The organism is Vineibacter terrae, from assembly GCF_008039615.1.
GTDB lineage: Bacteria > Pseudomonadota > Alphaproteobacteria > Reyranellales > Reyranellaceae > Vineibacter > Vineibacter terrae.
The window spans coordinates 56,499-244,856 of record NZ_VDUZ01000005.1 but is presented as its reverse complement, the minus strand read 5'-3'; the positions used below and the strand labels follow the sequence as shown (position 1 = coordinate 244,856).

Genomic DNA, 188,358 nt, shown 5'->3' with positions numbered 1-188,358 from the left:
CCTCCAGTTCGGCGAAAATCGACCTCGACTCCTCCATGGCGCCAAACTCCTACGCTACTACTCAACCCAACCCAGCCTTAACCCCTATCCCTCAAACGCAAGCTCTTTCTCTAATGCGATTGCCCTGCAGGTTCGGATGACGCAGATTGCCGGCGCCCGCGCGGTCAACCTGCTCGGACTGATGCCCCAAGTTCCGACCCGAACCGTCTATCTGACCGACGAACCGGCTCGATGGGTCGTTCTGGCAAGCGGGTAATCGACCTGCGCATGCCAAGCCAAGCATCTTATTCTTCCGGAAACCGCCACGGACACGATCGTACAGACACTTCGCCATGCTGGCCGAAAACGCGCGGATGATGTCGTTCGGATCGCCGCTCGGTCTCTGTCTGCAGCGGACAACAATATAAGAAGCTCGCGAGATCTGCGATTCGAGCGCCTGTCTGGATGTGCTCCGCGCCCTAGCGAGCGCAGCCGCAGATCGTCTACACATCATTTCGATAAGACTGCGGCGCGGCGGCGGCGCGCTTCCTCGTGCATGTTGACCGGTGTAGCACCAAGAACTCGCATCACCATCGCAGCTAGAAAACGGCTGGGCGCAAGTTCGGTTGGTGTGCGATCGCTGAGAATTTTTACCTTCGGAAGACGCTTGATGATTTGATCGACTGTTGCATCGAGGATTGAAGCGGATACGTCCTCCCCCTCGCCTTCAGGCTCTGGTCCGGGTTCCAATATTCCAGCTGGGGGTGGTTCGTCCTGAGCCTCTGGCAATGCGGCATCGTCTGCATATTCCATTAAGACGAGACACGTGGCGTGATACGCATCATCCTCTTGCCCAAGCTTGACGAGCAGGTCGAATAACCAATCTGCTGTCTTGGGCTCCGTCTGCAGGATGTCAGAGCGGAGGCCAAAAACGAAGCCCAGGGCTGCGAGCGGATGCCGAAGTCGCAAGTTCTTGGCGTCGCCGTACGACTCCTCGATCCTATGCGGGGCGTTTTTGCCGTACGAAGAGTCCATGCGCTTGGTTGAAACAAGCAGTTCGGGGCCCGTTGCCCAGTCCGTGATAATTACATCAACCTGCTTTAGGTAATTCTTTCCGAGTATTGCTGCCGACGACGAGGTAACATTGGGTATCGACGTATTTTTTGCTATGCGATTCGCGACTTGCCCTCGGAGGCCAGCGGGGAGCGACTTGATCAAGGCTGCGACTGCTGCAGGAAGAATACGAGGGTTGGTCGGCCTGGGCCACACCTGATCCACTTCGAAGCCTGCCCGGCGAAGTTCGTAGCTAAGCCATACATCGAGGGCTAGCGCCGGAACTCCAGATTGGGTTCCCGCCTTCAGGTGAAGAGGAACACCAAGCAATTGCGCAAGTGTCTCGTAATCTGGATCGAAGTGCAGCTGTTCGTCTGGCCCAATGATCCACGGATTGCCATATACCCCGCCAAGCGCCGCGTTAGCGACAATATGGTCGAAAAGAACCCAGGCTTCAGCTTTCGTAGACGGTCTGACGGCCACTAGCTGCTCTCACGTTGCGGCGGTTGGCAAACTCTGCCGCACTTGCCGAATGCTACCGATTCGTTTGGCGGACAGGCCTCTGCAGCCGGCCGGAAGGAAGTCTTGCAATCCAATTCAGTCGGCATAATGCCGCCAGCGCTGGAGCGATCCTATCGCGTCTTCCAACTCGCTGTCATTGGCTTTCCCGATTGTTGCTGTCGATGGAAAGACAATTCGTCCGGCTTCGCGGGGCTCCAGCTTCAGCATACCACCACCGAGCGCATGGCCTTCGAGCTCGCAGCTCAACCTCACGAGGGGCGACGACCATTGCGGCAATAGCTTGCTTGCCAGCGCCTGGTCTCTCACCCGGACCGAGTGGACACTGTTAGTACAGGATACGCCAGCGGCGTTCTTGACAAGATTCACGTTGCGCCCCGACATGTAGCTCATCACGAAATCGGGAATCTGGACATCAGGCACTGCATACCAAGGTGCGCGATTGCGGCACTTGTATCCTTGCCTCGCCTCGCGGCCGGCACTGCTGTCAAGATAGTTACTCACGGCGGCCGGAAGCTCCTGATCGCGCGTCAGCCTCAGCAACAACACCGGATCGTCGTTCCGTTTCCAGTCGTCGACCGTGGCCCTAGTGATCTGCTTGTCTGGCATCGCTCGGCTGTTACGGAGCGACGGCTGTAGAAACGCGGACGGGATTTGCAGGCGCTTCGCGTCGGAGGGCCTGAGGTGAAAAAAGTCGTTGTCGCCGCTAACGTAGCCAATCCCTACGGCCGCGAAATCGGCCAGCCGTTTCGTGCAGGGATCAGCGAGCGCAGCGGCATACAGGCCGCGCACCGATGCAGGCAGCAGATACGGACGCAGGCGCTGGTTCCAAACGGCGCGCCACTCTTCGAGGTTGACCTTCGTGGTCGGCTTCGGCGGCGCCCTTCCCGGCAAGAACTCGTCGACAACAGTCAAGTCGATCGCATCGGCCTTGCCGCCGAAGTCCTCCGCATAGAGCAGCCAGCAATCCTCCGAGAGCGTCGGAAACAGCTTCTTGCGCACTGCGACGATATGCACGGTCGAGAATGACGCGACGAGATAGTCGAGCAGCGGCGCCGCGTAAGGCGCGTGGCCGATCTCAGCGGGCACGACAAATGCCATGCGGCCGCCGCGCTTCAACAGGCCGGCGGTCGCAACGATGAACGGCGCCCAGGAGGAGGTCAGTCCGCTGAAGCGGGCGCCCAGATCGAAGCACAGCTTCAGTGCTCGACGCCGCATCTCGCCTTTAAAAGTCTGGTACCGAATGAAAGGCGGATTGCCTGCGGCGCACTCGAACCGCTCGCGGGTTTCGATGGCCCAAGTGAAGAAATCGCCCTCGTGCACCAGGGCGCCCGGTGCGCGCTCGAATGCACGACGCGCCGAGACCGGGTTCTGCTCGATGCCAACGCTGTTGCTGTGAAGAGCCAGGAACTGGCCATCGCCGCACGAGGGATCGACCAGACGGTCAGTGGGTTTGCGGCAGACCCAAGCGATCAACGCCGCACTCACATCACCGGGTGTGAAATACGCGCCCGATCGTTTCTGCGAATATTCCGGAGACCCCCCCACCATCGCCCGCACCTTAGTCAAATCAGCTCGCCCTGCAACCGCGAGACCAGGAACATAACGCGAACTCACCTGATTGGCAACTCTGCGTTGAGATGCATCTGTCACTTACTACCGGTGCAGATCAGTAGCCGACGACGGTCGCCTTCCATAGCGCAGAAATCTGTAATTATCAATATTTTTCAATACCTTATACTCCAACCAATATTGCCGACACCGTGGAACTGGAGGGGGTTCGAGGGGTGGCTTCGGGCACTCTCACGGGTGCATCGCTTTTGTCGGCCAGCCCGCCCCTCCCTGTCGACCGGCAACGGCCGCCGGCAATCAGCGCTGTGGGTCGGCTGCCTGCGACACGGTCTCCTGCATCCTGGGAAGCAAGAGGAGCGAGGCGACCGACGCCAGGTGGATCGCGCTCGCCACAAGCGCCAGCGCCGGCAGGCCCCTGGTGATGATCGGCGCGGCAAGAACCGTGCCCATGGTGGTCATCATGAAGATGAAGAAGACGATCAGCGCCGAGCCGCGCGCATCGTTGCCGCCGGCGGCGACAACACCACGATAGAAGCCGACGGGACCGCGCAGCCCCAGGCCGATCGCCATCGGCAGGAACAGGAGCGTGAGGATCATGCTGTCGGCGCCGCCGGCAAGGCCATAGGCCAGCAAGGCCAGCGCGCTGGCCGCGGCCATCGCGGTGCCCAGCAGGATGACCTGCTCGGCGCCAAGGCGCTCGGCGATGCGTGCGCTGAGATTGGCCGTCACGATGAAGCCGGCGACGTTGACGACCTGCATGACGATGAAGTCGTCGAGCGTGCCGCCCATCGTTCCGACGATGACGGCCGGCGCGCCGAACACGAACGTGATCAGGCCGCCCAGTGTCATGGCCTGGCTCAACGCATAGCGCATGAAGACGCGGTCGGTCAGCAACTGCAGGTAGCCGCCCCGGGCGCCGCGGGCCCGCTGCGTGCGCGGCATGCCGAGCATCGCGATCAGGACGGCGGCCGCCGATGCCAGCGCGGCAAGCAGCTCGAAAGAGGATTGCCATCCGAGATGGGCCAGCAACGCGACACCCAGAATGGGCGCCAGCGCCGGCACCAGCGACTCGACGCTGCCGAGAAATCCGACCGCCCGGACGGCGGCCTTGTCACTGAACAGCTGCCGGATGATGCCGGGACCAAACACCGGCGCGGCGGCAGAAGCGGCCCCCTGCGCGAACCGCAGCCCGATGAGCACGCCGATGCTTGGTGAAAAGGCACAGCCGAGCGCAGCGATCGCGAACGCCGCCAGCGACGACACCAGCAGGGCCTTGCGCTCGAAACGGTCAACCAGCCGCCCGAACAGGAGCAGGCCGAAGCCGCTGCCACCGACATAGGCGGCAAGCACCAATTGCGCGGTCGCCTCGTTCGTCGCGAAGACGGCCGGCAGCTGCGGCACGGCCGGCAATATCAGATCGGTCCCTGCCAGCGACAGGGTTGCGCAAAGGATGAGGAGCGAGAAGGTGACGACGGGGCGCGAGCTTGACATGGTGCCTGGGAACTCTTGGCCGACGGATCGTTGGGCCAGCTTCATGTATCACCAACGCCGCTTGCGTTTGTCGATCGTCTTGGGTGTGGCAGCTTGTGGATCGGTCCCGCAGAACCGACCGTCATTGCGATGACTGGTACCTGGAACCCCCGGTCGCTGATACATCTGTCATCCCGAGCGTCACGAGGGATCTCCTGCGAGGGACGCACGGTGCGCCATTCGCGGGAGATCCCTCGCTGCGCTCGGGATGACAGTCGCGAGATACAGGTGCAGTGATGACCGAGCCACCCTCCGACGACATGATCGCGCTGGCCCGCCAGGCGATGGTGCGGGCGCATGCCCCCTACTCGCGCTTCGCCGTCGGGGCCGTGCTGCGCGGCGCCAACGGCAGGCTCTATGCCGGCTGCAACGTCGAGAACGCCGCCTATCCCGAGGGCTGGTGCGCCGAAGCCTCGGCCATCGCCGCCATGGTGATGGACGGCGAGCGGCGCATCGTCGAGGCGCTTGTGATGGGCGCCGGCGAGGCGCTGGTGACGCCCTGCGGCGGCTGCCGCCAGCGCCTGCGCGAGTTCGCGACCGATACGCTGCCGATCCATGTCTGCGGTCCCGCCGGCCTGCGACGCACCGTGACCCTGGGCGAGCTGCTGCCGCTGTCGTTCGGGCCCGACAACCTGCCGCGCGCCGATTGACGACCGGGCGCGCACGGCATCGGTTAGGTGTGGTCGGCTCGCGCAAAATGTGCCTATCTGGCCGCACAACACTTTTCGTCATGGTTTGAACGTGCGTGCCATTGTCCTGAAATCCCCCAACGGCCGAGCCGAGGATCTTGTCGTCGCCGATGTGCCCGAGCCCAGCGCCGGGCCCGGCGAGGTGGTGGTCGCCGTTGCCTTCGGCGGCTGCAACTTCGCCGACACGATGATGCATTCAGGCACCTATCCCCACCCCAAGGGCTACCCGATCGTGGCCGGGCTGGAGCTGTCCGGCCACGTCGCCGCGGTGGGGCCCGGCGTGACGGGCTTCAAGGTCGGCGACCGCGTCGCGGCGTTCAGCGAGGGCGCCGGCGGCTTCGCCGAGCGCTGCGTCGTGCCGGCCGAGCGGCTGATCCGGCTGCCCGACCAGATCGGCCTGGATGTCGGCGCCGCCTTCCCGATCCAGTCGCTGACGGCCTGGAACATCCTCCACACCGTCAGCACCACGCGCCCCGGCCAGACCATCCTGGTGCACGCCGTGGGCGGCGGGCTGGGCCTGCAGGTGACGCAGCTGGCCGTGATGGCCGGCGCGCGCGTCATCGGCACCGTCGGCACGGCCGGCAAGGAGCAGCGGGCGCTGGACTACGGCGCAACGCAGGTGGTCAACCGCACGCAGGCGGACTTCGTCGCCGCAGCGCTGGCGCTGACCGGCGGCAAGGGCGTCGACAAGGTCGTCGATTCGACCGGCGCCAGCATCCTGGACCGCAGCTTCGAGGCCATCCGCACGCTGGGGCACATCGTCAGCGTCGGCGAGGCCGAGGGCAAGCCGTATACCAACCTGTGGGACCGGCTGGTGCCGAAGTCGCTCACCTTCACGCGCTTCCACCTCGGCCATATCGACTTCGCCTCGCGGCAGTGGCGCGACGGCGTCGATGCGGTGGTGAAGGCGATCGCGGCCGGCACCCTGAAGATGCCGATCGCGGAAATCTTCCCCTTCGAGCGCGTCGCCGACATGTACGCACGGCTGGGCTCGCGCCAGGTCTCGGGCAAGCTGGTGCTGACGGTGCAGGGCGCCTGACGCCGGGAGCGGAGCAGGTTGGCGACGAACCGGCCCTACTACGAGGTGATCCGCGACCTGCTGGCGGCCAACATCGACAGCGGCCGCCTGCCGGCGGGAACGCGCCTGATCACGGCCGCGGTCGCCGACCGGCTGGGCGTCAGCCGGCCGCCGGTCAAGCGGGCGCTGGCGCGGCTCGAGCAGGAAGGGCGCCTGCGCCATAGCCGCGAGACCGGCTATGTCGTGGGCGCCGGCCGCGATGTCGAGCCGATCCGCCTCAACCTGCATGCGCTGGATCTCGACCTCTCCGGCCCGCTGTCGCCGCCATCGCCGCAGGCGACCTGGGAACGGATCTTCGAGACGGTGGAAAGCGACATCCTGAACTGCATGCCGTTCGGCACCTATCAGATCTCGGAAGCCGGGCTGGGCGATCATTTCTCGGTCAGCCGCACGGTGATCCGCGACGTGCTCTCGCGCATGCAGGACCGCGCCCTGATCAGCAAGGATCGCTCCTCGCATTGGATCGCCGGGCCGCTGAGCGCGCGCATGCTCGACGACGCGCACGCCGTGCGCCGCCTGCTGGAGCCCAGCGCGCTGGCCTCGGCGCTGCCCCATCTCGATGCCGGGCTGCTGGCGCAGATGCGCGAGCGGGTGCGCCAGGCGCTCGACAACCGCACCGCCGTCTCGCAGCCGACGATCGACGTGCTGGAGACGGACCTGCACATCCTCTGCCTCGAGCCGGTGCGCAACCGGCGGCTGGCCGACGCGGCCCGTCTGGCGCAGCTGTCGCTGGTGGTCAACCGGCTGTTCGGCACCTATATCGGCGTGCATGACGAGAGCGAGATGCTGATGGAGCATCGGCTGGTGCTGGACCACCTGATCCTGAGGGACGGCGCCGGCACCGAGACGGCGCTGCGCTATCACCTGGATGCCGACCACCAGCGGGCCCGGGCGCGGCTGAAGGTGCTGTCGGTGTTCAGCGCGCCCGAGATCGCCCCCTACCTGATCCGCGTCCACTGATGCGGCCGCGCAGCCGCCGCAAGGGTGCGCCGAGGCTCAGGGTGGTGGGGCGCAGCGAGATCCTGCCGCCGCCGATCCAGGCCCAGGCGCGGCGCGATCTCGACGTCGACATCGATTTCGAGCTGATCGACGGCATCGAGGGGCTGCAGCGCACCGTCACCCGACCCGACAGCTTCGACGTCTACCACCAGTGGCACACGATCGACCTGATCTGGACGGCGCGCGCGGTGCAGGCGATCGAGCTCGAGCGCATCACGCACGGCGCCGAGATCAAGGCGATGGCCTCGGCCGGCAGCGGCCGGGCGCTGGCCACGGTGTTCGACAAGCTGTTCCTGCAGAAGGACGGCCGGCTGGGCCGCACGCCGTCGAACCGCATCTCCATGCTGCCCTCCATCCACGGCGTCGATGCCTTCGGCTACCTGCGGCCGATCCGCGACACCCTGGGACCGCAGCCCGAGAGCTGGAGCTGGCTGCTCGATCCGCGCTGGCACGGGCGTGCCGCCATCACGGCCCACCCCGTGCTGGGCATCATCGAGGCGGCGCTGGCGGTCGAGGCCGCCGAAGGGATCGTGTTCGGCGATATCGGCAATCTGTCGATCGAGGAGATCGACCATGTGGCCGACCTGCTGATCCGCAAGAAGAAGATCGGCCATTTCAAGGGCACCTGGATCAACTACGAGGACGCGGCCCGGCTGATGCAGCGCGGCGGCGTTGTCGTGCAGAGCATGCTGTGGCCGGCGCTGACCCGGCTGAAGAGCCTGGGCCTGCCCGCCTGCATCGCCACGCCGCGCGAGGGCAGCCGCGGCTGGCACGCCGATCTCTGCATCTCGGCCGCCGCCGCCGGCGACGTCCTGGAGGCGGCCTATGCCTACCTGAACTGGTGGCATGGCGGCTGGCCGGGCGCGTGCCTGGCGCGCCAGGGCTACTACGCCACCTTCCCCGACCGCGTCCGCCACCATCTCGCGCCCGAGGAATGGGCCTACTGGTACGAGGGCCGGCCGGCCGAGACGCCGCTGTGCGATCCCTTCGGCCAGCCCTGCATCGCGCCCGGCGAGACCCGCGAAGGTGGCGCCCACATGGAGCGCATGTCCACCGTGCGGGTTTGGAACACCTTCATGGACGAGCACACCTATCTGGTGCGCCGCTGGAAGGAGTTCATCGACGGGTGATCTTTTTTCGGACCGCGGGCGTCCACGCCCGCATCGCTCGAAGCGAAGCGTAGAGCGAAACAGTTGGCGCTTGCGCGCCAATGCGGGCGTGGACGCCCGCGGTCCGAAAAAATCACGCCCGGCGCGCGCGCTCGGCGGTGGTGGCGGCAGCGTCGAGCGACTTGCCGCTGATCACCACGCCGTAGTCGGTCTTGGCCTGCTCGGCGCAGATGTAGCCTTCCAGCACGTCGAACAGCACCGCCTGCGGATCGCGCTTGAGCGGGTCGCCGTAGCCGCCGCCGCACGGGCCGAACGACACCAGGTGATCGCCGGCCTTGACCTTATGATACGGCACCTTCGAGACCAGCGGCGTCTGGGCGCCCGACTTGTCGACCAGCGTGAGCGACGCGGTGTGGCCGTCGGTGCCGCCGTCGAAGCCCCAGGGACGGAAGCGATGGCCGTCGCCTTCGACCGAGAAGCCGCCATCGGCCAGGCAGGTGAACTCGCGCACCGTGCCGATGCCGCCGCGCCACTGGCCGGGCGCCGCCGTGTTGTCGCGCAGCTCGTAGCGGTCGACCCGGATCGGCAGGTGCGATTCGATGTCCTCGATCGGGTTGTTGCGGGTGTTGGCGTAGAGCGTGTCGACCGCGTCCATGCCGTCCAGGCCGTGGCGCCCGCCATAGCTGCCTTCGAGGATCTCCATGTGCACCCAGTGCTTGCCCTCGTTGAGGCCCGAGAAGGCGATCACGCGCAGATTGCCGATGCCGGCTGAGACCTGCGTCGGCACCGCCTGGGCCAGCGCCTTCATCACCGTGTCGGCCAGCGCATTGCCGGGGCAGAAGCGCGCGATCACGGGCGCCGGGAAGATCGGGTTCGTCAGCGTCCCCTTGGGCGCGATGATCTCGATCGGCCGCGTCAGGCCGGAGTTCTGCGGGATGTTGCCGTAGGTGACGCTGTCGAGCAGGATCGAGCGGATCGTGAGCCACACGGCGCAGTCGACGGTGCCCTCCAGCGGCATGTTGATGGGCTTGTCCGGCACCTGCGGCGCCGTGCCGGTGAGGTCGACGACCAGGCTGTCGCCGCGCACCCGGATCGTGGCCGTGATCGGCAGCTCGCGCCGCGCCGGATCGGGATCGTCCAGGTAGCCGTCGAAATGCGTGGTCGCGGTGTAGTCGCCGTCCGGCAGGGCGCGGATCGCATCGCGCATCAGCCGCTCGGAGTAATCCATAAGGTCTTCGTAGGCGGCGTTGACCGTGGCCAGGCCGTATTGCTGCACCAGCGCCAGGTAGCGGCCGGCACCGATCTCGGCCGCCTTGACCTGCGCCTCCATGTCGCCGACCACCAGGTCGGAGGCGCGGATGTTGTCACGCAGCATGTGCCAGACCGCCTCGTTGCGGCGGCCTTCGGACACCACCTTGATGGCCTTGAACTGCAGGCCTTCGGCATAGGTGTCGACGGCATCGACGATGCCGCAGCTGCCGGGCGACAGCGCGCCGATGTCGAGGTGATGCGCCGTGGTCACCGAGAAGCCGATCAGGGCGCCGTCGAGGAACACCGGCACGCAGAACCCGACATCCGGCCCGTGGCTGGCGCCGCCATAGGGATCGTTGTGCATGATGACGTCGCCGGGACGCACCGTCTCGCCGCGCGCCGCCATGATCTTGAGGATGCCGCGGATGTAGCCCGGGATCGGCCCGGACTGCAGCGGCGTCGACATCTTGCATTCGCAGAGCTGCCGGCCCTCGGCGTCGGTCAGCGCCGCGCCGAAATCCTCGGACTCGCGGATGATCGAGGAGTAGCTCATGCGCATGAGCTTGTGCCCCATCTCGATCGCGATGTTCTCCAGGGCGCCGTGGATCACGGCCGCCGTCACCGGATCGATCCGCGTCTTGGCGTCCGCCTTGGGGCGCAGGGCAGCGTGGACGTTCATGACCGGTCTCCCAGCGTGATGATGATGCTTCCCGAGGTGTCGACCATGGCCGTCGTGCGCGGCGGCACGACGGTCGTGCTGTCCTTCTGCAGGATGATCGCCGGCCCTTCGAAGCGTTCCTCGACCGGCAGCTTGGCACGCTGGTAGACTGGTGTCTCGAAGCTCTTCAGGGTGCCGTCGACACGGAAGACGCAGGCGCTGGTGCGCAGGCGCGCCGCGTCGAGCGAGCCGCCGGCAGGCGCCGGCGGCCGCGTCAGCTTGGGCATGGCGCCGATGCCGCTGACCCGCACGTTGACGATCTCGATCGGGCTGGCCTCGAAGGCATGCCCATACTCGGCGGCATGCGCCTTGTGGAAGGCGTCCCATATCCCGGCCAGGCCTGCCGCGTCGATCGTGCCGCCCGGCAGCGGGATCTTCAGCTCGTAGCCCTGGCCGACATAGCGCAGGTCGCCGACACGCTGCCAGGTGACGTCCGCGGCCGGGATCTTGTCGGCCTCGAACTGGCGGGCGAGCTCGGCCTGCATGTCCAGGCAGTCGCGGTTGAGCCGGTCGACATCGACCGCGTCCGACACCTGGAACTGGGTGCGGATGGTGTCGTATTTCAGGTCGGTCGTGAGCAGCCCGACGGCCGACGTGATGCCCGGATGCGGCGGCACGATCACCTCGGGGATGCCCAGCATGGCCGCCACCTCGGCGCCGTGCAGCGGGCCGGCGCCGCCGAACGCCACCAGCGCGAAGCCGCGCGGATCGATGCCCTTCTGGACCGTGCGCGAGCGGATCGCGTTGGCCATGTTGGCGTTGAGGATGGTGAGCACGCCTTCGGCCGCGTCGTTGAGCGGCAGGCCCAGCTGCGCCGCCAGGCCGCCGATGACGCGGCGCGATGCCTCGGCGTCCAGCGCCATGCTGCCGCCCAGGAAGTCGTTGGCATCGAGGCGCCCGAGGACCAGGTTGGCGTCGGTCACCGTCGGCTGGTCGCCGCCGCGGCCATAGGCAGCCGGCCCGGGCACGGCGCCGGCGCTTTGCGGGCCGACGCGGAACGCGCCGCCGCGATCGACATAGGCGATCGAGCCGCCGCCGGCGCCGATGGTGTGGATGTCGAGCATCGGCATCAGCAGCGGGAAGCCCGCGATCGACGTCGAGCGCGCGTCGGTCTCCGCGAACTTGCCGTCGACGATGATGCCGATATCGGCGCTGGTGCCGCCGATATCGAAGGTGATCAGCCGCCGGCGGCCCACCAGCTCGCCGACCCAGGCGCCGCCCAGCACGCCGGCCGCCAGCCCCGAGAGCAGGGTCAACGTCGGCTTCTCGCTCACCATGGCAGGCGTCGCGACGCCGCCGTTGGACGCCATGATCCGCAGATCACCGGATATGCCGCTGTCGCTCAGGGCCTTGTCGAGATGGTCGATGTAGCGCTCGACCTTGGGCCCGATGAAGGCCGCCAGCGATGCCGTCGTGAAGCGCTCGAACTCGCGGAACTGCGGCGACACGAACGAAGAGGTGGTCACGAACGCGTCGGGCATCTCGGCCTGCACGATCGCCTTGGCCCGTAGCTCGTGCGCGGGATTGAGGTAGGAGAACAGGAAGCAGATCGCGACCGACTCGACGCCTTCCGCCTTCAGCTCCTGCGCCGCGCGGCGCACACCAGCCTCGTCCAGGGGCTCAAGCTCCTGCCCGGTCGGCGGCGCCAGGCGGCCGCCCACGGTCTTGCGGTAGCGCCGCTGCACCAGCGGGCGCGACTGCCAGGGCAGCTCCTGCATGATCGAGTAGTGCTCAACGCGCTGGTGGCGGCCGATATGGACGATATCGCGAAAGCCCTGGTTGGTGATCAGGCCGGCCTTGGCGCCCTTGTTCTCGAGCACTGAATTGGTCGCCGTCGTGGTGCCGTGGAAGACGTAGCGGATGCCGCCCGGGTCGATGCGGTTCTGCTGGCACAGCTCGCGGATGCCGGCCAGCACGCCCTCGGACGGATCATGCGGCGTCGTCGACACCTTGTGGATCGCGAGCTGACCGGTCTTCAGGTCGCAGAACACCAGGTCCGTGAACGTGCCGCCGACGTCTACACCGATCGTCTGCATCAATAACCCCCGTTGATCTGCTTGACTGTAACATGGATTCAAAATCCATAAACAGTCTATCAGCCGATCCATCATTGCGCCCATCATCCGGCTGACCGTCGGCGTGCAATCGGCATGCCGTGTGTCTGCGCATGACGTCCGTCGGCGGCATTTGCAACAGAGTGGGCACGCTTCGGTTGCTGAACATCGCAGCCAACCGCGGCAATGACACGTGATTTTCAATTGTAAGGAATGAACTATGTATACATAGTGGAAGCGAATGCCGGACGCGAACTCTGGCCGCATTTGAAGGGGGAGCCGCGATGGTCTTGTCGATCCTGAAACGAAGCGCGCTGGGCGCGGCGATCTGCGCCGCGATGATCGGAAATGCCGCCGCCGACGATGTCGTGAAGAAGGCCGAGGCCGAGCTGGCGCGCTATCGCGCGATCCCGAAGTTCGAGGCGCCCGGCGCGCCGTTCGACGCCAAGGCCTGCATGGCCGGCAAGAAGATCCTGAGCGTGCCGGCCTCGAGCACGATCCCGTTCCTGTCGACCATCAACAAGGCGACGGCGCGGCTGGCCAAGGATATCGGCTTCCACTTCCAGGTTTGGGAGAACCAGGGACAGGTGTCCCAGTGGGTGCAGGGCCTGAACTACGGCGCCTCCAACAAGTTCGACCTGATCGAGATGCTGGCCGGCGCCGATCCGCGCGCGGTCGAGCCGCAGATCAAGGCGGCGCGGGCGGCCGGCTCCAAGGTCGTCGCCGCGCACCTGACAGGCTTCGAGCAGGCGGTGCCGGGTGGCGCCGACGGCGTCGTGCCCATCGACTACAAGCGGGCCGGCGAGCTGCTGGGGTGGTGGGCGATCGGCCGCACCGGCGGCAAGGTCAACGCGCTGGTGCTGATCGTCAGCGGCGCGCTGTCGACCGACTCGATGATGGACGGCTTCAAGGAGATCATGGCCAAGAACTGCCCCTCCTGCAAGCACGCGGTGATCGACGCGCCGGTGTCGGAATGGGCGACCAAGATCCAGCCGGCGGTGCAGGCGGCCCTGCTGGCCGACCCGACGATCAACGCCATCGTGCCGATCTACGACTCGATGGTGCAGTTCGTCCTGCCGGCGCTGACGATCACGGGCAAGGCGGGCCGCATTCCGATCGGCACCTTCAACGGCACGCCGTTCGTGATCGGCCTGGTGCAGAGCGGCCAGGTCGAGATGGATATCGGCGAAAACCTCGACTGGATCGCGCATGGCGTGCTCGATTCGCACATGCGCCGCCTGTGCGGGCTGGGCGAGATCAAGGACCCGAAGATCCCGCTGCTGATCTTCGACAAGTCGAACGCCGCGACGGCCGGCAAGCCGCCGGTCGATTCGAAGGGCTACGGCGACGAGTACGTGGCCGGCTTCCGCAAGCTCTGGAAGCTTCAGTGAATGCAGCGCCCGCGCCGGGCATGGCGTCGCCGGCCGACGCCATGGCGGTGCTCAGGATCGAGAACCTGTCGAAGCGGTTCGGCGGCAGCACGGCGCTGGACGGCGTCGACCTTGCCATCGGCGCGCGCGAGGTGCACGGGCTGCTGGGCCAGAACGGGTCGGGCAAGTCGACGCTGATCAAGATCCTGGCCGGCTTCCACGCGCCGGACCCCGGCGCGCGGCTGTGGATCAACGGGCATGCGGTGGCCCTGCCGCTGAAGCCGGGCGATTTCCGACGTCTGGGCATCGCCTTCGTGCACCAGCACCTGGGCCTCGTGCCCTCGATGAGCGTGCTCGAGAACCTGCTGATCGGCGAGCATGCGGTCGCCGGGCGCTGGCGCATCGCCTGGGCCCGGGAAGCCGAGCGCGCCAAGGCCTTGTTCGCGCGCTTCGGCATGACGCTCGATCCGGCGGCCGCCGTCGAGACGCTGACCTCCGTGGAGCGCGCGCAGCTGGCGATCGTGCGCGCCTTCGACCAGATCACGCGGCAGCCGGACACGCAGACGCGGCTCCTGGTGCTGGACGAGCCGACGCCGTTCCTGCCGGCCGCCGATGTGCAGAAGCTGTTCCAGCTGGTGCGCGGTCTGGTCGCCGAGGGCGCCAGCGTGCTCTTCGTATCGCACGACATCGACGAGGTGATGGACATCACCGACCGCATCACCGTGCTGCGCGACGGGCGGGTCGCGGACACGCTGCGCACCGCCGCGACGCGGAAGGCCGATATCGTGCGCGCCATCGTCGGCCGCAGCGTCGATCTCGACGCCATGCGCGCGCCGCGCCGCGCCCCGGGCGGCGACGCCGTCAGCATCGAGGGCCTGCGCGGCGCGATCGTCGATGACGTCTCGATCACCGTGCGCCGCGGCGAGATCGTGGGCCTGACCGGCCTGATCGGCTCCGGCTACGACGAGGTCGTGCACCTGGCCTACAGCGCCACCCGGGCGCTGGCCGGACGGCTGACGATATCCGGCACGACGCTCGAGCTGGCGCAGCTGACGCCCGACGCGGCGATCGCGGCCGGCATCGTCCTCATTCCCGGCGACCGCCAGAGCGACGCCGTGGTCGGCACGCTCACGGTGGCCGACAATGCCAGCCTGCCCGTGCTCGGCCGCCAGCGCGGCGGCTGGGCGATATCGGCGCGCGGCATGAACCGCATCGCCGGCGCCCTGGCCGAGACTTTCGACGTGCGGCCGCGCGATCCGTCGCGCCTGATGGCGCATCTCTCGGGCGGCAACCAGCAGAAGGTCGTCCTGGCGAAATGGTTCCAGACCGCCCCCAGGCTGATCCTGCTGGACGAACCGACACAGGGCGTCGACATTGGCGCCCGCGAGCAGATCTTCAGGATCATCCGCGACATGAGCGACCAGGGCACCGCCGTGCTGTGCGCCAGCTCCGACCACGAGCAGCTGGCCGCGATCTGTGACCGCGTGATCGTGCTGTCGCGCGGCCGGATCGTCGCCAGCCTCGAGGGCGATGCCATCTCCAAGCCGGCGATCGCGGAGCGCTGCTACGCGTCGTTCGGCGACACCACCGGGAGCGTTTCGTGACCATGACGTCGGCCAAGCGAGAGGACGCCAACCGCGCGGCGCAAGGCCCCGACAAAGGCCAGGTATGGATCGACCGCGGCGAGCGCTACGGCCTGATCGTGGCGTGGCTGGCCGTCATCGCCATCTTCGGCGCCATCCGGCCGGAAGTCTTCCTGTCCTGGGCCAATTTCTCGACCATCTTCGGCTCGCAGGCGGTGCTGGTCGTGGTCACGCTCAGCCTGATCATCCCGCTGACGGCCGGCGACTACGACCTGTCGGTCGCCAGCGTGCTGACCACGTCCTCCATGCTGGTGGCGGTGCTCAACGTCACCCATGGCTGGCCGATCGGGGCGGCGATCCTGGCCGCCCTGCTGGTGGCGCTGCTGGTCGGCGTGGCCAACGCCGCCATCATCCTCTATTTCCGCATCCACTCCCTGATCGTGACGCTGGGCATGGGCACGTTCATGCATGGCGTCACGCTGTGGTTCTCCGATTCGCAGACCATCAGCGGCATCGACCTCACGCTGGTGACGGCGGTGATCGCCACGCGGCTGTTCGGCATCCCGCTGGCGTTCTACTACGCCCTGATCGTCGCGCTCGTGATCTGGTACGTCTTCGGCCACACGGCGGTCGGGCAGCGCCTGCTCTTCGTCGGCCGCGGCCGCGAGGTCGCGCGCCTGTCGGGCATCAAGGTCGACCGCGTGCGGTTCGGCGCGCTGGTCGCATCGGCCGGTCTGGGCGGGCTGGCCGGCGTCCTCTATGCCGGCACCACCGGCGCCGCCGATCCCAGCTCCGGGATGACCTACCTGCTGCCGGCCTTCGCCGCCGCCTTCCTGGGCGCCACCAGCATCGTGCCCGGCCGCTTCAACGCCATCGGCTCGGTGGTGGCGGTCTATTTCCTGGTCACCGGCATCACCGGCCTGTCGATCCTGGGCGTCTCGACCTATGTCCAGGACCTCTTCTACGGTGCCGCCCTGATCGTGGCCGTGGCCCTGTCGCAGCTCGTGCGCGGCCGCGAGGAACGGCTGACGTGATCAACGCCACAGCTGTCATCCCGAGCGTAGCGAGGGATCTTTCCGAGAATGCGCACGGTGCGTCGTTCGGAAAGATCCCTCGCTACGCTCGGGATGACAGTGACTGATGCATTGAAGAAGCGGTGACCCTACGTAATGATCAGTCGCAGAGTCGGACCACTGGATCGCAGCTTCGAGCCATGATCATCGAGCCCACCATTCGATACTACCCGGAAACGGACACGATGGCGATCGAGGTTCGCCCGTGGCCCGCGGAGGGCAAGGGCGATCCGAGCCAGATCGGCGGAGAAGATGCGGGTGAAGACCTTGTCATCCACTACGGGCCGGATGGCACGCCGTGGCTATGGGAGATCGAGCACGCGTCGATGCATCCGGAGCACATCGCAGCCGCGCTCGACGACCTGCGTCGCCGTAGCGCCCAAGCCGCATAAGAGCTGACCCTACACCGCGATGGCGTAGCAGGAGCGGCGCGGGTCGGCGCCGCCCATCAGCAGCCCGTCGCGGCGCACGACGGCGTTGACGCCGCCCATCAGGCGGGACCAGCCGTCGACCCGCCGCACCGTCCAGCCTGACGCGGCCAGCGCCGCATCCCACGCCGGCGGGCAGCGCGCCTCCAGCATCACCTCGCGGCCTTCGTCGTGACGCAGGCGCGGCCACTCGATGGCCGCCTGGATGTCCAGGCCCTGCTCATAGTGCCGGCGCATCACCTGGAACAGCGACTGCGGCTGGCCATGGTCGCCCGGGGTCGCGATCGCCAGCGCAACGCCTGCATCGTCCGTCACCAGCGCCGGGCAGAGCGTGTGGAACGGCCGCGTGCCGCCGCGCAGGCCGCGGACCGGATCGTCATCCAGGCTTTCCAGCATGGCGCGGTTGTGCAGCACCAGGCCGTGGCGCGGGCAGACGACGCCCGAGCCGAACGACTCGAACAGCGACTGCACCCAGGAGACGGCGCGGCCGGCGCCATCCACCACGACCAGGGTCGAGGTGTCGCCGCCGCCGGCGCGGCTCATCGTCGGCCGTGCGTCCAGCGGCAGGAGCCGCAGCCGCTCAGGCGCCAGCAGGTCGGCCGGCAGCGCCACGCGCCGCGGGTCGGCGCACCAGGCATCGCGCATGGCGAAGGCGGCCGTCTTGCGCGCCAGGTGCGCCAGCGGATCGATCAGCGGATCCGAGCCGTCGGCCGGCGGCGGCGCCGGCTGCGCCTCGGCCAGGCCCAGCATCGCCAGCAGCGCCAGGCCTTGCGAATTGGGCGGCGCCACGTGCACCTGCCGGCCGCGCCAGGCGGTCGACAGGGCCGGCGCGAACAGGGTGGCGTGCGCTGCGAGGTCATCGCCGTCGAGCAGGACACCCTGGCCGCGCGCATCGTCCAGCCATTCCCGCGCCAGATCGCCGGCGTAGAACGCGCGCCAGCCGTGGCGCGCCAGCAGCCGCAGCGTCCGCGCCGCCTGCGGCTGCTTCAGGCGCTCGCCGAGGCGGCGGCGGCCGGGCGCGCCGAAGGCGGCGCCCAGGGCCGGGAAGTCGCGCACCAGCTCGGCATATTCGGCGCCGTTGAAGAAGGCGATCGCCGAGGCATCGAGCGGCACGCCGTGCTCGGCCAGCGCGATGGCGGGCTCCAGGACCTCGGCCCACGGGCGCGTGCCGAAGCGTTCCAGCGCCTCGCCCCAGGCCGCGACCACGCCGGGCACGCTCACCGCCAGCGGCCCGCGCTGCGGCAGCGCCGCGAGCCCTTGCGCACGCAAGGCAGCGACGCTCGCCGCGCGCGCCGTGGCGCCGGAGCCGTTGATGGCGGTCACGTCGCCGTCGGCGCCGGCATGCAGCGCGATGGCGTCGCCGCCCAGCCCGTTCATGAACGGAATCGCGATGGCCAATGTCGCGGCCGCGGCGATCGCGGCGTCCATGGTGTTGCCGCCGCTGCGCAGCAGGGCGGCGCCGGCCTCGGCGGCACGCGGATGGCCGGCCACGACCATGCCGCCATCGCCCATGACGACGGGACGATGGGCGGCGATATCCGTAGGAAGGATTGTCACGCGGCTACTCCACAAACCCTGATGCGTTCATCAGCATCCGGATGCGCTCGCAGGCCTCATGGAAGGCCGCATCGCGCAGGGCCGAGAAGTCGCGCGGCCGCGGCAGCTTGACCTCGATGATCTCGCGGATGCGGCCGGGCCGCGGCGTCATCACCACGACGCGGTCGGCCAGCATCACCGCCTCGGTGATGCTGTGGGTGATCAGCAGCACGGTCTTGCCGGTCTCGAGCCAGATGCGCTGCAGCTCCAGGTTCATCTGCTCGCGCGTGAGCGCATCCAGCGCGCCGAACGGCTCGTCCATCAGCAGCAGCGACGGGTCGGTCACCAGCGCCCGGCACAGGGCCACGCGCTGCTGCATGCCGCCCGACAGCTCGTACGGCCGGCGGCGCTCGAAGCCGCGCAGCCCGACCAGCTCGAGCAGGTCCTGGATGCGCTGCGCGGCATCGCCGCTGCGCTGGATCACCAGCGGCAGCTGCACGTTCTGCTCGACGGTGCGCCACGGCAGCAGCACCGGCGTCTGGAACACGATGCCGATGCCCGGGCTGGGCTCGACGACCGGCTTGCCGCCGATCTCGATGCGGCCGGACGTGGGCGGCGCCAGGCCGCCGACCAGCCGCAGCAATGTCGACTTGCCGCAGCCCGAGGCGCCCACGATGGCGACGAACTCGCCGGCGGCGACCTCCAGGTCGACGTCCTGCAGCGCCTGGACGCCGGCCGTGCCGCTGCCGAACGTCTTGGACACGCCGCTTATCGTGATCGGCTGCGCCATGGCGCGCTAGGCCTCGACGAACCGGTTCGTGTACAGCTTGCCCGGCTCCACCGCCTTGGGCAGGCCGCCGTACTTCACGAGCAGCTCCTGCGTGATGCGCCAGTCGTCCTCGACCATCACGCCCAGCGGCTTGCCCTTGGTGGCATGCGTCTCGAGCGACGGGAAGGTGAGCTCGAGCTGGCGCTGCAGCACGTTCTTGTTGCGCGCCTGATGCGGCAGGCGCTTGATCAGCAGGTCGATGGCCTTGTCCGGATTGGCCTTGGCCGCGTTGAAGGCGTCCAGCGAGACGCGCACGAAGGCCTTGGCGGCGTCGCCGTTCTTCTGCAGCCAGTTGGCATTGGCCACCAGGCCGTTGTTCATCATCTCGACGCCGAAATCGCTGAACAGGAAATAGTGCAGCTTGGCCCCCTGCTCCTCGAGCTGCGCGATCTGGACGTTGACGTTGGCCGGGATCGCATCGGCGCGGCGTTGCAGGAACACCGCGTTCTTGGCGCCGGTGGCCGGGTTCAGGACGTTGACCTTGCCGGCATCGACGCTGGCGCGCTGCAGCAGCGCCGGCATCATCTGGCCGGTGCTCTCCGACGGCGCGTAGGCGATGACCTTGCCTTCCAGGTCCTTGGGCGCGCGCACGGCGGCATCGGCGTGGCTGATGATGCACATCACGTTGGAGATCACGCGCCCGATCGCCATCAGCGGGATGCCCTGCTCGACCGCGCGGATGGTGCTGGTGAAGTCCACGAAGCCGATCGGGTCGTTGCCCTGCCCCACGATCTTGGCCACCGTGGCCGAGCCCTGGCCTTCGCCGATGCTGACATCCAGGCCCGCCTTCTCGAACAGCTTCTCCTCCAGCGCCAGGTAGAACGGCGCATGCGAGCCGTAGATCGACCAATCGAGCCGGAAGCTGATCGGCGTCGCGGCCCTGGCCGGGCTGATGAACGGCATCGCCAGCGCGGCTGTCCCGGCACCGACGACGAGGCCGCGCCGTGTGAGCTGTGTCATGACCTTCTCCCTGTTGCTGTATCGCTGTTGCCGGAAGGCCGACCACGGCGGTGGTCGGCCTTCGTGTTCACGCTGTCGGGTTCTGCAGGCGGATGGTGCTGTGCCAGGGGATGACGAGGCGCTCGACCAGCTCGACGGCGTAGTAGAGCACCACGCCGATGACCATCAGCGCCACCAGCACCGCAAACAGCAGGCCGGTATCGAGGTTGGCGTTGGCCTGCAGCAGCAGGTAGCCGAGGCCGGCATTGGCCCCGACCCACTCGGCGATCACCGCGCCCACGACCGAGAAGGCGACCGAGACCTTCATGCCGGCGAAGATGTTGGGCAGCGCCAGCGGCAGCCGGAAATGCCAGAAGGTCTGCAGCGTGCTGGCGCGCACGGCGCGGGCCAGCTCGATCATCTCGCGCTCGATGCTGCGCAGGCCGACGATGGTGGACACCAGCACCGGGAAGAAGGCCACCAGGAAGGTGACGACGAGCTTGGGCCCCAGTCCCAGGCCGAACCAGACCACGACCAGGGGCGCCAGCGCCACCTTGGGGAAGGTCTGGCTCAGGATCAGCCACGGCATCACGGCCCGTTCCAGCGTCTTGGAGGCGACCAGCACGATCGCCAGCGGCACGCCGATCACGATCGACAGCACGAAGCCGCCCAGCGTGATTCCGGTCGTGATCCAGCTGTGGTGCAGCAGGAACCAGAAATCTTCCCGGATGCGCTCGATGACATCGCCCGGCAGCGGCAGCAGGTAGGCCGGCACGTGGAACAGCTTGACGGCCGCGTACCAGATCACGACCAGCGCCACCAGCGTGGCGATGGGGTACAGCATGGTGCCCAGGCGCCGCATCATCACAGCAGGCCCGCGAACGGCGTGCGGGCGCAGGCGCTGTGGGCCAGCGACACCAGATGCGTGAAATCGAACACCGGCAGGCCCACCGCTTCCTGGATCGCCGCCGCATAGGGCGGCAGCAGCGAGCATTCCAGCAGGATGGCGCCGGTGTCCGGCGCCGCCGCGACCAGGCGCCGTGCGACATCGACCGCCTCCGCCTCGGCGGCGTCGAGGTCGAGCGAGGAACGGTCCTGCCAGGCGGTGGCGGCGAACTCCGGGCAGCCTTCCATGCCGATGACGTGGATGGTGGCGGGATCGATGCCGACCGCGCGCAGGTGCCGCGCGGAGAGGCTTGCCGCCTCGGCCGTGACCACGCCGACCCGGCGCGTCGGGCGCAACGTGGCGGCGACGAACGGGACCAGCATCAGGGAGGAGGCGAAGACCGGCACCGACACGGCTTCCAGCAAGTGCCGCTGCAGCAGCGCCGCGAAACCGCACGACGTGGTGATCGCGCGGCATCCCTGGTCCTCGAGGTGGCGCGCGCCGGCCAGCCAGGGCTCGATCGCGTCCAGGAACGCCGGGCTGTCGGGGTCCAGCGCCCCGACATCGCGCACCATGCGGCTGCCCGAGAAGCCCCGCACCACATGGTGCATCACCGGGAACGGGAAGGTCGCGGCATTGCCGATCGCGCCCGGCGGCCGCGGGAAGCGGCCCTCGATCATCAGGATGCCGACCCGATGACCGTAAAGGTTCTGTCCTCCCTGCAGCAGGCGCGGCACGGCGTGTCCCTTCAATGCCTGACTAGAGAGTGGGGGATCGCTTCATGGTGAGCCTGTCGAACCATGAAGCGCCGCACCACAGTCCATGCGACGCCTTCATGGTTCGACAAGCTCACCATGAAGGCTGCGGAGAGTTGTGAAGCACGAGGCATCCGTAGTCGCTCCTCAACCCTTGGCCATGATGGTGCGCGGGAACGAGGCGAAGCACTCGGCACCCTTGTCCGTGACCGCGAAGGTCTCGGAGATCACCAGCCCGTACTGCTCCAGCCAGATCGCCGGGATGCAGTGGAACGTCATGTTGGGCTCCAGCACCGTGCGGTCGCCGGCGCGGAGGCTGGCCGTCAGCTCGCCCCAGGTCGGCGGAAAGCCGATGCCCACGGGATAGCCGATGCGGCTGTCCTTCTCGATGCCGTAGCGCGCGATCACGGCCTTCCAGACCGCCGCCAGCTCCTCGCAGACGACGCCGGGGCGGACCTTGTCGAGCACGGCGTTCAGCCCCTCGGCGATCACCTTGCCGATGAACTCGATGCGCTCGCTGGGCTTGCCCAGGTAGATGCAGCGCGACAGCGGCGAGTGGTAGCGGTGCCGGATGCCGCCCAGCTCGATGTAGAACAGGTCGTCCTCGACCAGCGGCGCATCGCTCCAGGAGAGGTGTGGCGCGGAGCAGATCTCGCCCACCATGGCGTTGGGCGGCTTGCACGGGAACGTGCCGCCGAAGCCCGGCAGGCCGGCCGTGGTCACGCGGTAGACCTCGGCCATCACGTCACACTGGCGCACGCCGGGCTCGGCGGTGTCGAACGCCGCCTGCTGCGCGGCCGCCGCGATCTGGCCGGCCTGGCGCATGTAGTCGAGCTCGCGTTCCGACTTCACCATCCGGCACCGGTTGACCAGCAGGAAGGCGTCGACGAACTCGCAGTTGGCCAGGTTCTTGCGCAGGATCGCATCCCACTTCGCTGTGTAGTAGTAGTCGTCGGTCTCGACGCCGACGCGGCCGCGATCCCAGCCACGCCGTTGCAATTCCTCGGCCACGAACTGCATGGGGTGCAGATCGGCCGAGCCGACATAGTGGTCGGGGTACGGGATCACGTTCTTGTCGGCCAGGAAGGCGGTGAACTTCGCGCCGACCGCATCCATCTTGCGGCCGATCCAGATCGGCTCCTCCTGCTGCAGGCTGACCGCAACCATCTGCGGCGTGTAGAACGACCAGCCGTCATAGCCGGTCAGCCAGAACTGGTTCGCCGGCGAGGCGATCAGCAGGATGTCGAGGCCCTGCTGCGTCATCGCCGCCTTCACCCGCGCGACCCGCGCCAGATACTCCGCCTTCTCGAACAGCAGCATGGTTTGCCTTTTCCAGCTCGCACTTGGATGCGGCAAAACTTGCGTGCGCTAACCATTCTGTCTAATGACTTTTGATGCGGACTTGATAACCAATTTGTCATGAAGCGGCTCAATCTGCGCCTGCTCGAGGTTTTCCGGGTCGTCTTCGAGACCCGCAACATCACCGCCGCGGCCAACCGGCTGGGCGTGACGCAGCCGGCCGTCAGCAAGGCGCTGGCCGAGTTCGAGCAGGATGTCGGCCTGTCGCTGTTCGGCCGGCAGCGGCGGCGGCTGGTGCCGACCCAGGACGCGGCGCGGCTCTACGACGAGGCGGGGCGGCTCTTCGCCCATGTCTCGGTGTTCCGCGACCGCGTCGATGACCTGCGCTCGGGCGAGGCCGGGCAGCTGTCGATCGCGGCGATTCCGACCTTGGCCGCCTCGCTGGTGGTGCAGACCGCAATGGGCCTGCAGCAGAAGCTGCCGAACTTGACCTTCAAGGTGGTGACCGGATCGCGCGCCGAGGTGATCGACGCCACGATCCATCACAGCGTCGATCTGGGCCTGGTGCATGCGCCGGTGACCGACCGCGACCTGCGCATCGAGATCATCGGCGAAAGCGAGATCGTCGCCGTCGTGCCGCCCGGCCACGCGCTTGCCGGCTACGAGTTCGTGACCCCGCGCGACCTCGATGGTCAGCCGCTGATCAGCCTCGATCCGGCAACGCCCGCCAGCCACCTGGTGCGCGAATGCTTCGAGGCGGCGGGCGTGGCCATGCACGTGGTGATGGAGGCCAACAGCTCGACCGTGGCCTATGCCGCCGCCAATGCCGGGCGCTGCATCGCCCTGATCGACCCCTGGCCCAGCGGCGTGTCCGGCGACCAGGGCTGCACCCTGGTGCGCTTCCGGCCCAAGGTGCCGCAGCGGGTGGCGCTGCTGCGCTCGGCGTTCCGCCCCTCGTCGCGGCTGGCCGAGCTGATCGTCGAGGCGCTGCGCCTGCAGCTTATCAGGGCGGCCGGCAACATCCCGTTCGTGAAGGGCATGGCCAGCAGCACGTAGTCGCCGGGCGCGGCGACATGGTTGCCCGGCGCCGCGACATGCGGCAGTGGTCTTCCATGCGTAGCACCCGAGCGCCACGACAACGCAGCCCCGGCAGGGCCGGCACAGCCATGCTGTCGCTCGACCGGATCGACATCCGGATCCTCTCGATCCTGCAGCGCGAGGGCCGCATCAGCAAGAGCGCGCTGGCCGAGCGGGTCGGCCTCTCGCCCAGCGCCTGCGTCGATCGCATCAGCCGGCTTGAGCGCGCCAAGGTGATCGCCTCGTATCACGCGCATGTCGACCTGCGGGCGCTGTTCGATGTCCAGACGTTCTTCATGACGGTGACGCTGCGCTCGCATCGCGCCAGCGACTTCGCCGCCTTCGAGGCCTATGTCCAGAAGGTGCCGCAGATCATCGAGTGCTATGCCCTGGGCGGCGGCATCGACTACCTGCTGAAGGTGATGTGCCAGAACGTCGACAGCTACCAGGCATTGGTCGAGCGGCTGCTGGAGGCCCAGCCCGGGGTCGACCGGTACTTCACCTACATCATGACCAAGGCCATCAAGGCCGCGCCGCAGCCGCCGGTCGACGTGCTCGTCGAAATGCCGGGAGCGCGCCGGCCGTAGCAGCCCCGTCCGCCCGTCATCCCTCGCTGCGCTCGGGATGACGGTTTTGACGGACACCGGATTTCCGACGCCCGGAAGGCGTCCTCGCCGCAAACCCATCGGCGCGGCCGGGGGCATTCCGGCGCTCCTGCGGCGCATGGCCGCCTATGGTGGCGGCCGTGACACACGCAGCGCCACGCCCGATCGATTCGCACCCCGCCCTGGCCCGGCTGAGCGACCTCAGCCTGCTGCGCGCGCGGTCCTATGTCGACGGGCAGTGGACCGGCGGCAGCGCCAGCGACAGCATGATCGTGGTCGTCGATCCAGCCACCGGCAGCCCCGTCGCGCGCGTCGCCGCTGGCGGCGTGCACGACGTCGACCGCGCCATCACCGCCGCCGTCCGCGCCCAGGCCGATTGGCGGGCACTGCTGCCGCAGGCGCGGGCGGCGCGCCTGCGCGGCTGGCATGCCCATATCGTGGCGGCGGCCCAGGACCTGGCGCTGATCATCACCCTGGAGCAGGGCAAGCCGATGGCCGAAGCGCGCGGCGAGGTCGCCTATGCGGCATCGTTCGTCGAATGGTTCGCCGAGGAAAGTCGCCGGGTCGGTGCCGAGGCCGTCGCCAGCCACCTGCCCGGTGCCGAGATGATGGTGCGGCGCGAGCCGCTGGGCGTGGTCGGGCTGGTGACGCCGTGGAACTTCCCGTCGGCGATGCTGACCCGCAAGGCGGCCGCCGCGCTCGCAGCGGGCTGCACGGTGGTGGCGCACCCCTCCTCCCATACGCCGCTGTCGGCCCTGGCGCTGGCCGAGCTGGCGGCACGCGCCGGCTTCCCTGCCGGCGTCCTCAACGTGGTGCCCGGCCCGTCCGAGGCCATCGTCAACCGCCTGTGCGACGATACGCGCGTGCGCGGGCTGAGCTTCACGGGGTCGACCGAAATCGGCCGCCTGATCGCGGCGCGCTGCGCGCCGACGATGAAGCGGCTGGTCATGGAACTGGGCGGGCATGCGCCGCTGATCGTCTTCGCCGACGCCGACCTCGAGCGTGCCGTCGACATCGCCATCGGCGCCAAGTTCGCCACCTCGGGCCAGGACTGCCTGGCCGCGAACCGCCTCTATGTCGAGCGGCCGCTATACGCGGCCTTCTGCGCCGCCTTCGCGGCGCGCGCGGCCCGGCTCAAGGTCGGCGCCGGGCTGGATCACGGCAGCGAGATCGGGCCGCTGATACACGAGCGCGCCGTCGCGAAGGTCGAGCAGCACGTGCGCGACGCCGTCGCGCGTGGCGCACGCTGCCTGTCCGGCGGCGCGGGCTCGCCGCTGGGGCCGCTATTCTACGCGCCGACCGTGCTGGCCGACGTGCCCGACGATGCCTTGATCATGCGCGAGGAGACCTTCGGCCCGGTCGCGGCGCTGGCGCCCTTCGACAGCGAGGACGAGGTGGTGGCCCGCGCCAACGTCACCGAATACGGGCTTGCGGCCTATGTCGTCACGCGCGACGGCAGCCGCGGCCTGCGCCTTAGCCGCAGGCTGGAATACGGCATGATCGCCGTGAACCGCGTGCGCATCACCGGCGCGCCGATCCCGTTCGGCGGCGTCAAGCAATCCGGGCTGGGCCGCGAGGGCGCGCGTCACGGCCTGGAGGCCTTCACCGACCTGAAATACGTCTGCCTGGACACTGAATGAGGATCGAACCGATGCCTGCCCGCGACAACGAGCTCACCGCCTGGGACCGCGACCATTTCTTCCATCCCTCGACGCACATGGCCGCGCACGCGCGCGGCGAGACGCCCAACCGGATCGTGACCGGCGGCGAGGGCGTCTACATCGTCGACCGCGATGGGCGGCGCAGCCTCGATGCCTTCGCCGGCCTGTATTGTGTCAATGTCGGCTATGGCCGGCAGGAGATCGCCGATGCGATCGCGGCGCAGGCACGGGCGCTGGCCTACTATCACGCCTATGCCGGGCACGGCAGCGAGGCCTCGATCCGCCTGGCCAAGATGATCGTCGATCGCGCGCCGGCCGGCATGTCGCGGGTGTTCTTCGGCCTGTCGGGCTCGGACGCCAACGAGACCAACATCAAGCTGGTCTGGTACTACAACAACGTCCTCGGCCGGCCGCAGAAGAAGAAGATCATCTCGCGCTGGCGCGGCTATCACGGCTCCGGCCTGATGACCGGCAGCCTCACCGGCCTGGAGCTGTTCCACAAGGCCTTCGACCTGCCACTATCGCCGGTGCTGCATACCGAGGCGCCGTATTTCTTCCGCCGCGCCGATCGCAGCCTCGATGAGGCCGGCTTCGCGCAGTTCTGCGCCGACCAGCTGGACGCCCTGATCCAGCGCGAAGGACCGGACACGGTCGCGGCCTTCATCGGCGAGCCCGTGCTGGGCACCGGCGGCATCGTGCCGCCGCCGGCCGGCTACTGGGAAAAGATCCAGGCGGTGCTGAAGAAGCACGACGTGCTGCTGATCGCCGACGAGGTCGTCACCGGCTTCGGCCGCCTGGGCTCGATGTTCGGCGCCCAGCACTACGCGATGGCGCCCGACCTGATCACCATCGCCAAGGGCCTGACCTCGGCCTACGCGCCGCTCTCCGGCGTCATCGTGTCGGACAAGGTCTGGCGCGTGCTGGAGCAGGGTTCGGACGCGCTCGGCGCCATCGGGCATGGCTGGACGTATTCCTCGCACCCGATCTGCGCCGCAGCCGGCGTCGCCAATCTCGAGCTCGTCGACCAGCTCGGCCTGGTGGAGAACGCACGCAGCGTCGGCGCCTATTTCCGCGACAGCCTCGCCCAGGCGCTGGCGGACCACCCGCTGGTGGGCGAGGTGCGCGGCGAAGGCCTGCTGGCCGCGGTCGAGCTCGTGGCCGACAAGGCCGACCGGGTGTTCTTCGACCCTGCCCTGAAGGTCGGGCCACGCCTGTCGGCGGCCATGCTGGAACGCGGCGTGATCGCGCGCGCCATGCCCCACGGCGACATCCTGGGCTTCGCGCCGCCGCTCTGCCTCACGCGCGCCGAGGCCGACCTGATCATCGACGCCACAGCCAAGGCGGTGGCGAGCGTCGCCGCCGAGCTGAAGAGCGCCTAGCATCCCCGTCATCCCGAGCGCAGCGAGGGATCTCCTGCGGAAAGACGCACGGTGCGCCGTTCGCAGGAGATCCCTCGCTGCGCTCGGGATGACAGTCGTGTCGTGTCACTCGACCATTGCCGATGCGAGGGCGGCGGCAGGATGGCGCCGCCACACGACGGGGAACAGGTCGCAATCCATGGCATCGCCGTGCTTCAGGCCGGGATCGCGGATCGGCTTGGTGACGCGCGGATGCTGGCGATAGACGATGTCGTCGCCCAGCCAGCGCGTCGAGAGCGCGCGCCGGCGGCGGCCGCCATCCTGGTTGCCCGGCGAGCCGTGCACGGCAAGGCCGTGGAAGGCGATGCAATCGCCCGCCGCCATGTCCCAGCGCAGGATATCATAGGCGGCACGGTCCGCGTCGATGTCGGGGATCGGCTCGAGCTCATCGGAATAGGTCTGGGTGAACTTGAAGTCCGGGGCCTGGAACTGACGGTTCCAGCGGTGCGAGCCGCGGATGAACTCCAGCGGTCCGTTGGCGCTGCCGACATCGTCCAGCGCCAGCCATATGGAGCACGTCTGGTCGCCGCTCACGCACCAATAGGGCAGGTCCTGATGCCACGGCGTCGGCGCTTCCGCGCCGGGCTCCTTCACCAGCAGGTGATCGTAGAAGAAGTTCACCTTGGCGCTCTGCATCAGGGCGCCGGCGATCGCGGCCGCGGGCGAGCCGAAGACGAAGTCGCGAAACCCCGGATCATAGGTCCACATGTAGCGGTCGCCGTGGAACGTGCCCTTGTGGTCGGCGCGGCCGTAGCGCGTGCCCAGCGGACCCGGCGCCGCGATGTTGCGCTCCACCGCCGCGCGCAACGGCTCGATCCAGGCCGCGAACAGCCCGCGCAGGCATACGGCGCCGTCGGCCGCATAGCGCTCGACGTCGGCGACGGAGATGGTGGCGATTTCGCCCGTCATGGGTCCCTCCTGATGCTCGTTGCTAGAACGTCCCGGGATAGGCGCCGCCGTCGATCAGCCAGTTCTGGCCGGTGATGTAGCCGGCGTGGGCGCTGCACAGGAAGGCGCAGGCGGCGCCGAACTCGTCGACGCGGCCGAAGCGGCCGGCGGGGATCGTCGCCAGGCGCTCCTGCTGGGCGGCCTCGACGGAGATGCCGCGCTGCGCCGCCACCGCGCTGTAGGTGCTGTTCAGCCGGTCGGTGGCGAAGGCGCCAGGCAGCAGGTTGTTGATGGTGACGTTGTGGCGCACGGTCTTGCGCGACAGGCCGGCGACGAAGCCGGTGAGCCCAGCGCGCGCGCCGTTGGAGAGGCCGAGGTGATCGATCGGCGCCTTCACCGCCCCCGACGTGATGTTGACGATGCGGCCGAAGCCGCGCGCCATCATGCCATCGACCGTGGCGCGGATCAGCTCGATCGGCGCCAGCATGTTGGCGTCCAGCGCCTTGATCCAGTCAGCGCGTTCCCAGGTCCGGAAATCCCCCGTCGGCGGACCGCCGGCATTGGTCACCAGCATGTCCGGCGCCGGGCATGCCTGCAGCGCCGCGGCCCGGCCTTCGGGCATGGCAATGTCGCCCACCACCGCCGTCACCTCGGCGCCGGTGGCGCGCCGGATCTCGTCCGCCGCCGCCGCCAGCGCGTCGGCGCCGCGGGCCGTGATCACCAGCGACACGCCGGCCTGCGCCAGCGCCATCGCGCAGCTTCTGCCCAGGCCCTTGCTGGCGGCGCAGACCAGCGCCCGCCGCCCCTTGATTCCGAGATCCACGCTTGCTGCTCCGTTGCTCAGGCAAACCCGTAGCGGCGCACCACCAGCCGCTCGGCCGCGGCCACCGCGCCGAACAGGGCGAGGCCGACGACGCAGAGCACGAAGATCGCCGCCAGGATCAGCGCCGTGTCCGCCTGCGAGGAGGCGAAGATGATGATGTAGCCCAGTCCTTTCTGGGCCGAGATGAACTCGCCCACGATCACGCCGATGATCGCGAACGTGACCGCGATCTTCATGCCGCTGAAGATGTAGGGCACGGCATAGGGCAGGCGCACCGACGTGAAGATCTGCCAGCCCGTGGCGGTGAGCGCCTTGCACAGGCGCAGCATGTCGGGCGGCGTGTTGCGCAGGCCGGCTTCGGTCGCGATCACGATCGGAAAGAAGCTGATGAACACCGCGAAGGCCAGCCGCGACTGCATCTCGATGCCCAGCCAGACCACGAACAGCGGCGCCAGCGCGATCTTGGGGATGAGCTGGAAGACCACCACCGTCGGATAGACCGCGGCCGAGAACAGCCGCGAGTAGGTCAGCAGGATGGCGAGCCCGACGCCCAGCAGCGAGGCCAGCACGAAGCCCAGCGCCGACTCCAGAGTGGTCGGCACCGCATGCTCCAGCAGCAGCGGCAGCACCTCCCACAGCCGCTGGCCGACCTGGCTGGGCGCCGGCAGCAGCGCCGGCGGGATCTCGTAGTGGCGGACCACGATCTCCCACACCAGCAGCAAGCCGGCCGCCGTCAGGACCGGCAATATGATCCGTTCCGGGAACAGCAGGAGCATCGGCCGCCATCTCTCCATCGCCATGCGCGGCACGCGCCCGCCGGCTCCGTCCATCGTGTCCGCGCTCATGCCGGTCCTCTCGTCCGCGTCGTGTCGATCATGCCGCCCGGTCCCGGCGGTGGCCGGCCTCGATATGCTCGCGCAAGGTCCGGCAGATGGCGTTGAACTCCAGCGTCTCGCCCAGGTCGCGGCCGCGCGGGCGCGCGAACGGGATGCGGATGTCGCAGACCACCGTCGAGGGCCGCCGGGTCATCACCAGGACGCGGTCCGACAGCACGACCGCCTCGCGGATGCTGTGCGTGATGAAGACGCCGGTCTTGTGGTAGCGCTGCCAGATCTCCAGCAGGGCCATGTTCATGTCGTCACGGGTGATGGCGTCGAGCGCGCTGAACGGCTCGTCCATCAGCAGCAGGTGCGGATCGTGGATCAGCGCCCGGCAGATCGCCACGCGCTGGCGCATGCCGCCCGAGAGCTGCGCCGGCTTGTGGGCGTGGAAGTCGCCGAGCCCGACCATGTCCAGCAGCTCGCGCGCCTTCTGGCGGTGCGTCGCCAGGTCGCCCTTCATGATGCGGATGGGGAACAGCACGTTGTCGAGCACCGACAACCAGGGCAGCAGCGTCGCATCCTGGAAGATCAGGCCGACATCGCGCCGCGGACTGGTGACCGTGCGGCCGTCGATCGTGATCGCGCCTGCCGTGGTCGCCTCCAGCCCCGCCAGCATCATCAGCAGGGTCGACTTGCCGCAGCCGCTGGGCCCCAGGATGGACACGAACTCGCCGGCCTCGACGGCGAAGCTGACATTGCTGACGGCCTCGACCGGCCCTTGCCGCCCGCCGTAGATCTTGAAGACGCGATCGACGGAAATATACGACATCGCCTGGCTCCCGGATCTTCCCTTCTCCCCGCGCAGGCGGGGAGAAGGTGCCCCGAAGGGGCGGATGAGGGGCTTCGCGACCGCGCGAAGCGAGAAGATGACCGACGACAGCACACCGATTCGCACTGCTCGTTTCGTTTGAGCGCCGCGAAGCCCCTCATCCGGCGCTTCGCGCCAACTTCTCCCCGCCTGCGCGGGGAGAAGAGATCCCTAGCTCAGCAGCTTGGGGAACTCGCTGGTCTTGCGCTTGACCGTCTCCCACTGCGCCGGGGACAGGCGGATGGCGCCGACGAACTTGTTGGTGAACAGCGCCTGCTCGTCGGGCCGCTTGGCCTTGCCCTTGTCGACGGCGTAGTCCATCACCAGGTCGACCATGCCCTTGATCTTCGCCATGTCGGTGTAGCCCAGGCTGTTGTCCTGCGCCTCGGGCCGCACCACCGACGCCAGCATGAAGCCCTGCCCCAGGCGCGCGAACTCGCGCCCGCCCTGGGTCAGGGCCAGCTCCGGCACCTTGCGCATGAAGATGTCGAGCGCCGCGTCGGGGTCCTGCAGCGAGAAGGCCAGCCCCTCCAGCAGCGCTTCGGTCATCCCCTGGCACAGGGCCGCATCCTTCTGCAGCACGTCGGGCCGCGTGACGATGTTGTTGGAGTAGAAGTTCAGGCCGAAGTCGCTCCACAGCATGGCACGCGGCTCGACGCCGATGGCCTTGGCGAGGGCATAGGAGGTGCTGGTGACGCAGATCGCGGCTTCGACCTGCTTCTCGACCAGCATGCGCTCCAGTACCCGCGAATCGGCTTGGATGTAGTTGACCTTGGCGAGATCGATGCCGGCGAGCTTGGCGAAGGCAGGCCAGAACGGCGTCTCGACCGAGGTCAGCACGCCGCCGACCTTCCTGCCCTCGAGGTCCTTGGGCTTGCGGATAGGCGATTCCGGCCGCACCAGGATGCCCATGTAGGCGTCGTAGTTGGTCGTGCCCAGCGCCACCAGCGGCAGGCCGTTGGCGGCGCCCACGATGGTGGCGCCGGTCGACACCAGACCGAACTCGAACTGGCCGCCGCCGATCGACTGCGCCGCCGCCAGCGAGCCGTAGCCGCGGCTGATCTCGACGTTCAGGCCGCGCTTCTTGAAGTAGCCCTGGTCCTGGGCGATGTACGAATAGGCCGTGGCGCCCTGCGCCAGCCACGGCAGCGTGAACTTCACGGTGCGCGGCGTCTGCGCGAAGACCCGCGCCGGCAGCGCCGCCGCCGCGGTAACCCCGGCGCCTGCCTGCAGCAGTCGCCGCCGTCCCAGTCCGGCCCGATCGGCCTTCGATGTCGACCCCGTCATGGTTGTCTCCCTGTTGTTCACAGATGCATCTGCGGTGGCGTGCCTGTCGGGATGTGGCGCGCGGCGCGGAAGCAGTCGTCCTCCCACGGCATGCCGTCGGCCAGCGCGCGCGATCCCGCCAGATGGGCGGCGCGCGACTGCGTGTGGTCGGTCAGCGGCCGCTCCCGCGCCTCCCAGCGCCGCAGCGCCGCGTCGATATCGTCGGCGTCGCTCACAGCCACCGCCAGGCTGAGCGCGTTCATCATGGCGCAGCCGGCGCCCTGCGCCAGGGTCGGCGGCATGGCGTGGGCGGCATCGCCGATCAGCGCCGTGCGGCCGGCCGACCAGCGCTTGAGCGTCGTGGTCTCGTAGAGGTCGTAGCGGCCGCGATCGCCGATCGCCGACAGCGCCGGCGCCAGCTGCGGGAAGGAACGGATCCAGACCTCGGCGTTGACCGGGATGGAAGACGCCTCGCGGTCGGCGGTCGGCGCCATCATGGCCATGTAGAGGTCATCCTCGCCGCAGGGTGTGTAGAGGATGCGCAGCGGGCGCGGGCTGAAGCTCCAGAAGTCGATGACGTCGTCCCAGACGCCGCCCTTCAGCGTCGCGCGCCCCACCAGCACGCGGATGATGCCGTCCTGGTACTTGTTGCGCGCATCGATCAGACCCAGCGAATCGCGCACCGCCGAGCGCACGCCGTCGGCGCCGATCACGAGGTCGGCCGGCATCGATCGTCCGTCGGCCAGGTGCAGCACGCCTTCCGGCGCCGCGCCCGTGGCGGCCGACGACGTGATGATCTCGATGTCCATGCGCCGCGCCGCCGCCAGGATGGCGGCATAGAGATGCTGGCGCGTCATGGTCAGCAGGCGGAAGCGGTTGGCACCGTTGATGCGCTCGTAGGCCAGGCGCTCGCCATCGCGGCTGGTGTGGTAGCCCGGCGCGGCATAGGCGCCCGCCACGACGTCGTCATAGGCGCCGATGGCCTTGAGCACGCGCAGGCCGTTCTCCCAGATGAAGATGCCGGCGCCGAAGGCGCGCAGCTCGGCATCGGCCTCGTGCACGCGCACGCTCCAGCCGCGCTGGCGCAACGCGATCGCCGCCGTCAGCCCGGCGAACCCCGCTCCCGCGATCTCCGCGTGCCTCACTGCTTCCTCCTCCGCGTCCCAGCGTCCAACCCCCGCTTCATGGTGAGCTTGTCGAACCATGAAGCGACCGTGCCGACTGCCGTGCGTAGCCTTCATGGTTCGACAAGCTCACCATGAAGGCCTGTGACCTACTCCGCCGCGGCCAGATGGCCGCCCAGCAGGCGCAGCTCCTTGACCCGCGCCTGGGTGTAGAGGTCGCTCCAGTTCACCCACGAGCGGTCGGTGACCAGAAGCGGGTCGTACTCGCGGTCGGCGAACTGGGTGCGCTGGCCACCGATATGGACGTGCCGGATGCGGCTCTTGTCCTGCAGGATCGCGATGTTCTTCAGCGGCGAGCCGTCGACCGCGATGAAGTCGGCCAGCCGGCCCGCTTCCAGCACACCCACCCGCTCGCCGCGGGCGAGGAAGCCCGCCGTCACCGCCGTGGCGCAGCGCAGCGCCTCGGCCGGCGTGAAGCCGAGGTCGCGCACGAAGATCTCCAGCTCGCGCGCATGCCACTCGCCGTAAGGCGTCACGGCGAAGCCCGAATCGGTGCCGGTCATCATCGGCACGCCCGCCTTGCGCGCCTTCTGCAGGTTGGCGCAGGCGATCTCGTACTCGCGGCGCGTGCTCTCGATCCGGCCCTTGGTCGCGGCGCGCTCATGCGGTTGCGTGAAGTCGATGATGTTGCGCGGGAATGTCATCGTCGGCCCGATGGCGCTGCCCGACTTGAGCATCGCGTCCAGGCATTCGTCGTCGAGATAGTAGGCGTGGAAGATGAGGTCGACGCCGGCGCGCGCGGAATAGAGCGTGGCCTCGCGGCCGCGGGCATGCACCACCACCTTCCTGCCCAGGCGATGCGCCTCCTCGACCATCACCGTGGTCTCGTCCTGGTTGAAGGCCGCCACCAGCTCGCCGTTGGGCCGGGTCTGGAAGCCGTCCATCGCGATCTTGATGCAGTCGACACCGTTCTTGACCTGGACGCGGATCTCCTCGATCGCCTCGTCGCGGCTGGCGACCAGGCGGCCGATCGAGGTGTCGGGCGCGCCGATCCAGCTCGGATACCAGTCCGTCAGCCCCTGCCGGGTGGTGAGGTAGCGGCCGGCGGCGGTCACCCGCGGCCCATCGAACAGGCCGGCGGCGATCGAATCGCGCACCGACAGGCTGATTTGCCCGGCATCGCCGGGCGCGCAGATCGAGGTGTAGCCCGCCGCCACTACGCGCTGCGCGAAGAAGAGCGCGCGCAGCGCCCGGAACTCCATGGGCTGGTAGAGGTCGATGTCCTCTTCCGTCTTGGCGTTGCCGTAGGCCAGGTGCGTGTGCACGTCGATCAGGCCGGGCATCACGAACAGCTTCGAATAGTCGAGCACGCTGTCCTGCGCTGTCGCTGCCGGCGCCGCGGCGCTGGGCCCGGCATAGGTGATGATGCCGTCGGCGCCGAAGCTGAGCGTATAATCCTCGCTCGCCTGCTCGCCCTGTCCCGAGAAGAAGCTGCCGCAGCGGACGTGAGTGGCCATGGTCATACCTCCGAAGAGCGATGTCAGGCGGCGCGGCCCAGCGTTCCCGCCGGGTGCGCCAGCAGCTCGGCCATGATCGCCTCGAGCTCGGCGACGCGATCGGCGGCCAGGTCCGTCAACGGCGCACGCACATGCCCGCCGTTCCAACTGCGGATGCGCATGGCCGCCTTCACCGTCTGCGGCTGCCCCGTGGCGCGCGCGAAAGCACGGTAGCGGTACCACGAGCGCTGCAGCGCGCCGGCCCGCGCGGCATCGCCTGACGCCAGCGCCGTGTACACTTGGCGGATCAGCTCGGGCAGGGCGCAGCTGTTGGTGCTGCTGACGCCGTCGAACCCCGCCACTACCGGTCCCAGCATCTGCAGGTCCGAGGCGCAGAACAGGCGGATCCGGCCGCCGACGCGTCCGACCAGCTCGTCGACGACGGTCGGCGCCAGCTCGCCCTGCTTCAGGCCGACGATGCCCGGGATGTCGGCCAGGCGCGCGATCAGGCCCGGCGCGAGCGTGATGCCGATGCCGGGCGCGTTGTAGATCACCACCGCCGGAAGCTGGGCGCAGAGCGTACGGAAGAACGCCTCGACCTGCGCCTCCGTCACTTCCGACACATAAGGCGGCATCACCATCGGGATGCCGCCCAGCCCGACCGCCAGCGCGCTGAGCTCGGCCGCGACGCGCGTGTCGGCGGCGGCGCTGCACAGCAGGACCGGAACGCGGTCGGCGACGACACCCATGGCGGCGCGGAACAGGCTCGCGCGCTCGTCCGCCGTCATCGTCGCGAACTCGCCGTAGGTGCCGCCGATCAGCACGCCGTCATAGCCGGCGGCGATCGCGCGTTCGATCGCCTGCGCCAGACCGGTCCGGTCGAGGCCGCCATCGGCGGCGAACGGCGTGACGGTGATGTTGAACAGTCCCTTGAGGCGTTCCGCGGCCGCCTCGCGCGTCACTTTGCCCACCACGCTCCCCATCCTCTCTCGCCGAGGCGCCGCCCCGGTCCATCAAACCCCTATCCACTCAAGGAATGCCTATGGTATACCACTGGCATACACAGCTCGCAAGCCGACAGCACCAGGATTTTCAAGCCCGCTGCAATCTCCTGGTCGCGTTGAATGGATCACAGGAAGAAACGCAATCTCCATGCCAAAGGACGCCACCACCTCCTCGTCTGTCGTCACGCAGTGCGACCTGCTGCTGCGCGATGCCCAGGTGATCGACGGCAGCGGCCGGCCCGCGACGCGCGCCGACATCGCCGTGCGCGGCAACCGGATCGTCGCGATGGGCAGGCTGGACGCGGCCGACGCCGCGTGCGCGATCGACGCCAGCGCCTACGTGGCGGCGCCCGGCTTCATCGACGTGCACACCCATGATGACCGCGCCCTGCTCAGCGACGGCGCGATGGCGGCCAAGACGAGCCAGGGCGTGACCACGGTCGTTACAGGCAATTGCGGCGTGTCGCTGGCGCCGGTGATGCCGCAGGCCGCCCTGCCCATGACCTTCGACCTGCTGGGCGGGCGCGACTGGTTCCGCTTTGCCGACGTCAATGCCTATTTCGCGTCGGTCGAGGCCGATCCGCCGGCGGTCAATGCGCTCTGCCTGGTGGGCCACTCGACCCTGCGCCTGGCCGAGATGCCGGCGCTCGACCGCGCCGCCCAGCCGGCGGAGATCGCGGCGATGCAGGCGCGGCTGGCGCACGCCATGCGGGCCGGCGCCGTGGGCATCAGCACCGGCCTCTACTATCCCACCAGCCGGGCGGCGCCGACCGAGGAGGTGATCGCGCTCGCCAAGGTGGCCGGCAGCGAGGGCGGCATCTACGCCACCCACATGCGTGACGAGTCCGACGGCGTCGAGGACTCGATCGAGGAGACGCTGCGCATCGGGCGCGAGGGCGACGTGCCCGTCCTGATCTCGCATCACAAGGTGATCGGGCCGCAGAATTTCGGGCGCTCGATCAAGACGCTGGCCCGCATCGAGCAGGCAATGCGCACGCAGCGCGTGGCGCTGGACGTCTATCCCTATGTCGCCGGCTCGACGGTGCTGGATCCGCAGCGCTGCGACGGCCGCATGCGCGTGCTGATCACCTGGTCCAGGCCGCATCCGGAGGTGGCTGGGCAGGATATCGCCGACATCGCGCGCGCCTGGGGGTGCCCGCCAGTCGAGGCCGCCGAGCGTCTGCTGCCGGCGGGGGCGATCTACTTCATGCTCGACGAGGACGACGTGCGGCGCATCCTCGCCTTCCCGCACACCATGATCGGGTCGGACGGCCTGCCGCATGACCATCATCCGCATCCGCGGCTGTGGGGCACGTTCCCGCGGGTGCTGGGGCACTATGCGCGCCAGCTCGGCCTGCTGACATTGGAGGAGGCGGTGCGGCGGATGACGAGCCTGCCGGCGCAGTTCCTCGGGCTTGACGATCGCGGCCGGCTGGCGCCCGGCGCCTACGCCGACATCGTGCTGTTCGATCCGGCGCGCATCATCGATCGCGCCACGTTCGACCTGCCCACGGCGCCCAGCGACGGTATCGCGGTCGTGATCGTGAACGGCGCGATCGTGTGGCAAGACGGCCAGCCGACGGTCGCGCGCCCGGGCCGCGTCCTGCGCCGCACGGCCAGGATCCGGCCGCCGGCCGCCGGCTGACGCCGTGCGAGGATAGACCCATGACCATGCCTGCCGCCCTGACCGATGACAAAGAGGATCTGGTCGAGCTCGCCGAAGCGAGCGGCAAGAGCCTGGGGGAGCTGGCGTACGAGACGCTGCTCGACCGCATGCTGTCCAAGGACCTCACGCCCGGTACCGTGCTGCAGGAGCGCGCGCTGGGCCACGAGATGCGGATCTCGCGCACGCCCATCCGCGAGGCGCTGGCGCGGCTCGAATCGGAAGGCTTCGTCACCCGCCATGCCGGGCGGCTGCTGATCGTGCGCGACGTGCCGGTGCAGGAGCTGATGCAGATCTTCCACGTGCGAGCGCTGCTGGAGGTCGAGGCCGTGGCGCTGGCCACCGACCGCATCGAGGCCGGGAAGCTGGCCGGCCTGCGTGCCCTCTTCGAGGACCAGATGCAGGGTCCGATCCCCGATGGCGGCAACCACTGGGATGCCGACGACCTGCTGCACGGCACCATCGCCGAGGCCAGCGGCAACGTCGTGCTCGCCGACCTCGTGCGCAGCCTGCGGCGCAAGACCCGCATGTTCAGCCTCAAGCGCATGCCCGAGCGTTTCATCATCGGCTCGCAGGAGCACCTGGCGATCATCGACGCCCTGCAGCGGCGCGACGCGCCTGCCGCACGCCAGGCCATGGCCCTGCATCTGGAGAACAGCAAGCGCTCCATCCTCCAGGTCCTGGGCAAGATCTGAGGGCGATGGCGGCACGACGCCCGCGCGCCGGCTGCGCGCGGCTGAAGCTTCAACGGCCTCGAGGTCGACGGGCGTCGGCCAGGGCGGCGCGTTGGCTGAGCCAGACGCTGCCCAGCACGATCGCCATTCCCGCGATCTGCGCCGGGCTCAACGACTGGCCCAGCGCCCACCAGCCCAGGATGACCGCGGTCAGCGGGCTGAGGAAGCCCAGCGGCGCCACCACGTGCGGCTCCAGCCGCGTGATGCCGCGGAACCACAGGATATAGGTCAGCGCCGCGCCGATCAGGCCGAGCCAGGCGAAGCCCAGCACATGGGCTGCGGTCGGCGGCGGCAGCGCCGGCTCCAGCGACAGCGCGACCGGCAGCAGCAGCAGGCCGCCGGCGGTCAGCTGCCAAGCGCTGAAGGTCAGGGGCGACACCGGCGGCTGCCAGCGGCGGGTCAGCACGGTGCCGGCGGCCATCGCGACCGCGCCTGCGAGGCCGGCTGCGACGCCGATCGGGTCGAGCGCCGCCTCGGGCGTGAGGATCAGCAGCGCGACGCCGGCCATGCCGGCGACGGCCGCCGCGATCGCCAGCGCGCGCACCGGCGTGCCCAGCACGGCGCGTGCCAGCAGGATCACCAGCAGCGGCTGGATCGCGCCGACCGTCGCCGCGACGCCGCCCGGCAACCGATAGGCGGCGATGAACAGCATCCACCAGAAGATCGAGAAGTTGAGCGCGCCCAGCACCAGGACGCGGCCCCACCAGATCCCCGACGGCAGCTGGCGCACCAGAAGCAGGAGCAGCAGCCCGGCCGGCAGGGCGCGCAGCATGGCCACCGTCAGCGGGTAGCCGCCGGGCAGCAGCTCGGTGGTCACAAGATAGGTGCTGCCCCAGATCGCCGGCGCGATCGCGGTCAGCAGCAGGTCGCCATGGCGTGTCACGCGGCCGCTTCCGTGATTTATCTTGATATCAAGATAAATCGAAATATCTCGACGTCAAGATACCCTGGCGTGATACTGCCGCATGGACCGCGTCGACGATATTCTGGCGCAGTGGAACCGAGAGCGGCCCGACCTCGATGTCGGGCCGATGGGGCTGATCGGCCGGATCAGGCGCCTCTCGCACCATCTCTCGCGCGAGATGGGCCGCACGTTCGCAGCGCACGGGCTGACGGATGCCAGCTTCGACGTGCTGGCGACCTTGCGGCGGTCCGGCCCGCCCTATCGCCTGTCACCGGGCGACCTGCTGGCGACGATGATGATCACATCAGGCACGATGACGCATCGCATCGATCAGCTGGAGAAGGAAGGCCTGGTCGAGCGCATCCACAATCCCGATGATGGCCGCAGCGTGATCATCGCGCTCACGAAGAAGGGGTTCGCCCTGATCGACACCACCGTCACGGCGCATGTCGCGACCCAGAAGCGGCTGACGGCGGCGCTGTCGAAGAAGGACAAGGCCGCCCTCGACACCCTGCTGCGCAAATATCTGGCCGCGTTCGAAGCCAGGAGGGACGGCAACTGACGACGGCTCCGCCGTCATCCCGGGCCCGCCCCGCGCTCGACCGACGAGAAGAGCAACCACAGAGGCACAGAGACACAGAGATCACACAGAGGAAGGACATCGCGCGCCGAAGGCGCGCAACTCTTCAATCTCTGTGCCTCCTCTGTGCCTCTGTACTACTAACCTCAAGAATCTTCGCGAGCTGCGGTGATTTGGTAGCCTTCATGGTGAGCCTGTCGAACCATGAAGGCGTCGCACGGGCAGTGGTGCGGCGCTTCATGGTTCGACAAGCTCACCATGAAGCGCTTCCTCCGCCCTTTAGGTTGCGGCCAAAGGCTGCGCTGTGTCTCTGTGGTTCGCTTTTCATGACGCTACGCGTCCGGCCGGAAGAAGGTCCGCTCCTACGGCTGCGGCTTGGCGCGCGGCCCGCCGGGCTCGGGGCGGAACTTGTCGTCGCGCAGCTTCAGCGAGGCAGCGAGGCCCTGGCTGCGGCGCACCTCGTGCAGCTCGGCCAGCTCAGGCGAGTCGGCCGAGGCATGCACGATCGACGACAGGAACGACGCCCCCGACATCGCCGTGCGCAGCCCCATCGCCTCGAGCGCGAACGTCGTGATCCGCTTGTTGATGCGCACCGAGTCGGCCGGCACCAGGGCGATCCGCTTGCCCAGCGCGATGGCGTGCGCCAGCACCTCGTCGTGCGGCACCACGTCGTTGACGATGCCCATGCGCCTGGCCTCGTGGGCGTCGAAATGGTCGCCGGTCAGGGCATAGCGCGCTGCGTTCTTCCAGCCCGCGAGCCAGCCCAGCAGCACGGTCGAGTTCTGCGTCTCGCGCACCTCGGGCTGCCCGAACACCGCGCGCTCCGAGGCGATGGTGATGTCGGCCGCCAGCGCGTACCAGAAGCCACCGGCCAGGCACCAGCCGTCGACCGCGGCGATCACCGGCTTCTCCAGGCGCAGCAGGTGCCAGTGCTTGTCCGGCGTGGCGGTGTCGATCGCCCACCAGTGCCGCAGCACATCAGCCGGGTCTCGAGGTCGTGCTGCGCGGAAAGATCGTAGCCGGCCGAGAAGGCGCGGCCGCCGGCCCCGGCGAGCACGATGGCGCGCACCGACGGATCGCGCTCGGCGCGGTCCAGCGCTTCATGCAGCTCGGCCTCGAGCTGCCGCGAGATCGTGTTCATGGCCTGCGGACGGTTGAGCATGATGATCCCCACGGGGCCGTCCTGCTCGCACAGGATCGCTTGCGGCGTCGCGCCGCCGGTGAATGACATGTCGTTTCCTCCTCCTGCCTGGCTGGATCCTCTGTCGCCGACGGCGACCATACGGCACCGTCATCGTCGCGCAACGCGCCCATGCTCCGCTCGGCGCTGCATTGCGAAGGAGGGCACGCTTGACCTACGCTCGACGGCGTCTGATCGCCTGCACGGCAGCCCTGATCATGTCGTTCCCCACCGCCGCCGGCGCCGACGCGCCGGTCGGCCAGACGCTGAGCGCCAAGGCCGGCATCCCTTGGCCGGCGGCGATCGCACATCGCGGCGCCTCCTACGATGCGCCGGAAGAGACGGCGCCGGCCTATCTGCTGGCGCGCGACCTGGGCGCGGACTATCTCGAACTCGACCTGCAACGCACCAGGGACGGCGTCCTGGTCGCCTTCCACGACGACACGCTCAAGCGCACCACCAATGTCGCGCAGGTCTTCCCCGACCGCGCCGGCCAGCCGATCAGCGCCTTCACGCTGACCGAGCTCAAGCAGCTCGACGCCGGGTCGTGGTTCAACGCCGCCTATCCCGCGCGCGCCCGGCCCGCCTTCGTCGGCCTGAAGATCCTGACGCTCGACGAGGTGATCGACATCGCCGAGGGGGGAGCCAACAAGCCTGGCCTCTATCTCGAGACCAAGGTGCCCAAGCAGTTCTCCGGCATCGAGAAGGACCTCAAGGCGCAGCTCGGGCGGCGCGGCTGGCTGGCGCCACGCACGGCGCCGGCGGGCTTCGATGCCGCCAAGGCCGTGGGCGTCGCCTACACGCCCGGCCGGGTGATCCTGCAGACCTTCGAGAAGGACAGCCTGGCGCTGCTGCAGCAGCAGATGCCGGCGACGCCGAAGATCCTGCTGCTGTGGCTGGGCGACGGCTATATCGCGACCAAGGACACCGGCGCCAAGGCGCCCGCCGGCGGCCCCGGGCTCGCCGCCTTCTATGCCCGGCAGGAGGTGGAGTCGCGCGCGGCGTTCGCCGACTGGGTGCGCTTCGCCAAGCAGCACGGCGCGATCGGCACCGGCCCGTCGGCGGCGCTCACCAACGGCGGCGACCAGAGCTACGCCGACCTCGTGCATCCCTGGATGAACGACCTCACGCACGGCGAGGGCCTGGTCATCCACGCCTACACGGTCGATGATGCGGTCGACTTCAAGGCCCTGGCGGCGCGCGGCGTCGATGGCTTCTTCACCAACCGCATCGCCGCCCTGCTCTCCTTCCAGGGCCGCGCGCCGGCGCAATCGATGGCGGACATCCTGGCGCGCCACGGATACTGAGCGTCGTCGCGCGCCGGCGAGATCACCCTGTCGCGCCGCTGAGGCACGGCAGGCTCACTGCTCCACGCATTCCATCCTGCGGCATCATCAAGTTAATGCACTGTTGACGTCCTGAATGCGGGCGTATCGTCCTGGTTGTGACAACGCACCGACACAGGTGCGGGTCCGGGAGAAACGCCCCATGAGCAGCACCACACCTGAAGAGGTGGGTGGGCTGATGAGCCCGCCTGCGCGCCATCCCGCCGATATCGGTCCGCTCGAGCAGAAGCATCTGCAGAACCCGAACTATCGCGCCGTCGCCGACGGCACCCAAGTCACGCGCACGCACTGGCACATCGCCTCGGCCAACGGCCTGGGCTGGGGCTTCGACGGCATGGACGGCGTGATCTTCGCCCTCATCTCCCCGCTGGTCATCAAGGAGTTCTCGCTGACCGTGCCGGAGTACCGGTCGGGCCTGCAGATCTCGCTCTTCATCGGCATCGCCGGCCTCTATGTCTGGCCCTGGCTCGCCGATCGCTTCGGACGGCGCACGCTGCTGGCGCTCAACATCGCGCTGTTCTCGCTGCTGATGCCGGTGGTGGCGCTGTCACCGACATTCGCGGTGTTCGTGATCGCGCGCTCGGCCGTGGGCTTCGCGCTCAACGGCGAGTGGTCGCTGGGCTCGATGCTGGTGGCGGAGACATGGCCGGCGCATCTGCGCGGCCGTGTCATCAGCATCAACCGCGCCGCGTGGTGCTTCGGCGCCTCGCTGGCCGGCGCCATCACCGGCATCGCCGCCGCGGCCTGGGGCTGGCGCGTCGCCGTCATGGTGCCGGGCGTGATCGCGCTGCTGGCCATCTACGTGCGCGCGACCTGCCCCGAATCGCCCTACTGGGTGCGGGCGCAGGACCGCAAGACGCGGGTGCGCGCCGCCCTGCAGCAGGGCCTGCCGGTCAGCGACGAGGACCGCGCCTGGTTCCAGAAGGCCGACCGCATCGGGCTCAGCCAGCTGTTCCTGCCCGACACCCTGCCCTCGACCCTGGTGGCGCTGTTCGTCGCCTGCTGCAGCACCTGCATCTTCGGCACCGTCGGCGCCTGGATGCCCTACTACCTGTCGACCGAGAAGCACTGGTCGACCGAGGAATACAGCCTCTTCTATGTCTGCTGGGGCATATCGGGCTTCTTCGGCCTGTGGCTGGCCGGCTGGCTGGCCGACCATGTCGGCCGCCGCGTCGGCTTCATCGTCACCCTGATCGAAGGCGCCATCTTCCTGACCGCCTGGATCTACAGCGACAGCCACCTGCTGCTGTGGATCTTCGGCCTGGCCTGGAGCTTCGGCTTCCTCGGCTTCTGGGGGCCCAGCACCGTGCTGACGGCCGAGATCTTCCCGACCCGCATCCGCGGCGTCGCCAACGGCGCGGTCTGGGCGGTGGCGTATTTCGTCGGCTTCGTGCTGTGGCCCTTCGCCACCGTGGCGCTGCAGCAGGCGACCGGCTCCTTCACGCTGGCCTTCCTGTGCATTCCCGTGTTCATGGTGCTGATGGCGCTGGGCGTCTGGCTGTGCGTGCCGGAACATTCCGGCAAGGACCTGAACGCGATCAGCGTGTGAGGGCCACGCGGGGACGGCAGCGAGCCGATACGGTTTCAAAGCGCCATTATAAAAGTGAACGATCACTTGACAACCTCCAACCCTTCGCATAGGTATGCGGCTGCGGGTCAGGTAACTGACGCCCGGACCTGGAAGGAGGATTGGAAATGCGTTGGCTCGTGGGGGCGGTTCTTGCCGGATGCGTGGCGCTGCCGGGGACAGCGTCGGCCCAGAACAGCAATCTGAACGCCATTCGCGTGTGCAATCAGACCAGCAAGAGCATTTCGGTCGCCAAGGCGTCGGCCACGGGCCAGACGGAGAAAGGCAAGCCGATCTTCATGTCGCAGGGCTGGTACACGCTGGCGCCATCGGAATGCAACGTGCTGTGGCAGGCCCCGTTCGTGACGCGCTACTACTATGTCTATGCCGAGTCGTCGGGGTCGCACTGGTCGGGCAACTACCCGATGTGCGTCTCGGATAAGGCGTTCCGCATCGCCGACAACCAGTGCGCCCAGGGCTACAAGCGGCGCATGTTCAACGAGATCGACACCCGCGGCAAGTCGGGCATGTTCACCTACAACTTCCAGGGCCGGTGACGTCTCGCGCCACAGGACCAAGCGTTCTGCACCGACAATGACGGGGCCTCTGGCCCCCGTTTCCGATTGGACGCACGATCACGGCGCCGATGCCGGCGAGTCACGCCCGTCCGGCCGGCGGCCCCCGGCCAGCAAGTCAGTATTGACTGATCTGTACATACAGATATGCTTGCCTTGGTGCATGCGATTCGAATGGGATCCCGAGAAGGCCAGGATCAACGCCGCCAAGCATGGCGTCTCGTTCGAGCTCGCCCGGCGCGTCTGGGACGATCCGCTCTACACTATCGTCGCCGACCCGCATCGTCACCGGCGAGCAGCGATGGCACGCCATTGGCGTGATCAACGCGATCGTGATGCTTGTCGTGGTTCATACCTATCCGGACCCGGACGACGAGGCTCGAGTGAGGATCATTGGCGCCCGCAAGGCGACGTCGCATGAAAGGAGGCGCTATGAGCAGGAAGGAGCTTAGCCGATCGGAGCTGGACCAGCTCGCGAAGCTGGCCAAGCTGCGCAACGATCAGATTGATACGATCGACATCCCCGAAGCGCCGGCCGAGAATTGGATGCAAGCCCGGCGCGGCGAGTTCTACCGCCCCCGCAAGCAGGCCGTGACCATTCGGCTCGACGCCGACGTCGTAGCCTGGTTCAAGGAGCGGGCGGACAATGGTGGCTATCAAACAGAGATCAATAGAGCCTTGCGTCGCTATGTAGCCGCCATGGTGGGCCAGGCTAATCGAGGCGTCAGACGCCGAGGCTAGTCCGGTAAGCCGGCCCGCCGCAGGCCTTCCTCGAGCCTGTCGCGACCCTCCGGCCGGCGAAAGCACTCAAGCGGCGCTGCACCCGGCTCATACCTTGCCGTCCTCCAGTCCGGCAGCGCGTAGTGCTTGGTGAAGGCGCTCCGCATCGGCTGGATCACTGTACGTGGGCGCGCCGAGCGGGGTGAGCTTCTCCATGCGCCATACCCGGACCGGGCGAGTGATGTTCTTGACCTGCCGAAGCCGGCAATTTTGACGGAAGCGGCTCTCCAGCCGTTGCCGCACGCGCCGCTAAACCCTAAGCTTCCGCGACGCAGCCCCAAGGAAGAGCCATGGCGGGAGAGCAGCGCCGCCTAGCGGCGATCCTGGCCGCCGATGTCGTCGGCTACTCGCGCCTGATGGGTCGCGACGAGAGTGGCACGGTCGTGCGTTTGCGCGCGCTGCGCAAGGAGCACTTCGAGCCCGCCCTGGCGCGTCATGGCGGACGCCTGGTCAAGCTCACGGGCGATGGCGCGCTGTCCGAGTTTTCCAGCGCGGTCGGCGCGCTGTCTGCTGCGATCGAATTCCAACAGGCCATGGCGGACGCCAACCGCGATCAGCCTGACGACACTGCTATCAAATTCCGCATAGGCGTTCATCTGGGCGACCTGATCGTCGACGGCGACGACCTCTACGGCGATGGCGTGAACGTGGCGGCGCGCCTCGAGGGCGAGGCACCTGCGGGCGGCATCGTGGTCTCGCGAACCGTCCATGAGGCGGTGGAAGGCCGACTGAAGGCGGCATTCCACGGCCTCGGCGAGCTTACTTTGAAGAACATCCAACGCCCCGTGCCGGCCTTCAGGGTGGACTGGAACGTCGCCGACTGGCGCAGCACGGACGAGACCGCGCCGGCTGCGACCCGCGTACCGAACGTGCCCACCACGGCCGGCGGCAAGCCCACCATCGCGGTGTTGCCCTTCGTCAACATGAGCGGTGATCCCGAGCAGGAGTTTTTCGCCGACGGCCTGACCGAGGACATTCTCACCGAGCTGTCGCGCTTCCGCGACCTGTTCGTGGTCTCGCGCAATTCCGTCTTCGTCTACAAGGGCAAGGCGGTCAACGTGCAGAATGTGGCGAAAGAGCTTGGCGTGCAGTACGTCGCCGAGGGCAGCGTGCGCAAAGCCGGCAACCGCGTGCGCATCACCATTCAGCTGATAGAGGCCGATACCGATCGCCATCTCTGGGCCGAACGCTACGACCGCGAGCTCAAGGACATCTTCGACATCCAGGACGAAGTCACGACGGCGATTTCGGCGATCCTGCCCGGCCGCGTCGAAGCGGCGGTGGGCGAGCGGGTGAAACGCAAGGCCCCCGAGAATCTGGCAGCCTGGGAGCTGGTGTTGACAGGCAAACGGCTGCACCACCGCTCTACCCGGGCAGACAACGCCGAAGCGCTGCGTCTGCTCAATCGCGCCATCGCACTCGATGCCGGCTACGCCCATGCCTATGCCTGGCGGGCCTGCACCCTTGGCCAGTCCTATGTCTACGGCTGGTGCACCGACGCGGACGCCCTGATAGCGGAAGTGCTCGACAACGTTCGCATTGCCCAGGGCCTCGACGACAACGACAGCGATGTCCATCGCCTGCTGGCCGCCATAGACCTGTCGATCCGGCACGACCACGAACGCGCGCTGCATCATCAGGAGCGCGCGCTTGCGCTCAATCCCAACGACGACCTGATCGTGGTGCAGCAGGGCGAGGTGCTGACCTGGATGGGTCGTGGCGAGGAAGGCGTGGAGTGGGTCCGCAAGGCGATGCGGCTCAACCCCTATCACCCCGAACGTTTCTGGAGCCACCTCGGCCGCGCCTATTTCGTGGCCCGCCGCTATCGCGAGGCAGCCGAGGCGTTCGCCCGAATTACCCAGCCTGATCCCGGCCAGCTCGCGATGCAGGCGGCCTGTCGCGCGGCCATCGACGAAGGATCGGTTGCACAGGCGCTCGTGAAGGCTCTGCTCGCCCAGGCGCCCGATTTCACGGTCGGCGTGCATCTTGCGATGCAGCACTATCAGCATCCCGACGATCGTGAGCACCACCGGGCAATGTTGGTTCGCGCGGGATTGCCGGAGTAGCCGGCGGCCGTCTCCAGTGTCGGCACGGAGCTGCGGTTCCGGCGAATCCCCCGCCTCGCCCGGAATGACAGCTGCGACTCACTTTCGATCGATCGCCGGCACTGGAGCCGGCGGCGACGCTGACGGGGGCCCGCGGCCCCCGTCGCCGACCGGGCACGCGATCGCCGCGCCCGTGCTGACGATGCCTACACGCGCGGCGGCAGCGGGATCCTGGCGTCGGTCAGGCGCTGCTCCAGCACCGGGATGCCGGCCGCCGGGTTGCCGCTGTCGCAGTTGTAGATCGCGTTCGCGGCGTCGCCGTCGGCGCGGACATTGCCGAGGAAGCGCCGGTAGCGCACGCTCAGCTCCCGGCAATAGGCCGCGTCGTTGCCGAGCTGGCCGATCACGACCTCGACGCGCCGGTTCTGCGGCTCGCGCACGCCGTCCGCGGTCGGCACCAGCGGCTGGCTTTCGCCCTTGCCCACGGTGCTGATCACGGCCGGCGGCACGCCTTCGCGGCCCAGCGCGTTGCGGACCGCATCGGCACGCCGCAGCGACAGCGCCATGTTGTAGTCGTCCAGGCCCGACCGGTCGGTGTGGCCGGTCGCCGTGATCGGCGCATTGCCCTGGCTCTTGTCGGCTGCCGCGGCCTGGCGCAGCGTGCTCTGCGCCTGCGCCGAGAGCGTCGCGCTGTTCCAATCGAAGAACACCATGAACGACGTCGCCGGCGGGGGCGTCGGCGGCGTCGCCGCCGGCTCCGGCTGCTGGCAGGCGCTCATCAGGAGCGCCGCGGCGCTGAGGACCAAGAACTTGTTGACCATCGAATCCCTCTCCCCTTGCTGACGCCGGGCGACATCAGCGCCGCTGCCGCGATCGATTGCATCCGGCACGGCGCGCCCGGCGAACGGGCAACGGGGACTACTGGAATGCCGATCCTCGCAATACTCCCATTTGGGAGTGGCAGGTTGATCCGGCGGGGAAAGCCGGCGGGTGCGGAACTACAGGTTCGTCCGCCGGCGCCCGGCCTGTCCAACGAGCCAGTCGAGAGAGAACCGCCCCGGACCCCAGGCCATGATGGCCAGGGCCATGGCCGCCCAGGTCAGATGGATGGGCCACCCGTCGGGCACGGTCAGCTGCACGACCACCGTCATCAGCAGCAGGCCCAAAGCTGCGAAGCGGCTGGCCAGGCCGAGCACCAGCAGGATCGGCAGGATGATCTCGGCCGAGCCGGACAGGAACGCGAACACCTGCGGCGCCGGAAACGGGTACGGACCACCCGGCAGATGCAGCATGAATTCGTCCGTGAACAGCGTCACGGCGGTGTCGCTGAGCTGCAGGAAGCCGTCCCACTTGAGGACACCCGACCGCCAGAAGGGAACCGCCAGCGCAAGGCGCGCGACGAGCTGCACGAGCGAGGGTTGCGCGATCGTGCGGATCGCGCGGTTGGCCTTGTCGATGAGAAATGCGAGTCGGCTGGACGAGCCTGCGGTCGTCCGTAATTCAACAGCCATCATGGCGCGTCTCCCGGATGGATGGCGGTGAAGGCGCCGGCATCAATCATGCCGGCGATCGCGGCGCCGATGTCGAAGGACGGCACGGCTTCCAGGGCGTCGGCCGCGGCGTCACCCAGCGGTCGTCCGGCGACGAGGGCCGCCAGAAACAACGCCCCGCCGGGCGGCAGGCGCCGCACGACGACCTCGATATCGGGGCGGGTGATCAGCGCGTCCTCCGGCGCGGCGGCGTCGATCGTGCCGACGGGCCCGGCGCCTCTGTTGGCCGCGAAGATGGCCACGGCGGCGAAGGCGGAGCGCGTGATGCGTGTCGCCGGGTGCGGGGTGAACCTGACCGAAGCGAGCATCTCGTGCGGCACGGCGGCCAGCGTCGCGCCGGAAAGCGGCTCGGCATCCGCCGCATGATAGGCATCCAGCCAGGCGCGTTCGATGCGCGCGGTGTCGGCAAGCCAGGGCATGGCGGCGGCATGCTCGTATCCTTCGATGAAGGCAGGAAAATCGCGGCCATATTTGAAGAGCAGCGGCGAGGTCGGCGGCGTCTGCCGGATGTGGAAGCGTGCCATGGCGCGGAAGAAATCCGGGCCGGTGATGCGCAGCACGGCCGGATAGACGGCGGCGAGCGCGTCGATCAGGCTCACCATCACGTTGTTGCGGTAGACGTTGTAGCGCCTGACCGTGGCCTTGCCTTTCGGGCCCGTGACGATGCCCGGTGTATCCCGCGTCGGCGCGGTGAGGGCTGCCGAGAAGATTGCCGCGTATGACGGCGGCCGTTCGGCGCTCGCGCGGCGTTCAGGGTCAGGCAGCATGGCGGCAGCCCTTCGCGTCGACGCTGGCGCGGCGATCGAGGATCGCCTGCGCCGCCGCGGCTTGCGCCTTGAGGATGGGCCAGTCGGGGATGTTGCTGTCCCACTCGACCAGAGTCGGCATGGGTCCGCACCGGCCGATCACGATCTCGAACAGCGTCCAGACCGCGTCCGCCACCGGCCCGTCATGGCTGTCGATGAGCAGAGGGTCGCCTTCGTCGTCGCTCTGCTCGGCATGGCCGGCAAGGTGGATCTCGCCGACATGCTCGAGCGGAAAGTCGGCGAGATAGTCGAGCGCCGAAAATCCATGGTTCGTCGCCGAGACGAAGACGTTGTTGACGTCCAGAAGGAGGCCGCACCCCGTCCGCCGCGCGACACAGCGGATGAAGTCCGTCTCGGTGATCGAGGAGTCGCTGAAGGCGACATAGGTCGCGGGGTTCTCGAGCAGGATCGGCCGGCGGATCGCCTCCTGCAGCTCGTCGATATGGGCGCAGACGACGTCCAGCGTCGCTGCCGTGTATGGCAGCGGCAGCAGGTCGTTGAAGAAGGTGGCGCCGTGGCTCGACCACGCGAGGTGCTCGGAGACGAGCGCCGGCTCGTAGCGCTCCACCAGGGCCTTGAAGCGGGCCAGGTGCGTCCTGTCGAGCGGCTGCGGGCCGCCGATCGACAGGCAGACGCCGTGCAGCGACACGGGCCAGTCCCGCCGCACGGCCTCGAGCGCCCGGTGCGGCGCGCCGCCGGCGCCCATGTAGTTCTCGGCGTGAACCTCGAAGAAGCCGCACGGCGCAGGATCGGCCAGGATCGCGCCGAGATGCTGATGCTTGAAGCTTGTCCCCGCCCGGCCGACCACGGGATGCGCCGGAAAACGGAGAGCTTGCGTCGCCCGCCTGGCGACCCTTTTGAGATCCGCGGTCATGAAGCCCTCCGCTTTCGGCATCGTTGCAGCTGCCTGCGGGAGATCACATCGCCTTCAACGAGCCGCGCTTGCCGTTCGGAAGCACGATGGAGGCGCAGGTCCCGCCTTGGACGAACTTCCAGGCGTTGCCTTGGAAGTCGACCGTCGAGGTGCCCTGGCAGGTGGTGCCGGGCCCGGCGGCGCAATCGTTCTGGCCCTTGAGCGCGACGCCGTAGCACTTCTCCTTGTGGGCCGCGGTGGCGGCGTCGGCCTCGGCCTTCGTGAGCGGCGCGGCGGCAGCCACGGACGCCAGGGCGGTCGCCACGGCGCTGGCAAGGACGGCCGAGGTCACGGCAGATTTCACAGACATGAGCTGTCTCCAAAGGAATGAAGGACCGTGTCCACCAGAGCGGGACACGGCGGCATTACGAAACCGGAGGGCGGGTTGTTACAGCCGTGCCTTTCGAGGCTGCGTTTTTCTGCCGGATGAGCGCCCGGCGCCGGCTTGATCAGATTCACGTGACTGGCCGGCCGGAAGGCCTACTATGACAATCGTTCCAGAACTGGAGGGATGCGAGAGGAACGGGCACGTGCGGGCGACGCGGGGGCGCAGGCATCGCAGACGGCGTAACAAATCGCCGATCCGGGCCGTAAGAGATCCCGGATGACGGCGTCATCGCGCGAGGACGATTGGGCCGCATCGATGCGCGCGGCGATGGCCGGCGATGCCGGGGCCTACCACAGTTTTCTCGTGTCGGTGGCGCCGCATGTCAGGGCGGTCGCGCGGGCCCGGTGCCGGGACGTGGACGCCGCGGGCGAGGTCGAGGATATCGTGCAAGAGGTGCTGCTCACGATTCATCTCAAGCGCGGGACCTGGGACCCGTCCAGGCCCATCGGCCCGTGGGTCGCGGCGATCACGCGCAACAAGCTCATCGATGTCCTGCGCCGCCGCGGGCACCGGATCAGCATTCCCATCGAAGACGTGATGGACACGCTGCATGTCGAGGACAAGGGCGACGGCCTGCTCGCGCGGGACATCGACACGATGCTGGCGCAGCTGAAGGCCCCGCAACGGGAGATCGTGCGGTCCATATCGCTTGACGGCAGCAGCATCCGGGAGACGGCGCAACGGCTGCGGATGACGGAGGGAGCCGTTCGCGTCGCCTTGCACCGCGCCCTGAAGGCTTTGGGCGCCTTGTACCGGAGCAGCGCCCGTGAAGACTGACGATCTCATCACCGTGCTTGCCCGGGATTCGTCGCCGCCGTGGCGCTTCCGGCCGGTCCTGCTCGCCGCGATCTGCGGCAGCATCATCGCTGCCGCGGCGCTGTTCTTCGCCGGCATCGGCTTTCGGCCCGACATCGCCGAAGCGCTCGGCAGCGGCCGCTTCCTGTTCAAGTTCGTGGTGACGATCACGCTGGCCGTCACCGCATCGCTTGCCGTCGGGGCGCTCGGATCCCCGGCCGGCGGCGTCAGGCGCAGAGGGCTTCTGCTGGCGATCGCGCCGGCGCTGCTCGCCGGCGCAGCGCTGCTCGAGCTGGCCGCGATACCCCAGTCGCAATGGGGCCGGAGCCTGGTGGGCCACAACGCGCGGTTCTGCCTGACCCTGATCCCGCTGCTCGCGGTCGGACCGCTGGCCTGCTTCCTCGCTGCGCTGCGCTTCGGCGCGCCGGCGAATCCCGGCCTGGCGGGCGCCGTCGCCGGCCTCGCGGCGAGCGGCATCGCGGCCACGTTCTATGCCGCCAACTGCGACGATGACAGCCCGCTGTTCGTGATGACGTGGTACCCGATCGCGACGATGCTCGTCGTTCTTGCCGGCTATGTGATCGGCCGGAAGCTGCTGCGGTGGTGAGCCAGGGTCCTGGCAGGCCTCATCCCTTGTCGGCACATCGGATCACATCCGCAGCACGATCAGCTGGTGCATGGCGGCAGCCAGGGTGCGGGCGGCCGCCGGCTGGCGCAGCGAGACCGGGCCGGGGTCGATCAGCACCATGTTGTTGAGCGTGCCGAACAGCATCTGGAAGGCGAAGGTGATGCGCTCCTCCAGGGCGGTGCCGGGCTCGGGCGGCAACAGCGCCACGATGTGCGGCAGGGCGTAGGCGACATGCAGGCGGCCAGCCTCGCGCAGGGGCGTCCAGGTGCGACGGTCGTGCGTGGCGCGGCGCAGGCAGGCGCGTATCAGCCCTTCGTGGTCGCGATACCAGCGCACGCCGCCCTTGCAGATCCAGGCCAGCAGGTGCGGCAGGCTGTCGTCCGGCACCGCATCGGAGGCGTAGATGGCATCGAGATAGCGCCGCGCGTCGGCGACCACGAGCCGCTGCAGCGTGTCGATGAACGCCTCCTTGCTCTCGAAGCGGCCGTAGAACGAGCCGACCGTGGCCTCGCAGCGCGCGCACAGCGCCTCGACCGAGAGGCTGTCGAAATCATGGTCCTGCAGCAGCGTCAGGCCCTCGTTCATCAGCCGGACCACCAGCTCCCGGCTGCGCTGCTGCTGCACCGGCCGCATCCCCGGCACGTCGGCGCCGGCCAAGAGCTCCTCATCCAGCATGGCATCGGCCCTCGTTCATTCCGGGATGACAGCGAAGGCCTTGGCCCGCCGCCCGAAGGCTATCGCATGAAGCGCCACACGATGTCGACTTGACTCGCATCAAAACTATAATTAGAATTATCATTCTAATTATAAAACGATAAACCGGAGGAACGTCATGCGCAATGCCCGATTTGACGTGCGTCCCACCTCGGGCGCCCTGGGCGCCGAGATCCTGGGCATCGACCTGTCCCAGAAGCTGTCGCCGGCGGAAACCGGGGAGCTCCGCCAGGCGCTCTACGCGCACGGGGTGATCTTCTTCCGCGACCAGGTGCTGACGCCGGAGCAGCACATCGCCTTCGCCGGCAGCTTCGCGCCGATCAACATCAACCGCTTCTTCAAGGCGGTTCCGGACTACCCGCAGATCGCCGAGGTGCGCAAGGAGCCGGCCCAGACCACCAATATCGGCGGCGGCTGGCACACTGACCACAGCTACGACCAGATCCCGGCGCTGGGCTCCGTGCTGCTGGCGCGCGAGGTGCCGCCGCGCGGCGGCGATACGATGTTCGCCAGCATGAGCCTGGCCTACGACGCGCTGTCCGACGGGCTGAAGCGCACGCTCGAGGGCCTGCGCGCCGTGCATTCCAGCCGCCACGCCTTCGGGGCCGCGTCGCAGTACGCCAAGAACATGGGCGACCGCCTGGGCAACCCGGACAAGGCGACCCAGGACGCGGTGCATCCCGTCGTGATCCGCCACCCCGGCAGCGGCCGCAAGACGCTCTATGTGAACCCCGGCTTCACCATCCACTTCGAGGGCTGGACGGCGGCCGAAAGCAAGCCGCTGCTGGACTTCCTCTTCGCCCACGCGATGCTGCCGGAGTTCCATACCCGCTTCCAGTGGCGCGAAGGCTCGATCGCGTTCTGGGACAACCGCGCGACCTGGCATTTCGCCATCAACGACTACCACGGCGAGCGCCGCCTGATGCATCGCATCACGCTGGAGGGCGAACCTTTGAGCTGACCTGTCGCGGACCCCGAGCCGAAGGAGTCGTCATGACCAGGGCCAAGGCCATCGCCGCGACCGTCGTCGCATTCATGGATATATCGTTGTCCACCGCGCTGGCGCAGGGCCGTGGCGAGACGGTGAAGATCCAGGACTATCCCGGCATCGGCAACCTGATCTACCGGGTCGCCGTCACCAAGGGCTATTGCGAGAAGCACGGCATCACCTGCCAGCTGCAGACCATCCCGTCGGCGCCGCTGGGCGCCCAGGCGGTGCTGCGTGACCGCGCGCGGCTCGATCGCTGAGCTGCAGTTCGGCCAGCTGGCGCGCCGCGCCGGCCTGAAGCCCGAGGACTTCACCTTCGTGGCGGTGGGCGCCCCCAACACGTCCTACGGCGCGCTGATCTCCAAGCAGGTCGACGCCAACATGACCTTCGAGCCGTCGAGCTCGATGTGCGTGGTGCTCAAGACCTGCCGCACCCTGTACCGCGCCGGCATCGCCACCGAGCCGCCCGAGGTGGTCGGCACCAACGGCGCCTCCGTCGTGGCGGTGATGACGCGCGACGCCATCGCCAAGTCGCCGCACGTGGCCGAGGCGCTGATCGCGGCGGCACGCGACGCCGAGGCCTTCATCCAGGCGCCGGGCAATTTCGACGAGCTGCTGAAGATCGCCCAGGGCTTCTTCAAGTTCGACATGCCGCGCGGCGACGAGATCATGGCCGTGTCGCTGAAGGACGCCGTCCCGAGCTACCGCATCCCCATCAGCCGGCCGGCGCTCAAGCAGATCGCGGACAACATGCTGGCCACCCGGCAGGTCGAGGCCGTCGTCGACACCGCGCCGCTGCTGTACGAGAAGGCGCCGTGATGGACGCCGCCTGCGCCATCGAGGTGCGCGACCTCAGCGTGCGGTTCGGCGGCGGCGCGGCCGCGTCGGTCCTGGCCGTCGACAACGCCTCGTTCACCATCGTCCCCGGCGAGTTCGTCTCGCTGGTCGGCCCCAGCGGCTGCGGCAAGACCACCATCCTGAACCTGCTGACCGGTCTGCTGGCGGAGACGCCGGAGGGCGAGGCGCGCGTGCTGGGCAAGGCGCCGCGGCCGGGCAACCCCGACATCGCCTACATGCTGGCGCGCGACAGCCTGATGCCGTGGCGCACGGCGCTGGGCAACGCCGTCTACGGCCTGGAGGTGCGCAACGTCGCCAAGGCCGAGCGCAAGGCCCGCGCGCGGGCCCTGCTGGCGCGCGTCGGCCTGGGCACCTTCTCCGACAAGTACCCCAAGGCGCTGTCGCACGGCATGCGCCAGCGCTGCGCGCTGGCGCGCACCTTCGTGCTCGACAGCCCGGTGTTCCTGATGGACGAGCCGTTCGGCGCGCTCGACGCCCAGACCAAGCTGCAGCTCGAGGACGTGCTGATGGACCTGTGGTCGGCGGACCGCAAGACCGTCGTGTTCGTGACCCACGACCTGGCCGAGGCGGTGGCGCTGTCGGACCGCGTGATCGTCATGAGCGCCCGGCCGGGCCGCATCCTGGCCGACGTGCCGATCGACCTGCCGCGGCCGCGCAGCATCCGGGCGCTGCAGAACGATCCGCGCTTCCACACGCTCTACGGGCGCCTCTGGGGCCTGCTCGAGCAGGGGATGGCCGGCCATGTCCATTAGCACGCTGGTATCGATCAAGGGAGCGCCGGCTTCCAGCCGGCACCGGCGCGGAGCGCCGGATCATGAGCCGGCTGGAAGCCGGCGCTCCCACGCACGCATCCGCTCGCACGCCCTGCGCGCCGTGCCTGTGTGGCTGCGGCATGCGCTGTTCATCGCGGCGCTGATCGGGGTGTGGGAGCTCGCCGCCAGCCAGGGCCTGCTCGATCCGGCCTTCTTCGGCCGCCCGTCGGGCATCGCGGCCTATCTGTGGAAGGGCTTCGTCACCGACGGCACGCTATGGCGCGGCTACACCCTGGCCGGGGCCGTGATCGCCTTCGTCGGCGGCAGCGTCTGCGCCGTCGCCACCGGCCTGCTGTTCATGGTGTTCCCCGGCTTCCACCGGGCGTCGGAGCCCTATCTCACGCTGCTGAACGCGATGCCGCGCATCGCGCTGGCGCCGCTGTTCCTGCTCTGGTTCGGCCTGGGCATCGGCTCGAAGGTCGCGGTCGGCTTCAGCCTGACCTTCTTCATCGTGCTGTCGGCCACGGTGGCCGGCATCCGCAGCGTCAACAGCGACCATCTGGTGCTGCCCAAGGCGCTGGGCGCGACGCCGCGGCAGGTGTTCACCAAGGTCACGCTGCCCTCGGCCGTGCCGGTGATCTTCTCCGGCTTCCGGCTGGGCCTGATCTTCGCGCTGCTGGGCGTGGTCGGCGCCGAGCTGATCGCCGCCGAGCACGGCCTGGGCCAGACCCTGGCCTACCTGCAGTCGACCTTCAGCATGGACGGCGTCATGGGGCTGCTGTTCCTGCTGGCCTTCCTGGGACTGGGCATCACCTCGCTGATGAACCGCCTGGAACGCGCCCTGCTCGACTGGCAGTAGGCGGCAAGCGCCAAAATACGCCAACGTCCGCCACGCGGTACGAAACGCAACGGCGATCTATTGCCAGGCCGCAGCCCCGCTGCGATCCTGAATTGCGCAGCGACGGCCGGCATGCGCCGGCCGCTTTCGCGCGATCTCGCCGGCTCGTCACGCAACGACGCGAAGGTGGAAATGGTGGGTGCTCCAGCGCAAGGACCGCTTGCGTCGCTGCGTGCGCGGCTGGATATCTTCTTCAAGACGGCGGAACCTGCACCCGTTCATTGCACGGACATCGCGCCGATGGCCGACGGCCATGCCGGGCTCACCTTCGGCGTCGACCTGGCCGGTGCCGCCGGCGTGGCCGGCCGGTACATCCTGAAGCTGGCGCCGGTGGGCGTTCCGCGGCGCGGCAGCACGGACATCTACCGTCAGGCGCCGCTGCTCAAGGCGCTGCACGCAAGCGGCCTGCCGGTCCCCGCGATACGCTGGGCCAGCGCCGACGACGCGGCGCTGGGGAGCCCGTTCATCATCATGGAGCGGCTGCCGGGCCGCACCTTCATCGTCTGGGAGCCCGACGCCAGCTTCCTCGAGACGCCGGCGCTGATCCCCCGTCTCTGGACCAGCGGCATCGAGAGCCTGGCGGACTTCCATCGGCTGGACTGGCGCGCCGTGCTGGGCGGCTGGGAAGAACCGGTGACGCTGGAAAGCGAGCTGGCGCGATGGACGGCGCTGGTCCGCCACGCCGAGGATGCGCAGTGGCGGGAGGCCTGCCACGACCTGGCCGACAGGCTGGGCGGGACGATGCCCACGGCAAGCCCGGTCGGGCTGGTCCATGGCGACTTCCAGCCCGGCAATATCCTGTTCGAGCAGGGCCGGCTCGCGGGAGTCGTCGACTGGGATCTGGCGGTCATCGGCCCGCAGGGGCTCGATATCGGCTGGTACATGATGATCGCCGATGCCGATGCCTGGCATCCGCAATGGCGCCCGCACGGACCGCCGCCTCAGGCCGACCTGATCCAGGCCTATCGTGCCGCCGGCGGACCGGCGCTCGACCGCCTCGCCTGGCATCAGGCCTTCGCCCATTTCCGCATGGGCGCGATCGCCGGGCTCAACCTCAAGCTCCACCGCAACGGCCGCCGGGTCGATCCGACTTGGGAGCGCTTCGCGCTCGCCATCCCGTCGCTGCTGCGCCGCGCGAAGCTTCTTCTTCAGCAGGATCATGCCGATGATTGATTTCGAATTGCCGCAGGAGCTCGCGACGCTGCGCCAGCGCGTGCTGGAGTTCGTGACGGACAAGATCGTCCCCTTCGAGAACGACCCGCGCAACGGCGTCTACACCGTCGAGGATTCACTGCGCGAGGAGATGGTGGCGCTGACCCGGGCCGCGGGGCTGCTGTCGCCGCATGGCCCCAGGGAATACGGCGGCCTGGGGCTCGACCACCGATCGATGGCGGTCGTGTTCGAGGCCGCGAGCTGGTCGCCGCTGGGACCGCTCGCGTTCAACATCCAGGCGCCCGACGAGGGCAACGTCAACCTGCTCCATCAGGTGGCGACGCCGGAGCAGAAGGCGCGCTGGCTGCCCGATATCGTCGCCGGCCGGATCAGGACGGTCTTCTCCATGACGGAGACCGCGACCGACGGCGCCGGGTCCGATCCGTCGCTGCTGCAGACGCAGGCGCGCGAGGTCAACGGCGGCTACGTCATCTCCGGCCGCAAGTACATGATCAGCGCGGCGATCGGCGCCACGCTCAACATCGTGATGGCGCGCACGTTCGACGTGGCCGGCCGCGACCTGGGCGCGACCATGTTCCTGACGGATGCCGGCGATCCCGCCTTCAAGATCGACCGGATGCTCGAGACGATCGATTCGAACACGCCCGGCGGCCATGCCGAGGTGACCTTCGATGGCCTCTTCGTGCCCCATGAGGACGTGCTCGGGCAGGTCGGCCAGGGCTTCCGCAACGCGCAGGTGCGGCTGGGGCCGGCACGCCTCACGCATTGCATGCGCTGGCTGGGCCAGGCGGCGCGCTGCCATGCCATCGCCGTCGCGCATGCCGGCCGCCGCCATTCGTTCGGCAAGACGCTGATCGAGCATCAGGGCGTCGGCTTCATGCTGGCGGACAACGAGATCGACCTGCATGTGTGCCGCCTCGCGGTCTGGCAGGCGGCTTGGCTGCTCGACCGCGGCGACTACGCGCGCAACGAGACCAGCATGACCAAGGTGCTGTGCTCGGAGCTGCTCGGCAGAATTGTCGACCGCTGCCTGCAGATCCTGGGCTCGATCGGGATAACCCGGGACACGGTCATCGAGCGCATCTACCGCGATATCCGTCCGTTCCGCATCTATGACGGCCCGTCCGAGGTCCACCGCCATGCCCTGGCGCAGCGCCTCGCCGCCCACGGCCCGTTCGATGCGGTGACACGCTGCTATCCGATGCCCGCTCCCCGTTAGATCGCCGGGTCAGTCCATCATTTACGATACCACCGTGCCGGGCGCCGTCGTGCGCTATCGAGGCCGATCGCCATCGAGCCAGAACGTGTCCGGGCGATAGATTCCGAAGTAGGCACCGGGATGCCAGCTGTAGATACCCTTGCGCGGCACATTGCGCAGCCGGCGGCTGACGACCACCGGCTGCTGCGATCGGGCTATGACCCCGATGGTGAACTGCTGATCGGCATGCGCGGCCAATAGTTCGTGCCAGATCGCGCGCTGATCCGCTTCATCCGTCGCGCGCTCCCACTTTCCCAGCAGATCGATCAGGCGCTGCACCTCCGGCTGGTCGCAGGGCTCGCCCGCCTTGCCGTTGCTCTCGCGGTACAGTCCCCAACGCGGCCACTGCAGATCGCCTTGCGTCGCTGGCACGAATTCGCGCGGGCTCGAGGTGGCCGTCGGCATGGCATTTTCCACGCCGGCCCACACCGCGATCATGGTCTGGCCTGCGGTGACGCGCTGGCGCAGCAGGTCGCGCGACTGATTGCGGTACACCATCTTGATCCCGACCTGACGCCACGTCGAGGCGATCAGGCTGAGGACGTCGGCTTGCTCCTTGGTATCGCCCGACATCTCGACGACCAGTTCCAGCGGACGGCCGTCAGGCCGCAGGCGGATGTCGCGCCCGCGCCGGACAAGCCCGAGCTCGTCGAGCAGGCGATTGGCCTGCTGCGGATCGAATGTCGCCCACTTCTCGCCGTACTCGCGGCGGTACAGGGCCGAATCGGGCCGCACCGTATTGTTGCTGGGGTGAGCAAGGCCGAGGAACACCGCCTCGTTGATCTCCTCGCGGTCGATCGACAGCGACAGCGCGCGACGGAAGCGAGCGTCGCGGAACAGCTTGCGCAGGACGGGATCGGCGTGATTGAAATTCGGATACAGTGCCAGCTCCGATCCCGTGCCGGTCTCCCACAGGTAGACCTCGAACGGGAAGCTGTTCGAGCCCTTCTTGAGATAGGTGTAGTTGTCGAACTTCAAGTAGCTGGTCTGCAGGTCGGCTTCTCCCGTGCCGGCCTTGAGCGGAATGACCGAGGGCGCGACGACGTTGAGGATCACGCGATCGATATAGGGCAGCTGCACGCCACGTTCGTCGATTCGGTGATAATAGACGTTGCGCTCGAAAACCAGCCGGGTCGAGGGCGGCCGCGTCCTGGGAACCCAGGGCAGCAGCGATGGCATATCGGGATTGTCGTTGACGTACATCTGGTCGAGCCGATGGTGCAGACTCGCCCAGTCGCTCGTCTGGTACCGCTGCATCGCCGCCCGCAATGCCGCGGGTTGCGCGTATCGGACATGGAACTGGCGCAGGTAGTGCGCCGGCCGGTAGATGAAGAGCGGCAGGGCGCGCGCCTGAGCTTCAAGGAAATAGGGGTTCGGCGCATGCCAGGTGAACCGGACGGTTTGGGCGTCGATCACCTCGAACGCCGGCGGCCGGCCATCGACCAGCATCTCGACCGTCGGACCGTTGGGGTTGAGGTCGCGATTGTTGGCGACGTCCTCCCACCAATAGCGAAAATCCTCGGCCGTGAAGGGATGACCATCCGACCAGCGATGGCCGGGACGCAGCCGGAACGTGAAGCGCCGTCCCTCCTCGACGACATAGGACTCCAGAATGTCCGGCCGCAGCGTCAGATCGGGACCGAAGGCGATGAGCCGCGTATAGCCCAGGAGCGTCATCATGCGCGTTTCGCGGTCGGACCCCGCCAGCACTTCGATGGTGCCGCCGGGCCGCCCCGGCCCATCGCCGCCGGCAAACGTGCTCACCACCGACGGCACGGCAGGAAGACGTTGCGCCTGGGGCAGCGGCGATGTGGTGTCGGATGTCTGGGCGAGCGGCCGGGTGACCCAAGCCACGTACGCTGCAAGCGGCAACAGGCACGCCCAAATCCGAACACGTGATCGATATACCCGGCGGATCATCACGAGGCCCATCTGGTTCCCGGAAGCGCTGGGCCGGCCCAGCCGCCGGTAGAATACAGTGTCGGATGGTCCCCGTTCCGGATTTCGGGCAGCCTGCGCCGACCCCCAGCGCACAAGCGACGGCGCCAGTCGCTGCGCGGCGGCGCGGCCTACCCGACTTGCCGCGCCTGGCCGGCCCAGTACCTGGCGCGCAGCACCTTCTTGTCGACCTTGCCGACGGCGGTGAGCGGCAGGCTGTCGACGATCTCGATCTGCTTGGGCGCATGCGTGCCGCCCTTGCGGGACTTCACCAGCTGCGCCAGCGCCTCGGGCGAAGGCCTGGTGCCTGCCTTGGCCACGACCAGCGCCGTGACGGCCTCTCCCCACTTCTCATGCGGCACGCCGATCACCGCCACCTGGGCGACGTCGGGATGCGAGGCCAGCACGTCCTCGACCTCGCGCGGGAAGATGTTGAAGCCGCCCGAGACGATCATGTCCTTCTTGCGATCGACGATGTAGAGATAGCCGCGCTCGTCGGCACGGGCGATGTCGCCGGTATGCAGCCAGCCGCCCTTGAACACCTCCTCGGTCCGCTCGGGGCGGTTCCAGTAGCTCTCCATGGCATGCGGCGCGCGCAGGCAGATCTCGCCCGCCTCGCCCTGAGCCACCGGGTTGTTGGCCTCGTCGCGCAGGCTGACGGCGCAGGACGGCAACGCAAAGCCGCAGGAGGCGAACAGCTCCGGGCGCCTGGCGTCATGGTCGCCCTTGCGCAGCACGCTCACGGGGTAGCACTCGGTCTGGCCGTAGAGCTGGCTGAACACCGGGCCGATGCGCTCCAGCCCCTCGACCAGCCGCGTCGGCGACATCGGCGAGGCGCCGTACAGGATCAGCTCCAGCGACGACAGGTCGGTCCTGTCCAGCGCCGGATGATCCAGCAGCACGTAGATCATCGTCGGCACCATCAAGGTGCAGTTGATCCTCTCGCGCGCGATGGTGGCCAGGAACTTCTCCGGGTCGAAGCCCTTCAGCAGGTGCACCGTGCCGCCACACAGCAGCGAGGGCAGCACCTTGCTGCCCGAGACATGCGTGATGGGCGCGGCCGCCAGGTAGCGCGGCACGGCCGGAAACTCGAAGCCCGCCGCCACCGCCAGGGTGCTGGCCGCCACCGAGCGATGGCGGCGGATCGCGCCCTTGGACTTGCCCGTGGTGCCGCCGGTGTAGTTGATGAGGGCGAAGTCGTCGGGGTCGGTGAGGTCGACGGGGCTGGCCTCGCCCAGCTTCTCGGCCGCCGCCATCACGTCGTGGCCGAAATCGGCGCGGCCCATGGTGAGCACGGTGCGCAGCCGGTCGGCAGCCTGGGCGGCGAGCTCGCCACCGCGCTGGCCGTGCGTGCGCGGGTCGACGATCAGCGCCTCGGCCCCCGAATCGGCAACGACGTCGAGATGGTCGCCGAGCGAGCCCAGGGGGTGCAGCCAGGTGACCACCAGCCCCAGCGCCTGCGCCGCCACGCCGGCGCACCAGGTCTCGGCGCTGTTGGCGGCCAGGCATGCCATCGTCTGGCCCTTCCTGAGGCCTGACGCCGCCATTGCCGCCTGCAGCCGGCCGATCAGGCGCAGCGTCGCGGCATAGGTCAGGCTGCCGCCGTCCCACACGAAGGCCTGACGGTCGGGGAAGCGGGCCAGCGCCCGCAAGGTCATGGTCGTGGCCGTGGGCGCCTGCAGAACCGGGTGGCTCATGGTGTTTCCTCCGTCCGTTCCCTCTTGGATATCGAGCGCCGCGCGGCGATCAGGGCGCGAAGCTGCGCCGCAGCGATGCGACGAAATCGGCGCGCAGCGCCGCCACGTCCACCTGCGCCGGCGCCACCAGCCACTGCGCGATCACGCCGCGCACGGCGGCGAGCACCAGGATCGACCAGGTGTCCGGGTCGACGCCGCGGCGGATCTCGCCGTTGGCGATGCCGGCGCGGATGTCCGTCGCGATCGCGCCGGCGGAGTCGCGGTTCAGTGCCGCGATCGCATCGACCAGCGCCGGCTTGTTCAGCCCGCCCGCCAGCACGGTCTGCAGCGCCCGCAGCATGACGGGCTCGCGCCGGCAGGCGTCGAAGTAGAAATCGATGCCGGCGATCAGGTTGGCGAGGCCGGGGCGGCGGCCGGCGCGCGCCTTCAGGCCGGCGAAGAACCACTCCCTGATATGGCCCGATATGGCCGCGATGAGGTCCGCCTTCGAGCCGAAATAGTGGATCGGCAGGCCGCGGCTGTAGCCGGCGGCGTCGGCGACGTCGGCCAGGGTGAACTCGTCCAGCCCCTTGTCGGCGACGATGCGGGTCGCGGCCTCGAGCATCAGGCGCCCGGCCTCCTCCCGCCGCTCGGCCTGCGTGCGCCGCTGCCGCGGCGCGACCGGCGCCGCCGCCTCCTTGGCCCTCACCGCCGCCGTCTTCATGTCGATGCTGCCTCATCAGCCGGGGGCCGCGCTGCGCAACTTGCAGCTTGACACGAGCCTATTAGAAAACGGTCAACTAATAAGTCGCATTGCCAGTCCGGCGAGACCGCCCCAAAGGAGGCACATGCAGACCCTGCCCTACACGACCGAGCACGAGCAGTTCCGCACCACGGCGCGGCGGTTCATCGACAAGGAGATCGCGCCCTATCACGCGCAATGGGAGAAGGACGGCATCGTCAGCCGCGAGGTGTGGCGCAAGGCGGGCGAGACCGGCCTGCTGCTGACCGACATCCCGGCCGAGTATGGCGGCGGCGGCGCCGACTTCCTGACCACGGCCATCCTCACCGAGGAGATGCTGCGCGGCATGCACAACGGGCCCGGCTTCCGGGTGCACTCCGACATCGTCGCCCACTACATCCTGCATTATGGCAACGAGGCGCAGAAGCAGGCCTGGCTGCCGCGCATGGCCAGCGGCGACGTCGTGGGCGCCATCGCCATGACCGAGCCCGGCACCGGCAGCGACCTGCAGAGCGTGCGCACCACGGCCGTGCACGACGGCGACAACTACGTCATCAGCGGCCAGAAGACCTTCATCACCAACGGCCAGCTCGCCGACCTGATCATCGTGATCGCCAAGACCGACGCGGCCGCTGGCGCCAAGGGCGTGTCGCTGATCCTGGTCGAGGCCGACCGCCCCGGCTTCTCGCGCGGCCGCAACCTGGAGAAGATCGGCCTGAAGGCGCAGGACACGTCGGAGCTGTTCTTCGACCAGGTGCGCGTGCCGATCACCAACCGGCTCGGCGACGAAGGCCGCGGCTTCGCCTACCTGATGCAGGAGCTGCCGCGCGAGCGCCTGCTGATCGGCATGGCCGCCGTCGCCGTGATGGAAGCGTCGCTGGAGTGGACGCTGGCCTATACCCGCGACCGCAAGGTGTTCGGCAAGCCGATCGCCGACTTTCAGAACAGCCGCTTCAAGCTGGCCGAGGTCAAGACCGAGGTGAAGGTCGCGCGCGTCTTCCTCGACCACTGCATCGGCCTGCTGATGGCGGGCAAGCTCGACGTCCCGACCGCCGCCATGTGCAAGTGGTGGCTGACCGAGCTGCAGGGCCGCGTCGTCGACACCTGCCTGCAGCTGCACGGCGGCTACGGCTACATGTCGGAATACCCGATCGCCCGCGCCTACACCGACGCCCGCGTCCAGCGCATCTACGGCGGCACCACCGAGATCATGAAGGAGATCATCGGCCGCAGCCTGTAGCCCTGACCTGCAACTGCGGCTGCCCGTCATCCCGAGCGCAGCGAGGGATCTCCTGCGAACAGCGCACCGCGCTTTCTCGCAGGAGATCCCTCGCTGCGCTCGGGATGACAGCGAGGCCTACTGCGGCACGATGTTCAGGTCCTTGACGGCCGCCGTCAGCAGCGGGCCCATGTCGCGGATGAAGGCGGCGAAGTCCTGCCAGCCCTGCGCCCCCTGGTCGAGGCCGAACTGGTCGACCAGCTGCTCGACCTTGGGCGTGCTGTTCATCGCCACCATGCCGGCCGACAGCGTCTCGATGATGTCGCGCGGCGTCCCGGCCGGCGCCATGCAGCACACCATGCTCTCGAGCAGGAAGTACGGGTGCGTCGCGCCCTGCTCGGCGAAGGTCGGCACGTCGGGCAGCCGCCGCGCGCGCCGGCGCGTGGGCACCGCCACCGGCCGGGCGTTGCCCGCCTGGATCGCCGACGAGGCGCCCTGCAGCGTCGAGCAGGCGGCCTGGACCACGCCGCCGGACAGGTCCGTCCACATCGGCGCCTCGCCGCGATAATGGACGGGCTCCATGTTGATGCCGAACGTCTCGTTCAGCTTCATGCAGAAGACATGCGCCAGCGAGCCGATGCCCGTCGTCCCGAAGCTGGTCTTGTTCTTGCGGGCGTAGGCCACCAGGGCCTCCAGGCCGTTGCCCTCGACCGACTTGTGGAGGCACAGCGGCGTCTTGCCGGCCGACATCATCGCCACCGGCACGAAATCCTTGGCCGCGTCATAGGGGATGTTCTTGAAGATCACCGGGTTCTGGAACACCGCGGTCGAGTTCGTGAACAGGATCGTGTAGCCGTCCGGCGGCGACTTGGCGACGAAGTCGGCGGCGATGATCGAGCCGGCGCCGGTCTTGTTCTCGACCACGAAGGGCTGCTTGTGCCTGGCGCCGAGATACTCGGCGGAGATGCGGGCGAAGATGTCCGTCAGGCCGCCGGCGGCGTAGCCGCAGATGAACCGCACCGGCTTGCCGGGCCAGCCTGCCTGGGCGCCGGCGCCGCCCGATGCCAGGGCCGCCGCCGCGCCGGCCGCCGCCGCCTGCGCCATCACGGCGCGCCGCCCGATCCGAAATCCCATCTTCACTTCCCTCCTCATCAGCGGTTGGATATCATCCAGAAAATTGCTAACCAGCAAGCAATTTTTAGGGAGTCGAATCGATGGCATCGGTTCACGAGGCGGCGGCCGCGCCGCCGCGCCGCTCGCAGGCCGCAAGGCGCGGCGAGTCCGATCGGCGCATGCTGCGCGCCGCCGAGCGCCTGATCGCGCGCCACGGCATGGCCGGCACCAGCCTGGCCGATGTCGGCATCGCGGCCGGCTACAGCCGCGGCCTTCCGGTGCAGCGCTTCGGCAGCAAGATCGGCCTGATCAAGGCGCTGCTCGAGGCGATGGACTCCTGGTTCAAGGCCCATCTCGCCCGCAAGCTCGACGGCGCCAGCGGGCTCAGGGCCCTGCAGATCCGCATCGAGGCGCATCTGGGCAGCGCCGACCGCAGCGCTGCGGCGACGGCGGCGCTGTATGCGATCTATGTCGAGTCGCTCTGCGTCACGCCCGAGCTCAGGCAGGACGTGGCCCGCTTCACGCAGCAATGGCGCGACGGCCTGGCCGCGGACCTGCTGGAGGCGCGCCGGCGCGGCGAGATCGGCCGCCGCGTCGACTGCCAGGCCGAGGCCGCCTTCCTGCTGGCAGCCATGCGCGGCCTCATGATCCAGTACCTGATGGACCGCTCGACCCGCGATCTCGCCCGCTCCAGGGCCATCCTCCTGGCGCAGGTGCGTGACCGGCTGGCGATCAGGCCCGGCCGCGCCGAGGAGACATCGCGATGAGCGCCGCCTGGCACGACCGGCGTGTGCCGCCGCCCGAGGCCTGCGTGCTGCGGCCGCTGCTCGACCGGCGCGCGCAGGAGACGCCCGACAAGGTCTTCGTCCAGTTCGCCGCCAGCGGCCAGTCGTGGACCTATGCGGCGCTCCGCCGCATCGTCGTCGAGACGGCGGCGGCGCTGCAGGAACTCGGCGTCGCGCAGGACGATCCGGTGCTGACATGGATGCCCAACGGGCCCGATGCGCTGCGCCTGTGGTTCGCCATCAACTATCTCGGCGCCGTCCATGTGCCGCTCAACCTCGCTTATCGCGGGCAGCTGCTGGAGCATGCGGTCAGGACGTCGGGCGCGCGCCTCATCCTGGGCCATCCCGACCTGCTGCCCCGCCTGGAGGCGGTCAGCTGCCCGTCGCTCGCGCAGCGTCTTGCGGTCGCAACCTCGGCCTCGATCACGGCGCCGGGTGGCGAGCCCCGGCCGCCGGCACGCGACATCATGCCCTGGGACACGCAGCACGTGATCTACACGTCGGGCACCACCGGTCCGTCGAAAGGCGTGCTTTGCTCCTACCTGCAGGCGGCGGAGACGGCGCTCGCCTTCCACGCCGTCACGGCCGACGACCGCAACATGGTCAACCTGCCCCTGTTCCACGCCGGCGGCACCAACGCCGTCTATCGCATGCTGCTGAAGGGCGGCTCGATCGCCCTGGTCGAAGCCTTCGACACCGCGTCGTTCTGGGACACCATACGCGCCACCGGCACGACCTGCCTCACGCTGCTGGGCGCCATGGTGCCCTTCCTGCTGAAAGCGCCGCCGACGGCCCGCGACCGCGACCATCCGCTGTCCAAGGCCATGGTGGTGCCGCTGAGCGACGAGGCCCAGGCGTTCGCCGAGCGCTTCGGCGTCGATATCTACACCACGTTCAACATGACCGAGACGTCGTGTCCGCTGGTGTCGGAGCGCAATCCCACCGTGCGCGGCACCTGCGGCCGGCCGCGGCCCGGGGTCGAGGCGCGGATCGTCGACGAGAACGACTGCGAGGTGGCGCCCGGCGCGATCGGCGAGCTGATCCTGCGCACCGACGTGCCGTGGGCGATGAACCACGGCTACCACAACAACCCCGAGGCGACGGCGCGCGCCTGGCGCAACGGCTGGTTCCACACCGGCGACGGCTTCCGCCGTGACGAGGCCGGCAACTTCTTCTTCGTCGACCGCCTCAAGGATGCGATTCGCCGGCGCGGCGAGAACGTGTCGTCCTTCGAGGTCGAGGCCGAGCTGATGGCGCATCCCGATGTGCGCGAGGCCGCGGCTGTCGCGGTGCCGTCCGAGCACGGCGAGGACGAGGTGCTGGCGGTCATCGCCCCGGTGGCGGACCGGCGCATCGACCCGGCCGACCTGCTGCGCTTCCTGCTGCCGCGCATGGCGCATTTCATGGTGCCGCGCTACGTGCGCATCCTGCCCGAGCTGCCCAAGACGCCGACCCAGAAGGTGCAGAAGAAGCTCCTGCGCGACGACGGCGTCACCGCCGACACCTGGGACCGCGAGGCGGCCGGCATCCGCATCAGGCGCGAACGTCTGGCAACGACCCCTGGCACCACCCCGTAGGAATGGAACGACGAGCATGGCCGGCAATGTCACGATGCAAGACCTGATCGACCGCATCGACGCGGTGCGCACGACCCTGGGCGACACGGCGCGCAAAGCAGCCGTCGACAAGCTCGCCGGCCGCGGCCGGCTGAGCGCACGCACGCGCATCGCGCGCCTGGTCGATGCCGACTCCTTCACCGAGATCGGCGGCCTGGTCACGGCCGAGGAGGACGGCATCGGCGCCGCCGCGGCGCCGGTGCGCACCGCCGCGCCGGCCGACGGCGTCGTCGCTGGGACGGCCCGCATCGACGGACGGCCGGTGATGGTGTTCTCGCAGGATTTCTCGGTGCATGGCGGCAGCATCGGGCGGCTGGGCAGCGCCAAGGTGCAGCGCGCCCTGCAGGTCGCGATCACGCGCGGCATGCCGCTGATCATGATCCTCGACGGCGGCGGGCACCGCATCCAGGACGGCCAGGATTCGCGGCACTTCGCCAACGCCAACGCCACGTTCCACAATTTCGCGCGCGCCTCGGGCTGGATTCCCATGGTGGCGCTGATGCTGGGCGCCGGCTTCGCCGGCCCGACCAACTACGCCGGCATGGCCGATCTCGTGGTCATGGTGCGCGGCCTGTCGACCATGGGCATCGCCGGGCCGGCCCTGGTCAAGGCGGCGACCGGCGAGGATACCGACGCCATGACGCTGGGCGGCGCCGACGTGCAGGTCGACCGCCAGGGCATCGCCGATCTCGGCGTGGCCAGCGAGGACGAGGCGTTCGCCGCCACGCGCGCCTTCCTCGGCTACCTGCCCGGCAACGCCCGCGCGCCGCAGCAGATCGCCGCGCACCCGCGCCCGATCGCGCGCCTGGACGACTCCCTGCTCGGCCTGGTGCCGGTGTCGACGCGCAAGGCCTACGACGTGCGCAAGGTGCTGGCGCGCATCGCCGATCCCGGCTCGCTGCTGGAGCTCAAGCCCAGCTTCGCGGGCAACCTGGTGACGGCCCTGGCGCGGCTGGGCGGCCGGCCGGTGGGCTTCATCGCCAACCAGGCGATGAAGCTGGGCGGCATGATCAACGCGGACGCCTGCGACAAGGGCGCGCATTTCATCGCCCTGTGCGATGCCTTCGGCCTGCCGCTGGTTTCGTTCATCGACGTGCCCGGCTTCTCGATCGGCTCCAGCGCCGAGCGCACCAGCCTGGGCCGGCGCAGCGCCAAGCTGGTGTTCGAATGGGGCCACGCCAGCGTGCCGCGCGTCTCGGTCGTGCTGCGCAAGGGCTATGGCCTGGGCTATTTCGCGATGTGCGGCGGTCGCAGCTTCGCCGCCGATGCCTGCCTGGCGTGGCCATCGGCGGAGATCTGCGCCATGTCGATCGAGGGCGCCATCGACGTGGCGTTCCGCAAGCAGTACGAGCAGGCGCCCGATCCCGTGGCGCGGCGCCAGCAGATGATCGACGAGACCCGCACCCAGATCGGCGCCCTGCGCGCCGCCGAGGGGTTCGGCATCGACGACATCATCGATCCGCGCGACACCCGGAGCCGCTTGGTGGAGATCCTCGACAGCGTGCGCGAGCGCCGCGCCGACGACCACCCGCCCAAGTACCGCTCGATCGCGCCGATCTGACCGCGGCCCTCGCGCCGGCCGCGTGCGCGCTTTGCCGGCCGCCAGCTTTGCGCTAGCATCGCCGTGAGGACGCACGCGAGCGATGGACTGAGAGCGCCATGACGGAGACCCGCACCGACATCGCCCGCGTCACGCTGGCGGTGGTAGCCCTCGTGGTGCTGGTCGGCACCTGCCTGTGGATCCTGCAGCCGTTCCTGCCGGCGGTGATCTGGGCCACGACCGTGGTGATCGCGACCTGGCCCTTGATGCTGCGCGTGCAGGAACGCCTCGGCAACCGCCGGGGCTTGGCCGTCACGGTGATGACACTGGTGCTGCTGCTGGTGTTCGTGCTGCCGTTCTGGCTCGCCATCGGCACCATCGCGCAGCACTCCGGCCAGATCATCGGCTGGGGTGAGTCCCTGGCCACGACCGGCCTGCCGCCGCCGCCCGACTGGCTGGGCAAGGTGCCGCTGGTCGGCCCCGACGCCGCGCGCTTCTGGCAGGATATCGGCGATACAGGCGTGCGCGAGCTGCTGCAGAAGGCGAGGCCCTATGCCGGCCGCGTCACGCAGTGGTTCATCGAGGCGGTGGGCAGCTTCGGCACGGTGCTGCTGCAGTTCCTGCTCACGGTCGCCATCGCCGCCATCATGTACGCCAAGGGCGAGCAGGCCGCGTCCATGGTGCGGCGCTTCGGCATCCGGCTCGCCGGCAGCCGCGGCGAGCAGGCCGTGATCCTGGGCGCCCGTGCCATCCGCGGCGTGGCGCTGGGCGTCGTGGTCACGGCCTTCGTGCAGGCCGCCATCGGCGCGGTCGGCCTGGTGATCGTCGGCATCCCCTTCGCCGGCGTGCTGTCGGCGGTGATGTTCATGCTCTGCATCGCTCAGCTTGGCCCCGGCCTGGTGCTGATCCCGGCCGTGATCTGGCTCTATGCCGACGGGCACCCGACGTCGGGCACCATCCTGGTGGTGTTCACCGTGCTGGCCATCGCCGTCGACAATTTCCTGCGCCCGATCCTGATCCGCCGCGGCGCCGACCTGCCGCTGCTGCTGATCCTGGCCGGCGTGATCGGCGGCCTGGTCGCCTTCGGCCTGATCGGCCTGTTCCTGGGCCCCACCGTGCTGGCCGTGGGCTACACGCTGATGCGCGCCTGGATCGACGAGACCGACGCCGGCGGGCCTGAACCGGCGGCTTGATCTTGCGATCCGCCGAACGGCCGTCGGCACTCCATCACTTCGCCGGCAGGGTGTTCTTGAAGATCCGTCCATCCTTCATGATCAGGACGAAGCTCTTCTCCGGATCAGCCACCAGCTTCAGATCGGCGATCGGATCGCCATCGACCAGCAGCAGGTCGGCGAGCGCGCCTTCCTCGAGCACGCCGACCTTGGCGGGATAGGGGCTGCGCGGCCCCGACATCGCCAGCAGCTCGGCATTGGTGCTCGTCGCCGTCCTCAGGACCTCGGCCGGCGTGTACCAGCGGACCATCTTCGCGAGCTGCGCTCCTTGACGGGTGGCGAGCCTGGCATCGAACAGCGTGTCGGTGCCCCACGCGGTCTTGAGATTGTATTTCTTCGCGAGCGCGTAGGCCGTATCGGTGCCCTTCGACATCTGCAGCTGCTTTGCCCGGTTCGCCGAGCCCTCCGGAAAGGGTGTCGCGTCCTCGTCGTCGAGGAACGGCTGCAGGCTCAGCCATATGTCCTTCTCGGCCATGATCTGCGCGGTCGCCTCGTCCATCAGCTGCCCGTGATCGATGCACCGCACGCCGCCACGGATCGCCGTCTGGATGGCGCGCGGTGTATAGGCGTGCACCGTGACATAGGTGCCCCAGTTCTCGGCAGCCTCGACGGCGGCGCGGAACTCGGCCTCGGTGTACTGGCTGACGTCGATCGGATCATAGTTCGAGGACACGCCGCCGCCGGCGGCCAGCTTCAGCTGGCTGGCGCCCAGCATCAGCTGCTCGCGGGCGCGCACACGCACGCGGTCCGGTCCGTCGGCAATGGCACCGCCCCCGATCACGTCGCCATGGCTGAGGGGCGCGTTCGGCGCCGCGGGAACTTCGTAGGGCATCCTGTAGTCGCCATGCCCGCCCGTCTGCGAGATCATGGCGCCCGACGGCCAGATCCGCGGACCGGCCACAATGTCCGTGTCGATGGCGCGCTTCAGGCCGAAGCTGGGGCCTGCCAGGTCGCGGATGCTGGTGAAGCCGCGCATCAGCGTCCGCCCGGCCTCCTCGCCCGCCAGCAGATTGAGGTAGCCGACATCGGCCGTCAGCAGCACGTTCAAGGACACGGACGCCATCATGCTGTGCCAATGCGCGTCGATCAGCCCCGGCATCAGCGTGCGGCCGCCGCAATCCACCACCTGCACGCCGGCAGCCAGCGGCTTCTCCACGGGCTCCACCGCCCTGATCTTCGAACCGTCGACGACGACCCTGAGGCCACCCCGCAGCGCGTCCGACTTCCCGTCAAACAGGCGCAGATTGGTGAAGGCGATCGGCGATCTCGGCGCATCCGGGATGCGGGCCAGGCTCCCTCGGGCGCCCAGGGCCGCGACGCCGACGGCCGTGGCCGTCCCGGTCAGGAAGCCACGCCGCGAGACGGCCCCGGTCATGCGCTCCTGCAGCCGGGCGAAGGCCGGGCTATGGCACTGGCATCCGAACAGTCCGGCCCCGGGGGTGCTTGCTGCCGGCGGCCAAGCGAACATCACACCTCCTGTATCGGGTCCCGACGGCATCCAACGCCGCAAGAAAGCGACCAGCTATCCGAAAGACGAACCACCCGCCGCGCCGCGCCTATCCTCCCGCAGTCAGCCGCCACGACGGGCGGACCCGGGCCGATCGGCCTTGGCGGCGTCATCCGGCGTCAGGTGAACGATCGTCATGAAGGTGGCAGGCGACGAGGTGCCCCGCGTGTGATTTCAGCGTCGGCGCCACCTCGCTGCATCTGGCCATCGCCATCGGGCAGCGCAGCCGGAAGGCGCAGCCGGACGGCGGGCTCAACGGGCTGGGCATCTCGCCGCCCAGGATCGTTTCCTTGTCGCGCTCGGCGGGATGGATCGGCGCCCCGGCCGCGAGCAGCGCCTTGGTGTAAGGATGCAGTGGCCGCACGTACAGCTCGTCGCTGTCCGCCATCTCCACCAGCTTGCCGAGATACATCACGCCGACCCGGCGGCTCATGTGCCGCACAACGGCCAGATCGTGCGCGATCAGGAGAAAGCTGACGCCGGTCCTGTCCTGGATGTCGCGCAGCAGGTTCATGATCTGCGCCCGGATCGAGATATCCAGCGCCGACACCGGCTCGTCCAGCACGATCAGCCGCGGGCTCGTCGACAGCGCCCGCGCGATCGCGATGCGCTGTCGCTACCCGCCGGAGAACTCGTGCGGGTAGAGATCGGCGGCGTCCGGCCTGAGCCCGACCAGGCCAAGCAGGCGCCGCGCCGCATCCGCCCGCGCGCGTGGCGCCTGCTGCCCGCCCGCGTCCATCGGTTCCGTGACGATGTTTCGCACCCGCATGCGCGGGCTCAGCGAGCTGTAGGGGTCCTGGAACACCGCCTGCACCGCCAGGCGATAGCCGAACAGCGCCTGGCCACGCAGGGTGTGGACGTCGGCGCCGGCGAACCGGATCTCACCGCCGTCCGGGCGCTCCAGCCGCAGCACCATCCGCGACGTGGTGGTCTTGCCGCAGCCTGACTCGCCGACGAGGCCGAATGTCTCGGCTTCGCCCACCTCGAAGCTCACGTCGTCGACGGCTTTCACGGTGGCCGATCTGCGCCACAGACCCTGCCGCCGCTTCACCCGGAAATGGCGCGCCAGGCTGCGCACGCTGAGCAGCGGACCGCTCATGACGCGGCCATCATGCGATCGGCATGCCAGCAATTGACCGCATGCCCCGGCGATACCACCGTCATCTCCGGATACTGCTGGCGGCAGATATCGGAGGCGTGCGCGCAGCGCGGCGCGAAGCGGCACCCGGTCAGCGTCTGGCGCAGATCGGGCGGCTGGCCGTCGATCGCCGGCAGCCGGTCCGACCGCTGGTCCAGCCGCGGCATCGACCGCATCAGCGCCTGCGTGTAGGGATGCGCCGGCCGGTCGAACAGCGTCGTGGTCGCGGCGGTCTCGACGATGCGGCCGGCATACATCACGGCGACCCGGTCGCAGATGCGCGCGACGACACCGAAATCATGGGTGATCATGATGATCGCCAGGCCCAGCCGCGCCTGCAGGTCGCGCAGCAGGCGCAGGTACTGCGCCTGCACGGTGACATCGAGCGCCGTGGTCGGCTCGTCGGCGATCAGCAGCTTCGGCTCGCAGGACAGCGCGATCGCGCCCACGATGCGCTGGCGCATGCCGCCGCTCATCTGATGCGGATAGTCGTTGACGCGCGTCTGCGGTGCCGGAATCCGGACCATCTCGAGCAGCCGCTCCACCGCCTTGCGAAGCTCGCCCGGCGGCAGCTTGCGGTGCGTGCGCAAGGGATCCGACACCTGCTGCCCGATGGTGAAGACCGGATTGAGCGACGACATCGGGTCCTGCAGGATCATCGCCATGCTGCGGCCGCGGATCGCCGACATCTGCCGCTCGGACTTGGCGACGAGGTCTTCGCCCTCGAGGCGGATCTCGCCGCCGACGATCCGGCCGGCCGGCCGCGGCAGCAGCCGCTGGATCGACAGGGCGGTCATGGACTTGCCCGAGCCGGATTCGCCGACGATGCCGAGCGTCTCGCCGGCATCGACATGGAAGCTCACGCCGTCGACGGCGCGGACGATACCGTTGCGCGTGAACAGGTAGGTTCGCAGGTCGTCGACCTTGAGCAGCGGCTGGGTCATCGGCTGCGCCTTCGATGGATCGCCCGACGCCGCCCCTATTGCGGCGTCAGCCACTGGAAGCCCATCGCGTGCAGCTCGAACTTGCTCCAGTCCTTGACCCGCTGGCCGAGGCCGAACACGCCGTCGCGCCCCTCGAGGATCACCGGCACCGGATAGAGCTGGTCCAGCTTCGGCGCGAACACCTTGAGGAACCACTCGTCCTGCCTGGCAGGATCGACGATCGCCGTGCCTGCCACGCGCAGGGCGTCGGTCTCGGGGCTGTAGTAGGTCACGACCTGCGCCGCCGGATCGAGATAGACGAGGCTCGCCACGCCGTTCGCAAGGATCTGCGACAGGATGATGGCATCGCCGCTCAGCGTGCGATTGAACCAGGCATTGTTGAGCGATGCCGGGTCGAGCAGGCTGAGCTTGGCGTCGATGCCGATGCGCTGCCAGTACGACACCATCAGCACGGCCAGATCCTTCAGGTTGTTGGGCGCATACAGGTCGACCTTGAAGCCGCCCGACAGGCCCGCCTCCGCCAGCAGGGCCTTGGCGCGGACCGGATCATAGGCCAACGGCCGGTACTTCGGGTCGAGCGACGGCGTGTCGCGCGGCATGATGAGAAGCGCCGCGGCCCGGTCCTTGCCGAAATAGATCGCATTGGCGACCGCCTCGCGGTCGATGGCCATCGTCAAGGCCCGCCGCACGCGAACATCCGCGAACCGGCTCGGCAGGTTCTCCTTGCGCAGCAGGTGGTTGAAGACCAGGACGCTCTGGCGCGGCAGGCCGAACGAGACCGCGCGCATGCCGTAGCGCTGCAGCTCGCCGGTGCTCGCGCCGAGCTCGTTGTAGGTGACGTCCGCCTCGCCGTTGCGCAGCATCGCCAGCCGCGTCGCCGGCTCCGGCACCACGCGCCAGATCAGCTCGTCAACCTTGGGCCGGCCGCCGAAGTAGTTGTCGTTGGCGACCATCTTCACGTGCTGGGACTTGACATGCTCCACGACCTTGAAAGGCCCGGTGCCGATCGGCTGCTTGTTGAAGCCTTCGACTCCCACGCGCTGGAGATAGGCCTTCGGCCGGATCGATATGCGCGAGATGTAGCCGTCGATCATGAACGGAATCGCTTCCTTCAGCTTCATGATGACGCGGTCGCCCTGCGCCTCGACCGAGACGATGTTGCCGTTCTTCATGCGCGAGAAGCCGACGTAGTTCTGGGCGTTCTCGGGCGCGAAAGTGAAGGCGGCATCCTCGGCCGTCAGCTTGCTGCCGTCATGGAACAGGACATCATTGCGGATCGTGAACTCGTAGGTCAGGCCGTCGTCGGAGACCTTCCATGACGACGCCAGCGCCGGTTCCAGCTTGTACGGCGACACCAGCCGCACCAGCGGATCGCCGATCGTTCCGGTCAGGTACTTGTTGTTCGCGATGTCCTGCGGCCACCAGGTCTCGGGACCGAGCGTGTTGATGGCGATGGTGATGCGGCTCTGGGCCGCGGCGGCCCAAGGCACGAGGCTTGCGCCGGCCGCTATCGCCGCTGCCAGCAGCGGCTTTGTCAGGTCACGCAGGCTTGCCATCGCGGTTCTCCCTCTTGCACTCGTTTCGGTCAGTCTCAGCGCCGATTGGATTTCGGGTCCATCGCCTCGCGCAGCCAGTCGCCGCACAGGTTCGCGGCAAGGCAGACCGCGGTGATGACGAGGCCTGGGAACAGCGAGACCCACCACGCGCTGGTGAGATAGTTGCGGCCGTCGGCGACCATGCCGCCCCATGACGGGGTGGGCGGCGGCACGCCGACGCCCAGGAAGCTCAGCACCGACTCGAACAGGATGACCGCGCCGACGCCGAGCGTGGACACGACCACCACCGAGTTCATCACGTTGGGAAGGATGTGGCGCCACATGATGCGCACCGGTCCGATTCCCGCGACCTTGGCCAGCGCCACGAACTCGCGCTGCTTCAGCATCATCGTCTCGCCGCGCACGATCCGCGACAGCGCCGCCCACCGCAGGACGACGATGATCACGATCACATTGGACAGGCTCGCGCCCACGGCGCTGACGACGACCAGCGCGATCAGCAGGTACGGCAGCGCCAGCAGGATGTCGGCAAGCCGCATCAGCACGCTGTCCACGCGGCCGCCGCAATAGCCGGCGACGATCCCGATCGCGGTTCCCAGGATCGCGTCGGAGACGACGCAGGCGACCGCCACCAGCATCGATACCCGCGCGCCCCAGATCAGCCGGCTCAGCACGTCACGTCCGAGGTCGTCGCTGCCCAGGATGTGCAGCGAGGAGCCGCCGTCCATCCACGCCGGCGGTGCGAAACGGCGCAGCAGATCGACCGCCGCCGGGTCGTACGGCGCGATCCAGGGGGCCAGCAGCGCCGCCAGCAGCGCTGCAGCGATGATGGCGCCCGACAGCAGAGGCAGGCGGCGCAAGGCAGCGAAGCCACGGCCGGGCCGGCGCTCCTGCGCGTGCGGGAACGAGACCTCCGCCATGGCGTCAACCCAGCCGCACGCGTGGATCGATCCACGCGAAGATCAGATCGACCGCAAGATTGATCAGGATCACGATCGCGGCGATGACCGTCACGGCGGCCTGCACCACCGGAAAGTCGCGATGGAAGATCGACTCGACGATCAGCCGTCCGACCCCCGGCCAGGCGAACACGGTCTCGGTGACCACCGCGCCGGTGACAAGGCTGATCGTCATCAACCCGAGCGTGGTGACGATGGTGCCGGCCGCATTCTTCAGGGCGTGGACCCAGACGATGCGCCGCTCGGGCAGCCCCTCGAGCCGGGCCAGGCGGATGTAGTCCGCATCCAGCACGTCCAGCATGCTCGAGCGGGTCACGCGCATCAGGAAGGCGTTGCTGTACCAGCCGAGGGTGAGCGCCGGCAGGACCAGATGCGAAAGCCCGCCGCGTCCCGAGGTCGGCAGCCAGCCCAGCACCACCGAGAACACCAGCACCAGCATCAGCGCGATCCAGAAGATCGGCGCCGACTGGCCGGTCAGCGCGAACGCCTTTGCGGCAGTGTCGAGGATGCCGCCCTTGCGCACGGCCGAGACGACACCCGCCGGAATGGCGATCGCCGCCGACACGGCGATCGCCACGACGCCGAGCTCGAGCGTCGCCGGCAGATGCTGCATGAAGACACTGAACGCCGGCGCCTTGTAGAAGATGGACTCGCCGAAATCGCCGCCCAGCGCATTGCCCAGGAAGATCAGGTACTGGTCGATATAGCTGCGGTCGAGCCCCAGCCGCGCCAGCTCGACGGCACGATCGGCCGCCGTCGCGGCCGGGTCCAGGATCAGCGACAGCGGATCGCCGCTGAGCCGCGACAGCAGGAACACCACGATCGTCACGGCGAGCAATGTCAGCACCCCGTGCAGCAGGCGCTGCAGGACGTAGTCCATGACCGCCCGCCCCGTCAGGAAGCCCGCGCGCGATCGATCTCGATCAGGCCGTTCGCCAGCGCCAGCTCGCCTGCAGCGTTGTCGGTCGCGAACGGCACGCGGCCGTCCGCCGCCGGTGCTGCGGTCCTGACGGCAATCGACGTGCCGGGGATGACCATGCCGCGGAAGCGCGCCGACAGCCTGGCCAGCGCCTCCACGCTGCCGCCTGCCGTCTTGAGGGCCTCGCGTGCGCTGATCGCCCAGGTGATGGTGCCGTGCACGATGATGTCGGGCAGGCCGGCGGCGAGCGCGACCGCGCGTTCCGTGTGGATCGGGTTCCAGATCTGCGCGCACTCGCTGTAGAGGTGCGGCAGGGTGCGCGGCAGGAGCACGTCGCTGGCATGCGCCAGGTTCTCCGCCGGTCCTGCCTCGATGAAGTCGGCCGGCGGCGCGCCGGCAGCGCTCTGGCCGAGCGGCAGGCCGCGCAGCATCGAACCCGACCAGGACTTGATGAGCAGGTCGCCGGTCTCGATCTCGCGATGCTCGAAGCTCGTCAGCACGAAGGTGCCGGCGGAGGTCTGCCGCATGTATTCGTTGCGGCTCGTCGACCTCACCCGCATCCCCACGCGCAGCGGATGGAGGAAGCGCGAATCCTGCAGCGCGTGCACGGCGCGGCGGCGTTCCGGCAGCGTCAGGCCAAGCGCGGACGCGCGCTGGTCGTCGCCGGCCAGGATCCATTCCAGCCGCGTGCAGAGCATCGGCACGACCACGAGGCCGCCGGGCCGCGCGTCGTCGAGGCACTCCTCGCTGTCGAACCCCAGCACGGCTGCATAGGCCAGGGCGTCACGGGCGGTGATCTCCGTATCCGTGCTGCGGGTTTGGCCGATGGCATCGGCGCGGATCGGCATGAACGGCTCCCGGGCTCATATTCTCATATTGTGAGATGGTGAATATCATATTGTAAGAATTGGTCAAGGCGTCGGGTAGCGCCGCGATTGTCCTTGGGCCGGCAGCGCCTTCGCTGTAACTATCGCCGCGACAGCCGCAGGAGGTTCCATCCGGATGCCCGTGTCCGTGGGAGCGATCGACAGGACAGAACCCAAGGGAGCGCAGGCGATCCACCGCGCGATGAGCCTGCTGGCTGTGGTCGGCAGGAACAACACCCACGGCATCCGTCTGAAGGAGCTGGCGGCGCAGACCGGGCTGCACGTCGCCACGGCCCACCGGCTGCTGAATGCGCTTGCCTGGAACGGCATGGTGATCTTCGACGGCTTCAGCAAGCGCTACTATCTGGGCGTCCAGGTCCATGCCCTGATCGACGCGACGCGCTACGGCGGGATTCAGCCGCGGCTGGCAAGCCTGATGGAGAAGCTCGCGCGGCGGATGGCGGCGGTGATCTACGCCTACCTGCCGCTGATGAATGACATCATCAGCATCAAGCGCGTCGGCAGCAAGGACACTGTCCTGCATGACACCGGCATCGGCGACGGCGTGCGCTACCCCCTGGGCATCGGCGCGGCCGGCGTCGCGATCCTCGCGACCATGCCGCCCGAGCAGGCACGCGCCATCGCCGCATCCAATTCCGAACGTTATGCCGAGTACCACACCGGCACCGCCGCGGTGCTGCAGGCGGTAAGGAGCGCGCGGCAGACCGGCTACGGCCTCAACCAGGGCGTGATCCACAACACCTTCGGCATCGGCACCGTCATTCGCAACAGCCGCGGCGAGGTGAGCGCGGCGATCTCCGCCGTCTACTCTGTCGAGGCCCTTGGCGACCGCCGCCTGCAGAAGATGGCCGGCATCCTGCTGCGCGAGGTGAAGGCGTTCGAGCCGCTGGAGTTCCCGTCCGCTTAGCCATCGCGCGGCCGCACGGCAGGCCCATCCCGCAGGAGGCTGCCGGCTGCCCGAAAATCGAACCGCCGGCGCGTCGAGCGAGCCCCGGTGCCGGGCGCCGGGGCTCGCCGAAAGTCAGGACGCGATCGCGCCGAAGCGGCCGGCCTGGAAGTCGCGCATCGCCTGCCGGATCTCGTCCGCCGTGTTCATCACGAACGGTCCGTGCATGACGACCGGCTCGTCGATCGGCGCGCCGCCCAGGATCAGCAGCGATGCCTCACCGTTGGCTTCCACCGTGACATCGCCGCCCGTCCTGTCGAGCAGGACGAGCTGGCCTTCCCGCGCGATGGCGTCGTCGTTGACCATCACGGTGCCCTTCAGCACGACGACGGCAGCGGTATGCCCCTCGGGCAGGGGCAGCGACGTCCTGCCGTCGCGCCGCAGGCGCAGGTCCCACACGTCGATGGGCGTGAAGGTGCGCGCCGGCCCGCGATGGCCGTCATAGTCGCCGGCGATCACCCGCAGCGTGCCGGCATCATCGGGCAGCGCGACTGCCGGGATGTCCCGGTCGAGCAGCGACTGGTAGCCCGGCGCGGCATTCTTGTCCTTGGCCGGCAGGTTGACCCAGAGCTGGACCATCTCGAGGGTGCCACCCTTGCGGGTGAAGGCCTGTGAGTGGAATTCCTCGTGCAGGATGCCACTGGCCGCCGTCATCCACTGCACGTCGCCTGGCCCGATGACGCCGCCCTGGCCGGTCGAATCCCGGTGCTCGACCTCGCCGCGATAGACGATGGTCACGGTCTCGAACCCGCGATGCGGATGTTCCCCGACGCCGCGCGGCGTCGTGGCCGGCGTGAATTCCGCCGGGCCGGCATAGTCCAGCAGCAGGAACGGGCTGACATGCGCGCCATGGCTGGCGTGCGAGAACAGCGAGCGCACCGGAAAGCCGTCGCCGACCCAGTGCGGCCGCGGGGCGCTGTAGACCCCGAGAACCTTTCTCATGGTGAGTCTCCTTGGTGCATGGCCCGGATGGGCGCTTGCGTTGGCGCCAATATGTCGACGCGTCGGGCCTGGCAGTAGCCGTCAGCGGCATGCTATTATGTCCTATAAATAGGACAATGACGCCGGACCTCAACGATCTCAGGCTGTTCGTCGACGTGGTCGAGCAGAACGGCTTCGCCGCCGCGGCCCGCAAGCTCGGCATGCCGCGATCGCGGCTCAGCCGGCGCATCGGACGCCTGGAGACACAGCTCGGCGTGCGCCTGATCCAGCGCTCGACACGGCGCTTCGCGGTGACCGGCATCGGACAGGAGTACTACCGCCATTGCGTGGCGATGGTGGTCGAGGCCGAGGCGGCGCAGGAGGTGATCGACCGCATGCGGTCCGAGCCGCAGGGCGTCGTGCGCATGAGCTGCCCATCGTCGGTGATCTACTTCCAGGTCGGCGAGATGGTCGCCCGCTTCATGGCCGAATGCCCCAAGGTGACGGTGCTGCTGGAGAGCACCAACCGGCGCGTGGACGTGATCCGCGAGGGCTTCGATCTCGCCATTCGCGTGCGCTTCCCGCAGCTCGACGACAGCGACCTTGTGATCCGCAAGCTGGCCGACAGCCCGCAGCGGCTGGTCGCGAGCCCCGCCCTGCTCAAGCGCGCAGCCCGGCCCCGCGTCCCGGCCGATCTTGCCGCGCTGCCGAGCCTGGCATGGGATCCGACGCAGCAGGCGCATGAATGGCATCTCGACGGGCCCCAGGGCGCGGCCGCCACGGTCCGCCACACGCCGCGCCTGGTCACCGAGGACATGGTGGCGCTGCGGCTGGCGGCGCTGCGCGGCATCGGCGTCTGCCAGTTTCCGACCCTCGTCATCGACGAGGACGTCGAGGCCGGGCGCCTGGTCGACCTGTTGCCGGATTGGTCGCCAAGGCCGGGGATCACGCACGCGGTGTTCCCGTCGCGGCGCGGCCAGCTGCCGTCGGTGCGCGCGCTGCTGGACTTCCTCGCCGCGGCATATGCCGCCCTGGGCCGCGGCGACGAGACGGGCCGCCGCCGACGCAAGGCGCAATGACGCCGCTTATGTCGATGCCTTGAAGATGGCCCGCGCCGCGCTTATTTTACTGCGGCCAGTCACTGCCACAGGATGCCGGACAATGGATTTCTCCCCCATCGCAATGCCCATTCGCCTTGCCGGGAAGGAAATCCGAGCTCATGTCCGCCTCCATCGCCGTGTCCGACCTGACGTGGTCGACGCCTGACGGCCGCACCCTTTTCTCCGATCTGTCGCTGACGTTCGACCCGGGCCGCACCGGGCTCGTGGGGCGCAACGGCGTCGGCAAGACGACCTTGCTGCAGCTGATCGCCGGCACGCTCGCGCCGCTATCCGGCAGCGTGCGTGTCGAGGGCACGCTGGGCGTGCTGCGCCAGACCGTCCAGGTGGCGCCAGACGAGACCGTGGCCGACCTCCTGGGCGTCACCGCGGCGCTTGCCTTGCTGCAGCGCGCCGAGGCCGGCCACGCGGGCGCTGCGGAATTGTCCCTCGCCGACTGGACCCTGGAGACGCGCATCGCCGCGGCGCTGGGCCGGGTCGGGCTCGATGCGCCGCCCGGCACGCTTCTGGCGGCGCTGTCCGGCGGCCAGCGCACGCGCGCGGCGCTGGCGGCGCTCATCCTCGCCGCGCCGGACTTCATCCTGCTGGACGAGCCGACCAACAATCTCGACCGCGATGGACGCGCCGCCGTGCTCGACCTGCTGGCGGCCTGGCGCGGCGGCGCCGTCGTCGTCAGCCACGACCGTGCGCTGCTCGACACTCTCGATGCGATCGTCGAGCTGACCACGCTGGGCACGACGCGCTACGGCGGCAACTGGAGCCACTATCGCGAACGCAAGGCCGTCGCCCTGGCCGCCGCGCACCACGACCTCGCCGCCGCCGAGCAGCGCCTGGCGGACGTCGCGCAGGGCGCCCAGCGCAGCGCCGAGCGCAAGGCCCGCAAGGATGCGGCCGGGCGGCGCCAGCGCGCCAAGGGCGACATCCCGCGCATCGTCCTCAATGGACGGCGCAGCAGCAGCGAGAACACCGCCGGCGCCAACGCACGCCTGGCCGAGCGGCGGCGCGCGCAGGCGACAGCGCTGGCCGATTCCGCCCGCGCCCGCATCGAGGTGCTGCAGCCCTTGACCGTGACCCTGCCGTCGACCGGACTGCCGGCCGCCAGGACGGTGCTGCGGATGGACGCGGTGAGCGCCGGCTACACGCCGGGCCGCCCGGTGATCACGGACTTTTCGCTCGTGATCACCGGTCCGCAGCGCATCGCCATCGCCGGCCCCAATGGCAGCGGCAAGACCACGGTGCTGGCGCTGGCCGCCGGCGCGCTGCGTCCATGGTCGGGCACGGTGCGATGCCTGGCGGATGCCGCGATGCTCGACCAGCGCGTGTCGGCGCTCGAACCGGCGCTGTCGATCCGCGACAATTTCCGGCGCCTCAATCCCGGCGCCGGCGAGAACGACTGTCGCGCCGCGCTGGCGCGCTTCATGTTCCGCGCCGACGCCGCGCTGCAGCTTGTATCGAGCCTCAGCGGCGGCCAGGTGCTGCGCGCCGGACTCGCCTGCGTGCTGAGCGGTCCCACGCCGCCCGCGCTGCTGATCCTGGACGAGCCCACCAATCACCTGGATATCGAGGCCATCGAGGCGGTCGAGGCGGGCCTGCGGGCCTATGACGGCGCGCTGCTGGTCGTGAGCCATGACGAGGCTTTCCTGCAGGCCATCGGCGTGACGCACCGGCTCGAGCTGCCGATGCTGCGGCCGACGTGACGCTGCCCCACCAACCGACGAGATGCATCAGTGATCATACCCGATACCGCCCTGCTGCCGCGCCTGCGCGGAAGCGCGACGTGGATTGCCGTCCACACGGGCGAGTCAGGCGACCGGGTCTATCGCAGCAGCGACGGCGCGGCCTACGCCAAGCTGGCCACGGGCGCGCGCATGGCGGCGCTGGATGGCGAGCGCCGCCGCGTCGCGTGGCTGGCACCCTGTGGCCTGGGCACGGCGCGCGTCCTCGACTGGATCACGGTGCACGGCACGGCATGCCTGATCACCAGCACGGTGCCCGGCGTGCCGGCCAGCGACCTTCCGGCCGCCGACCTGATCCGGGCGTGGCCCTCGATCGCGCAGCGCCTGAAGGCGCTGCACGCTCTGCCGGTCGCCGATTGCCCCTTCGCGCGCGGCCTGGAAACGATGATGGCCCGCGCCGCCGACGTCGTCGCGCGCGATGCCGTCAATCCGGACTTTCTCGACCCGCAGCTTCGCGACATTCCCGCGCCGGCGCTGCTGGCACGGCTGCGGGCGCAGCTGCCCGGGCGGCTGGCCCAGGAGCAACGCGACCGCGTCGTCTGCCATGGCGACGCCTGCCTGCCCAACCTCATGGTCGATCCCGCGACCCTGCGCTGTGTCGGCCTCGTCGATCTCGGCCGGCTGGGCACCGCCGACCGCCATGCCGACCTCGCCCTGCTCCTGGCCAACGCCCGCGAGACCTGGACATCGCCGGACCAGGCACGGGCCGCGCATGAGAGCCTGTTCGCGGCGCTCGATATCGCGCCCGACCCGGAGCGGCTGGCGTTCTACCTCCACCTCGACCCGCTGACCTGGGGGTGATGCGCATGCCGGCGATGGCCGTTCACCCCTCGCCCCGCGGCAGCGGGGAGAGGGAGGGGCCCATCGCGAAGCGATGGGAAGGTGAGGGGTACGAGCGATCAGTCCCTGTTTTTGCCGCATGGCTTGATCGTTCCCACCCCTCACCTTCCCATGCCTTCGGCATGGGCCCCTTCCTCTCCCCGCTGCCGCGGGGCGAGGAGACAGCACCGAAGGATTACGTCACACACCTCTTGGGATGACAGTTTCCTGCAAACATCAGCAGCCCGATTTCCGGATGTCGGGATTGGCAGACGCCGATCGTCACTGGATACTGCCGCACGCCGCCAGCACAGGAAGGATATCCCATGCTCTATGCGATCCTGGCCTATCACGAGGAGAAGATCGTCGAGTCCTGGACAGCGGAAGAAGATGCAGCCGTGATGACCGGCCTTCTGAAGGTGCATGAGCGGCTCGACCGGGAGAAGGCCCTGGGGCCGTCGGCCCGGCTGGGCACGACGGGCCAGGCCGTCACGCTGCGCGGCCCGGGCGCCGGCATGGTCATCGACGGCCCCTTCGCCGAGACCAAGGAGCAGCTGCTGGGCCTCTACGTCGTGGACTGCGCCGACCGCGACGCCGCGATCGCGGTGGCCCGCGACCTGCGCCGCGCCAATCCCACCGCCGTCTACGAGATCCGCCCGGTCAGGCGCTACATTCCGGGCGCGTCGCTTCCGGGCATGCAAGCCTAGCACCCGGAATCGCAGGAGGCTGACACAGCTGTCATCCCGAGCGCAGCGAGGGATCTCCCGCGTGGGACGCACTGGTGCGCCATTTGACTTCCCTTGCAACTGACCAATGGTCATTATATACTGACTTACGGTCAGCAAGAAAAGCTCATGCAAGCACGCACTCGCCGTCGCTTGGCCCCGGATGTCCGGCGACAGGAGATCATCGAAGCCGCAGAACGCCTGCTGAAAAGAGACGGCCCAGCTGTGCGCGTCGAGGACGTCGTCTGCGAAGCAGCCGCAGCGAAAGGCACTTTCTATCTCTACTTCCCCACGTGGGACGATCTTCTTGAAGCGATACGTCGGCGCATCATCAGGCAATTCGACGAGGCTCACCCCATCCACATCAAAACCGGCGCGGAGCTGGATTGGCCGTCTCTTCTGGAGCAGCTCGCGGTTGCATTCGTTGATTCCATGGCGGAATTGGGTGGATTGCACACGGTGCTGTTCCATACGGATTTCGCCCACCGGCGTCCTATCCCGGAGGGTGACAATCCAATCAGCCGCTTGATAGGCGTCATCCGAGCCGGCCAGGACGCTGGAGCGTTTGCCAAAGCAGATGCTTACCTCACCGGACGGCTGCTGTTCGCGGTCATCCACGAGACCGCCGACATCCTGGAAGCCGGCGAAGATCGCAAGCGCGCACTCGATGCGATGCGTTGGACACTCCGAAAAGCACTTGAGCCGGAGGTTCCATGAGCGAGGCTGGCAAGAGCCGTGTCCTGGTCGTTGGAGGCACACGTGGCACCGGGCTTCTGATCGCCCGCTTGCTGCACGAACGAAACTTTCGGGTTCGCGTGCTGGCGCGCGATCCTGCGAGAGCTTCTGCTGAACTGGGATCCGCGTTTGAGGTGGTCGCCGGGGACCTCACGAAGGCCAGCACGCTCCCCCCGGCACTACGGGCTGTGGACCACATCATTTTCACAGCCGGTGCGCCCAGCGGACGATACGCTTCCGAGCGCCTGGTCAAGGCGACAGACCATGACGGCGTCCTCGACACGCTTGCGGCCGCGCACAGAGCTGAGTTTCGTGGCCGCTTCGTGTATCTCAACACGATCGGCATCCATACGCCCTCGGTGGCAAGGACACTGCTCAACCTGCTTAAGAGGAATACGTTCGTCTGGCGTCGGCGCGTCGAGGACGAAATCCGTAGCAGCGGCTTGGACTACACGATCATCCGCGTCGGGTTTCTCGTCGATCGGCCGGCTCGTGAGCATGCCGTCGTTGTCGGCCAAGGTGACCTTCCGCTCGCGCCTCGCAACCGCATTGCCCGCGCGGATGTCGCCGAAGCGTTCGTTGAGGCAATGCAGCATCCGCGCGCCTCACGAGCAACTTTCGAAATTGTCTGGGGTGACGGTCCGAGACGAGAGAGCTGGGACGAGCTTCTCGGGAGACTCAGGCGCGAGGCCCGCGGCGAGGCGGAGGATAAGTTGCGACGCTGATGCGCAGTGCAGCTGCCATCCCGACGCCCGGACTCCTCGCAACAGGCATTACTTAGGTATTGCCCTAAGTAATAGGCAGCCGTAGGATCGCGGCGCTGGTTCAGGAAGGGGGTGCGTTCATGGTTGCCGCGGGAGCTGCCCCCGCCCCGATCGACAGCGTCTTCAGGGCGCTGGCCGATCCCACGCGGCGGCGTGTGCTGGAGCGGCTGAGCCGCAGCCCGGCATCCGTCAGCGAGCTGGCGGCACCGTTCGACATGGCGCTGCCGTCCTTCGTGGAACATCTCGGCATCCTCGAACGATCCGGCCTGGTGCGCTCGCAGAAGAAGGGCCGGGTGCGCACCTACCAGCTCGCGCCCCGGCGCCTGCGGCTGGCGGAGGACTGGCTGGCGCGGCAGCGCGACCTGTGGGAACGCCGTCTCGACCAGCTCGACGACTACCTCATGCATCTCCACGGCAAACAGGGAAAGGATGCTCCATGAGCACCAAGATCTTCGTCAACCTGCCGGTGAAGGACCTGGACAAGGCGATGGCCTTCTTCAAGGCGCTGGGCTGGACGTTCAATCCGCAGTTCACCGACGAGACCGCAGCCTGCCTGGTCATCTCTGACGACATCTATGCCATGCTGCTCACGCATCCGAAGTTCAGCGAGTTCACCAGCAAGAAGATCGCCGACGGCACGACCGCCGAGGCGCTGATCACGATTGGCGTCGAGAGCAAGCCGGACGTCGATCGTATCGCCGCCGCCGCGCTCGCGGCCGGCGGCCAGGAGGCCAAGCCACCGCAGGACTATGGCTTCATGCAGCTGCGCAGCTTCCTCGATCTCGACGGCCACCACTGGGAGGTCGCCTACATGGATCCCGCCCATGTGCAATCCCAGGCCTGAATCACCGGCCGGCACGTCACTCCAACGCAAGGTGCAAGCACATGACAAAATCCACACCATGGCAGCTCGATCCCGCGCTCGATCTCGTTCTTGAGCGGGTCGTCGATGTGCCGCGCGACCTGGTCTGGGAAGCCTGGACCACGCCCGAGCACATCAAGGTCTGGTTCACCCCGCGTCCATGGCGCACCACGCACTGCGAGATCGACCTGCGGCCCGGCGGCATGTTCCGGACCGTGATGCGCGGCCCCGACGGCGAGGCGTTCGACAACAGCGGCTGCTATCTCGAGGTCGTCCCGAAAGAGCGGCTGGTGTGGACCGATGCCCTCCTTCCCGGCTGGCGCCCCATCAAGAGCGGCGCGGGCTTCAACTTCACCGCCATCATCGCGCTGGAGGACCTGGGACGGCAAACGCGCTACACCGCCACCGCCATGCACAGCGACGAGTCGGGCCGCCGGCAGCATGAGGACATGGGCTTCCACAGCGGCTGGGGCGCCGCGCTCGACCAGCTCGTGGAGCACATGAAGACGCGCGCCTGAGCCCGCCTTGACGATCGCTCAGGACGTCATCCTCAGAGAGGCTGCATCCCGAGAACCAGGACTGTCATCCCGAGCGCAGCGAGGGATCTTTGCGAACAGGACCTCGATCCTCGAAAGCGGCACGCCCCGACGTTCCGGCCCGCATCATCGCGCGCCTCAGGCCGATCTGCCTCGGGCTGCCCGAAGCCCATGAGGAGGCCGCCTGGGTCGGCGTGCGGTGGCGGATTCGCAGGAACACCTTCGCCCACGTCCTCATGATCGATTCGGGATGGCCGCCGGCCTATGCCAAGGCGGCCGCGACCGAGGGGTCGGCCTGCGTGCTCACCTTCCGCTCGCTCCTGCCCGGCGTCGACGACGATGCGTTCCGCAAGCCGCCCTTCTTCAAGCCGGTGTGGTGGCCCGACATCGCCGGCATCTTCCTGGACGGCGACACCGACTGGACCGACGTCGCCAAGCTCGTGACGGCGAGCTATCGCCTGCTCGCGCCGAAGACGCTGACGCAGGCGAGCAAGCCGCCTTCATCCTGAGCGGCCATCACACGCCCTTGCGAGCCTTCATTGGGACAGTGCCCGGATCATTGGTCGCTGATACATCCATCATCCCGAGCGCAGCGAGGGATCTCCCGCGAATGGCGCACCGTGCGCCTTGCCGCAGGAGATCCCTCGCTGCGCTCGGGATGACAGGTGTGTCACCAACCAGTGATTCCGGGTACTAGCGGCCCCCCACGTCGAAGGGCCCATCACGGCCGCTCAAGCACGTAGAAGACATAGCCGTAGCTGCCGCCGCAGGCGCTGAAGACCTCGATCTCCTTCGCGATCTCCTGGGCGAGCGCCCGGACCGAGGCGTCGGCGTGATCGGCGAGCGCGGCGGCGCGCGGCTGCAGCACCGCGTAGTAGCCCTCGACCCAGGCTTCTCGCGGCAGCGTGTGCGTGCCCAGCACACGATAGCCGGCGTCGCCGGCGATGGCGATATTGGCCGCCATCGGCTTCATGTCGGGATAGCACGCCTGAAAGAACGCCCGCGCCATCGGCGGCGGGTCGTCCTGCAGCCAGACGAGCTCGCTGACGACGACGAACCCGCCGGCGCGGACCGCCGGTCGCCAGCACACGAGCGCGTTGGCGAAGCCGATATTGTAAGCCGCGCCTTCCGACCACAGCAGGTCGATATCGGGAAAGACCGCGGGTATGTCCTTCATGTCCATGCAGCGTGCGTGGATCAGCGACGCCGCGCCGGCCTGCGCCGCCCGGCGGCCCAGCGAGTCGAGGAAAGGCTGATGGCTGTCCACCGCATCGATGCGGCAGCCCAGCGCCTTCGCCAATGCCAGCGTCTGGCGTCCCGCGCCGCAGCCGGCATCGACGACCACGTCGAAGCGCTCGCGCGGCAGGCTGCGCAGGACCTGCACCGTGTCCGCGTCGCGGCCTGGCCCCAGCTTCTCCATGCCGCCAAAGAACAACCCGATGGGATCGAGATCGGTCATGCGCTCCTCGTGCCGGGCGACGATGCCCGATGCGACCGAAGCCGTCATCACCGCACGGCGCGGCGAGAATATGGCGATGCCGACCCGGCCGCCTCAGCTATCTCCTCGTCTTCACTGTCATCCCGAGCGCCAGCGAGGGATCTCCCGCGAAGAACGCACGGTGCGCCCTTCGCGGGAGATCCCTCGCTGGCGCTCGGGATGACAGTCCTATGTTTCGGAACACAAGCGCTCTGAGACTGGATGTGTGGATCCCGTAGTGCGGCAGCGGGGCGAGGGGAAACCTGCGCCTGTCGCAGGGGCGCTCGGGATGACGGGAAATGTGGCGATGCGATCCCGCACAGGCGCGACGGGACTCTTTTCGTTCCCCTCGCTTCATTGACGTCGCGCCTGAGCTGCCGCCACCCGGGCACACGGCTTTGCGTTGACGAATGCAGCAAGCACAGCCTCGTTCGATCCATCACAATCGCCGTCACACCGGCAGGCGTCCAGGTGAGCCATTATCAACCATCGGATGAAATTCCTATTTTATTCTCTCTTGATTTTTTGCGCCTCGCACTCTATATGTAATATCCTGGTCTGCGTTCCCGCCGCCGGGGCTAACGGGCGCTGGCTCGCGCCGCAGCTTCGGCTTCGACGCTACCAGATCGCCGGTTGCTGTCGTCAAGCAACACCGTCCTTCACACCACACCGCAGGTGCGCCCATGGTTGCTCCCGCCGTCGCCGCTGTGCCGGAAGATGCGCCCATTGCCTGGCCCGCGCCGGACCTGTCGCTGCTCGAGGACAGGCAGAGCGCGTTGCCGGCCTTCCCGCTCGATCGTCTGCCGCCAGCCTGGAGACGCTGGACGGCGCATGCGGCGCACGGCGCCAGCGCTCCGGTCGATCATGTCGCGCTGTCGCTGCTGACCGTGGCTGCCGGCCTGGTCGGCGCCGCGCGGCGCATCGCGCCGTCGACCTCCTGGTCGGAGCCCTGCGTGCTGTGGACGGCCCTGATCGGCCCGCCCTCGTCGGGCAAGACGCCGGCACTCGCCACGTCGCTGCGCCTCGTCCAGGCGATAGCGCAGGCGCAGCAAGCCGATTTCGACGATGCCGGAAACCGGCGCGCGGCAGCACAGGCCGACCAGCGCGAGCGCTGGAAAGCGGCGATCAAGCACGCCATCCGCAACCGCCTGCCATGGCCGGACATGCCGGCCGCGCCGCTGCCGGCACGTCCCGAGACGCGGCCCCTTGCCCTGGATGACGCGGGAATCGAGACCCTCGCCGGTGCGCTGCAGGCCACGCCGCGCGGCCTGCTGCTGACGCGTGACGGCAGCTCCCCCTGGCTGCGCGACATGGTGCGCGGCAGAGGCGGCCTGTGGCTGTCGGCATGGTCGGGCATGGCCTGCAGCGTCGTGCCCAAGGACGGGCCACCGATCCGCATCGACTGTCCCGCCGTCTCGGTGCTGGGCACCGCGCGGCCCGATGCGATCGCGGCCGCGTTCGCGGGCGACGACGACAGCATCGCCGCGCGCTTCCTGTTCGCCTGGCCACGGCGGCCGCCGTTCCAGGCGCTGGCCGACGCGGTGCCGCCCGCCGACGATGCCGCGGCGGCGCTGGCCAGGCTGCAGCACCTGCCCGACGGTCCGCGCGACATGCCGTTGACGCCCGAGGCGCTGCTCGTCCTCGACCGGTTCCGGCTGGCGCATTATGCCGACGCTTCAGGCCTGCAGGGACGCGAGGCGGCATGGTGGGGCAAGGGCCCAGGCATCGTGCTGCGCCTGGCGGGCGTGCTGACACTTCTCGATGAAGCCATGGGCGTCGCCGATATGAGCGAGCCGGCGCAAGTGCCGGCCTGGGCCATGCAATCGGCCGCCAGCCTGTGGCGCGATTACCTGTGGCCGCATGCGCGGGCCGTGCTCGGCATGGCCGGCGCCAGCGCGCATCACCACCATGCCCGCCTCGTGCTGCGCTGGTTGGCGAGCCGCTCCCTGGACGGCGTCTCCCGCGAGCAGGTCCGGCGGGAGGCGCTGGCCCAGGCGGTGAACGCCGCCGGCGCCGACCAGGTGATCGAGCTGCTGGTCGATGCCGGCTGGCTGCACGCCATCGAGCAGCGCGTCGGCAGCCGTGGTCCGCTGCGCCGCCGCTGGCTGGTGAACCCGGCGTTGCGCAGTGCTGTCTCCTCGCCCCGCGGCAGCGGGGAGAGGAAGGGGCCCATGCCGAAGGCATGGGAAGGTGAGGGGTAGGAACGATCAAGCCAGCAGCAAAAAACTGGGACTGATCGCTCGTACCCCTCACCTTCCCATCGCTTCGCGATGGGCCCCTCCCTCTCCCCGCTGCCGCGGGGCGAGGGGCAACGGCGCCATATCCGATCGCCTGGCCCGGACCAGGAAGATCGGAACCACAACCGCTCGGGATGACGGCGTGTCGGATGCGATCGAAACCCCGCAAACCGCGCAAGTTTCTGGAGATATCACCCTGTCCACCGAAGCCCTTGTCATCACGGCGATATTCAAGCTTCCTGGGATTTCTGAAACTGCGCTGGCCAGGGACGCCTGAAAAGCGCCCGCTCACCTTCACAGGCATGCCACGCCTCAACTTTCACGCCGCCGATGCCGGAAATGAGTCAGACTGACCCGACGATGAATGACCCCGTGCAGGCCAGTGTCGCCCTCGTCCAGCGCCACGCGCCCGGCTTCGTGCCGCGCGTCGGCCTGGTGCTGGGCACCGGGCTGGGCGGGATCGCCGACGAGGTCAGCCCCGCCGCGACGCTGCCCTACGGCGAGTTGCCCGGCTTCCCCGTGCCCAGCGTCGGCGGCCATGCCGGCCGGCTGGTGCTGGGCCACCTCGCCGGCACGCCGGTGGCGCTGCTGCATGGCCGCGCGCACTACTACGAGCACGGCCGCGCCGACGTGATGAAGGTGCCGGTGCGCACCCTGGCGCGCCTGGGCTGCGAGATGCTGCTGCTCACCAATGCCGCCGGCAGCCTGCGGCCGCAGATGGCGCCGGGCAGCACCATGCTCGTGACCGACCACATCAACTTCACCGGGGTGTCGCCGCTGTTCGGCGAGGCCGGCGACAACCGCTTCGTCGATATGGTCGATGCCTACGATCCCGCCCTGCGGCGGCGCCTGCTGGAAGCCGCCGCGGCCAGCAACGTCACGCTGCATGAGGGCGTCTATATCTGGTTCGCGGGCCCCAGCTTCGAGACGCCGGCCGAGATCCGCGCGGCCGCCCGCCTGGGCGCCGATGCCGTGGGCATGTCGACCGTGCCCGAGGTGGTGCTGGCGCGGCATGCGAAGATGAAGGTGGCGGCGCTGTCGGTGATCACCAACTTCGCCGCCGGCATGGGCAGCGAGCCGCTGAGCCACCTCGAGACGCTGCGCGTGGCGGCGCGGCAGGGCGCCGAGGACATCAGGCGCGTGCTGCACGCCTTCCTCGCCGACAGCAGCAGCGGCGCGGGCTGAGCCATGCTGCCGCAGGAGATCATCCGCCGCAAACGCGACGGCGCGGCGCTGGCAGCCGAGGAGATCGCCTTCCTGGTGCGCGGCATCACCGACGGCAGCCTCAGCGAGGCGCAGGTCGCGGCCTTCGCCATGGCCACCTTCCTGCGCGGCATGACGCGCGCCGAATGCGTGGCGCTGACCTCGTGCATGACACGCTCGGGCATCACGCTGGACTGGGCGTCGCTGAAGCCGCGCGGCCCCGTGCTCGACAAGCACTCCACCGGCGGCGTCGGCGACAAGGTGAGCCTGATGCTGGCGCCGATCGTGGCCGCCTGCGGCGGTGTGGTGCCCATGATCTCCGGCCGCGGCCTGGGCCATACCGGCGGCACGCTCGACAAGCTGGCCGCGATCCCGGGCTATCGCACCGACCCCGATATTGCGCAGTTCCAGCGCGTCGTGCGCGAGGCCGGCTGCGCCATCATCGGCCAGACCGACGACCTGGCGCCGGCCGACCGGCGCCTCTACGCCATCCGCGACGTGACCGCGACGGTGGAATCGATCCCGCTGATCACCGCCTCGATCCTGTCCAAGAAGCTGGCCGAAGGCCTCGACGGCCTGGTGATGGACGTGAAGACAGGCTCCGGCGCCTTCGCCGCCAGCGACGCGATGGCGCGCGCGCTTGCCGACAGCATCGTCGCTGTCGCATCGGGCGCCGGTCTGCCCACGACAGCCCTGATCACAGACATGGACCAGGTGCTCGGCGCCACTGTCGGCAACGCGCTGGAGGTTGCCGAGGCCGTGGCCTATCTCACCGGCACACAGGCGCGCACGCCACGCCTGCATGCGGTCGTGCTGGCGCTGGCGGCCGAGATGCTGGTGCTGGGCCGGTTGGCCGGCTCGCTCGCCGAGGCCCGCGCCAAGGCGGAGGCATGCCTCGCCGACGGCCGCGCTGCCGAAGCCTTCGCCCGCATGGTCGCCGCGTTGGGCGGCCCTCGGGACTTCACCGCGCACGCCGCGCGATATCTGCCGCGTGCCCCCGTGACGCGGCCATGCACCGCCCAGCGCGCCGGCGTGGTCGCCGGCATGGACGCGCGCGCGGTCGGCCTCGTGGTCGTGAGCCTCGGCGGCGGACGCCGGCGGGCCAGCGACGCGATCGATCCTGCCGTCGGCCTGTCCGATGTCGTCGGTGTCGGCCAGGCCGTCGCCGCGGGCCAGACGCTGGCCCTGATCCACGCCGCCGACGATGCCGACGCCGACGCGGCTGTGGCTGAACTGCGCCAGGCCATCCGGATCGCCGACACCGCGCCGCCCGCGCCACCCGTGATCCACGCCCGCATCGATGGCCGCGACGGCCCGGGAGCCGCGCCATGACCGCAGCCGTCGCATATGGCGCTTGTCGTCCTGAGCGAAGCGAAGGACCTCGTGGCTGGTGCCAGTCATCGACGGTTCTGGTGACGGCTGGGACCGCGCCGCTCCAGCGGCGCTCTTCCGGGCGGTTGTCCATGAGCGTCGCTGGAGCGACGCGGTCCGACCCGTCATCGGCAAGATCAGTGCCGGACCAACCACCGCAAGGTCCTTCGCTTCGCTCTGGACGACAGGAACCGACAGTCCGCCCTCCGACGGAGCGTGCGGCATGACCGCGCCCGCCCGCTTCGCCGCCCCCGCCGACGGCCGGCTCGATGCCGCGATGCGCGCGGCCTATGCCCGCGACGGCTTCCTGATCCTCGAAGGCTTCGTGCCGCCGGCCGACTGCGATGCGCTGCAGGCCCGCGCCGCTGAGCTGGTCGATGCCTTCGACCCAGCCGAGACGCCCACCGTGTTCTCGGCCACGACCCAGGAGCACGCGCGCGACGCGTATTTCCGCGAATCGGGCGGCGCGATCCGCTTCTTCTGCGAGGCCGGCGCCGTCGATCCGGATGGCCGCCTCGCCGTGCCCAAGGCGCTGGCGCTGAACAAGATCGGCCATGCGCTGCACGATCTCGATCCGGTGTTCGACCGTATCTCGCGCAGCGAGCGCTTCGCCGGACTGGCTGCGGCGCTGGACCTCGCGGCGCCGCTGCTGCTGCAATCGATGTACATCTTCAAGCAGCCCCATATCGGCGGCGAGGTCGACTGGCACCAGGACGCGACCTTCCTCTACACCAACCCGTCCAGCGTCGTGGGCTTCTGGCTGGCGCTTGACGATGCCGATATCGACAACGGCTGCCTGTGGGCCATCCCCGGCGGCCATAGCGGCCCCCTGCGCCGTCGCTTCCACTACGCCAAGGGCGCGCTGACGATGGCCGTCGTGAACGACACACCGTGGCCCGAAACGCCGCCGGTCGCGCTGCCGGTGCGGCGCGGCAGCGTGATCGTGCTGCACGGCCTGCTGCCGCATGCCAGCAGTGCCAACCGTTCGGCCCGCCCGCGCCATGCCTACAGCCTGCACCTGATCGACGGCCGCGCCGCCTACGCCCCCGACAACTGGCTGCAACGCCCCACGCTGCCGCTGCGGGGCTTCATATGAGCAAGGCAAGCCTCACTGCCGCTCCATGTCATCCCGAGCGCAGCGAGGGATCTCCCGCGAACGGCGCACCGTGCGTCTTCCGCAGGAGATCCCTCGCTGCGCTCGGGATGACAGTGAATTTGTCCAACACGACACCTTCACCATGACCACCATCGCCACCCTGCCCAAGGTCGAGCTGCACTGCCACATCGAGGGCTCGGCGCCGCCGGCGCTGGTGCGCCGCCTGGCCGCGCGCAACGGCATCGCCATGCCCGAGGCGCTGTTCGCCGACGAGCACCGCTTCGCCTGGAGCGACTTCAACAGCTTCCTGCGGGCCTACGACAGCGCCAGCAGCGCGATGCGCCGGCCGCAGGACTACCGCGACGTGATCTACGACTACCTGCGGCGCTGCGCCGCCGAGGGCGCAATCTATGTCGAGCTCTTCACCTCGCCGGAGCACGCGCTGGATGTCGGCATGGACTACGCCGCGCAGCTCGAGGCCCTGGCGGCGGGCATCGATGCCGCCGAAAAAGAGTTCGGCATCGTCGGCCGCCTGATCGCGATCTGCCTGCGCCACCGCGGACCCGATCGCGCCCTGGCCATGGCCCGCCTGATGCTGGAGCAGCGGCATCCTTACGTCGTGGGCTTCGGCATGGCCGGGGACGAGCTGCGCCATGCGCCGGCCGACTTCGCGCCCGCCTACCGGCTGGTGGCCGATGCCGGCTATCCGTGCACGGCGCATGCCGGCGAGGTCGGCGGCGCCGACAGCGTGCGGGCCACGATCGCGGCCCTGCCCGTCACCCGCATCGGCCACGGCGTGCGCGCCAGCGAGGATCCGCGCCTGCTGGAAGAGATCGCGCGACGCGGCATCGTGCTGGAGGTGTGCCCCGGCAGCAACGTGGCGCTGGGTGTGTACCCCGACCTCGCCGTCCATCCGCTGCGGCGCCTGATCGACGCCGGCTGCAAGGTGACGCTGAACTCGGACGACCCGCCGTACTTCGACACCAGCATCGGCCGCGAATACCAGATGGCGGCCGACGCCTTCGGGCTCGGCGCACAGGATCTGCTGCGCATCACGCGAACCGCGGTCGACGCCGCCTTCGCCGACACCGGCACAAAACGTCGTCTGAGCGAACGGGTCGCGGCGTACACGAAGTCAAACAAGCCTTCATGGTGAGCTTGTCGAACCATGAAGGCCCACGCGCGCACCGTGGTGCACCGCTTCATGGTTCGGCAGGCTCACCATGAAGCTATCCCAGGGGAGAACTCGCCATGACCATGCGCCGTCTGCGCGCTCTCGCGCTCAGTCTCGCCGTGCTCGCCGCGCCCATCGCGGCGGCGCGGGCCCAGGACGGACCGGCGCCCCATGATGCGCTGCTGGCGACACTGTGGATGCAGCGTTCGGTCGAGTACAAGGCCAGCTGCCTGGCGGCCTACACGCTGGCGCGCATCCGGCTGGAGCAGGCGCTGGCCGACACGAAGTGGACGGCTGCGCCCGCAGAGCAGACAGGCGCCTATGAGAGCCTGCCGCCGGCGGTGATCCTCGACATCGACGAGACCGTGCTCGACAACTCGGCCTACCAGGTGTGGATGATCAAGGCCGATCAGACCTTCGACTCCAAGACCTGGACGAAGTTCGTGTCGGCCGAGATGTCGACCGCGATCCCCGGCGCGCTGGAGTTCACCAAGTATGCCGACGCCAAGGGCATCAAGGTGTTCTATATCACCAACCGCAGCGCCGAGGAGGAGGCGCCGACGCGCCGCAACATGGAGAGACTGGGCTTCCCGATGGGCGGCAACATCGACACGTTCCTCATGGCGCGCGAGCGCCCGGACTGGGGCTCGGCCAAGGGCACCCGCCGCGCCCATGTCGCCAAGGACTACCGCGTCCTGCTCAGCCTGGGCGACAATTTCGGCGACTTCGTCGACGCCTATCGCGGCAGCGAGGCCGACCGACTGAAGGTGTACCAGGAGAACATCGAGCGCTGGGGCCGCGAGTGGATCATGCTGCCCAACCCCAGCTACGGCTCGTTCGACACCGCGCCCTACCTGCACGACTTCAAGCAGCCGCGCGCCGCCCAACGCAAGGCCAAGCTCGACGTGCTGCAGGGCTGGCCGGGACCCTAAATCTCCTCTCCCGCAAGCGGGAGAGGAAGGGGCCCATGCCGAAGGCATGGGAAGGTGAGGGCCCAAGCACGAGATGCCGTGTGCGAGGCCCTCACCCGTCGGCCGCTACGCGCCCGCCGACCTCTCCCGCTTGCGGGAGAGGTGAAGACCTGACATCGGAGAGTCATGATGGCGTTGCAAAGTCCGCTCACCCGTCGCCTCGAGTCCGCCGCCGTGCATCGCTTCGCCATCTACGCCGCCGTCGATCCCGACAGCATGCTGCACAACCTGGCCAGCGCCTGGCTCGGCCGCGATGCGGCGCGCGGCATGGGCCTGCAGCGGCCTCGGCTTGACGGCGTCGACGAGACCACGGCGGCAGCCTGGACCGAGGACCCGGCCCGTTACGGCTTCCACGCGACCTTGAAGCCGCCCTTCCGGCTGGCTGCCGACCGGTCCAGCCATGCGCTCGACAACACGTTGCGCAGCTTCACGGCGGCACGCGACCCGGTGACCCTGGGCCGGCTGGAGGTGACGGCGCTGTCGGGCTTCGTGGCGCTGCGCCCGGTCGAGGAGACGGCGGCGCTGCGGGCGCTGGTCGACGACATCGTGCGCACCTTCGACGTCTTCCGGCGGCCGCCCGACGATGCCGAGCTGCAACGCCGCCGCGCATCTGGCCTGACGCCGCGGCAGGAGGCCAACCTCATCCGCTGGGGCTACCCCTACGTGATGGATGATTTCCGCCTGCACTTCACCCTGACCGGGCGCCTCGACGAGCCGGCCCGCAGCCGCGCCGTGTCGGCGCTGGCCGACTACCTCGCGCCAGCCATCGCCGCGCCGCTGACGCTGAGCGCGCTATGGCTGTTCGTCGAGCCCTCCCCCGGCGCCCTGTTCCGCCAGGTCTCCCGCTACGCGCTGGCGGCGGCGTGATCGCCTCCCTTCTCCCCGCGCAGGCGGGGCATTCGCATATGCCCCTACCGTCATCCCGAGCGTAGCGAGGGATCTCCCGCGAATTGCGCACCGTGCGCCTTGCCGCAGGAGATCCCTCTCCTGAGCCTGTCGAAGGGGGCGCTCGGGATGACAGCGAGGTCATATGCGAATGGTCTGGCCGTCGCGGGAAGAAGCGGCGATCACCGCTACCAGCGCCCGCACGCTGTCCTCCAGCGCCCCGTCGTTGCTGATGGTGCGCACGTGACGTGCGGCCACGGCGAAGGCATCGGCGCGGCCCAGCCGCGCGTCGATATCGGCGGCCGATTCGCGGCCGCGAGCGCGCAGGCGCGCGGCCAGCACGGATGGCGGCGCAGTGATCACACAGACCTGCAGGCCGGGATAGCGCGCCTCGGCATCGGCGATGATGGCCCGCGACACGTTGACCACCACGGCACGGCCGGCGGCGAGGTCGCGGTCGATGCCGGCCGGCACGCCGTAGCGCAGGCCGTTGGCCTGCCAGTGCAGCGCGAAGTCGCCGGCGGCCGCCCGGCGCTCGAACGCCGCCGGATCGCAGGGCTCGTGATCCTCGCCGCCGGTGGCATCGTGCGGCCGGGTGATCACGCGGCGCGGGAAGACCACGTCCGCCTGTCCGCGCAGCGCCGCCTGGACGCCGCGGATCACGCTGTCCTTGCCGGCGCCGCTGGGGCCGACCACCAGCACCAGGCGCCTGCCGTCAGGCATCTTCGCGCAGCATCGTCGTCCAGCTGCGGAATTCCGCCAGCCCCGGCGTGCCGCGGCCGCGCACCTTGGCGAGGTCGTCGTAGCGGCGGACGCGCACTGCGGCTTCGGCATGCGGCTGCGCCATGAATGCCGCCGCCTGGGCCGCGTCGAACGGCCCGCCCTGCACCGCGAGGCTGACCTGTGATCCACGCGACAGTGAATCCCAGTAGCCGCCCTCGGCGAAGCACAGCCAGCGCTTGGCCGGCACGTGCAGGCGCACCGGCTCGGCCACAGCATCGCCGAACAGCGGCCGCAGCGCCTCGGCGCCCGAGTCCTCATGGCGCGCATCGATGCCCTGGGACGCCAGCCCGCGATCGCCCTCGCCCAGCAGATGGCCGATGTCATGGAACAGCGACGCCACGATCACGGGCGCCGGCTCGCCGGCCTCGACCGCCAGGGTCGCGGTCTGCAGCGCATGCGCCAGCTGCGACACCTGCTCGCCGCCATATTGCCGCGCGCCCGCCAGGGCGAGCAGCGAGAAGAGATCGTCGATCGTCGTCATCATGGCCCTTCAGATTGGAAGCCTTCATGGTGAGCTTGTCGAACCATGAAGGCTCTCGCACAACGTTGGTGCGGACTGCTTCATGGTTTGACCCGTTGAATGCGAAGCATTCACCTGAGCTCACCATGAAGCAGTCGTCGTCATGCCACCCTCGTCCCGTCACGCCAGACCGTGCGCACCACGGGCTGGCCATCCACCAGGCGCACGCGCACGAGATCGCCGCGGCGGCCGACCTCGATGGCGCCGCGGTCGCTCAGGCCGACGGCCTCGGCCGCCGTCTGCGACACTGCCGCCATCGCCTTGGGCAGGTCGATGCCGGGCACGTCCTGCGCCAGCTTGAATGCCGACTCCACCAGGCTGGTGGGCACATAGTCCGACGAGACGATGTCGAGCAGGCCCAGCTCGGCCAGCATGCCGGCCGAGACGTTGCCGGAATGCGAGCCGCCGCGGATCAGGTTGGGGCCGCCCATCACCACCTTCATGCCCCCCGCGCGCGACAGCCGTGCCGCCTCGACCGTGGTCGGAAACTCGGCCACCACCATGCCGTCGGCCAGGGCCTCGGCGACGTGATCGGGCGTGGCGTCGTCATGGCTCGCCATCGGCACCCCGTGCTGCTGGCAGATCGTCGTCACGGCGCGGCGGTTGTCGGCGCTGTGGCGCGCGCCGCGGGCGCGGGCCATGTCGAGATAGGTGTCGAGCTCGGTCTCGCTGAAGCCATACTTGCCCTTGTAGTACTCGCGGTACTTGTCCGGGTTCACGAACTGCCGCTGGTCCGGCGTGTGGTCCATGATCGACACCAGCCTGACGCGGGGATCGCCGATCATGTCGGCCAGCATGTCGGGCATCTGCGGGTAGCTCACCTCGCAACGCAGATGCAGCAGGTGGTCGCTGCGCAGCATGCCGTTGTCGCGCGCCGTGCGGGTGCCGCCCAGCATCTCGGCCAGCGACGTGATGCGCATGTCGTGGTCCTGGGTCGAGCCCAGCGCGATGGCATCGAACACCGTGGTGATGCCAGCGGCGGCGATCTGCGCGTCGTGCGCCATGGCGGCCGACACCGACGGCCAGCGCACGCCGGGCCGCGGCGCGAAGTGCCGCTCCATGTTGTCGGTGTGCAGCTCGACCAGGCCGGGGATCAGATAGTCGCCGTCGAGCCCCTCGCCCGCCGCCGCGCGCCCCGCGTCGATCGCCGCGATGACGCCGCCCTGCACCACTACGGTGCCGGTGACGACGGCCTGCGGCGTGACGATGCGCGCGTCCGTGAGAACCAGCTCAGACATCAGGCCACCTCCGCCAACCGCGGCGCCAGATCGAAGATGCGCGTCGCCAGCGCCTCGCGCGCCGCCGCGTCATGCAGGATCGCCAGGATGGCCGCGCCGTCGCGGCGCGCCTCCTGGATCAGCTCGACCACCACACCGCGGTTCGCGTCGTCCAGCGACGCGGTCGGCTCGTCAAGCAGCAGGATCGGATAGCGGGCGATGAAGACGTGCGCAATGTTCACCCGCTGCTGTTCGCCGCCCGAGAATGTGGCCGGCGGCAGGTCGAACAGGCGCGAGGGGATGTTGAGGCGCTCCAGCAGCGCCGCGGCGCGCCTGCGCGCATCGGCCGCCGCGATGCCGCGCGCCAGCAGCGGCTCGGCCACGATGTCGATGGCCGGCACGCGCGGGATCACGCGCAGGAACTGGCTGACATATCCCAGGGTGCGCCGCCGCAGGTCATGGACCTGCCGCGGGGCCGCGCCCACCAGCTCGACCGAGGTGCCGTCATGCGCGACCCTGATGCTGCCGCCATCGGCGGCGTAGTTGCCGTAGATGCAGCGCATCAGCGTGCTCTTGCCGGCGCCCGAGGGGCCGCGCAGCACCACGCTTTCGGCCGGAAACAGGTCGAGGTCGACGCCACGCAGCGCGTCGATCCGCACGCCGCCGCGCAGATGCAGGGTGAAGGTCTTGCGCAGGGAGCGGATGCGAAGAGCAGGTTCGTCGGCACGCATGGTCACACCGAAAGCGCTGAGGACACGAGGAGCTGGGTGTAGGGATGATGCGGATCATCGAGCAGGCGGTCGGTCAGGCCGCCTTCGACCACCTCGCCGCCCTTCATCACCAGGAGCCGGTCGGCAAGCAGCCGCGCCACGCCCAGGTCGTGGGTGACGATCACGGCCGACACGCCTGTTTCGCGCACCAGCCGGCGCAGCAGGTCGAGCAGGCGCGCCTGCACCGAGACGTCGAGCCCGCCGGTGGGCTCGTCCATCAGCACCACGCGCGGATGCGTCACCAGGTTGCGCGCGATCTGCAGGCGCTGCTGCATGCCGCCGGAGAAGGCGCGCGGCGCATCGTCGACGCGCGCGGTGTCGATCTCGACCTGCGCCAGCCAGTCGATCGCCGCCTGCCGCAGGTTGCCGTAGTGGCGGTGGCCCAGCGCCATCAGCCGCTCGCCGACATTGCCGCCGGCGCTGACGTCCAGCCGCAGCCCGTCGCGCGGGTTCTGGTGCACGAAGCCCCACTCGGTGCGCAGCAGCCGGCGGCGCTTGGCCTCGGCCAGGGCCAGCATGTCGACCGCCGGACCGGCGGCGGTGCGGTAGAGCACCGTGCCGTCATCCGCCGGCAGGCGGCCGCCGACGCAGTTCAGCAGCGTGGTCTTGCCCGACCCGGACTCGCCCACGATGCCCAGCACCTCGCCGGGCCAGAGCTCGAAGCCGACGTCGCGCACGGCGGTGCGCAGCCCGAAGCGCCTGGTCAGGTCCCGGACCTCGAGGATGGGTTGCTCCTTCATCGGTCAATCCCCCTTCCGGCCCGGGGCGGCGCCGTCCGCGGCCGCCTGCCCGTAGCCCGCCGGCATGCCGGCGCCCTGATGGCCCTGGGCGCGGCGCTCGCCGCAATAGTCCGTGTCGGAGCAGACGAAGGCGCGGTTGCCGCTGTCATCGACCACGATCTCGTCGAGGAAGCTGTCGTTGGAGCCGCACAGCGCGCAGCAATGCTCCCAGCGCTCGACCTCGAACGGATGGTCCTCGAAGTCGAGCGACTTCACCGACGTGTAGGGCGGCACGGCATAGATGCGCTTCTCGCGCCCGGCGCCGAACAGCTGCAGCGCCGGCATGCGGTCCATCTTGGGGTTGTCGAACTTGGGGATCGGCGAGGGCCGCATCAGGTAGCGGCCGTTGACCATCACGGGATAGTCGTAGGCCGTCTCGATGCGGCCGTAGCGCACGATATCCTCGTAGAGCTTCACGTGCATGGCGCCGTACTCGGCCAGGCCGTGCATCTTGCAGGTCTCGGTCTCGCGTGGCTCCAGCCAGCGCAGCGGCTCGGGGATCGGCACCTGGTAGACGATGACCTGGCCCTCGGCGAGCCGGGTCTCGGGGATCCGGTGCCGGGTCTGCACGATCGTGGCCTGGTCGGTGCGCTCGGTCGTGGCCACGCCGGTCATGCGGCGGAAGAAGCCGCGGATGCTGACGGCGTTGGTGGTATCGTCGGCGCCCTGGTCGATCACCTTCAGCGTGTCGTCACGGCCGATGACGGCGGCCGTCACCTGGATGCCGCCGGTGCCCCAGCCGTAGCTCAGCGGCATCTCGCGGCTGCCGAACGGGATCTGGTGTCCGGGGATCGCCACCGCCTTGAGGATGGCGCGCCGGATCATCCGCTTGGTCTGCTCGTCGAGGAAGGCGAAGTTGTAGCCGTCCTCGGCCACGGGCTCGGTCATCGCGTTCATTCCGCGGCCTCCGCAAGCGCTGCTTCCGCCGTCTGCGCCGCGGCGCGCCGCATGGCGCGGATGACGGTGAGCTCCGACTGGAAATCGACGTAGTGGGGCAGCTTGAGATGCTGCACGAAGCCTTGCGCCTCGACGTTGTCGCTGTGGTAGAGCACGAACTCCGTGTCCTGCGCCGGCGAGCTCACCTCCTCGCCCAGCTCGGCGGCGCGCAGCGAGCGGTCGACCAGCGCCATGGCCATGGCCTTGCGCTCGCCGTGGCCGAAGCTGGTGCCGTAGCCGCGCGTGAACTGCGGCGGCTCGGTCTTGGAGCCGGCGAACTGGTTCACCATCTGGCATTCGGTGAGCTCGATGTCGCCCAGCTCGACGGCAAAGCCCAGCTCCGGCGCCTCGAGCTCGACCGTCACCTCGCCGAAGCGGATCTCGCCGGCGAAGGGATGGTTGCGGCCGTAGCCGCGCTGGGTCGAGTAGCCCAATGCCAGCAGGAAGCCCTCGTCGCCACGCGCCAGGTTCTGCAGGCGCATGGCACGCGAGGCCGGGAAGCGCAGCGGCTCGCGCGTGAGGTCGGCCGGCGGCGCCTCGTCGGCCGGCACCACCTCGGCCTCGATCAGGCGCTCGCGGTTGAGCACGTCGATCACCGGCGGCAGCGTGTCTGCCAGCGGCGCCTCGGCGACCGGGGCCGCGGGCGGCTCGCCGTTGGCGGCCAGCGTGAAATCGAGCAAGCGATGCGTGTAGTCGAAGGTCGGGCCCAGCACCTGGCCGCCTGGCACATCCTTGAAGATCGCCGACACGCGCCGCCGCACCGTCATGCGGCCGGTCTCCAGCGGCAGGCTGGCGCCGAAACGCGCCAGCGTCGTGCGATAGGCGCGCAGCAGGAAGATGGCCTCGACCTGATCGCCGCGCGCCTGCTTGAGCGCCAGCGCCGCCAGGTCGGGGTCGTACAGCGAGCCTTCGGTCATCACCCGGTCGACCGCCAGACGCTGCTGCTCGCGGATCTGCGCGATGCTGAGCTCGGGCACGCCGGGATCGCCGCGCCGCTCTTCCGCCAGCCAGGCATGGGCGTTGGCGATCGCCCGCTCGCCGCCCTTGACCGCCACGTACATGACTACGACTCCATGATCGTCGTGCGCGGCAGCGCCGCGACACGATGGCCGCACGTGAACACGACATCGACGCCGCGCGGGAATGCCGCCTGCATGGCGCGCCGATCTGTGCACCAGTTCTGTGACAGGCCGGCGACTGAAAGCCGTGCCTGCGTGGCGATGCCCGGCCCGCGCAAGGTCCAGCCGGCATCGTCGGCCAGCGCCTTGACCTGCACGATGAGGGTGGTGCTGGCCTCCGGCACCTCGTCGGTGCCCCAGTCGAACCCATCCAGCGCCGGCATCTGCAGCGGCGCCAGCGCCACGGCGAAGGCAGCGACGCCGGTCGCCGATGCAACCGGCGCGCCGGTGTGGAACGCCAGCCAGCCGGCGACCGCCTCGGCCGCGGCATCGAGCCAGACAGGCGTCTCGCCGTCGCACAAGGTCAGCAGCAGCGAGGCCGTCGCAGGATCGAGGCCCTGCGGCACGGCGCGCGGTCCGGGCACCGTCACGATGCGGCCCGGATGGGCCATGGCCTCGAGCAGCTTGCGGAACGATCCCTGGGCGTCGTGGACGGCGTCGGCGAAGCCGGGCAGTGCGGTCGTGGTCATGTCACTCTCCCCGGACCACGGTGAAGAAGTCGACGCGGGTGGCGGCGGCGCGGGCCAGGGTCCGGGCGCGCTGCACCTGGCGGCGCTGCTCGGCCGGCGCGATCACGTCGTCCTCGAGCGCCTGCGCCCGCGCCGGGTCCTGCAGCAGCGCATCGAAGACGGCCACCAGCTCGGCCTTGCGGCGATCGCGGCCGGCGACGTAGCCGACGCCCAGCGCGCCGTCCTCGCCGCGCACGACGCAGCGCGTCACGGTCATCTCGCCGAGGTTGAACGGCGCGCCGGTGCCGCCGGCACGGCCGCGCACCATCACCAGGCCGGTCTCGGCCGGCTTCACCACGTCGTAGCGCGGCACCGGCGTGATTCTGCGCAGCGCGCCTTCGAGCGCGTCGCGGTCGGTGCGGGCCAGCGCTGCCAGGCGGCGCTTGCGGCTCGCGATGTCGTCCGTCTTTTCCATCTCGACAACACGCTCACTTGTCTATACAAGATGATTGTCAACGTAGCCTTGCCCGATGACCGTTGCAAGACCTGCCGATGAAGGTTTGACGACATGCGCACCAAGGAGGCCGCGCCGCCCAAATGGCGCCGCATCGCCGAGACGCTCGCCGCCGAGCTGCAGGCCGGCGCCTGGAAGCCGGGTGACCGCCTGCCCGGCGAGTACGCCCTGGCCGAGCGCTTCGACGTCAACCGCCACACGCTGCGCCAGGCGGTGTCGCACCTGGAGAACGAGGGCCTGCTGCGTGCCGAGCAAGGGCGCGGCATCTTCGTGCCCGACCCGCCGATCCACTACGCCGTCACGCCGCGCACGCGCTTCAGCGACAATGTCGGCCGCGCCCAGCGCCGCCCGTCGCGCCAGCTGATCAAATCGTCGGAGGTGCCGGCCGACGCGGCCATCGCCGAGGCGCTGGAGGTGCCGGCGGACACGACGCTGATCCGGCTCGAGACCATGAGTTTCGCCGACGACCGGCCGGTCGGCATCGTCAGCCACTACTTCTGCAAGGCGCGCGTGCCCGCCATCGTCGAGGCGTTCAAGGCGGAGCGGTCGATCACCGCGGCGCTGCGCCGCTGCGGCGTCCCCGACTACAAGCGCCGCACCACGCGCATCTCGGCGCAGCTGATCTCCAACGCCGACGCGCGCCTGCTGGGCGTGCGCCGCGGCCGCGCCGTGCTGGTCACCGACAGCGTCAACATCGAGCCCGACGGCCGCCCGATCGACTACGGCCATGGCCGCATGCTGGGCGACCTGATGACGTTCGTCGTCGAATTCTGACTACGCCGTCGCCACGCGCCTGGTGCCGATCAGCCCCAGCCGCAGGCGGGTCGAGAGCCAGTCGATCGCAGCCACCGCGATCAGCACCAGGATGATGATGAAGGCCACGTGCTGGAACTCGAGGACCCGGATCTGCTCGGCCAGGTGCAGGCCGATGCCGCCGGCGCCGACGATGCCGATGATGCTGGCCGAGCGCGTGTTGGACTCGATGAAGTACAGCACCTGGCTTGCCATCACCGGCAGGACCTCGGGCAGGATGCCGAAGCGCACGCGGTGCGGGCCGCCACCGCCGGTCGACAGGACACCCTCGACCGGCCGCTTGTCGGCGGCCTCGATCGCTTCGGAGAACAGCTTGCCGAAGGAGCCGATGTCGGAGGTCATCACGGCCAGCACGCCGGCGAACGGCCCCAGCCCCACGACGTTGATCCAGATCAGCGCCCAGACCAGGACGTCGACGCCGCGCAGCGTGTCGAGCGAGCGGCGCGTCAGGAAGCGCACGACCCGGCCGATGGTGGCGTTGCGCGCCGCCAGGAAGCCGAGCGGAAAGGCCAGCGCCGCGCCCAGCAGCGTGCCCAGGAAGGCGATCGCCAGGGTCTCGCCCAGCGCCTTCAGATAGATGATCGCGCGGTCGACCGAGCCCGGGTCCGGCGGCAGCATCATGACGAAGACCGAGGCGAGCTTGCCCAGCCCATCGATCATCCGGGGATGAAGGAAGCCCAATGCCGCCAGGCCGTAGATAAACAGCGCCACGAGCCCGGCGAGCACAGCCAGCATCGCGCGGTTGCGCCGCCACGCCGGGACGAATACGTCGGGATAGCGTCGGCGCATGGCTTCGACGGTCGTGCTCATGCCGATGTCCCCGCGTCGATCAGCCGGTGCCGGATGCGCTCGGTGCCGAAGTCGATCAGCGCCACGGTCACGATGATCAGCACCAGGATCGCCGATACGTCGGCGTAGTAGAACTTGCGGATCGCCTCGATCAGGTCCTGGCCGATGCCGCCGGCGCCGACGAAGCCCATCACCGAAGCCTCGCGGACGTTGATCTCGAAGCGCAGCAGCGTGTAGCTCACGAAGTTGGGCAGGACCTGGGGGAAGGCGCCGATGCGCACGACCGCCGGCCAGGATGCGCCGGTGGCGGCGACGCCTTCCACCGGCTTCATGTCGATGTTCTCCACCACCTCGAAGAACAGCTTGCCCAGCGCGCCCATGGTGTGGATCGCGATCGCGAGCACGCCCGGCAGGGGCCCCAGGCCGAAGGCGATGACGAAGATCAGCGCGAAGACGAGCTGGGGGAACGTGCGGCAGAACTCCAGGTAGCGCCGCGTGACGGCCCGCACCACCGGATGCGGCGAGACGTTGCTCGCCGCCAGGAACGCCAGCACGATGCCGGCTGCGGCGCCCAGCGCCGTGCCGACATAGGCGATCAGCAGGGTCTCGCCCAGCAGCGACAGCCAGCGCTGCAGCCCCCAGTACCATTCGACCGGGTCGGTCCACACCATCTGGCCGCTCTCCAGCACGAAGAGGCGGCCGATATAGCTGCTGAACTTGTCGATGTTGGTGAACAGCTTGCCGAGATCGACCTCGGCCGAAACGGCCGAGACCGCGATACCGACGGCCACGCAGACGGCGATCAGGACCGAGCGCCATCGCTTGGCGCGCACCGCGTCGCGATAGGCCTCGTGGAGCACCGCCAGGCGCGGCGTGTCGAGCTTGAGGGGAGGCGAGGACAAGGGCTGGACCAGCGTCAAAAAGGAAGCCGCCGGGCCCGTTTCGGACCCGGCGGCGATGTCGTGGCGTCAGCTCTTGGTCTTGCGCAGCTGGTCGATGAACTTCACCAGCTCGACCACCGGCTCATAGAACTTGTGGTCGACGGTCTTGAAGCCCTGGTCCTTGCCGTCCGACAGCTTGTCGAACGCCGCCTTGGCCTTGGTCGGGGCCTCGGCGAACGCCTTGCGGATCGCGGCCTTCAGGTCGTCGGGCAGGTCGGCCATGTAGGCGAAGGGCGAGTTTGCGATCAGGTCGGACTTGTAGATGATGCGGAAGTCCTCCTTCTTCGCCATGCCCTTGCTGGCCATGCGGGTCAGGTTGGAGTCGTCGTCGGAGTTCAGCCAGTTGGCGGCGACGTCGACCGTGCGCTGCTGCAGGGCGATGATCGCGTTCTCGTGGCTGCCGGTGTAGACCACCTTGCCGAAGTAGCTGTCGGGGTTGATCTTCATCTTGTTGAGCGCGAAGCGCGGCACGTTGTTGCCCGACGTCGAGTTGGGGTCCACCAGCCCGAGGTTCTTGCCCTTCAGGTCGTCGATGCTCTTGTAGGGGCTGTCGGCGCGCACATAGAAGACCGAGTAGTAGCCCACCGAGCCGTCGGTGTTGATGGTGGTGGCGAACGGCTCGACCTTGACGCCGGTGATGTAGGCACGGGCATAGGACGCAGGACCGTAGCCGCCGATATGGATGTTGCCCGAACGCTGCCCTTCGATCACGGCGGCGTAGTCGTTGGCGACGCGCAGCGTCACCTTCACGCCCAGCTCCTTGGACAGATACTCGATGAAGGGCGCATAGCGCTCGGTGACGCCCGAGGCGTTCTCGGCCGGCACGACCGCGAACACCAGCTCGGGGTACTTGGCCTTCCACGACTGCGCCCGGGCGGTGCCGGCGGCGACGAACACGGCAGCGGCCGACGAGGCGAGCAGGAAATGGCGACGATGGAACATGACGATCTCCGTGTAGGGGATGATGTCACTGCGCCGGGATGCCGGACGCGGCGATGCTGAGATGGGTTGTCGATGCGACATAGGCCGCGGCCGGCAGCGGCTCGGGGTCGCCGACAACGTCACCGGCCTCCAGGCCGTAGAGTTCGCGTGCCCGGGCGTTGGAAAGCGCATTGGGCGCCTCGTCCAGCACCAGCCGGCCCGCCACCAGGCCCAGCAGCCGGTCGCAGTATTCGCGGGCGAGGTCGAGGCTGTGCAGGTTGCACATGACCGTGATGCCGAGGTCGCGGTTGATGGCCTGCAGCGCGTCCATCACCAGGCGCGTGTTGCGCGGATCGAGCGACGCCACCGGCTCGTCGGCCAGGATGATGTCCGGCTCCTGCACGAGCGCGCGCGCGATCGCCACGCGCTGCTGCTGGCCACCCGACAGCGTGTCGGCGCGCTGGGCCGCGAGATGGGCCATGTCGAAGCGGTCCAGCGCCGCCAGCGCCGCCGCCTTGTCGGCGTCGGACCACAGCTTCAGCAGCGACCGGCCGGTCGGCACGTTGAAGGAGCGGCCGATCAGCACATTGGTCAGCACGTCCAGCCGGCCCACGAGATTGAACTGCTGGAAGATCATGGCGCAGCGCGCGCGCCAGGCGCGCAGGCCGCGGCCGCCGAGCGCGCCGACATCGGCCTGGTCGTACAGGATCCGACCCTCCGATATCGTCTCCAGGCGGTTGATCATGCGCAGCAATGTCGACTTGCCGGCCCCCGAGCGGCCGATCACGCCCACGAGCTGGCCCTTGGGAATGACGGCGGTGACGCCATCCACCGCCCGCTTCTCGGCAAAGCGCTTCGTCACCTGTTGCAGACGCAGCATCACGACCCCCGGGTTCGACTTCCGACAGCGGTACGCAGCTTTAGCTGCCGACCCGTGACGGAATGATTGCAGTTAGGTGTCAGTCCACAGGCCGGCTGTGGGGGCAATCGGCGCTAATAACTTGCTATCACGTCATCAACTATGTACGGTCCGGCCATGGCAACGCTCAGCGATACCGGCGGCGCGCGCCCGCGCACCAAGACCGCCGCCGCGCGGCCGCGACGCACGCAGGCCGAGCGGCGGGCCGAATCGGAGCGACGGATGCTGTCGGCGGCGGCGGACCTGATCGCCCAGCAAGGCTTCGGCGCCACGACCCTGGAGCAGATCGGCACGCGCGCCGGCTACAGCCGCGGCCTCGTCAACCAGCGCTACGGCTCGAAGGAGAACATGGTGAAGGCGCTGGTCGGGCAGATGCACGCCAATTTCTACCGCCAGGCCTTTCCCGATTCGCTGAGCGCGCCCAAGGGCCTGCCGGCCATCTGCGAGGTCGTCGACATCTACATGCAGACGTTCTATCGCGCCGGCAGCGCGATGCGCGCCTACTACGTGCTGATGGCAGAATCGCTGGGCGTCATCCAGGAGATCCGCGACACGTTCGTGGCCGCTACCGGCTCCTTCCGCACCCGCTTCGAGGAGCAGCTGCGGCACGCCAAGCGCGCCGGCGAGGTCAGCCGCGACCTGCACGTGCCATCGGCGGCGACCCTGATCCTCAGCCTGCTCACCGGCGTCTGCTTCCTGTGGATGATCAGTCCCGAGAGCATGGACCTGCGGACGCTGCGCCGCACGGCCATCAAGGCCGTCGAGCACGCCCTGAAGCCACCATCATAGACAACGAGACACGAGAGCATGGGCACTGACGCCGATCCCTTCGCCGGCCTGGTAGGCAAGGCCATCGCGGGCGCCATACCGGGCGCCACCGGCATCGCAAACCTGAAACGGCTGTCCGGCGGCGCCAACAAGGAAACCTGGTCGTTCGACGTGCGGTGCGACGGGGCGCAGGGCAAGAATGGACTGCTGCCGCTGGTCCTGCGCCGCGCGCCGCGCGGCGTCGATGTGGGGCGCAGCAACCTGCTGTCGCTGGAGCGGGAAGCGGCTGTGGTCCAGGCCGCCGCCGGCGCCGGATTGCCGGCGCCGCGCGTGCGCTACGTGCTGCAGCCCGACGATGGCCTCGGCCACGGCTTCTTCATGGACCGCATCGAAGGCGAGACCCTGGCGCGGCGGATCCTGCGCGACGAGGCCTTCGCCGCGGCCCGCCCGCTTCTCGCCGGCCAGTGCGGCGCCATCCTGGCGCGCCTGCATCGGCTCACGGCGTCTGCCGTGCCCGGGCTGCGCGTGGCGCCGATCCTGACCGAGCTCGGCAACGTCCGCACGCTGTACCGGTCCTACCGCCACCCGCATCCGGTGTTCGCGCTGGCGTTCCGCTGGCTCGCCGAGCGCGCGCCGGCCTACGCGCAGACCGACCTCGTCCTGGTGCATGGCGATTTCCGCCACGGCAACCTGATCATCGGGCCAGAGGGTGTGCGCGCCGTGCTCGACTGGGAAGGCGCCCATATCGGCGACCCGATGGAGGATCTGGCCTGGATCTCGGTGAACTCCTGGCGCTTCGGCAACATCGACCAGCCGGTCGGCGGCTTCGGCCAGCGCGAGGATCTGTTCGCCGGCTACGAAGCCGCGGGCGGCCGCACGGTGGATCGCGACCGGGTGCGGTTCTGGGAAGTGTACGGCACGTTGAGATGGGGGATCGGCTGCATGGGCATGTATGCGACATTCGCCAGCGGCGCCGACCGCTCGGTGGAGCGCGCGGCAATCGGCCGTCGCGCCTCCGAGACGGAGATCGACCTGCTGGCCTTGATCACCGGCAAGGGCTGGGCCTGACCATGCAGGACCAGCCCTCCGCCATCGAGATCCTCGCCGCGGTCGCCGACTTCCTGCGCCAGCACGCCATGCCGCAGCTGCAGGGCCACACCGCCTTCCATGCCCGCGTCGCAGCCAACGCGCTCGACATCGTGCGCCGCGAGCTCGAGATCGCGCCGCAAGCCAACGCCGAGGAGCATCAGCGCCTGCGCACGCTGCTCGGTGCCGACGGCTCCCTGGAAGCGCTCAACGAGGCGCTGTGCGAGCAGCTCGAGAACGGCACGCTCACGGCGCAGAATCCCGACCTGGTCGCGCATCTGCGACGGACGACCATGACCAAGCTCGCGATCGACCAGCCGGCCTACTCGGCCTATCGCCGGGCGCTGGCCGAGGACAAAGCCGCGACATCAGAATGAATGCAGGAAGCGAAGTCTGCCGCGTCGCTTCATGGTGAGCCTGTCGAACCATGAAGCCTCGTACGACCTCCGTGCGAACCGCTTCATGGTTCGACAAGCTCACCATGAAGCGGTCCCCATAACTTCAGACGCCGAACACACCACCAAAGGGAGAAGGACCATGGATTTCAATCTGCCCAAGGAGCTGACCGACTACCTGGCCGAGCTCGACCGCTTCATCGAGGCGGAGATCAAGCCGCTGCAGGCGCAGGACGACAACGAGCGTTTCTTCGACCATCGCCGCGAGCATGCGCGCACCAACTGGGACGACCAGGGCCTGCCGCGCAAGGAATGGGAGGACCTGCTGCGCGAGGCCAAGCGCCGCGCCGACAAGGCTGGCCATTTCCGCTTCTCGCTGCCCAAGGAGTTCGGCGGCCGCGACGGCTCGAACCTGTGGATGGCGGTGATCCGTGAGCATTTCGCCAGCAAGGGGTTGGGCCTGCACAACGACCTGCAGAACGAGCATTCCATCGTCGGCAACTTCCCGTTCATCGTGATGATGCGCGACTTCGGCACGCCGGCCCAGAAGGAGGAGTTCATCTTCGGGTCCCTCGAGGGGCGGCGGCGCATCACCTTCGGCCTCACCGAGCCTGAGCATGGCTCGGACGCGACCCACATGGCGACCCGCGCCGTGCGGCAGGAGCGTGACGGCAAGCCCGGCTGGCTGATCAACGGCGCCAAGATGTGGACCACGGGCATGCACGTGGCGACGCATTGCGCGCTCTTCGCGCGCACCAGCGGCAAGGACGGCGACGGACGCGGCATCAGCTGCTTCCTGGTGCCGACGAGCACGCCCGGCGTGAAGGTCGAGGAGTACATGTGGACCTTCAACATGCCCACCGACCATCCGCGCGTGAGCTTCACGGATGTGTGGGTGCCGGAGGACGCGCTGTTCGGCCCGCTGGAGGGCGGCCTGGCACTGGCGCAGTCCTTCGTGCACGAGAACCGCATCCGCCAGGCCGCGGGCTCGCTGGGCGCGGCGGTGTACTGCATCAACGAGAGCGTGAAGTACGCGCGCCAGCGCAAGCCGTTCGGCCGGCCGCTGGCCGAGAACCAGGCCATCCAGTGGCCGCTGGTCGAGCTGGCCACCCAAGCCGAGATGCTGCGGCTGCTGATCCGCAAGACGGCGTGGGAAATGGACCAGATGCCGCACCCGGAGGTCGAGAAGGTGCTCTCCGACAAGGTCTCGATGTGCAACTACTGGGCTAACCGGCTGTGCTGCGAGGCCGCCGACCGGGCCATGCAGGTGCATGGCGGCATCGGCTATTCGCGTCACAAGCCGTTCGAGCACATCTACCGCCATCATCGCCGCTACCGCATCACGGAAGGCTCGGAAGAGATCCAGATGCGCAAGGTGGCGGGCTTCCTGTTCGGCTTCATGGGCCCGCGTCGGCGCGAGTTCGCGGCGCTGGAGAAAGCCGCGGCTGAATGATGCTTTTATCCTCCCCACGTAGTGGGGAGGTGCCCCGAAGGGGCGGAGGGGACCCGACGTGGTGTGCGTCATGCGAACCATCACGTGAGGTCCCCCTCCGGCCTTCGGCCACCTCCCCCACTGCGTGGGGGAGAATGAAAAGGAGGAAACGATGGCGGCATGGATCCTGGCCGGTGATCGCCGCCGGCCGGATGACGAGGTGATGCGGGAGGCCGAGCGGGCAGCGGCCGGCTTCGCCGCGCACGGCATCGGCCCCGGCGACGTGGTCGCGGTGTGCCTGCGCAACGACTTCGCCTTCCTGACCGCCAGCGCCGGCGCCAGCCTGATCGGCGCCTACGTGACGCCGGTGAACTGGCACAACTCGGTCGACGAAGCCGGCTATGTCTTCGTCAACTCGGGCGCCAAGGCGATCGTGATCCATGCCGATCTCCATCACCGGATGGCCGATGCGATCCCGGCCGGGGTGCTGACGCTGGTGGTGGAGACGCCTGATGCGATCGTCGCCGCCTACGGCCTGGCGCCTCAGTCGGCCGTGCTGCCGGCTGGTGTCACCGGGTGGACGGACTGGCTGGCACGCCACGCGCCGCGCCAAGGCGGCCGTGTCGCCGCGCTGGGCTCGATGATCTACACCTCGGGCACGACGGGACGGCCCAAGGGCGTTCGGCGCGCGCCGACCAGCGAGGCACAGGCAGAAGCAGCCGAGCGCAATGCCGCCGTGATCTTCGGTCTCGGCTACGCAGACAGACCATCCGACATCACCTGCCTGCTGGCCGGCCCGCTCTATCATTCGACGCCCAACGCCTTCAGCCTGCGCTTCTTCGCGATGGGCGCCAAGCTGATCATCGAGCCGCGCTTCGATGCCGAGACCCTGCTGCGCCGTATCGAGCAGGAGCGCGTCACGCATCTTCTGGCCGTGCCGACCATGTTCGTGCGCCTGCTGCGCCTGCCGGCCGAGGTGCGGGCGCGCTACGACCTTTCAAGCCTCCGCTTCGTGATGCACGGCGCGGCGCCCTGCCCCGTGCATGTCAAGCGGGCGATGATCGACTGGTGGGGACCGATCATCCACGAGCACTACGGCGGCACGGAGACCGGCGCGGTCACCTACTGCAATTCGCAGGAATGGCTGGCGCATCCCGGCACCGTCGGGCGCGCGCTGCCGTCATGCGACGTGCGGATCATCGCCGAGGACGGCAGCGACGTGGCCGCAGGCGGCACCGGCGAGGTCATCTGCCGCAACCGGAACTTTCCCGACTTCACCTATCACGGCGACGACGACAAGCGGCGGCGGGCCGATCGACAGGGCCTCGTCACCTTGGGTGACGTCGGCTATCTCGACCGGGATGGCTACCTCTACCTGTGCGGCCGCGCCAACGACATGGTGATCTCGGGCGGGGTCAACATCTACCCCGCCGAGATCGAAGCCGAGCTGCACAAGATGGCAGGTGTCGCCGACTGCGCCGTGTTCGGCATTCCCGACGACGAATACGGCGAGAAGCTCTGCGCCGTCGTGCAGCCGATCCCGGGCGCCGTGCTCACCGCCGCCGCCGTGCAGGCGCATCTGCGCGAGCGCGTGGCCGGCTACAAGGTGCCGCGCCAGGTCGAGTTCCGCACCGAGCTGCCGCGTGAGGATTCAGGAAAAATCTTCAAGCGCAAGCTGCGCGACCCGTACTGGGAAGGTGCTGGCCGGCGCATCTGACGACAAGACGACAATCAGCAGGACATTGCGCCGGCTCATCACGCCTACTCCGCCGCTTCCGCCGGCGCGGCATTGTCGGCGCCGTGGCCGGGGTAGTCGGGGTCGAGCACGAAGGGGTACGGCCCGCCATAGTCGCCGACATAGGCCGTGTGGCTGACGAGCCCCGAGTAAGGCGACCAGACATGGAGCTGATACGCCGGAGGCTCCAGGTTGAACATGGTCGGGCTGTTGTCGGGCTTGAGGTCGAGCGCCACCTGGTGCGCCGTGCTGGGCGAGACCGACGCCAAGGTGCCGGCCCAGCGCGCCTGGATCGGTCGGTGGTGATGACCGCACAGCACCCGCTCGACATTGGGGAAGCGGGCCACGATATCGGCCATCGAATCGCCGCCGCGGCAATTGATGCGATCCATGTCGGCCAGGCCGGTGAGAAACGGCGGATGATGCATGAAGATCACCGTCGGCTCGCCCGGCGTGCGCGCCAGCTGCGTCTCCAGCCAGTTGAGCCGCCGCAGGCACATCAGCCCATGGCCTTCGCCGGGCACCACGGTGTCCAGGCCGATCAGCCGTACCGGATGGTCGTCGATCACATAGTGCAGGAACTCGCCCTCGGCCGGCAGATAGCCGTCGGCCTGGAAGACGGCGCGCATGTTCTCGCGCCGGTCATGGTTGCCCGGCACGAGGTAGACCGGCATCGACAGCGGCGCGAGCAGCTCGCGCAGCGCCACGTACTCCTCGGCGAGGCCGCAATCGGTCAGATCGCCGGAAGCCAGCACGACGTCGGGGCGCCGCTCCAGCCGCACCAGCGCGTCGACCGCGGCCTTGAGCATGGCGTTCGTGTTGACCCGCTCATAGGCGAACCGGCCCGGGGGACGGACGTGCAGGTCGGTGATCTGGGCGATGATCATGGATGTGCTCCTTCTCGCCGTTGTTCCGGCAGCCCGTCATTCCGAGCCGCGCCCGGAGCGACTGAGCTGCAACAATCACGGCAGCTTCAGCGCGGTCTGCTCGACGTAGGGACGCAGCAGCTCGTCGGCCTTGCGCTGCGCATCCTTGACGGCCTGGTCGGCTTTCTTCTTGCCGTTCAGGACCGCCTGCATCTCGTCCTCAAGCGCCTTGCGCACGGCCACGGTCTGATAGGTCGCGAACCAGGGCTGCGCATAGGCGAGCTGGTCGAGCGCCACCTTGGCGTCGGGGTGACGAGCGATGAACGCCTTCATCTCGGGCATGTCGTAGGCCGATTTGCGCGGCGCGAAGTAGCCTATAAATCGGCTCCAGCCGGCCAGGACCTCGGTCGACGACAGCCAGCGGATGAATTTCCATCCCGCTTCCTGGCTGGCTTCGCTCTGGCCCTTGAACATCACCAGCGAGGCGCCGCCGATGGGCACGGCATTGCGCACTTTGCGCGGCACGAAGGCAACGCTGTAAGCGGATTTCATGTTCTCGCGAATGAAGGACAGGGAACCGGTGGACTGCAGGATCATGGACGCCTTGCCGGCGAAGAAGGCCGTCGACACGGCGCCCGAGTCGACGACACCTGCCGGCATCACCTTGTGCTTGTGCACCAGGTCCTCCACCAGGCGCGCCGCACCCACCATCGAGGGCGTATCGTAGTAGACCTCGCCGCCGTAGCTTTCATTGAAGTACCGGCCGCCGTTGGACATCGACAGCGCGCTCATCAGCCAGCCCAGCGTGTCGTAGTTGCCGGGCATCATGAAGCCGTGGCGCTCGATCTTCTCGCCATCGCGCTTCGTGAGCTTCTTCGCCGCATCCACCAGCTCGGCCCAGGTGCGCGGCGGGTTCGCCGTATCGAGCCCGAACGCGACGGCCAGCGGCGCCATCACCAGCAGGGTGCCGGCGGCCAGGACGCCCCACTCCCTGGCGCCTTCCGCACCTTTGGTGAAGGTCGCGAGCCCGATGGTGAGCGTGTGGCTCGCGGGATCGTTGATCACCATCAGAGGCCACAGGAATTCGTTCCATTGCGCCGTCACCGATACGATTGCGAAAGCCACCAGGCCGGGCCGCGCCAAGGGCAGCAGGACGTGCCAGACGATCGCCCACCACGGCGCGCCGTCAATCGCGGCCGCCTCCTCGAAGTCGCGCGGAATGCCGAGAAAGGTCTGGCGCATCAGGAAGGTGCCGAACGCCGACGCAAAATACGGCGCCATCACACCGGCCAGTGTGTCGTAGAGGCCGAGATCGACGATGGTGCGCAGGTTCGGCACGATCAGAGCCGGCGGCACCAGCATCAGCTGCAGCAGGAACACATAGAACAGCACGTCCCGCCCGGTGAATTGCAGGCGTGCGAAGGCGTATCCGGCCAGGCTGATCGTGACGACCTGGACGCCCAGGATGCCGACCACGACAATCGCGGTATTGATGTAGTAGAGGCCGAAGTCGCCGCTCTCCAGCGCCAGCCGGAAATTGGCCAGGGTCGGCGCAAAGTCGGGCCACAGCGACGCCATGTCGACGCTGCCGGCGCTTTCGGGCCGCAACGATGCGACCAGGGTCCACAGGAAGGGCGTCGCCCAGACGAAGGCCGCAGCCGCGATGGCGGCGACGATCAGCGCCGGGCCAAGACGGCGCTCAAGACGCACGGCCGCCTCCCGGGTCCATGCCGCGCAGCGCACCCAGCGACACGACCAGCAGCACGGCGACGCTGATCCCCGTGGCGGCGGCTGCCTTGCCGGCATCGAAATTCTCGTGCGCTTCCTGGAAGATGTAGAACAGCAGCAGGTTGGTGGCGTTGCTCGGGCCGCCCTTGGTCAGCACCACGACGTGGTCCACCGATGTCAGCATGTGGATCAGGGCAATGGTGACCACGAAAGCCGTGGTCGGCCGCAGCGCCGGCAGGATCACATGCCACAGACGCTGCAGTGCATTGGCGCCATCGACCGTGGCAGCCTCGATATGATCGCGCGGCACGGCCTGCAGCCCGGCGATGTAGAAGAGCATGTAGTAGCCGGCGTTCTTCCAGACCGTCAGCCCGACGATCGACCACAGGGCGACGTCCGAATCGCCGATCCAGTTGAGGCCTGATGCACCGATCTTGCCCAGATAGTAGTCGAGCAAGCCGATGCCCGGGAGGAAGATGAAGAAGAACAGCGATGCGGCCGCGACCAGCGGCACCAGCGACGGCAGGAACAGGATCGTGCGCATCACGGTGTTGAATCGCGACGAACGCCAGACGGCGAGCGCGAAGAGAAGCGCCAGCACCACGCTGGGAACGACGGTGCCGATGGCGTACAGGAGGTTGTTCTGTGCCGCCTGACGGAAGGCGGGATCACCCAGGACCCGTGCGAAGTTCTCCAGCCCGACGAAGCGCGCTGCGCTGCCGGTACCGTGCGGCGCGGCGTACAGCGCATCGAGCACCACCCGCAGCACCGGCAGGTAGGTGAAAGCCGCCAGGCACAGCAGCGACGGCAGCAGCAGCAGCAGCCAGGCCAGACGCCACGGCCGGGGACGCCGACGGCGATCCGCCCGCACCGGCTTGGTGTCGACGTCCAGGACGTCGGCCGTGATGATGGCATCGACCGTCACGCGCGCTCCTGTCTTGCGCAGCGATGCCTAGGGTGCGGCGATAAACACGCGATGACGGCCGCGCGACAATTCCATGACGACGGCCTGCATCATGGGGAAAAATCGTTGGCGCGATCGCAGGGTGCTTCGCTGCGCCCCAGGGCGATGAAAAAAGCGCCATATGCCTGCCTTGCAGCACTTGCACGGCCAACGCTGTCCGGTCGCGCTAGAGTGCCTTCACGTGTTACAAGCCCGTGACCATGGCCCTGACGTTCCGCAAGCTGCATCCCCTGTTCGGCGTCGAGATCGGCGGCATCGACCTGACGCACCCGGTCGATGCCGTGGCTTTCGGCGAGATCCGCGCTGCCTTCGAGGAGCACTCCGTCGTGCTGCTGCGCGACCAGCCGATCGACGATGCGCAGCAGATCGCGTTCAGCAAGCTGTTCGGCCCCTTGGAAACAACCGTCAGCGCCAACCCGGCCGGCGGCACGCCGTTCGCGCGCCAATCCAACCTCGACATCGATACCGGCGCCACGATCCCTCCGGACGACCGCCGCATGGTCTACCAGAAGGCCAACTACTTCTGGCACACCGACAGCTCCTTCAAGCGGGTGCCGGCGCTGTGCTCGCTGCTGTCGGCGCGTATCTGCCCGCCGGAGGGCGGCAACACCGAATTCGCCAGCCTGCGCGCCGCCCATGCAAGCCTGTCCGAGGCGATGCAGCAGCAGATCGAGACGCTGGTGGCCGAGCATTCGCTGGCCTATTCGCGCGGCCTGGTCGACCCGACCGTGCTGACCGAGGCGCAGAAGGCTGAGGTGCCGCCCGTGAAGCAGCGCCTGGTCCGGGTCAATCCGATCAACGGCCGCAAGGCCCTGTACGTGAGCTCGCATGCCTCGCACATATTGGGCTGGCCGTTCGCCGAGGGCCGCGCGCTGCTGGACTCCCTGACGGCGCACGCGACACAGCCCGCCTTCTGCTTCTCGCATCACTGGCGCGCAGGCGACCTGATCATCTGGGACAACCGGGCCGTCCTGCACCGCGCCACGCCGTACGATGCGGTGAGGCACAGGCGCCTGATGCAGCGCACCACAGTGGCGGGCGACGCACCTACTGTGGCCCAGTAAAGCGATGGTGGCTCTACCGATCGATGCCGGCGATGGTCTGCCGGTGCCGCGACGCCACTGGGCCGTCGCTGCCATGGCGTTTGGCCTGTCGATGACGGTGCTCAACGGCTCGCTCGCCAACATCGCCCTGCCTGTGATCGCACGCGACCTCGATACGACGGCCGCCCGCTCGATCTGGATCGTCAATGCCTTCCAGATCGCGGTCATGGTTTCGCTGCTGCCGCTGTCGTCGCTGGGAGACGTGCTCGGCTACCGCCGCGTGTTCCGCGCCGGCGTGGTGGTGTTCACCCTGGCATCGCTGATCTGCGCGCTTTCGGACTCGCTCACCATGCTTGTGATCGCACGTACCGTGCAGGGCCTGGGCGCCGCCGGGATCATGAGCGTGAACCCGGCGCTGATCCGCTTTACGTATCCGCGCGCCGCGCTGGGACACGGCATGGGCATCAACGCGCTTATCGTCGCCACCTCGGCAGCGCTGGGGCCGACCGCGGCGGCGGCGATCCTGGCCCTGGGGCCATGGCAGTGGCTGTTCGCGATCGCCGTGCCCATGGGTGTGGTGTCGTTCGCGCTGTCGGCGCGGGCACTGCCCGTCACCGAGCCTACGCCGCATCCGTTCGACCTGCCCAGCGCGCTGCTGTCGGCCCTGTCCTTCGGCCTGCTGATCGGCGGCATCGACGGCATCGGACACGGTCACGGCGCCCTTGTCGTGACCGCCGAGCTGGCTCTCGCAGTCATACTAGGCACAGTCTTCGTCGTGCGGCAGAAGGCGCTGCCCGCGCCCATGCTGCCGGTCGATATCTTCCGGCGCCCCGTCTTCTCGCTGTCGGTGGTGAGCTCGGTCTGCTCCTTCACCGCGCAAGGGGCGGCCTTCGTGGCGTTGCCGTTCTACCTGCAGGACGTGCTCGGCCTGACGCAGGTCGACACCGGGCTGCTGATGACACCCTGGCCGGTGGCCGTGGGCGTAATGGCGCCGCTTGCCGGCCGGCTGTCCGACCGCTATCCCGCCGGCCTGCTGGGCGGCCTGGGCCTGACCCTGCTATGCGCCGGGCTGCTTCTGATGGCTTTCCTGCCGCCGCAGCCCAGCCACATCGATATCGCCTGGCGCATGGCGATCTGTGGCGCCGGCTTCGGCCTCTTCCAATCGCCCAACAACCGCATCCTGATCGGCAGCGTGCCGCGCGAGCGCAGCGGCGCCGCCGGCGGCGTTCTTTCGACGGCCCGTGTCATGGGGCAGACGCTGGGCGCGGCGCTGGTGGCGCTGGTCTTCGGGCTGGTGGTCACACAAGCTGCAGGGCCGACCGTGGCGCTGCTGATCAGTGCCGGCTTCGCCGGCGTGGCGGTGTTCACAAGCACCATGCGGCTGGCCCGCTTCAGCGGCGACGTATAGTGGCAAGAAAGTGGCGCCACCGCGCCGGCACCGGGTTTTCGCGGAACCTCCGATTTCAACAGGACGTTTTCACCTTGTCCCGCCGCCAAGCGTGAGCGCGCCACCATGCGCGCAGGCCGTGGAAGCGAAGGAGATAAGGATGACCAGGATGCTCCCGTTCACCGTGGCTGCCGGTGTGCTGGCAGCCGCACTGGCACCGGCTGCGGCCCAGATGGACAGGTACCCGCCGCCCGATCGCCCCTCTGCCTATGACCGGCCATACGATCGCTATGAACGGCCGTATGACCGGTTTGATGACCGTCGCCCACGGGATGACGTGTATCAGGGCATGCGCACGGGGCCGGTCGAGCGCCGTCAGGGAAATGTCATATTCACGACCGGCGGTGTCACCAAGGACGAAGCCGAGGCATTCCGGGCAGCGATGCCTCGCTATGCGCTCGGCCTCGAGTTCGCCCGTGCCAACGGAGTGCGCGGCGACTTCCTGGCCTATGTCGAGGTCAGCGTGACCGACATGCGCGGCCAGCCGGTATTGCACACGGTCGCCGAGGGGCCGTTCCTGCTCGCGGACCTGCCGGCCGGCCAGTACACCGTGCGCGCCGCCAGCGAAGGCAGCCTGAAAACCCGGACGGTGAACATCACGCCGGGCCGCCATCAGTACCTGGCGTTCACGTGGTAGTGGCCTTGCACGAACGGCGCGCCTGCCACGGCGCGCCGTTCGGCGTCAGATGACTGCTCAGCCGGCCGACGCGGCGGGCACTGGCGCCGGCAAACGGCCGCCTCGGCGCAACCGTCCCTCACCGAGGAACAGCAGGATCGGCGCTGCGATGAACACCGACGAGCTGGCGCCGACGACGATGCCGAACACCATCGGGATGGCGAAGTTGTCGACCGCGCTGCCGCCGGCCAGGGCCATGGGCAGCATCGACAGGAAGGCGGTCGCCGACGTGTAGATGCTGCGCGCCAGCGTGGCGTTGATGCTGAGGTCGATCAGCTCGCGCAACGGCATCTTCTTGTAGAGCCGCAGGTTCTCGCGCATGCGGTCATAGACGACCACCTTGTCGTTGACCGAGTAGCCGATCAGGGTCAGCAGGGCAGCGATCGCGGTCAGGTTGAAGTCCAGGCCCGTGATCGCGAACAGGCCTACTGCCTTGGTGACATCCAGCACCAGGGTGACGATGGCGCCGACGGCGAACTGCCATTCGAAACGCACCCAGATGTAGATGAGCATCGCCAGGCACGCCAGCGCCACGGCCAGCACGCCCGCCTCCATCAGCTCGCCGCTGACCTTGGGCCCGACAACCTCGACGCGCTCGATCGCCGAGCCCGGCGCGATCTCCGCCAGCTTCGCCTTCACCTTGTCGGTCGCGGCGGCCTGAGCCTGGTCGTCACCCGGCTGGCGTTCGATGCGCACCAGCACGTTGTTGGGAGAGCCGGCCTCCTGCAGCGCGACCTCGCCGAGATCCAGGCCGTTCAGCGCCCGCCGCAGCTCGTCGAGCCTGGCCGGCTCCTGCGTCTTGACCTCGACCAGCGTGCCGCCGACGAAATCGATGCCGTAGTTCAGGCCGGGATGAACGAACAGCGCCAGCGACGACACCGACAGCACGGCCGACACCGCGATGCCGATGAAGCGCCCGCGCATGAAGCGGAAGGCGGTGTTGTCCGGGATCAGGCGCATCCCCAACAGCGGCCGGATGATGAACTGCCTGGGCCGGCGCCAGACGACCCACAGGGCCATGATCATGCGCACGATCGACACGGCCGTGAACATCGAGATCATGATGCCCAGGCCCATCGTGATCGCAAAGCCGCGCACCGGGCCCGAGCCGAGCGCGAACAGCATGGTGGTCGCGATCAGGGTGGTGACGTTGGAGTCGACGATGGTGCTGTAGGCCCGCTTGAACCCGGCGTCGAGCGCCGCGATCGCGCTGCGCCCGCGTGCCGTCTCCTCGCGGATGCGCTCGTTGATCAGCACGTTGGCGTCGACCGCCAGGCCCACCCCCAGGATGATGCCGGCGATGCCGGGCAAGGTCAGTGTCGCGCCCAGCAGGCTCAGCGCCGCGAAGGTCAGCACCACGTTGGACGCCAGCGCCAGGTTGGCGACCAGGCCCCAGCGGCCGTACAGCACGACCATGAAGATGAAGACCAGGGCGAAGCCGATCAGGCCCGTCGTGACACCCTGCTCGATCGCGTCGGCGCCGAGGTCGGCGCCCACGGTGCGTTCCTCGATCACCTTCATCGGCGCCGGCAGGGCGCCGGCCCGCAGCAGAACGGCGAGATCCTTGGCGCTTTCCGTCGTGAAATGGCCGCTGATCTGACCGGAGCCGCCGAGGATCGGCTCCTGGATCACCGGCGCGCTGAGCACGCGGCCGTCGAGCACGATCGCGAACGGCTTGCCGACATTCTTCTGCGTGATATCGGCAAAGCGCTTGGCGCCCTGCGAATCGAAGCGGAACTGCACGATCGGCTGGCCGGACCGCTGATCGAACCCGGCGGTGGCGTCGACCAGACGGTCACCCTCGAGCATCACCCGCGACCTGATGCGGATCTGCCCCGAGCTGCCTTCCAGCGGCAGCAGCGTCGTGCCGGGCACGCGGCCATCGCCGGCCGTCTCGTCGACCATGTGGAAGCTGAGCCGTGCGGTGCTGCCCAGCAGCTCCTTGATGCGGGTCGGGTCCTGCACGCCGGGCAGCTGCACCAGGATCCGGCTGGCGCCCTGGCGCATCACGGTGGGCTCGGCAATGCCGGCCTGGTCGATACGGCGGCGCACGATCTCCAGGCTGTGATCGGCCGCGGCATTGAGGCGCGCCGTCAGGTCGGCCTCCGTCGGCCGCAGGGTGATCGTGCCGTCGGTGCCTGCATTGACCTCCAGCGACGGTGGGCCCGAGGTGCCGAACCGGGTCTCGACCGGCGTGTTCAGCCCGGTCAGCACGCGCAGAGCGTCGCGGCCCTGGGCCGCATCGAGCGGCCGCACCGTCACCGCGTTGTCGGCGACGCGCACGCCGCTATGGCGGATGCCGGCACCCTGCAGCGCGGCGGCGGCGGAATCGGAAAGGCTGGAGAGGCGGTCGCTGCGCACGGCATCGCCGTCGATTTCCAGCAGAAGCTGCGAGCCGCCGCGCAGGTCCAGCCCGAGCGTGACCTGCTGCTTGGGCAGCCAGTCCGGGAGAAGCGCGAGCTGTTCGCGGGTGAGAAGATTGGGCAGGGCGGCGAGAACGCCGAACAGGACGATGAGGGCGTAAGCCGTCACCTTCCACGGAGACTGACGCATGGCGTGAAGTCCTGGCAGACATGAGCGGGGCGATTTGACCGCGCCCGCATGCCACACAGGCTCACGCCATCAGGCGTGACGGCGTGGCTTGCCAGGACGACAGGCGCGGTGTGAGAGACGGAACACCACGCTCCATCGGCGGGCCCCGCGCCCGATGCACCCATCCGGCCGCTTGCGGCGCTACCGCGCGGTCGGCTACCCGCTCCGGGTCGGCCAGCGGCGGCCGTGCCGGCGCCGGGCCCGGCTCGGCTATGATGAAGACCGGCGGGTCCTGGTCGGCCGTGCTGCGCGGTCCCTGGGCCTCGCCCGGCGTCCGCAGGCCCGGCTTCGCCGGCAGGATGCCGCGATCGCCGGCCACGACGCGATCGACGACGCCGTCCAGCGGCGCCGACATCTGCAACGCGCCACGCGCGATCGACGCCTGGCCGGCCAGGGTCAGGACCAGCGTCAGCAAGGCAAGGGCGGCGGCCTGGACGACCTTCCCCGAGCGCGCCAGGGCGCTGCCGGGTCGGTCCATCACGGGCGGCGTGGCGGCGAGCATCGCGACGATATGGCCCTCCCCCGGCGCAAATGCAATGGCACCGGGAGCCGCGCCCTACGCCTTCATCGGCGTTGCATCCCCCTGGAAGGAGACGTGCGCCGCGACGATCCGCCAGCCATTCGCCGTGCGCATCCAGGTATGGCTCTGCCGTCCGAGGCGCTGGCTGCCGTGGCGCCGGAATTCGCAGTTGGCGGTACCGAAGTCGCGGCCATAGGTGACGACCCACAGCCTCAGCAGCTCACGGTCGACCACGAATTTGGGATCGCGCCCGGAGCGGAAGGCCGCGATCTGGTCGTGGCCATACAGCTGCTCGCCGATGCCGTAGCGCAGGGTGTGCGGGCTGTCCCAGAACAGCGCATCGAGCGTCGCCACGTCATTGCTGTTCAGCGCCGCCTCGTAGCGATGGAAGGCCGTGGTGACCTCCTGCACGATCTCCGGAATGTTGATCTCCAGGGTCATACTTATGGCTCCATGCTTCTCGTCACATGCCGCCCTGCCCCTGAATGGACAGGTCAAGAGTCATCAAGCAAGAAGCAAGAAGCAAGCCTTCCGATGGCAGGGATCAGATCAGGTGCAGCACGTCAGGCGTCATCCGTGCGATCTCGATGCCGGGGAAATCGCTCGCCAACTCCGTATCGTTCAGCTGCTCGGCTGACCCGAATCGCAGCTCATACCAGATCTTCCATCTGATACCCGGATTGGCCTTGAAGAAGGTATACAGCTTGGCCCGACAGGACGTCGGATAGTTGCGGCCATCGACGAGCATCGCCGGACTCGGCTGATCATCACTCGTCCGGCATGGCGTATGGGAGAGAAATATCTCTCCTCGCTTCGGATACCGATGCCGATGCATCATGAAATCGTCGACACACCGTCGCCAGCTTTCGATCATGAACATTTCCGCGTGCCCGGCATCCTGCTGGACTCCCAGCGCCTGAGCCTGCTCGAGCAAATGCGGCGTCAGTCCTTCGGTACGTGCACGACGTGCATTATGGTTCGCATTGAATCCGGCGAGCCGCTGAGCAACCTGCGAGGGAAGGAGCACATGATCGTCATCGGGCTGGAGCCGTTTCAACTCCTCGATCTCCATGTTGATCCCGACCTTTTGAGTCGCAAGCCGATTCATCAGCTGGCCCAGGTCGGGCTGACTGAAGAACACATAGTAGCGAGCCCCCTCCAGGCCGAGGATGAGATAGATGGTTCGCGGCGGGCGTGATCTCACTCTCACAAACGCTTCGCTCAGGGTATCGAAGGGACGGAACTGCATGACGTCCTCCTACCTCGTGGCGACTGCCTGCAGCCAGCATAGCGGGCAGGATAGGAACTTCAATCAACGAGAAATCACAGGCCCGTTGCAGTATTGGTCCGCGAGATGTCTCAGCTGATCCATTCACACCGGATCATGCCGTCGGCGCGGCGCAGACACCTTCGCCCTCCAGCCAGTGCGCGACACGCAGCGCGGCCTGCTCGTCGAACGGCTTGGCGATGAGCTGCACGGCGATCGGCAGGCCGCCCGGCCGCTGCAGCGGCGCTGCCACCACAGGCAGGCCGATGAACGAGATCGGCTGGGTGAAGATGCCGAGATTGGCACGCACCGGCATCGCCACGCCTGATACGGTCATCATCGTCTGGTCGATCCGGGGCGCCGTCACGGGCGTCGCGGGCGCGATCAGCACGTCGACATCCTGCAGCGTTTCGAGCACAAGCTGGCGATAGGCGCGACGGAAGCGCTGGGCCTGGATGTACCAGGCGGCCGGCGTCAGCGCGCCGGCCATGAAGCGCTCGCGCGTCTCCGGGTCGAAGTCGTCGGCGCGCGTGCGCAGGCGCGGCAGGTGCAGGGCGCCGGCTTCCGCCGCCGTGATCAGGTAGGCGCAGCCGCGGGCGCGGGCGGCATCGGGCACCACGACCTTGCGGCTGGCGCCCAGCGCCCTGGCCACAGCCGCGACAGCGTCCGCGGCCACCGGCTCGAGCTGGCGCTCGAAATAATCGCCGGCAACGGCGATGCGCAGCCCGGCGATACCCGCGTCGAGCCCCGGCAGGGTCGGCGCCGGCGGCCGCTCGGTGCAGACCGGATCCCGAGGGTCGGGCCCCTGCATGACGTCGAACGCCAGCGCCAGATCGCGCACCGACCGGGCCATCGGCCCGAGATGGTCAAGGCTGTCGCAGAACAGGAAGCTGCCGGCGCGACTCAGCCGGCCGTAGGTCGGCTTGAGACCGAAGATGCCGCACAGCGACGCCGGCACGCGGATCGAGCCGTTGGTGTCGGAGCCCAGCGACAGCGGCACCAGCCCGCCTGCCACCGCCGCGCCGGAGCCGCCGGACGAGCCGCCGGTCATGTGCGCCGGATCGCGGGGGTTGCGTGACGGGCCGGCATGGGCATTACGGCCGGTGAAATCATAGGCGTACTCGCCCATGTTCAGCGCGCCGACCAGGATCGCGCCCGCTGCCTCCAGGCGCTGCACCAGGGTCGCGTCCTGCGCCGCCGGCGCATGCTCGGCGTTGATCTTCGAGCCGGCCAGGGTCGGGATGCCCTGGATGTCGATCAGGTTCTTCACCGCGAACGGCACCCCGGCCAGCGGTCCGGCCGGCCTGCCGGCGGCGATGGCCGCATCGACGGCGGCGGCCGTGGCGCGGGCACGCTCGGCCACCACGGATGTGAAGGCGTTGCAGGTCTTGTCCAGGGTCGCGACACGGGCCAGCGCCGCCGCGACCACCGATGCGGCCGTCGCCTTGCCCGTCGACACGGCCGCCGCGATCTCAGCGGCGGTCGCATCCTTGCCGGCGACGGCGCTCACGGCCGGAACACCGGCGCGGCCACCAGGTCGTCGGCCAGCGGCTCGGCCAGGGCGAGGGCGGCCACCTGGGCCGTGCGGGCCATGTTGGCGATCACGGCGTCGCGATACTGTGGCGCGATCGGCAGGCCCACCATCTCCGCCATCGCATCGACATAGGCGCCCACATCCGGTTCCTTTTCCTTCGGGTCGCTCATGTGCCTTCCTCTCCCTGGCCGCTGGCATGATGTTTGAACGCAATCCGACCTGAGGTCCGAACGGAGCATGATATGAGCAAGAACGGTGCCGTTGACAGCCTGGACCTCACGCGCCTGCGGGCGGACTACCGTGCCGGCCACCGCACGCCGTCGATGGTCATCGACATGCTCCTGCAGCGCCTTGCCGCCCGAGGCGATGATGGCGTCTGGATCTCGCGCGTGCCCGATGACGCGCTGCGCCGTCAGGCTTCGGCTCTCGAGGAGCGCCTGCGCGCCGACCCCGGCGTGCTCGACCGCGAGACGCTGTTCGGCGTGCCGTTCGCGATCAAGGACAACATCGACCTGGCCGGCCTGCCGACCACGGCGGCCTGCCCGGCTTTCGCCTACACGCCGTCGCGCTCGGCGATCGCGGTCGAACGGCTATGTGCTGCCGGGGCGATCCCCGTCGGCAAGACCAACCTCGACCAGTTCGCCACCGGACTGGTCGGGGTGCGCTCTCCCTATGGCGTGGCCCGCAATCCGTTTGACGCAGCATACATCCCCGGCGGCTCGAGCTCGGGATCGGCGGTGGCGGTGGCGGCCGGCCTCGTCACCTTCGCGCTCGGCACCGACACCGCAGGCTCCGGCCGGGTGCCTGCCGGCTTCAACAACATCGTCGGCCTGAAGCCCAGCATCGGCCTGATCCCGGCAAGCGGTGTCGTGCCCGCCTGCCGGTCGCTGGACGTGGTGTCCATCTTCGCGCTCACCGTCGGCGACAGCCTGGCGGTGCTGGCGGCCGCGATGGGCTTCGATTCCGACGACATCTATGCCCGCTGCGCCCCGGCAGGCTACACAGCATCGCTGTCGGCGGCGCCACCGGCGCCGCGCATCGCCGTGCCACGACCTGACCAGCGCCAGTTCTTCGGCGATGCCCAGGCCGAGCGCCTGTTCGATGTGGCCCTGGCCCGGCTGGCGTCGCTGGGCGCCACCCTGGTCGAGATCGACTACGCGCCGCTGGCGGAGGCCGCGGCGGTCCTTTACAGCCCAACGGGTGTCGCCGAACGCACCGCGGCGCTGGACGACTTCCTGGTCCGGCAGCCTGACGCCCTGCATCCGATCACCCGGCAGATCGTCGAGAGCGGCCGCTCGGCCCATGCCGTCGACGTCTACAAGGCGCGAGATCGCTTGCGTGCGCTGCGCCGCCATGCCGAAGCCCTGTTCGCCGATACCGACATGCTGGTGGTGCCGACCAGCGGCACGATCTATCGCATCGACGACGTCCTTGCCGACCCGGTCCAGCTGAACAGCAATCTCGGCCACTACACCAACTTCGTGAACCAGCTCGACCTCAGCGCGCTGGCGGTGCCCGGCGGCTTCCGCGACGACGGCATGCCTGCCGGCATCACGCTGATCGCGCCCGCCTTCCGCGAACCTCAGCTCGCTGCCGTCGGCCATGCGTTCCACGTCGCCAGCAGCGTGACGCTGGGCGCCACCGGCGTGGCAATGCCCGACATCACGCCGCCGGCATCGAACCCGGCGTGGCCGACATTGGATATCGTCGTGCTGGGCGCGCATATGCGTGGCCTGCCGCTGAACCGCGATCTTGCGGCGCTGGGCGGCCGCTACGTGAGCGAATGCCGCACGGCGCCTCTTTATCGCCTGTTCCGCTTGCCGGGCGGCGCGGTGGCCCGGCCCGGCATGGTGCGCGTGGCCGAGGACGGCGCGGCGATCGCCGGCGAGGTCTGGCGCCTGCCTGCGGAATCCGTCGCCGCCCTGCTGGCCGGCATCCCGCAGCCGCTGGGCCTGGGCGATGTCGTTCTGAGCGACGGCCGCCGGCTCAAGGGCTTCCTGTGCGAGGCCGTGGCCACAGCGCAGGCCGAGGACATCACCCGCTTCGGCGGCTGGCGCGCCTGGCTTGCGGCACAAGAATAAGCCTAGCGCGAATCACGGCTCCTTCGCCGCGGCCGTCATGAATGTCCGTCTGCGCATGGCCCGCCTCATGCCTTCTACATGCCGTAGAGCTCGGCTTTCCTGATGGTGTTGCGCAGGATGCGGATCGATGCCACGTCGATCATGACGCCATCGACATTGATGGCGCCCAGCCCCTGTGCTTCGGCTTCGGCGTAGGCCTTCTCCAGCTTGCGCGCCCGCGCCACGTCCTCGGCCCGTGGCGAGTAGACGTCGCGTGCGATGTCGATCTGCGACGGATGGATCGCCCATTTGCCGACGCAGCCCAGCAGCATGGCGCGCGTGCATTCCTGGCGGTAGCCGTCGGGGTTCTTGAAATCGGCATAGGGGCCATCGACCGGATCGATGCCGGCGGCACGGCAGGCCATCACGAGCCGGAAGCGGGCGTGGTGCCAGATGTCTCCGGGGTAGGCCGAGTCGCCGCCGATGGCATGGTTGGCGACGCCCATCGACGCCGAGAAATCGCCCATGCCGAACACCAGACATTCCAGCCGCGGCGTGCAACGTGCGATCTCGTCGATGTTCTGCATGCCCTCGACCTCCTCGATCAGCGCCTCCAGGCCGATGCGCCGCTTGAGCTTCAGCTTCTTCTCGAGCTGGTGCAGCAGCTTATCGGCGAACAGAACGTCGGCCGCCGTCATGACCTTGGTCATCATGATGGTGTCGAGATGCTCGCCGGCGCCCTCGACCATCTCGATGATGTCCTCGAAGGCATATTCCGTTGTCAGGTCGTTGATCCGCACGCAGCGCGTCTTGCCGCTCCAGTCGAGCTCCTTGAGCGCGGTCACGATCTTCTGGCGCGCGCCACGCTTCTGGCTGGGCGCCACGGCATCCTCCAGGTCGAGGAACACGTGGTCGGCAGCCGAGGCGGCCGCCTTCTGCATCATCTTCTCGCTCGAGCCGGGGGTGGAGAGCTGCACGCGGCGCGCGCGGCGGGGACGGTCGGTCATGGTGCTGCCTTGCCTTTCAGCTGATGGTCCTGCTGTCGCGATGCTGCGCGATCTCGGCCGCCGACAGGCCGGCGGCCGCCAGCACGTGGTCGGTGTGCTCGCCCAGAAGCGGCGCGCGGCGGCGCACGCTGCCGGGAGTATCGCCCATCTTGATGGGAATGCCGGCGATGCGCACCGGCGCGGCGCAGCCGGGATGCTCCACCTCGACCACCATGTCGCGCGCCTTGAAATGCGGATCGGCCACGATCTCGCCCACGTGATAGACCGGCCCGAACGGGATCCTGCCACCCAGGATGGCCAGCAGCTCCTGCTTCGTGTGGCGGCGCGTGAAGGACGACACCGCCTCAAGGATCAGCGCCTGATGGGCCCGGCGGTCCTGCACGCTGGCGAAGCGCGCATCTCCGATCATCCCGTCCAGACCGATCAGGCGGCAAAAGATCGGCCAATGCACATCGGAATGCGCCGCGATAGTCACGTAGCCGTCCTTGGCCGGAAACATGCCGAAGGGGCACAGGAACGGATGATGGTTGCCCTCGGGCACCGCGACGGCGTCGAGGAAGGCATGCTGGTGCACGATGCGCTCGCACAGCGACAGCACCGAGTCGACCATCGCGACATCGACGAACTGGCCCTGGCCGCTGCGGCCGGCGTGCAGGATGGCGCTGACGATGCCGAAGGCGCACATCGCCGCCGGCATCAGGTCTCCGATGCCGGGACCGACCTTCATGGGCGTGTCCTGGTCCGGGCCGGTGATGCCCATCACCCCACCCATCGCCTGGGCCACCACATCATAGGCCGGCCAGTCGACATAGGGGCTGCGGCCGGTGCGCGGATCGCCGAAGCCGCGGATCGCGGCATAGACAAGCTTCGGGTTGCGCGCACGCATGGTCTCGTAGGACAGGCCCAGCCGATCCATCACGCCGGTGCGGTAGTTCTCCACCACGGCGTCGGCACTGTCCGTGAGGCGCAGCAGCAGGGCACGCCCTTCCGGCTTCTTCAGGTCGATGGCGACCGACAGCTTGTTGCGGTTCACCGACGCGAAGTAGCCACCATAGGCACGCAGCGTGTCGTCGACGCGATACGGTCCGACGATGCGCGTCTGATCGCCCTCCGGCGGCTCGACCTTGATGACCTCGGCGCCCTGGTCGGCCAGCATCTGGGTGCAGAACGGCCCGGCCAGCATCTGAGTCAGGTCGATGACGCGCACACCTTCGAGCGCGCCGACGGTGGTGGTCATGATTCCTCCCCACGCAGTGGGGAGGTGCCCCGAAGGGGCGGAGGGGAGCCAACGTGGTCTTGGTAACGGAGACCACGTCGGCTCCCCATCCGGCCTTCGGCCACCTTCCCCGCAAGCGGGGAAGGGAAAGAAACAATCATCACTTGTCCGCCCAGTGGCTGCGGCGCTTGAGCAGGACGGTGCGCTCGCCCTCGAACACCACCTTGTCGTCCTGGTTCACGCCGTAGTGCTTGAACCGCACCACGCCGCCATCGGGCCGATCGGCATCGCGCGTCTCCAGCACCTCGCTGTAGGCATAGAGCGTATCGCCGTGGAACACCGGCGCCTTGAGGCGGATCTTGTCCAGGCCCAGCTCCATGAGCGCGTTCTCGGCGGTGTCCTGGGCGGCAAGCCCGATCACCATCGAGATGGTGACACCGCCGAAACCCAGCCGCTTGCCCCATGGGCTCGCGGTCATCAGGTGCTCGTTGAAATGGGCGTCGGCGGTGTTCATGGTGATGTTGGTCACCCACACCTGCTCGAGCGGCTCGATCGTCTTGCCGCGCGCATGGCGCAGCACGTCGCCGGCCTTGAAGTCCTCGAAATAGTTGGCGCCGCCGGTGAGGGACGCGGCCTTCATCAGTTCCTCCCCAGCAGGCGGTCCGAGATGATGCGCTTCTGGATCTCCGACGTGCCCTCGAAGATCTTGGTGAGCCGCGCGTCGCGCCAGTGGCGCTCGACGGCATGCAGCTTGGTGTAGCCGGCGCCGCCGAAGATCTGGATGCCTTCGCTGGTGACGCGCTCGGCCATCTCGGAAGCGAACAGCTTCGCCATCGAGGCCTCCTTGTCGCAGCGCTGGCCGGTGTCGATCTGGTCGCACACGAAGTACATCAGCTGGCGCGCCGCCTCGATCTCGGTCGCCATGTCGGCGAGCTTAAAGCGGATCGCCTGGAAGTCGGAGATCGGACGGTCGAACTGGCGCCGCTCCTGGGCGTATTGCGTGGCGTCCTCCAGCGCGCCGCGCGCCAGGCCGATGGCACGGGCCGCGGTATGCGCCCGCGCCGTCTCCAGCCCGCGGGTGGCGTAGTAGAACGCCTGGCCTTCCTCGCCGATCAGGTTCTCGGCCGGTACGCGGCAATTGTCGAACGCCAGCTCCCAGGTCTTCCAGCCGAAATAGCCGATCTTGGGAATCGACGCGCCGGAGCAGCCGGGCGGCAGCTCGCCACGCTTCTTCTCGATGATGAACATCGAGATGCCCTTGTGGCGTGCCTTGGGATCCATCTCCGAGGTGCGCGCCATGAGGATCAGAAAGTCGGCGCCGTCGGCGAAGGTGCACCAGTACTTGTTGCCGGTGATCAGGTAGCTGTCGCCGTCCTTCTTCGCGCGGCAGCTCAGGCTGGCGACGTCCGATCCCGTGTTGGGTTCCGACATCGAGAAGGCGCCCAGGAACTCGCCCTTGGCCATGCGCGAGAGGTAGCGCCCGCGCTGCTCCTCGTTCATGGCATGCGAGCCGATGAGGCTGTTGCCGCGCGCGATCAGGGAGGCCACGCTCATCCAGCCGCGCGACAGCTCCTCCGTCACCAGGCAGTACTCGAAGCTGCCCAGGCCGGCGCCGCCATACTGCTCGGGAATGAGGATGCCGAAGTAGCCCATCTCGGCGAGCTTGTCGCGCAGCGACATCGGGATGTCGCCCTGCTCCGGGTCGAGCTTGTTGGCGACCGGCAGCACCTCGTTCATGGTGAACTCGCGCGCCGCTTCCTGCATCATGCGGCGCTCTTCGGTCATGTAGCTCACGATACCCTCCGCAGCCGCACCAGGTTGGTGCGCTTGAAATCGATCACGCGTTCATCGGCCTGGTTGAAGCCTTCGGTGTGCCAGGTGACGATGCCGAAATCCTTCATCGAGTCGCTGAGCCGCCGGTCGAGCACGAGCGAGCGCGCCGTCAGCGTGTCGCCGGGATAGACCGGGCTGTGGAACGACAGCTCGTTGACGCCGAGGAACGGGCCGCCGCCTTCGCTCAGGTCCTCCACCGACAGGCCGAACACGGTGGTGAAGACCAGCAGCGGATTGACGACGAGGCCGGGATGGCCGTGCGCGCGGGCGTACTCGGCATTGTAGTAGTGCGGGTTGAAATGCAGGGTCAGGGTCGTGAACGTCGTCGACTCCGACTCGGTGATGGTGCGCCCCCAGTGATGGGAGAACACGCGGCCGGGTGTGAAGTCGTCGTAGGTATGCCCCTTGGGCACCAGCCGGGCTCGCGCCCGGAAGTCTTCCGCCGCCTGCGTCATGCGCTGGCCCTCCGTCGACCGCTGTTCTTCGGGCAAGGGATTATGCGAACCTGCGGCGCAGACAAAGGGGTCGGCGCGATATTTCACATATGTGATAGCCGCGACGCGGGCTTATCCTTCGACCTGCCAGCGGGCGATCTCGGCCCGCAGGCGCGCGGCGATGGCGTCGGCATGGGGCTTCAGGCGCTCGACCGGCGCGCCAATGCCCAGCGCCGTTGCCGGCACGGGCTCGAGGCCGGGCAGAGCCATTGCGATGACGCCGGCACCGGGCGTGACGCTGCCCTCCGACATCGCATAGCCGTCGCGGCGGCACTGGGCGATCCCCGCCATCAGGACCGCTGCCTTGACGCGCTGCGCCGGATCACGCGCCTCGGCATTGCAGCGGCGCAGGATGGCCAGGATCTCGCGGTCCGGCAGGCCGGCGAGCAGCGCCACGCCGGTCGCCGCCTGGTGGATCGGCCGGCGCATGCCGCGATGGAGCACGAAGCGCACCGGATTCGCCGCTTCCAGGATGCGGATGTAGAGCACGTGCACGCCCTGGCGCTGGCCCAGGATGATGGTCTCGCCGGTGGCGCCGTGCAGGCGGCGCATCAGCCGCGCGATGGCATCGGTGGCCACCTCCTTGCCTTCGAGCCAGTCGCCAAGGAAGGCCACGCGCAAGGTGGGCAGGAACGTACGTTGGCCGCGATCGTGCACGAGGTAGCCCAGCGCCACCAGGCTCTGCAGCAGCACCGAGGCGCTGGACTGGGGATAGGCGAGCGCCGCCGCGACCTCGCCCACCGTCAGCGGTCCGCGGCGCTCGGCGAACAGCTCCAGCACCTCCAGCACGCGGCGCGCCGACTTCACCGTGCGCTCGGCCAGCGGTGTGCCGGGGGAGGCTTCTGTCAGCGCGATCGGACCGCGCGGCTCCTGCCGTGCTCTTCGTGCCTGCTGGCGAGACATGAGCACGCCAGACGGCGCGCGGTCCGATCGCAGCGCCATGGGCGCGTCAGCGCCCGGTCGCGGACAGCAGCGGATCGATGCTGTCCAAGGTCTCCAGCCGTTGCACCAGCTCCAGCAGCGCCTCGGCCTTGGCTTCGCCTAGCACCGGCGTCGCCAGCGCCCGGTACTTGGCGACGAGCTTGTCGCCCTGCCGCGCCACGTCGCCTTCGGGCACGCCCGAATCGAAGCGCGCCTCGACATGGCGCCCGTTGGCCAGCTCGACCCTCACCTCGGCCAGGGTGTGGGGCCAGCCGTTCTGGAAATCGATCGCGACCTTGTCGCGCAGCCGTGCCAATCGCGGATCATTGGCGTTGGCGGCGCTGTAGCTGGACATCGCCGCCGTATCGATGCCAGCCAGCGCGAAGGCCGTGGTGAGCTTGAGCGAGAACTTTGCCTCCAGGCCGCTGGCCGGCTGCTGGATGTTGCAGACCTTGTCGGTCTCCTGGTCGATCTTGAGCGTGATGGCGCGCACATCCTGCGGCTGGATGGCGTGGTTCAGCCGCAGCTGCTTCACGCACTCGATCGGCGCGTGCGTCAGGTAGCAGGCGGCATGGTACTTGAAGAGGTTGTTGCGGATATGGAAGCCCTGCGGCGCCGGGCCCAGCGCCTTGTCGGCGTTGAAGTCCTGGCTGTGGGTGGCGGCGAAGCCCTGGGCGCATTCCAGGATATCGCCGCGCGAGGTGAAGCCGCGGGCCGCCCAGCGCGCCGCCTGCAACCCCGCCCGCGCCGCCAGGCCTGCATGCAGCGGCTTGCACATGGTGCCGAACACGGATTTCAGGCCGGCGGCCTGGGTGCCCGCGATGCCGAAAGCGGTGGCCATGGTGGCCGCATCCAGCCGCAGCAGGCGGCCGCAGGCCGCCGCCGCCGCGAAGGCGCCGATCGTGGCGGTGGCGTGGAAGCCGCGGGCGTAGTGCGAGGGCTGCACCAGCCAGCCGACCCGCGAGGCCGTCTCATAGCCCGACACGAAAGCCTCGATGAAGGCGCGGCCGCTGACCTGCCGACCCTCCGCCTGGGCCAGCAGGGCCGGCGTGAACGTCACCGTCGGGTGTCCGCTCATCCACATGTTGACGTCGTCATAGTCCAGCGCATGGCTGGCGGCGCCGTTGATCAGGGCCGCCTGCGCCCGCGCCACGCGCCTGCCGCGGCCGATCAGCGTGGCATGCGGATTGCCGCCCTCCTCCTCGGCATCGGACACCAGGATGCCGACCAGGGGATCGTCCCAGGCGGCCAGCGTGACGGCGAGCCAGTCAAGCAGGCATTGCTTGGCCAGCGTGACCACGTCGGCAGGCAGGCCGTCGAAGTCGTAGCCCAGCGCCTGCTGGGCGAGGGTGGCGGTGGGCGGCGTCATGGGCGTCGCCGATCGCGCGGTGGCTGCCGGTCCACTCATGGAAATTCCTCTCGGCGCGGGATATCGGTGATGGACCACGATGGCATGCAGGTGTCATCGTGGTCAAAGGGTCGATGCGAAGAGGGTCTCATGAAGCACGTTCCGCTGGGCCGCTCGGGCCTGATGGTCAGCCGCGTCTGCCTGGGCGGCAACTCCTGGGGCGCCAAGGGGCGGCGCGGCTGGGGCAAGTTCGATGCCGACGAGGCGCCGGCCTACTTCAAGCGCGCGCTCGATGTCGGCATCACCTTCTTCGACACCGCCGACACCTACAATGCCGGCCGTAGCGAGGAGATCATGGGCGCCACGCTGCTGAAGATGGCGCGGCGCGACGACATCGTGATCTCGACCAAGGTCGGCATCCGCATGAGCGACCGGCCCAACGATGTCGGCACCGGGCGCAAGCACCTGATGAGCTCGCTGGACGCGCAGCTCAAGCGGCTGGGCACCGACTACGTCGACGTCTACCAGGTGCACCGCCTGGACCCGCACACGCCGATCGAGGAGACCATGTGGTCGCTCGACCAGATCGTGCGCTCGGGCAAGGTGCGCTACATCGGCGGCTCGACCATGCCGGCCTACAAGTTCGCGCAGATGCTGATGATCGCCGACTGGAAGGGCTATGCGCGGCCGATCGCGATGCAGAACCTCTACAACCTGATCCAGCGCGAGGAAGAGCGCGAGATGAACCGGCTCTGCGCCGAGCAGGGCGTGGGGCTGATCCCCTACAGTCCGCTGGCACGTGGCTTCCTGGCCGGCAACCGCGATCGCGCAGGCGGCGGCGAGACCGAGCGCTCCAAGAGCGACACGATCGTCAAGGCCGGCACCTACCGCGACTGCGACTGGACCGTCGTCGAACGGCTGAAGGCGGTGGCCGCAGCGCGCGGCATCAAGCCGACGCAGGCGGCGCTGATGTGGCTGTGGTCGAAGAGCTACATGGCGGCACCCATCATCGGTGCCACCAGCCTCGATCAGCTCGACGACGCGGCCAAGGCGACCGAGCTGGCGCCGCTGGCGGCCGACGAGGTGAAATCGCTGGAGGAGCCGTATCAGTTCCGGGTGCCGGAGTGACCGTCCGCCCCTGAGCGTGGCGACGCCGCGCCATGACATCGTCCGACGCTCCCGCCACCCTGCCGGAAATCGCACCGGCGTTGGCGCGCACGGCGTCGCACTACGACGCGGTACCCTACGAATCATATCCCTTCCCGCTCACCCATCCAGCCCGGCTGGCCGCGATCGGCCGGCTGTTCGACCTGACGCCGCCGCCGATTCGCACCGCGCGCATCCTGGAAATCGGCTGCGCCGCCGGCGGCAACATCATTCCCTTGGCGGCCCAGCTGCCCGACGCCACATGCCTGGGCATCGACCTCTCGGGCGTTCAGGTCGAGCAGGGACAACGGCGCGCCGCCGGCATGGACCTGCGCAACATCACGCTGCGCCGCCAGAGCGTCACCGAGATCGGCTCCCGCGATGGGCCGTTCGATTACATCATCTGCCACGGCGTCTACAGCTGGGTGCCGGCCACCGTGCGCGAGGCGATCCTGCGGGTGTGCGCCGAGTGCCTGAGCGACAACGGCATGGCCGTCGTCAGCTACAACGTCATGCCGGGCTGGCATGTGAAGCTGGTGGTGCGCGACTCGCTGATCGCGCACGCGGCGCACATCCAGGACCCGTCGCAGAAGACCGCCGAGACGCGCCGGTTCATCAACCTCGTGAAGGACAGCGTGTCCAAGCAGGCGCCCTATGGCAACGCGCTGCGCACCGAGCTCGAGGAGCTCGCCGAGCAGCGCGACGACTACGTGATGCACGAGTTCCTCGAGGACGAGAACACCCCCTGCACCTTCACCGAGTTCGTGCAGGCCGCGGCGCGGGCCGGGTTGAGCTATCTCGGCGATACCCTGCTGCACTCCATGATCGCCGAAAGCTACGGCGAGGAGATCGCGTCGGCGCTGCAGCTCCTGTCGGACAATCGCCTGCTGGCGCACGAGCAGTACCTCGACATCCTTACCGGCCGCACCTTCCGGCGATCGATCCTGATCCGGACGGCCACGATGGGCCCCGTGCAGCGTGCCCTCAACCCGGCCCGGCTGATGGACCTGCATATCGCCGGCCAGTTCACGGAAGCCCCGGAGCCGGAAGTGAGCGGTGCGCGAACGTTCCGCCACCGCGCCGGCCGCATGCTGACGACCGCCAGCCCCAACGTGCACGTCGCGCTGGAGCGGCTGGCTGCCCGCTACCCGGGCACGGTCACACCGGCCGAGCTGATCCATACCGCCGGCCTCGATGAGCCGGCCCCGCGACGCGCAATCGTGATCGATGCGCTGGGCGAGATGATGAATGCCGGCATGCTGGATTTCTATATCGAGCCCCTGCGCGTCGGGTTGGCCAGCGCCCCGCGTCCGACCGCCATCGCGCTGGCCCGCGCCGACGTCGCGCAGGGTGCCGCCTCGACCGCCAGCCTGCGGCACGAGCAGGTGTCGCTCGACATCGGCGGGCAGCTGCTGGTGCCGCTGCTCGACGGCACGCGGGACCGCGAGGCCCTGTGCACCGGCCTGCTGCAAGCCATCGCCGACCGGGGCATGCAGCTCAAGCGGGACGGCGAGCCGATCAGCCGGCACGATGAGCAGCGCGCGGCCGCATTGCAACTGATCGAGTCGCTGCTAAAGTCGCTGGAGTCCCGGGCGCTGCTGCAGGCCGACTCGGCATGAGATGCCATGAAGAAACGAGAGCTCGCACCGCCATGACGTCCGCCGATACACCCGCCAACCTGCCCGAGGTCGCGCCGGCGCTGGCGCGGACGGCGGCGCAGTATGACGAGGTGCCCTATCAGTCGCATGCCTTTCCGCTGACGCACCCGGCGCGGCTGGCGGCCATCGCCACGCTGTTCGGCCTGGCGCCGCCCGACGTCGCCACCGCGCGCATCCTGGAGATCGGCTGCGCCGCCGGCGGCAACATCATCCCCCTGGCCGCGCACCTGCCCGGGGCAACGTGCCTGGGCATCGACCTCTCGGGCGTGCAGATCGAGCAGGCGCAGCGCCGCGCCCAGGGGCTGGGGCTGGGCAACCTCGAGCTGCGGCGCCAGAGCGTGACGGAGATCGGTGCCGCCGACGGGCCGTTCGACTATGTGATCTGCCACGGCGTCTACAGCTGGGTGCCGTCCGGCGTGCGCGAGGCGATCCTGCGCGTCTGCGCCGAGCGGCTGAGCGACGACGGCATCGCCATCATCTCGTACAACGTGATGCCGGGCTGGCACATGAAGCGGGTGGTGCGCGACTCGATGGTCGCGCACGCCGCCCATATCGCCGACCCGTCGCAGAAGATCGCGCAGGCGCGCTGGTTCATCGAGTTCCTGAAGGACCGCGTGCCGCAGCAGACGCCCTACGGCGCCGCGCTGCGCACCGAGGCGGCCTTCCTCGCCAACCAGCGCGACGACTACGTGCTGCACGAGTTCCTGGAGGACGAGAACAGCCCCTGCACCGTCACCGAGTTCGTGCTCGGCGCCGAGAAGCTGGGGCTGGGCTATCTCGGCGAGACCGAGCTGCATACCATGATCGCCGAGACCTACGGCGCCGAGGTCGCGGGCGCGCTGCGCCAGCTGTCGGACAACCGCCTGCTGCCGCTGGAGCAGTACATCGACATCCTGACCGGCCGCACGTTCCGGCAGTCGATCCTCGCCAAAGCCGCCACCGCGGCGCGGGCGCAGCGGGCGCTCGACCCGCACCGGCTGCTGGCCCTGCATGTCGCCGGTCGCTTCACGGCCGAGGCCGATGCCGGCCAGGACGGCGCACGCGTGTTTCGCGACAATGCCGGGCGCACGCTGTCGACCGGCAGCACCGGCGTCGGCATCGCCATGGACCTGATGAGCGCCCGCTACCCCGCGACCGTGACGGCCGCCGAGCTGACTGCCGTCGCCGGACGCTGGTCGTCGGCACCGGCGGCGCAGGAGGCCGCGGTGATGGATGCGCTCTACCGGCTGCTGAACGCCGGCATGCTCGACTTCCGCATCACGCCTGTCCGCATCGGGGCTGCCGGCGCCGAGCGGCCGCGGGCGACGCCGCTGGCACGCCACGATGCGTCCCAGGGCGCGGCGGCCACCACCAGCCTGCGCCACGAGCCCGTCCTGATCGACGCCGCGTCGCGCCTGCTGCTGCCGCTGCTGGACGGCACGCGCGACCGCGTCGCGCTGCGCGATGCGCTGCTGCAGGCGCTGGCCAGCGCCGGCACGCACCTGCAGCGCGACGGCCAGGCCGTGGCCGGCGAGGCGGAGCGCCACGCGGCGGCGCTGGAGCTGATCGAGAGCACGCTGCGGTCGCTGGAGGCCACGGCACTGCTGGAGGCGTCGTGAGCCGGGAGCAGCCGCATGACTGACGTGTGGTACTTCGCCTATGGCTCCAACATGGATCCGAACCGGCTCAAGCTGCGTTGCACGGACAAGGGCGTGCCGGTGCTGGAGCGGGTCGCGGGGCACCTGCACGGCTGGCGCCTGGCGTTCAACAAGCAGCGCCGGGACCGGCCGGGCGAAGGCGCCGCCAACGTGATGCCCGACCCGGCGGGGCTGGTCGAGGGCACGCTGAACCGCATGCCGCCGGCGGGCCTCGACCTGCTGGATGTCGACGAGGGCGTCAGCAGCGGGCAGTACGCAAGGCGCGCCGTGCAGGTGATGCGGCTCGACACGCGCCAGCCGCTCGACGCGGTGATGTATGTGGCGCTGCCGGCGGTCGTGGCCGGCGGCCTGCGCCCGCCGCGCTGGTATCTCGAGCACCTGCTGGCCGGCCGCGACCTGCTGTCGGCGGCGTACCACGCATCGCTGGCCGCGACGCCGGTGGTCGATTGACGGACGGAGGGATGTCATGCCGGAACCTCAGACCTATTCGGGTGGCTGCCACTGCGGCCAGGTCCGTTACGAGGTCACGACCGACCTGGCGCAGGTGATCGCCTGCAACTGCTCGATCTGCACCAAGCACGGCCTGATGCTGACCTTCGTGCCGGCAACGGCCTTCAAGCTGCTGGCCGGCGAGGACGCCGTGGCCGACTACCAGTTCAACAAGAAGCGGATCCACCACCAGTTCTGCCCGGCCTGCGGCGTCGAGTCCTTCGCGCGCGGCGCCAAGCCGGACGGCACGCCGGTCATCGCCATCAACGTGCGCTGCCTCGAAGGCCTCGACCTCGGCACGGTCAAGGCCGCGCCGTTCGACGGGCGGAGCCTGTAGCATGTCCCTTCTCCCCGCGAAGGCGGGGAGAAGGGACAGCTCAGCACACGCTGGCGTAGCGCTCGCGGACGGTCTGCAGCACCTCGTCGGGGTCGCGCTGCCACCAGTTCCGGGCCGAGAAGATCTCGACCTCGACGCAGTCGGCGTAGCCGGCCGCCTCGACCCAGCCGCGGATCCTGGGGATGTCGATGACGCCATCGCCCATCATCCCGCGGTCCAGCAGCATGTCGGTCGTCGGCACCAGCCAGTCGCAGACATGGAAGCCCAGGATGCGGCGCCCGGCCCGCGCGATCTCGCGCTCGAGCGCCGGATCCCACCAGACATGATAGACGTCGACCGCGACGCCCACCCCGTCGCCCAGCGCATCGCAGAGGTCGTTGGCCTGCGCCAGCGTGTTCACGCAGGCCCGGTCGGCGGCGTACATCGGATGCAGCGGCTCGATCGCGAGCTTCAATCCCTGCGGGCGGGCATGATCGAGCACCGCGGCGATGCCATCCTGCACCTGCCGGCGCGCGCCGGCGATATCCCTGGAGCCGGCCGGCAGGCCGCCCACCACCAGGATCAGGCACTCGGCCCCCAGCGCCAGCGCCTCGTCGACCGCACGGCGGTTGTCCGCGATCGCCGCAGCGCGGCCGGCGGCGTCGGCGGCGGGAAACATGCCGCCGCGACAATAGCCGTTGACCCGCAGGCCATGCGTGCGGATCAGCCTGGCCGCGGCCTCCAGCCCGCAGGCCGCGACCTGGTCGCGCCACGGCGCGATGGCGCGGATGCCGTGCCGGGCACACCCTTCGATGATCTGCGGCAAGGTCCAGCGCTCGCGCACCGTGGCGGTGTTCAGCGACAGCAGGTCGGGATGGGCGGCGAGGTCGCGCATGGCATCTTCTCCTTGATCCCTCACCCTCCCATGACGCTACGCGCCATGGGCCCCTCCCTCTCCCGCGAACGGGAGAGGGAATTAATTCGCCAGCCCGTGCACCGCGAGCACGCGGCGCATGCGCGCGACCGCGTCGTCGGGGTCCTTCAGCAGGCCGGCGGCATCGGCGAGGCGGAACAGGTCGGCGAGGTGCAGCAGCGAGCGCGCGCTCTGCTGGCCGCCCACCATCACGAAATGCTCCTGCAGGCCGTTGAGATAGGCCATGAACACGACGCCGGTCTTGTAGAAGCGCGTGGGCGCGCGGAAGATGTGGCGCGACAGCGGCACCGTCGGCGCCAGGATGTCGTGGAACGTGCCCGACTCGCCGCGCGCCAGCGCCCCCAGCGCCGCCGAGGCCGCCGGCGCGATGGCATCGAAAATGCCCAGCAGCGCGTCGGAATGGCCCTGCGCGTCGCCCGCGATCAGCTCGGCGTAGTTGAAGTCGTCGCCGGTGTACATGCGCACGCCTTCCGGCAGGCGGCGGCGCATCACGATCTCCTTGTCCTTGTCGAGCAGCGAGATCTTGATGCCGTCGACCTTGCCGGCGTTGGCCGTAATCGCCGCCAGGCAGGTCTCCATGGCCTGCCAGTGATCCTTGTGGCCCCAGTAGCCATCGAGCGCCGGATCGAACATCTCGCCCAGCCAGTGGATCAGCGCCGGCGCCGCCACCTGGCGCAGGATGCGGTCGTAGACCTTCAGGTAGTCGTCGGGCGACCTGGCGCAGGCGGCCAGCGCCCGCGAGGCCATCAGGATGATCTGGCCGCCGGCCTGCTCGACGGCCTCGCACTGCTCCTCGTAGGCGCGGATCACGTCGTCGATCGTGAGGTCTGGCGACGGCGCCAGGTGATCGGTGCCGGCGCCGGAGCGGATCAGGCCGCCCTCGGCCTTGGCCAGCGCCGTGCTGCGGCGGATGAGCTCCAGGCTGGTCGGCCAGTCGAGCCCCATGCCGCGCTGCGCCGTGTCCATCGACTCGGCCACGCCCAGCCCCAGCGACCACACATGGCGGCGGAACTTCAGCGTGGTCTCCCAGTCGATCGCCGGCGTCAGCCACGGGTCGTGATCGGCGAAGGGATCGGCGACGACATGCACCGCCGAATAGGCGATGCGGGTGAACGGCCGGTCGGCCTTGGGGAAGACACGCGGCGTGCGGGTGGCGAAGGCTTCGGTGCGGCCGTCACGGGTGGGGAGATGGATGGTGGGCATGGTTGTTTCCTCGTTCGATGTCTTCCCTCCCCCAGCTTCGCTGGGGGAGGTGGCCGAAGGCCGGAGGGGGAGCCGACGTGGTCTCAGTTGCCAAGACCACGTCGGCTCCCCTCCGCCCCTTCGGGGCACCTCCCCAGCGAAGCTGGGGAGGATAACTATCAAACCTCCAGCGGCGGGACGTCGATCCAGCGGCGCTCCTTCCAGCTCCGCATCGCCAGCTCGGCCAGCTGCACACCCTTGGCGCCTTCGAACAGGGTCCATTTGAACGGCGCGTCCTCGCAGACATGGCGGATGAACATCTCCCACTCGGCCTTGAAGCCGTTGTCGTAGGCGACGTTGTCAGGCACCTCCTGCCAGCCGGCGAAGAAGTCGATGCTCTGCTTGACGTCGGGGTTCCATACCGGGCGCGGCGTGCTCACGCGCGCCTGGGTGCGGCAGCTCTGCAGACCGGCGACGGCCGAGCCCAGCGTGCCGTCGACATGGAACGTCACCAGATCGTCGCGGCGCACGCGCGTGCACCAGGAGCTGTTGATGTGGCAGATCACGCCGCCCTCGAGCTGGAAGGTAGCGTAGCAGGCATCGTCGGTGTCGGCCGCGTACCTGCGATCGGCCTCGTCCCAGCGCTCGGGGATATGGGTGGCGCCCAGGCAGCTCACCGACTTCACGGCGCCGAACAGGTTGTCCATCACGTAGCGCCAATGGCAGACCATGTCGAGGATGATGCCGCCGCCCTCGGCCTTCTTGTAGTTCCATGACGGCCGCTGCGCCGGCTGCCAGTCGCCCTCGAACACCCAGTAGCCGAACTCGCCGCGCACCGAGAGGATACGGCCGAAGAAGCCCGAGTCGCGCAACATCTTCAGCTTCAGCAGGCCCGGCAGGAACAGCTTGTCCTGCACGACGCCGTGCTTGATGCCGGCGGCCTTGGCCTTCTTGGCCACGGCCAGCGCATGATGCAGCGTGTCGGCCACCGGCTTCTCGCAATAGACGTGCTTGCCGGCGTCGATCGCCTGCGCCAGCAGGCCGGCGCGCGCCTGGGTAGTGGCGGCGTCGAAGAAGACCTCGTCGTTGCGGTTGTGCAGCGCCGTGTCGAGGTCGGTGGTCCAGCGCTCGATGCCATAGGCCTTGGCCAGGCGCTCGACCTTGTCGGCGCCGCGGCCCACCAGGATGGGATCGGGCATGACGCGATCGCCGTTGGCCAGCGCCACCCCGCCCTGCTGACGGATGGCGACGATGGAACGCACCAGGTGCTGGTTGGTCCCCATGCGCCCGGTCACGCCGTTCATGATGATGCCGAGGCGACGTGTTGGCATTGTTGCAGGTCCCCTTGTCGATCAACGCGTCATCCCGAGCGTAGCGAGGGATGACTGACTGGATGGACGGCCGCCACGCGCTACCCGCGCCAGCGCGCGAGGTTGGCGGCGACGAAGGCATCGTCGGTGAGCTCGGGGTAGGTGGCGTAGAGGCGGTCGATCTCGTCCGACTGCCCCGGGCTCAGAACCTCGTGCGGATCCAGGCAATGCACCGTGCGCAGCAGGCCCTGGCGGCGGAGAATCTCATGGCAGCCGGGGATGCAGCCGCGGAATTCGTTGGCGACATCGAACACCACGGCGTTGCAGTCGGTCACCTTGGAGTCCAGCGCCAGCACGTCCAGCGGTACCGAGCCGCTGTCGACGGCGGCGTGCGCCTGCCCCAGCAGCCCGACCGCGGCCTTGGTCCACACGCTCCAGTGCCCCAGCAACCCGCCGCGGAAACGCAGCGTCACCTCGCGGTTGCCGGCGCGCACCCGCCACGGCATCAGCAGGTCGGCGACGATGTGGTCGTCGTTGCCGGTGTACAGCGTGACGCGGTCCTCGGCGCCGGCCATGGCGACGCCGACGGCGACGTCGAGGGTCTTGTAGCGGTTGAACGGCGCCACCTTGATGGCGATGACGTTCTCGATGGCCGCGAAGCGCGCCCAGAAGGCGCGCGACAGCGGGATGCCGCCGACCGCCGTCTGCAGGTAGAAGCCGACCAGCGGCATCTCGCGCGCCACCGCGGCGCAGTGCGCCACCAGCTCGTCCTCGCCGGCGCCCTTCAATGCGCCCAGCCCCAGCAGCACGGCGTGATAGCCCAGGGCGCGCGCCAGCCGCGCCTCCTCGACGGCCTGCGCGGTCTTGCCGATGACACCGGCGATCATCACCAGCGGCCGGTCGGTCCAGGCGTCGGCGGTCTGCTGCGCCAGCTCGAGCACCGGCCGGTAGAGGCCGACATCGCGGATCTGGAATTGCGTCGCGTGCACACCCACGGCCAGGCCACCCGAGCCGGCATCGATGTAGTAGCGCGACAGGGCGCGTTGCGAGTCGCGGTCGAAGGCGCGATTCTCGTCCAGCGCCAGCGGATGGGCCGGCAGCACGGCGCCCTGCCGCAGCACCGCCAGGACCGGGGCCGGGATATCGGACCAATGCAGGCCGCCGTTGGCCGCCATGATGCCTCTCCAGGTCAAGTAACCATCCGGTTACAACCGTGGCGCATCCGGCGCCGCACTGTCAACGGGTGCCAATGGGTACTGTTGCCCTGATGCACACCCGTCATCCCGCGCGTGGCCAGGGATCTTTCTGAACGACGCATCATTGCCCCTGTCGCCAAAGATTCCTCGCTGCGCTCGGAATGACAGATGGGGGACAGCCTCGGCGAAACCGTCTGCGCTATTTGCGCTGATTGCGGAACTGGAATTCGTCAGCAGTGACAAGGACTTCCACGGCACCGAATCGGACCGCGGCAGTAGCGCGATTTGCGCCAATCCACCGGCGGGCCTGCCATGATCCAGTCCTTCCCCCGGAGGGGGGAAGGTGGCGCGCAGCGCCGGAAGGGGGATGTTGCTGCAAGATCGATGTCGCCGGGGCAGATCGCTTCATTGTCAGGCGATACCTCTTCGGTGAGAGAAGTCGCTTCTTCACGAGGAGACGCCGAATCCGATCCAACATCCCCCTTCCGCCCCTTCGGGGCACCTCCCCCCTCCGGGGAAAGGTGAGCGGTGGCGTCGGGCAGCGCCGGCGGTTCACCGCCATCCCAGGGCACCGGCCAGGCGCGCCGCGCGGCGATGCGCACGGTCGTGCGCGCCCAACCTTGCAGCCGCACCTGGAACCGCACCATCGCCGTGCCGCCCGCGTCGTCGTCCGGCCACAGCACCACGTCGCGGCCGCGCAGCGGTTTGATGTCGGCCTTGTCGACGGCGGCGCAGCCGCCCGCCCAGGCAAGGCAGACGTGGTCCGGGAACAGCCGCCGGGCGGCATCGGCGACCGCCTCGCTTTGTACCACCAGCACCGGCGCCTCGGGTCGCGCCTGCAGCGCCGCGGCGCCGTAGAGCGGCAGCGGCGCCGGCGGCTCGTGCCAGCAGCAGGGCGCGCCGTTGCGCACCGCCATGGCGATGATCTTGCGGCCGGTGCGGCCGCGGAAGGCGGCGATGGCGAAGGTGTCGGTGTAATGCCACCAGCGCAGCGGTGCGCCGTGGCCGGCATGCGTCAGATCCGCGAAATTGCGCGCACTCATGGGCGCCACCCGATGATGGTGAGGAGGGTGTTGCTTGACGTCAGCAACCGGCGAAGACGCCCGCATGAAGCCCGGCGGCGGCTTGCCCTTTGACTGCCGGGCAGGCGTGGCGCCCGTTCGTCCCTCGGAAACCCTCAGGACATGCCCCGGCGACGGGAACGCTTACCAAGTTCGACTATTATATGTTGCCGGCGACTCACCTGCAATCGGTACAAAACCAGACATTGCGCCCACCGCGAGCGTGCATGCCGCGGCAGGCCAGAACAGGTTCGATGTACGCGATTCCGGGAGGCGGCGAAGGACCAAGCACCCCGATCCCCGGCAGGCCGACAGGTAAAGCGTCCATTCAACAATCTGATGCGTTGTGCCACCATCTGCCCAACCACCATGCCGAAGAATCGGCATGGTCAGGGGGCGACGACGACATGGCGACTTTCAACTATCGAGAAACACAGATCATCAAGGGCATGCTCTTGCGTGGCGACAAACAACACGACATCGCCGCCTATTTTGGTGAAAACGGCGGCCGAATTGCTGAGGTTGCAACCGGCAATACGACCTACCCGAAAGCGAACACTCGGAAATCGCTCATCCACAGCGCTTATGGCGGCTTCGATGGCCTCGACCAGCGATTCCATATCAGCGTCGCTCACACTCTCAAGAAATTCCACCTTGAGAAGCACGCGCAGGAAATCCGCCCCCTCATCATCCCGATCGGCTTCCAGCAACACATCATTCACGCGTTCGCCGACCTTGGACCGTTCGATCACGTCACGAACACGCTTCTTGAGCAGGGCAAAGTCAGCTTGCATCGCCTGACCACCTCCCCTCCGCATCGGCACCAAGTCTAGCCTCGAAAAGCCATTGTGGCGAGAGGACGTTGCGGTCAGCACAAACCAGATGTTGCGACGGCGGCCATAGCATCCAAGTGTTTTGGGCTGCTGCCCGGCCTCCCACACGTTTTGCAGACACGTCTGGAAGGCTCCGCCCCACCGTCATCCGGAGCGACCCTTGGGTTTCGCCCAGGGCAGGCGCGGTCCCAGCCGGCCCCAGAGCCGCCAGTCGTTGGCACCAGTCACCGCAAGCTCCTTCGCTCAGATTCCATGTAGCGACGAGAGGTCAGGAGGTAGGCTTTGAGTTTTGGATCGAGCCTACGGAGGAAGAGAGATGAAGTCTTCGCAACACGCTGACACCTCCGCCGCTGAGACTTCCAATCGCTCATATAAGGACGACAAATAAAGCGCCATAGGGAAGCGGTGGCTATCTCTGCCGGAACGCCTGGCTGAAGGACGCCGTCAGGGGGCCCACGATGTAGTCGAACGCGGTGCGGGCCTCGGTCGGGATCATCGCCGTCACCGGCATGCCGGGCTGGAGGTGGATGCCGGGCAGCGCGGCGAGCGCGGCGGGGTCCGGCCGGATCGAGGCGACGAAATACGCATTGCCGGTCTTGGGGTCGGTGAGCCGATCGGCCGACACGTTGATCACGCCGCCCTGGACGGTGGGCACGATGCGCTGCTTGTAGGCCGTCAGGTGCAGCTCGGCCTTGGCGCCAGGATGCACGTCGCTGATGTCGTCAACGGCGACCTGCACATCGATCGTCAGCCCCTCGTCGGGCACGATGTCGAGGATCCGCTCGCCGCGCTGGATCACGCCGCCAATGGAGAACATGCTCAAGCCCACGACGCGGCCGGCATAGGGCGAGCGGATCTCCATGCGGCCCAGCACCGCCTCGGCGTTGGTGCGCTTGGGTAGTACTTCGACCAGCCGCGCATGGACCTCGCGCAGATCCTTGGTGACCTCCGCCATGCGGTCGTTGCTCAGCTGGGTGATCTGCAGCTCCTGCTCGGCGATGGCCTGGCGGAACCGCGCGACGCTGGCGCGCGCATCGGCGATCTGGCCGTCGAGGCCATACGCCGCGCGCTCCAGCTGCAGCAGCCGGGCACGCGGCAGCAGCGCCTTCTCCACCAGCGGCGCGATGCTCTGGGCTTCGGCACGTACCGAGTCGCTCTGCTCGGCATAAGCCTTCACCTGCGCTTCGGCACCGGCGATCTGTGACTGGAGCTGGTGGATCTTCTCGGTGATGACCTTGCGCTGGCCCTCGATTGCAGCGCGGCGGGCCTCGAACTGCCGGACCTGGCCGGCCCAGATGTTTCTCGCGTAGGCATCGGATGTCCTGGCTGCGAGCTCCGGCGGCATGACCATGGCTGCTTCCCCGGCCAGCTCGGCCAGCAGGCGGACCTCGCCGGCGTGCAGCACGACGTATTGCTGGGACAGGATCTCGAGCTCCGCCTTGGCCTGGGTGTCGTCGAGCACGATCAGCACGTCGCCGGCACTGACGCGATCGCCCTCCTTCACCCGCAGCTCCTTGACGATGCCGCCATCAAGATGCTGCACGCTCTTGCGGTTGCCCTCGACCTTGACCACGCCGTTGGCGACGACAGCTCCGTTGAGCGGCGCAATGACCGACCAGCTGCCCAGGCCGCCGAACAGCACGGCGATGATCAGCCAGCCGGCGGCCGCCGACCAGAATCCGGAATCGCTGGGTGCCTGGCTGATGTCGGTCATGCCAACCTCACCGGCTGCAGCTTGGGGCCGGGCGAGAGCCGCCGCATGACGTCGGCGCGCGGCCCGAACAGCACGACCGTGCCCTCCCGCAGCACCAGCAGCTTGTCGGCCAGGCCGATCGTGCCAGGGCAGTGGGAGATCAGGACGACCGTAGCGCCGCGCTGCTTGAGCCCCCGAATGCAGTCGGCCAGCGCCGCGTCACCGTCGGCATCGAGGTTCGAGCTCGGCTCGTCGAGAACAACCAGGCTGGGATCACCGTAGACGGCGCGCGCCAGCGCCAGGCGCTGGCGATAGCCGCCGGACAGGACCTCGCCACCCTCGCCCACCTGCGTGTCGTAGCCGTGGCGCAGGCGCAGGATCAGGTCGTGCACGCCTGCCATCCGGGCGGCCCGGATGATCGCCGCGTCATCGCCCGGCCGGAAGCGGCTGATATTGGCCGCGGCGGTGTCGGCGAACAGCTCGATATCCTGCGGCAGATAGCCGACATGCTGGCCCAGCGTGCCGCGCGCCCAGGGGCCGATGTCAGCGCCATCGAGCCGCACCGCGCCGGCGCTGGGCGCCAGCACACCCACCAGCTGGCGTGCCAGGGTGGACTTGCCGGCGCCGGACGGGCCGATCACGCCCAGCACCTCACCCGGTTGCAGATCGAAGGACACCCCGCGCAGCAGCGGCCTGGTGCTGCCGGGCGCGACGAAGGTCAGCTCCTCGACGGCAAGGTGACCGGCCGGCCGCGGCAGCGTCACGGTCGGCGCGCCCGCGACGCTTACCCGGAAGAGCTCATCCAGCCGCCGCCAAGCGCCGCGCACCGAGACCAGGGTGCGCCAGCTGCCGACGATCTGCTCGACCGGCTGCAGGGCACGCCCCAGCAGAAGGCTGGCGGCAAACATGGCGCCGCCCGTCACGTTGCGCTCGATCACCAGCCAGGCGCCCAGCCCCAGGATCACCGACTGCATCGACAGGCGCAGGAACTTCATGGCGCCTTGCACGGTCGCAGCGCGGTCGGAGGCCACGACCTGGCGTTCCAGCGTGCGGTGGCGATCGTGCGACCAGCGCTGCAGCAACCCGTCCATCATGCCCATGGCGCGGATCGCCTCGGCATTGCGCAGGCTCATCTCGGTGAAGCTGTAGTTGCGCGCCGCCGCTGCATTGGCATCGGCCAGCGGCGCGCGCACCAGCCGTTCGTTGACCAGCGCCGTCAGGATCAGCAGCACGCCGCAGCCCAGCGCGAAGACGCCCAGCGTCCAGTGCAGCATACCGATCACGACAATGTAGACCGGCGCCCAGGGCAGATCGAACAGGGCATGGATGCCGGCACCACCGATGAACTGGCGCAGATGATCGAAGTCGCGCAGCAGCTGGCTGCGCGCGCCGCCGGCGCTGGCCGGGTGATCGACGATCGCTTTCATGACGCGCGGCGCCGCACGCTGGTCCAGCCGGACGCTGGCGCGCGTGAGCAAGCGGGCGCGCACGGTGTCGAGGCCGGCCAGCGCCAAATAGGCCATCAGCAGCGCCAGCGTCAGCATCAGCAGCGTGAGCTCGCTGCCGCTGGGCACCACCCGGTCATAGACCTGCAGCATGTAGAGCGGGCCTGCCAGATAGAGCAGGTTGATGGCGAGGCTGAAGGCGGCAGCGGTGCCCAGATAGGAGCCGCTGAAGCGTACCAGCCGTGCGAGCTCGGACTTCATGAGTGTGAGAAGTCGCTGGCTGTGAGCCCGAGATTGACGCCCAGCAGCACGATTTCCATGTTGGCCGCGTGGGTGTCGGTCGCCGTCACGGTCTCGGGCGCGTTCGACGTGTTGACGAGCACGTGTGTGGCGCCGCCTGCTTCGACGTAGGCCACGCTGTGCGGATTGAGCGTGAGGTTGCCGCTGCCGGTGATATTGCCCTGGAACAGCGGCACGCCCGCGGCGGCCGTGATGCCGGCAATGGTGGTGAAATCGATCTTGTCGCTGCCGTGCTGGAAGTCGGTGATCGTATCGGCGGCAGCCGGCGTCGACTGCGCGGCGGCGTTGTAGACAAACCTGTCCTTGCCGGCGGCGCCGCTCAGCGTGTCGGCACCCGCGCCACCGGTGATCTTGTCGTCACCGCCACCGCCGTTGATGACATCGCCGCCCGAGGTGCCGCTGAGCGTGTCGGACTTGTAGCTGCCCAGGATGGCCTTGCCGATGCCGTGGCCCTCGCTGCCGGCGAGATCGGTGGCGTTGGCGCCGTAGAAATGGACCGCGCTGGATGCGGCCGCCGTGGTGAAGCTGAAATGGCCATCGCTGCCGGTGGTCGCGAAGCCCGCCCAAGTAGGGCCGTCGTAGATCGATATCGTATCGTTGGCCGTGCCGGTGGTGCCGCTCACCGTCGCCTGTCCGTTGGACTGCACCACGCTGGTGAAGATGGGGATCGGTGTGTGGGTGTCGAGGGTGAAGGCGAGCGAAGCCGTGCCCGTGACGCCGGCCGCATTGGTCTCGCTCGCCACGATGGTGTGCGCACCATCGGTCAGCCCGACCGGGGTGAACGACCAGGCGCCTTTGGCATCCGCCGTTGCGGTGGCGGTGATCGCCTTGCCGTCGACCGTGAAGTGCAGGACGGCGCCGGCATCGGCGGTTCCGGCGAGCGTCGGGTCCCACGTGATGTTGTCGGTCGACGAAGCGCCGGTGTCACTGACCAGCTTCTGCGTGACCACTGGCGCCGGCCCAGGCTGCACGGCGGACTGCGCAGTGGCCAGCGTGAAGGTGAACGCGGCCGAGCCGGTGTTGCCGGCGGCATCGGTCTGGCTCGCGACGATCGTGTGCTGGCCGTCCGCCAGGCCCACCGGGGTGTACGACCAGACGCCGCTGGCATCGGCGGTCGTGGTGGCGGCGATCGCTCGACCGTCGATGGTGAAGTGCACCAGCGTGTCGGGGTCGCCGGTGCCGGTCAGCACCGGGCTGGACGTCGCCGTGCCGCCGGCGAGCCGCTCCGTCACGACAGGCGCCGTCGTGTCGAGCTTGAAGATCAGCGACGCCGTGCCCGTATTGCCGGCGGCATCGGTCTGGCTGGCGACGACCGTGTGCTGGCCGTCGGCCAGGCCCACGGGCGTGTACGACCAGACGCCGCTGGCGGTGGCCATCGCGGTGGCGGCAATCGCCTTGCCGTCGACCGTGAAATGCACCACGGCGCCGGGATCACCGGTTCCGGTCAGTGCCGGATCGGCGGTGATCTTGTCGCTGGCCGAGGCGCCGGTGTCGCTGGCCAGACGCTCGGTCACGGCCGGTGCCGTCGTGTCGGCGGGCGGGTTGATCACGGGATTGCCGCCGCTCATCGTCACATTCGGCCCGGCCACGACCTCGCCGCCGCCCACCATCGCGAGCGTGCCGCTGCCCTGCAGGTTGGCCAGCACCGTCGGGTTCGCACCCCAGCCGTAGTATTCGCTGCCGACGCCGGTCAGCGTCACCTGGCCGCCCGCCAGATAGCCACCGACCCCGGTCTTCTGCACGCCGTAGGTCGCGAACCCGACATCGACGAAATTGGCGCTGCTCCCGACAAGGGCGCCGACGCCCTCATTGTTCTCAAAGCCGCTGTCGCGCACCAGTGTGATGCCCGACGTGGCGTAGAGGCCGGGACCGTAGTTGTCCACGAAGTAGGCACCTCTGACAGTCATGTCATGAGCGCCGTTGTCGAGGATCAGGCCGGCGCCCCCGTTCTTGCGAAAGCCGCCGCCCATCCATTCCAGCCCGCTCGCCGTGCCGCCGCCGGCGCTGTTGGCGAAGCGCGCGCCACCCTCGCCGTTGCCGTGCATCCACGACTCGAGCACGGTGCCGTGCGACACGTTGCCCAGCACGTCGAGCCCGATGCCGCCGACATGCTCGACGTTGACATTGTTGATGCTGAGGTCGCGGATCACGCGATCCTTGCCGTCGGCCACGATCTTGATGCCATCACCCTCGCCGCCATTGCCCAGCACCGAGAAGTTCGACAGCGTGAGGTGGCCTACGTCCACGCCGGGCGCGACGATGATTTCGATGACGGGCCCGCCGCCCGCGATGTGCGAAATGATCTTGGCACCGCCCAGGTCGATGCCGGTTTCGGCCTGGATCGAGCTGGTGATGTTGATGACGATCGGCGCGGTGACGGTATACGTGGTGGTGTCCGTCAGATGCGTGACCGTGCCGCTCGCGATGGCCGACCGCAGCGCGCTCTCCACAGCGTCCGTGCCGGTGCTGCTCGCCACGCTGGCCGTCGTCGCGGCGCTCACGGCGGCCAGGGTCGGCAGCGCGACGCCCTGCGAGTCGACCACGACGTGCGCCTCGTTGCCGCCGCCGACCCCGCTCACCGCCACGCTCGAACCGGTGACGATCCTGCCGCTGTCGCCGACGAGGAATGCCCCGCCATTGCCTTGAAGGTCGGCCAGGGCCGTCGGGTCGGATCCGGCACCCGTGTACGTGCTGGTGTTGCCGACCAGGGTGGCGCTGCCCGCCAGATAGCCCTGGATGCCGACGCCCTGCACGCCCGACGTCGTGAACGTGTTGTTGTTGAAATTGCCGTAGTTCTGGAACCACACGCCAGGCCCGTGATTGTCCTGGAACGTGCTCGCGCTCACGGCGGAGATGCCCCACGCCGCGCTGATGCCGACATCGGCATTGTTGACGAAGGCGGCACCGTCGACGGTCAGGTCACGCGCACCGTTGTCGAGGACCAGGCCGGCGCCGCCATTGTCCTTGAGCCCGCCGCCGAACCAGCGCAGGGCGCTCACCTGGCCGCCGCCGGCGCTGTGCGCGAAGACGGCCCCGCCCTTGGCGTTGTCGATCATCCACGAATCGCGGACGCTGCCTTCGAACACGCTGCCCTGCACGTCCAGGCCATAGCCGCCGACATGCTGGACGGTCACGTTGTCGATGGTCCAGTTGTAGACCCAGCGGTCATTGCCGTCGGCCACGATCCGGATGCCGGCACCCTCCAGGCCATTGCCGGCAATCGTGAAGTTCGACAACGTCAGGTAACGGAGGTCGACACCCGGATCGACGACGATCTGGATCAGGGGCGCGCCGTTGGTCACCTGCGAGACCAGCGTGGCGCCACCGCCGTCGATGCCGAGCGCGCCCTGCGTCGTGCTGGTGACGTGGATGACGATCGGCTGGTCGATCGTATAGGTCTGGCCCGAGAGATGGGCGACATAGCCGCCCTGGATGGCAGCATTGAGGGTCGCGCCGAAGTCGGCGTTCGTCGTCGTAGCCATAATGTAATCTGTATTTCCTGGTGTAAATTATTGCGTATTTCTGAAAGTACTTGAGTTGAAAATTCAGTTTTCTGTAATGGACATGAAACAAAGCGCTGGATGAAATCCAGATACGGCTTCCTAATGAACATGCCTGCGTTGCTCAACGCCTTACGCGGTAGCGCCGGCGGTGTCGACCACAACTATGATCGAAATGGATAGAACCGGCGCGGCGCAGGCGAATGCCTATGCCTGCAGGGCACGGTGCAGCTTGCGCATCGTGCGCGCAGCCGTCTCGGCCGGCAGGTTGGTGAAGCTCAGCAGCAGCCCAGGGCCTGTCTCGGCCTCCATCGCGAAGCGCGACAGCGGCTCGGGCGAGAGGCCGACAGCGTGCGCGCGCATGACGGCGGCGGCATCGTCTGCGCCCGCCGGCAAGCGCACGATCACATGCATGCCGCCGGCGGCGGCCTCGACCGCCCAGTGGGGCTTGGGCAATGCTGCGAGCGCCTGCAGCAGCGCCTCGCGACGCTCGGCGTAGAGCCCGCGCATGCGCGCGACATGGCGCGCGAAGTGGCCTTCGGCCATGAACGCGGTGGCGGTGATCTGATCGGCAAGCGACGGCTGCGGCTGCAGCAGCGCTGCGCTTGTGGCGAAACGCTCGATCAGCGGCTCGGGCACCACGAGGTAGCCCAGCCGCAAGGCTGGAAACAGCACCTTGCTGAAGGTACCGACATAGAGCACGCGGCCCGGCGCATCGATGCTCTTGAGCGCCGGCATCTTGGGTCCGCGATAGCGGAACTCGCTGTCGTAGTCGTCCTCGATGATCCAGGTGCCGTTGGCGCCAGCCCAGGCCAGCAGGTCGGCGCGGCGCGCGGTCGTCAGGCTGGCGCCCAGCGGGAACTGGTTGGTGGGCGTCACGACAACGAAGCGCGCCTCGGGTGCGCGGGCCATGCCGGCGGCGATATCCAGGCCGTCGCCGTCGACCGGCACCGGCACTGGCCGGCCACCGGCCAGCGCCAGCGCATCGCGCCCGAAGAAATAACCGGGATCCTCGACCCAGACCTCGTCATCTGGTTTCAGCAGGATGCGGGCAATGAGGCCCAGCGCACCCTGGAAGCCTGCGGTGATGAACACCTGATCGATGCTGCAGACCACGCCGCGCGCGATCGCGAGATAACGCACCAGCTCGCGGCGCAGCGGCTCGTAGCCCGACGTGTCCTGGTAGGTCATCTGCGCCGTCGACAGGCCACGCGCCGTGCGCGCCGCCAGCCGCGTCCACAGCTTGCGCGGAAAGGCATCGAAGGCCGGCACGCCCATCTGCAGCGGCCGGGTCGTGGCCGACCAGATCAGGCTGGGCTGGATCACCGGCCGCTGCGCCGCCTCGCGCCGGCGCGCGGCCCGCAGGTGATCGGCCTGCAGACGCGGCGCCACGATGGTGCCGGCCGCAGCATGCCCCTCGATCAAGCCGTCGCCGGCCAGCACGTTGTAGGCCAGCTCCACGGTGGCGCGCGCCACGGCGAGCTGGCTGGCGAGGCTGCGCGAGGACGGCAGGCGCGTGCCCGGCGCCAGCCGGTCATCCAGGATCGCGGCCCGGATGCGGGCCTCGATCTGGCGGTAGATCGGCATGGCATCGCCGCGGTCCAGCCGCATGCCGTGCAGCGCCGCAAGGCCCCCGGTCATGGCCTGCTCGTTCGCTCCGGTCTTGGCCCTGTCGCCGCTCGGCACCGATGGCTACCTCTTCGCCTGCAGACGCCAGACATTCAATGGAGGCTACGATGAAGGCAAGGCTCGATGCACACAAGGTAGCGCCCGAGACGATGAAGGCCGTCATAACGCTCGCCGGCCACGTCAACAAAAGCGGCCTGGAGCCGTCACTGATCGAGCTGGTGAAGCTGCGCGCCTCGCAGATCAACGGCTGCGCCTATTGCGTCCACCTGCACAGCCGCGATGCGCGCGCCAAGGGCGAGAGCGAGGATCGCGTGCAGCTGCTGGTGACATGGCAGGAATCGCCGCTGTACACTGACCGCGAGCGCGCGGCGCTGGCATGGACCGAGGCGCTGACCCTGCTCGCCCAGACGCGGGCGCCCGACGATGTCTATGACGAGGTGCGACGGCACTTCTCCGAGGAGGAGACCGTGAAGCTCACGGCGCTGATCGGCACCATCAACCTGCTGAACCGCTTCGGCGTCGGCTTCCGCATGGTCCATCCGGTCCAGGTGAAGGCGGCCGCGGCATCATAGCAATCGGCTGTTGTCGTCCCAACCGTGGCCACAGGAGGAACCTCATGCGCTTCCCGATCGGACGTAGTTTCGCGGCGGCGGCCTGCGCCGGCCTGCTGCTGGCCGGCGGCTATGCCCTGGGCCAAGCCAAGGCCGGCGGCGACACCGTCAAGCCGATCTTCGCCCAGAAGCTGGCGACGATGCCGGGCAAGACCATGACCGCCATCACGGTCGACTACGCCCCCGGCGGCAGTTCCGCCGCCCACCGACATGCCGATTCGGCGGAGATCTTCGCCTATGTCGTGCAAGGCGCGGTGCGCTCGAAGGTGAATGACGGGCCGGAGACGGTCTACAAGGCCGGCCAGTTCTGGTACGAGCCGCCCGGCGCGCGCCACAGCGTCAGCGCCAATGCCAGCACCACGGAGCCGGCCCGCATCCTGGCGGTGATCGTCGCCAGCGACGGCGCCAACCTCACGACGTTTGAAAAATAGTGCTCACCACGGCCGTTGGGGTCGCATAGCCGGCTCGCACCCTGAGCACAGCGCAGCCGTTGGCCGCAACCAAATGGCGGAGGAGTGCTTCATGGTGAGCAGGTGAATGCTTCGCATTCACCTGTGCTCACCATGAAGGCTACAAAAATCACTGCGGCTTGCGAAGATGCTTGAGGTCAGCAGTACAGAGGGATGACAGCAGCGTCGGGCTGCGGCCACATGCGATACCCTTGACTCTTAATCGCACCTCCCCGACCGCGGCTTTGTCGGAAGCCAGCCCTGCTTGCGGCATGGGCGACAACGCGAGGGAAAGCTGGTTCAATCCTTTCGACGCCGCCGGGCCGGCATGTCGGAACACGACAGCCGGGATACGGGGCGCGGGAGGAAACATGAAGGTCTCGTACGGCTGGATCGTCGTCGCCGTCGGCATGGTGGTGAGCTGCATCGGCTTTGGCGCGATGTTCTCGCTCGCAGTCTTCCTGGAGCCGATCTCGACCGCGACGGGCTGGTCGCGCAGCGGCGTCTCGGCGGCCGCCACGCTCAACTTCCTGTGCATGGGCGTGGCATCGCTCGGCTGGGGCGCGCTGTCGGACCGCTACGGCACGCGCATCGTGGTGCTGGCGGGTGCCACGCTGCTGGGCATCGGCCTGGTGCTGGCCAGCCAGACGACATCGCTGCCGGCGTTCCAGATCCTGTTCGGCATGATCGTCGGCGCGGCCAACGGCGCCTTCTTCGCGCCGCTGACCGCCCTGGCGATGGCCTGGATCGTGCGGAACCGCAACCTCGCGGCGGCGCTGGTATCGGCCGGCATGGGCATGGGGTCGATGACCGTGGCGCCACTCACGCGCTGGCTGATCACCGACTATGACTGGCGCATCGCCATGCTGGTCCTGGGCGGCCTGGTCTGGTGCGTGATCCTGCCAACGGCGCTGCTGCTGCGTCCGGCGCCTGGCACCGTGCATGCCGGAGGCAGCATCGCCGCTGATCCCGACGATCCAGGCCTGACCGTGGGCCAGGCGCTGCGCACACCGCAGTTCGCCATCATCGCGCTCACGTTCTTCGCCTGCTGCGCCACGCATTCGGGCCCGATCTTCCATATGGTGAGCTATGCCATGGGCTGCGGCATCGCGGCGATGGCGGCCACGACGGTGCTGAGCGCGGCCGGGCTTGCCGGGCTGGGCGGGCGTATCGGCGGCGGGCTGATCGCCGACCGCATCGGCACCAAGCCCACGATCGTGTTCGGGCTGGCGCTGCAGGCGGTGGCGGTGTCGCTCTACCTCGTCGTCGACAACCTGGCGAGCTTCTACGCGCTCTCGATCCTGTTCGGCACGGCCTATGGCAGCGTCATGCCGCTCTACGCCATCCTGGTGCGCACCTATTTCGGCGCCCGCATCATGGGCACGACGTTCGGCGCCGTGTCCATGGTGTCGAGCCTGGGCATGGCGCTGGGTCCATGGATGGGCGGCTGGGTGTTCGACACCTTCGGCGCCTATCGCTGGCTCTATATCGGCTCGCTGATCTTCGGCGTCGCCGCCGTCGGCATCGCGCTCACCTTCCGCCCGCCGGCCGCCGGCGGTGCCGGGCTGCGCAGGGCGGTGCCGCAGGCGTCGTAGGCATCATAAGGTGCCTCCGCAACGAGCCGAAGGCTGCCAGGATCGTTTGCCGGCCGGATGTCACCAGCCCCCTTTGATGGGAGTGCCGTTGCTGGTGAACAGATTCGACCGAGCTTCCTGGAACACGATGTCCTCGGGCCTGAGCTTCAGAGTATTGCCCTTGAAGAACTGAAAGAAGTTGATCTTGGGCGCTGCCCTGGCGTGCTTCAGGAAATCACGTGTGAGAAAGATGACCTTGAGGCTCTCATCCTCGCGCAAATAGCCCTCATAGGTGGACGGTATCGGTTTGCTGGGTCGCTGGGCCTTGCCGTCCCGGAGAATCGTCCACGTGCACAGCCGCCGATAGAGCTTCGGGTGGACGATGAGGCCACGGTCGCTGCCGATCGGCGGCAGGTTTGCCTTGGCGCGCGCTGTGAACAGGTCATATTTCAGACCCTTGTTCAGTTTCCCGACCTTGGCATGATAATGCGTTACCAGTCGATCCGGCACCTGGGCACCGGTCCTGGCGGCCGAAATCTTCTCGATGATCTCGGGACTCAACATGCTCTCATAGAATGCGGGCACCGCCAGCCCCTGTTCGAGCATTGCGTTGTTCAAGTTTACATCGGTGCCACCGACCGTCACGAAGATGTCTCCTACGAAGCGTCCGTATTTGTCGATGGCTTCGCTGGGGGTATTCACGCGCGTGCGGAACTGGCAGGGAACCTCAGCGCCCGTGCCAACGGCCTGGACTAGACGATGCAGAACCAGTGCGGCAGACCCACTGAGCGGCTGGTAGTATTCAACATTGACCTTGCGGTTCGCTTTCGGGATCAGGACGACCGTACGGCCATCGTAGATCTTGTAGTGGAGCTCCGGCGTGTCGATGCCCTGCATCCGGATCGTGACCTGGCGCACACCGGCATTCGTTTTGCCGCGCGGCTGGGTGACAACCTTGTTGGCGTATTTTATGGATGCCGGCGGTAAGGTCTCCTTGTCGTAGCTCAGGGCGTCGTCGAACTTATGAGTGACCTTGGGCTTGGCGGTCGGACTACGGGCGAACTTGAACGCGTCGGTGACGCCCTTGGCAATTGTTATCTTGACCGTGTCTCCATCCGACTTCCCCTTCGGCCAGAATTGATCGAGTCGAATGACACCATCGATGGTCAGCAAACCCGGTTTGGCCATGGTCAATCCCCCAAGCCCAGTTGTCTGACAACGTGTTCTCGCGCGCGCCACCGATTGTTCTGGCGCGCTACGGCATCTGCCGACTGATCGCCGCCGCCGTGCGCAAGGACAGCGCCGCGAGCGTCAGAGTCGGGTTCGCCGTCGCGCTGGTCGGAAACACGCTCGAGCCGACGACCCAGAGATTCGGCACGTCGTGGGCCCGACCCCACCGGTCAACGACCGAGTTCGTCGGGTCGTCTCCCATGATGCACGTTCCCATGATATGCGCCGCGGTGTTCCATTTTCCTTCCGGCATCGTTTGCTCACCGACAACCGTCGCCCCCATCATACCGAACAACTCTTTCGCGGTTTCGAAGCCCTCTCGTAACGCCAACCGCGTGTAGTCGCCGACGTCGAACGTGAAGAGCGGCCGCGGAATCCCCAGAACGTCCTTGTTCGTCGACAGCTCAACGCGATTGCCCCGCTCGGCGAGCATCTCCGTGGAGAAGCTCAGGCGCAGCATTTTCGGAATCTGATCGCCGATCGCCGGCGGCAGTGCTGACCCGTAGTTCCCGCTCCTCAACAATTTGTCGATGACGGTTGCCGGAGAGCCGGTACGCCCCCAGCCGTCATTGCCGATGGTCATGCGAAAGGCACTGCGCGTGTCGCGGAAGGCGCCATCGCGGAATTCCTCGATGCTGGCGATGCTTTGCGGCCCGCGGAAGGGATAGAGAGGCACCGGAAACGACGCGATTACCTCGAACTGGACGTGATCCATCAGGTTCCGTCCAACCTGTCCGCTCTTGTTGGCGAGATCGTTGGACATGAGCAGGATTTTCGGGGTCTCGATCGCGTGCGCAGCCAGCACGACCATGTCGGCGCTAACGGAATGTTCCTTCTGTGGATCGTCAGAGCGCCAGTTCTTGTAGTACACCTCGGATACTCGCCCGTCCCCACCCGTCTCGAGACGGGTCACGACGGCCGCCTTCCTGAGTTCCACGCGCGGATCCTTGAGCACCCGTCGCAGGTGCACCGTGGCGTCATACTTGGCCTGGATCGGACACAGGGGGATGCAATTCGAATGACCCTCGCAGGCCGGTCGGCCATCGTAGTCGATGGAATTTCGAGCCTGCGGCGTGGTCACGACGCGGATCTTCATTCCCCGCGCTATCTTTCCCTCGATGCGTTGCTTGACCTGCTGATCGGCGTAGCCCAGCGGAATCCCGCGCATCGGAAACGGCCGGCTCCGATATCCGCCGTGCAATCCATCCCACTCTTCGTGGTTCCCGGAAACCCCGAGTTCGTCTTCGGCCTGGCAATACCAGGGTTCGAGTTCGTGGTAGTCGATCGGCCAATCGCGGCCGACCCCGAAATTGCTCTTCAGCTTGAAGTCGCTCGGGATGAACCGCGGTGTGTTTCCTCGCCACGACCATGTGCTTCCGCCGACCATCCGATTGTACCCGGCCTTGAACGGATCCTTGGTCGCGTTGGTATAGTCGTAGTAGTTCTTCGGGTCGTTCCTCTGATCCACGAGCTCCCGCTGGGCTTTCTCGGCTACGGGTGCGAAGATCCGGCTTTCGAGATCCATGTACGGAGCATACATGTCGCCCCGATTACCCTGAACATCCATCGTGTGATGGAATTCGATCCGCTGCCCATGGGTGACCCCGTTATCGCCGGCCTCAAGGATCAAGATTCTGTAGCGGCCATATTGACTGAGCTTCCATGCGCACAAGGCGCCCGCGACTCCTGACCCGACAATGATGATATCGTGTTGGTTTGTCATGATCGCCCCCTGTCACACGCGTTGGGCTAATCCGCGCTCACGGTTGCCTCATCCAATAACCGTGCGGCTGGTGCGAAAAGCCGATTGGATGCGCCTTGATCAAGGGCCAGACCAAACCCTCCTCGTAGAAACCGCCGTCCAGGAACGGCGCGGCCGGTGTGTCCTCGGCCTTGAACTGGGAGAAGTACCAAATGTTCACGATTTGCTTGGCCACGAACTCGTGGGCGGCGAACTCCGGCGTTGCGCGCAACTGGGCCAGCAGCGCATCGTTGATTGGCGGCTTCGGTGTTGCGGATCCGATGGCCTTGTATGCGTCCTGGAGCGCCGGCAGCCGTGTCGAGAAGACCGCCATAAGCCGGCGCTGATATTCCTTGGCAATGGGCTCGCTGAAAGCCTTGTCTTCAGGGTCGATCACAATGTTGTCGTGACCTGTCAGTAGAGCAGACAGCTCCATGAATGCCGTGATGTCATCCATTGGTCGTTCCTCCCGAGCCTGAAGTTCCAGCGGTCACGAGAAGGCACGGTATACTGACCCATTGAAACGACTACTTTTAAAATTCATAGTCGGATAAGAATTCAATTATAGCACCAGCAGTAGTATTGTTCCATGGATATTTCCGTCGTCCTGGAATGCCAAGACTCGGTCACATCGGTGTTTGGACTGGCGCGCGAGACGTGCCAGTGGCGGCAGATGCCTGGCGGGTACTGCTACCAACTCGACGGACACCCTTCGGGAACCGCGCCAGGGATCTGGCACCTACTTCAAGTTGCAGCAGACTGAAGGAAACACTGGAAGCAGCAGCGTCCGGTTGCGGACCCGTCACTGGCCCTTCACCGTGCTCAGGATCAGAATCTCAATCGTAGAACGCAGGCGCGTGCTTCTGGCTCAGGCTTTGCGGCTTGTCGTGGTTGATCCAGAGCTGGGCCTTCTTCTCCGCCAGCAGGTCGGCGATGCGCTTGAACGATGCCTGGGTCTGCTCGGCGCTGGTGTTCATCGAGGCCACGCGGCGGTTGTCCCAGTTGTCCTTGAAATGGGCAGCATCGCCGCTGAGCACCAGCCAGCCCGTCTTCGCGAGGTGCACCAGCAGCGACTGGTGGCCGGGCGTATGGCCCGGCGTGGCGATGATGGTGACGCTGCCGTCGCCGAAGACGTCGAGGTCGCCTTCCAGCTTGCGAATCGGCCGCTCGATGATGAAAGGCGGCTTCTTGTCGGGCGCGAAGGCCCAATCGACTTCGGCCTTCTGGATCAGCACTGTCGATTGCGGGAACATGTCGACATTGCCGACATGATCGCCATGGGTATGCGAGACGGCCACGAAGCGGATATCGGCCGGCTTGACGCCTGCTTCGGCAAGCTGCGCCGCCAGGGTCTTGGCGCGCGTCGCCGTGCCGACGGGCGTCACCAGCGGCTTCTCGGCCACGGCATCGGGATAGCCGGTATCCCACAACAGCCAGTCGACGCCGTGCCGGATCAGATAGCAATTGTCCGAGAGCTCGATCGGCTTGCCGACATTGACGCCCGGCGACCAGCGCGACTGGTCGCTGGCGGCGTTGTGGCCGCAATCCATGACATAGAGCCGGTCGACAGTCTGCGCCATCGCGCCTGACGCAACCAAGCCGGCGGCGGCCAGCGCCGCCAGCACAAGACCGATGGACGACCGATGCGCGCGCATGCCGACCTCGCGATCAAGCTTCGTCGGCACAGCTTCCCAGGTTCACGGGCCCGATTCCAGGGCGCGGCGTTCACAGCATCGCGACCATCACCACTCGCGGATCTTGACCGGCGCCTGGCCCAGGCCGCCCATGTTCTGTCCCGGATAGCCGGTGATCAGCTTGTAGGTGTTGTCCACGACCAGCATGGCGTGCTGGTGGGTGCTGGCCGAGACGCCGTGGATGACATAGCGGCCATTGTTGATCTGCTTCGCCACCCACCGCACGCCGACGCCCGGCTGCGCCGTGACGGCGCGCAGATTGTCTCGAAGGTTCGTCAGATCGAACGTGGCCGGCGCGACCGGCGGATTGCTTACCAGGTTGTTGAACATCTGGGGATGGCCGCGCACGACATGGACCATCCCGTAGGCGCTGCCGTCATCCCGAGCGCAGCGAGGGATCCCCCGCGAATGGCGCACCGTGCGCCTTGCCGCGGGAGATCCCTCGCTGCGCTCGGGATGACAGGAGGGCTACACGTGTGCCGGACGCGCCGGCTCACGCCCGCAGGTAGCCCATGATCACGTCGATGACGTGGCGCTCGCGCGCGGCCAGCGCCGACGACGACATCAGGTCGCGGTCGAAGATGGTCGACAGCGTATGGATGTTGGAGAAGTAGAAGTAGCAGACGCCGGCGATCGACATGTAGAGCTGCAGCGGATCGACGCCGCTGCGGAACAGGCCGGCGGCGCGGCCGCGGCGCAGCACGCGGCCCAGGGCCTCGATCAGCGGGCTGTTGATCGCCTTCACGCGCGGCGAGCGGCGGATATGCCGGGCGCGGTGCAGGTTCTCGCTGTTGAGCAGCACGATGAAATGCGGATTGCCCAGGAAATAGCGGAAGGTGAAGCGCATCAGGCGCCGCATCGCCTGCACCGGCGCCAGGTCGTCCAGGTGCAGCGCCTCCTCCTGGGTGCGGATATGGGCATAGGTGTGCTCCATCACCGCCAGGAACAGGCCCTCCTTGTTGCCGAAGTAGTGGTAGAGCATGCGCTTGTTGGCGCCGGCCCGGCGCGCGATGGCGTCGACGCGGGCGCCGCCCAGGCCGCGCTGCGAGAACTCGTCGGTGGCCGCCTCCAGGATGCGCGCGCGCGTGCGCTCGGGATCGCGCGTGCGCGCGGCGCCGATGTCATCGACCGCGACCTTTCGCTTGCGGTTGGAGCGCTCGCCACGCTTGACGGCGGTCATGCCAGCTCCGCCCCGGCCAGCGCGATGATATGACGGTCGCGCTCCAGCCCGGGCAGCGCGCCGCGCAGCATGCGCACGAAGGCGCGGGGCGACGTGGCGCCGGCGGCGCGCAGCCAGCGCGCCACCTCGTCATGGGTATCGGGCACGTCCATCAGGAACGGCCCCGGCGCCGCCGCCAGCGCCCGGCTGGCGAGCGCCAGGCCGATACCCTCCTCATCAGCCACGATCGGGCCGATCGAGGTCGCAGCCCGGCCTTCGCGGCCCACGGCATAGCCCGCGACGCGACCATCGCGCTCGGCGATCCATGCCAGATCGGGGCGGCGCGTCCGCAGATGGGCCAGGATGTAGCCGCGCTCCATGGCGCTGCGCGCGACGTCGAAGGTGGAGACGCGCACGAGGTCGGCCTCGAGCATGGGTCGCAGCAGCACGTCGGCCGGCGGCGGCACCGGATCGCCGGCGCGGTCGATGTGCCAGCGCGGAATGCGGTACAGATCGCGGAAGCCCAGCGGCAGGTAGACGGGACGGCCCAGCTCGGTAGCATCCAGGCCGGCCGCCGCCCCCCGCGCCTCGACATGCGCCAGGCAGCGCTTCAGCAGCGCCGTGCCCAGGCCGCGGCGACGCTGGGCCTGGGTCACCAGCACCATGCTGAGCCACGACAGCCTGGCCCCCAGCGGCAGCGCCAGCGCGCTGGCGACCCAGGTCCCGGTGTCGTCGACGACGCCCAATGCCTTGCCGTGGGTCAGCATGAAGCGCCAGTCGGCGACGTTCTGGTTCCAGCCGGCTTCGATCGACAGCGTCCATGCCGCCTCGGCGTCCTGTGGCCGCAGGTCGCGTTCGATGAGGGGAGTCATCCTTCTCTCCCTTCCCCGCTTGCGGGGAAGGTGGCCCGAAGGGCCGGATGGGGAACCGACGTGGTGGTCATTACGAAAACCACGTTGGCTCCCCTCCGCCCCTTCGGGGCACCTCCCCAACTTCGTTGGGGAGGAAGCTCAATACCGCCCATCGCGCACCTCATAGTGGGTGGGCTTGTCGAGCGAAGGCATGGCGCGTGTCAACCAGTCGGCGGTCCAGTCGATCATGGCCGCCAGCGGCACACGCGGCGGGCCGAACGCGGCCGTCATGGCGGCGGCGTTGTTGATCCAGCCGGCGGGTGCCTCGGTGCCGGAAAATTGCGCCTTCCTGCCCAGCAGGCGCGCGAACTCGCCGGCCAGCCAGCGCACGCTGACGGTCTGCGGACCGGTGACGTTGATCGGCGTGGTCGGCGCCGTGGCGTGCGCCAGGCAGCGCAGCGCGATGCTGTTGGCGTCGCCTTGCCAGATCACGTTGACATGGCCCATGGCGAGATCGATCACCTCGCCATCGCGCACCTTGCGCGCCACGTCGTGCAGCACGCCGTAGCGCATGTCGATGGCGTAGTTCAGCCGGACCAGTCGGCCGGCCGTGCCGTGGACCCGCGACGCCTGCTGGAACATGCGCTCGCGCCCGACGCAGGACCAGGCATAGTCGCCCGAGGGCGGCACCGGCGGCACATCCTCCGTCGCGCCGCCACCGTCGACATCGACGAAGGGATAGACGCAGCCGGTCGAGAACGCGACGATACGCGCCGCGGCGAAGGTCTCGGCGACATGGGCCGGCACCAGCACGTTCATCGCCCAGGTGAGCGGCTCGTTGCCGGTGGCGCCGAACTTGTGGCCGGCCATGAACACGACGTTGGGCGCCTGCGGCAGGCGCCCGATCGCGCTGCGGTCGAGCAGGTCGCAGGCGATGGTCTCGATGCCGTGCGCCTGCAGCGCCTCGCGCAGGCCGGGCTTGCTGAAGCGCGCCACGCCGATGACGCGCCGCCGCGGGTCGGCGCGCCTGGCCAGCCGCGCCAGGGTCGGGCCCATCTTGCCGCCCACGCCCAGCACCAGGATGTCACCCGGCGCCCGCGCCAGGTCGGCCACCAGCGCCGGCGTCGGCTCGGTCATGAAATCTTCCAGCGCCGCGACATCGGCGAAGCGCGTGGGCAGGGTGGGATCTGTTGTCATGGTGTGGGTCGGTCGCCCTGGGATGAAGGAACGAGAGGTCGGGCCGCGTCGCTCCAGCGACGCACCGACGCGCAGCGCCGGATCATGAGCGCCGCTGGAGCGGCGCGGCCCGACCTTTCAACAGAATCGGCCATCGCCTAGCCTCCCGCATTCGCAGGCACGATGCGGGCCTTGGGCGCGGCGGGCATGGGGCGCAGCGCCGCGATGTCGGTCTCACCGGCGACGGCGAAGCCGGGACAGGCGAGCGAGCCCAGGCGCAGGCGGCCCTGCTCGATGCGCAGGCGGGCCGGGCCGCCGGCGCGGTCATAGAGGTCGGGATGCGCGGCCGCGAACGACGCCTGCTCGGCCGCGGGCGCGAACGACATGCCGTCGATGAAGTGATGGCCGTTGCGCTCGACATGGGTGAGCCCCAGCAGCGATACCAGCGCCAGGTCCTGCTGCACGCTGACGCCAGCCAGGGTCGTCAGGTCCTCGGCCGACATGAAATACTGCGCCGTGCCGGCCCGGGCGTTGAGCCGCGCCACGCGCGCCGCATTGAGGATCGATTTGTAGAACCCCTTGCAGTTCTTGCTCGACACGCCGGAATAGCCCAGCGCCAGCGCCGCCGGGAACGTGCCCAGCTCGCCGTCCGACTCGTCGATGATGAGCTTCTTGCGACGCGCCAGCGCCTCGACCGGCCGGGCCAGCGCCACGGCGCGCTTGATCGGCTGCTCGATGAACATGATCGAGGACACCAGGCGCTGCAGCGCCGGCGTCTCCTCCATGTGCCGCCACAGCTCGCCGATGCCCTCGACATCGTCGTACTGCTCGTTGCCGTCGAGCGTGGCGCGGTAGTCGCCGGCATCGCGGTCGAGCACGGCGGCGATGCGCGACAGGCGGTCGAGATCGGCACGCACATCGCCGCCGACCTTGAGCTTGTAGTAGCGGCCGCGATAGTGGCGCACCACCTCCTCCAGGGTCTCCGGCAGGCCGTCGTCCACCCGCTCGCCCGGCTTCTGGTCGGCAGCCACGATGGGATCGACCAGCCCGACAGTGTGGCGCACGTCGATGCCGCTGCCGGGCGCAAGGCCGGCGAGGAAGGCGGGCAGATCTAGCCCGGCGAGGTCGGGCGTGAGATCGGTGATCGCCAGGCCGGGGATGTTGCGCCGGATCATGTCGGCGAAGGACCAGCCGTTGGCGCGGCCCAGCGCGTCGAGGACGGCACGGTCGAGCAGGGCCGGCCCATAGGACGCCACCAGGGGCACGAGGTCGAGCGCCGCGCCGCGCGCCAGCTGCTCGCGATAGGTGCCGGCGTAGAGGCCGAAGGCGGTGCTCCAGCCACGGCCGCGGTAGAGATCGATGGCGATGTCCAGCGCCTGGCGCAGCTGGTCCAGGTTCTGCGCATCGCTGTAGGCGAGGTTCTTGTCGAACCACTTGGCGCCCAGGCTCTCGGCCGCGATGCCGGTGGCGGTGCGCCCGTCGGGCAGCGCGATAGTGGCGCGGACCACCGCCTGCGTGGATTGCGTCACCGTGATCACGCCGAAGCGGAACGGCAGGCGCAGCGTGACGTCGCGCTCGTAGCGCTCGACGGACTCGAGCTTCAGCTTGGGGGCGTCAGTCATGCCAGCGTCTCCAGGATGCCTTGGACGTAGCCGATCGCGCGGGCGGCGCAGGTCGGGCCGTCGGGGTGATAGTCGAAAGGCTCCATCGCCACCCAGCCGCCGTAGCCGCCATCCTTCAGCGCCCGCAGCACGGGCGCGAACCTGTCGTCGCCCTGGCCGGGGCCGCGGCGGTTGCGGTCGTTGAGCTGGATATGCGCCACCATGCCGGTCGGCAGCCAGCGGCGCAGCGCATCGGCGACCGGCTCCGGCTCCATGCTGCCGGCGGCCAGGGTGTCGATCATGGTGCGCAGGGCCGGGCTGCCGATGCGCTGCACGATCGCCGCCGCCTCGCCCAGGGTGTTCACGAAATCCGCCTCCGGCCGCGACAGCGGCTCGATGCAATAGACCACGCCGGCGCGGCGCGCATCGTCGGCGATCGCGGCCCATGCCGCCTCGCCGCGCGCCGCGGCGGCGGCCGGGTCGGCCTGGTCGCCGATGCGGCGCTGCGCCGGCGAGCCGTGCACGAGATAGTCGCCGCCCAGCTCGGCGCACAGGTCGATCAGCCGCCGCAGGATGTCGACGGTGCGATCCCAGGTCGCCTTGTCGCCCGACGTGATCGACAGGCCGGCCGGACTCACCAGCAGCCAGTGCAGGCCGCTGACCGCCACGCCCGAATCGGCCAGCGCCCGACGCCAGGCGGCACGCTCGCCGGCCGGCGCCGTCCACGCCGTCTCGCCCAGGGTGAAGGGCGCGACCTCGAGGCCGGCATAGCCCAGCGCCGCCGCCAGCGCACATTGCCGCTCGAACGGCAGGTCGCGGATCACTTCGTTGCACAACGACAGGCGCATCGGATATCCCACTTGCTCTGGTGTCTTCATGCCCGGACCTCGACGGTGCGACGCTCGCGGGCGGCGGCGAAGACGGCATCGCAGACCGCCGCCATGGCGAGGCCGCTGCCGGCATCGGCTTCGGGCGACCGGCGCGCGATCACGGCCTCGACGAAGCTTTCGAGCTCGGCAGCAACGGCGTCGCGCGGCGACGGCGCCGCGAACGTCGTGGTCTGCTCGGGCCCTGACACCGGCTCATGGCCGCCGCCGGCGATGCGCTGCTGGCGGCACGATCGCCAGCGCACGCTGCCGGTCATGAAGTCGGCCACGGCCTGGCCGGCGTCGCCGGTCACCGACAGGTGCTTGCGCGAGATGCCGCCAGCCACGTAGGGGTCGAGATGCTCGCCGGCCACGATGCACGACGCATCGACCCGCGCCGTCGGTCCGTCCTGCCAATGCAGCGTGATCGAAGCGATGTCCTCGACGCCGCGGCCCAGATGCTCGACCAGCACCGCCGACACCGCGTCGGGCGTCCGGCCGACCGTCCACAGCACGAGGTCGATCACGTGCACCGCGTCGTTGAGCACGACGCCGGCATCGCGCCGCGGCCGTTTCAGGGACAGGAACGCAGCATCGATCCAGACCGGCGCGCCGACGTCGCCGGCGCGCACGATGTCGCGCAGCCGGCGCGCCGCGGGATGGGTGCGCAGCACGTAGCCCACCTGCACGATGCGCTCCGCCTGCCGCGCCCGCGCCGCCATCGCCGCGGCCTCGGCCCGGTTCATCGTCATCGGCTTCTCGATCAGCAGGTCGCAGCCTGCATCGAGTGCGGCCAGGGCCACCGCGGCATGCGTATTGCTGGGCGTGACGAGATCGACCACGTCGACATCGGGGAGCGCCATGCGCCAGTCGGCCACGACACGGGCCTGCGGCAGCGCCGCCTGCGCCTGGGCGCGGGCATGCGGATCGGGATCGGCGATCACCAGGCGCTCGGCGAAGCCCAGCGTTGCCCAGGCCTGCGCATGCACGGCGCCGAACGCGCCGTGGCCCGCCAGCAGCACCCGCAACGTGTCTCTCTTGACGCCGGTCGCCATTCTCGCCAGTCTGTCACAAGTAACCAAACCGTTACTTAGCGAATCTACGTCAAAGGGGGAAGCGGTGAAAGGTCTGACGCAGGCACGACTTCCGTCCTCCTAGAATCCACGCACACTCGGGGCGACAGCGGTGGGTAGCAAGATCCTGCGATGGTTTGGCGACAATTGGCCGGCGATGGCGCTGTTCGTCGGGCTGATCGTCGTCTGGCAGCTCGCGGTCAGCCTGCTGAACATCCGTGAATACCTGCTGCCCAGCCCGATGGCGGTGCTGCGCGCGTTCATCGAGCCCGAGACGCAGTGGTGGCCGCATCTATGGGTGACGACCCTGGAGATCATCGGCGCCTTCGTGCTGGCCGGCGGCGTGGGCGTGGCGCTGGGCGTCGCCATCGCCTGGTCGCCGCGGCTGGCCAGCGCCCTGGTGCCGTTCCTGGTGCTCGTCAACACGCTGCCCAAGGTCGCGGTGGCGCCGCTGTTCCTGCTGTGGCTGGGCTACGGCATCGTGCCCAACATGCTGATCGGGGCGCTGATCGGCTTCTTCCCGGTCGTGATCAACACGGCCGTGGGCCTGTCGCAGGTCGACCCCGAGATGCTCGACCTGGGCCGCGTCTTCTCCGCGCCGAAATGGAAGATCTTCGCCAAGATCCGGCTGCCCAATGCGCTGCCCTACATCCTGAGCGCGCTCAAGATCACCGCCACGTCGGCCGTGGTCGGCGCCATCGTGGGCGAGTTCGTGGCCTCGCAGAAGGGCCTGGGCTACGTCATCATCACCACGCAGAGCAGCATGAACACGCCGCTGGCGTTCGGCGCGCTGGTCTGGGTGTCGATCGTCGGCCTGGCGCTGTACGGCGCCGTCGTCGCCATCGCGCGCTGGGCCGCGCCCTGGGCCGAGGCGACTCAATGATGTCATCGGGGATGAGGAGATTGCCATGAGATGGATGGTCCGCGCTCTCAGCGCCGCGGCCGCAGGCCTGGCCGTCGTCGCGCCGGCAACGGCGCAGCCGCTGGAGAAGTTCACCTTCGCGCTCAACTGGTTCGCGGTCGGCGACCATGCCGCCTACTGGGTGGCGCTGGAGAAGGGCTACTACAAGGCCAAGGGCCTGGACGTGGTGCTGGAGAACTCCAAGGGCTCCGGCGACTCGATCGCCAAGGTCGATTCGGGCCGCGCCGACGCCGGCCTCGCCGACGCCGCCGTGGTGATCGCCTCGATCGCGCGCGGCACCACGATCAAGGACGTCGGCATGGTGTTCGACAAGACGCCGCTGAACTTCTTCAGCGCCAAGAGCGCGCCCATCACCAAGCCCAAGGACCTGGAAGGCAAGACGGCGGCGGCGCCCCCGGGCGACAGCCAGCGCCAGATCTTCCCGGCCTTCGCCAAGCTGCATGGCATCGATGCCAGCAAGGTGAGCTGGGTCAATGTCGAGCCGGCGGCCAAGATCGCGGCCCTGGCCGAGAAGCGCGTCGACACGGTGGGCGACTACAACACCGGCCTGCCGCTGTACGAGAAGGCGATGGGCGCCGGCAATGTCGTGATGCTGTCATGGGCCGATTTCGGCTTCGACATGTACAGCATGTCGATCATGGCCAGCGACAAGACCATGAAGGAGCGCGGCAAGGCGCTGAAGGCCTTTCTCGAGGCGTCGTACATGGGCTGGCGCGACGTGATGGCCGATCCCAAGGCGGCGCTCGCCATCCTCAAGAAGCGCGTGCCGGAGGTCGACCTGTCGGTGATCGAGCCCAACATGATGATCGGCCTGTCGCTGATGAAGACCGAGCGCTATGCCAAGAACGGCATCGGCTGGATCGACGAGAAGAAGATGTGCGACTCGGTGGACCTGGTGAACACCTATATGGGCCTGCCCAAGAAGGTCGACTGCAAGGCGACCTTCACCACCGAGTTCTTCACCAAGGTCGACATGCCGGCCGCGCGCTGACGGCAAATCCGCATCGCCCGTCGAGGAACTGCGCACCGTGAGCAACGAGCTGATCGACCTCGACGGGCTGGGCATGACCTACGCCGCCGACAGCGGCCCGGTCGAGGCGCTGTCGGGCATCGACCTGAAGGTGGGGCGCGGCGAGTTCGTGTCGCTGGTCGGGCCCAGCGGCTGCGGCAAGTCGACACTGCTGCGCATCATCGCCGGCCTGCGCCCGGCCACGCGGGGCAGCGTGCGCGTCGCGGGGCGGCCCGTGACCCGCCCCATCGCCGATGTCGGCATGGTGTTCCAGGCGCCGATCCTGCTGAAATGGCGCTCGATCCTGGACAATGTCCTGCTGCCGGCCGAGCTGGCGGGCAAGGACGCGGGCCGCTACCGCGACCGGGCACAGCACCTGCTGCAGACGGTGGGGCTGGGCGAGTTCGCGGCCAAGCTGCCGCGCGAGCTGTCGGGCGGCATGCAGCAGCGCGCCTCGCTGTGCCGGGCCCTGCTGCTGGACCCGCCCCTGCTGCTGATGGACGAGCCGTTCGGCGCGCTGGACGCCATGACGCGCGACGAGATGAACCTGGAGCTGCTGCGTATCTGGGGCGAGACCGGCAATGCGGCGCGCAAGACCGTGCTGTTCGTCACCCATTCGATCTCGGAGGCCGTGTTCCTGTCCGACCGCATCGTGGTGATGACGCCGCGCCCCGGCCGCATCGCCGCGGTGCGCACCGTCGACCTGCCGCGGCCGCGCACGGTCGAGGTAAGGGCGTCGGCCGCGTTCGGGCAGCTGTCGCTGGAGATCTTCCGGACGCTGACGGGTAGTTGACGGTCTGCCCTTGACGGTGACCGGCAAGCTCGCTCAGTCTAAGCCAATAAGTAACCAGTTCGTTACTTCAGAGACATGAAGCAGGGAGGGGTGAGCGATGAAGCGCACAGTGTTGGCGGCGATCGCCGGGCTGGCGTTCGGCCTGATCGCCGGCGCCGCGTCAGCGCAGGACTATCCGTGGAAGCCCGACCGTCCGGTCACGATCATCGTGCCGTGGGCAGCCGGCGGCTCGACCGACCAGATGACGCGCATCGTGGCCGCCGAGCTGGAAGCCGAGCTGAAGCAGAAATTCGTGGTCGTCAACCAGCCCGGCGCGTCGGGCTCGATCGGCACCAAGAACGCGCTGGAGGCAGCCAAGGACGGATACACCTGGGCCGCGGGCGCAGCGGTCGATGTCGGCACATACCGCGTCCTGGGGCTGCTCGACACCGACCTGAAGGACTGGAGGGCGTTCTTCGCGGTCGCCAACGTCAGCGCCATCGCCGCCAACCCGGCCGCCGGCTTCAAGGATTTCGGCGACTTCCTGGAGAAGCTCAAGCGCGACGGCGACAACATCCCCGTCGCTACCGCCGGCCTGTCGTCGGCCGGCCACAACATGATGGAATCGATCCGCGCCGCCACGCCCATCAAATACAAGCACGTGACCTACAACGGCGGCGCGCCGGCCGTGGTCTCGGCCGTGGCCGGCGAGACCAAGGCGGTGTCGCAGCTGCTGGTCGAGATGAGCGAGCACATCAAGGGCAAGCGGCTGGTGCCGCTGGTCGTGATGGCCGAGAAGCCGGTGATGCTGGAGGGCTACGGCGAGATCCCGCCGACCGTCAAATGGCTGCCCAAGATGCCGGCACCGATGAACTATTTCGGGATCTGGGTGCACAAGGACGCGCCGCCAGCCGTGATCCAGACCATGGAAGCGGTGTGGAGGAACAAGATCGCCAAGTCGGAGGCGGTGCAGAAATACGCCAATGCCCGCAGCGCCATCTTCGCGCCGCTGTTCGGCGATGAGGCCCAGACCGAGGCGTTCAAGATGATCCGCTACACGGCCTGGCTCTATTTCGACGCCGGCAAGGCCAAGGTGTCGCCCGACACGCTGGGCATCCAGCGCCTGCAGTAGCAGAAATCCTCCCCAGCTTTGCTGGGGAGGTGCCCCGAAACGACGTTTCGACGCTGTCGCGTCGAAACGTCGGAGGCGGAGGAGAGCCGACGTGGTCTCAGTTGCGGGGACCACGTCAGCTCCCCCTCCGGCCTTCGGCCACCTCCCCCACTGCGTGGGGGAGGAATTGAGGTCACCGCATGCCGCAAACGCCGTCGCCGCCGCCGTCCTTGATGCCACATGAGGAGCCGCTGCCGCCCCGCTACGACCTGTGGACGGCGGCGGTGTTCTTCTGCGTCGGGACCGCCATCCTCTGGCTGTGCTGGCAGATGCCGACCTACCGCGAGCAGGGCGAGATCTACACCGCGCCCGGGCTGGTGCCGGCGCTGCATGGCGTCATCATCATCGTGCTCAGCCTGTGGCTGGGCTTTCGCGCCATCGGCCGCGGCGCCCTGCACGCGCCGCGCGAAGCGGCCGCGCCACGCGAGGGCTACAGCAACACCCGCCTGTTCCTGGCCGCCACCCTGTGCCTGGCCTTCGCGGTCGGCCTGGTCGGCCGGCTGCCGTTCTGGCTGGCGGCGGCGATCTTCGTCTTCGCCTTCGCCACCCTGTTCGAGTGGCAGCCCGGGCTAGCGCCGCGTGAGCGTGCGCGGCGGATGGCCATCGCCGCGGTGACGGGCCTCGCGACCGGCGGCATCGTCGTGCTGGTGTTCGAGCGCGTCTTCCTCGTGCGCCTGCCCTGAGGACCGACACCATGCTCGACAGCCTCAGCCAGTTCGGCGCCGCCTTCGGCACGTTCATGTCGCCGGGTGCGATCGTCACCGTCCTGTGGGCCACCTTCCTGGGAATCGTGATCGGCGCCCTGCCCGGGCTCACCGCCACCATGGGCGTGGCGCTGATGACGACGCTCACCTTCACCATGCCGCACACCGAGGCCATCCTGGTGCTGGTGTGCATCTATGTCGGCGCCATCTATGGCGGCAGCCGCAGCGCCATCCTGCTCAACATCCCGGGCACGCCGGCCTCGGCCTGCTCGACCCTGGACGGCTTCCCGCTGGCGCGCCAGGGGCTGGCCGGCCGGGCCATGGGCATCTCGACCAGCGGCTCATGGCTGGGCACCTTGTTCGGCACCCTGTGCGTGGCGACCCTGACGCCGGTGCTGGCCGAGCTGGCGCTGACATTCCAGAGCTTCGAGTTCTTCTGGATCGCGGTGTTCGGCATCGTGATCGCCGGCACGCTGTCGGGCGGTGATGCGCTGAAGGGCTATCTCGCCGGCTTCCTGGGCCTGTGGATCGCCACCATCGGCCAGGAGCCGCACTACAACTTCCAGCGCTTCGCCTTCGGCTATCCCGACCTGGCTGGCGGCATCGGCCTGCTGCCGGCGCTGGTCGGCGCCTTCGGTGTGGCCGAGGTGCTGCAGGCGATGCGCGCGCCGGCCGCCAAGGCTGTGGCCAACACCGTCGACTCGGTGATCCCGCGCATCGGCGACGTCCTGCAGTACTGGAGGACGATCCTGCGCTCCGGCGCGATCGGCACCTTCATCGGCATCCTGCCCGGCCTGGGCGAGGACACCGCGGCGTGGTCGTCCTATGCGGCGGCGCGACGCGCCAGCAAGGAGAAGGAGAAGTACGGCAAGGGCTCGATCGAGGGCCTGATGTCGGCGGAAACCGGCGAGAGCGCCTGCGTGCCCGGCGCCATCATCCCGGTGCTGACGCTCGCCGTGCCCGGCTCGGCGCCGGCCGCCGCCCTGATGGCGGCGATGCTGATCCACGACATCAACCCCGGCCCGATGCTGATGATCCAGACGCCGGAGTTCTTCTACCAGATCGTGGCCATGCTGGTGATCGCCGACATGAGCAAGCTGCTGTTCGGCCTGACCCTGGTGCGGCCGCTGCTGTGGATCCTGCTGGTGCCGCGCGAGCGCCTGATGCCGATCGTGTTCGTGCTGTGCACCGTAGGCGCATTCGCCATCACGTCGCGCGTCTTCGACATCTATGTGATGCTGTTCTTCGGCCTGATCGGCTTCGTGCTGCGTGAGCTGAAGTTCCCAATGGCGCCGATGATCCTGGGCCTGGTGCTGGGCGAGCTGCTGGAGAGCAACCTTACCCGCGCCCTGGTGCTGTCGGACGGCAGCATCGCGCCGTTCTTCACGCGGCCGATCAGCGGCGTGCTGGCCGCGATCACGATCTTCTCGGTCGTATGGTCGATCCCGGCGGCGCAGAACGCGATCCGGGGCGGGATGCGGGGCCTGCTCCGGCGCCGCGCCACGGCCGGCTGACGGCCCGGTTGCCCGCGTCGCCGCCGCTTCCTATATAGCGGCAGCGTGCGACAGCGCAGGAGACGACCATGAAAGTGCGCATCGACTACTGCAGTGGTTGAGGCTACAAGCCCCAGGCCCTCCGTGTGAAGGCGAAGCTCGAGCAGCTTGGCATCGGCGACATCGACATCGCGCCCGGAAAGTCCGGGCAGTTCGACGTCACGGTCGACGGCAAGCTGGCTTATTCCCGCTACCAGACCGGCCGCTTCCCGACCGACGATGAGGTCGACGCGCTCGTGGAAGCGTGACGGCAGGCACGGGCCCAGCCCCCTTTGGGGCTGGTCCCTGCGAAGGTCGATCACTCGGGACGGCGCCCTGGCAGCACTGCCGCGGTGCCGACGTGGCGGCTGAGGATGGTCCAGCGCGGCGTCTCCTCGCGCACCGGAAAGTTGTCGGCCAGGTATGGCGCGTATTGCGTCACGGCCTTCAGGGTGGCGGCGGCGAAGCTGGGACGCTTGGGGATCAGCACGACATCGACGTCGTCGAAGACGTTCTCGGCCGAGCGCGCCGGCGCGCCGGGCCAGAGCCACAGGTTGCCGCCGCGCGGCGGCGGATAGCCCAGCATGAATGGCAGGGCATTGACCTGATCCATCACCAGGATCCTGGCGGCGCCGCGCTGGCGGTCTGCGAACAGGGCCGCAGCGTCGACCAGCCCTTGCACGTATTCGGACTGGGACACGTCCCCGCTGGCCCGGCTCTCGCCCACCCGATCGCGGACATGGTAGGGAACGGCACCGCCATTGAGGACCATCGTCGTCAGGTCGACATCGGCGGGCACCGCCAGCCCGCGCAGATTGGTGCTTTCGACCGTAAGCAACGCAGCATCATGGCGCGCGACGAGGTTGTAGCCGACAAGCGTGGTCGCCGCGCTGACGATCGACAGCAGCGGGAATACCAGGACCGCCAGCAGCGGGGTCGCCACCGCCGCCGGCATCATCGCCGGCCGGTCGGCCGCGAGCACTTCGTAGACCAGGAAGGCGATGACCATCGCGACCGGAACACCGGCGCCCTGGGCATTCTGCGTCAGCACCAGCATGCCCATGCCGAGGATGAAGGCAGCGGCGATGACGCGCTGGAACGGCGCCCGGCCCCGCTGCCACAGCCAGAGCAGCAGCAGCACACCGCCGCCGTAGAGAGCGTACTCCGCCTTGCTGGCGAGGAAGATGCGGATATGGTCGGGCAGGGAGCCGCGAACATAGCCGGCGTGGGCCGCTTCCCAGATGTCGGCAAGATAGGCGTGGTTGTAGGGCGCCGCGGCGTTGGCGAGCACCAGGACCAGCACACCGCCCCACAGGAGCGGCCGGGCACGCACGTGATCCGATGCCAGCAGCGCCAACGCCAGCGCCCCCAGCCCCGCCGCCGCAAAGGTGATCTTCAAGTAGAACATCGCGAGCAGCAGCAGGCCGGCGACCACCGCATCCAGCCATGCCGCCCGCCGGCTTGGCCGCGGCGGCAGGAACACGATCAGGCACAGCACGGTGATCGCGCTCCAGCACCAGCGATTGTAGGACATCGCGAATGTGTAGGCGTTGGGCTGATCGCCGATATTCGCCGGCAGCAGCACCAGCAGCGCAACGTAGAGCACGAAGATGCCGGCCGGGAGCGGCGGCAGGCGACGCGCCGCCGCCATGACGGCAGCAGCGAAGATGAACGCCAGAAAGATCGTCTCGCCGACCAGGAAGGCCTGCGGATGCGGGCCGACGATGTCGAAGCCCAGGCGCGTCAGCAGGAAGCTCAGCACGCCCACCGGGTCATGGTAGTCGACATGCGGCACATGCCCCTGCACCAGCCGCCAGGCGCCGGTGAGGTTGAACAGCAGGTCGACCGTCATTTCCCGCGACAGCAGCCGCGGCGGTGACAACAGAAGCCAGATCCCGCCCAGCAGCGGCAATCCCAGGAGCCATGCCAGGTGCGGCGCCGACGTGTCGCCCTGCAGCAGGCTGCGGCTGACGTTGGCGATCAGCGGCCGCGGCGGCGTGTCTTCAGCTCCCCGGATACTCCCGCCGTCCTTGAGCACGACCATGGCCGCACGCTTCCCCGCCTGCATCGGTCGCCACGTCGGCGTCCTTTGCCCCGTCTCGAACGGGTAGCACGACCCACTGCCCACCGGCGGTGACCAACTTGGCGCCACCGCGCTGCAGCATTTAGTCAAGAAGATGAGGAAGCTGCGTCTACATGCCAGAAACACGTCAATTTATTGCTTACTGACGCGTTTCTGATGGATCGTGACAAATTTGGCACCTAGGCCCAGACATCGGCCGTGATGCTCTTGTACCAGTTGACCGTGTATTCAGCTTCAAGCTTGCGCTCGTTGAGCGTGGTCGGCGTCCTGACGCTGACACCACCGGCGTTCGGGGTCGTGGTGATGCCCTTGTCGCTCACCTGGTACACGTCCGTGGTCGAGATGCCGTATTCGGGCGTCACCAAGCTGTAGCAGATGTTGAACAGCGCCGGCGCGCCGGGCGTCCTGCCCGCCAGGCTTGCCACGATCGCCGCCGCCACGACCTTGCCCTGCGTGTTGGCCGACGACCCTGATTTGGGCATGGCGCCGGCCACGGCGGCATCGCCGACGACATAGACATTCGCCGCCCTGGTCGAGGCGAAGGTCATGGGATCGACCGGACACCAGCCGTTGTCGCCCACGAGGCCCGCGGCGTGCGCAATGGCGCCGGCGCGCTGCGGCGGGATGACGTTGATCACGGCGCCGGTCTCGCTGCCGAAGCCCGATTTCACCGTCATGGATGCGGGATCGACGCTCTCGACCTTGCCGCCATCCTTGCCGGCGATCCACGTCACCATGCCCGGGAACTCGCTCTCCCAGGCTGCCTGGAACAGGCCCTGCTTCGAAAAGACATCCTTGGCGTCGAGCACCAGGATCTTCGATTTCGGCTTGCTGGTCTTGAGGTACCAGGCCACGACGCTGACGCGCTCGTAGGGTCCGGGCGGGCAGCGGAACGGGTTGGCCGGCGCGCACAGGATAAAGGTGCCGCCGTCGGGCATCGCCTCGAGCTGGCGGCGCAGCAGCAGGGTCTGCGGCCCTGCCTTCCAGGCATGCGGCATCTTCTCCGCCGCCGCCTCGCTGTAGCCCGGCACGCCGGTGAAGCTGAGATCGACGCCGGGCGATACCACCAGCCTGTCGTAGGCATGCTTGGTGCCGTCGCCCAGGCTCACGGACCGCGTCGCCGTGTCGATGGCAGTGGCTTCGCCCTTGACCACCTTGATGCCTGCCTTGCGCAGGCCGTCGAAGCTGTGCGTCAGGTCATCCAGCTTGCGAAACCCGGCAATGACGTAGTTCGAGAACGGACAGGTGACATAGCGGTCGTCGCGCTCGACCACGGTCACATCAAGCGCCGGGTTGGCGCGCTTGAGGTAGCGGGCCGTCGTGGCGCCGCCGAAGCCGGCGCCGACGATGACGATCTTGCCGGCAGCGCCTTGCGCCAGGGCCGGCATGCCGATCACGCCCAGGCCGGCCGCGGCACCGGCAGTCTTCAGCAGGGAACGGCGCGTCGTGGTCATGGCCCCCTCCCTCACTTCAAGGTCGCGATGAAGTCGGCGATCGCGGCGATCTGCTCGTCGCTATAGCCTTTGGCGATGCGGTTCATGATGGTGCCGGGCCGCCGGTCGGCCTTGAAGTCGGCCATCTGGCGCACGATGTGGTCCCTGGGCAGACCGGCCAGGGACGCGATCGGCCCGTCGCTTTTGCCGGCCGGACCGTGGCAGACGTAGCAGGTCTGCGCCATCGCCTGGCCCGACGGACCGGTCGCCTGCGCCGATACCTGCAACGGCAGAAGCCACACGGCCAGCACCATGGCTGGAACACGGATGCCCATTGCCTGCCTCCCCCGACGTCATTGCTTGCCCCAACGCGCGACTGTACCACTCAATCCATCCTCCCGCCCAGCGGCGGGATGGCCGCTACCGAGGATCAATCCTTCGGCGTGCGCGTCGGGGTGACGCCCAGGCGCTCGGCGAGGTCGCTGGTGATCCTGGGCGGTGCCGTGCGGCAGCCGCGCATGCACGGCTCGGAGGCGCTCTTCGTGTCGGGGCGTGGATCCTCGGCGATGAAGCCGTCGCGGTTGGGCAGGCGGATGGCCTTGAGCCCGGCCGCATCCAGCTCGGCGTCGGCCGGCAGCAGGTCGTTGAGGTGCAGGATATAGGCCGTGACCGCGTAGACCTCGTCGTTGGACAGCGATTGCGGCGCGGTGAACGGCATCGTGCGACGCACATAGTCGAACAGGGTCGGCGCGTACGGCCAGTAGCTGCCTACGGTCTTGCGCGGGTCGTCCGAGGTCAGCGTCCCGTTGCCGCCCATCAGCTCAGGCCAGCGGCCGTTGCCTTCGCCAAACTCGCCGTGGCAGCTGGCGCATTGCGACAGGTAGATCTCCTCGCCCTGCTTCACGGTGCCCTTGCCCGGCGGCAGGCCCAGCCCGTCATCGCCTCGCACGTCGATGTCCCAGCCCTGGATCTGCGCCATCGTCGCGGGTTGGCCGATGCCGTAGACCTGGGCATAACCTTCGCCCGTAGCGAAAGCCAACCACAGAGACACAGAAACGCAGAGAAGCTTCCCTCCCCCACGCAGTGGGGGAGGGGGCCGAAGGCCGGAGGGGGAGCCGACGTGGTCTTTGTTACTAGGACCACGTCGGCTCCCCTCCGCCCCTTCGGGGCACCTCCCCAGCCTCGCTGGGGAGGGATCAAAGAATCTGGACATTGTTCACCGTGCCGTCGGGGTTCACCCGCCAGGTCTGCTGCGCGTTCTTGTGATAGATCGAGTTGACGCCGCGCACGGCGCGCAGCTGGTCGATGGTCGGCTGCACATAGCCCGACTCGTCGATGGCGCGGCTTTGCACCAGGGCCGGCGCGCCATCCCAGGTCCAGGGCAGGCGGAAGCGCGTCAACGCCTGGCTCAGCACCGGCTCCTGCAGCTGCGCGCTCTGCCAGTTGTCGCCGCCGTCGAGCGAGACGTCCACGCGCTTGATGCGGCCACGACCGCTCCACGCCAGGCCGCGGATCTCGTAGAAGCCCTTGCCGAACTTCAGCGGCTTCTCCGGGCAGGGAAAGGTCACCACGGAGTTGGCGTCGAGCACGAAGGTGAACTGGCGTGCCTTGCCGTCGGGCATCAGGTCGGTGTACTTCGACGTCTCCTCGCGGTGCTGCCAGGGCCGGTCGCCCAGCTTGATGCGCCGCAGCCACTTCACATTCACATTGCCTTCCCAGCCCGGCACCATCAGGCGCACGGGATAGCCTTGCTCGGGCCGGATACGCTCGCCGTTCTGGGCGTAGCACACGATGCAGTCGTCCATCGCCTTGGCCAGCGGGATCGAGCGCGTCATCACCGCGCCGTCGGCGCCTTCGACCAGCATCCATTTGGCTTCGGGCCGCACGCCGGCCTCCGCCAGCAGGGTCGACAGCTTCACGCCGGTCCACTCGCAGCAATGCACCATGCCGTGGGTGAACTGGCAGCCGTTCATCTGGGCGCCCTTCCACTCCATGCCGCCATTGGCGGGGCATTCGAGGAACAGGATGCGGCTCACCGACGGGAAGCGCACCAGGTCGTCCATGGTGAAGATCAGCGGCCGGTCGACCATGCCGTGGATGATCAGCCGATGCTGCTGCGGATCAATCTCCGGCACGCCGGCATGGTGGCGCTCGAAGCACAGCCCGCTGGGGGTGACGATGCCCTCCAGATCGGGCAGCGGCGTGAAGCTCACCGACGACTGCTCGGTGGCGGTGAGCCATTCGACGTTGCGCCGCACGACGTGCTTCTCGAACGGCGAGGGATTGCCGTAGGGCTTCTCGCTGACCCCCGCGCCCAGCATGCGGGTCCATTCCGGCACGTTGGGCGGCAGGTTCTCGCCGCCCTTGGCCAGCGCCAGCCTGGGATGCAGCAGGCCGGCCGTCGCGGCGGCAGCGCCTACACCCGCCAGCAGGCCACGGCGGCTGCTGCGCAACGGCGGCGCCGCCACACGCATCGCGGCCACCTGGCGCGCCACTTCGTTGCGATCATCGATCGCCATGTCCCTCACTCCGTCATGCCGCGCGTGTCGGCACCGATCACATGCACGGCACGCGTGTCGTCGAGCCTGACGACCGGGTTGGCCTTCAGGTGAAGCATCACGACGTCGTGCACGGGCGGACCTTGCGTGCCTTCGTTGACCGATGCCCAGCCGGCGACGATATAGGTCCTGGCCGGGTCGATCTTCTCGCCGGTCTTCAGAAGCGTCATGTCGCTGATGCGGCTGCCCATCGGCGCCGCCACATCGATGGCGTAGGCCATGCCTCCGACCCGCACCATGTCGCCGCCCTGCTGATAGTAGGGATCGGGGTTGAACAGGTTGTCGGCGACGTCCTCGAGGATCTCCCTGAGGAAGCTGCCTTTCATCTCCGAGCGGTAGGCGGCGGGATAGGTGATGGCGGTCTGGTTGTAGACGTCCTCGACCGTGATATCCTGGCCGGGCAGCAGCGTGGCGCCCCAGCGGAAGCCCGGCGACAGCGCGATCTCGGCATCGCGCTCGGCCAGCAGCGCGCGGCAGATCAGGTCGTCCATGGTGCCGCCGAAATTGCCGCGCCGATAGAGCGTCGAGTCGGTGCGCGCCAGCACCTGCGACAGCAACGCCTTGTGCGGCGCGCGGATCGCGTCGATCTGGCGCGCCATGTCGGCGTCCGGCGCTATCACATCGGCGAAGACGGGGATCAGCCTGTAGCGCCAGCCGGCGACGCGGCGATCCTTCACGTCGAGATCCAGCCGCGACAGGAACTTGCCGTGGCTGCCCGATGCGATCAGCAGCGAGTCGCCGACCTTCACCGGCTGCGGCAGCGCGTCATGCGTGTGGCCGGTGAGGATCACGTCGATGCCGCGCACGCGCGCCGCCAGCTTGCGATCGACATCGAAGCCGTTGTGGCTCAGCAGCACGACGAGATCGACGTCCTTGGCGCGCAGCGCCTCGACGCGTGCCTGGATCCTGTCCTCCTCGATGCCGAACGACCATTCCGGGATCATCCAGCGCGGGTTGGCGACGGGCGTGTAGGGAAACGCCTGGCCGATGATGCCGATCGACACGCCGCCGCGCTCGAACACCGCATCGGCGTCGAACACGGGATCGCCGAAGCCGGTGTCCTTCACGTTGCCGGCGAGGAACGGGAACGTGAGGCTGTCCTTCAACGTCCTGACGCGCTCGGCACCATAGGTGAACTCCCAATGCGCCGTCATGGCCTCGACGCCCAGCGCATTCATCGCCTGCACCATGTCGGCGCCCTCGGTCTTGAGCGCCGTGTACGATCCCTGCCAGGTATCACCGCCGTCGAGCAGCAGGGTGCGCCCCGGCCGTTCGGCACGGATCGCCTTCACCAGCGTGGCCATGCGGTCCAGGCCGCCGACGCGGCCGTAGCTCCTTGCCAGCGCCGCGAAATCGCTCGACGCCAGCGCGTAGGCATCGGCCGAGCCGGCCTTCACGCCGAAAGCCTGCAGCAGCGCCCGGCCCGTGAGGTGCGGCGGCAGGCCCGTCACCTCGCCGACCCCGATATTGACCGACGGCTCGCGGAAATGCAGCGGCACGAGCTGGGCGTGGATGTCGGTGAAATGCAGCAGCGTCACCTGACCCAGCGGCTCGAAGGCCAGCAGGTCGGCCTGGGTCAGGCGCTGCTGTGCCAGCGCCCGCGTGCCGCCCACCCCGAGCACGCCGGCGGCCAGCCCCAGCTGGATCAGGTCACGGCGCGAAAGATGGGGCATGGGTCACTCCCTCCCCCACGCCTCGGCAGGGGCGGCCGTTGATCCCCGACACCCTCTCCCCGCGGGAGCGGGGAGAGGGAGGGGCCCGCGCGCAGCGCGGGAGGGTGAGGGGTACGTCCGGCCGGACCCGGTATACAGGCGCATGATTTGAACGTTCCTACCCCTCACCTTCCCATGCCTTCGGCATGGGCCCCTTCCTCTCCCCGCTCCCGCGGGGCGAGGAGAAATCGGGGAGGATCATCAGGCCAGCGTGATCTTCTGCTCGGCGGTGTAGACCGAGCCGTCGTCGTCCTTCCATTCGAAGGCGAGCGTGCCGCTCTCCTCGACCTTCACGAAGAACGACAGATAGGGGTTGGCCGAGATCGCGGGTTCCAGCTTGCCCGAGAACACCGGCTTGCCGTTGTAGGTGACGGCCATCGCGTTGACGATGCGCCGCGGGATGGTGTTGCCCTGCGTGTCCTTGCGCTGGCCCGATTCCATCGGGTGGGTGATCAGCGTCTTGATCTCCAGCACGTCGCCCTTCTTGGGGTTCTGCGGCACGCGGATGCGGGGCTTGATGTCGTCGGCCATGATGGTTCTCCGGTGTATCCGTGCTCAGCCGCCGCAGCCGCCGATGGTGACCTTTACCTCGCGCGCGGCGCTCCACAGCGTGCCGTCGCTCATCTCCGCGACGCAGACGATCTTCTGGGTCTGCGCCATGCGCACGCGCAGCTGCACCTCGCACTTGCCCGCCAGCGGCGTGAAGAAGAACGAGGCCACGCCCGGGTTGGGGTTGCCGTCGGCGACGATGTGCAGGGCCTTGACGTGGTCCTTGTCGGTCATCGGGCTCTCGACCGACACCGTGACCGGCACGGCATTGCCGTTCTCGGCGATCTCCGGCGCCTTCAGGGTCACGCGGCCTTCCTTGGGCTCGCCCTTGGCCAGGGTCTGCAGCAGCTGCTTGGCGGTCTCGGGCGTCGCCGCCGCCGGCCGTGCCGCGATCGCCGTGAGGGCCGCGGCGGCGGTCATGCCCAACGCGCCCACCAGGACGCGCCGGCGGTTCATTGCCAAGTCGTTGGTCATAGGTCGTCCTCTCAATGCCGGATGTTCGGCGCGGTGAGCTTGAGGCCCTGGTTCAGGCTCTTCAGGTAGAGCTCAAGATCACCGTATTCGGGTGCATCAGGCGGCAGCTCATTGGCCCGCACCTGCACCGCGCACCACTGGAAGCGCTTGCGCACGTCCCAGGTCTCGCCCGTGCCGCGGCTGGTGCGCCAGGTCGGGAAATGGTCGAGCTGGCCGCGGAATTCGCCCAGCCACTGGCCGCGCAGCCATTTCAAGGCCCCATGCTCCTGTGTATGGCAGTCGATGCACGCGAAGTTGAGCTGCCCGATCTTGGTCTCGGTCAGGGTCTTGCCGCGCGCCACCGCCGCCTTGGCCTCGGGGCTGGAGGCATCGACACGGATCTCACGGCCGTTGGAGAGCGAATGCAGGTAGACAGACAGGTCGGTGTTCGCGGTGCTCTGCATGCGCCAGTCGACGTCCAGTGTCGCCTTGGCATGGCGGTAGATGAACTCCTCGACACCTAGCACCTTGTTCAGGCGCGGCTCCCACCGCGGCATCGACGTGGCCCAGCCGGCGAACGCCGCCTTGGCGTCGGCGTGGCACGACACGCAGCTCTTGCCGTTGCCCACTGGCTTCGCCGCCAGCGCCGCGCCGACCTCGATGCGCTCGGCAGCGGGGTTCACGAAAGGATCGAGCGCCTCGCGGTCCTCGACCGGCTGCTTGCGCTTCTGGGGATCGTCGAGCGCATCCTTGAACGTCGCCGGCGCCTTCAGCGTCTTCAGGAAGGCAACGATGTCGCCGACCTCGCCCTTGGTGTAGAAGCCGTGCGCGCCCCATGGCGGCATCGATGTCTGCGGGTTGTAGACCCGCGCGTCGTAGACGTAGTTGAACAGCCACTGGTCGGTGCGGCCGGCAGCACCGATCTCCGACAGGTCGGGCGCGAAGCTGCCGGGCGTTTCCTGGCTCGACGTGCCCATGACATGGCAGGCCAGGCATCCGCCGCCGCGGGCACGGGAGAAGGCCAGCTCCTGGCCCTTCTTCGGATCGCCCGTGACGGTGGCGATCTCGATCTCCTGCCCCGGCGGCCTGGTCAGGTCGCGCCTGGCCAGGGTGTTGTAGTCATCCCACCGCGCCGCGTTCCAGCCACGGTAGCGGGTCCACGGCTCGGGTGCCGCCGACCCCTCCAGATGCAGCGGCGCCGGGGCCCTGGTCTGAGCCACCGCAACGGTGGCCGGCGCCACGAGCAGGGCGATCACGGAGGCTGCAAGGCATAATGACAGGGCGCCGCGACCATCCCCAACCTCGCTTCTGCTCCCCTTCAACGCGGCCGGCCACGGCCGTCTTACCTTGATCCGCATCACAGGCGCTTCCCCTCTTCGCGGGCCCGTTCGTCCCGCGCTGTTCTAGCACTTCGTTGCAAGCGTGGTCCGAAGCCGCTCGATCTCGATGCCCAGCAGGCCCCAGAAGTGATCCTCGCCGGGGTAGCCTGTGATGCGGCCCACCTCGCGGCCGCAGGCCACGATCACGAAGGTGGGCGTGACATCGACCGGCCTGGACAGGCGCACGCCGCCATCCGTGCTGCGATCGGCATCGACGCGCCGCAGCGTCAACAGGCGTCCTTCGGGGGTCTTGCCGTACACCGGTCCGATGTCGCGGTCCCAGGCCGCGCACCACGGGCAGCTGCGGGAATGGAACATCACCAGCTCAGCCGCCATGGCCATGGCGGCACCGGCCATCAGCATGGTGGCCGCGACCACAGTCCCCAGCACTGCGCGGCCGAACCGACCGATCATGCCGACGTTCCCTCGCCATCGTGCAATTCCAATTGTCGCTTATATTAGAAATCCCTAAAGTGCTTTGCAACGGCAAAGCCGGCACGATCGCGCACAGATGCTTGAAGGCG

Annotated in this window: 180 protein-coding genes and 3 pseudogenes (1 of these 183 cut by a window edge); 83 read left to right on the top strand and 100 right to left on the bottom strand. The window is 68.5% G+C overall.

The features are described from left to right. Positions 1-256, top strand: a 256-nt coding sequence (locus FHP25_RS41305; protein ID WP_218578235.1) for a DUF6088 family protein, incomplete at its 5' end; no start/stop codon positions are given. 233 nt (positions 257-489) lie between these two features. Here the strand turns inward: FHP25_RS41305 and FHP25_RS06770 are convergent. The 3 genes from FHP25_RS06770 to FHP25_RS06760 form a co-directional block, all read right to left on the bottom strand. Then, complete coding sequence (locus tag FHP25_RS06770; protein WP_147846133.1) at positions 490-1,515, bottom strand: hypothetical protein; 1,026 nt, start codon at positions 1,513-1,515, stop codon at positions 490-492. Positions 1,516-1,629: 114 nt separating this feature from the next. After that, positions 1,630-3,102, bottom strand: a complete 1,473-nt coding sequence (locus tag FHP25_RS06765) for an Eco57I restriction-modification methylase domain-containing protein (RefSeq protein WP_147846132.1) — start codon at positions 3,100-3,102, stop codon at positions 1,630-1,632. Positions 3,103-3,420: 318 nt separating this feature from the next. Next, positions 3,421-4,614, bottom strand: coding sequence for an MFS transporter (locus FHP25_RS06760; RefSeq protein WP_147846131.1), 1,194 nt, complete (start codon positions 4,612-4,614; stop codon positions 3,421-3,423). Between the two features lie 275 nt (positions 4,615-4,889). Between FHP25_RS06760 and FHP25_RS06755 the strand changes: the two genes are divergently transcribed. The 4 genes from FHP25_RS06755 to FHP25_RS06740 all read left to right on the top strand — a co-directional run bounded on the left by FHP25_RS06755 (position 4,890) and on the right by FHP25_RS06740 (position 8,549). Then, positions 4,890-5,303, top strand: a complete 414-nt coding sequence (locus FHP25_RS06755) for a cytidine deaminase (RefSeq protein WP_147846130.1) — start codon at positions 4,890-4,892, stop codon at positions 5,301-5,303. A gap of 91 nt (positions 5,304-5,394) precedes the next feature. After that, on the top strand, positions 5,395-6,381 hold the full coding sequence (locus FHP25_RS06750) for a quinone oxidoreductase family protein (protein WP_147846129.1): 987 nt from the start codon (positions 5,395-5,397) through the stop codon (positions 6,379-6,381). Between the two features lie 18 nt (positions 6,382-6,399). Continuing rightward, the gene (locus FHP25_RS06745; protein ID WP_147846128.1) at positions 6,400-7,380 is read left to right on the top strand and encodes a GntR family transcriptional regulator; all 981 of its coding nucleotides are present in this window, start codon (positions 6,400-6,402) and stop codon (positions 7,378-7,380) included. A gap of 41 nt (positions 7,381-7,421) precedes the next feature. Further along, positions 7,422-8,549, top strand: coding sequence for an ABC transporter substrate-binding protein (locus tag FHP25_RS06740; protein WP_178133340.1), 1,128 nt, complete (start codon positions 7,422-7,424; stop codon positions 8,547-8,549). 112 nt (positions 8,550-8,661) lie between these two features. Here FHP25_RS06740 and FHP25_RS06735 read toward each other — a convergent pair whose 3' ends face one another. Both FHP25_RS06735 and FHP25_RS06730 read right to left on the bottom strand, forming a co-directional pair. Next, complete coding sequence (locus FHP25_RS06735) at positions 8,662-10,458, bottom strand: hydantoinase B/oxoprolinase family protein (protein ID WP_147846126.1); 1,797 nt, start codon at positions 10,456-10,458, stop codon at positions 8,662-8,664. After that, positions 10,455-12,533 carry a hydantoinase/oxoprolinase family protein gene (locus FHP25_RS06730; protein ID WP_147846125.1) on the bottom strand — a complete coding sequence of 693 codons (2,079 nt, stop codon included), beginning with the start codon at positions 12,531-12,533 and terminating at the stop codon, positions 10,455-10,457. Before FHP25_RS06730 ends, FHP25_RS06735 begins: the two co-directional genes overlap by 4 nt. A gap of 302 nt (positions 12,534-12,835) precedes the next feature. On the opposite strand from FHP25_RS06730, the gene FHP25_RS06725 reads away from it, so the two are divergent. From FHP25_RS06725 to FHP25_RS06710, 4 genes are all read left to right on the top strand, one after another. Further along, positions 12,836-13,942: a sugar ABC transporter substrate-binding protein gene (locus FHP25_RS06725; protein ID WP_147846124.1), complete on the top strand. Its 1,107-nt coding sequence runs from the start codon at positions 12,836-12,838 to the stop codon at positions 13,940-13,942. After that, positions 13,939-15,525, top strand: a complete 1,587-nt coding sequence (locus tag FHP25_RS06720; protein WP_218578234.1) for a sugar ABC transporter ATP-binding protein — start codon at positions 13,939-13,941, stop codon at positions 15,523-15,525. The genes FHP25_RS06725 and FHP25_RS06720 overlap by 4 nt, the downstream gene beginning before the upstream one ends. Before the next feature lie 2 nt (positions 15,526-15,527). Further along, the gene (locus tag FHP25_RS06715; protein WP_147846160.1) at positions 15,528-16,538 is read left to right on the top strand and encodes an ABC transporter permease; all 1,011 of its coding nucleotides are present in this window, start codon (positions 15,528-15,530) and stop codon (positions 16,536-16,538) included. Positions 16,539-16,717: 179 nt separating this feature from the next. Then, positions 16,718-16,969: a DUF2283 domain-containing protein gene (locus FHP25_RS06710; RefSeq protein ID WP_147846123.1), complete on the top strand. Its 252-nt coding sequence runs from the start codon at positions 16,718-16,720 to the stop codon at positions 16,967-16,969. Between the two features lie 9 nt (positions 16,970-16,978). On the opposite strand, the gene FHP25_RS06705 is transcribed toward FHP25_RS06710, so the two are convergent. The 6 genes from FHP25_RS06705 to FHP25_RS06680 form a co-directional block, all read right to left on the bottom strand. Beyond that, positions 16,979-18,562, bottom strand: coding sequence for a gamma-glutamyltransferase family protein (locus tag FHP25_RS06705; protein ID WP_147846122.1), 1,584 nt, complete (start codon positions 18,560-18,562; stop codon positions 16,979-16,981). A 4-nt stretch (positions 18,563-18,566) separates the two neighbouring features. After that, the gene (locus FHP25_RS06700) at positions 18,567-19,304 is read right to left on the bottom strand and encodes an ABC transporter ATP-binding protein (RefSeq protein WP_231712222.1); all 738 of its coding nucleotides are present in this window, start codon (positions 19,302-19,304) and stop codon (positions 18,567-18,569) included. Between the two features lie 33 nt (positions 19,305-19,337). Further along, complete coding sequence (locus FHP25_RS06695; RefSeq protein ID WP_147846120.1) at positions 19,338-20,330, bottom strand: ABC transporter substrate-binding protein; 993 nt, start codon at positions 20,328-20,330, stop codon at positions 19,338-19,340. 67 nt (positions 20,331-20,397) lie between these two features. Further along, complete coding sequence (locus FHP25_RS06690) at positions 20,398-21,174, bottom strand: ABC transporter permease (RefSeq protein ID WP_147846119.1); 777 nt, start codon at positions 21,172-21,174, stop codon at positions 20,398-20,400. Further along, positions 21,174-21,932 carry an aspartate/glutamate racemase family protein gene (locus tag FHP25_RS06685; protein WP_218578232.1) on the bottom strand — a complete coding sequence of 253 codons (759 nt, stop codon included), beginning with the start codon at positions 21,930-21,932 and terminating at the stop codon, positions 21,174-21,176. The genes FHP25_RS06690 and FHP25_RS06685 overlap by 1 nt, the downstream gene beginning before the upstream one ends. Positions 21,933-22,097: 165 nt before the next feature. Next, complete coding sequence (locus FHP25_RS06680; RefSeq protein ID WP_147846118.1) at positions 22,098-23,270, bottom strand: M24 family metallopeptidase; 1,173 nt, start codon at positions 23,268-23,270, stop codon at positions 22,098-22,100. Between the two features lie 99 nt (positions 23,271-23,369). Between FHP25_RS06680 and FHP25_RS06675 the strand changes: the two genes are divergently transcribed. From FHP25_RS06675 to FHP25_RS06660, 4 genes are all read left to right on the top strand, one after another. Next, complete coding sequence (locus tag FHP25_RS06675; RefSeq protein WP_147846117.1) at positions 23,370-24,305, top strand: LysR family transcriptional regulator; 936 nt, start codon at positions 23,370-23,372, stop codon at positions 24,303-24,305. A gap of 56 nt (positions 24,306-24,361) precedes the next feature. Beyond that, positions 24,362-24,913 carry an Lrp/AsnC family transcriptional regulator gene (locus tag FHP25_RS06670; RefSeq protein WP_231712221.1) on the top strand — a complete coding sequence of 184 codons (552 nt, stop codon included), beginning with the start codon at positions 24,362-24,364 and terminating at the stop codon, positions 24,911-24,913. A gap of 146 nt (positions 24,914-25,059) precedes the next feature. After that, complete coding sequence (locus FHP25_RS06665; RefSeq protein WP_147846115.1) at positions 25,060-26,571, top strand: NAD-dependent succinate-semialdehyde dehydrogenase; 1,512 nt, start codon at positions 25,060-25,062, stop codon at positions 26,569-26,571. Positions 26,572-26,582: 11 nt separating this feature from the next. After that, positions 26,583-27,971 carry an aspartate aminotransferase family protein gene (locus FHP25_RS06660; protein ID WP_147846114.1) on the top strand — a complete coding sequence of 463 codons (1,389 nt, stop codon included), beginning with the start codon at positions 26,583-26,585 and terminating at the stop codon, positions 27,969-27,971. Positions 27,972-28,076: 105 nt separating this feature from the next. On the opposite strand, the gene FHP25_RS06655 is transcribed toward FHP25_RS06660, so the two are convergent. The 8 genes from FHP25_RS06655 to FHP25_RS06620 form a co-directional block, all read right to left on the bottom strand. Continuing rightward, positions 28,077-28,919, bottom strand: coding sequence for a phytanoyl-CoA dioxygenase family protein (locus tag FHP25_RS06655; RefSeq protein ID WP_147846113.1), 843 nt, complete (start codon positions 28,917-28,919; stop codon positions 28,077-28,079). A 22-nt stretch (positions 28,920-28,941) separates the two neighbouring features. Next, on the bottom strand, positions 28,942-29,721 hold the full coding sequence (locus tag FHP25_RS06650; protein ID WP_147846112.1) for an SDR family oxidoreductase: 780 nt from the start codon (positions 29,719-29,721) through the stop codon (positions 28,942-28,944). 17 nt (positions 29,722-29,738) lie between these two features. After that, positions 29,739-30,566 (bottom strand): ABC transporter permease, encoded by an 828-nt coding sequence (locus tag FHP25_RS06645; protein ID WP_147846111.1) that lies wholly within the window; start codon positions 30,564-30,566, stop codon positions 29,739-29,741. Between the two features lie 28 nt (positions 30,567-30,594). Further along, the gene (locus FHP25_RS06640) at positions 30,595-31,371 is read right to left on the bottom strand and encodes an ABC transporter ATP-binding protein (protein ID WP_147846110.1); all 777 of its coding nucleotides are present in this window, start codon (positions 31,369-31,371) and stop codon (positions 30,595-30,597) included. 210 nt (positions 31,372-31,581) lie between these two features. Next, a complete protein-coding gene (locus FHP25_RS06635; RefSeq protein ID WP_147846109.1) occupies positions 31,582-32,697 on the bottom strand; it encodes an ABC transporter substrate-binding protein in 1,116 nt (371 codons plus the stop codon). A 17-nt stretch (positions 32,698-32,714) separates the two neighbouring features. After that, positions 32,715-33,821 (bottom strand): FAD-dependent oxidoreductase, encoded by a 1,107-nt coding sequence (locus FHP25_RS06630; RefSeq protein WP_178133339.1) that lies wholly within the window; start codon positions 33,819-33,821, stop codon positions 32,715-32,717. A 128-nt stretch (positions 33,822-33,949) separates the two neighbouring features. Further along, complete coding sequence (locus FHP25_RS06625) at positions 33,950-35,317, bottom strand: metal-dependent hydrolase family protein (RefSeq protein ID WP_231712220.1); 1,368 nt, start codon at positions 35,315-35,317, stop codon at positions 33,950-33,952. 23 nt (positions 35,318-35,340) lie between these two features. Then, positions 35,341-36,270, bottom strand: a complete 930-nt coding sequence (locus FHP25_RS06620) for a dihydrodipicolinate synthase family protein (RefSeq protein WP_218578231.1) — start codon at positions 36,268-36,270, stop codon at positions 35,341-35,343. 178 nt (positions 36,271-36,448) lie between these two features. Here FHP25_RS06620 and FHP25_RS06615 point away from each other — a divergent pair, with 178 nt between their 5' ends. Together FHP25_RS06615 and FHP25_RS06610 are read left to right on the top strand one after the other, a co-directional pair. Continuing rightward, a complete protein-coding gene (locus tag FHP25_RS06615) occupies positions 36,449-37,945 on the top strand; it encodes an N-acyl-D-amino-acid deacylase family protein (protein WP_147846105.1) in 1,497 nt (498 codons plus the stop codon). Between the two features lie 20 nt (positions 37,946-37,965). Further along, positions 37,966-38,658 (top strand): GntR family transcriptional regulator, encoded by a 693-nt coding sequence (locus FHP25_RS06610; protein ID WP_147846104.1) that lies wholly within the window; start codon positions 37,966-37,968, stop codon positions 38,656-38,658. A gap of 49 nt (positions 38,659-38,707) precedes the next feature. Here FHP25_RS06610 and FHP25_RS06605 read toward each other — a convergent pair whose 3' ends face one another. After that, entirely contained in the window at positions 38,708-39,580 is an 873-nt protein-coding gene (locus tag FHP25_RS06605; protein WP_147846103.1) for an EamA family transporter, read from the bottom strand. A gap of 82 nt (positions 39,581-39,662) precedes the next feature. Between FHP25_RS06605 and FHP25_RS06600 the strand changes: the two genes are divergently transcribed. Beyond that, positions 39,663-40,163 (top strand): MarR family winged helix-turn-helix transcriptional regulator, encoded by a 501-nt coding sequence (locus FHP25_RS06600; protein ID WP_147846102.1) that lies wholly within the window; start codon positions 39,663-39,665, stop codon positions 40,161-40,163. Between the two features lie 380 nt (positions 40,164-40,543). Here the strand turns inward: FHP25_RS06600 and FHP25_RS06595 are convergent, their stop codons facing one another. Together FHP25_RS06595 and FHP25_RS42240 are read right to left on the bottom strand one after the other, a co-directional pair. Next, the gene (locus FHP25_RS06595) at positions 40,544-41,158 is read right to left on the bottom strand and encodes an enoyl-CoA hydratase/isomerase family protein (RefSeq protein WP_147846101.1); all 615 of its coding nucleotides are present in this window, start codon (positions 41,156-41,158) and stop codon (positions 40,544-40,546) included. Then, positions 41,080-41,412 carry an enoyl-CoA hydratase/isomerase family protein gene (locus FHP25_RS42240; RefSeq protein WP_178133338.1) on the bottom strand — a complete coding sequence of 111 codons (333 nt, stop codon included), beginning with the start codon at positions 41,410-41,412 and terminating at the stop codon, positions 41,080-41,082. Before FHP25_RS42240 ends, FHP25_RS06595 begins: the two co-directional genes overlap by 79 nt. Before the next feature lie 119 nt (positions 41,413-41,531). Between FHP25_RS42240 and FHP25_RS06585 the strand changes: the two genes are divergently transcribed. The 7 genes and pseudogenes from FHP25_RS06585 to FHP25_RS06560 all read left to right on the top strand — a co-directional run bounded on the left by FHP25_RS06585 (position 41,532) and on the right by FHP25_RS06560 (position 47,695). Continuing rightward, on the top strand, positions 41,532-42,668 hold the full coding sequence (locus tag FHP25_RS06585) for a glycerophosphodiester phosphodiesterase family protein (RefSeq protein WP_218578230.1): 1,137 nt from the start codon (positions 41,532-41,534) through the stop codon (positions 42,666-42,668). Between the two features lie 181 nt (positions 42,669-42,849). Further along, on the top strand, positions 42,850-44,256 hold the full coding sequence (locus FHP25_RS06580; RefSeq protein ID WP_218578229.1) for an MFS transporter: 1,407 nt from the start codon (positions 42,850-42,852) through the stop codon (positions 44,254-44,256). Between the two features lie 146 nt (positions 44,257-44,402). Continuing rightward, on the top strand, positions 44,403-44,831 hold the full coding sequence (locus FHP25_RS06575; RefSeq protein WP_147846099.1) for a DUF1036 domain-containing protein: 429 nt from the start codon (positions 44,403-44,405) through the stop codon (positions 44,829-44,831). Positions 44,832-44,868: 37 nt separating this feature from the next. After that, positions 44,869-45,087, top strand: a pseudogene (locus FHP25_RS42425) (hypothetical protein); the annotation flags it as partial. Next, entirely contained in the window at positions 45,062-45,301 is a 240-nt protein-coding gene (locus FHP25_RS42420) for a BrnT family toxin (protein WP_331461671.1), read from the top strand. The pseudogene FHP25_RS42425 and the gene FHP25_RS42420, both read left to right, overlap by 26 nt. Then, entirely contained in the window at positions 45,282-45,590 is a 309-nt protein-coding gene (locus FHP25_RS06565; RefSeq protein ID WP_147846098.1) for a BrnA antitoxin family protein, read from the top strand. Before FHP25_RS42420 ends, FHP25_RS06565 begins: the two co-directional genes overlap by 20 nt. 329 nt (positions 45,591-45,919) lie before the next feature. Then, a complete protein-coding gene (locus FHP25_RS06560) occupies positions 45,920-47,695 on the top strand; it encodes an adenylate/guanylate cyclase domain-containing protein (RefSeq protein WP_147846097.1) in 1,776 nt (591 codons plus the stop codon). A 185-nt stretch (positions 47,696-47,880) separates the two neighbouring features. Here FHP25_RS06560 and FHP25_RS06555 read toward each other — a convergent pair whose 3' ends face one another. The 5 genes from FHP25_RS06555 to FHP25_RS06535 form a co-directional block, all read right to left on the bottom strand. After that, positions 47,881-48,495 carry an OmpA family protein gene (locus tag FHP25_RS06555; RefSeq protein WP_147846096.1) on the bottom strand — a complete coding sequence of 205 codons (615 nt, stop codon included), beginning with the start codon at positions 48,493-48,495 and terminating at the stop codon, positions 47,881-47,883. Between the two features lie 177 nt (positions 48,496-48,672). Beyond that, positions 48,673-49,185 carry a DoxX family protein gene (locus FHP25_RS06550; protein ID WP_408068518.1) on the bottom strand — a complete coding sequence of 171 codons (513 nt, stop codon included), beginning with the start codon at positions 49,183-49,185 and terminating at the stop codon, positions 48,673-48,675. Next, complete coding sequence (locus FHP25_RS06545) at positions 49,185-49,991, bottom strand: HvfC/BufC N-terminal domain-containing protein (RefSeq protein WP_147846094.1); 807 nt, start codon at positions 49,989-49,991, stop codon at positions 49,185-49,187. Before FHP25_RS06545 ends, FHP25_RS06550 begins: the two co-directional genes overlap by 1 nt. Then, positions 49,981-50,904 carry an MNIO family bufferin maturase gene (gene bufB, locus FHP25_RS06540; RefSeq protein WP_147846093.1) on the bottom strand — a complete coding sequence of 308 codons (924 nt, stop codon included), beginning with the start codon at positions 50,902-50,904 and terminating at the stop codon, positions 49,981-49,983. Before bufB ends, FHP25_RS06545 begins: the two co-directional genes overlap by 11 nt. A 43-nt stretch (positions 50,905-50,947) precedes the next feature. Then, positions 50,948-51,253, bottom strand: a complete 306-nt coding sequence (locus FHP25_RS06535; RefSeq protein WP_147846092.1) for a BufA1 family periplasmic bufferin-type metallophore — start codon at positions 51,251-51,253, stop codon at positions 50,948-50,950. A gap of 294 nt (positions 51,254-51,547) precedes the next feature. Between FHP25_RS06535 and FHP25_RS06530 the strand changes: the two genes are divergently transcribed. After that, positions 51,548-52,108 (top strand): sigma-70 family RNA polymerase sigma factor, encoded by a 561-nt coding sequence (locus tag FHP25_RS06530; protein ID WP_147846091.1) that lies wholly within the window; start codon positions 51,548-51,550, stop codon positions 52,106-52,108. Continuing rightward, entirely contained in the window at positions 52,098-52,733 is a 636-nt protein-coding gene (locus FHP25_RS06525; RefSeq protein ID WP_147846090.1) for an NrsF family protein, read from the top strand. The genes FHP25_RS06530 and FHP25_RS06525 overlap by 11 nt, the downstream gene beginning before the upstream one ends. Positions 52,734-52,775: 42 nt before the next feature. Here FHP25_RS06525 and FHP25_RS06520 read toward each other — a convergent pair whose 3' ends face one another. Then, positions 52,776-53,429, bottom strand: coding sequence for a TetR/AcrR family transcriptional regulator (locus FHP25_RS06520; RefSeq protein ID WP_147846089.1), 654 nt, complete (start codon positions 53,427-53,429; stop codon positions 52,776-52,778). 157 nt (positions 53,430-53,586) lie between these two features. On the opposite strand from FHP25_RS06520, the gene FHP25_RS06515 reads away from it, so the two are divergent. The 7 genes from FHP25_RS06515 to FHP25_RS06485 all read left to right on the top strand — a co-directional run bounded on the left by FHP25_RS06515 (position 53,587) and on the right by FHP25_RS06485 (position 59,356). After that, complete coding sequence (locus tag FHP25_RS06515) at positions 53,587-54,429, top strand: TauD/TfdA dioxygenase family protein (RefSeq protein ID WP_147846088.1); 843 nt, start codon at positions 53,587-53,589, stop codon at positions 54,427-54,429. Positions 54,430-54,461: 32 nt separating this feature from the next. Then, a complete protein-coding gene (locus tag FHP25_RS06510; RefSeq protein ID WP_147846087.1) occupies positions 54,462-54,716 on the top strand; it encodes a substrate-binding domain-containing protein in 255 nt (84 codons plus the stop codon). Continuing rightward, positions 54,691-55,275 carry an ABC transporter substrate-binding protein gene (locus tag FHP25_RS06505; protein WP_178133337.1) on the top strand — a complete coding sequence of 195 codons (585 nt, stop codon included), beginning with the start codon at positions 54,691-54,693 and terminating at the stop codon, positions 55,273-55,275. Before FHP25_RS06510 ends, FHP25_RS06505 begins: the two co-directional genes overlap by 26 nt. Then, positions 55,275-56,066: an ABC transporter ATP-binding protein gene (locus FHP25_RS06500; RefSeq protein WP_147846155.1), complete on the top strand. Its 792-nt coding sequence runs from the start codon at positions 55,275-55,277 to the stop codon at positions 56,064-56,066. Before FHP25_RS06505 ends, FHP25_RS06500 begins: the two co-directional genes overlap by 1 nt. Further along, on the top strand, positions 56,056-56,925 hold the full coding sequence (locus tag FHP25_RS06495; protein ID WP_218578227.1) for an ABC transporter permease: 870 nt from the start codon (positions 56,056-56,058) through the stop codon (positions 56,923-56,925). The genes FHP25_RS06500 and FHP25_RS06495 overlap by 11 nt, the downstream gene beginning before the upstream one ends. A gap of 111 nt (positions 56,926-57,036) precedes the next feature. Continuing rightward, positions 57,037-58,137: a phosphotransferase family protein gene (locus FHP25_RS06490; protein ID WP_147846085.1), complete on the top strand. Its 1,101-nt coding sequence runs from the start codon at positions 57,037-57,039 to the stop codon at positions 58,135-58,137. Beyond that, entirely contained in the window at positions 58,130-59,356 is a 1,227-nt protein-coding gene (locus tag FHP25_RS06485) for an acyl-CoA dehydrogenase family protein (protein WP_218578226.1), read from the top strand. Before FHP25_RS06490 ends, FHP25_RS06485 begins: the two co-directional genes overlap by 8 nt. 54 nt (positions 59,357-59,410) lie before the next feature. Here the strand turns inward: FHP25_RS06485 and FHP25_RS06480 are convergent, their stop codons facing one another. The 3 genes from FHP25_RS06480 to FHP25_RS06470 all read right to left on the bottom strand — a co-directional run bounded on the left by FHP25_RS06480 (position 59,411) and on the right by FHP25_RS06470 (position 63,733). Beyond that, positions 59,411-61,249, bottom strand: a complete 1,839-nt coding sequence (locus FHP25_RS06480; protein ID WP_178133336.1) for an ABC transporter substrate-binding protein — start codon at positions 61,247-61,249, stop codon at positions 59,411-59,413. Positions 61,250-61,464: 215 nt separating this feature from the next. Further along, positions 61,465-63,030: an AMP-binding protein gene (locus FHP25_RS06475; protein ID WP_147846083.1), complete on the bottom strand. Its 1,566-nt coding sequence runs from the start codon at positions 63,028-63,030 to the stop codon at positions 61,465-61,467. Positions 63,031-63,079: 49 nt separating this feature from the next. Then, the gene (locus FHP25_RS06470; protein ID WP_147846082.1) at positions 63,080-63,733 is read right to left on the bottom strand and encodes a TetR/AcrR family transcriptional regulator; all 654 of its coding nucleotides are present in this window, start codon (positions 63,731-63,733) and stop codon (positions 63,080-63,082) included. A gap of 124 nt (positions 63,734-63,857) precedes the next feature. Here FHP25_RS06470 and FHP25_RS06465 point away from each other — a divergent pair, with 124 nt between their 5' ends. Next, entirely contained in the window at positions 63,858-64,991 is a 1,134-nt protein-coding gene (locus FHP25_RS06465; protein ID WP_147846081.1) for an acyl-CoA dehydrogenase family protein, read from the top strand. A gap of 117 nt (positions 64,992-65,108) precedes the next feature. On the opposite strand, the gene FHP25_RS06460 is transcribed toward FHP25_RS06465, so the two are convergent. Continuing rightward, positions 65,109-66,104, bottom strand: a complete 996-nt coding sequence (locus tag FHP25_RS06460; protein ID WP_178133335.1) for a Bug family tripartite tricarboxylate transporter substrate binding protein — start codon at positions 66,102-66,104, stop codon at positions 65,109-65,111. Positions 66,105-66,184: 80 nt separating this feature from the next. Here FHP25_RS06460 and FHP25_RS06455 point away from each other — a divergent pair, with 80 nt between their 5' ends. The 4 genes from FHP25_RS06455 to ydiK all read left to right on the top strand — a co-directional run bounded on the left by FHP25_RS06455 (position 66,185) and on the right by ydiK (position 71,217). Continuing rightward, positions 66,185-66,850 carry a TetR/AcrR family transcriptional regulator gene (locus tag FHP25_RS06455; protein ID WP_147846079.1) on the top strand — a complete coding sequence of 222 codons (666 nt, stop codon included), beginning with the start codon at positions 66,185-66,187 and terminating at the stop codon, positions 66,848-66,850. After that, positions 66,847-68,445, top strand: a complete 1,599-nt coding sequence (locus FHP25_RS06450) for an AMP-binding protein (RefSeq protein WP_147846078.1) — start codon at positions 66,847-66,849, stop codon at positions 68,443-68,445. Before FHP25_RS06455 ends, FHP25_RS06450 begins: the two co-directional genes overlap by 4 nt. A 16-nt stretch (positions 68,446-68,461) precedes the next feature. Then, the gene (locus tag FHP25_RS06445; RefSeq protein ID WP_147846077.1) at positions 68,462-70,045 is read left to right on the top strand and encodes an acyl-CoA carboxylase subunit beta; all 1,584 of its coding nucleotides are present in this window, start codon (positions 68,462-68,464) and stop codon (positions 70,043-70,045) included. A gap of 98 nt (positions 70,046-70,143) precedes the next feature. Then, positions 70,144-71,217, top strand: a complete 1,074-nt coding sequence (gene ydiK / locus FHP25_RS06440; RefSeq protein ID WP_147846076.1) for an AI-2E family transporter YdiK — start codon at positions 70,144-70,146, stop codon at positions 71,215-71,217. Positions 71,218-71,251: 34 nt separating this feature from the next. Here ydiK and FHP25_RS06435 read toward each other — a convergent pair whose 3' ends face one another. The 7 genes and pseudogenes from FHP25_RS06435 to FHP25_RS06405 form a co-directional block, all read right to left on the bottom strand. Further along, complete coding sequence (locus tag FHP25_RS06435) at positions 71,252-72,724, bottom strand: metal-dependent hydrolase family protein (protein WP_218578225.1); 1,473 nt, start codon at positions 72,722-72,724, stop codon at positions 71,252-71,254. 148 nt (positions 72,725-72,872) lie between these two features. Further along, positions 72,873-73,862: pseudogene (locus FHP25_RS42575) on the bottom strand (ABC transporter ATP-binding protein). Then, the gene (locus FHP25_RS06425; protein ID WP_147846075.1) at positions 73,859-74,845 is read right to left on the bottom strand and encodes an ABC transporter ATP-binding protein; all 987 of its coding nucleotides are present in this window, start codon (positions 74,843-74,845) and stop codon (positions 73,859-73,861) included. The pseudogene FHP25_RS42575 and the gene FHP25_RS06425 overlap by 4 nt, the downstream one beginning before the upstream one ends. Positions 74,846-74,880: 35 nt before the next feature. Beyond that, on the bottom strand, positions 74,881-76,401 hold the full coding sequence (locus FHP25_RS06420) for an ABC transporter substrate-binding protein (protein WP_147846074.1): 1,521 nt from the start codon (positions 76,399-76,401) through the stop codon (positions 74,881-74,883). A 35-nt stretch (positions 76,402-76,436) separates the two neighbouring features. Further along, a complete protein-coding gene (locus tag FHP25_RS06415; RefSeq protein WP_147846073.1) occupies positions 76,437-77,321 on the bottom strand; it encodes an ABC transporter permease in 885 nt (294 codons plus the stop codon). Between the two features lie 4 nt (positions 77,322-77,325). After that, positions 77,326-78,240, bottom strand: a complete 915-nt coding sequence (locus FHP25_RS06410; RefSeq protein WP_147846072.1) for an ABC transporter permease — start codon at positions 78,238-78,240, stop codon at positions 77,326-77,328. A 14-nt stretch (positions 78,241-78,254) separates the two neighbouring features. Next, a complete protein-coding gene (locus FHP25_RS06405; RefSeq protein ID WP_147846071.1) occupies positions 78,255-79,127 on the bottom strand; it encodes a MaoC/PaaZ C-terminal domain-containing protein in 873 nt (290 codons plus the stop codon). 154 nt (positions 79,128-79,281) lie between these two features. Here FHP25_RS06405 and FHP25_RS06400 point away from each other — a divergent pair, with 154 nt between their 5' ends. Continuing rightward, positions 79,282-80,073: an IclR family transcriptional regulator gene (locus tag FHP25_RS06400; protein WP_147846070.1), complete on the top strand. Its 792-nt coding sequence runs from the start codon at positions 79,282-79,284 to the stop codon at positions 80,071-80,073. Between the two features lie 114 nt (positions 80,074-80,187). On the opposite strand, the gene FHP25_RS06395 is transcribed toward FHP25_RS06400, so the two are convergent. After that, entirely contained in the window at positions 80,188-81,054 is an 867-nt protein-coding gene (locus FHP25_RS06395) for a pirin family protein (protein ID WP_147846069.1), read from the bottom strand. A gap of 116 nt (positions 81,055-81,170) precedes the next feature. On the opposite strand from FHP25_RS06395, the gene FHP25_RS06390 reads away from it, so the two are divergent. From FHP25_RS06390 to FHP25_RS06345, 10 genes are all read left to right on the top strand, one after another. Continuing rightward, a complete protein-coding gene (locus tag FHP25_RS06390; RefSeq protein ID WP_147846068.1) occupies positions 81,171-82,112 on the top strand; it encodes a LysR substrate-binding domain-containing protein in 942 nt (313 codons plus the stop codon). Between the two features lie 140 nt (positions 82,113-82,252). Continuing rightward, positions 82,253-83,848 carry an ABC-F family ATP-binding cassette domain-containing protein gene (locus tag FHP25_RS06385; protein WP_147846067.1) on the top strand — a complete coding sequence of 532 codons (1,596 nt, stop codon included), beginning with the start codon at positions 82,253-82,255 and terminating at the stop codon, positions 83,846-83,848. Positions 83,849-83,884: 36 nt separating this feature from the next. After that, complete coding sequence (locus FHP25_RS06380; RefSeq protein WP_408068517.1) at positions 83,885-84,688, top strand: APH(3'') family aminoglycoside O-phosphotransferase; 804 nt, start codon at positions 83,885-83,887, stop codon at positions 84,686-84,688. Between the two features lie 344 nt (positions 84,689-85,032). Next, complete coding sequence (locus tag FHP25_RS06375) at positions 85,033-85,413, top strand: YciI family protein (protein WP_147846066.1); 381 nt, start codon at positions 85,033-85,035, stop codon at positions 85,411-85,413. Positions 85,414-85,560: 147 nt separating this feature from the next. After that, positions 85,561-86,148 carry a TetR/AcrR family transcriptional regulator gene (locus FHP25_RS06370; RefSeq protein ID WP_178133334.1) on the top strand — a complete coding sequence of 196 codons (588 nt, stop codon included), beginning with the start codon at positions 85,561-85,563 and terminating at the stop codon, positions 86,146-86,148. After that, positions 86,145-86,891: an SDR family oxidoreductase gene (locus FHP25_RS06365; RefSeq protein WP_147846064.1), complete on the top strand. Its 747-nt coding sequence runs from the start codon at positions 86,145-86,147 to the stop codon at positions 86,889-86,891. The genes FHP25_RS06370 and FHP25_RS06365 overlap by 4 nt, the downstream gene beginning before the upstream one ends. Before the next feature lie 119 nt (positions 86,892-87,010). Beyond that, positions 87,011-87,370, top strand: a complete 360-nt coding sequence (locus FHP25_RS06360; RefSeq protein ID WP_147846063.1) for an ArsR/SmtB family transcription factor — start codon at positions 87,011-87,013, stop codon at positions 87,368-87,370. Further along, complete coding sequence (locus tag FHP25_RS06355) at positions 87,367-87,774, top strand: VOC family protein (protein WP_147846062.1); 408 nt, start codon at positions 87,367-87,369, stop codon at positions 87,772-87,774. Before FHP25_RS06360 ends, FHP25_RS06355 begins: the two co-directional genes overlap by 4 nt. A gap of 41 nt (positions 87,775-87,815) precedes the next feature. Continuing rightward, the gene (locus FHP25_RS06350) at positions 87,816-88,310 is read left to right on the top strand and encodes an SRPBCC family protein (protein WP_147846061.1); all 495 of its coding nucleotides are present in this window, start codon (positions 87,816-87,818) and stop codon (positions 88,308-88,310) included. An 89-nt stretch (positions 88,311-88,399) separates the two neighbouring features. Next, on the top strand, positions 88,400-88,837 hold the full coding sequence (locus FHP25_RS06345) for an MmcQ/YjbR family DNA-binding protein (RefSeq protein WP_147846060.1): 438 nt from the start codon (positions 88,400-88,402) through the stop codon (positions 88,835-88,837). 212 nt (positions 88,838-89,049) lie between these two features. Here the strand turns inward: FHP25_RS06345 and FHP25_RS06340 are convergent, their stop codons facing one another. Next, positions 89,050-89,835 (bottom strand): class I SAM-dependent methyltransferase, encoded by a 786-nt coding sequence (locus tag FHP25_RS06340; protein WP_218578224.1) that lies wholly within the window; start codon positions 89,833-89,835, stop codon positions 89,050-89,052. A 653-nt stretch (positions 89,836-90,488) separates the two neighbouring features. On the opposite strand from FHP25_RS06340, the gene FHP25_RS06335 reads away from it, so the two are divergent. The 8 genes from FHP25_RS06335 to FHP25_RS06305 all read left to right on the top strand — a co-directional run bounded on the left by FHP25_RS06335 (position 90,489) and on the right by FHP25_RS06305 (position 98,724). Beyond that, a complete protein-coding gene (locus FHP25_RS06335) occupies positions 90,489-92,006 on the top strand; it encodes a DUF3987 domain-containing protein (protein WP_147846059.1) in 1,518 nt (505 codons plus the stop codon). Positions 92,007-92,184: 178 nt separating this feature from the next. After that, on the top strand, positions 92,185-92,319 hold the full coding sequence (locus FHP25_RS42235) for a hypothetical protein (protein ID WP_269434382.1): 135 nt from the start codon (positions 92,185-92,187) through the stop codon (positions 92,317-92,319). 62 nt (positions 92,320-92,381) lie between these two features. Further along, the gene (locus FHP25_RS06330; protein WP_231712218.1) at positions 92,382-93,227 is read left to right on the top strand and encodes a purine-nucleoside phosphorylase; all 846 of its coding nucleotides are present in this window, start codon (positions 92,382-92,384) and stop codon (positions 93,225-93,227) included. A 3-nt stretch (positions 93,228-93,230) separates the two neighbouring features. Then, positions 93,231-94,577 carry a thymidine phosphorylase gene (gene deoA, locus FHP25_RS06325; protein ID WP_147846058.1) on the top strand — a complete coding sequence of 449 codons (1,347 nt, stop codon included), beginning with the start codon at positions 93,231-93,233 and terminating at the stop codon, positions 94,575-94,577. 262 nt (positions 94,578-94,839) lie between these two features. Next, positions 94,840-95,712, top strand: a complete 873-nt coding sequence (locus FHP25_RS06320; protein ID WP_147846057.1) for a phytanoyl-CoA dioxygenase family protein — start codon at positions 94,840-94,842, stop codon at positions 95,710-95,712. A gap of 142 nt (positions 95,713-95,854) precedes the next feature. Then, a complete protein-coding gene (gene add, locus FHP25_RS06315; RefSeq protein WP_147846056.1) occupies positions 95,855-96,868 on the top strand; it encodes an adenosine deaminase in 1,014 nt (337 codons plus the stop codon). A 95-nt stretch (positions 96,869-96,963) separates the two neighbouring features. Then, on the top strand, positions 96,964-97,818 hold the full coding sequence (locus tag FHP25_RS06310; RefSeq protein WP_147846055.1) for a 5'-nucleotidase, lipoprotein e(P4) family: 855 nt from the start codon (positions 96,964-96,966) through the stop codon (positions 97,816-97,818). Positions 97,819-97,983: 165 nt separating this feature from the next. Continuing rightward, positions 97,984-98,724 carry a DUF1045 domain-containing protein gene (locus tag FHP25_RS06305; protein WP_147846054.1) on the top strand — a complete coding sequence of 247 codons (741 nt, stop codon included), beginning with the start codon at positions 97,984-97,986 and terminating at the stop codon, positions 98,722-98,724. A 159-nt stretch (positions 98,725-98,883) separates the two neighbouring features. Here the strand turns inward: FHP25_RS06305 and phnN are convergent, their stop codons facing one another. The 9 genes from phnN to phnG form a co-directional block, all read right to left on the bottom strand. Further along, a complete protein-coding gene (phnN, locus tag FHP25_RS06300) occupies positions 98,884-99,465 on the bottom strand; it encodes a phosphonate metabolism protein/1,5-bisphosphokinase (PRPP-forming) PhnN (RefSeq protein WP_147846053.1) in 582 nt (193 codons plus the stop codon). Next, complete coding sequence (locus tag FHP25_RS06295; protein WP_218578223.1) at positions 99,458-100,009, bottom strand: HD domain-containing protein; 552 nt, start codon at positions 100,007-100,009, stop codon at positions 99,458-99,460. The genes phnN and FHP25_RS06295 overlap by 8 nt, the downstream gene beginning before the upstream one ends. A 137-nt stretch (positions 100,010-100,146) precedes the next feature. After that, positions 100,147-101,286, bottom strand: a complete 1,140-nt coding sequence (locus FHP25_RS06290; protein WP_147846051.1) for an alpha-D-ribose 1-methylphosphonate 5-triphosphate diphosphatase — start codon at positions 101,284-101,286, stop codon at positions 100,147-100,149. Next, the gene (phnL, locus tag FHP25_RS06285; protein ID WP_147846050.1) at positions 101,283-101,993 is read right to left on the bottom strand and encodes a phosphonate C-P lyase system protein PhnL; all 711 of its coding nucleotides are present in this window, start codon (positions 101,991-101,993) and stop codon (positions 101,283-101,285) included. Before phnL ends, FHP25_RS06290 begins: the two co-directional genes overlap by 4 nt. A gap of 2 nt (positions 101,994-101,995) precedes the next feature. Beyond that, on the bottom strand, positions 101,996-102,772 hold the full coding sequence (gene phnK / locus FHP25_RS06280) for a phosphonate C-P lyase system protein PhnK (RefSeq protein WP_147846049.1): 777 nt from the start codon (positions 102,770-102,772) through the stop codon (positions 101,996-101,998). Between the two features lie 3 nt (positions 102,773-102,775). Then, positions 102,776-103,708: an alpha-D-ribose 1-methylphosphonate 5-phosphate C-P-lyase PhnJ gene (locus FHP25_RS06275; protein WP_269434381.1), complete on the bottom strand. Its 933-nt coding sequence runs from the start codon at positions 103,706-103,708 to the stop codon at positions 102,776-102,778. Then, positions 103,705-104,808 carry a carbon-phosphorus lyase complex subunit PhnI gene (locus tag FHP25_RS06270; protein WP_147846048.1) on the bottom strand — a complete coding sequence of 368 codons (1,104 nt, stop codon included), beginning with the start codon at positions 104,806-104,808 and terminating at the stop codon, positions 103,705-103,707. The genes FHP25_RS06275 and FHP25_RS06270 overlap by 4 nt, the downstream gene beginning before the upstream one ends. Before the next feature lie 2 nt (positions 104,809-104,810). Further along, on the bottom strand, positions 104,811-105,395 hold the full coding sequence (gene phnH, locus FHP25_RS06265; RefSeq protein WP_147846047.1) for a phosphonate C-P lyase system protein PhnH: 585 nt from the start codon (positions 105,393-105,395) through the stop codon (positions 104,811-104,813). A 1-nt stretch (position 105,396) separates the two neighbouring features. Then, a complete protein-coding gene (gene phnG, locus FHP25_RS06260; protein ID WP_147846046.1) occupies positions 105,397-105,849 on the bottom strand; it encodes a phosphonate C-P lyase system protein PhnG in 453 nt (150 codons plus the stop codon). Positions 105,850-105,942: 93 nt separating this feature from the next. Here phnG and phnF point away from each other — a divergent pair, with 93 nt between their 5' ends. Then, on the top strand, positions 105,943-106,662 hold the full coding sequence (gene phnF / locus FHP25_RS06255) for a phosphonate metabolism transcriptional regulator PhnF (protein WP_147846045.1): 720 nt from the start codon (positions 105,943-105,945) through the stop codon (positions 106,660-106,662). Here the strand turns inward: phnF and phnE (FHP25_RS06250) are convergent, their stop codons facing one another. The 4 genes from phnE (FHP25_RS06250) to phnC form a co-directional block, all read right to left on the bottom strand. Continuing rightward, a complete protein-coding gene (gene phnE / locus FHP25_RS06250; protein ID WP_147846044.1) occupies positions 106,663-107,511 on the bottom strand; it encodes a phosphonate ABC transporter, permease protein PhnE in 849 nt (282 codons plus the stop codon). Further along, entirely contained in the window at positions 107,508-108,392 is an 885-nt protein-coding gene (gene phnE / locus FHP25_RS06245; RefSeq protein ID WP_147846043.1) for a phosphonate ABC transporter, permease protein PhnE, read from the bottom strand. Before phnE (FHP25_RS06245) ends, phnE (FHP25_RS06250) begins: the two co-directional genes overlap by 4 nt. Before the next feature lie 66 nt (positions 108,393-108,458). Then, the gene (gene phnD / locus FHP25_RS06240) at positions 108,459-109,373 is read right to left on the bottom strand and encodes a phosphonate ABC transporter substrate-binding protein (protein ID WP_147846042.1); all 915 of its coding nucleotides are present in this window, start codon (positions 109,371-109,373) and stop codon (positions 108,459-108,461) included. Positions 109,374-109,398: 25 nt separating this feature from the next. Beyond that, positions 109,399-110,232 carry a phosphonate ABC transporter ATP-binding protein gene (phnC, locus tag FHP25_RS06235; RefSeq protein WP_147846041.1) on the bottom strand — a complete coding sequence of 278 codons (834 nt, stop codon included), beginning with the start codon at positions 110,230-110,232 and terminating at the stop codon, positions 109,399-109,401. A gap of 156 nt (positions 110,233-110,388) precedes the next feature. On the opposite strand from phnC, the gene FHP25_RS06230 reads away from it, so the two are divergent. The 5 genes from FHP25_RS06230 (at position 110,389) to FHP25_RS06210 (ending at position 115,669) form a co-directional block, all read left to right on the top strand. Beyond that, complete coding sequence (locus FHP25_RS06230; protein WP_178133333.1) at positions 110,389-111,060, top strand: TetR/AcrR family transcriptional regulator; 672 nt, start codon at positions 110,389-110,391, stop codon at positions 111,058-111,060. A gap of 18 nt (positions 111,061-111,078) precedes the next feature. Then, a complete protein-coding gene (locus FHP25_RS06225) occupies positions 111,079-112,107 on the top strand; it encodes a phosphotransferase family protein (RefSeq protein ID WP_178133332.1) in 1,029 nt (342 codons plus the stop codon). Positions 112,108-112,109: 2 nt separating this feature from the next. After that, complete coding sequence (locus FHP25_RS06220) at positions 112,110-112,502, top strand: DUF6285 domain-containing protein (RefSeq protein ID WP_147846039.1); 393 nt, start codon at positions 112,110-112,112, stop codon at positions 112,500-112,502. A gap of 160 nt (positions 112,503-112,662) precedes the next feature. Beyond that, positions 112,663-113,973, top strand: a complete 1,311-nt coding sequence (locus tag FHP25_RS06215; protein ID WP_147846038.1) for an acyl-CoA dehydrogenase family protein — start codon at positions 112,663-112,665, stop codon at positions 113,971-113,973. Positions 113,974-114,124: 151 nt separating this feature from the next. Beyond that, positions 114,125-115,669: an acyl-CoA synthetase gene (locus FHP25_RS06210; protein WP_147846037.1), complete on the top strand. Its 1,545-nt coding sequence runs from the start codon at positions 114,125-114,127 to the stop codon at positions 115,667-115,669. Positions 115,670-115,713: 44 nt separating this feature from the next. On the opposite strand, the gene FHP25_RS06205 is transcribed toward FHP25_RS06210, so the two are convergent. From FHP25_RS06205 to FHP25_RS06195, 3 genes are all read right to left on the bottom strand, one after another. Next, a complete protein-coding gene (locus tag FHP25_RS06205) occupies positions 115,714-116,574 on the bottom strand; it encodes a phosphodiesterase (RefSeq protein ID WP_147846036.1) in 861 nt (286 codons plus the stop codon). A gap of 75 nt (positions 116,575-116,649) precedes the next feature. Beyond that, complete coding sequence (locus FHP25_RS06200) at positions 116,650-118,263, bottom strand: extracellular solute-binding protein (protein ID WP_218578221.1); 1,614 nt, start codon at positions 118,261-118,263, stop codon at positions 116,650-116,652. Further along, positions 118,253-119,206, bottom strand: a complete 954-nt coding sequence (locus tag FHP25_RS06195; RefSeq protein WP_218578220.1) for a carbohydrate ABC transporter permease — start codon at positions 119,204-119,206, stop codon at positions 118,253-118,255. Before FHP25_RS06195 ends, FHP25_RS06200 begins: the two co-directional genes overlap by 11 nt. 239 nt (positions 119,207-119,445) lie before the next feature. Here FHP25_RS06195 and FHP25_RS06190 point away from each other — a divergent pair, with 239 nt between their 5' ends. The 3 genes from FHP25_RS06190 (at position 119,446) to FHP25_RS06180 (ending at position 122,372) form a co-directional block, all read left to right on the top strand. After that, complete coding sequence (locus FHP25_RS06190) at positions 119,446-120,309, top strand: TauD/TfdA dioxygenase family protein (protein WP_147846033.1); 864 nt, start codon at positions 119,446-119,448, stop codon at positions 120,307-120,309. A gap of 4 nt (positions 120,310-120,313) precedes the next feature. Continuing rightward, positions 120,314-121,696: an MFS transporter gene (locus tag FHP25_RS06185; RefSeq protein WP_218578219.1), complete on the top strand. Its 1,383-nt coding sequence runs from the start codon at positions 120,314-120,316 to the stop codon at positions 121,694-121,696. A gap of 139 nt (positions 121,697-121,835) precedes the next feature. Next, complete coding sequence (locus tag FHP25_RS06180) at positions 121,836-122,372, top strand: carboxypeptidase-like regulatory domain-containing protein (RefSeq protein ID WP_147846032.1); 537 nt, start codon at positions 121,836-121,838, stop codon at positions 122,370-122,372. A 57-nt stretch (positions 122,373-122,429) separates the two neighbouring features. Here FHP25_RS06180 and secD read toward each other — a convergent pair whose 3' ends face one another. From secD to FHP25_RS06150, 6 genes are all read right to left on the bottom strand, one after another. Continuing rightward, complete coding sequence (secD, locus tag FHP25_RS06175; RefSeq protein WP_147846031.1) at positions 122,430-124,964, bottom strand: protein translocase subunit SecD; 2,535 nt, start codon at positions 124,962-124,964, stop codon at positions 122,430-122,432. 61 nt (positions 124,965-125,025) lie between these two features. Beyond that, positions 125,026-125,505, bottom strand: a complete 480-nt coding sequence (locus FHP25_RS06170; protein WP_147846030.1) for a hypothetical protein — start codon at positions 125,503-125,505, stop codon at positions 125,026-125,028. A 54-nt stretch (positions 125,506-125,559) separates the two neighbouring features. Then, a complete protein-coding gene (gene hpxZ / locus FHP25_RS06165) occupies positions 125,560-125,964 on the bottom strand; it encodes an oxalurate catabolism protein HpxZ (RefSeq protein WP_147846029.1) in 405 nt (134 codons plus the stop codon). Positions 125,965-126,067: 103 nt separating this feature from the next. Next, positions 126,068-126,772 carry a hypothetical protein gene (locus FHP25_RS06160; protein WP_147846028.1) on the bottom strand — a complete coding sequence of 235 codons (705 nt, stop codon included), beginning with the start codon at positions 126,770-126,772 and terminating at the stop codon, positions 126,068-126,070. 133 nt (positions 126,773-126,905) lie between these two features. Then, positions 126,906-128,300: an AtzE family amidohydrolase gene (locus FHP25_RS06155; RefSeq protein ID WP_147846027.1), complete on the bottom strand. Its 1,395-nt coding sequence runs from the start codon at positions 128,298-128,300 to the stop codon at positions 126,906-126,908. Further along, positions 128,297-128,494, bottom strand: coding sequence for a DUF4089 domain-containing protein (locus tag FHP25_RS06150; RefSeq protein ID WP_178133331.1), 198 nt, complete (start codon positions 128,492-128,494; stop codon positions 128,297-128,299). The genes FHP25_RS06155 and FHP25_RS06150 overlap by 4 nt, the downstream gene beginning before the upstream one ends. Before the next feature lie 72 nt (positions 128,495-128,566). Between FHP25_RS06150 and atzF the strand changes: the two genes are divergently transcribed. Further along, positions 128,567-130,405, top strand: a complete 1,839-nt coding sequence (gene atzF / locus FHP25_RS06145; protein WP_147846025.1) for an allophanate hydrolase — start codon at positions 128,567-128,569, stop codon at positions 130,403-130,405. 74 nt (positions 130,406-130,479) lie between these two features. On the opposite strand, the gene FHP25_RS06140 is transcribed toward atzF, so the two are convergent. From FHP25_RS06140 to FHP25_RS06110, 7 genes are all read right to left on the bottom strand, one after another. Beyond that, positions 130,480-131,391, bottom strand: a complete 912-nt coding sequence (locus tag FHP25_RS06140) for an HpcH/HpaI aldolase/citrate lyase family protein (RefSeq protein ID WP_147846024.1) — start codon at positions 131,389-131,391, stop codon at positions 130,480-130,482. Between the two features lie 16 nt (positions 131,392-131,407). Then, positions 131,408-132,628 (bottom strand): CaiB/BaiF CoA transferase family protein, encoded by a 1,221-nt coding sequence (locus FHP25_RS06135; RefSeq protein ID WP_147846023.1) that lies wholly within the window; start codon positions 132,626-132,628, stop codon positions 131,408-131,410. 139 nt (positions 132,629-132,767) lie between these two features. Beyond that, the gene (locus FHP25_RS06130; protein WP_178133330.1) at positions 132,768-133,247 is read right to left on the bottom strand and encodes a MaoC family dehydratase; all 480 of its coding nucleotides are present in this window, start codon (positions 133,245-133,247) and stop codon (positions 132,768-132,770) included. Continuing rightward, the gene (locus tag FHP25_RS06125) at positions 133,247-134,392 is read right to left on the bottom strand and encodes an acyl-CoA dehydrogenase family protein (RefSeq protein WP_147846144.1); all 1,146 of its coding nucleotides are present in this window, start codon (positions 134,390-134,392) and stop codon (positions 133,247-133,249) included. The genes FHP25_RS06130 and FHP25_RS06125 overlap by 1 nt, the downstream gene beginning before the upstream one ends. Before the next feature lie 5 nt (positions 134,393-134,397). Next, positions 134,398-134,895, bottom strand: coding sequence for a MaoC family dehydratase (locus tag FHP25_RS06120; protein WP_147846022.1), 498 nt, complete (start codon positions 134,893-134,895; stop codon positions 134,398-134,400). Between the two features lie 111 nt (positions 134,896-135,006). Then, positions 135,007-135,876 carry an IclR family transcriptional regulator gene (locus tag FHP25_RS06115; protein ID WP_147846021.1) on the bottom strand — a complete coding sequence of 290 codons (870 nt, stop codon included), beginning with the start codon at positions 135,874-135,876 and terminating at the stop codon, positions 135,007-135,009. Positions 135,877-135,883: 7 nt separating this feature from the next. Next, positions 135,884-137,263, bottom strand: a complete 1,380-nt coding sequence (locus FHP25_RS06110) for an MmgE/PrpD family protein (RefSeq protein WP_147846020.1) — start codon at positions 137,261-137,263, stop codon at positions 135,884-135,886. 90 nt (positions 137,264-137,353) lie between these two features. Between FHP25_RS06110 and FHP25_RS06105 the strand changes: the two genes are divergently transcribed. The 5 genes from FHP25_RS06105 to FHP25_RS06085 are packed head-to-tail and all read left to right on the top strand — an operon-like array spanning position 137,354 to position 142,470. Continuing rightward, positions 137,354-138,331, top strand: coding sequence for an aldo/keto reductase (locus tag FHP25_RS06105; RefSeq protein ID WP_147846019.1), 978 nt, complete (start codon positions 137,354-137,356; stop codon positions 138,329-138,331). A gap of 32 nt (positions 138,332-138,363) precedes the next feature. After that, complete coding sequence (locus FHP25_RS06100; RefSeq protein WP_147846018.1) at positions 138,364-139,968, top strand: methyltransferase regulatory domain-containing protein; 1,605 nt, start codon at positions 138,364-138,366, stop codon at positions 139,966-139,968. Positions 139,969-140,000: 32 nt separating this feature from the next. Then, positions 140,001-141,605 (top strand): methyltransferase regulatory domain-containing protein, encoded by a 1,605-nt coding sequence (locus FHP25_RS06095; protein WP_178133328.1) that lies wholly within the window; start codon positions 140,001-140,003, stop codon positions 141,603-141,605. 15 nt (positions 141,606-141,620) lie between these two features. Beyond that, the gene (locus FHP25_RS06090) at positions 141,621-142,094 is read left to right on the top strand and encodes a gamma-glutamylcyclotransferase family protein (RefSeq protein WP_147846016.1); all 474 of its coding nucleotides are present in this window, start codon (positions 141,621-141,623) and stop codon (positions 142,092-142,094) included. Positions 142,095-142,110: 16 nt separating this feature from the next. Further along, positions 142,111-142,470, top strand: coding sequence for a GFA family protein (locus FHP25_RS06085; RefSeq protein WP_147846015.1), 360 nt, complete (start codon positions 142,111-142,113; stop codon positions 142,468-142,470). A 40-nt stretch (positions 142,471-142,510) separates the two neighbouring features. Here the strand turns inward: FHP25_RS06085 and FHP25_RS06080 are convergent, their stop codons facing one another. From FHP25_RS06080 to FHP25_RS06060, 5 genes are all read right to left on the bottom strand, one after another. Beyond that, the gene (locus tag FHP25_RS06080) at positions 142,511-143,344 is read right to left on the bottom strand and encodes a sugar phosphate isomerase/epimerase family protein (RefSeq protein WP_147846014.1); all 834 of its coding nucleotides are present in this window, start codon (positions 143,342-143,344) and stop codon (positions 142,511-142,513) included. An 81-nt stretch (positions 143,345-143,425) separates the two neighbouring features. Continuing rightward, positions 143,426-144,586, bottom strand: a complete 1,161-nt coding sequence (locus tag FHP25_RS06075) for a dihydrodipicolinate synthase family protein (RefSeq protein WP_147846013.1) — start codon at positions 144,584-144,586, stop codon at positions 143,426-143,428. Between the two features lie 158 nt (positions 144,587-144,744). Continuing rightward, positions 144,745-145,896, bottom strand: a complete 1,152-nt coding sequence (locus tag FHP25_RS06070; protein WP_147846012.1) for a Gfo/Idh/MocA family protein — start codon at positions 145,894-145,896, stop codon at positions 144,745-144,747. Positions 145,897-145,976: 80 nt separating this feature from the next. Next, positions 145,977-147,050, bottom strand: coding sequence for a dihydrodipicolinate synthase family protein (locus FHP25_RS06065; RefSeq protein WP_147846011.1), 1,074 nt, complete (start codon positions 147,048-147,050; stop codon positions 145,977-145,979). Between the two features lie 251 nt (positions 147,051-147,301). Beyond that, entirely contained in the window at positions 147,302-148,180 is an 879-nt protein-coding gene (locus FHP25_RS06060) for a DUF6371 domain-containing protein (protein WP_147846010.1), read from the bottom strand. A 179-nt stretch (positions 148,181-148,359) separates the two neighbouring features. Here FHP25_RS06060 and FHP25_RS06055 point away from each other — a divergent pair, with 179 nt between their 5' ends. After that, positions 148,360-148,965, top strand: a complete 606-nt coding sequence (locus FHP25_RS06055) for a hypothetical protein (RefSeq protein WP_147846009.1) — start codon at positions 148,360-148,362, stop codon at positions 148,963-148,965. A gap of 409 nt (positions 148,966-149,374) precedes the next feature. On the opposite strand, the gene FHP25_RS06050 is transcribed toward FHP25_RS06055, so the two are convergent. From FHP25_RS06050 to pdxR, 4 genes are all read right to left on the bottom strand, one after another. Continuing rightward, positions 149,375-150,679, bottom strand: coding sequence for an HlyD family type I secretion periplasmic adaptor subunit (locus FHP25_RS06050; RefSeq protein WP_147846008.1), 1,305 nt, complete (start codon positions 150,677-150,679; stop codon positions 149,375-149,377). Beyond that, positions 150,676-152,364 (bottom strand): type I secretion system permease/ATPase, encoded by a 1,689-nt coding sequence (locus FHP25_RS06045; RefSeq protein ID WP_147846007.1) that lies wholly within the window; start codon positions 152,362-152,364, stop codon positions 150,676-150,678. The genes FHP25_RS06050 and FHP25_RS06045 overlap by 4 nt, the downstream gene beginning before the upstream one ends. Further along, complete coding sequence (locus FHP25_RS06040; protein WP_147846006.1) at positions 152,361-155,885, bottom strand: Ig-like domain-containing protein; 3,525 nt, start codon at positions 155,883-155,885, stop codon at positions 152,361-152,363. Before FHP25_RS06040 ends, FHP25_RS06045 begins: the two co-directional genes overlap by 4 nt. Before the next feature lie 225 nt (positions 155,886-156,110). After that, a complete protein-coding gene (pdxR, locus tag FHP25_RS06035; protein WP_218578218.1) occupies positions 156,111-157,544 on the bottom strand; it encodes a MocR-like pyridoxine biosynthesis transcription factor PdxR in 1,434 nt (477 codons plus the stop codon). Between the two features lie 95 nt (positions 157,545-157,639). Between pdxR and FHP25_RS06030 the strand changes: the two genes are divergently transcribed. The 3 genes from FHP25_RS06030 (at position 157,640) to FHP25_RS06020 (ending at position 160,187) form a co-directional block, all read left to right on the top strand. Next, entirely contained in the window at positions 157,640-158,104 is a 465-nt protein-coding gene (locus FHP25_RS06030; RefSeq protein ID WP_147846005.1) for a carboxymuconolactone decarboxylase family protein, read from the top strand. A gap of 44 nt (positions 158,105-158,148) precedes the next feature. Continuing rightward, the gene (locus tag FHP25_RS06025; RefSeq protein ID WP_147846004.1) at positions 158,149-158,574 is read left to right on the top strand and encodes a cupin domain-containing protein; all 426 of its coding nucleotides are present in this window, start codon (positions 158,149-158,151) and stop codon (positions 158,572-158,574) included. Between the two features lie 389 nt (positions 158,575-158,963). Continuing rightward, positions 158,964-160,187, top strand: a complete 1,224-nt coding sequence (locus FHP25_RS06020; RefSeq protein ID WP_147846003.1) for an MFS transporter — start codon at positions 158,964-158,966, stop codon at positions 160,185-160,187. A 60-nt stretch (positions 160,188-160,247) separates the two neighbouring features. On the opposite strand, the gene FHP25_RS06015 is transcribed toward FHP25_RS06020, so the two are convergent. The 11 genes from FHP25_RS06015 to FHP25_RS05965 all read right to left on the bottom strand — a co-directional run bounded on the left by FHP25_RS06015 (position 160,248) and on the right by FHP25_RS05965 (position 171,539). After that, positions 160,248-161,354, bottom strand: a complete 1,107-nt coding sequence (locus tag FHP25_RS06015; protein WP_147846002.1) for a thermonuclease family protein — start codon at positions 161,352-161,354, stop codon at positions 160,248-160,250. Between the two features lie 67 nt (positions 161,355-161,421). Continuing rightward, positions 161,422-163,119 carry a GMC family oxidoreductase gene (locus tag FHP25_RS06010; protein WP_147846001.1) on the bottom strand — a complete coding sequence of 566 codons (1,698 nt, stop codon included), beginning with the start codon at positions 163,117-163,119 and terminating at the stop codon, positions 161,422-161,424. Between the two features lie 37 nt (positions 163,120-163,156). Then, positions 163,157-163,594: a hypothetical protein gene (locus FHP25_RS06005; RefSeq protein ID WP_147846000.1), complete on the bottom strand. Its 438-nt coding sequence runs from the start codon at positions 163,592-163,594 to the stop codon at positions 163,157-163,159. A gap of 379 nt (positions 163,595-163,973) precedes the next feature. Next, complete coding sequence (locus FHP25_RS06000) at positions 163,974-164,792, bottom strand: N-acyl homoserine lactonase family protein (protein WP_147845999.1); 819 nt, start codon at positions 164,790-164,792, stop codon at positions 163,974-163,976. 87 nt (positions 164,793-164,879) lie between these two features. Next, a complete protein-coding gene (locus tag FHP25_RS05995) occupies positions 164,880-165,179 on the bottom strand; it encodes a hypothetical protein (protein WP_147845998.1) in 300 nt (99 codons plus the stop codon). A 145-nt stretch (positions 165,180-165,324) separates the two neighbouring features. Next, positions 165,325-166,011 carry a TetR/AcrR family transcriptional regulator gene (locus FHP25_RS05990; RefSeq protein WP_147845997.1) on the bottom strand — a complete coding sequence of 229 codons (687 nt, stop codon included), beginning with the start codon at positions 166,009-166,011 and terminating at the stop codon, positions 165,325-165,327. After that, positions 166,008-166,862 (bottom strand): GNAT family N-acetyltransferase, encoded by an 855-nt coding sequence (locus FHP25_RS05985; protein WP_147845996.1) that lies wholly within the window; start codon positions 166,860-166,862, stop codon positions 166,008-166,010. Before FHP25_RS05985 ends, FHP25_RS05990 begins: the two co-directional genes overlap by 4 nt. A gap of 138 nt (positions 166,863-167,000) precedes the next feature. Next, positions 167,001-168,038 (bottom strand): NAD-dependent epimerase/dehydratase family protein, encoded by a 1,038-nt coding sequence (locus FHP25_RS05980; protein ID WP_147845995.1) that lies wholly within the window; start codon positions 168,036-168,038, stop codon positions 167,001-167,003. 137 nt (positions 168,039-168,175) lie between these two features. Next, complete coding sequence (locus tag FHP25_RS05975; RefSeq protein WP_218578216.1) at positions 168,176-169,639, bottom strand: enolase-like domain-containing protein; 1,464 nt, start codon at positions 169,637-169,639, stop codon at positions 168,176-168,178. Beyond that, entirely contained in the window at positions 169,636-170,496 is an 861-nt protein-coding gene (locus tag FHP25_RS05970) for a sugar phosphate isomerase/epimerase family protein (RefSeq protein WP_231712217.1), read from the bottom strand. The genes FHP25_RS05975 and FHP25_RS05970 overlap by 4 nt, the downstream gene beginning before the upstream one ends. Then, a complete protein-coding gene (locus FHP25_RS05965; protein ID WP_147845994.1) occupies positions 170,493-171,539 on the bottom strand; it encodes a Gfo/Idh/MocA family protein in 1,047 nt (348 codons plus the stop codon). Before FHP25_RS05965 ends, FHP25_RS05970 begins: the two co-directional genes overlap by 4 nt. Before the next feature lie 130 nt (positions 171,540-171,669). Here FHP25_RS05965 and FHP25_RS05960 point away from each other — a divergent pair, with 130 nt between their 5' ends. The 7 genes and pseudogenes from FHP25_RS05960 to FHP25_RS05930 all read left to right on the top strand — a co-directional run. Further along, the gene (locus FHP25_RS05960; RefSeq protein WP_218578215.1) at positions 171,670-172,440 is read left to right on the top strand and encodes an ABC transporter permease; all 771 of its coding nucleotides are present in this window, start codon (positions 171,670-171,672) and stop codon (positions 172,438-172,440) included. 25 nt (positions 172,441-172,465) lie between these two features. After that, entirely contained in the window at positions 172,466-173,470 is a 1,005-nt protein-coding gene (locus FHP25_RS05955; RefSeq protein WP_147845993.1) for an ABC transporter substrate-binding protein, read from the top strand. Between the two features lie 37 nt (positions 173,471-173,507). Continuing rightward, positions 173,508-174,281, top strand: a complete 774-nt coding sequence (locus FHP25_RS05950) for an ABC transporter ATP-binding protein (protein WP_331461668.1) — start codon at positions 173,508-173,510, stop codon at positions 174,279-174,281. A 97-nt stretch (positions 174,282-174,378) separates the two neighbouring features. Continuing rightward, positions 174,379-175,392, top strand: coding sequence for a Bug family tripartite tricarboxylate transporter substrate binding protein (locus FHP25_RS05945; protein WP_147845992.1), 1,014 nt, complete (start codon positions 174,379-174,381; stop codon positions 175,390-175,392). A 179-nt stretch (positions 175,393-175,571) separates the two neighbouring features. Then, positions 175,572-176,114, top strand: coding sequence for a tripartite tricarboxylate transporter TctB family protein (locus FHP25_RS05940; protein WP_147845991.1), 543 nt, complete (start codon positions 175,572-175,574; stop codon positions 176,112-176,114). A gap of 11 nt (positions 176,115-176,125) precedes the next feature. Further along, positions 176,126-177,649 (top strand): tripartite tricarboxylate transporter permease, encoded by a 1,524-nt coding sequence (locus tag FHP25_RS05935; RefSeq protein ID WP_147845990.1) that lies wholly within the window; start codon positions 176,126-176,128, stop codon positions 177,647-177,649. A gap of 116 nt (positions 177,650-177,765) precedes the next feature. Then, positions 177,766-177,936, top strand: a pseudogene (locus FHP25_RS05930) (Rdx family protein); the annotation flags it as partial. Between the two features lie 50 nt (positions 177,937-177,986). On the opposite strand, the gene FHP25_RS05925 reads toward FHP25_RS05930, so the two are convergent. From FHP25_RS05925 to FHP25_RS05880, 10 genes are all read right to left on the bottom strand, one after another. Further along, positions 177,987-179,711: a hypothetical protein gene (locus FHP25_RS05925; protein ID WP_147845988.1), complete on the bottom strand. Its 1,725-nt coding sequence runs from the start codon at positions 179,709-179,711 to the stop codon at positions 177,987-177,989. A gap of 218 nt (positions 179,712-179,929) precedes the next feature. Continuing rightward, the gene (locus FHP25_RS05920) at positions 179,930-181,204 is read right to left on the bottom strand and encodes an NAD(P)/FAD-dependent oxidoreductase (RefSeq protein ID WP_147845987.1); all 1,275 of its coding nucleotides are present in this window, start codon (positions 181,202-181,204) and stop codon (positions 179,930-179,932) included. Positions 181,205-181,215: 11 nt separating this feature from the next. Continuing rightward, the gene (locus FHP25_RS05915; RefSeq protein WP_147845986.1) at positions 181,216-181,518 is read right to left on the bottom strand and encodes a c-type cytochrome; all 303 of its coding nucleotides are present in this window, start codon (positions 181,516-181,518) and stop codon (positions 181,216-181,218) included. A gap of 95 nt (positions 181,519-181,613) precedes the next feature. Continuing rightward, positions 181,614-182,222, bottom strand: coding sequence for a c-type cytochrome (locus FHP25_RS05910; RefSeq protein ID WP_218578213.1), 609 nt, complete (start codon positions 182,220-182,222; stop codon positions 181,614-181,616). Positions 182,223-182,379: 157 nt separating this feature from the next. Beyond that, on the bottom strand, positions 182,380-183,657 hold the full coding sequence (gene soxC / locus FHP25_RS05905) for a sulfite dehydrogenase (protein WP_147846137.1): 1,278 nt from the start codon (positions 183,655-183,657) through the stop codon (positions 182,380-182,382). Positions 183,658-183,707: 50 nt separating this feature from the next. Beyond that, on the bottom strand, positions 183,708-185,414 hold the full coding sequence (gene soxB / locus FHP25_RS05900) for a thiosulfohydrolase SoxB (protein WP_147845985.1): 1,707 nt from the start codon (positions 185,412-185,414) through the stop codon (positions 183,708-183,710). A 240-nt stretch (positions 185,415-185,654) separates the two neighbouring features. Next, a complete protein-coding gene (gene soxZ / locus FHP25_RS05895) occupies positions 185,655-185,984 on the bottom strand; it encodes a thiosulfate oxidation carrier complex protein SoxZ (RefSeq protein ID WP_147845984.1) in 330 nt (109 codons plus the stop codon). A gap of 24 nt (positions 185,985-186,008) precedes the next feature. Beyond that, complete coding sequence (soxY, locus tag FHP25_RS05890) at positions 186,009-186,476, bottom strand: thiosulfate oxidation carrier protein SoxY (protein ID WP_147845983.1); 468 nt, start codon at positions 186,474-186,476, stop codon at positions 186,009-186,011. 11 nt (positions 186,477-186,487) lie between these two features. Then, a complete protein-coding gene (gene soxA, locus FHP25_RS05885; protein WP_218578212.1) occupies positions 186,488-187,711 on the bottom strand; it encodes a sulfur oxidation c-type cytochrome SoxA in 1,224 nt (407 codons plus the stop codon). Between the two features lie 147 nt (positions 187,712-187,858). Further along, on the bottom strand, positions 187,859-188,248 hold the full coding sequence (locus FHP25_RS05880; RefSeq protein ID WP_218578211.1) for a thioredoxin domain-containing protein: 390 nt from the start codon (positions 188,246-188,248) through the stop codon (positions 187,859-187,861). Between the two features lie 97 nt (positions 188,249-188,345). Here FHP25_RS05880 and FHP25_RS05875 point away from each other — a divergent pair, with 97 nt between their 5' ends. Continuing rightward, positions 188,346-188,358 carry the 5' end (the start) of an ArsR/SmtB family transcription factor gene (locus FHP25_RS05875; RefSeq protein WP_147845981.1) on the top strand. 386 nt of this gene lie beyond the right edge of the window, so 13 of the gene's 399 nt are visible here — the first part of the coding sequence; its start codon is at positions 188,346-188,348; its stop codon lies off the right edge, out of view.

Excerpts from the sequence above, each read along its gene's own strand:
- FHP25_RS06045 (WP_147846007.1), bottom strand. The coding sequence starts at position 152,364 with ATGAAGTCCGAGCTCGCACGGCTGGTACGCTTCAGCGGCTCCTATCTG.
- FHP25_RS06715 (WP_147846160.1), top strand. The coding sequence starts at position 15,528 with ATGACGTCGGCCAAGCGAGAGGACGCCAACCGCGCGGCGCAAGGCCCC.
- add (WP_147846056.1), top strand. The coding sequence starts at position 95,855 with ATGACCACCATCGCCACCCTGCCCAAGGTCGAGCTGCACTGCCACATC.
- FHP25_RS06055 (WP_147846009.1), top strand. The coding sequence starts at position 148,360 with ATGCCGCGGCAGGCCAGAACAGGTTCGATGTACGCGATTCCGGGAGGC.
- FHP25_RS06190 (WP_147846033.1), top strand. The coding sequence starts at position 119,446 with ATGGCCCTGACGTTCCGCAAGCTGCATCCCCTGTTCGGCGTCGAGATC.
- phnN (WP_147846053.1), bottom strand. The coding sequence starts at position 99,465 with ATGCCTGACGGCAGGCGCCTGGTGCTGGTGGTCGGCCCCAGCGGCGCC.
- FHP25_RS05915 (WP_147845986.1), bottom strand. The coding sequence starts at position 181,518 with ATGGGCATCCGTGTTCCAGCCATGGTGCTGGCCGTGTGGCTTCTGCCG.
- deoA (WP_147846058.1), top strand. The coding sequence starts at position 93,231 with ATGCTGCCGCAGGAGATCATCCGCCGCAAACGCGACGGCGCGGCGCTG.
- FHP25_RS06010 (WP_147846001.1), bottom strand. The coding sequence starts at position 163,119 with ATGACAAACCAACACGATATCATCATTGTCGGGTCAGGAGTCGCGGGC.
- FHP25_RS06070 (WP_147846012.1), bottom strand. The coding sequence starts at position 145,896 with ATGCCAACACGTCGCCTCGGCATCATCATGAACGGCGTGACCGGGCGC.
- FHP25_RS06065 (WP_147846011.1), bottom strand. The coding sequence starts at position 147,050 with ATGGCGGCCAACGGCGGCCTGCATTGGTCCGATATCCCGGCCCCGGTC.
- FHP25_RS06210 (WP_147846037.1), top strand. The coding sequence starts at position 114,125 with ATGGCGGCATGGATCCTGGCCGGTGATCGCCGCCGGCCGGATGACGAG.
- atzF (WP_147846025.1), top strand. The coding sequence starts at position 128,567 with ATGAGCAAGAACGGTGCCGTTGACAGCCTGGACCTCACGCGCCTGCGG.
- FHP25_RS06425 (WP_147846075.1), bottom strand. The coding sequence starts at position 74,845 with ATGACCCAGCCGCTGCTCAAGGTCGACGACCTGCGAACCTACCTGTTC.
- FHP25_RS06450 (WP_147846078.1), top strand. The coding sequence starts at position 66,847 with ATGAGCGCCGCCTGGCACGACCGGCGTGTGCCGCCGCCCGAGGCCTGC.
- FHP25_RS06420 (WP_147846074.1), bottom strand. The coding sequence starts at position 76,401 with ATGGCAAGCCTGCGTGACCTGACAAAGCCGCTGCTGGCAGCGGCGATA.
- FHP25_RS06090 (WP_147846016.1), top strand. The coding sequence starts at position 141,621 with ATGACTGACGTGTGGTACTTCGCCTATGGCTCCAACATGGATCCGAAC.
- FHP25_RS05985 (WP_147845996.1), bottom strand. The coding sequence starts at position 166,862 with ATGACTCCCCTCATCGAACGCGACCTGCGGCCACAGGACGCCGAGGCG.
- bufB (WP_147846093.1), bottom strand. The coding sequence starts at position 50,904 with ATGACCGCGGATCTCAAAAGGGTCGCCAGGCGGGCGACGCAAGCTCTC.
- FHP25_RS42420 (WP_331461671.1), top strand. The coding sequence starts at position 45,062 with ATGGCGTCTCGTTCGAGCTCGCCCGGCGCGTCTGGGACGATCCGCTCT.
- FHP25_RS06140 (WP_147846024.1), bottom strand. The coding sequence starts at position 131,391 with ATGACCGACCGTCCCCGCCGCGCGCGCCGCGTGCAGCTCTCCACCCCC.
- FHP25_RS06040 (WP_147846006.1), bottom strand. The coding sequence starts at position 155,885 with ATGGCTACGACGACGAACGCCGACTTCGGCGCGACCCTCAATGCTGCC.
- FHP25_RS06215 (WP_147846038.1), top strand. The coding sequence starts at position 112,663 with ATGGATTTCAATCTGCCCAAGGAGCTGACCGACTACCTGGCCGAGCTC.
- FHP25_RS06020 (WP_147846003.1), top strand. The coding sequence starts at position 158,964 with ATGAAGGTCTCGTACGGCTGGATCGTCGTCGCCGTCGGCATGGTGGTG.
- FHP25_RS06110 (WP_147846020.1), bottom strand. The coding sequence starts at position 137,263 with ATGAGTGGACCGGCAGCCACCGCGCGATCGGCGACGCCCATGACGCCG.
- FHP25_RS06115 (WP_147846021.1), bottom strand. The coding sequence starts at position 135,876 with ATGGCGCTGCGATCGGACCGCGCGCCGTCTGGCGTGCTCATGTCTCGC.
- FHP25_RS06690 (WP_147846119.1), bottom strand. The coding sequence starts at position 21,174 with ATGATGCGGCGCCTGGGCACCATGCTGTACCCCATCGCCACGCTGGTG.
- FHP25_RS05920 (WP_147845987.1), bottom strand. The coding sequence starts at position 181,204 with ATGACCACGACGCGCCGTTCCCTGCTGAAGACTGCCGGTGCCGCGGCC.
- FHP25_RS06660 (WP_147846114.1), top strand. The coding sequence starts at position 26,583 with ATGCCTGCCCGCGACAACGAGCTCACCGCCTGGGACCGCGACCATTTC.
- soxZ (WP_147845984.1), bottom strand. The coding sequence starts at position 185,984 with ATGGCCGACGACATCAAGCCCCGCATCCGCGTGCCGCAGAACCCCAAG.
- FHP25_RS06160 (WP_147846028.1), bottom strand. The coding sequence starts at position 126,772 with ATGCAGTTCCGTCCCTTCGATACCCTGAGCGAAGCGTTTGTGAGAGTG.
- FHP25_RS06080 (WP_147846014.1), bottom strand. The coding sequence starts at position 143,344 with ATGCGCGACCTCGCCGCCCATCCCGACCTGCTGTCGCTGAACACCGCC.
- FHP25_RS06625 (WP_231712220.1), bottom strand. The coding sequence starts at position 35,317 with ATGGCCACTCACGTCCGCTGCGGCAGCTTCTTCTCGGGACAGGGCGAG.
- FHP25_RS06340 (WP_218578224.1), bottom strand. The coding sequence starts at position 89,835 with ATGACGGCTTCGGTCGCATCGGGCATCGTCGCCCGGCACGAGGAGCGC.
- soxB (WP_147845985.1), bottom strand. The coding sequence starts at position 185,414 with ATGCCCCATCTTTCGCGCCGTGACCTGATCCAGCTGGGGCTGGCCGCC.
- FHP25_RS06130 (WP_178133330.1), bottom strand. The coding sequence starts at position 133,247 with ATGAAGGCCGCGTCCCTCACCGGCGGCGCCAACTATTTCGAGGACTTC.
- phnF (WP_147846045.1), top strand. The coding sequence starts at position 105,943 with ATGCGCACCAAGGAGGCCGCGCCGCCCAAATGGCGCCGCATCGCCGAG.
- FHP25_RS06375 (WP_147846066.1), top strand. The coding sequence starts at position 85,033 with ATGCTCTATGCGATCCTGGCCTATCACGAGGAGAAGATCGTCGAGTCC.
- phnC (WP_147846041.1), bottom strand. The coding sequence starts at position 110,232 with ATGCTGCGTCTGCAACAGGTGACGAAGCGCTTTGCCGAGAAGCGGGCG.
- FHP25_RS06455 (WP_147846079.1), top strand. The coding sequence starts at position 66,185 with ATGGCATCGGTTCACGAGGCGGCGGCCGCGCCGCCGCGCCGCTCGCAG.
- FHP25_RS06365 (WP_147846064.1), top strand. The coding sequence starts at position 86,145 with ATGAGCGAGGCTGGCAAGAGCCGTGTCCTGGTCGTTGGAGGCACACGT.
- FHP25_RS06475 (WP_147846083.1), bottom strand. The coding sequence starts at position 63,030 with ATGAGCCACCCGGTTCTGCAGGCGCCCACGGCCACGACCATGACCTTG.
- FHP25_RS06270 (WP_147846048.1), bottom strand. The coding sequence starts at position 104,808 with ATGTACGTGGCGGTCAAGGGCGGCGAGCGGGCGATCGCCAACGCCCAT.
- FHP25_RS06615 (WP_147846105.1), top strand. The coding sequence starts at position 36,449 with ATGCCAAAGGACGCCACCACCTCCTCGTCTGTCGTCACGCAGTGCGAC.
- FHP25_RS06000 (WP_147845999.1), bottom strand. The coding sequence starts at position 164,792 with ATGCGCGCGCATCGGTCGTCCATCGGTCTTGTGCTGGCGGCGCTGGCC.
- FHP25_RS06495 (WP_218578227.1), top strand. The coding sequence starts at position 56,056 with ATGTCCATTAGCACGCTGGTATCGATCAAGGGAGCGCCGGCTTCCAGC.
- FHP25_RS06305 (WP_147846054.1), top strand. The coding sequence starts at position 97,984 with ATGATGGCGTTGCAAAGTCCGCTCACCCGTCGCCTCGAGTCCGCCGCC.
- FHP25_RS06295 (WP_218578223.1), bottom strand. The coding sequence starts at position 100,009 with ATGATGACGACGATCGACGATCTCTTCTCGCTGCTCGCCCTGGCGGGC.
- FHP25_RS06075 (WP_147846013.1), bottom strand. The coding sequence starts at position 144,586 with ATGCCCACCATCCATCTCCCCACCCGTGACGGCCGCACCGAAGCCTTC.
- FHP25_RS06695 (WP_147846120.1), bottom strand. The coding sequence starts at position 20,330 with ATGACACAGCTCACACGGCGCGGCCTCGTCGTCGGTGCCGGGACAGCC.
- FHP25_RS06445 (WP_147846077.1), top strand. The coding sequence starts at position 68,462 with ATGGCCGGCAATGTCACGATGCAAGACCTGATCGACCGCATCGACGCG.
- FHP25_RS05945 (WP_147845992.1), top strand. The coding sequence starts at position 174,379 with ATGAAGCGCACAGTGTTGGCGGCGATCGCCGGGCTGGCGTTCGGCCTG.
- FHP25_RS06760 (WP_147846131.1), bottom strand. The coding sequence starts at position 4,614 with ATGTCAAGCTCGCGCCCCGTCGTCACCTTCTCGCTCCTCATCCTTTGC.
- ydiK (WP_147846076.1), top strand. The coding sequence starts at position 70,144 with ATGACGGAGACCCGCACCGACATCGCCCGCGTCACGCTGGCGGTGGTA.
- phnH (WP_147846047.1), bottom strand. The coding sequence starts at position 105,395 with ATGACCACGACCGCACTGCCCGGCTTCGCCGACGCCGTCCACGACGCC.
- FHP25_RS06665 (WP_147846115.1), top strand. The coding sequence starts at position 25,060 with ATGGTGGCGGCCGTGACACACGCAGCGCCACGCCCGATCGATTCGCAC.
- FHP25_RS06555 (WP_147846096.1), bottom strand. The coding sequence starts at position 48,495 with ATGGTCAACAAGTTCTTGGTCCTCAGCGCCGCGGCGCTCCTGATGAGC.
- FHP25_RS06655 (WP_147846113.1), bottom strand. The coding sequence starts at position 28,919 with ATGACGGGCGAAATCGCCACCATCTCCGTCGCCGACGTCGAGCGCTAT.
- FHP25_RS06030 (WP_147846005.1), top strand. The coding sequence starts at position 157,640 with ATGAAGGCAAGGCTCGATGCACACAAGGTAGCGCCCGAGACGATGAAG.
- FHP25_RS05970 (WP_231712217.1), bottom strand. The coding sequence starts at position 170,496 with ATGAAGACACCAGAGCAAGTGGGATATCCGATGCGCCTGTCGTTGTGC.
- FHP25_RS06120 (WP_147846022.1), bottom strand. The coding sequence starts at position 134,895 with ATGACGCAGGCGGCGGAAGACTTCCGGGCGCGAGCCCGGCTGGTGCCC.
- FHP25_RS06335 (WP_147846059.1), top strand. The coding sequence starts at position 90,489 with ATGGTTGCTCCCGCCGTCGCCGCTGTGCCGGAAGATGCGCCCATTGCC.
- FHP25_RS06410 (WP_147846072.1), bottom strand. The coding sequence starts at position 78,240 with ATGGACTACGTCCTGCAGCGCCTGCTGCACGGGGTGCTGACATTGCTC.
- FHP25_RS06415 (WP_147846073.1), bottom strand. The coding sequence starts at position 77,321 with ATGGCGGAGGTCTCGTTCCCGCACGCGCAGGAGCGCCGGCCCGGCCGT.
- FHP25_RS06135 (WP_147846023.1), bottom strand. The coding sequence starts at position 132,628 with ATGACCACCACCGTCGGCGCGCTCGAAGGTGTGCGCGTCATCGACCTG.
- FHP25_RS06670 (WP_231712221.1), top strand. The coding sequence starts at position 24,362 with ATGCGTAGCACCCGAGCGCCACGACAACGCAGCCCCGGCAGGGCCGGC.
- FHP25_RS06025 (WP_147846004.1), top strand. The coding sequence starts at position 158,149 with ATGCGCTTCCCGATCGGACGTAGTTTCGCGGCGGCGGCCTGCGCCGGC.
- FHP25_RS06520 (WP_147846089.1), bottom strand. The coding sequence starts at position 53,429 with ATGCTGGATGAGGAGCTCTTGGCCGGCGCCGACGTGCCGGGGATGCGG.
- FHP25_RS06385 (WP_147846067.1), top strand. The coding sequence starts at position 82,253 with ATGTCCGCCTCCATCGCCGTGTCCGACCTGACGTGGTCGACGCCTGAC.
- FHP25_RS06730 (WP_147846125.1), bottom strand. The coding sequence starts at position 12,533 with ATGCAGACGATCGGTGTAGACGTCGGCGGCACGTTCACGGACCTGGTG.
- phnE (WP_147846044.1), bottom strand. The coding sequence starts at position 107,511 with ATGAGCACGACCGTCGAAGCCATGCGCCGACGCTATCCCGACGTATTC.
- FHP25_RS06360 (WP_147846063.1), top strand. The coding sequence starts at position 87,011 with ATGGTTGCCGCGGGAGCTGCCCCCGCCCCGATCGACAGCGTCTTCAGG.
- FHP25_RS06725 (WP_147846124.1), top strand. The coding sequence starts at position 12,836 with ATGGTCTTGTCGATCCTGAAACGAAGCGCGCTGGGCGCGGCGATCTGC.
- FHP25_RS06060 (WP_147846010.1), bottom strand. The coding sequence starts at position 148,180 with ATGCGGGCGTCTTCGCCGGTTGCTGACGTCAAGCAACACCCTCCTCAC.
- FHP25_RS06680 (WP_147846118.1), bottom strand. The coding sequence starts at position 23,270 with ATGCTGCTGTTCGAGAAGGCGGAGTATCTGGCGCGGGTCGCGCGGGTG.
- FHP25_RS06755 (WP_147846130.1), top strand. The coding sequence starts at position 4,890 with ATGACCGAGCCACCCTCCGACGACATGATCGCGCTGGCCCGCCAGGCG.
- FHP25_RS06105 (WP_147846019.1), top strand. The coding sequence starts at position 137,354 with ATGAAGCACGTTCCGCTGGGCCGCTCGGGCCTGATGGTCAGCCGCGTC.
- soxC (WP_147846137.1), bottom strand. The coding sequence starts at position 183,657 with ATGCGTGTGGCGGCGCCGCCGTTGCGCAGCAGCCGCCGTGGCCTGCTG.
- FHP25_RS06015 (WP_147846002.1), bottom strand. The coding sequence starts at position 161,354 with ATGGCCAAACCGGGTTTGCTGACCATCGATGGTGTCATTCGACTCGAT.
- phnL (WP_147846050.1), bottom strand. The coding sequence starts at position 101,993 with ATGCGTGCCGACGAACCTGCTCTTCGCATCCGCTCCCTGCGCAAGACC.
- FHP25_RS06610 (WP_147846104.1), top strand. The coding sequence starts at position 37,966 with ATGACCATGCCTGCCGCCCTGACCGATGACAAAGAGGATCTGGTCGAG.
- FHP25_RS06400 (WP_147846070.1), top strand. The coding sequence starts at position 79,282 with ATGCCCGTGTCCGTGGGAGCGATCGACAGGACAGAACCCAAGGGAGCG.
- phnD (WP_147846042.1), bottom strand. The coding sequence starts at position 109,373 with ATGTTCCATCGTCGCCATTTCCTGCTCGCCTCGTCGGCCGCTGCCGTG.
- FHP25_RS06390 (WP_147846068.1), top strand. The coding sequence starts at position 81,171 with ATGACGCCGGACCTCAACGATCTCAGGCTGTTCGTCGACGTGGTCGAG.
- FHP25_RS06225 (WP_178133332.1), top strand. The coding sequence starts at position 111,079 with ATGGGCACTGACGCCGATCCCTTCGCCGGCCTGGTAGGCAAGGCCATC.
- FHP25_RS06170 (WP_147846030.1), bottom strand. The coding sequence starts at position 125,505 with ATGCTCGCCGCCACGCCGCCCGTGATGGACCGACCCGGCAGCGCCCTG.
- FHP25_RS05955 (WP_147845993.1), top strand. The coding sequence starts at position 172,466 with ATGAGATGGATGGTCCGCGCTCTCAGCGCCGCGGCCGCAGGCCTGGCC.
- FHP25_RS06355 (WP_147846062.1), top strand. The coding sequence starts at position 87,367 with ATGAGCACCAAGATCTTCGTCAACCTGCCGGTGAAGGACCTGGACAAG.
- FHP25_RS42240 (WP_178133338.1), bottom strand. The coding sequence starts at position 41,412 with ATGTCATTCACCGGCGGCGCGACGCCGCAAGCGATCCTGTGCGAGCAG.
- FHP25_RS05925 (WP_147845988.1), bottom strand. The coding sequence starts at position 179,711 with ATGGTCGTGCTCAAGGACGGCGGGAGTATCCGGGGAGCTGAAGACACG.
- FHP25_RS06560 (WP_147846097.1), top strand. The coding sequence starts at position 45,920 with ATGGCGGGAGAGCAGCGCCGCCTAGCGGCGATCCTGGCCGCCGATGTC.
- phnG (WP_147846046.1), bottom strand. The coding sequence starts at position 105,849 with ATGGAAAAGACGGACGACATCGCGAGCCGCAAGCGCCGCCTGGCAGCG.
- FHP25_RS06320 (WP_147846057.1), top strand. The coding sequence starts at position 94,840 with ATGACCGCGCCCGCCCGCTTCGCCGCCCCCGCCGACGGCCGGCTCGAT.
- FHP25_RS06470 (WP_147846082.1), bottom strand. The coding sequence starts at position 63,733 with ATGAAGACGGCGGCGGTGAGGGCCAAGGAGGCGGCGGCGCCGGTCGCG.
- pdxR (WP_218578218.1), bottom strand. The coding sequence starts at position 157,544 with ATGACCGGGGGCCTTGCGGCGCTGCACGGCATGCGGCTGGACCGCGGC.
- FHP25_RS06645 (WP_147846111.1), bottom strand. The coding sequence starts at position 30,566 with ATGAGCGCGGACACGATGGACGGAGCCGGCGGGCGCGTGCCGCGCATG.
- FHP25_RS06405 (WP_147846071.1), bottom strand. The coding sequence starts at position 79,127 with ATGCCGATCCGCGCCGATGCCATCGGCCAAACCCGCAGCACGGATACG.
- secD (WP_147846031.1), bottom strand. The coding sequence starts at position 124,964 with ATGCGTCAGTCTCCGTGGAAGGTGACGGCTTACGCCCTCATCGTCCTG.
- FHP25_RS05980 (WP_147845995.1), bottom strand. The coding sequence starts at position 168,038 with ATGACAACAGATCCCACCCTGCCCACGCGCTTCGCCGATGTCGCGGCG.
- FHP25_RS06100 (WP_147846018.1), top strand. The coding sequence starts at position 138,364 with ATGACATCGTCCGACGCTCCCGCCACCCTGCCGGAAATCGCACCGGCG.
- FHP25_RS06640 (WP_147846110.1), bottom strand. The coding sequence starts at position 31,371 with ATGTCGTATATTTCCGTCGATCGCGTCTTCAAGATCTACGGCGGGCGG.
- FHP25_RS06485 (WP_218578226.1), top strand. The coding sequence starts at position 58,130 with ATGATTGATTTCGAATTGCCGCAGGAGCTCGCGACGCTGCGCCAGCGC.
- FHP25_RS06180 (WP_147846032.1), top strand. The coding sequence starts at position 121,836 with ATGACCAGGATGCTCCCGTTCACCGTGGCTGCCGGTGTGCTGGCAGCC.
- FHP25_RS06370 (WP_178133334.1), top strand. The coding sequence starts at position 85,561 with ATGCAAGCACGCACTCGCCGTCGCTTGGCCCCGGATGTCCGGCGACAG.
- FHP25_RS06330 (WP_231712218.1), top strand. The coding sequence starts at position 92,382 with ATGAGTCAGACTGACCCGACGATGAATGACCCCGTGCAGGCCAGTGTC.
- FHP25_RS06600 (WP_147846102.1), top strand. The coding sequence starts at position 39,663 with ATGGACCGCGTCGACGATATTCTGGCGCAGTGGAACCGAGAGCGGCCC.
- FHP25_RS06545 (WP_147846094.1), bottom strand. The coding sequence starts at position 49,991 with ATGCTGCCTGACCCTGAACGCCGCGCGAGCGCCGAACGGCCGCCGTCA.
- FHP25_RS06220 (WP_147846039.1), top strand. The coding sequence starts at position 112,110 with ATGCAGGACCAGCCCTCCGCCATCGAGATCCTCGCCGCGGTCGCCGAC.
- FHP25_RS06565 (WP_147846098.1), top strand. The coding sequence starts at position 45,282 with ATGAGCAGGAAGGAGCTTAGCCGATCGGAGCTGGACCAGCTCGCGAAG.
- FHP25_RS06530 (WP_147846091.1), top strand. The coding sequence starts at position 51,548 with ATGACGGCGTCATCGCGCGAGGACGATTGGGCCGCATCGATGCGCGCG.
- FHP25_RS06350 (WP_147846061.1), top strand. The coding sequence starts at position 87,816 with ATGACAAAATCCACACCATGGCAGCTCGATCCCGCGCTCGATCTCGTT.
- phnK (WP_147846049.1), bottom strand. The coding sequence starts at position 102,772 with ATGAAGGAGCAACCCATCCTCGAGGTCCGGGACCTGACCAGGCGCTTC.
- FHP25_RS06635 (WP_147846109.1), bottom strand. The coding sequence starts at position 32,697 with ATGACGGGGTCGACATCGAAGGCCGATCGGGCCGGACTGGGACGGCGG.
- FHP25_RS06465 (WP_147846081.1), top strand. The coding sequence starts at position 63,858 with ATGCAGACCCTGCCCTACACGACCGAGCACGAGCAGTTCCGCACCACG.
- FHP25_RS06550 (WP_408068518.1), bottom strand. The coding sequence starts at position 49,185 with ATGGCTGTTGAATTACGGACGACCGCAGGCTCGTCCAGCCGACTCGCA.
- FHP25_RS06310 (WP_147846055.1), top strand. The coding sequence starts at position 96,964 with ATGACCATGCGCCGTCTGCGCGCTCTCGCGCTCAGTCTCGCCGTGCTC.
- FHP25_RS06125 (WP_147846144.1), bottom strand. The coding sequence starts at position 134,392 with ATGACCGAAGAGCGCCGCATGATGCAGGAAGCGGCGCGCGAGTTCACC.
- FHP25_RS06675 (WP_147846117.1), top strand. The coding sequence starts at position 23,370 with ATGAAGCGGCTCAATCTGCGCCTGCTCGAGGTTTTCCGGGTCGTCTTC.
- FHP25_RS05965 (WP_147845994.1), bottom strand. The coding sequence starts at position 171,539 with ATGGCGACCGGCGTCAAGAGAGACACGTTGCGGGTGCTGCTGGCGGGC.
- FHP25_RS06050 (WP_147846008.1), bottom strand. The coding sequence starts at position 150,679 with ATGACCGACATCAGCCAGGCACCCAGCGATTCCGGATTCTGGTCGGCG.
- FHP25_RS05880 (WP_218578211.1), bottom strand. The coding sequence starts at position 188,248 with ATGATCGGTCGGTTCGGCCGCGCAGTGCTGGGGACTGTGGTCGCGGCC.
- FHP25_RS06490 (WP_147846085.1), top strand. The coding sequence starts at position 57,037 with ATGCGCCGGCCGCTTTCGCGCGATCTCGCCGGCTCGTCACGCAACGAC.
- FHP25_RS06535 (WP_147846092.1), bottom strand. The coding sequence starts at position 51,253 with ATGTCTGTGAAATCTGCCGTGACCTCGGCCGTCCTTGCCAGCGCCGTG.
- FHP25_RS06510 (WP_147846087.1), top strand. The coding sequence starts at position 54,462 with ATGACCAGGGCCAAGGCCATCGCCGCGACCGTCGTCGCATTCATGGAT.
- FHP25_RS06150 (WP_178133331.1), bottom strand. The coding sequence starts at position 128,494 with ATGAGCGACCCGAAGGAAAAGGAACCGGATGTGGGCGCCTATGTCGAT.
- FHP25_RS06710 (WP_147846123.1), top strand. The coding sequence starts at position 16,718 with ATGATCATCGAGCCCACCATTCGATACTACCCGGAAACGGACACGATG.
- FHP25_RS06735 (WP_147846126.1), bottom strand. The coding sequence starts at position 10,458 with ATGAACGTCCACGCTGCCCTGCGCCCCAAGGCGGACGCCAAGACGCGG.
- FHP25_RS06580 (WP_218578229.1), top strand. The coding sequence starts at position 42,850 with ATGAGCAGCACCACACCTGAAGAGGTGGGTGGGCTGATGAGCCCGCCT.
- FHP25_RS06460 (WP_178133335.1), bottom strand. The coding sequence starts at position 66,104 with ATGGGATTTCGGATCGGGCGGCGCGCCGTGATGGCGCAGGCGGCGGCG.
- FHP25_RS06395 (WP_147846069.1), bottom strand. The coding sequence starts at position 81,054 with ATGAGAAAGGTTCTCGGGGTCTACAGCGCCCCGCGGCCGCACTGGGTC.
- soxY (WP_147845983.1), bottom strand. The coding sequence starts at position 186,476 with ATGACCAACGACTTGGCAATGAACCGCCGGCGCGTCCTGGTGGGCGCG.
- FHP25_RS06435 (WP_218578225.1), bottom strand. The coding sequence starts at position 72,724 with ATGTTCGCTTGGCCGCCGGCAGCAAGCACCCCCGGGGCCGGACTGTTC.
- FHP25_RS06085 (WP_147846015.1), top strand. The coding sequence starts at position 142,111 with ATGCCGGAACCTCAGACCTATTCGGGTGGCTGCCACTGCGGCCAGGTC.
- FHP25_RS06500 (WP_147846155.1), top strand. The coding sequence starts at position 55,275 with ATGGACGCCGCCTGCGCCATCGAGGTGCGCGACCTCAGCGTGCGGTTC.
- FHP25_RS06005 (WP_147846000.1), bottom strand. The coding sequence starts at position 163,594 with ATGGATGACATCACGGCATTCATGGAGCTGTCTGCTCTACTGACAGGT.
- FHP25_RS06515 (WP_147846088.1), top strand. The coding sequence starts at position 53,587 with ATGCGCAATGCCCGATTTGACGTGCGTCCCACCTCGGGCGCCCTGGGC.
- FHP25_RS06095 (WP_178133328.1), top strand. The coding sequence starts at position 140,001 with ATGACGTCCGCCGATACACCCGCCAACCTGCCCGAGGTCGCGCCGGCG.
- FHP25_RS05990 (WP_147845997.1), bottom strand. The coding sequence starts at position 166,011 with ATGACCGCCGTCAAGCGTGGCGAGCGCTCCAACCGCAAGCGAAAGGTC.
- FHP25_RS06575 (WP_147846099.1), top strand. The coding sequence starts at position 44,403 with ATGCGTTGGCTCGTGGGGGCGGTTCTTGCCGGATGCGTGGCGCTGCCG.
- FHP25_RS05940 (WP_147845991.1), top strand. The coding sequence starts at position 175,572 with ATGCCGCAAACGCCGTCGCCGCCGCCGTCCTTGATGCCACATGAGGAG.
- FHP25_RS06185 (WP_218578219.1), top strand. The coding sequence starts at position 120,314 with ATGGTGGCTCTACCGATCGATGCCGGCGATGGTCTGCCGGTGCCGCGA.
- FHP25_RS05975 (WP_218578216.1), bottom strand. The coding sequence starts at position 169,639 with ATGACTGACGCCCCCAAGCTGAAGCTCGAGTCCGTCGAGCGCTACGAG.
- FHP25_RS06230 (WP_178133333.1), top strand. The coding sequence starts at position 110,389 with ATGGCAACGCTCAGCGATACCGGCGGCGCGCGCCCGCGCACCAAGACC.
- FHP25_RS06205 (WP_147846036.1), bottom strand. The coding sequence starts at position 116,574 with ATGATCATCGCCCAGATCACCGACCTGCACGTCCGTCCCCCGGGCCGG.
- FHP25_RS05935 (WP_147845990.1), top strand. The coding sequence starts at position 176,126 with ATGCTCGACAGCCTCAGCCAGTTCGGCGCCGCCTTCGGCACGTTCATG.
- FHP25_RS06275 (WP_269434381.1), bottom strand. The coding sequence starts at position 103,708 with ATGAACGCGATGACCGAGCCCGTGGCCGAGGACGGCTACAACTTCGCC.
- FHP25_RS06765 (WP_147846132.1), bottom strand. The coding sequence starts at position 3,102 with ATGGTGGGGGGGTCTCCGGAATATTCGCAGAAACGATCGGGCGCGTAT.
- hpxZ (WP_147846029.1), bottom strand. The coding sequence starts at position 125,964 with ATGACCCTGGAGATCAACATTCCGGAGATCGTGCAGGAGGTCACCACG.